This window comes from Tautonia sp. JC769 (genome assembly GCF_040717455.1).
Classification (GTDB): Bacteria; Planctomycetota; Planctomycetia; order Isosphaerales; family Isosphaeraceae; genus Tautonia.
The window spans coordinates 57672-287644 of the sequence record NZ_JBFEFH010000005.1 but is presented as its reverse complement, the minus strand read 5'-3'; the positions used below and the strand labels follow the sequence as shown (position 1 = coordinate 287644).

General features: G+C 68.9%; 185 protein-coding genes, 3 tRNA genes and 3 pseudogenes (2 of these 191 cut by a window edge). 80 read left to right on the top strand and 111 right to left on the bottom strand.

Translation table 11 applies throughout. The annotated features are described in order from the left end of the window. The 3 genes from AB1L88_RS07935 to AB1L88_RS07925 all read right to left on the bottom strand — a co-directional run. A protein-coding gene (locus AB1L88_RS07935) for a hypothetical protein (protein WP_367096105.1) crosses the window boundary here: on the bottom strand, positions 1-1121 show its 5' portion. 844 nt of this gene lie to the left of the window's left edge; the window shows 1121 of its 1965 coding nt (coding positions 1-1121); the start codon lies at positions 1119-1121; its stop codon lies beyond the left edge, outside the window. Positions 1122-1603: 482 nt separating this feature from the next. Continuing rightward, positions 1604-3067, bottom strand: coding sequence for an RtcB family protein (locus AB1L88_RS07930; RefSeq protein WP_367096104.1), 1464 nt, complete (start codon positions 3065-3067; stop codon positions 1604-1606). A 124-nt stretch (positions 3068-3191) separates the two neighbouring features. Then, positions 3192-5093: a polysaccharide deacetylase family protein gene (locus AB1L88_RS07925; protein ID WP_367096103.1), complete on the bottom strand. Its 1902-nt coding sequence runs from the start codon at positions 5091-5093 to the stop codon at positions 3192-3194. Positions 5094-5309: 216 nt separating this feature from the next. Here AB1L88_RS07925 and AB1L88_RS07920 point away from each other — a divergent pair, with 216 nt between their 5' ends. Continuing rightward, entirely contained in the window at positions 5310-5951 is a 642-nt protein-coding gene (locus AB1L88_RS07920; protein WP_367096102.1) for a HEAT repeat domain-containing protein, read from the top strand. Next, positions 5948-7117: an ABC transporter ATP-binding protein gene (locus AB1L88_RS07915; protein ID WP_367096101.1), complete on the top strand. Its 1170-nt coding sequence runs from the start codon at positions 5948-5950 to the stop codon at positions 7115-7117. Before AB1L88_RS07920 ends, AB1L88_RS07915 begins: the two co-directional genes overlap by 4 nt. Before the next feature lie 10 nt (positions 7118-7127). On the opposite strand, the gene AB1L88_RS07910 is transcribed toward AB1L88_RS07915, so the two are convergent. Beyond that, positions 7128-7670 (bottom strand): DUF3568 family protein, encoded by a 543-nt coding sequence (locus AB1L88_RS07910; RefSeq protein ID WP_367096100.1) that lies wholly within the window; start codon positions 7668-7670, stop codon positions 7128-7130. Positions 7671-8039: 369 nt separating this feature from the next. On the opposite strand from AB1L88_RS07910, the gene AB1L88_RS07905 reads away from it, so the two are divergent. From AB1L88_RS07905 to AB1L88_RS07895, 3 genes are all read left to right on the top strand, one after another. Beyond that, positions 8040-8360: a hypothetical protein gene (locus AB1L88_RS07905; RefSeq protein WP_367096099.1), complete on the top strand. Its 321-nt coding sequence runs from the start codon at positions 8040-8042 to the stop codon at positions 8358-8360. A 142-nt stretch (positions 8361-8502) separates the two neighbouring features. Further along, positions 8503-9846, top strand: coding sequence for an adenosylhomocysteinase (gene ahcY, locus AB1L88_RS07900; RefSeq protein ID WP_367096098.1), 1344 nt, complete (start codon positions 8503-8505; stop codon positions 9844-9846). 148 nt (positions 9847-9994) lie between these two features. Continuing rightward, positions 9995-11290 carry a DUF1015 domain-containing protein gene (locus AB1L88_RS07895; protein ID WP_367096097.1) on the top strand — a complete coding sequence of 432 codons (1296 nt, stop codon included), beginning with the start codon at positions 9995-9997 and terminating at the stop codon, positions 11288-11290. Here AB1L88_RS07895 and AB1L88_RS07890 read toward each other — a convergent pair. The 3 genes from AB1L88_RS07890 to AB1L88_RS07880 form a co-directional block, all read right to left on the bottom strand. Next, positions 11274-12077 (bottom strand): DUF502 domain-containing protein, encoded by an 804-nt coding sequence (locus tag AB1L88_RS07890; protein WP_367096096.1) that lies wholly within the window; start codon positions 12075-12077, stop codon positions 11274-11276. The two genes, AB1L88_RS07895 and AB1L88_RS07890, sit on opposite strands and share 17 nt — an antisense overlap. 99 nt (positions 12078-12176) lie before the next feature. Then, positions 12177-12998 carry an SDR family NAD(P)-dependent oxidoreductase gene (locus AB1L88_RS07885; protein ID WP_367096095.1) on the bottom strand — a complete coding sequence of 274 codons (822 nt, stop codon included), beginning with the start codon at positions 12996-12998 and terminating at the stop codon, positions 12177-12179. A gap of 12 nt (positions 12999-13010) precedes the next feature. Beyond that, complete coding sequence (locus AB1L88_RS07880; protein WP_367096094.1) at positions 13011-13643, bottom strand: Uma2 family endonuclease; 633 nt, start codon at positions 13641-13643, stop codon at positions 13011-13013. Between the two features lie 342 nt (positions 13644-13985). Between AB1L88_RS07880 and ilvB the strand changes: the two genes are divergently transcribed. Further along, positions 13986-15710, top strand: coding sequence for a biosynthetic-type acetolactate synthase large subunit (ilvB, locus tag AB1L88_RS07875; RefSeq protein WP_367096143.1), 1725 nt, complete (start codon positions 13986-13988; stop codon positions 15708-15710). Positions 15711-15986: 276 nt separating this feature from the next. On the opposite strand, the gene AB1L88_RS07870 is transcribed toward ilvB, so the two are convergent. Together AB1L88_RS07870 and AB1L88_RS07865 are read right to left on the bottom strand one after the other, a co-directional pair. Next, positions 15987-17495 carry a sigma-54 dependent transcriptional regulator gene (locus tag AB1L88_RS07870; RefSeq protein WP_367096093.1) on the bottom strand — a complete coding sequence of 503 codons (1509 nt, stop codon included), beginning with the start codon at positions 17493-17495 and terminating at the stop codon, positions 15987-15989. Between the two features lie 295 nt (positions 17496-17790). Next, positions 17791-18681 (bottom strand): tyrosine recombinase XerC, encoded by an 891-nt coding sequence (locus AB1L88_RS07865; RefSeq protein ID WP_367096092.1) that lies wholly within the window; start codon positions 18679-18681, stop codon positions 17791-17793. 503 nt (positions 18682-19184) lie between these two features. Between AB1L88_RS07865 and AB1L88_RS07860 the strand changes: the two genes are divergently transcribed. Further along, on the top strand, positions 19185-19667 hold the full coding sequence (locus AB1L88_RS07860) for a hotdog domain-containing protein (protein WP_367096091.1): 483 nt from the start codon (positions 19185-19187) through the stop codon (positions 19665-19667). A gap of 80 nt (positions 19668-19747) precedes the next feature. Here AB1L88_RS07860 and AB1L88_RS07855 read toward each other — a convergent pair whose 3' ends face one another. Beyond that, on the bottom strand, positions 19748-21457 hold the full coding sequence (locus AB1L88_RS07855) for an ATP-binding protein (RefSeq protein WP_367096090.1): 1710 nt from the start codon (positions 21455-21457) through the stop codon (positions 19748-19750). A gap of 299 nt (positions 21458-21756) precedes the next feature. Here AB1L88_RS07855 and AB1L88_RS07850 point away from each other — a divergent pair, with 299 nt between their 5' ends. Further along, positions 21757-23643 (top strand): glycoside hydrolase family 15 protein, encoded by a 1887-nt coding sequence (locus AB1L88_RS07850; RefSeq protein WP_367096142.1) that lies wholly within the window; start codon positions 21757-21759, stop codon positions 23641-23643. Positions 23644-23873: 230 nt separating this feature from the next. Continuing rightward, positions 23874-25181, top strand: a complete 1308-nt coding sequence (locus AB1L88_RS07845; RefSeq protein WP_367096089.1) for a lactate racemase domain-containing protein — start codon at positions 23874-23876, stop codon at positions 25179-25181. Positions 25182-25241: 60 nt separating this feature from the next. On the opposite strand, the gene AB1L88_RS07840 is transcribed toward AB1L88_RS07845, so the two are convergent. The 3 genes from AB1L88_RS07840 to AB1L88_RS07830 form a co-directional block, all read right to left on the bottom strand. Next, positions 25242-26345: a substrate-binding domain-containing protein gene (locus tag AB1L88_RS07840; protein ID WP_367096088.1), complete on the bottom strand. Its 1104-nt coding sequence runs from the start codon at positions 26343-26345 to the stop codon at positions 25242-25244. A 494-nt stretch (positions 26346-26839) separates the two neighbouring features. Next, on the bottom strand, positions 26840-27769 hold the full coding sequence (locus AB1L88_RS07835) for an NUDIX hydrolase (protein ID WP_367096087.1): 930 nt from the start codon (positions 27767-27769) through the stop codon (positions 26840-26842). A 63-nt stretch (positions 27770-27832) separates the two neighbouring features. Continuing rightward, on the bottom strand, positions 27833-28675 hold the full coding sequence (locus AB1L88_RS07830) for an HAD family hydrolase (protein ID WP_367096086.1): 843 nt from the start codon (positions 28673-28675) through the stop codon (positions 27833-27835). Between the two features lie 185 nt (positions 28676-28860). Between AB1L88_RS07830 and AB1L88_RS07825 the strand changes: the two genes are divergently transcribed. The 7 genes from AB1L88_RS07825 to AB1L88_RS07795 all read left to right on the top strand — a co-directional run bounded on the left by AB1L88_RS07825 (position 28861) and on the right by AB1L88_RS07795 (position 40619). Then, positions 28861-29724, top strand: a complete 864-nt coding sequence (locus tag AB1L88_RS07825) for a TIM barrel protein (protein WP_367096085.1) — start codon at positions 28861-28863, stop codon at positions 29722-29724. A gap of 148 nt (positions 29725-29872) precedes the next feature. Beyond that, positions 29873-31321: a 30S ribosomal protein S12 methylthiotransferase RimO gene (gene rimO / locus AB1L88_RS07820; protein WP_367096084.1), complete on the top strand. Its 1449-nt coding sequence runs from the start codon at positions 29873-29875 to the stop codon at positions 31319-31321. Between the two features lie 76 nt (positions 31322-31397). Next, complete coding sequence (pgsA, locus tag AB1L88_RS07815; protein ID WP_367096083.1) at positions 31398-31991, top strand: CDP-diacylglycerol--glycerol-3-phosphate 3-phosphatidyltransferase; 594 nt, start codon at positions 31398-31400, stop codon at positions 31989-31991. Positions 31992-32047: 56 nt separating this feature from the next. After that, complete coding sequence (locus AB1L88_RS07810; RefSeq protein WP_367096082.1) at positions 32048-33079, top strand: undecaprenyl-diphosphate phosphatase; 1032 nt, start codon at positions 32048-32050, stop codon at positions 33077-33079. Beyond that, on the top strand, positions 33054-36269 hold the full coding sequence (locus tag AB1L88_RS07805; RefSeq protein ID WP_367096141.1) for a PD-(D/E)XK nuclease family protein: 3216 nt from the start codon (positions 33054-33056) through the stop codon (positions 36267-36269). The genes AB1L88_RS07810 and AB1L88_RS07805 overlap by 26 nt, the downstream gene beginning before the upstream one ends. Next, the gene (locus AB1L88_RS07800; protein ID WP_367096081.1) at positions 36266-39787 is read left to right on the top strand and encodes a UvrD-helicase domain-containing protein; all 3522 of its coding nucleotides are present in this window, start codon (positions 36266-36268) and stop codon (positions 39785-39787) included. The genes AB1L88_RS07805 and AB1L88_RS07800 overlap by 4 nt, the downstream gene beginning before the upstream one ends. Further along, positions 39774-40619 carry an inositol monophosphatase family protein gene (locus AB1L88_RS07795; RefSeq protein WP_367096080.1) on the top strand — a complete coding sequence of 282 codons (846 nt, stop codon included), beginning with the start codon at positions 39774-39776 and terminating at the stop codon, positions 40617-40619. Before AB1L88_RS07800 ends, AB1L88_RS07795 begins: the two co-directional genes overlap by 14 nt. Before the next feature lie 15 nt (positions 40620-40634). Here the strand turns inward: AB1L88_RS07795 and AB1L88_RS07790 are convergent, their stop codons facing one another. Beyond that, the gene (locus AB1L88_RS07790; protein WP_367096079.1) at positions 40635-42506 is read right to left on the bottom strand and encodes a hypothetical protein; all 1872 of its coding nucleotides are present in this window, start codon (positions 42504-42506) and stop codon (positions 40635-40637) included. A gap of 515 nt (positions 42507-43021) precedes the next feature. On the opposite strand from AB1L88_RS07790, the gene rsmD reads away from it, so the two are divergent. Beyond that, positions 43022-43582, top strand: a complete 561-nt coding sequence (rsmD, locus tag AB1L88_RS07785) for a 16S rRNA (guanine(966)-N(2))-methyltransferase RsmD (RefSeq protein ID WP_367096078.1) — start codon at positions 43022-43024, stop codon at positions 43580-43582. Positions 43583-43610: 28 nt separating this feature from the next. Next, on the top strand, positions 43611-44954 hold the full coding sequence (locus AB1L88_RS07780) for a CCA tRNA nucleotidyltransferase (RefSeq protein WP_367096077.1): 1344 nt from the start codon (positions 43611-43613) through the stop codon (positions 44952-44954). A 19-nt stretch (positions 44955-44973) separates the two neighbouring features. Here AB1L88_RS07780 and AB1L88_RS07775 read toward each other — a convergent pair whose 3' ends face one another. From AB1L88_RS07775 to AB1L88_RS07765, 3 genes are all read right to left on the bottom strand, one after another. Then, positions 44974-45492, bottom strand: a complete 519-nt coding sequence (locus AB1L88_RS07775; RefSeq protein ID WP_367096076.1) for a 3-hydroxyacyl-ACP dehydratase FabZ family protein — start codon at positions 45490-45492, stop codon at positions 44974-44976. A gap of 257 nt (positions 45493-45749) precedes the next feature. Beyond that, on the bottom strand, positions 45750-47057 hold the full coding sequence (locus AB1L88_RS07770) for a homoserine dehydrogenase (protein WP_367096075.1): 1308 nt from the start codon (positions 47055-47057) through the stop codon (positions 45750-45752). A gap of 264 nt (positions 47058-47321) precedes the next feature. Next, positions 47322-48077, bottom strand: a complete 756-nt coding sequence (locus tag AB1L88_RS07765) for a DUF1080 domain-containing protein (protein WP_367096074.1) — start codon at positions 48075-48077, stop codon at positions 47322-47324. Between the two features lie 281 nt (positions 48078-48358). Here AB1L88_RS07765 and AB1L88_RS07760 point away from each other — a divergent pair, with 281 nt between their 5' ends. Continuing rightward, the gene (locus AB1L88_RS07760) at positions 48359-48787 is read left to right on the top strand and encodes a hypothetical protein (protein WP_367096073.1); all 429 of its coding nucleotides are present in this window, start codon (positions 48359-48361) and stop codon (positions 48785-48787) included. A gap of 66 nt (positions 48788-48853) precedes the next feature. On the opposite strand, the gene AB1L88_RS07755 is transcribed toward AB1L88_RS07760, so the two are convergent. Together AB1L88_RS07755 and AB1L88_RS07750 are read right to left on the bottom strand one after the other, a co-directional pair. Beyond that, the gene (locus tag AB1L88_RS07755) at positions 48854-49333 is read right to left on the bottom strand and encodes a hypothetical protein (RefSeq protein WP_367096072.1); all 480 of its coding nucleotides are present in this window, start codon (positions 49331-49333) and stop codon (positions 48854-48856) included. Between the two features lie 301 nt (positions 49334-49634). Next, the gene (locus AB1L88_RS07750) at positions 49635-50372 is read right to left on the bottom strand and encodes an SDR family oxidoreductase (protein WP_367096071.1); all 738 of its coding nucleotides are present in this window, start codon (positions 50370-50372) and stop codon (positions 49635-49637) included. A 218-nt stretch (positions 50373-50590) separates the two neighbouring features. Between AB1L88_RS07750 and trpA the strand changes: the two genes are divergently transcribed. Beyond that, on the top strand, positions 50591-51409 hold the full coding sequence (trpA, locus tag AB1L88_RS07745; RefSeq protein WP_367096070.1) for a tryptophan synthase subunit alpha: 819 nt from the start codon (positions 50591-50593) through the stop codon (positions 51407-51409). A gap of 67 nt (positions 51410-51476) precedes the next feature. On the opposite strand, the gene AB1L88_RS07740 is transcribed toward trpA, so the two are convergent. Beyond that, a complete protein-coding gene (locus AB1L88_RS07740; protein WP_367096069.1) occupies positions 51477-51761 on the bottom strand; it encodes a hypothetical protein in 285 nt (94 codons plus the stop codon). 143 nt (positions 51762-51904) lie between these two features. Continuing rightward, the gene (locus tag AB1L88_RS07735; RefSeq protein WP_367096068.1) at positions 51905-52177 is read right to left on the bottom strand and encodes a hypothetical protein; all 273 of its coding nucleotides are present in this window, start codon (positions 52175-52177) and stop codon (positions 51905-51907) included. A gap of 449 nt (positions 52178-52626) precedes the next feature. Here AB1L88_RS07735 and AB1L88_RS07730 point away from each other — a divergent pair, with 449 nt between their 5' ends. From AB1L88_RS07730 to AB1L88_RS07720, 3 genes are all read left to right on the top strand, one after another. Continuing rightward, positions 52627-53142 (top strand): hypothetical protein, encoded by a 516-nt coding sequence (locus AB1L88_RS07730; RefSeq protein ID WP_367096067.1) that lies wholly within the window; start codon positions 52627-52629, stop codon positions 53140-53142. Between the two features lie 279 nt (positions 53143-53421). Continuing rightward, the gene (locus tag AB1L88_RS07725) at positions 53422-54018 is read left to right on the top strand and encodes an RNA polymerase sigma factor (RefSeq protein WP_367096066.1); all 597 of its coding nucleotides are present in this window, start codon (positions 53422-53424) and stop codon (positions 54016-54018) included. After that, on the top strand, positions 54015-56237 hold the full coding sequence (locus AB1L88_RS07720) for a serine/threonine-protein kinase (RefSeq protein ID WP_367096065.1): 2223 nt from the start codon (positions 54015-54017) through the stop codon (positions 56235-56237). The genes AB1L88_RS07725 and AB1L88_RS07720 overlap by 4 nt, the downstream gene beginning before the upstream one ends. 617 nt (positions 56238-56854) lie before the next feature. Here AB1L88_RS07720 and AB1L88_RS07715 read toward each other — a convergent pair. After that, complete coding sequence (locus AB1L88_RS07715; protein WP_367096064.1) at positions 56855-57292, bottom strand: hypothetical protein; 438 nt, start codon at positions 57290-57292, stop codon at positions 56855-56857. A 319-nt stretch (positions 57293-57611) separates the two neighbouring features. Between AB1L88_RS07715 and AB1L88_RS07710 the strand changes: the two are divergent. Then, a pseudogene (locus tag AB1L88_RS07710) lies at positions 57612-58682 on the top strand (endonuclease/exonuclease/phosphatase family protein); the annotation flags it as partial. 121 nt (positions 58683-58803) lie between these two features. Here the strand turns inward: AB1L88_RS07710 and AB1L88_RS07705 are convergent. Beyond that, the gene (locus AB1L88_RS07705; protein WP_367096063.1) at positions 58804-59610 is read right to left on the bottom strand and encodes a hypothetical protein; all 807 of its coding nucleotides are present in this window, start codon (positions 59608-59610) and stop codon (positions 58804-58806) included. Positions 59611-59953: 343 nt separating this feature from the next. On the opposite strand from AB1L88_RS07705, the gene AB1L88_RS07700 reads away from it, so the two are divergent. Then, positions 59954-61171, top strand: a complete 1218-nt coding sequence (locus AB1L88_RS07700) for a HEAT repeat domain-containing protein (RefSeq protein ID WP_367096062.1) — start codon at positions 59954-59956, stop codon at positions 61169-61171. Between the two features lie 355 nt (positions 61172-61526). On the opposite strand, the gene AB1L88_RS07695 is transcribed toward AB1L88_RS07700, so the two are convergent. The 5 genes from AB1L88_RS07695 to AB1L88_RS07675 all read right to left on the bottom strand — a co-directional run bounded on the left by AB1L88_RS07695 (position 61527) and on the right by AB1L88_RS07675 (position 69468). Beyond that, positions 61527-63479 carry a porin gene (locus AB1L88_RS07695; RefSeq protein ID WP_367096061.1) on the bottom strand — a complete coding sequence of 651 codons (1953 nt, stop codon included), beginning with the start codon at positions 63477-63479 and terminating at the stop codon, positions 61527-61529. 265 nt (positions 63480-63744) lie between these two features. Then, positions 63745-64779, bottom strand: coding sequence for a tetratricopeptide repeat protein (locus tag AB1L88_RS07690; protein WP_367096060.1), 1035 nt, complete (start codon positions 64777-64779; stop codon positions 63745-63747). 46 nt (positions 64780-64825) lie between these two features. Further along, entirely contained in the window at positions 64826-67603 is a 2778-nt protein-coding gene (locus AB1L88_RS07685) for a tetratricopeptide repeat protein (RefSeq protein WP_367096059.1), read from the bottom strand. Positions 67604-67721: 118 nt separating this feature from the next. After that, positions 67722-68129, bottom strand: coding sequence for an iron-sulfur cluster assembly scaffold protein (locus tag AB1L88_RS07680; protein WP_367096058.1), 408 nt, complete (start codon positions 68127-68129; stop codon positions 67722-67724). Positions 68130-68199: 70 nt separating this feature from the next. Further along, a complete protein-coding gene (locus tag AB1L88_RS07675; RefSeq protein WP_367096057.1) occupies positions 68200-69468 on the bottom strand; it encodes a SufS family cysteine desulfurase in 1269 nt (422 codons plus the stop codon). A gap of 151 nt (positions 69469-69619) precedes the next feature. Between AB1L88_RS07675 and AB1L88_RS07670 the strand changes: the two genes are divergently transcribed. Next, complete coding sequence (locus tag AB1L88_RS07670) at positions 69620-71050, top strand: NADH:flavin oxidoreductase (RefSeq protein WP_367096056.1); 1431 nt, start codon at positions 69620-69622, stop codon at positions 71048-71050. 39 nt (positions 71051-71089) lie between these two features. Here AB1L88_RS07670 and AB1L88_RS07665 read toward each other — a convergent pair whose 3' ends face one another. Continuing rightward, the gene (locus AB1L88_RS07665; protein ID WP_367096055.1) at positions 71090-72673 is read right to left on the bottom strand and encodes a GTPase; all 1584 of its coding nucleotides are present in this window, start codon (positions 72671-72673) and stop codon (positions 71090-71092) included. A gap of 268 nt (positions 72674-72941) precedes the next feature. Between AB1L88_RS07665 and AB1L88_RS07660 the strand changes: the two genes are divergently transcribed. Continuing rightward, positions 72942-73238, top strand: a complete 297-nt coding sequence (locus tag AB1L88_RS07660) for a hypothetical protein (RefSeq protein ID WP_367096054.1) — start codon at positions 72942-72944, stop codon at positions 73236-73238. A gap of 67 nt (positions 73239-73305) precedes the next feature. Here the strand turns inward: AB1L88_RS07660 and pheT are convergent, their stop codons facing one another. From pheT to purN, 8 genes and pseudogenes are all read right to left on the bottom strand, one after another. Next, positions 73306-75330, bottom strand: a complete 2025-nt coding sequence (gene pheT, locus AB1L88_RS07655; RefSeq protein WP_367096053.1) for a phenylalanine--tRNA ligase subunit beta — start codon at positions 75328-75330, stop codon at positions 73306-73308. Positions 75331-75374: 44 nt separating this feature from the next. Beyond that, the gene (locus AB1L88_RS07650; protein WP_367096052.1) at positions 75375-76037 is read right to left on the bottom strand and encodes a Uma2 family endonuclease; all 663 of its coding nucleotides are present in this window, start codon (positions 76035-76037) and stop codon (positions 75375-75377) included. A 30-nt stretch (positions 76038-76067) separates the two neighbouring features. After that, the gene (locus tag AB1L88_RS07645; RefSeq protein WP_367096051.1) at positions 76068-76307 is read right to left on the bottom strand and encodes a hypothetical protein; all 240 of its coding nucleotides are present in this window, start codon (positions 76305-76307) and stop codon (positions 76068-76070) included. A 146-nt stretch (positions 76308-76453) separates the two neighbouring features. Beyond that, on the bottom strand, positions 76454-77455 hold the full coding sequence (gene pheS / locus AB1L88_RS07640; RefSeq protein WP_367096050.1) for a phenylalanine--tRNA ligase subunit alpha: 1002 nt from the start codon (positions 77453-77455) through the stop codon (positions 76454-76456). 146 nt (positions 77456-77601) lie between these two features. Next, positions 77602-77997 (bottom strand): 50S ribosomal protein L20, encoded by a 396-nt coding sequence (gene rplT / locus AB1L88_RS07635; RefSeq protein ID WP_367096049.1) that lies wholly within the window; start codon positions 77995-77997, stop codon positions 77602-77604. 176 nt (positions 77998-78173) lie between these two features. Beyond that, positions 78174-78395 (bottom strand): annotated as a pseudogene (rpmI, locus tag AB1L88_RS07630) (50S ribosomal protein L35); the annotation flags it as partial. 320 nt (positions 78396-78715) lie between these two features. Further along, the gene (gene infC, locus AB1L88_RS07625; RefSeq protein WP_367096140.1) at positions 78716-79243 is read right to left on the bottom strand and encodes a translation initiation factor IF-3; all 528 of its coding nucleotides are present in this window, start codon (positions 79241-79243) and stop codon (positions 78716-78718) included. Between the two features lie 224 nt (positions 79244-79467). Further along, on the bottom strand, positions 79468-80130 hold the full coding sequence (purN, locus tag AB1L88_RS07620; protein WP_367096048.1) for a phosphoribosylglycinamide formyltransferase: 663 nt from the start codon (positions 80128-80130) through the stop codon (positions 79468-79470). A 1178-nt stretch (positions 80131-81308) separates the two neighbouring features. Between purN and AB1L88_RS07615 the strand changes: the two genes are divergently transcribed. Continuing rightward, a complete protein-coding gene (locus AB1L88_RS07615) occupies positions 81309-82097 on the top strand; it encodes a transglutaminase family protein (protein ID WP_367096047.1) in 789 nt (262 codons plus the stop codon). A gap of 138 nt (positions 82098-82235) precedes the next feature. On the opposite strand, the gene AB1L88_RS07610 is transcribed toward AB1L88_RS07615, so the two are convergent. Continuing rightward, positions 82236-83159 carry a class I SAM-dependent methyltransferase gene (locus AB1L88_RS07610; RefSeq protein WP_367096046.1) on the bottom strand — a complete coding sequence of 308 codons (924 nt, stop codon included), beginning with the start codon at positions 83157-83159 and terminating at the stop codon, positions 82236-82238. 1258 nt (positions 83160-84417) lie between these two features. Here AB1L88_RS07610 and AB1L88_RS07605 point away from each other — a divergent pair. After that, positions 84418-85563, top strand: a complete 1146-nt coding sequence (locus AB1L88_RS07605) for a DUF1559 domain-containing protein (RefSeq protein WP_367096045.1) — start codon at positions 84418-84420, stop codon at positions 85561-85563. Positions 85564-85853: 290 nt separating this feature from the next. On the opposite strand, the gene AB1L88_RS07600 is transcribed toward AB1L88_RS07605, so the two are convergent. From AB1L88_RS07600 to AB1L88_RS07555, 10 genes are all read right to left on the bottom strand, one after another. Further along, positions 85854-85985 carry a hypothetical protein gene (locus AB1L88_RS07600; RefSeq protein WP_367096044.1) on the bottom strand — a complete coding sequence of 44 codons (132 nt, stop codon included), beginning with the start codon at positions 85983-85985 and terminating at the stop codon, positions 85854-85856. Positions 85986-86164: 179 nt separating this feature from the next. Then, positions 86165-86743 (bottom strand): hypothetical protein, encoded by a 579-nt coding sequence (locus AB1L88_RS07595; protein ID WP_367096043.1) that lies wholly within the window; start codon positions 86741-86743, stop codon positions 86165-86167. A 15-nt stretch (positions 86744-86758) separates the two neighbouring features. Beyond that, entirely contained in the window at positions 86759-89617 is a 2859-nt protein-coding gene (gene ileS, locus AB1L88_RS07590) for an isoleucine--tRNA ligase (RefSeq protein ID WP_367096042.1), read from the bottom strand. A gap of 43 nt (positions 89618-89660) precedes the next feature. Then, complete coding sequence (locus tag AB1L88_RS07585) at positions 89661-90026, bottom strand: DUF5615 family PIN-like protein (RefSeq protein WP_367096041.1); 366 nt, start codon at positions 90024-90026, stop codon at positions 89661-89663. A gap of 15 nt (positions 90027-90041) precedes the next feature. Beyond that, positions 90042-90410 carry a DUF433 domain-containing protein gene (locus AB1L88_RS07580; protein WP_367096040.1) on the bottom strand — a complete coding sequence of 123 codons (369 nt, stop codon included), beginning with the start codon at positions 90408-90410 and terminating at the stop codon, positions 90042-90044. 2 nt (positions 90411-90412) lie between these two features. Beyond that, complete coding sequence (locus tag AB1L88_RS07575; protein ID WP_367096039.1) at positions 90413-90802, bottom strand: hypothetical protein; 390 nt, start codon at positions 90800-90802, stop codon at positions 90413-90415. A gap of 23 nt (positions 90803-90825) precedes the next feature. Further along, positions 90826-91677, bottom strand: coding sequence for a purine-nucleoside phosphorylase (locus tag AB1L88_RS07570; protein ID WP_367096038.1), 852 nt, complete (start codon positions 91675-91677; stop codon positions 90826-90828). Positions 91678-91790: 113 nt separating this feature from the next. Then, positions 91791-92219 carry a hypothetical protein gene (locus AB1L88_RS07565; RefSeq protein ID WP_367096037.1) on the bottom strand — a complete coding sequence of 143 codons (429 nt, stop codon included), beginning with the start codon at positions 92217-92219 and terminating at the stop codon, positions 91791-91793. A 207-nt stretch (positions 92220-92426) separates the two neighbouring features. Beyond that, positions 92427-92789, bottom strand: coding sequence for a hypothetical protein (locus AB1L88_RS07560; protein ID WP_367096036.1), 363 nt, complete (start codon positions 92787-92789; stop codon positions 92427-92429). Between the two features lie 185 nt (positions 92790-92974). Further along, complete coding sequence (locus AB1L88_RS07555) at positions 92975-94000, bottom strand: Gfo/Idh/MocA family oxidoreductase (protein WP_367096035.1); 1026 nt, start codon at positions 93998-94000, stop codon at positions 92975-92977. 292 nt (positions 94001-94292) lie between these two features. On the opposite strand from AB1L88_RS07555, the gene AB1L88_RS07550 reads away from it, so the two are divergent. Beyond that, a tRNA-His gene (locus AB1L88_RS07550) sits at positions 94293-94365 on the top strand. 381 nt (positions 94366-94746) lie between these two features. Here AB1L88_RS07550 and AB1L88_RS07545 read toward each other — a convergent pair. From AB1L88_RS07545 to AB1L88_RS07530, 4 genes are all read right to left on the bottom strand, one after another. After that, a tRNA-Ser gene (locus AB1L88_RS07545) sits at positions 94747-94832 on the bottom strand. A gap of 29 nt (positions 94833-94861) precedes the next feature. Then, positions 94862-94932, bottom strand: a tRNA-Ala gene (locus AB1L88_RS07540). Positions 94933-95029: 97 nt separating this feature from the next. Beyond that, positions 95030-95305: a hypothetical protein gene (locus AB1L88_RS07535; RefSeq protein WP_367096034.1), complete on the bottom strand. Its 276-nt coding sequence runs from the start codon at positions 95303-95305 to the stop codon at positions 95030-95032. 421 nt (positions 95306-95726) lie between these two features. Further along, positions 95727-97049 (bottom strand): trypsin-like peptidase domain-containing protein, encoded by a 1323-nt coding sequence (locus AB1L88_RS07530; RefSeq protein ID WP_367096033.1) that lies wholly within the window; start codon positions 97047-97049, stop codon positions 95727-95729. Positions 97050-97947: 898 nt separating this feature from the next. Here AB1L88_RS07530 and AB1L88_RS07525 point away from each other — a divergent pair. After that, entirely contained in the window at positions 97948-99336 is a 1389-nt protein-coding gene (locus AB1L88_RS07525) for an MFS transporter (protein ID WP_367096032.1), read from the top strand. A gap of 178 nt (positions 99337-99514) precedes the next feature. Continuing rightward, positions 99515-100510, top strand: a complete 996-nt coding sequence (locus AB1L88_RS07520; protein ID WP_367096031.1) for a malate dehydrogenase — start codon at positions 99515-99517, stop codon at positions 100508-100510. Between the two features lie 86 nt (positions 100511-100596). On the opposite strand, the gene AB1L88_RS07515 is transcribed toward AB1L88_RS07520, so the two are convergent. The 3 genes from AB1L88_RS07515 to AB1L88_RS07505 are packed head-to-tail and all read right to left on the bottom strand — an operon-like array spanning position 100597 to position 103124. Further along, positions 100597-101448 (bottom strand): ABC transporter ATP-binding protein, encoded by an 852-nt coding sequence (locus AB1L88_RS07515; protein WP_367096030.1) that lies wholly within the window; start codon positions 101446-101448, stop codon positions 100597-100599. After that, on the bottom strand, positions 101417-102130 hold the full coding sequence (gene cbiQ / locus AB1L88_RS07510; RefSeq protein ID WP_367096029.1) for a cobalt ECF transporter T component CbiQ: 714 nt from the start codon (positions 102128-102130) through the stop codon (positions 101417-101419). Before cbiQ ends, AB1L88_RS07515 begins: the two co-directional genes overlap by 32 nt. Beyond that, a complete protein-coding gene (locus AB1L88_RS07505) occupies positions 102120-103124 on the bottom strand; it encodes an energy-coupling factor ABC transporter permease (protein ID WP_367096028.1) in 1005 nt (334 codons plus the stop codon). The genes cbiQ and AB1L88_RS07505 overlap by 11 nt, the downstream gene beginning before the upstream one ends. A gap of 289 nt (positions 103125-103413) precedes the next feature. Between AB1L88_RS07505 and AB1L88_RS07500 the strand changes: the two genes are divergently transcribed. Beyond that, the gene (locus tag AB1L88_RS07500) at positions 103414-104193 is read left to right on the top strand and encodes a hypothetical protein (RefSeq protein WP_367096027.1); all 780 of its coding nucleotides are present in this window, start codon (positions 103414-103416) and stop codon (positions 104191-104193) included. 428 nt (positions 104194-104621) lie between these two features. On the opposite strand, the gene AB1L88_RS07495 is transcribed toward AB1L88_RS07500, so the two are convergent. Beyond that, a complete protein-coding gene (locus AB1L88_RS07495) occupies positions 104622-105014 on the bottom strand; it encodes a DNA polymerase ligase N-terminal domain-containing protein (protein WP_367096026.1) in 393 nt (130 codons plus the stop codon). A 119-nt stretch (positions 105015-105133) separates the two neighbouring features. Here AB1L88_RS07495 and AB1L88_RS07490 point away from each other — a divergent pair, with 119 nt between their 5' ends. Then, positions 105134-105595 carry a ferritin-like domain-containing protein gene (locus tag AB1L88_RS07490; RefSeq protein ID WP_367096025.1) on the top strand — a complete coding sequence of 154 codons (462 nt, stop codon included), beginning with the start codon at positions 105134-105136 and terminating at the stop codon, positions 105593-105595. A gap of 171 nt (positions 105596-105766) precedes the next feature. On the opposite strand, the gene AB1L88_RS07485 is transcribed toward AB1L88_RS07490, so the two are convergent. After that, positions 105767-106084, bottom strand: a complete 318-nt coding sequence (locus tag AB1L88_RS07485) for a hypothetical protein (RefSeq protein WP_367096024.1) — start codon at positions 106082-106084, stop codon at positions 105767-105769. Positions 106085-106422: 338 nt separating this feature from the next. Between AB1L88_RS07485 and glnA the strand changes: the two genes are divergently transcribed. Next, positions 106423-107838: a type I glutamate--ammonia ligase gene (gene glnA / locus AB1L88_RS07480; protein WP_367096023.1), complete on the top strand. Its 1416-nt coding sequence runs from the start codon at positions 106423-106425 to the stop codon at positions 107836-107838. Between the two features lie 105 nt (positions 107839-107943). Here glnA and AB1L88_RS07475 read toward each other — a convergent pair whose 3' ends face one another. The 4 genes from AB1L88_RS07475 to AB1L88_RS07460 all read right to left on the bottom strand — a co-directional run bounded on the left by AB1L88_RS07475 (position 107944) and on the right by AB1L88_RS07460 (position 110227). After that, entirely contained in the window at positions 107944-108324 is a 381-nt protein-coding gene (locus tag AB1L88_RS07475) for an SPW repeat protein (RefSeq protein WP_367096022.1), read from the bottom strand. A 205-nt stretch (positions 108325-108529) separates the two neighbouring features. Beyond that, positions 108530-108973 (bottom strand): hypothetical protein, encoded by a 444-nt coding sequence (locus AB1L88_RS07470; protein WP_367096021.1) that lies wholly within the window; start codon positions 108971-108973, stop codon positions 108530-108532. 185 nt (positions 108974-109158) lie between these two features. Continuing rightward, the gene (gene lspA / locus AB1L88_RS07465; RefSeq protein ID WP_367096020.1) at positions 109159-109770 is read right to left on the bottom strand and encodes a signal peptidase II; all 612 of its coding nucleotides are present in this window, start codon (positions 109768-109770) and stop codon (positions 109159-109161) included. Between the two features lie 55 nt (positions 109771-109825). Then, on the bottom strand, positions 109826-110227 hold the full coding sequence (locus tag AB1L88_RS07460; RefSeq protein WP_367096019.1) for a TraR/DksA C4-type zinc finger protein: 402 nt from the start codon (positions 110225-110227) through the stop codon (positions 109826-109828). Positions 110228-110543: 316 nt separating this feature from the next. On the opposite strand from AB1L88_RS07460, the gene AB1L88_RS07455 reads away from it, so the two are divergent. Together AB1L88_RS07455 and AB1L88_RS07450 are read left to right on the top strand one after the other, a co-directional pair. Continuing rightward, positions 110544-111593 (top strand): NAD-dependent epimerase/dehydratase family protein, encoded by a 1050-nt coding sequence (locus AB1L88_RS07455; protein ID WP_367096018.1) that lies wholly within the window; start codon positions 110544-110546, stop codon positions 111591-111593. Between the two features lie 157 nt (positions 111594-111750). Beyond that, positions 111751-112287, top strand: coding sequence for a type 1 glutamine amidotransferase domain-containing protein (locus AB1L88_RS07450; RefSeq protein WP_367096017.1), 537 nt, complete (start codon positions 111751-111753; stop codon positions 112285-112287). 69 nt (positions 112288-112356) lie between these two features. Here the strand turns inward: AB1L88_RS07450 and AB1L88_RS07445 are convergent, their stop codons facing one another. The 3 genes from AB1L88_RS07445 to AB1L88_RS07435 all read right to left on the bottom strand — a co-directional run bounded on the left by AB1L88_RS07445 (position 112357) and on the right by AB1L88_RS07435 (position 115057). Beyond that, a complete protein-coding gene (locus AB1L88_RS07445; protein WP_367096016.1) occupies positions 112357-113796 on the bottom strand; it encodes a M56 family metallopeptidase in 1440 nt (479 codons plus the stop codon). A 46-nt stretch (positions 113797-113842) separates the two neighbouring features. Beyond that, on the bottom strand, positions 113843-114262 hold the full coding sequence (locus tag AB1L88_RS07440) for a BlaI/MecI/CopY family transcriptional regulator (protein ID WP_367096015.1): 420 nt from the start codon (positions 114260-114262) through the stop codon (positions 113843-113845). Positions 114263-114379: 117 nt separating this feature from the next. Then, a complete protein-coding gene (locus AB1L88_RS07435) occupies positions 114380-115057 on the bottom strand; it encodes a uracil-DNA glycosylase family protein (RefSeq protein WP_367096014.1) in 678 nt (225 codons plus the stop codon). A 223-nt stretch (positions 115058-115280) separates the two neighbouring features. Here AB1L88_RS07435 and cimA point away from each other — a divergent pair, with 223 nt between their 5' ends. Together cimA and AB1L88_RS07425 are read left to right on the top strand one after the other, a co-directional pair. Continuing rightward, positions 115281-116915: a citramalate synthase gene (cimA, locus tag AB1L88_RS07430; protein WP_367096013.1), complete on the top strand. Its 1635-nt coding sequence runs from the start codon at positions 115281-115283 to the stop codon at positions 116913-116915. Positions 116916-116931: 16 nt separating this feature from the next. Further along, the gene (locus AB1L88_RS07425; protein ID WP_367096012.1) at positions 116932-117405 is read left to right on the top strand and encodes an NUDIX domain-containing protein; all 474 of its coding nucleotides are present in this window, start codon (positions 116932-116934) and stop codon (positions 117403-117405) included. 114 nt (positions 117406-117519) lie between these two features. Here AB1L88_RS07425 and secD read toward each other — a convergent pair whose 3' ends face one another. From secD to AB1L88_RS07400, 5 genes are all read right to left on the bottom strand, one after another. Further along, entirely contained in the window at positions 117520-120762 is a 3243-nt protein-coding gene (gene secD, locus AB1L88_RS07420) for a protein translocase subunit SecD (protein WP_367096011.1), read from the bottom strand. A 164-nt stretch (positions 120763-120926) separates the two neighbouring features. Next, positions 120927-121301 (bottom strand): preprotein translocase subunit YajC, encoded by a 375-nt coding sequence (gene yajC / locus AB1L88_RS07415; protein WP_367096010.1) that lies wholly within the window; start codon positions 121299-121301, stop codon positions 120927-120929. 97 nt (positions 121302-121398) lie between these two features. Next, entirely contained in the window at positions 121399-122526 is a 1128-nt protein-coding gene (tgt, locus tag AB1L88_RS07410) for a tRNA guanosine(34) transglycosylase Tgt (RefSeq protein WP_367096009.1), read from the bottom strand. Positions 122527-122605: 79 nt separating this feature from the next. Next, complete coding sequence (locus AB1L88_RS07405; protein ID WP_367096008.1) at positions 122606-123970, bottom strand: DNA-directed RNA polymerase subunit alpha C-terminal domain-containing protein; 1365 nt, start codon at positions 123968-123970, stop codon at positions 122606-122608. 165 nt (positions 123971-124135) lie between these two features. Beyond that, on the bottom strand, positions 124136-125623 hold the full coding sequence (locus AB1L88_RS07400; RefSeq protein WP_367096007.1) for a DUF1570 domain-containing protein: 1488 nt from the start codon (positions 125621-125623) through the stop codon (positions 124136-124138). Between the two features lie 207 nt (positions 125624-125830). On the opposite strand from AB1L88_RS07400, the gene AB1L88_RS07395 reads away from it, so the two are divergent. Then, positions 125831-126859 (top strand): hypothetical protein, encoded by a 1029-nt coding sequence (locus tag AB1L88_RS07395; RefSeq protein WP_367096006.1) that lies wholly within the window; start codon positions 125831-125833, stop codon positions 126857-126859. A gap of 11 nt (positions 126860-126870) precedes the next feature. Here the strand turns inward: AB1L88_RS07395 and AB1L88_RS07390 are convergent, their stop codons facing one another. From AB1L88_RS07390 to AB1L88_RS07380, 3 genes are all read right to left on the bottom strand, one after another. Further along, positions 126871-128115: a glycosyltransferase family 4 protein gene (locus tag AB1L88_RS07390; protein WP_367096005.1), complete on the bottom strand. Its 1245-nt coding sequence runs from the start codon at positions 128113-128115 to the stop codon at positions 126871-126873. A gap of 201 nt (positions 128116-128316) precedes the next feature. After that, positions 128317-129078 (bottom strand): biotin--[acetyl-CoA-carboxylase] ligase, encoded by a 762-nt coding sequence (locus tag AB1L88_RS07385; protein WP_367096004.1) that lies wholly within the window; start codon positions 129076-129078, stop codon positions 128317-128319. Positions 129079-129113: 35 nt separating this feature from the next. Beyond that, entirely contained in the window at positions 129114-132563 is a 3450-nt protein-coding gene (locus tag AB1L88_RS07380) for a pyruvate carboxylase (RefSeq protein WP_367096003.1), read from the bottom strand. A gap of 351 nt (positions 132564-132914) precedes the next feature. Between AB1L88_RS07380 and AB1L88_RS07375 the strand changes: the two genes are divergently transcribed. From AB1L88_RS07375 to AB1L88_RS07350, 6 genes and pseudogenes are all read left to right on the top strand, one after another. Beyond that, positions 132915-133898, top strand: coding sequence for a DUF1559 domain-containing protein (locus tag AB1L88_RS07375; protein WP_367096002.1), 984 nt, complete (start codon positions 132915-132917; stop codon positions 133896-133898). Positions 133899-134712: 814 nt separating this feature from the next. After that, positions 134713-136908 carry a hypothetical protein gene (locus tag AB1L88_RS07370; protein WP_367096001.1) on the top strand — a complete coding sequence of 732 codons (2196 nt, stop codon included), beginning with the start codon at positions 134713-134715 and terminating at the stop codon, positions 136906-136908. A 15-nt stretch (positions 136909-136923) separates the two neighbouring features. After that, positions 136924-137448 (top strand): annotated as a pseudogene (locus AB1L88_RS07365) (DUF1501 domain-containing protein); the annotation flags it as partial. 39 nt (positions 137449-137487) lie between these two features. Next, positions 137488-139143: a cyanophycinase gene (locus AB1L88_RS07360; RefSeq protein WP_367096000.1), complete on the top strand. Its 1656-nt coding sequence runs from the start codon at positions 137488-137490 to the stop codon at positions 139141-139143. Next, positions 139140-139622, top strand: coding sequence for a hypothetical protein (locus tag AB1L88_RS07355; RefSeq protein WP_367095999.1), 483 nt, complete (start codon positions 139140-139142; stop codon positions 139620-139622). The genes AB1L88_RS07360 and AB1L88_RS07355 overlap by 4 nt, the downstream gene beginning before the upstream one ends. A 190-nt stretch (positions 139623-139812) precedes the next feature. Next, positions 139813-141123 carry a hypothetical protein gene (locus tag AB1L88_RS07350; RefSeq protein WP_367095998.1) on the top strand — a complete coding sequence of 437 codons (1311 nt, stop codon included), beginning with the start codon at positions 139813-139815 and terminating at the stop codon, positions 141121-141123. 61 nt (positions 141124-141184) lie between these two features. Here the strand turns inward: AB1L88_RS07350 and AB1L88_RS07345 are convergent, their stop codons facing one another. The 4 genes from AB1L88_RS07345 to AB1L88_RS07330 all read right to left on the bottom strand — a co-directional run bounded on the left by AB1L88_RS07345 (position 141185) and on the right by AB1L88_RS07330 (position 147569). After that, a complete protein-coding gene (locus AB1L88_RS07345) occupies positions 141185-142624 on the bottom strand; it encodes a sigma-54 dependent transcriptional regulator (protein ID WP_367095997.1) in 1440 nt (479 codons plus the stop codon). Between the two features lie 185 nt (positions 142625-142809). Further along, positions 142810-144351: a trypsin-like peptidase domain-containing protein gene (locus AB1L88_RS07340; protein ID WP_367095996.1), complete on the bottom strand. Its 1542-nt coding sequence runs from the start codon at positions 144349-144351 to the stop codon at positions 142810-142812. Positions 144352-144585: 234 nt separating this feature from the next. Next, positions 144586-145821 carry a hypothetical protein gene (locus AB1L88_RS07335; protein WP_367095995.1) on the bottom strand — a complete coding sequence of 412 codons (1236 nt, stop codon included), beginning with the start codon at positions 145819-145821 and terminating at the stop codon, positions 144586-144588. 125 nt (positions 145822-145946) lie between these two features. Beyond that, positions 145947-147569, bottom strand: a complete 1623-nt coding sequence (locus tag AB1L88_RS07330) for a hypothetical protein (RefSeq protein ID WP_367095994.1) — start codon at positions 147567-147569, stop codon at positions 145947-145949. A gap of 662 nt (positions 147570-148231) precedes the next feature. On the opposite strand from AB1L88_RS07330, the gene AB1L88_RS07325 reads away from it, so the two are divergent. Next, entirely contained in the window at positions 148232-148381 is a 150-nt protein-coding gene (locus tag AB1L88_RS07325) for a hypothetical protein (protein ID WP_367095993.1), read from the top strand. Between the two features lie 200 nt (positions 148382-148581). Here AB1L88_RS07325 and AB1L88_RS07320 read toward each other — a convergent pair whose 3' ends face one another. After that, positions 148582-149295: a hypothetical protein gene (locus AB1L88_RS07320; RefSeq protein ID WP_367095992.1), complete on the bottom strand. Its 714-nt coding sequence runs from the start codon at positions 149293-149295 to the stop codon at positions 148582-148584. Positions 149296-149585: 290 nt separating this feature from the next. Between AB1L88_RS07320 and AB1L88_RS07315 the strand changes: the two genes are divergently transcribed. The 5 genes from AB1L88_RS07315 to AB1L88_RS07295 all read left to right on the top strand — a co-directional run bounded on the left by AB1L88_RS07315 (position 149586) and on the right by AB1L88_RS07295 (position 155948). After that, positions 149586-150569: a GDP-mannose 4,6-dehydratase gene (locus AB1L88_RS07315; protein WP_367095991.1), complete on the top strand. Its 984-nt coding sequence runs from the start codon at positions 149586-149588 to the stop codon at positions 150567-150569. Positions 150570-150672: 103 nt separating this feature from the next. After that, positions 150673-151671 (top strand): bifunctional oligoribonuclease/PAP phosphatase NrnA, encoded by a 999-nt coding sequence (locus AB1L88_RS07310; protein ID WP_367095990.1) that lies wholly within the window; start codon positions 150673-150675, stop codon positions 151669-151671. Positions 151672-151960: 289 nt separating this feature from the next. After that, positions 151961-152494 carry a Rieske 2Fe-2S domain-containing protein gene (locus AB1L88_RS07305; protein ID WP_367095989.1) on the top strand — a complete coding sequence of 178 codons (534 nt, stop codon included), beginning with the start codon at positions 151961-151963 and terminating at the stop codon, positions 152492-152494. Then, positions 152487-154601 (top strand): cytochrome b N-terminal domain-containing protein, encoded by a 2115-nt coding sequence (locus AB1L88_RS07300; protein ID WP_367095988.1) that lies wholly within the window; start codon positions 152487-152489, stop codon positions 154599-154601. The genes AB1L88_RS07305 and AB1L88_RS07300 overlap by 8 nt, the downstream gene beginning before the upstream one ends. Before the next feature lie 576 nt (positions 154602-155177). Next, a complete protein-coding gene (locus tag AB1L88_RS07295) occupies positions 155178-155948 on the top strand; it encodes a gamma-glutamyl-gamma-aminobutyrate hydrolase family protein (protein ID WP_367095987.1) in 771 nt (256 codons plus the stop codon). 237 nt (positions 155949-156185) lie between these two features. Here AB1L88_RS07295 and AB1L88_RS07290 read toward each other — a convergent pair whose 3' ends face one another. After that, the gene (locus AB1L88_RS07290; protein ID WP_367095986.1) at positions 156186-156374 is read right to left on the bottom strand and encodes a hypothetical protein; all 189 of its coding nucleotides are present in this window, start codon (positions 156372-156374) and stop codon (positions 156186-156188) included. Between the two features lie 217 nt (positions 156375-156591). After that, entirely contained in the window at positions 156592-157938 is a 1347-nt protein-coding gene (thiC, locus tag AB1L88_RS07285) for a phosphomethylpyrimidine synthase ThiC (RefSeq protein ID WP_367095985.1), read from the bottom strand. 429 nt (positions 157939-158367) lie between these two features. Here thiC and AB1L88_RS07280 point away from each other — a divergent pair, with 429 nt between their 5' ends. Continuing rightward, entirely contained in the window at positions 158368-159249 is an 882-nt protein-coding gene (locus tag AB1L88_RS07280) for a DUF1571 domain-containing protein (RefSeq protein ID WP_367095984.1), read from the top strand. 55 nt (positions 159250-159304) lie between these two features. Here AB1L88_RS07280 and AB1L88_RS07275 read toward each other — a convergent pair whose 3' ends face one another. Further along, on the bottom strand, positions 159305-159718 hold the full coding sequence (locus AB1L88_RS07275) for a DUF1499 domain-containing protein (protein WP_367095983.1): 414 nt from the start codon (positions 159716-159718) through the stop codon (positions 159305-159307). Between the two features lie 159 nt (positions 159719-159877). Between AB1L88_RS07275 and AB1L88_RS07270 the strand changes: the two genes are divergently transcribed. The 3 genes from AB1L88_RS07270 to csrA all read left to right on the top strand — a co-directional run bounded on the left by AB1L88_RS07270 (position 159878) and on the right by csrA (position 162480). Then, the gene (locus tag AB1L88_RS07270) at positions 159878-161200 is read left to right on the top strand and encodes a PmoA family protein (protein WP_367095982.1); all 1323 of its coding nucleotides are present in this window, start codon (positions 159878-159880) and stop codon (positions 161198-161200) included. Between the two features lie 381 nt (positions 161201-161581). Then, a complete protein-coding gene (gene fliW / locus AB1L88_RS07265) occupies positions 161582-162052 on the top strand; it encodes a flagellar assembly protein FliW (RefSeq protein WP_367095981.1) in 471 nt (156 codons plus the stop codon). Positions 162053-162210: 158 nt separating this feature from the next. Continuing rightward, a complete protein-coding gene (gene csrA / locus AB1L88_RS07260; protein ID WP_152049847.1) occupies positions 162211-162480 on the top strand; it encodes a carbon storage regulator CsrA in 270 nt (89 codons plus the stop codon). 171 nt (positions 162481-162651) lie between these two features. Here the strand turns inward: csrA and AB1L88_RS07255 are convergent, their stop codons facing one another. Beyond that, positions 162652-163179: an FHA domain-containing protein gene (locus AB1L88_RS07255; RefSeq protein ID WP_367095980.1), complete on the bottom strand. Its 528-nt coding sequence runs from the start codon at positions 163177-163179 to the stop codon at positions 162652-162654. Positions 163180-163505: 326 nt separating this feature from the next. Between AB1L88_RS07255 and AB1L88_RS07250 the strand changes: the two genes are divergently transcribed. The 4 genes from AB1L88_RS07250 (at position 163506) to AB1L88_RS07235 (ending at position 168953) form a co-directional block, all read left to right on the top strand. Beyond that, positions 163506-165296 (top strand): hypothetical protein, encoded by a 1791-nt coding sequence (locus AB1L88_RS07250; RefSeq protein WP_367095979.1) that lies wholly within the window; start codon positions 163506-163508, stop codon positions 165294-165296. Between the two features lie 117 nt (positions 165297-165413). Further along, positions 165414-166760: a DUF1800 domain-containing protein gene (locus AB1L88_RS07245; RefSeq protein ID WP_367095978.1), complete on the top strand. Its 1347-nt coding sequence runs from the start codon at positions 165414-165416 to the stop codon at positions 166758-166760. 65 nt (positions 166761-166825) lie between these two features. Next, positions 166826-168079 (top strand): DUF1501 domain-containing protein, encoded by a 1254-nt coding sequence (locus tag AB1L88_RS07240; RefSeq protein WP_367095977.1) that lies wholly within the window; start codon positions 166826-166828, stop codon positions 168077-168079. Positions 168080-168143: 64 nt separating this feature from the next. Next, the gene (locus AB1L88_RS07235) at positions 168144-168953 is read left to right on the top strand and encodes a ZIP family metal transporter (protein WP_367095976.1); all 810 of its coding nucleotides are present in this window, start codon (positions 168144-168146) and stop codon (positions 168951-168953) included. A 56-nt stretch (positions 168954-169009) separates the two neighbouring features. On the opposite strand, the gene purH is transcribed toward AB1L88_RS07235, so the two are convergent. The 6 genes from purH to AB1L88_RS07205 form a co-directional block, all read right to left on the bottom strand. After that, a complete protein-coding gene (gene purH / locus AB1L88_RS07230) occupies positions 169010-170611 on the bottom strand; it encodes a bifunctional phosphoribosylaminoimidazolecarboxamide formyltransferase/IMP cyclohydrolase (protein WP_367095975.1) in 1602 nt (533 codons plus the stop codon). A gap of 183 nt (positions 170612-170794) precedes the next feature. Further along, positions 170795-172462, bottom strand: a complete 1668-nt coding sequence (locus AB1L88_RS07225) for a PQQ-binding-like beta-propeller repeat protein (protein ID WP_367095974.1) — start codon at positions 172460-172462, stop codon at positions 170795-170797. A gap of 247 nt (positions 172463-172709) precedes the next feature. Then, a complete protein-coding gene (locus AB1L88_RS07220; protein ID WP_367095973.1) occupies positions 172710-173873 on the bottom strand; it encodes a hypothetical protein in 1164 nt (387 codons plus the stop codon). Further along, entirely contained in the window at positions 173870-174862 is a 993-nt protein-coding gene (locus tag AB1L88_RS07215; RefSeq protein WP_367095972.1) for a hypothetical protein, read from the bottom strand. Before AB1L88_RS07215 ends, AB1L88_RS07220 begins: the two co-directional genes overlap by 4 nt. A 414-nt stretch (positions 174863-175276) precedes the next feature. Then, complete coding sequence (locus AB1L88_RS07210) at positions 175277-176464, bottom strand: sensor domain-containing diguanylate cyclase (protein ID WP_367095971.1); 1188 nt, start codon at positions 176462-176464, stop codon at positions 175277-175279. A 230-nt stretch (positions 176465-176694) separates the two neighbouring features. Then, positions 176695-176904, bottom strand: coding sequence for a hypothetical protein (locus AB1L88_RS07205; RefSeq protein ID WP_367095970.1), 210 nt, complete (start codon positions 176902-176904; stop codon positions 176695-176697). A 274-nt stretch (positions 176905-177178) separates the two neighbouring features. Here AB1L88_RS07205 and AB1L88_RS07200 point away from each other — a divergent pair, with 274 nt between their 5' ends. From AB1L88_RS07200 to AB1L88_RS07180, 5 genes are all read left to right on the top strand, one after another. Further along, positions 177179-179602, top strand: a complete 2424-nt coding sequence (locus tag AB1L88_RS07200; RefSeq protein WP_367095969.1) for a DUF1549 and DUF1553 domain-containing protein — start codon at positions 177179-177181, stop codon at positions 179600-179602. 30 nt (positions 179603-179632) lie between these two features. Continuing rightward, positions 179633-180283 (top strand): Uma2 family endonuclease, encoded by a 651-nt coding sequence (locus AB1L88_RS07195; RefSeq protein WP_367095968.1) that lies wholly within the window; start codon positions 179633-179635, stop codon positions 180281-180283. Between the two features lie 56 nt (positions 180284-180339). Beyond that, a complete protein-coding gene (locus tag AB1L88_RS07190; RefSeq protein ID WP_367095967.1) occupies positions 180340-181803 on the top strand; it encodes a DUF1501 domain-containing protein in 1464 nt (487 codons plus the stop codon). 207 nt (positions 181804-182010) lie between these two features. Next, positions 182011-182655 carry an RNA polymerase sigma factor gene (locus AB1L88_RS07185; protein WP_367095966.1) on the top strand — a complete coding sequence of 215 codons (645 nt, stop codon included), beginning with the start codon at positions 182011-182013 and terminating at the stop codon, positions 182653-182655. After that, the gene (locus AB1L88_RS07180) at positions 182652-183638 is read left to right on the top strand and encodes a hypothetical protein (protein ID WP_367095965.1); all 987 of its coding nucleotides are present in this window, start codon (positions 182652-182654) and stop codon (positions 183636-183638) included. Before AB1L88_RS07185 ends, AB1L88_RS07180 begins: the two co-directional genes overlap by 4 nt. Before the next feature lie 118 nt (positions 183639-183756). On the opposite strand, the gene AB1L88_RS07175 is transcribed toward AB1L88_RS07180, so the two are convergent. From AB1L88_RS07175 to lysS, 8 genes are all read right to left on the bottom strand, one after another. Next, the gene (locus AB1L88_RS07175; protein WP_367095964.1) at positions 183757-184302 is read right to left on the bottom strand and encodes an NUDIX hydrolase; all 546 of its coding nucleotides are present in this window, start codon (positions 184300-184302) and stop codon (positions 183757-183759) included. Beyond that, positions 184299-185477 carry a pyridoxal phosphate-dependent aminotransferase gene (locus AB1L88_RS07170; protein WP_367095963.1) on the bottom strand — a complete coding sequence of 393 codons (1179 nt, stop codon included), beginning with the start codon at positions 185475-185477 and terminating at the stop codon, positions 184299-184301. The genes AB1L88_RS07175 and AB1L88_RS07170 overlap by 4 nt, the downstream gene beginning before the upstream one ends. A gap of 59 nt (positions 185478-185536) precedes the next feature. Next, positions 185537-185995: a universal stress protein gene (locus tag AB1L88_RS07165; protein ID WP_367095962.1), complete on the bottom strand. Its 459-nt coding sequence runs from the start codon at positions 185993-185995 to the stop codon at positions 185537-185539. 347 nt (positions 185996-186342) lie between these two features. Beyond that, positions 186343-186795: a hypothetical protein gene (locus AB1L88_RS07160; RefSeq protein ID WP_367095961.1), complete on the bottom strand. Its 453-nt coding sequence runs from the start codon at positions 186793-186795 to the stop codon at positions 186343-186345. A 101-nt stretch (positions 186796-186896) separates the two neighbouring features. Further along, positions 186897-187766 carry a branched-chain-amino-acid transaminase gene (ilvE, locus tag AB1L88_RS07155; protein WP_367095960.1) on the bottom strand — a complete coding sequence of 290 codons (870 nt, stop codon included), beginning with the start codon at positions 187764-187766 and terminating at the stop codon, positions 186897-186899. A gap of 99 nt (positions 187767-187865) precedes the next feature. After that, complete coding sequence (locus AB1L88_RS07150) at positions 187866-188576, bottom strand: ABC transporter ATP-binding protein (RefSeq protein ID WP_367095959.1); 711 nt, start codon at positions 188574-188576, stop codon at positions 187866-187868. Between the two features lie 97 nt (positions 188577-188673). Then, positions 188674-190080 carry an FtsX-like permease family protein gene (locus tag AB1L88_RS07145; protein WP_367095958.1) on the bottom strand — a complete coding sequence of 469 codons (1407 nt, stop codon included), beginning with the start codon at positions 190078-190080 and terminating at the stop codon, positions 188674-188676. 82 nt (positions 190081-190162) lie between these two features. Next, the gene (lysS, locus tag AB1L88_RS07140) at positions 190163-191677 is read right to left on the bottom strand and encodes a lysine--tRNA ligase (protein ID WP_367095957.1); all 1515 of its coding nucleotides are present in this window, start codon (positions 191675-191677) and stop codon (positions 190163-190165) included. Positions 191678-191811: 134 nt separating this feature from the next. Between lysS and AB1L88_RS07135 the strand changes: the two genes are divergently transcribed. Beyond that, positions 191812-192162, top strand: a complete 351-nt coding sequence (locus tag AB1L88_RS07135; RefSeq protein WP_367095956.1) for a VOC family protein — start codon at positions 191812-191814, stop codon at positions 192160-192162. A 9-nt stretch (positions 192163-192171) separates the two neighbouring features. Here AB1L88_RS07135 and AB1L88_RS07130 read toward each other — a convergent pair whose 3' ends face one another. The 4 genes from AB1L88_RS07130 to AB1L88_RS07115 all read right to left on the bottom strand — a co-directional run bounded on the left by AB1L88_RS07130 (position 192172) and on the right by AB1L88_RS07115 (position 197065). After that, positions 192172-192681 (bottom strand): DUF1569 domain-containing protein, encoded by a 510-nt coding sequence (locus AB1L88_RS07130; RefSeq protein WP_367095955.1) that lies wholly within the window; start codon positions 192679-192681, stop codon positions 192172-192174. A gap of 130 nt (positions 192682-192811) precedes the next feature. Beyond that, a complete protein-coding gene (gene larA, locus AB1L88_RS07125; RefSeq protein ID WP_367095954.1) occupies positions 192812-194086 on the bottom strand; it encodes a nickel-dependent lactate racemase in 1275 nt (424 codons plus the stop codon). 189 nt (positions 194087-194275) lie between these two features. Continuing rightward, positions 194276-196174: an AI-2E family transporter gene (locus AB1L88_RS07120; protein WP_367095953.1), complete on the bottom strand. Its 1899-nt coding sequence runs from the start codon at positions 196172-196174 to the stop codon at positions 194276-194278. A gap of 192 nt (positions 196175-196366) precedes the next feature. Then, a complete protein-coding gene (locus AB1L88_RS07115; protein ID WP_367095952.1) occupies positions 196367-197065 on the bottom strand; it encodes a hypothetical protein in 699 nt (232 codons plus the stop codon). 302 nt (positions 197066-197367) lie between these two features. Here AB1L88_RS07115 and AB1L88_RS07110 point away from each other — a divergent pair, with 302 nt between their 5' ends. After that, positions 197368-198417 carry an aldo/keto reductase gene (locus AB1L88_RS07110; protein ID WP_367095951.1) on the top strand — a complete coding sequence of 350 codons (1050 nt, stop codon included), beginning with the start codon at positions 197368-197370 and terminating at the stop codon, positions 198415-198417. Positions 198418-198585: 168 nt separating this feature from the next. Here the strand turns inward: AB1L88_RS07110 and AB1L88_RS07105 are convergent, their stop codons facing one another. Beyond that, positions 198586-199380, bottom strand: a complete 795-nt coding sequence (locus AB1L88_RS07105; RefSeq protein ID WP_367095950.1) for an HAD-IIA family hydrolase — start codon at positions 199378-199380, stop codon at positions 198586-198588. A gap of 256 nt (positions 199381-199636) precedes the next feature. On the opposite strand from AB1L88_RS07105, the gene AB1L88_RS07100 reads away from it, so the two are divergent. The 5 genes from AB1L88_RS07100 (at position 199637) to AB1L88_RS07080 (ending at position 206505) form a co-directional block, all read left to right on the top strand. After that, on the top strand, positions 199637-201319 hold the full coding sequence (locus AB1L88_RS07100) for a M20/M25/M40 family metallo-hydrolase (protein ID WP_367095949.1): 1683 nt from the start codon (positions 199637-199639) through the stop codon (positions 201317-201319). An 813-nt stretch (positions 201320-202132) separates the two neighbouring features. Further along, on the top strand, positions 202133-203200 hold the full coding sequence (locus AB1L88_RS07095) for a DUF1559 domain-containing protein (protein ID WP_367095948.1): 1068 nt from the start codon (positions 202133-202135) through the stop codon (positions 203198-203200). Between the two features lie 45 nt (positions 203201-203245). After that, entirely contained in the window at positions 203246-203470 is a 225-nt protein-coding gene (locus tag AB1L88_RS07090) for a hypothetical protein (RefSeq protein ID WP_367095947.1), read from the top strand. Positions 203471-203517: 47 nt separating this feature from the next. Next, a complete protein-coding gene (locus AB1L88_RS07085) occupies positions 203518-203781 on the top strand; it encodes a hypothetical protein (RefSeq protein WP_367095946.1) in 264 nt (87 codons plus the stop codon). A gap of 18 nt (positions 203782-203799) precedes the next feature. After that, positions 203800-206505, top strand: a complete 2706-nt coding sequence (locus AB1L88_RS07080; RefSeq protein ID WP_367095945.1) for a kelch repeat-containing protein — start codon at positions 203800-203802, stop codon at positions 206503-206505. On the opposite strand, the gene AB1L88_RS07075 is transcribed toward AB1L88_RS07080, so the two are convergent. Beyond that, complete coding sequence (locus tag AB1L88_RS07075; protein ID WP_367095944.1) at positions 206484-207389, bottom strand: protein phosphatase 2C domain-containing protein; 906 nt, start codon at positions 207387-207389, stop codon at positions 206484-206486. The genes AB1L88_RS07080 and AB1L88_RS07075 overlap by 22 nt on opposite strands. A 239-nt stretch (positions 207390-207628) precedes the next feature. After that, entirely contained in the window at positions 207629-208363 is a 735-nt protein-coding gene (locus tag AB1L88_RS07070) for an SGNH/GDSL hydrolase family protein (RefSeq protein WP_367095943.1), read from the bottom strand. 442 nt (positions 208364-208805) lie between these two features. Here AB1L88_RS07070 and AB1L88_RS07065 point away from each other — a divergent pair, with 442 nt between their 5' ends. Together AB1L88_RS07065 and AB1L88_RS07060 are read left to right on the top strand one after the other, a co-directional pair. Next, entirely contained in the window at positions 208806-209819 is a 1014-nt protein-coding gene (locus AB1L88_RS07065; protein WP_367095942.1) for an SDR family oxidoreductase, read from the top strand. Between the two features lie 174 nt (positions 209820-209993). Beyond that, complete coding sequence (locus tag AB1L88_RS07060; RefSeq protein WP_367095941.1) at positions 209994-211235, top strand: glycosyltransferase; 1242 nt, start codon at positions 209994-209996, stop codon at positions 211233-211235. Between the two features lie 36 nt (positions 211236-211271). On the opposite strand, the gene AB1L88_RS07055 is transcribed toward AB1L88_RS07060, so the two are convergent. Continuing rightward, the gene (locus AB1L88_RS07055; RefSeq protein ID WP_367096139.1) at positions 211272-212195 is read right to left on the bottom strand and encodes a bifunctional riboflavin kinase/FAD synthetase; all 924 of its coding nucleotides are present in this window, start codon (positions 212193-212195) and stop codon (positions 211272-211274) included. Between the two features lie 699 nt (positions 212196-212894). Between AB1L88_RS07055 and AB1L88_RS07050 the strand changes: the two genes are divergently transcribed. From AB1L88_RS07050 to AB1L88_RS07025, 6 genes are all read left to right on the top strand, one after another. Further along, positions 212895-215555: a heavy metal translocating P-type ATPase gene (locus tag AB1L88_RS07050; RefSeq protein ID WP_367095940.1), complete on the top strand. Its 2661-nt coding sequence runs from the start codon at positions 212895-212897 to the stop codon at positions 215553-215555. Positions 215556-215678: 123 nt separating this feature from the next. After that, positions 215679-218666 carry a DUF1553 domain-containing protein gene (locus AB1L88_RS07045; protein WP_367095939.1) on the top strand — a complete coding sequence of 996 codons (2988 nt, stop codon included), beginning with the start codon at positions 215679-215681 and terminating at the stop codon, positions 218664-218666. Positions 218667-218702: 36 nt separating this feature from the next. Then, the gene (locus AB1L88_RS07040; protein ID WP_367095938.1) at positions 218703-219995 is read left to right on the top strand and encodes a DUF1501 domain-containing protein; all 1293 of its coding nucleotides are present in this window, start codon (positions 218703-218705) and stop codon (positions 219993-219995) included. Positions 219996-220552: 557 nt separating this feature from the next. Then, entirely contained in the window at positions 220553-221557 is a 1005-nt protein-coding gene (locus AB1L88_RS07035; RefSeq protein ID WP_367095937.1) for a DUF1559 domain-containing protein, read from the top strand. Then, entirely contained in the window at positions 221541-221960 is a 420-nt protein-coding gene (locus AB1L88_RS07030; protein ID WP_367095936.1) for a hypothetical protein, read from the top strand. Before AB1L88_RS07035 ends, AB1L88_RS07030 begins: the two co-directional genes overlap by 17 nt. A gap of 88 nt (positions 221961-222048) precedes the next feature. Next, a complete protein-coding gene (locus tag AB1L88_RS07025; protein WP_367095935.1) occupies positions 222049-222312 on the top strand; it encodes a hypothetical protein in 264 nt (87 codons plus the stop codon). 112 nt (positions 222313-222424) lie between these two features. On the opposite strand, the gene AB1L88_RS07020 is transcribed toward AB1L88_RS07025, so the two are convergent. From AB1L88_RS07020 to AB1L88_RS06985, 8 genes are all read right to left on the bottom strand, one after another. Then, positions 222425-223147 carry a DUF1990 family protein gene (locus tag AB1L88_RS07020; RefSeq protein WP_367095934.1) on the bottom strand — a complete coding sequence of 241 codons (723 nt, stop codon included), beginning with the start codon at positions 223145-223147 and terminating at the stop codon, positions 222425-222427. Between the two features lie 12 nt (positions 223148-223159). Then, complete coding sequence (locus tag AB1L88_RS07015; RefSeq protein WP_367095933.1) at positions 223160-223777, bottom strand: DUF1990 family protein; 618 nt, start codon at positions 223775-223777, stop codon at positions 223160-223162. An 85-nt stretch (positions 223778-223862) separates the two neighbouring features. Beyond that, positions 223863-224921 (bottom strand): extracellular solute-binding protein, encoded by a 1059-nt coding sequence (locus AB1L88_RS07010; protein ID WP_367095932.1) that lies wholly within the window; start codon positions 224919-224921, stop codon positions 223863-223865. 17 nt (positions 224922-224938) lie between these two features. Continuing rightward, positions 224939-225982, bottom strand: a complete 1044-nt coding sequence (locus tag AB1L88_RS07005) for a DUF1559 domain-containing protein (protein ID WP_367095931.1) — start codon at positions 225980-225982, stop codon at positions 224939-224941. A 159-nt stretch (positions 225983-226141) separates the two neighbouring features. Then, positions 226142-227224, bottom strand: coding sequence for a twin-arginine translocation signal domain-containing protein (locus AB1L88_RS07000; protein WP_367095930.1), 1083 nt, complete (start codon positions 227222-227224; stop codon positions 226142-226144). A 203-nt stretch (positions 227225-227427) separates the two neighbouring features. Further along, entirely contained in the window at positions 227428-227826 is a 399-nt protein-coding gene (locus AB1L88_RS06995) for a hypothetical protein (RefSeq protein WP_367095929.1), read from the bottom strand. Positions 227827-228064: 238 nt separating this feature from the next. After that, entirely contained in the window at positions 228065-229423 is a 1359-nt protein-coding gene (locus tag AB1L88_RS06990) for a DUF1501 domain-containing protein (RefSeq protein WP_367095928.1), read from the bottom strand. A gap of 243 nt (positions 229424-229666) precedes the next feature. Further along, a protein-coding gene (locus tag AB1L88_RS06985; protein ID WP_367095927.1) for a metallophosphoesterase crosses the window boundary here: on the bottom strand, positions 229667-229973 show its end. Its footprint extends 545 nt past the window's final position; only the last 307 of its 852 coding nucleotides appear in the window; the start codon falls outside the window, past its right edge; its stop codon occupies positions 229667-229669.

The following is a 229973-nucleotide window of genomic DNA, read 5'->3' as shown; positions in this document are numbered from 1 at the left end:
AATTCGGGGGAATCCAGCACCTTGGCGATCTCGGGGAAGTCTTCCTGGATCTGGTCGCCGGAGGGGATCATGCTCCACTCGATCGTCTCGGGGTCGAGCATGTTGAAGGCGTAATAGGCCGAGCCCCGCGGCAGCTTGCCCAGCTCGTCGGCCGGGTCGTCGCCCTGCTCGGCGATCTGGCGGATCGGCTCGTAATCCTCGTTCATGAGCAGCTTGCCGGAGACGCTCAGGCCCTTCTCGGCGAACGAGGCGTTCGCGGCCATGCTGCGGGCGTTCTCGGCGGCCTTGAAGACCTGCTGGTAGGCGGTCTGGATCTGCTGGGCGGTCTCGGGGTTCTCCTCGCCGAGCTGTTCGACCTGCTGGCGGAGGAACCCGCGGATCTGCTCGCCCTGGTCGGCGTACGTCTCGTTGATGGTCGCCAGGTCGACATACACGCCCAGGTCGCCATCAAGGAAGTGAGACTTCATGTCGTCCGACATGGCCTGGCCGAGGTTCTGCTCCGGGGCGGCGGCGACCTTCTTGATCAGGTCTTCATGCTGGGTGACCGCGGCGAAGCCCTGCTTCTGGACGGCGAAGATCTGCATGCCGTTGCCGGCCGTCACCACCTCGTAGCCGTCTCGCTGCTCGGGTTGGAGGTTCTGCTGGCCGGAGATCGACGCCAGGGCCGTGCGGTAATCCTGGGTCTGGAAGACCGCGATCGCCCGCGGCTTGACCCGCAACTGGGCCCCGTCCAGCTTGACCTGCTGGCCCAGCTCGTCCGGGCTGAGCACGTCGATCAGGACCAATGCCGCGGCCTCGCCCTGGCCCGCCCCGAGGCTCCGGGTGAACTCGGACACCGTGGCCTGGATCTGCGAGCCGAGCTGCTCGGCCAGGTCCGGGCTCATGGCCCGCATCATGGTGACCAGGTTGTTGGTCGCCTGCTGCATGCCGCCGACACGCACCACGACCGGCAGATCCGCCGGCAGCGTGTCCAGCCACTGGGCCTCGGCGGACTGGCCCCCGCGGGCGGCCTGGCCGGCCTGCTGCGGCTGGCCGGCTTGCTGGCCCATCGCGGCCGGGCTCGCCAGCGCCGTGGCGACGACCATCGACATCGTCAGTGGGAAGAAGGTGGTTCGGATCATGCGATGCAACTCCCTCAGAGCAAGAAGGTTCCGGGCGGGCATGCCGAGAACCGGCTTCCCCCCTGGCCGTTTCCGGTCAGCATTCAAGGGGAAGTGGCCCGCCGCTGCCCGGGTTCCCATCGCAGAACCGATGCCAGCCCCGGTGTCAAGCTGGCCAAAATGGGCCTTTCTCCCGGGCTCCCTCACCGCCGCCGTCGACGTAATTCGTGGCCAAGTACACAAAAACGAACACCGTGGGAGTTCGCGGGAAAATCCGGGATTCCTCGGGATACCTCCCCGACCGGGCCCTGGTATCCCGGAATCCGCCGGCCGAGATCGGGAGCCGATCCTCCAGGCTGGTCAACCGCGTGTCACGGATCGGCCGCTCGCCGTCCCGTTCGCGTCAAGTCGTGCGTGCGTGTGAGTTTGTTCCGGTGACGGATCGCCGATCCGACAGCCCCGCCGCCCCCTTCGGCCCGACCGGTGCCGACGTCCCGAACCGATCAACCCTTGATCACCCCGACCGGCCGGAGGCGGGCGACCTTCTTCGAGATCCCGGCCCGGTCCACCACCTCGACCACCTGATCGACGTCCTTGTAGGCGGCCGGTTGCTCCTCCGCGAGCCCCTTGTGGCCCCGGGCCCGGGCGATGATGCCCATCTGGTCCAGCTCCTTGTCGATCCGACGCCCGGCCGCGAGCTTGATGGCCGCCGTCCGGCTCATCATCCGGCCCGCCCCGTGGCAGCTCGAGCCGAACGATTGCTCCATGCTGCCCGCCTGCCCGGCCAGGACCCAGCTCGCCGTCCCCATGCTCCCGGGGATGATCACCGGCTGGCCGATCCCCTGATAGGCGTCCGGGATCTCCGGATGCCCCGGCGGGAAGGCCCGCGTCGCCCCCTTCCGGTGGACGCAGACGGTCTTGCGCAGCCGATCGCCCACCTCGTGCTCCTCGAACTTGGCGATGTTGTGCGCCACGTCGTAGACCAGGTCCAGGCCCAGCGACTCCCACGGCTTGCCGAAAATCCGGCCGAACACGAGACGCGCCTGATGCGTCAGGAGTTGCCGATTGCACCAGGCGTAATTGGCGGCGGCCCGCATGGCCCCCAGGTACGATTGCCCCTCGGGGCTCCAGACCGGGGCGCAGGCAAGCTGCCGGTCGGGCAGGGTGAAGCCGTACTCCTGCGGCGCGTTGCGGAACATCGCCAGGTGGTCATCACACACCTGGTAGCCCAGCCCCCGCGACCCGGAGTGGATCAGGACCGTGATCATCCCCTCGTGCAGGCCCATCACCCCGGCCGCCTCCGGGTCGAGGATCCGGTCGACGACCTGCACTTCGAGGAAGTGGTTCCCCGAGCCGAGGGTGCCGCACTGGTCGGCCCCCCGGGCGAAGGCACGCGGGCTGACGCGGTCGGGCTTCGCGTCTTCGAGCCGGCCGCGGGCCTCCGTGTATTCCAGGTCGCGCTCGGTCCCCCACCCCCGGCCGACGACGTAGGCCGACCCCGTTTCCATCAGCTCCGCCAGCTCATCGGGCCGGAATTTGTACGGCCCCGACTGGCCGACGCCGGTCGGGATGTCCCGATAAAGCTGGTCGACCAGCTTGCGGATGTGCGGCTTCGCGTCGTCCCAGGTCAGGTCCGACCGCAACAGCCGGACCCCGCAGTTGATGTCGTAGCCGACCCCCCCGGGGGAGATCACCCCGCCTTCCTCCGGGTCGGTCGCCGCCACCCCGCCGATGGCGAAGCCGTATCCCCAGTGGATATCGGGCATCGCCAGGCTGGCGCGCTGGATGCCGGGCAGGGTGGCCACGTTGGCCACCTGCTCCGGCCCCTGGTCCTTGCGGATTTGCTCGATCAGGCGGTCGTCGGCGAAGATCAGGCCGTCGACCCGCATGTCGTCGCGGTAGCTCTTGGGGATCTTCCACTGGCAAGGCCCGACCTTCTCGAGCGGGCCGGTGTAGGCGCCGGGCATCGGAGTCCGTCTCCCGAATTGGGTTCGCGTGGTGGAGATTGGGGCGATCCGCACGTCGCGGCGGTCGCCGCAAATCCCGATCCGACCTCCTCCGACACCCGCCCCCGACTCGACGTTCGCGTGCTCAGGGGGATGCGGCCGATCCCTCGCCGCCGTTCCCGCCCGGCGAAGACGGGCGGGCGAGCTCGGCGATCGGCAGGCGGTCGACCTGATGATCCATCTCCCCCGTCTCCTCATTCTGCCAGTAGAGCACCCGGTCCTTGAGGAAGAAGCCGTTGTTCTCGCCGAACTTCCGGACGATCGGCCGCAAGGCCCCCTCGTCGCCGGCCCGACCGGCGCGGAGGTTCCGCGACCAGCCCCGCTCCAGGTCGGTGAAGGCGTAGGCGCCGAACACGTCCTCGTCGGCAAAGAGGAGGTCGTTGACAATCCCGTCGCCGTCGAGGTCGGCGAACCGCAACCCCGAATCGAGCCGCTGCAGGCCCGAGGTCCATGCCCCCGACGGCAGGCCGAACGGCAGTTTCTCCCACATCCGGCCCTCCTCCGACCAGCGATAGACCCCGTTGACGTCCGAGATCCCCCGATCCCGGTTGGCCAGGATCGCCTCGCAACGGCCGTCGCCGTCGAGGTCCCGGAGCCGCAGGCCGTCGACGTCCACCGGCAGGCCCCGCAGGCGATTGTCGTCCATGACCCACCGGCCGCGGTCGTAGATCCAGCAGTGCTTCACCGGCCCGTCGCCGCCGATCATCACCGGCGGCCCCCCGGCGTCCAGGATCCCGAACCGGACCGCCGGGGGCCGTTCGGCCCCCTCGTGCAGGATCAGGCTCGTCGGCAAGGGGGCAAGCTCCCATCGGCGGCCGGCGGGCCGCCAGAGCTTCGTCAGCCGGGGGCCGCCGTCGCCGAGCAGCAGGTCGAGATAACCGTCCCCATCCAGGTCGACCAGCCTCACGCCGTTATCCCGGCCGAACCGGTCGCGGACCGGCTGTCCGCCGAGCAGGTGCGTGTCGATCCGTTCCTGCGCCTCCCGGAAATTGAGGAAGCGGACCCGATTCCCGTACGTCTTCGAGGCGTAATCGATGAACTCGACGACCTGATCCGGCTCGATCCAGCCGTGCGGGTGGAAGACCATCGTGAACACCCCTTGCTTGATCACGGCCGCGTCGAGCGCCCGGGACCAGTCCTCGATCGTCTTCGGGTTGTTCTCGCCGTGGAGGTTCTGCGCCTCCCAGTCGCTCGGGACCATGCACGGGAACTGCCAGCAGAGCCCGTCGACCAGGTACGGATACGGGTAATTCTCGATCCAGTTGACGAACCCTTCCGACGGCAGGTACTTCCGGAATTTCGGCGAGCCATCCGAATCGACGACCAGGCCCCGGGGCAATTCCGGGTCGTCGGCCGTCAACACCACGCAGACCGACGAGTCGATCGTCAGGAAGTGTTGCTGCTCGCTCCGCTCCCGGAAGATCTCGCGGTAGAACCGCGGGCTCGGCGAGTTCATCGAGTCGCAGCAGGGCATCCGGAAGGCGACCGGCGCATTCCCCGCGATGGTATTCAACAGATCGACGCACTCGTGATACGTGCGGGCCGCCGCGTCGAAGTCCCCCTTCTGGAGCAACGGGCAAGGGTGGTCGAGCGTGTGGGCCTCGATCGACACCCCCTCGGCGATCCAGTCGGCCACCTGGGGGCTTTCCGGGTCGACCCGGTTGGTCATGATGCTCACCGGGGCCCGCCCCTCGATCTGCTTGAGGCGGTCGAGGATGGGCCGCAAGTACCCCTCATATTTCGGGATCGTGTCCCGGAGGTCGTCGATCGCCAGGATCACCACCGCGTCGACGCCGTCCTCGCCCACCCATTGCGGCGTGGTCAGCTTCGGGAAGTCCAGGCCGACGTGGTACGGGTTGCTCTGGTCGAGGAAGGTCAGGCGGTTCGCCTCGGCCGCCCGTTCCGCGGCGCCTTCGGCTCGACGAGGGGGATCCTCGACCATCGGGACGAGCAGGACGGCGGTGGCCAGGGTCGCGGCAAGCATCATCGGGTCCTCTGCTGCGGGCGATCGTTGCGGGTCGGCCCGCCGGATCGGCTCGATCGGGCCATTATTGTCTTATCCTATCCCACTTCGCGCGCCCGACACAGAATTCTCTCGCCCGAGGCCGGCCGTTGCGCCCCGTCCTGGATTCGATCGGAGCCTTGCCCCATAATCGAACCGTCGCCGTGGCCAGGCCGCCTCGTCTGCTCCGGAGCCCGAACCATGCTCGAAGGTCTCGATGCGATCGACTGGCCGAGCTTGACCCATGCCTACGGCGAGGCCACCGACGTGCCCGACCTGCTCCGGGCCCTCCTGTCGCCCGATTCCGGCACCCGAGACGAGGCCATCCACACGCTCTTCGGCAACATCTGGCACCAGGGGACCGTCTACCCCGCCACCGCCGCCGCCGTCCCGTTCCTCTACGAAATGATGGCCGATGCCGATCTCCCCGATCCGGATGGGGTCGCGTTCCTGCTGTCCAGCATCGCCACCGGACGAGGCTACCTCGACGTCCATGCTCGCGACGATTATGGCGAACGGGCCTGGCGCGAGATCCTGTCGAAGCAAGGCCAGTCGCTTGAGGGTGAGATGGCCCGGGAAGCCTCCGAGATTCAGTCGGTCCGGTCTGCCGTCGCGCCCGGCGTGCCCCTTCTCATCCCCTTCCTCCGCTCGGAGCACGCTGAGGTCCGCGAGTCGGTGGCCGAGGCCCTCGCCGAGTATCCCGAGCACGCCCGCATCGCGCTCCCCGCCCTCGAAGACGCCGTAGTGGTCGAGGCCGAACCCGGGGTCCGGGGACTCCTCCTGGAGATGCTCCAACGGCTCCGGACGCGGCAATCCTGCTGGACGATCGGAGTCTCGCGTTGACCGACCCGCCTCCTGCCCCGGACACGTCCCCGGCCCTGGAACTCCTCGGCCTGACCCGACGCTACCCCCAGGGGGGCGGGGTCGAGGGGGTCGACCTGACCGTTTCCCCGGGTGAGCGCCTGGCGATCGTCGGGCCGTCAGGGTCCGGGAAGTCGACCCTGCTCCGCCTGATTGCCGGCCTGGAGCGGCCGGACGCCGGGGCCATCCGGATCGGGGCCGCACCCGCCACCGATTGGCCGCCGCACCGCCGAGGGCTGGCGATGGTCTTCCAGGACCAACCCCCTTATCCGCATCTCGACGTGGCCGGGAACCTCGCCTTCGGCCTCAAGGCCCGAGGGTGGACGAGGCAAGCGATCCGGCAGCGGGTCGCCGAGGTGGCCGATCTGCTCGCCCTGGGGCCGCTCCTCGCCCGGTCCCCCTCCGGACTCTCCGGAGGGGAACGCCGGCGGGTCGTCCTGGGGAGAGCCTTGGCGACCCGGCCCGACCTCCTCCTGCTCGACGAACCCTTCTCCGCCCTCGACCCCCCCCTGAGCCGCGCCATCCGATCCGACCTGATCGACCTGAACGCGCGTGGGCAAGCCGGTGCCATCTTCCTCGTCACTCACGATCAAGGGGAGGCGATGGCCTTCGGTCAGCGGCTCGCGGTCATCCGAGACGGCCGGATCATGCAGGTCGGCCCCCCTCGGGAGATCTACGCCCGACCGGCCCACCGCTTCGTGGCCGAGTTCCTGGGCGACCCGGGGGCCAACGTCCTCCGCTGCCGGATCCGGTGCGACGCGGACGTCTTACGGGTCGAGGGGCTTGTCCCGGGGGCCTCGTGGGCGGTGCCACGCGGGATCCCTTGGGTCGAGCTGCTGGCCGATCGGGCCGAGACCGAGGTCGATCTCGCGTTGCGCCCGGAACACATCGCCGTGATCGGGTCGGCAGACGCGACCGATCTGCCCGCCTCGCCGACCGTCATCGGTCGCGTCGACCGCGTGGAGCCGCAGGGGAGGGCCGTCATCGTCTCGGCCCGGGTCGGCGCGCACCGCATCCGCTTCCTGGCCTCGGGCTCGACCGTCGTGACGCCCGGGGATCGTGTCCCGCTCCGCCTGCCCCTGGGAGAGGCTTCCTGGTTCGATCCGGCGAGCGGCCGCGCCCTGGCCAATCAGGCCCCGCCGGGGTGAAACATCCGCCTCAGGGGAGCGTCCCGCCGAATTCGGTCCCCTCGTTGAACCCTCGGAGCATCACCGAGTCCGGCACCGCCTCCCGGGAGAAGTAGGGGTTCCCCTCCGGATCGGACGGCAAGGCCGACGGGATGGCCTCGGGCGGCAAGGTCCCGAGCCGGACCCCGACGCGATCGAGGACCGCCTTGGCCAGGGCTTCATCCCCGAACAGGCCGACCCGCACCCGGGCCTCGGTCGCCGGGCCCCGCTCGACGAGCGAAAGCTCCACCCGGCGGCCGTCGCTCGTGCGCCCCTTGACCGCCGTCTGCTCGGCATCGGCCTGGATCAGGCCCACGCGGCGGATGCCCAGGTCGTCCATCGCCTCGCGGAGCGCCCCCTCGACCTCGTCCCTCGGCCGGGCGAACCCCTGCGAGGCCGTCCCGGAGGCATAGGCGTAGGTCGGCACGACCAGCGAAGGACCCGATGGACCGATCGGGCCCATCGCCCGGCACCCGGCCAGGCCCGCAACCGCGACCGCCAGCCCGCCAAGTCGTCGGAATCGTCTCGCGGTCATCGATGCCACTCCCTGGCCATCGTGGTCCCTTCATCTCAATCCCATCGGGGTGTCCCCGTCCCCGGCCCGATCGGCGTCCGGATCGCTCGGCGACCAACCGGCCGCAGGCTAGCGAACCCGGCCGGAGCGGTCAATCCAAAGCTCCTCGCGGGGAGCCCTGCCATCGCCCGCCCGCGAGCCCCGACGGCCCGCCCCCCGGGCGACCCGCGCCGCGTCCCAATCGTCGGGCCCCCCGGGAACTGCCGTTGACACACGCGTACGTACGTACTATGTTCAGCCCTTCGCCGAGGGATCGGACCGACGCTCCCCCGAAGTCACGGGACGTTGTCGGAATCAGTGGCCTTGAGACGCGACTCGGGGGGACCACGGATGCAACGCGATCGCAGGGGACGCCTCCGCCGGCCCGAGCAGACTCGGGGGCTGCAGCCGATGCACCCGGCCCTGCCCGATCGCTGGGAGAGCCGGGCCCTGCGGGTGGCCATGTCCGAGGACGACTGGCATCGGCTCGAATCCTTGATCCGGCGCATCGCGTCCGACGAGCCCACGCAGGCCCGTGCCCTCGGTGCCACGCTGGCGTACCTGATGAACCACGAAGCGGCGGCCCCCGCCGAGCCCGGCCCGCTCGACTGGCTCGACTGGGAGCGCCGCAAGACCTTGCAAACGCTCCGCCTCCTCCGCCCCGGCGCCTGAACCGCGCCGGGGCGTTCCTCACGGTCGGATCAACCCCCGCGGCCCGGTCCTTCGGCTCGGAGCCGACGCCTTGCCGCATCCTCAATCAACCGGGGCCGATCCCTCTTCGTTTCGCCTTCGCACCCTTCCCAGGAGAACCAACGTGGCGACCACCGCGCCTTCGCACGATGTCAAGGATCTGGCCCTCTCTCAGGCCGGTCACAAGCGGATCTTGTGGGCCGACCGCGACATGCCGGTCCTGGCGACCATCCGGGAACGCTTCACCCAGGAGCAGCCGCTCAAGGGCCTGCGGATGTCGGCCTGCCTGCACGTGACCGCCGAGACGGCCAACCTCGCCCGGACGCTCAAGGCCGGCGGCGCCGACCTGGTCCTGATCGCCTCCAACCCCCTCTCGACCCAGGACGACGTCGCCGCCAGCCTGGTGCAGGACTTCGGCATCAGCGTCTACGCCATCAAGGGCGAGGACGAGACGAGCTACTACAAGCACATCGCCGCGGCGCTCGCCCACAAGCCGAACGTCACCATGGACGACGGGGCCGACCTCGTCAGCGCGATGATCTTCATCGCCCTGAACCGGCTCGACGACCTCCACCCCGAGGTCCGCTCGTGGGCCGCGACCCTCTCCCCCGACGAGCGGGCCAAGGTCGCCACCGAGGTCGTCGCCAGCATGGAGGAGACGACCACCGGCGTCATCCGCCTGCGGGCGATGGAGAAGGACGGCGTCCTGAAGCTGCCGGTCATCGCCGTCAACGACGCCCAGACGAAGCACTTCTTCGACAACCGCTACGGCACCGGCCAGAGCACCATCGACGGCGTCATCCGCGCCACCGACATGCTCATCGCCGGCAAGAAGGTCGTCGTCTGCGGCTACGGCTGGTGCGGCAAGGGCGTCGCCCTGCGGGCCCGGGGCATGGGCGGGCAGGTCATCATCACCGAGATCGACCCGATCCGCGCCCTCGAGGCCGCCATGGACGGGTTCGAGGTCATGCCGATCGCCGACGCCGCGAAGGTCGGCGACCTGTTCATCACCGTCACGGGCAACATCCACGTGATCCGCGATGAGCACTTCGCCGCCATGAAGGACGGCGCCATGATCTGCAACTCCGGCCACTTCAACGTCGAGCTGCAGCTCGACGGCCTGGCCAAGAAGGCCAAGGAAGTGACCAAGGGGATCCACCCGTTCGTCGACGAGTACGCGATGCCCAACGGCAACCGCCTGTACGTCCTCGGCGAAGGGCGCCTGATCAACCTCGCCGCCGCCCACGGCCACCCGGCGAGCGTCATGGACATGAGCTTCGCCGCCCAGGCGCTGGCCACCGAGTGGAGCCTGAAGAACCAGGGCAAGCTCGAACACCAGGTCTACAACGTCCCGGTCGCCGTCGACGAGTACGTCGCGAAGCTCAAGCTCCAGACGATGGGCATCGCCATCGACGACCTGACCGACGAGCAGACGAAGTACCTCAACAGCTGGGAACAGGGCACCTGATCCCGGCGTTTGATCGTCTGAATTTGCCTCGACGGTGATGAATGCCCGCGGGGCGGCCGCGCCCGGCCGCCCCGCGAGCGTCGTCCTCCTCCCCCACGCGTGTCGCCCCCGGCCGAAACCGCCACCAACCGCGCCCCCCTCGAGACCCATGCCCGAGATCCGCCCCTTCCGCGGCGTCCGCTACGACCTGGCCCGAGTCGGCGACCTGTCGCAGGCCGTCGCGCCCCCGTACGACGTCATCGGCCCCGACCTCCAGCAGGCGCTCCACGACGCCAGCCCCTACAACGTCATCCGCCTCGAACTCGGGCGCGACGAACCGGGCGACACCGACGCGAGCAACCGCTACACCCGCGCCGCGAAGCTCCTGAAGGACTGGCGCCGCGACGGCATCCTCGTCGACGAGTCCCACCCCTCCCTCTACGTCTACCACCAGACCTTCCAGGTCGAGGGGAAGTCGTACACCCGCAAGGGGTTCCTCGCCCGCGTCCGCCTCGAACCGTTCGGCGAAGGGCGCATCTACCCCCACGAAGAAACCATGTCCGGCCCGAAGGCCGACCGCCTGAAGCTCTACGAGGCGACCGGCTTCAACCTCAGCCCCATCTTCGGCCTCTACCCCGACCCTGAGAACGCCGCCTTCTCCGCCCTCGAGCACGGCATCCGCGACCGGACCCCCCTGACCGTCACCGACCACCTCGGCGTCGAGAACCAGCTCTGGCCGGTCAGCGACGTCGAGACCCTGGCCGCCGTCCAGGGCTTGATGGCCGACCGCTCCGTCTTCATCGCCGACGGCCACCACCGCTACGAGACGGCCCTGCGCTACCGGGCCGATCGCGCCGCCGCCGGCGAGCTGACCGGCCCCGACGACCCGGCCAACTTCTGCCTCATGATGCTCGTCTCGATGAGCGACCCCGGCCTGCAGATCCTGCCGACCCACCGGCTGATCCAGGGGCTGCCCTTCCTGACCTCGGGGAAGCTGGCCGAACTGCTCTCCCCCGAATTCGAGATCGAGGATTTCGGCGAGGGCCCCTCCGGCTGCCGCGCCGCCTGGCAGGAAATCGAGCTGCACGGCGACCAGAACTTGCTCGGCTTCGGCACCGCCATGGACAACCGCTGGTGCACCGCCCGGCTCCGCTCCGACGCGACGATGGATGCCCTCGTCCCCGACCACAGCCCCGATTGGCGATCCCTGGGCGTGAGCATCCTCCAGGAAATGGTGCTCAAGAAGACCTTCGGCGATCTCAAGCAAACATGCCGGTACGTCCACCTGATCGACGAGGTCCTTGAGGCGTTCCACTCCGGCGCCTGCGACCTCGCCTGCCTCGTCCCCCCGGCCGGCATGGAGCACGTCGAGGCGATCGCCTCGAACCTGGAGAAGATGCCGCCCAAGAGCACGTACTTCTACCCGAAGCTCCTGACGGGCCTGGTGCTCAATCCGATTCGGTAAGCCCGGCCGGCCTGGCATTCCCCATTGACGACGGTGGTCGATGCGTCGGTTCGGCCACCGTCGGCGTGCCCACCTGGCCGAAGTAGTCGATCGTCTCGGGCGCCGTCAGGCCGCCGGAAATGACGGTCTGCAGCGTCTCCTGGATGTTCCAGTCCAGCTCCACCACCCGATCCTCGGGCACCATCAGCAGATAGCCCGAGCTTGGGATCGGCGTCGTGGGGACATAGACGCACAGGATCGTCTGCCCGGTCCTCACGTCGCTCATCGACCGGGTCACGAATGCCGGCGCCTTCATGCCGGGATGCGGGAACTCGACCAGCACGACCCGCTGGAACGTGTTCGCCGACGCCTCCTGCATCTCCACCGCCTGGAAGGCCCCGCGCACCGCCTTGTAGATCGTGGTGACGACCGGCACGTGCAGGAGCATCCAGTCGATCGCCCGGTGCATTCGCCCCCGGGCCGCCAGGCCGAGGAAGTAGAGCAGGACCGGCAGGGTCGCCAGGTTGATGACCGGCAAGACCCACCGATACCACCAGCCCGGGAGCTGATCCGACGCCACCCCCGACGCCTCCAGCACCTGGCCGATCACCCAGCTCATCGGGGAGAAGACGACCGCGTCGAGCATCCCGTACAGCCAGAACAGGATGAAGAAGGTGATCGCGACCGGCAACGCCACCAGCAACCCGGCCATGACCCGACGACGGATCGCCCTCGACACCGCCCCGATCGGCCCTCGCTGCTCGGGCGCCTCGGGCTCGGTTCCTGCTCGACCGGGGGAGTTGCTCACGATCGCGTCTCCGGAGAAAAGTGCACACCGAACGGCCACATGACCCGGGGCGGGACCGCTCCTCGCGGGGCGTCCCCGGATCCGAGATCCACTCAGGGCTCACGACGACCCCGATCGTCCCCGCTCCATCTCGGCCCGGAAGTGACCGGGGGACCAGCGGTCCATGAACCAGTCGAACGGCCTCGGCAGGACCCGAGCGACCCCGACCACCCATCGCGCCGATCGCCCCGGGAACTGGAACGTCGATCGCCCGTCGATCCCCCGGACCATCGACCTTACCACCCGATCCACCGGCTCGGCATGCGGGGCCCGCCCGGCCTCCGCCCCCGAGGCTTCACCCATCGCCACCCGGTGGAACTCGCTCTCCGTCCGGTTCGGGCAGGTCGCCCAGACCCGCACGCCCGACCCCCTCAGCTCGTACCGCAGGCTCCGGACCAAACCGTTGATCGCGTGCTTGCTCGCCGAGTAGGCCGCCGAGTACGGCAATCCCACGAACCCGAGCACCGACGACACGATCATCACCTGCCCGCGCCCTCGGGCCTTCATGTGCCGAATCGCCTTCTGCGTCAGATCCATCGGCGCGATCAGGTTCACCTCCATGATCTCCCGGAGCATCGCCGGGTCTTCCTCCTCGAACGCCTCGTAATGCCCGATCCCGGCGTTGTTGACCAGCAGGTCCAGCCCACCCGGGAAGACCTCCATCGCCCGGTCCCAGAGCCGCTCGCGGAAGCCCCCGTCGGACAGATTCCCCGCCTCGATCACCACGCGCCCCTCGGGCAGCTCGGCGGCGAGCGATTCCAGGCGATCCCTGCGTCGGGCCGCCGCCAGCACGGTCATCCCCCGATCGATCACCAGTTGCCGCACCAGTTCCCGGCCGATCCCGGCCGATGCGCCCGTGACCAGGGCGGTCGAGATGCTCATGCGATCCGGTCCTCACGCCTCGGTGCGGGGGCCCGACTCGGCCACGTCCTCGCCCTCCCCCTCATCGTCATCGACCTGATCGACCTCGAACAGATCCGCCAGCGTCAGCCCGAAGCCGGGCAAGAGGTCGCCCCCCTCGATCCGGTCGCCGACCCGGAGCACCCGGATCGTCGTCAACGTCTCATAGTCATACACGCACCGGCTCCCCGGATACACCACCCAGACCCGGCGCACTCCCGCTTGAAAGTACTCCTCGATCTTCTCCAGCAGGTCGACCGCGGCATCCGTCGGGCTGACGACCTCGATGGCCAGTTCCGGCACCACCTCCCAGCCATGTGTCGCCGGCACCCGTCTCGTCCTCGGCCAGCGATCGAAGGACACGAACGCCACGTCCGGCCGCCGCTTCTGATTCCGCGAGGGATCGAGCTTGAACAGCATCTCCCCAACGACTCGCCCCTGTTCCGAGGTCCTCGCATGCAGGCCGAGCAGTGCAATTAGGATCGAAGCCAGGTACGTTTCTCGGGAACTCATCGGCGGCAACTCCACCACGCGACCTTCGATCACCTCGTAGTGCAGGTCCTCCGTCGGCGTCTCGGGGAGGTCAACCGCCCGAGTCGTAAGGTCGATCGTGCTGCTCTGGCTCATCGTCCTCGTCCCCTCGCTCGCCTGGGGCGTCCCTGTGACCTGAACAGAAGCATTCTACCACCGACCTGACACCCCGTCAGCCCGATCAAGCCGAACCCCCGCCCCCCGGCCGGTGTCGGTCGCCTCGGCGGGATCGCCGCTCCGGGCCGTTGTCTCCCGGAGGGCGAATCGTGTACAATACCGCATTCATCCGGACGACCTTCAACCAGACGTTCGGCTGATCGCCCGCCAATCCCACCGATTGTTCCGTTGATGACCGAACCGTCGCTCAACGCAGTGACCAAGACGAGGCACGCCGTGGCCACGATCACCGAAACCGCGCCGCAGACCCGACAGAACCCGATGACCGGGGCCGAGGCCCTGGTCGAGTCGCTCTACCGGCACGGGGTCAAGGTCGTATTCGCCTACCCGGGCGGCGCCAGCATGCCCATGCACCAGGCGTTGACGCGCTATCGCGACACCATCCGCACCATCCTGCCCCGGCACGAGCAAGGGGGGATCTTCGCCGCCGAGGGCTACGCCCGCGTGACCGGAGAGCCGGGCGTCGTCATGGCCACCTCCGGCCCCGGCGCCCTGAACCTCGTGACCGGCCTGGCCGACGCGAAGATGGACAGCCTGCCCATCGTCGCCATCACCGGCCAGGTCCCCACCGGCGTCATCGGCACCGACGCGTTCCAGGAAACGCCGATGGTCGAGGTCAGCCGATCGGTCACGAAGCACCACTACCTCGTCCAGTCGGCCCGAGACATCCCCCGGATCGTCAAGGAGGCCTTCCACATCGCCCGGACCGGCCGCCCCGGCCCGGTCCTGATCGACGTGCCGAAGGACATCCAGAATACCGTCCTCCGCGACCCCGACTTCGACCCGCCGATGAACCTGCCGGGCTACCACCTGCCCCCGGCCCCCAGCCCGGCCCGTTTGCAGGAGGTCGTCGAGGCCATCAAGGCCAGCTCCCGACCCATCATCTACTGCGGCGGCGGCGTCATCGCCTCCGCCGCCGCCGAGGAGATGCGCGAGTTCGCCAACAAGACCGGCATCCCCGTCGCCATGACGCTCCAGGGGCTCGGCTCGGTCCCGAACGACCATTACCTCTCGCTCGGCATGCTCGGCATGCACGGCACGGTCTACTCGAACTACGCCATCAACGAGGCCGACCTGCTGCTCGCCTGCGGCGTCCGCTTCGACGACCGCGTCACCGGCAAGCTCTCCGAGTTCGCCAAGCACGGCCAGATCGTCCACATCGACATCGACGCCTCGGAGATCAACAAGAACAAGGTCGCCCACATCCCCGTCCACTCCGACGTCAAGGAGGCCCTCGCCGCCCTGACGCCCCTGGTCGAGAAGGGGGACTGGCGCGACTGGCACCGCCAGATCGACACCTGGCGCGCCTCCGACCCGATGAGCTACCCCGACCGCGACGACGCCATCCTCCCCCAGTACGTCATCGACCAGTTCTCGAAGCTCACCCAGGGCGAGTTCCTCATGTCCACCGGCGTCGGCCAGCACCAGATGTGGGCCGCCCAGTGGACCTGCTTCAAGCACCCGAGGAGCTGGGTCACCTCCGGCGGCCTCGGCTCGATGGGCTTCGGGCTGCCCGCCGCCATGGGCATGCAGGCCGCCTTCCCCGACAAGCTCGTCGTCGACATCGACGGCGACGGCTCGTTCGTCATGAACATCCAGGAGCTGGCCACCGTCCACTGCGAGAAGCTGCCGGTCAAGATGGTCGTCTTGAACAACCAGCACCTCGGCATGGTCGTCCAGTGGGAAGACCGCTTCTTCGCCGGCAACCGCGCCCACACCTACCTCGGCCCGATCGACCACCCCGAGGCCACCGGTAAAGGGGCCGGCGAACTCCCCGAGGTCACCTACCCCGACCTCGTCACCGTCGCCCGGGGCTTCGGCGTGGCCGCCCGCCAGGTCCGCCACAAGGCCGACCTGATCGACGCCCTCAAGGAGATGATCGCCCATCCCGGCCCTTACGTCCTCGACGTGCTCGTCCCCTATCAGGAGCACGTCCTCCCGATGATCCCCGCCGGCATGACGGTCAAGGAAATCATCAAGAAGTGACCCTCCCGCCGGTCGGGCCGGTCGTCTCCCAGGGACTGGCACGGGACCGATCGATCAGTCGACCCGACCGGTGCACACGCCGATCGCCCCATCTTCGAAGGGCCTGAGTGATCCTCGATCCTCAGGCCCTTCTCCCTTTCAGATCGATCGATCCTCGTCGACCGTCGATCCCCCGGCCCGCGCAAGACCGCGGCCGGCGGGTCGGGACCGTTCGAGACGATTCCAACCCACCGGCCGTCCGGTCAACCTGGGCCAACTGAAACGGGGACCCGCCCCTCAGTTGGCCCAGGCGAGTTCGTCGACCAGCAACCCATACTTCTTCATCTTCTTGTACAGGGTCGTCCGATTGATGTCGAGCACCCTCGCCGTCTCCTGGCGATTCCAGCCGAGCGCCTTGAGCGCCTCGAGGATGATCTGCTTCTCCGGCTCCTCAAGCGCCTCCTTCAAGGGGCGGATGTGGCTCAGGTCCCCCCGGAACTCCGCGGATCCCCGGCCGGCCGACGCGGGAGGGTTGGAGAAGATCAGGTCGTTCGGCTCGATCAGGCGGCCTCGGCAGATCAGGACCGCCCGCTCGACCACCGCCTCCAGCTCCCGGACGTTGCAGGGCCAGTGATAGCGCTTCATCATCGCCATCGCCTCGGAGCTGAAGCCGGTCACCGTCCGGTCGTTCCGCTGGGCGGCCCGGAAGCGGAAGTGGTCGGCCAGGCGGTCCAGGTCGGTCCCCCGGTGCCGCAACGGCGGGAGCTTCAGGCTCGCCACGCTCATCCGGTACCAGAGATCCTGGCGGAATCCCCCCTTGGCCACCCGTTCCTCCAGGTTCTCCCTCGTCCCGAGGATCAGACGCACGTCGGCCCGCTCCGGCCGCGTCGCCCCGATCGGCTCATACACCCCGTCACGGAGCAGCCGAAGCAGCTTCGCCTGCAACTCCGGCCCGAGCGCCGCGACGTCGTCGATGTACAGCGTCCCCCCCTCGGCCCGTTCGATCTGGCCCGGGATCGCGGGCCGGAGCATCGGCCGCTCGCCGAAGAGCAGCCGGTCGATCTCCCCCGCCGACGACTCGTCCGCGCCGCGCACCTCGACGAACGGCCCCGCATTCCGGGGGCTCCGCTGGTGGATCATCCGGGCCACCAGGCTCTTGCCCGTCCCCGGCTCCCCCTGGATCAGGACCGTCGCTCGGGTCGAGGCGATCGTCTCGGCCAGTTCCAGGGTCTGTCTCAGGCTCTCATCCTCCCCGACCAGGGCCAACGGCTCCCGAGACCGACCCGGATCGCCCGCCGGCGGGTTCGAGCCGGCCGAGCCGTTGAGGAAGGTCCAGCCGTGGGCCGACTCCAGCACCGTCGCCCCCTTCGTCGCCGCGTTCGACCCGCGGCCCTCCCCCGGGGCGGTCATCGCCCCCACCGCCGTCCGGGCCGCGGGCTCGGCCTGCCCGAGGGCCTGCGACACGGCGGCCCGCAGTTGCGTCGCCGGCAACGGGAACCGCAAGACGGCGTCCGCCCCCCGCTGTCGTGCCTCTCGGGTCCGCTCGGCGTCGCCGACCGAGAAGAGCAGGATCACCGGGAGCGCCGGGAACTTCCGCTTCATGTAGTGCAGCAATTCCAGGCAGTCCGGGTCTTCCGGCTCCACTCCCGCGACGATCACGTCCACCCCCCCCCGTTCCAGTCGTCGGACGGCGGCCGGGTCGTTCGGCGCCTCCTCCAGCTCGACGGCCAGCGTCTGGAGCATCGAGGCAAGCAGCGTGCGAGCCGACGAATCGGGGTGAACAATAAGGATTCGGTTCTCGTTCATGGGTGCTTCTCGATGCCAGCCCGCCGCCTTCGATGACGGGGCTGCCAGCGTCCTTCACAAGGGGCCGAAGCCATTCGGCCGGCTCGAGCAGGGTCTGACGCAACGGTCCGATCAGAGATCACTCTGGGGGAGTGGGTGGAGAGCAAGGCGGAACAGGGCAGAACAGAGCAGAGCAGGGGAGCTCTCGCCGACTCGAGACATCCTGAACGTCTCGACGAGATCAGGTCGGATGGACGGGTGGCCCTCCCTTCTTTTTCCTCGCCTCCGGGGCGAAGGGCGGCCGGGAACCGAGGCGTCACGCCCGAGGGTGGCTGCGACGGTACGCCTCGATGAGTCGCTCGCGAGACACATGCGTATAGACCTGGGTCGTCGTCAGTCGGCGATGACCGAGCAATTCCTGCACGCTCCGCAGGTCGGCACCCTGGTCGAGCAGATGGGTCGCGAAACTGTGCCGCAAGGCATGCGGGCTGGCGTTCGGGTCGAGCCCCTGCGCCCGCAAATGGTTCTGGAAGAGCCGATCGACGCTCCGGGTCGAGAGCCTCCGGCCGTACCGATTCAGGAAGATCGCCGGCTCTCCCGCCCGATCCGGCTGCCGGACCTCCAGCCATCGGGCCAGCCAGTTCATCGCCTCCGGGCCGATCGGCGCCAGCCGTTCGCGACGCCCCTTGCCCCGGACCCTGACCGTCCCCCGCTCCGGGTCCAGGTCGTCCAGGTCCAGGCCCACCAGCTCGGCGACCCGGAGGCCGCCGCCATAGAGCGTCTCGAACATCGCCCGGTCTCGGATCCCCAGCGGGGTCTCGGTCGCCATGCCGTCGAGCAGCGTCACCACGTCCTCGACCCGCAAGGCCCTCGGCAGCCGCTTCGGCTGCTTCGGGTTGCGGAGCCCGGCCGTCGGGTCCACCGACACCGCCCCTTGCCTCCGGTGAAATCGGAAAAAGCTCCGAAGGCTCGCCAGCCGACGCGCCATCGTCCCGGCCGAGTAGCCCCGCCCGGCCAGCCAGGCCGAGAAGCTTCGCAGCCGCTTCGCATCGACCCGGAGCGGGTCCTGGTCGGCCCCTCCCCCGGTCTCGGCCAGGAATTCGGCATAAACCGCCAGGTCCCCGGCATAGCCCCTGATCGTGTGCGCCGACGCACCCCGCTCGCGGCGAAGATGGTCGAGGAACGCGGAGATGGACGGATGCGTCATGGCCCCCACTCGCCTCACGCTCGGAGCAATCGTGACCCCGGAGAGGCCCCCGACAACCGGGCCGGCCTCGCCCATGCTCTGATCGGCTCGATGCAGGTCCCGACGCGAGTTCACCTGACAGGCCCCCCGGGCGATCCGACCTCTCGCGCCATCGCCCGATCCGTTCCTCGGGAATTGACCCGTCTGAGGTGATGTCATTGCTCAAGTAAACCTGTTGCGAGTCAAGAAAACACAGAACAGGTTCGTGAATGGTGTCGAAGCTCGACGCGGATGATGTCGAAGGTAATCAGCTTACGATTCGGGGGTGGTGGTGTGACGTCGAGGCGACGCGTCCCGATCGAAAAAAACGCGATCTCATCCGACCTTCACCGGTCCTTCGCCGCTTGCTCCGGCCGGGCCCCGGAGTCAGACCCGGACCGATTGCGATGCCCGCGCCCGCGTGTTAATCTCGGGAGGATGGGCGAAGGACTTGGACCCAAGCGATTCCAGGAGCGGTCGACGCCATGTCATTCCAAGGCGAGGGAGAGACCCTGACCCATCGCCTCATCCTCCCGAGAGACGCCAACCACCACGGGACCCTCTACGCCGGCGTCCTGCTCTCGCTCGCGCTCGAGGCCGCCTATGCGACCGGCTATCGGACCCTCGGGGAATCCGCCAACCTCGTGCTCAAGCGCGTGCTCGACCTCCGCTGCTTCGAGCCGGTGCCGGTCGGCCGGGTCGTCGAGCTGCGCGGCAGGGAGGTCCACCGGACCCGCGCCCAGGTCGTCGTCGCCCTGCGCGGGATGCCGCTCGTCGGCCGCTCCCGGGACTGGATGGACGGCCTGATGCAGTTCGTCCAGGTCGATGCCGGCGGCCGCCCGGTCCCGATCGGCGGGCCGAACGACCCGGAAAGCCTCCCCGCCCCGGCCCCCTGGCGAGAGCTCCAGCGCCGGGCCTTGCAGCTCCTGGCCGTCCGGGTCCGGTCCGGTCGCGAGCCCTCCCCCTGATCGTCCTCGTTGTTCAGTGATGGGGGGATCGGAGCGATCCGCTCGCCCTTCGCCCCTCACCTGGCCCGCCCGCCGGCCGATCAATCCCCGAGCGTGCCCAGGGCGTCCTCTTCCGACGAGTCCTCGGGCGGCCTCATGGGCAACTGGAAGAGGAACTGCGACCCGACCCCCTGGGTCGAGGTCACGACGATCTGCCCGCCGTGTTCCCGGACGATCTTGTCCGACACCGGCAGGCCGAGCCCGGTGCCCCTCGCCCCCTTGGTGGACGAGAAGATCTCGAAGATGGTCGCCAGCTCCGACTCGGGGATCCCGACCCCGTTGTCCTCGACCGCCACCAGGGCCAGCTGCCGCTCCTCGTCCAGGCCGGTCGAGATCCGCACCAGGGCCCCGGGCCGCCCCTCCGCGGCGTCCAGGGCGTTGGTCACGACGTTCAGCACCGCCCGGTGGATGCCGTCCGGGTCGAGCTGCACGGTCGGCAGGCCCTCGGCCGGTTGCCAGTCGATCGTCACGCCCAGCTCGGCGGCCCGAGACTGCATCAGCTCCACCACGTCCCCCACCACCTCGTTCAGGTCCGTCGGCTCCAGGGCCGGCTCCCGGTCCTTCGAGAAGGAGAGCATGTCCATCACCAGGTTGTAGATCTTCGCCTGGTTCTTCTCGACGATCCCCCAGCCCTTGCGGGTGATCTCGTCGTCCTGCTGGCCCAGCCCCATCTCGACGAGGTAGCTCCCCCCCTTGATCCCCTGCATGATGTTCTTGATGTGGTGGCTCAGCGTGGCGATCGTCTGGCCGACGGCCGCCAGGCGTTCGGCCTCCACCTTGTCCCGGTAGAAGTTCGTGCTCTCGATCGCCAGGCCCGACTGGTGGCCGATGGCGACCATCAGCATCAAGTGCTCCTGCGTGAACTTCCCGCGCGGCCGGCCCCGCTCCGGCCCGTCGATCACCATCTCCCGGGAGCCCCTCACGTCGGCATACAGGACCCCGAGCGTCGTGTGCCTCCCCTGGACCGGCACGCAGATCGCCTCCCGGATGCCGTAGTCGACGATCGACTGCGACGGCCCGAACCGCCGGTCGACCGGGGCGTCGAAGGTGATGACACCCTGGCCCTCGGTCAGCACGTGGTCGACGATCGACCGCGAGATCCGCATCCGCTCGTCCGGGTCCTGCACCGGGCCCCGCCACCGGACGGCCTTCGGCGTCAGCTCCCCCGACCGTTCGAACAGGAGGATCGCCCCCCGGTCGGCCCCGATCGACTCGAACACCAGCTCCAGGATCTGCGGCAGCAGCGCCTCGGGGTCGAGCACGTCGCTGATGGCCCGGGTCGCCTGATACATCACCGACAGGTTCGCCAGCCGGACCTTCAGCCACTCGCCGGCCGACTCCGGGGCGCCGAGCACCTGAGAGCCGTGCCCGACCGGCAGGCTCCGGACGATCTCCGAGCGGTCTTCCGCCCTGGCCAGCGCCAGCACGTCGACCCGGTCGGTCAGGTCGTCCTTGGCCGACGGGCCGGCGTCGTACAGCAGCACGGTCGAGCCGATCTGGACCCGGTCGCCCGACTTCAGCAGGGCGTCGTCGATCAACTGGCCGTTGAGGAACGTCCCGTTGGCGGAGCGGAGGTCCACGAGCCGCACCGCCCCCCCCGCCTCGGGCCGGATCTCGGCGTGGCGGCGCGAGACCTCGCTGTCGTACAGCCGGATCGGGCTGGAACGCTCCCGGCCCAGCGTGGTCGGCCGCTCCGACAGCTCGAAACGCTTGCCCCGATCGGCCCCCTGGACCACCAGCAACGAGGCCACGGCGATGCTCCCCCGATCGTGTCGAGGAGGCCCCTCCGGGCCGTTCCCGGAGGATCCTCCCCTCCTCGCCCAAGGCTAGCCATACGGTTCCGGCCCCGTCAACCCGCGCCCCTCGCCGCCCCCTCGGTTTCGAGGGGACGGCACGAATTTTGCTCGTCACAATTTTTCGATCATCGACGCCGATCGATTGACGCATGACGAGACGCCGCAACCCGTTCGAGACGCGACCCGGCACCGACGCCCGCCCCGTCCCGCCCCGCCCGCGCCGCTCCGACACACATATCATGCTGGGAAACACGATGGACTGGACCGAGCACCTGCGTTACGGACCGTTGCAGCCGCTGGAACAGGTCGACGGGGCCTTGCCGATCGAGGATCACGGCCTGATCGGCGACGGCATGACCGGCGCACTCGTCGGCCGCGATGGGGCGATCGACTGGCTCTGCGTCCCCCGATTCGACCACCCCCCCGTCTTCTGCCGGATCCTCGACCGGGACCGAGGCGGGGCGTTCACCGTCGCCCCCGAGGATCTGCTCGAATCGCGCCAGGCGTACCTCGACGAGACCGGCATCCTGGCCACCGAGATGCGATGCCCGACCGGCCGGGTCCGGGTCATCGACGCCATGACCTTCCACCGGGGCTCGGTCCTCTCCGACGACGCCCAGGCCGCCCGGGGCGAGCTGGTCCGCTGCGTCGAGGTGCTCGACGGGTCGGCCTCCCTCCGGGTCGCCTTCGACACCTGGCAGCCGTCCCAGTTCCGTCGCCGGGGAGACGCCTGGCAGATCCGGTTCCCCGACCGGCCCGAGCTGGTGCTCAGTCTCATCGCCGATCGGCCGCTCGACGGCCCCCGGACCGTGCTCCGGCTCCGATCGGGCGACCGGCTCCACCTGACCCTACGTTGGAACGGCGTCGAGAAGGACGACCGCTCGACCCCCCCCTTGCAGGCGATCGACGACACGATCGACGCCTGGAGACGCTGGCTCGGCTGCCTGTCGTACCAGGGGCCCCAGGCCCCGCTCGTCCGACGATCGGCGATCACCCTGAAGCTGATGGACAACGTCGAGAACGGCGCCATCATCGCCGCCCCGACCTCCTCGCTCCCCGAGGCCATCGGCGGCGTCCGCAACTGGGATTACCGCTACGCCTGGATCCGAGACGCCGCCTTCTCCGTCTACGCCCTGCGGCGGATCGGCGTCGACCGGGAGGCCCGCAGCTTCCTCGCCTGGGTCCTCGACATCATCGACCGGGACGGCGGGCGCCCGAAGGTCCTCTACACCATCGACGGCCGGCAGCCCGACCCGGAGCGCGAAGACCCGACCCTGGCCGGCTACCGCGGCTCGCAGCCGGTCCGGTGGGGCAACGGGGCCGCGACCCAGCGCCAGCACGACGTCTTCGGCGAGATCATCGACTGCGCCTACCAGTGGGTCCGCCACGAAGGCCGGATCGGCGAGGGTCTATGGGACCGCCTCCGCCCCCTGATCGAGGCGGCCCGCGTCGAGTGGGACGAGCCGGATCAGGGCATCTGGGAGGTCCGCTCCTCGGGCCGGCCGTTCACCTACTCGGCCGCCCTCTGCCAGGTCGCGCTCGACCGAGGCGCCTGGATCGCCGACCGCCTCAATCTGCCCGGCGACGTCGACGGCTGGCGGGCCGACGCCGCCCGCCTCCGCGAGACGATCCTCGACCAGGCCTGGGACGCCGAGCAGAACGCCCTGACCGAGCACGTCGGCGGCAAGGAGCGCAGCGGACTCGACGCCAGCATCCTGGCCCTCCCCCTCCGCCGGGTCGTCCGGGCCGATCATCCCCGGATGATCGCCACCACCGAGGCCGTCCGGCAGCAGCTCGACGCCGGGGACGGCCTCCTGTTCCGCTACCATCCCGACCGCTCCCCCGACGGCCTCCCCGGCCACGAGGGGGCCTTCCTCCTGTGCAGCTTCTGGCTCGTCGACAACCTGACCCTCCAGGGCCGGGTCGACGAGGCGCTCGACCTCTACAATTCGCTCTGCGCCCGGGCCAATGCCGTCGGCCTGCTCGCCGAGCAAATCGACCCTTCCAGCGGCCGGTTCCTCGGCAATTTCCCGCAGGCGTTCAGCCACGTCGGGGTGATCGCCTCCGGCGTCACCCTGGCTCGGGCGCTCGAAGGCGACCGTCGCGACCTCGGCGAAGGGGCCGAGGACGCCCCCGGCTGATCGTCCGCCCCGCGATCGTCTCGGCATCGGGGCAAATGACGAAGGGGGGGGCGTCCGTCCTCGGGCCGCTCGCCTTGTCGCGGCGCAATCGGCCGATTCTAATGGATGGGAACTGAGTCGCTCCGCGCGGATCGCCGGCCGGGCCGCCATCCGACCCGATCGCCGAGTCCGCCCCCGACCAGCACGTCTCCCGCCAGTCGCCCCCCCGCTTGCCCGATGAGGTCCGCCCGATGGAGTTCCCGCCGATCGCCCGAGTCCGCCAGTCGGTCCCCCAGCCCCGGGTCGACGACGTCCCCGGCACCGTCCGCCGCCTGATCCGGGAGAGCCGGATCGCCGACCGCGTGCCCGCCGGCGGCCGCGTCGCCGTCGGCGTCGGCAGCCGGGGGATCAACACCATCTTCGTCATCGCCAGGGCCGCGATCGACGAACTCAAGGCGATGGGCTTCAACCCCTTCATCGTCGCCGCGATGGGCAGCCACGGCGGCAACACCTCCGAGGGCCAGCGCGAGCTGCTGGCCGAGTACGGCATCACCCCCGACCGCCTCGGCGTGGAGGTGAAGACCGACATGGAGACGACCGTCATCGGCACCAGCCCGATCGGCCTGCCCATCCACTTCGACAACAACGCCCTGGCCGCCGACGGCATCGTCCTGCTCAACCGGGTCAAGCCGCACACCGACTTCACCAGCGAGTTCGAGTCCGGCATCCTCAAGATGATGGTCATCGGCCTCGGCAAGCGCGAGGGGGCCAGCCAGATCCACAAGCTCGGCCTCACCGGGATGCGAGAGGTCCTGCCCGCCGTCGGGAAGTTCCTCATCAAGAACACCCCGTTCGCCCTCGGCCTGGCCATCCTCGAGAACGCGAAGGACGAGCCGGCCGAGATCGTCCCCGTCGACCCCGACACGATCCTCGACGTCGAGCCCGGCCTCCTCCGCCGCGCCCGGGAGCTGATGGGCCGCCTGCCCTTCGACCAGATCGACGTCCTGGTCGTCGGCGAGATCGGCAAGAACTACTCCGGGGCCGGCATGGACCCCAACGTCATCGGCCGCCTGATGGTCGAGACCATGCCCGACTTCGACCGCCCGAAGGTCACCCGCCTGGCCGTCCTCGACGTCTCCGAGGAGAGCCACGGCAACATCGTCGGCGTCGGCTTCGCCGACCTGGCGGCCGAGCGGATCGTCGAGAAGATGGACCCCGAACCCTTCCGGATCAACGTCCTCACCTCCTGCTTCCTCGAACGGGCCCGGATCCCGATCACCCTGCCGACCGACCGCGAGGTCCTCCGCGTCTGCCTCGAGACCTGCTGGCGGATCACCCCCGACGAGGCCCGCGTCGTCTTCATCCCGAACACGCTCGAGGTCGATCACCTCTGGGTCTCTCCCGCCCTGAAAGGCGACGTCGAGGCCCACCCGCACCTCGGCTTCGAGACCGACTTCCGGCCGATCCCGCTCGACGCCACCGGTACCCTCGACCAGGAATCCCTCTTCCCCCACAGCGTCCGAGGCCGTCGCTCGTCCGGCGCGTACGTCACCGCCTGACCGAGGTCGGGATCGCGAAGCGAGAGGCACAGGGCGCCGACCGGTGCCTCTCCGCTTCGATTAGCCCTCGTCCTGCCCGCGGTCGGTCGGGGCGAACCCCTCCAGCGGGGCGTCTTGCGGGTTCAGGTCGAACCGGAGCCGGCCGTACGCCGGCGGCCCGGGCGCCCTCCGGACCGGCATCGGGACGACGGTCCGATCGGGCACCGCCTCTCCCCTCGCCAGGCTCATCGCGTTCCGGAAGGCGAGGATCCCGAGCCCCCGGTCGTCGGCGAAGGCCGCGGCCGAGGCGAACGACTGGTCCACGATGTCGAAGCTCTCCGGATCGACCAGGTACCCCGCCACGGTCAACCCGGTCCCTTCCGGCAGCTCGCTCCGCTCGATCGTCGCGCCGAGGAAGCTCGTGTCGTCGCCGGTCAGAACCATGGCCAGCTCCGGTCGGCTTTTGAGCGTCTCCAGCACCGCCTCGCCGATGTCGTACTGGCCCCCCGAGACCGTCCGGGGCCCTTCGCCGATCGTCTCGATCCCGGCCCTCGTCAGGGCCTCGAACAGGGCCTCGGCGCGTCGATCCGCCTCCGGGAACTCCTCGGTCGCGATGACCAGCGCCGGCCCCTCGGCCGACTTGCCGAGGGTCGTCGCGTCGGCCGCGGCGGCCTCGACCAACTCCTCCGCCGCCCTCGCATAATCCCCCCGGACGACGACCGGCACCGGCTCGCCGTCGGCCGTCACCTGCTCCAGGATCGTCACGACGTGAATCCCCCGGTTCCTGGCCTCGGCGATCGCCGGTCCGAGGGCCTCGGCGTCGTCGACCACCACGATCAAGGCCGTCGTCCCTTCCCGGCCCACCCGGCGGACCAGCTCGGCCATCGACTCCCCTTCGCCGGCCGTCCGGACCGTGAAGATGACGTTCTTCTTCGCGGCATCGAGCTGCGCCGCCTCCTTCCAGATCAAGGGTTGCACCCGGGGAGGATTCGGGAGCAGGAAGGTGATCCGAGGGGCGCCGCCCCCCGATCTCGGGATCGCCGGCAGCCCCGCCAGCCCCGATTGGCTCCCCGGGTCCGTCGCGACCGGGGCGACCCGGTCCCCTTGCGGGTCGCCACACCCCGAAACCACCGCCACCGGCACCAGGGCCATCAGGACCCAGATCGTTGCAGCCGTCCGGCTCATCGTCGAATCGAACCTCCGGAACCGGGAGAACACCATCCCTCGACCCTCATCCACCTGCCGCCGAGGGGCGGAACGGTCCCGCGATCGATCCGACTCCTTTCCCCTCGTCGCCCATGCTCCGAGGCATTCTACGCGATTCCGTTCCTTGCCGACACGGGCCTCGCTCTTCCGCCTCGCTAGCGATCGCTCGGCATTTTGTGTGACTGGCCCGCCCGATTTCCCCGATACTGTTCTCGTGGCCCTGTGTCTTCACCTTGATCCCCGAACCCGACGCCCCGAACCCCCGATGCACCCCCTTGGGCCGTCTTCCCAACCTCCCCGGCGACCTCGCAACCCTCGACCGTCGATCGGCCCGGCCCCCTCGACGAACGAAGCCATCGCCGGAGCGCTCCGCAACGGAACGAAGCCAATCCGGAGTCTGCAACCTGTTGCTTTCAAAGGGGTTTCGGCCAATTGGGTCGGGCGCTCCCGGGCGTTCCCGGACCCGTTCCGCGTCAGATCAAGAGCGCCATCCGGGCCATGACCATCACGCTGAGCCAGAGCAATTGCGCCAGGGCGAGCGTGGCCAACGCCCGGAGCAGCGAGCGTCGTCCCCACCGCCCCATCGACCGGGTCAGGACCGTCCTGGGCATCGGATCCACCACGCGATCGACCAGCAGATACGCCGGCACGAGCAGCAAGACCGGAATGATCAGGAGCGTCCCCGTCTCGCCGATCGTCCGCATCAAGCCGAACGCGAGTGCGATCACGGCGATCGCCACCATCAGGCGGCCGAGGCCGATCTGCCGGTCCTCCGCCCGGAAGACCTCCGGCAGTTCCAGCGGGGTGCCCGGCAGCTCCGAGACGAGCCACCAGAGCAATCCCTGGATCGCCAGCGCATGGCCGATCGTCCCGTTCCGGATCAAGGACGGGACCTCCCGCGCCGGGACGAGCTTCAGGCGCAACTCCTCCCCCTCGTCCCAGTTCGGTTCCCGGATCGCCTTCGCGTTGCGGATCAGGATGGTCGTGATCCGCGAGGTCAACAGCGACGGGCAGGCCCAGACCGTCCCCAGGATGATCGGCTCGTCTCCGGCGTACCCGGTCTCCTCCAGCAGCTCCCGCGCCCCGGCCTCCAGCGGGTCCTCCCCGGGGTCGAGCAGCCCGCCGGGGGGTTCCAGGCTGTCCGTCGCCGACCCGGCCCGGAACTGCTCGACCAGGATCAACCGATTCTCCGGCGTCAGGGCCAGCACGTTGACCGCATCGGCCAGGTGGACCACATAGAAGTCATGAGCCTTTCCCGAGTTGCGCGATCGGTACCGCTCCCGACGCAGCGTGATCAGCCAGTTCGATTCGAGGGTCGTGTCCCCCTCCGGCTCGCGGTCCCAGGACGCCCGATCCTGTGCTCGATTGCGTTGCGGCGGTTGCGGTCCGGTCGATGCGCTCATGGTCGGGCCTCGTCCTCCTGGGTTTCGCCCTACGATCGCCGATCGCGGCCCGATCCGAAACCCTCAGGCCAGCAAGACCTCCTCGATCAGGCTCGCGACCCCGTCCTGCTCGAACGTCGGCGCGACCAGGTCGGCGGCCCTCCGCACCGCCTCCGGGGCCTGGCCCATCGCCACCCCGAGCCCGGCCCCCTCGATCATCGGCAGGTCGTTCACGTCGTCCCCGACCGCGACGATCTCCGATGGGTCGATCCCCCAGCGCTCGGCCAGGTGCAGCACGGCCGACCACTTGCTCGCCTCGGTGTTCAACACCTCGCACATCGTCCCCGAATAGGCCGACGTATGCAGCACGAACGTCCTCAGGATCCCCGGCGCCGCCTCGATCAATGCCGCCTCCACCTCCAGCATGGCCGCGCGCTCCCCCACGGCGAACAGGTGGAAGTGGTCCCCCTGGTCCGGCCGGGTCATCCAGTGGGGATCGACCAGCGCATACGGCCCGTTCCGCTCGACGTAGTCGTCGAACAAGGCCCTGCCTGTCGGCCGGGCGGGGATGAGGAAGTCCGGGGGCGTCTCCTCGTGGTCGACGATCGAGACGGCCGGCTCCCCCAGGCGTCGCAGGACCTCCAGCACGGCCGTCGTCAGCTCCCGCCCCAGGTCGGCCCGCCAGAGGGTCGCGTGGCTCCCCGTGTCCTTGACCAACGCCCCCGAGTTGCACACCACCGGCGCGGCGATCCCCAGTTGCCGGGCCACCGGCAAGGCCCTCCGATACCGCCTCCCGGTGCAGACGACCGGCTGGATCCCGGCCGCCGCCGCCCGGGCCACCGCCGCCGCCGTCCGGGCCCGCACGACACCATCCCTCCCCATCAGGGTGCCGTCTACATCCAGCGCCAGCAGCTTGTACGCGGGCATCGTCCGACTCGTTCGGGGCCTTGGGGGAGGGCGATTCCGGCCGTCCTTTGCGATGGAACCATCGTAGGCAGACCGCCCCGGAGCGGCAATCGGGCCTCCCTGCCGCTCCCCTGCCGTCCCCCGCCGATCGTATGATGGATGGCCGAGTCGCTGCCCCGCATCTGGACCCCACGGAAGCCCCGACCATGACCCCGTCGATCCTCCTCGCCGCCGCGCTCCTGCTCGGGAACGACCCCGCCCCCGAATCCCCGGCCGACCTGTTCGACCGTGCCAACCTCGTCGCCTGGTGCATCGTCCCCTTCGACGCCGCGCAGCGGGGCCCCGAGGAGCGGGCCGCCATGCTCGACCGGCTCGGCCTCCGCCGCCTCGCCTACGACTGGCGCGCCGAGCACCTGCCGACCTTCGAGGAGGAGTTGCAGGCCCTCGACCGCCACGGCATCGAGCTGACCGCCCTCTGGTTCCCGACCACGCTCGACGACACCGCCCGATTCTTCCTGAAGACCCTCGCCGAGCACAACCTGGCCCCGCAGCTCTGGGTCACCGGCGGGGGCGAGCCGACCACCTCCCCCGAGGACCAAAGCGCCCGGGTCGCCGCCGAGGCCGATCGCATCCGCCCGATCGCCGAGGCCGCCGCCGAGGTCGGTTGCACCGTCGCCCTCTACAATCACGGCGGCTGGTTCGGCGACCCTGAGAACCAGATCGCCGTCATCGAGGCCCTCGGCCTGCCGAACGTCGGGATCGTCTACAACCTCCACCACGGCCACGACCACCTCGACCGCTTCCCCACCCTGCTCGAAACCATGAAGCCCCATCTGCTTGCCTTGAACCTCAACGGCATGGACCGCGACGGCGAGGCGAAGGGGCGGAAGATCATCGTGATCGGCCAGGGGGAAGAGGATGCCCGGCTCCTCCAGGTCATCCGGTCGAGCGGCTGGCACGGCCCGATCGGCGTCCTCGACCACGTCCCCGAGGCCGACGCCGAGCAGCAGCTCCGCGCCAACCTCGACGGCCTGGATCGCCTGCTCGGCGCGAGCAATCCCGCCCCGTAAGTGTCGGATCGCGTCGCCCGATCCCAGATGAGGGATCAGCCGCCCGCCCCGGATCGCCCGTCGATGGCGTCCCCTTTCTTGGTGTCGGACTTGGCGAGACTCCCCAAAACCCCGTATCATGTGTCGTAACTTCAGGAGCGGAGCGAGGATGATTCCCGATCAGAAAACGACCGACCGGACTTTCCACTTCGTCAGCCTCGGCTGCCCGAAGAACACCGTCGATTCCGAGCGGATGCTCGGCCTGCTGGCCCAGGACGGCTACATGCCGGTCGCGGCCCCCGAGGGGGCCGACCTGGTGATCGTCAACACCTGCGGCTTCATCGACGCCGCCCGCGCCGAGAGCCTGGCCGTCATCCGAGAGATGCTCGACCGCAAGGCCGCCGGGCAGGTCCGCGGGGTGGTCGTCGCCGGCTGCCTGGCCGAGCGTCAAAAGGACCTCCTGCTCGAGGAGGTGCCCGAGGTCGATCAGGTCATCGGCGTCTTCGGCCGGGAGGAGATCGTCAGGGCGGCCGACCGCATCCTCGGCGGCCTCGACGAGCAGCGCTCGATCTTCAACCCCGCCCCCGTCCGGGCGATGGACGACACCGCCCGGTTGCGGATCACCCCCCGGCACCTCTCCTATCTGAAAGTCTCCGAGGGGTGCAGCCGCTTCTGCACCTTCTGCGCGATCCCGTACATGAGGGGCAAGCACCTCACCAAGCCGATCGAGTCCGTCGTGGCCGAGGCGAAGGAGCTGGCCGCCGACGGCGTCGTCGAGCTGAACCTCGTCGCCCAGGACATGACCTACTACGGCGTCGATCTCTACGGGCGTCCCCGGCTGGCCGAGTTGCTCCGGGAGCTGGACCGGGTCGACGGCCTCCGCTGGATCCGCATCCTCTACAACTATCCGAATTACTTCACGGATGAGTTGTATGAGGCCCTCGGCTCGTCAGAGAAGATCATCCCGTACCTCGACATGCCACTCCAGCATATCAACGACCGCATGCTCAAGATGATGAACCGCCGGCACACCCGGGCCGAGACGGTCGAGATCATCCGACGGCTCCGCGAGGTCATGCCCGGCCTCGTCCTGCGGACGACCTTCATCGTCGGCTTCCCCGGCGAGACGGAGGAGGAGTTCGAGGAGTTGCTGGAGTTCGTCAAGGAGACGAAGTTCGAGCGGCTCGGCGTCTTCCCGTACTCGCTCGAGCCCGACACCCCGGCCGCGAAGCTGCCCGGCCACCTGCCCGACGAGGTGAGGGCGTCCCGTCGCGATCGGGTGATGGCGGCCCAGCAACCGATCGCCTTCGCCTTCAACGCCTCGCTCGTGGGCAAGACGCTCGACGTCCTGATCGACGGCCCGGCCCCGGCCGAGCACGGCCCGGGGGTCTGGGCGGGCCGCTCCTACGCCGACGCCCCCGACGTCGACGGCCTGGTCTTCGTCCGCGATCGCAACCTCCGCGCCGGGGATCTCGTCCCCTGCGAGATCCTGATGACGGAGGGGTACGACCTGGTCGCCCGGCCGGTCGAGGGGGCCGGCCCGAGGCGCAAGAGCCGACCGAGGCCGAAGGCCAGGAAACTCCCCCCGGCCTCGCCGTTCACCATCCTGCCCGGTTGAGCAAAGGAACCTCGGTCCCTCCGCGATCAGGCGCCCGTGCGGTGACGTTCCCTCCCGATTGCACAAAGGATTCGCGATGCGAGTTGAGGCCAGTCCCAGCACGAGCAGCAAGCCGATCGGGGTCCTGAACATCCCGAACGCGCTGAGCGTGGCTCGCCTGTTCTTCGGGGTGGCGACGCTCTGGCTGATCGAGGTCAGGTGGTACATCCCGGCCCTGGTCCTGTTCCTGATCGCGGCCATCACCGACGCCCTGGACGGCTACGTGGCCCGGCTCTTGAAGCAGGAGACGGCCTTCGGGCGCCAGCTCGACCCGCTGATCGACAAGCTCCTGATCGCCGCGGTCCTGATCTTCCTGGTCGCCATCCCCGGCAGCGGCGTGGCGGCCTGGATGGCCTCGGTGATCGTCGTCCGGGAGCTGGTCATCCAGTGGCTCCGGAGCATGATGGAGGGCAAGGGGGTGGCCTTCGGCGCCAAGATGGCCGGCAAGCTCAAGACGGTGTTTCAGTGCGCGGCGATCGTGGCCGCACTGGTGGCCCTCGCCCTCGGCGCCGACCCGGCGACCTGGGTCCTGGTCAGCCGCGATCTCCTGATCTGGGTCGCCGTCCTCTTGACGATCTATAGTGGTGTGGAGTATCTGGCCGTCGCGGCGCCGAGGCTGCGCGACATGTAAAGGCGCCCCGAGTCGAATCCCGACCCCCTCCTGGCCAATCCCCGAGTGACCGACCCATGACCTGGTTCGAGGCGCTGACCCTGGCCGTGATCCAGGGCCTGACGGAATTCCTGCCGGTTTCCAGCAGCGGGCACCTGGCCGTGGCCGCGTCCCTGTTCCAATCGCTGGGGACGGTCGAGGACCGTCCCGACGGCCTCTTCTTCGTCGTGATGCTGCACCTGGGCACCTTGCTGGCCATCCTCGTCTTCTACCGTCGCGTGATGCGGTCCGGCGCGCACTCGCTGGCGACCGGGGGCGGCGATCCCGGGATGCCGCCCCGGGCGGTCGTCCTCCGCAGCGGGTTGCTGGCGGCCATCGCGACCTTGCCGGCGGTCGTCGTCGGCCTGACCCTGAAGCGGGCCGTGGACGAGGCGTTCGACAACCCGATCGTCCCCGGGTTCGCCTTCCTCGTCACGGCGGCCCTGCTGCTCTCGACGACCCGCATGGCCGCCGGGCAGAAGGGGCCGGCCGAGACGACCTGGCTCGATGCCCTGCTCGTGGGCCTGGCGCAGGCGATCGCCATCACGCCGGGGATCAGCCGGAGCGGATCGACCATCGCCGCCGCCCTCGCCCTGGGGTTCTCGCGCACCTGGGCGGTCGGGTTCAGCCTCCTGATCAACGTCCCGGCGATCCTGGGGGCGACAGTCCTGGTCGGCAAGGATCTCCGCCTCGAATCCCTCTCGACCGAGGTCCTGGAGATGACCATCCTGGCGACGATCCTCTCGGGGGTGGTCGGCTACGGGGCGATTGTCTGGCTGGTTCGGATTGTCCGATCGGGGCGGCTCTGGTATTTTTCTGTATACCTGGTGCTGCTGTCGGGCGTGGTGCTGGGGTCCGCGGCGCTGTCGGGCCGGGGCGAGGTCTCGGGGGGGATGACGGATGAGCAAGGCGGTCGACCGGAGGCTCTGGACCGGCCCGGTGGGGGCGGCCTGGCTCGATCGGGCCCGAGGGCCGAAGGGGCGGGCGACCACCTGGATCGCGCCGACGCCGCTGGCCCGAGACCGCCTGGCCCGTCGGCTCGCGATGGCGCCGGGCCGGCCCGCCTCTGACCGGGTCTATTGCTGGGACGACCTCTGGCACGACCTCCGCGCCGACGACCCGGGAGGGCCCTTCTGCCCGGGGCCTGCCGGGGTCCGGGCCGCCCTGCGGGCGGCGATCGAGCAGGCGAGGCAGGAGGGGGCCCTCTCCGTCTCCGCATCGGTCGCCGACTCGTCCGGGTTCCGCCGCCGGGTCTCCCGCCGGATCGCCCGGTGGATGGCCGCCGGCCGGGCCCCCTCGGACCTTCCCCCGCCCATCGGCGCGGTCGAGGCCGAGCTGCGGGCGGTCTACCGCTGCTACCAGGAGATCCTCGGCCGGCTCGGGGCCGTGGACGAGGCCGGATTGCGGTCGTATTACGCCAGCTGGCTGCACCTGACCCAGTCCCTCCCCCGGTCGTGGGGGGCGGTCGATCGGGTGGTCGTCGTCGAGCCGCCGACCGAGGATCGTCCCGTCCGCCTGGCCATCGACGCGATGCGGCACTCGATCAACCAGCTCGGGCTGGTCCTGACGGTCGACAGGGCCCCCGATCGCGCCGAGGTCGACGCCCCGGCCGCCCGGTTCCGCGAGCGGATGCTCGCGTGGGGGTTCCTGGAGACGTCGGTCGGGCCGTCCGACCATCGCCCGGCCGGCCTGGCCGGCCTCGACCGGCACCTGTTCCGCGAGGGGCACCACGGCCGGGGTCGGGTCGAGCACGCCGAGGGGCTGGCGCTCCGGGGGGCCTCGACCGGCGAGGGGCTGGCCCGCGTGGCGGCCGCCTGGGCCCGCGATCGCCTGGGCGAGGGGGAGCCGCCCGAGGAGCTGTTGATCCTCGTCCGATCGTGGGATGAGCAGGCGTCGATCGCCGTCGAGACGCTCCGGTCGTGGGGGCTCTCCGTCTCGACCGGGCGCGATCGGCCGATCGGCTCCGACGCGGCCGTCCAGGCCCTGAAGCTGGCGATGAGCGTGCCGGTCGAGGACTGGGACACCGACTTGCTCGGCCGGCTTCTCCGCAACGGCCGGATCCGGCCGCGATGGGACGAGGCCGATGCGCACCCGATGGCCCTGGCCGCCTCGGCCGCGGCGATCCGAGAGGCCCGCGTCTACCGGGGGCGCGATGCCATCGCCGAGGCCCTCGGCCGGATGGTCGATCACGCCCCGGGGGGCGAGGAATCGGCCTCGAAGCCCGACTATCTCCGCCGCCATCGGCAGCGGCTCGCCTGGCTCGGGGGCATCGCCGTGCCGGTCTTCCGGCGGCTGGCCGAGTGCCTGAACGCGGTCGCCGTGCCCGGTCCCTGGGCGGGACAGGTCGATCGGCTGGCCGGCCTGGCGATCGAACTGGGCCTGGATCCCGAATCGGACGAGGCGCTCGGCCACCTGTTCGGCGCGCTCGATGATCATGCGATGGTGCTCGACGGCCTGGGCCGAGGGGACGACTCGTGGACCTGGGCGGACTTCGTCGCCGAGGTGCAGGCGATCCTCCGGGACCTGCCCCCGCCCGCCTCGTCGACGGTCGGGGCCATCCGATTCGCGACCGTCGACGAGGCGGCCGGGGTGCTCGCCCGGCACATCCTGCTGACGAACCTGGCCGAGGGGACCTTCCCGAACCGATCGTCGGTGGGGCCGACCGCCGACCCGGACGACGCGTCGCACGAGGCCCCGGAACCGAGCCGGGACGGGGACGACCTCTCCCCGGTGGGTGAGCCTGAGCCGCCGACGCTCCGTCGCAGGACTGCCGGCCAGATGCGATTGCGCTTTGATGACGCGCCGATCGCCGCCTCGGAGCCGACCCCGTTCGGCCGGGAGATGGCGCGGTTCCTCCGGGTGCTGGGTGCGGCCGAGGTCAGCCTCACGCTCGCATACCCGACCAGCGACGAGAAGGGGGTCGATCAGCTCGCGGCCGGGTTCCTCGTCGAGGTGGAGACGCTCCTGTCGGACGAGGTCAGGCACGTCGTGGTCCGGGATAATCGGAAGCTCGACCCGGCGCTCCGGGAGACGGCGCCGCAATCGCCGCCCGAGCGGCGGGTCCGGGCGATGGCCCGGGCGGCGATCAACGACCCGAGCGAGCTGGCCATGCTCGCGACGATCCCCGAACACCGGGAACGCCTGCGGGCCTCGGCCTCGGCGCTGCTGGTCAATGAGCGACGATCGCGGATCCCCGCCTGGAAGCCCCGACGGCACGCCATCAGCCGGTTCGAGGGGATGCTCCGCGACCCTCGGATCATCGATCGCCTGGCCTCCGAGTTCGGCCCGTCGTACACGTTCAGCGCCAGCCAGCTCGAATCGCTGGCCTTCTGCCCGTTCCAGTTCTACCTCCGCTATGTGCTCCGCCTCGATCCGATCGAGGAGCGCGACGAGCTGGAGGAGGACCGGACCGCGGGCGGCAGCCTGATGCACGCGGTCCTCGAGTCGTTGCACCTGGGCCTGCGCGACGAGCCGCCCCCGGGCGGTATCTCGCTCGATGAGGCCATCACCGATCGGATCGAGCGGGCGGTCCGGGACGAGCTGGAGCGCGAGGCGAGGCCCAGCTCCGACGTCGGGCGGGGGCTGCGGGCGATCGAGGCCGAGCGGATGGCCAGGATCGGGAAGACCTATGCCGATCAGTTCCGGAATTACGCCGAGTCGCTCGGCCGGGATCTGGCCCCCGAGTACTTCGAGTTCTCGTTCGGCGACGAGGAGCACCGCGACGGCCCGGCCCTGGTCCTGGGCGAGGGGGATGAACAGGTGCGGCTGCAAGGCATGATTGATCGGATCGACCTGACCCGCCATCCCTCGGGCCTGCTCTTCCGCGTGATCGACTACAAGACCGGGTCGGTCCCCTCGCGGACGAAGCTGGAGGAGGGGCTGGCCTTGCAACTGCCGCTCTACGCCATGGCGGTCGAGCGGGCCCTGCCGGCCGAGGAGAACCCCCGGGCGATCGACGCCGGCTACTGGGCCCTGCGGGGCAAGGGGTACGCCCCGCTCGTGACCCTGGCCGAGTACCGGGACGGCGACCTGTTCTCCCGGGACGGCTGGAAGCCCGGCCCCGATCGGATCGTCCGCTTCGTGCTCGACCTGGTCGATCGCCTCCGGCGCGGGATGATGCCCGCGCAGTACGCGAAGCTCGACTGCGAGCGGAATTGCGACTACCGGACCGTCTGCCGCTTCCATCAGGTCCGGCAGGCCCGCAAGCCCTGGGCCGAGGCCCCGTCGATGAGCGAGCCGGGCGAGGAGGACCTGCGATGAACGGCCCCGACCCGTCCGCCGAGCCGAGCGTGATGGTCGAGGCGGCCACGGCCCATCCGCCGACCCCCGAGCAGCAGCGGGCGCTCGACGCGAGGGTCAGCGTCGCGCTGGCGTCCGGGGCCGGCTGCGGCAAGACCCGGGTGCTGACCGATCGGTTCGTCCTGGCCCTGAACGACCGGATGCCGCTCGACCGCCTCGTGGCCGTGACCTTCACCGAGAAGGCCGCGGCCGAGATGCGCGGGCGGATCCGGGCCGAGTGCCGCCGCCGGATCGACGCCGGGGGGCCGGAGGCGCACCACTGGCGCCGGGTGCTCCGGGGCCTGGAGGCGGGGCGGATCGGCACCTTTCACGGATTCTGCCTCGAGCTGCTGAAGCGATTCCCGGAGCAGGCGGGATTGCCCCCGGAATTCGGCGTGCTGGAGGAGTCGATCGCCCCGACCTTGCGGGATGAGGCGTTGCGGATCTGCATGCGTCGATGGCTGGCCGACGGCCATCCGGACCTCGTGGCATTGGCGGTCGAGCTGGGGCTCGACGCCGTCCGGAACGGCCTGCGGTCGCTCCTGCTCGGCCGGGCCCTGGCCAACCCGGCGCAATGGGCCGAGCTGAGCCCGGCGGAGCTGATCGATCGCTGGCAGGCCGCCTGGCTGGGCGAGGGGCAGCCGTCGCTCCTGCGGCGATTCGTCGAGGAGGCCCGGCCGCTGCTCGACCTGCTGCGCGACCACGAGTGCGAGCACCCGGTCGGGGCCGAGCGGCGAGCGGTCCTGCTCGGCGAGATCCCGCTCCTCCCCGAGGCCCCGCACCCCGAACTCTCGTTCGAGGTCATCCGGGAGCACGCGACCGTCGCGGGGGGGGGCACGGGGAAACACTGGACTTCGATCGATGTGTACATGAGCGTCCGCGATGGCTACAAGGCGTTGCGCGAGTCCGTCGATCGCACGCGGAAATCCTTGCAATGGGATGAGGACCTGACCCGCCGGTCGGCCGAGCTGGGGGTCCGGTTCGCGGCGCTGGCCCGGGAAGCCCTCGACGAGGTCGATCGTCTGAAGCGGCATCGCGAGCTGGCCGATTTCGATGATCTCTTGCTCAAGGCTCGGTCGTTGTTGCTGGAGGGCGGGGACGAGGTGCTCGCCTCGATTCAGGAGGAAATCGAATTACTGCTCGTGGATGAGTTTCAGGATACCGACCCGATCCAGGGCGCGATCGTCCAGGCGCTGGCCGGCGACGACCCGTCGATGGGCCGCCTGTTCCTGGTCGGCGACTCGAAGCAGTCGATCTACCGCTTCCGGGGGGCCGAGCCGACCATCTTCACCCGGTTCCGGGACGGCCTGGAGGAGGAGGGGCGGCTCTCCCTGACCGGGAATTTCCGGAGCGTGCCGGGGGTGATCGAGTTCGTCAATGCCCTGTTCGCCGACCTGTACGCCGACCCCTCCGAGGCGCTCCGGGCCGAGCGGGCCGTGCCTTCGTCGCCGGACGACCCGCCGGCGGTCGAGTTCCTCTGGGCGTACGAGCCGGAGTCGTCGGGGCGGTCGATCACGGCGAGGCGGCGGGTCGAGGCGGGCTGGATCGCCCGATTGGTCGCCGATCGCCTCGAACAGGGGTGGACCATCCAGGACCCGAAGGACGGCTCGTGGCGGCTGGCCCGGCCGAACGACGTCGCCATCCTGTTCCGGGCCCTGACGAACGTCGGGGTATATGAAGAAGCCCTCGCGGCCGAGGGCCTGGATTACCACACGGTCGACGGCTCGGCCTTCTTCGCCCAGCAGGAGGTGCTGGACGTGGTCAACCTGCTGGCGGCGATCGAGGATCCGTTCGACCCGCTGGCGCTGGCGGCGACGCTGCGGAGCCCCTTCTTCGGGTTGAGCGACGAGGCGCTCTACTGGCTCGCCAACGCCCGTCCGGAGGACCGGCCGGCGGAGTTGCAGCAGAACCTCCGACGCTGCGACCAGGTCGCCGAGCTGGGCCCGGCGGATCGTCGGCGGGCGATTCGGGCACGCATGCTCCTGAATCGCTGGCGATCGCTCAAGGATCGGGCCCCCATCGCGACGCTCTGCGATCATGTGCTCGACGAGTCGGGCTTCGAGGCGGCGATCGTGGCCGACCCGCTCGGCGACCGCAAGCGGGCGAACGTGCGGAAGCTGGTCCGCCTGGCCGGTTCGTACGACCGGGGGGGCTATCCCCTGGCCGATTTCGTGGCCCGGCTGCGGAACGACCTGCGGACCCTCGCCCGGGAAGACCAGGCGGCCACCAACACCGAGCAAGGGGACGCCGTCCGCCTGATGACGATCCACCGGGCCAAGGGGCTCGAATTCCCGATCGTGATCGTGCCCGACCTCGACCGGGCCGCGCCGCCGCGATCGCAGGCGGTGATGGTGCACGATCGCTACGGGCCGATCGTCCGGACGGGCCCCGAACCGGGCGAGGACGGGCCGAGCTACGGGCAGGAGAACGCCGCTCGGGGGCTCGGGGAGCTTTTGTATCGGGCCTCGGAAGCCCGCGAGGAGCGAGACGAGGCCGATCGGCTCTTCTACGTGGCCGCGACCCGGGCCGTCAGTCACCTGATCCTCTCGAACGGGTTGAACAATCCGCTGCTGCGGGGGGATCGCGGCCAGGAGTCGTCGCGACAGAAGTTCTACCGGCCCTATGCGCCGGCCATGGTGCGGATTCACCGGCGCTTCGATCTGACGAATGGTGGCTTGCTGGCGGAGCTCCCGGCAGGATGGCCCGCCCCTCGGGTCGGGGTGTTGGACCGATCGCCGGAGCGGCAATCGTTCCGGCATGCGGTCACGCGCAAGCGCGTCGATCGGTTGACGATCGCCCGGGCGATCGTGCGGGCGACCCCGGAATCGGGCCCGGATCGCCCGATGAATGCGATGCGTTCCACCTGGATCGAGCATCACCCCGAGACCGGCCTGCCGCCGTTCGCGGGCCGGGTGCTGCGCCTGATCCGGCGGGTGGTGTGCAATCCGGACCCGTCCTGGGTGGACGACCCGGGCGCGGCGATCGAGCGGGCGGGGCGGGGGACGATGCCGGCCTCGCCTCCTCGCGTGGTCGAGGCGGCCAAGCATCTGTTGATCCCCTGGTGTGCCGGGTCGCTCGCGCGGCGGATCGCGGCGGCCGAGGCCCGGGTGGGCCGCGTTGCCTGGACCGTGCTCGAAGACGGGGCCGGGCCTGAGGCGGTCGAGGGCGTGCACCGGGGAGAGCTTGACCTGGCGTTTCGCGAGCGAGGGGCCTGGAACCTGGTGGCCTGGGAACACCCGCAGTCGCCGGCAGGGTGGGGAGAGCGCCGGCTCGTGCTCTCGGGCCGGGCGGCCCCGGGGCTGGGGCTGGGCCAGGTCGAGGAGGGCTGGCTGGTCCGCCTCTCGGGCGATTCCGGAGGGGCGATGGAGCAGAGGCTCGACCGCCGGCGGTTCTCCCGTACAATCGCCGGCGAGACTCCTCCCGCACGCCCCCGAGCCCGGTCCGCCCGCCGTCGATCGGCCGGGGCGTCTCGATCCGAGGCCGAACATGACCGCTCCTGACTCGATCAACGACCCCACGAGCCACCCCGACCTGGCCCTCGCCTTGACCCTCGCCGAGGCCGCGACGGAGGCGATCTTGCCGTACTATCGCCGCTGCACGGTCGAGTGGAAGCCGGACGGCACGGAAGTGACCGCGGCCGACCGCGCCGCGGAGGAGCGGATCCGCGACCTCCTGGGCAAGGAACGGCCGGACGACGGCGTCCTCGGCGAGGAATTCGGTGAACAGAGCGGGCGGAACGGGTCGCGACGGCGGTGGATCATTGACCCGATCGACGGCACGGCCTCGTTCGCCCTGGGCTTGCCGATGTTCGGCACCCTGATTGCCCTGGTGGAAGACGAGAATCCGGTGGTCGGTGTCATCCACCAGCCGGCCACCGGCGAGACGACCTTCGCCGCGCGGGGGTTCGGTTGCTGGTGGCGGCCCTCATCCGTCGAGCCGCCGGAGCGCGTCCGGGTCGCTCCTCCCGTTCCGTTAAGTGAAGCGTATGCCTCCGCGACCGGTCCGCATTCGAGCGACCTCCAGGCCACCGAGGGCCAGATCCCGTATCGCTTGACGGCCTTGATCCGGTCGGCCCGTCGGTTCCGGTTCGTCGGGGACTGCATCCAGCATGCCCTGGTCTGTCGGGGGCGGCTGCACATTGCCTGGGATTCGTTGATGAATCCGTGGGACATCGCCGCCCTCGTGCCTTGCGTCGAGGAGGCCGGCGGCGCGGTCGCGGCGTTCGATGGCTCTCGGGAGCGAATCCTCTCGGGAGGCAATCTCCTGAGCACTTCTGACCGATCGTTGCTTGAGGAAGTGTTACGGGTGCTGACGCCTCAACCGAGGTCCTGATCGCCGGGCCGGGGATCAGCGATTCAGGCGGATGGGACGCTCGTCTCCGGGTCGCAATTGGGGGAGCGTCCGCGACCGGGAACGAGGGGAGTCGTTCGGTCGGACGGCGATCTGCTCATCGGGGGAGGTCGCCGATTCCCGCCTCGCGTGCGAGAGCCATCGAGCATGAAGGTCCTCGGCATCTTCGAATCCGTAAACGGTCTTCAAGGCCGGTTCGAGGCCGAGGCGTTGCGAGGCTCGGACGAAGGCGAGGAATCGGGCCGGCGAGTCGAGTTGCACCAGGTAGCGGGTCAAGGACGCGCTCTGGGCCATGAACAGGTCCCAGTCCCGGTCGTTGGGCCCCGATGCGCCCATCAAGGGGCCGGTGCGGAAGACCCGGCCGGCCGAGAGGGAGGCGTCGAGGTCGGCCAGTCGGGCCGACTGGGCGTCGGTCGGCTCGGCGAGGATGGCCATTCCCTCGTCGGCCCAGCGGGGGATCTGCTGGTTCGGGAAGAGGTCGGCAAGCACGACGTGGGAGACTTCGTGCGGGACGACGGCATCGAGCAGCCGATCGGCATCGGCGCGGAGGTTGATTCGTCGCGAGACGACGCGGCCTCGGCTCAGGTCGAGGGTCGAGAACCCGGGGGACTCGGCGCTCTGGCCGGTCATTCGGGCAAACGTCGACCCGTCCGGGTAGAGGTACAGGTCACAGCGGGGGGACCATGCGGGGGCCTCGGACTCGGCTCGGTCCCAGAAGCGAAAGAGATCCCTTCGGATGGTTTCGACCCGTTGCGCAAGCTGACGAGCCAGGGCGGGATCGACGTGGAGAATCCGGAAGTTCTCGGTTTCGAGGATCTGCCAGGTGCCGGAAGTCTTGGGAACGCCACCCGGTTCGGACTGCCCCCGGACGACGAAGGCGCTCGGCCTGGCCCCGACGGTGGCCGAGCGTTCGGTGGCCAGGCGGCGGAGGTATTCGCTGAACCAGATCTCGGGGGCCAGGGCGCGGACCTCCCGGATCTCGGCGTGGATGGCGGACCACTCGGCCGGGGTGCTGGGCTGGGCGTTGATCCGCCTCGCCACGGCGACGAACCGGCAGTAGGCCCAGACCCCCTTGTGCGATTCGGGCAACTGCCCGCGCCGGGCGAGCAGGGCGTAGACCCGGCCCGCCTCGTCGTACTTCTGCGAGCGGAAGGCGGCATCGGCCGATCGGAGCACCTCGGCGAGGGTCTGGCCCTGGTCGGGGGCCGGATCGAGGGCGACCGGCTGCGGATTGGGCGTTGCTTGCGGTTGCGGCCCGGGGGCGCCGGTCGTCGCCTCGGCGTCGTCTGCCGGGTCAGCGGTCGGGTCCGGGGCCGGGGCCGGGGGCTTCGAAATGGCCTCGGCCGTCGGATCGGAGCCCGGCGAGTCCTGCTCGACGGTGCCCGCGGGAGCCTCCTGGACGGGAGACAGCCCGGGTGATTCCGGGGGGGGGAGCGGCGGATTTCCCTCGGGTTGCGGGGCAGGGGGGGGCGACTGCTCCGGGGGAGTGGCCGGCTCGGGGGCCTCGGCTTCGTCCGAGGATCGGGAGACGGCCGGGTCGGTCGGGCGTCGCGACCGATTCAGGATGAGGAGATTCTCGCGATAGAGGCGGGCGCGGCGGGAATCTCCCGCGGCCTCGGCCTGGGAGGCGGCCCGATCGTAGGCCCGCCTGAGGTCATCGAGCACGGCCGGGCGATCGGCCGAGGCAACCGTCAGCAAAGCCGATTCCAGCAATGTCACGGCCGCCGGACCGTCGCCCCGGCTGAGCGCCTCGCGACCGGCCAGGAGGTCGGCGGGGGGATCGTCCGCTCGGGCCTGGTTCGGCGCGGCGGGCAGCAACAGCAGGGCCGCGGCCATCAGGGCGGCGGTCGGGGCGTTGAGCCGGTGCATGACGGTCCGTGTCCTCGGTTGTGGCCAACCCGGTCCGGGCGGACAGGCCGTCTTGATCCGGGGCGGATCAAGGCGGTCTCCGGCATGCTTCAACACGTCACGTCGTCGGTGGGGCAGCGTCAATCGGGTGTGGTGGACGGGCCGAGAGGCCGGGGTCCGTCGCGGCGGGTCAACCCCTGCATCCTTGGGGTTCGTCTCGCCGAGTCAGGGAGCATCGCTCGCGTCGTCAATCTCGATGAGGGTCGGACACGTTGCGGTGCGAATCCTGTGGGCATTCCGGGGCGGAGTATGGCCGGCTTCGGGCGATCGGTCAAGGCGATCTGACACATTCTCTGGAACCGGGGCCGGCGCGAGTGTGTCTGGCAACCCGGGCGAGACGGATGAGTCCTCCAGCCCGTCGGATGATCGGGCTGAGCGATCGGGGGCGGCCTTGGTATACTCAACGGGCTGGCCGGTTCGTCCGACCTTTTCGGGAACGGAGCGTCGTCCATCCTCCCTGGCGAAGCGAGCGAACGATGCGAATCATCGCCGGAATCCGGCGCGGGCATACGATTCAGGGGCCGGGCGATTCGAGGGGGACGCGGCCGACCAGCGACCTCGTCCGGGAGTCGATCTTCAACATCCTCGGCCCCGAGGTCGAGGATCGTCCCGTGATCGACCTGTTCGCCGGGACCGGGGCGCTGGGGCTGGAGGCGCTGAGCCGGGGGGCCGTCTCGGCCGTCTTCGTCGAGAAACGGCCGCAGAACGCCGCCGTCATCCGGAAGAATCTCGCGGCCTTGCGGTTCGAAGGGCTGGCAGACGTCGTCGTCGGCAATGCCTATGCGTGGGTCAACCAGTTCGAGCCGACGGGCGACGACGGGCCGGCCGTCGTCTTCCTCGACCCGCCGTACCGGGAGTACGAGCAGGGCGAGAAGAAGCTCCGGGCCATGATCCAGGCCCTCGTCGACCGCCTGCCGGGCGGCTCGACCATCGTGGCCGAGGCCGGCCGGGCGCTCGGCCCCGAGTTCCTCCCCGACCCGGACGCCTGGGACCTGCGCCGCTACGGCGACACGCACGTGGCGATCCGGACGCTTTGACCAAGGGACCGCAGGAGCGTTTGAGGCGATGGGAGAGCAGACGCAGGCTCGGCGAGTGCCGGCGGATCAGGGACGTCGGCGCGAGTTCGCGGTTCAGGTCGTCCGGGGGCTCCGGGACGCCGGGCATCAGGCGCTCTGGGCGGGCGGCTGCGTCCGCGATCTGCTCATCGGCCTGACGCCGAGCGACTACGACGTGGCGACCGACGCCCCTCCCGAGCGGGTGATGCAGATTTTCCGCCGGACGGTCCCGGTGGGCGTGAGCTTCGGCGTGGTCAAGGTGATCGGCCCGAGGGGGGCAGGGGAGGTCGAGGTGGCGACCTTCCGGAGCGACGGGGCGTACATCGACGGCCGACGCCCCGAATCGGTCGTCTTCAGCAGCCCCGAGGAGGACGCCTCGCGCCGGGACTTCACGATCAACGGCATGTTCTTCGACCCGATCTCGGAAGCGATCATCGACTACGTCGGCGGGAAGGAAGACCTGGATCGCGGGCTCCTCCGCGCGATCGGCGACCCGGCCGCTCGATTCAAGGAGGACAAGCTTCGCCTGGTCCGGGCGGTCCGGTTCGCCGCGCGGTTCGGCCTGCGGATCGAACCGGAGACCGAGGCGGCTTTGAGGGCGATGGCCCCGGAAATCACCGTGGTCGCGGCCGAGCGCATCGCCCAGGAACTGCGGCGGATGCTCGTCCATCCGAGCCGGTCGGCCGCCATGCGCGTCTTGATGGACTTCGGGCTCGCGGCCGTCATCGTGCCGGAGCTGCTGTGCCTGGTCGGGGTGCCGGCCGGGGTCGCGGCGAGGCCCGATCGCGACCGCTGGGAGCAGACGCTCGCCGTGATCGATGCCCTGCCGCACGACCCTTCGTTCGGGCTGGCGCTGGCCGGCTTGTTCTGCGAGGTCGGCCGAGGGGCGACGGGCTCGGATCCGGTCGAGGCGTTGGATCGCGCGGCCGATCGCCTGAAGTTCGCGAATGTGGAGCGCGATGCGGCCCGCTGGCTCGTCTCCCATCACGCGGCCCTGGTCGAGCCGAAATCGCTGCCCGTGGCTCGCCTGAAGCGGCTGCTGGCCGAGCCGGGCATCGCCGAGTTGCTGGCGCTGCATCGGGCCGCGGCCGAGGCGGCCGATCTGCCGATCGGCCACGTCTCGTTCTGCGAGCAATATCTCAGGGACGAGCCGGACGGGCCCATCCGTCCGGTCCCGTTGATCGACGGCAATGACCTGAAGGCGATGGGGTTGCGTCCCGGTCCCGCGTTCAAGCAGTGGCTCGACCGGTCGTACGATGCGCAGCTCGAAGGCAAGGTGGCCAATCAGGGAGAAGCGATCGCCTGGTTGCGTCGGCAGATCGAGGCCGACGGGTCGGGGTCGGCCTCGATCTGACTGATCACATCGAGCGAGGTCAGGAGCCGTTCTGATCGGCGGTCTGCGCGCCGGTCGGGGCGACGATCGGGACGCCGATGATCCGGCCGTGGTAGACCATGGCGCCGTCGACAAAACCCTGGGTCTCGAAAATGGTCTGACGGCGGTGGAGCCGCTGGGCCTTGCCGGCGATCACCAGGCGATCGCCGGGGCGGACCTGCCCCCGGAACCGGACGTCCTCCATGCCGCCGAAGCCGAGGAAGCCGTTGGGCACGAGCTGGACGGCCTGGCAGAAGTAGCTGCAGAGCTGCGCGGCGACCTCGCAGATGAGGACCCCCGGCATGAGCGGGAAGCCGGGGATGTGCCCCCGGCACCAGAACTCGTCTCCGGTGATGTCCTTGTAGCCGACGATCAGATTCTGCTCGGTATCGATCCGGACGATCGCCGAGAGCTGCTCCATCTCGAACCGCTGCGGGTTGAAGCGACGGATGTCTTCCTGATCGGCGATGACGTGGGTCAGGTCGATTTCGCTGGGAGTGATGAACGCGACAGGTGGCATGAGTTGATCGGTCCCCTCCGGGAGCCGTCTCGCGACCTCGGCAAACGCGGGACACCGTCGAAACACGGGCCTCCGGCCCGGTCGGCTCGGCTAGCGTGGTCAAAACCCCCTCCGGGGCGGAAAGACCTAGGTATGATGACGACCTCGTCCCCCTGAGACAAGTCATTTCTTCTCCGTGCTTCCCCGTGCCCCTCGAACCGTTATGTGCCGGATCGGCGTCAGTTGCGGAGCGGGCGCAGGGGAGGCACGCCGAGGTTTCAATCCTCCACGCCGAGCCGGACGCTCGGCGGGACGACGATCGGCAGCAGGTCGATGGCCTGAAGCGCGGCGACCAGGTCGGCCTCGGCCGCCGGGTGCGTCATGATGACCAGCGGCACGGGGGCGTCGGGGTGGTCGTCCTCCCCCGGATCGTGCTGGATGACGCTGGCGATGCTGACGCCGTGCTGGCCGAGGATCTGGGCGATCGTGCCGAGCACTCCGGGGCGGTCGGCGATCATGAATCGGAGATACGAGCGACCCCGGACGTCTCGGGGAGAGCAGAGCCGGGGGGCGGGGGCGTCGGCCGGCCAGAGGTCCAGCGATCGGGCGGTCAGGGCGGCCCGGCCGGTGATCACGTCGATCAGATCCGCCAGCACGGCCGAGGCCGTGGGACCGGCCCCCGCGCCGGGGCCGGACATCAGGCTCGACCCGACGGGGTCGCCGAGGGTCCGGATCGCGTTGTCGGGGCCGGAGACCTCGGCCAGGGGAGAGCCCCGGCGGACGAGCCGGGGGGCGACGCGCAACTCCAAACCGGCGGCCCCGTGGTCGCGGGCCACGGCCAGGAGCTTGACGGTGTAGCCCAGTTCGGCCGCGTACTGGATGTCGGAGGCCTGCAACGTGTCGATCCCCTGCCGGGGGATCATGTCGGTCGTGACCGAGGCGCCGAAGGCGAGCTGGGCGAGGATCGCCAGCTTGTGGCTCGTGTCGGTGCCGTCGACGTCGAGCGTCGGGTCGGCCTCGGCGTAGCCGAGCCCCTGGGCCTGCCGGAGCGCCTCGTCGTACGAGAGGCCCGACCGGGCCATGCTCGACAGGATGAAGTTGCAGGTGCCGTTCAGGATCGCCGCGAGGCTCGAGAACCGGTTGGCCGCCAGCCCGACCCCGATGGCATTGATGATCGGGATGCCGCCGCCGACCGCCCCCTCGAAGGCCACGGCGCGACCGGCCCGGCGGGCCGCGGCGAAGATCTCGGCGCCGTGCTCGGCCAGCAACGCCTTGTTGGCCGTGACCACGTCCTTGCCGGCGTCGAGCGCGGCGAGGACGGCCGTCCGGGCCGGCTCGATGCCCCCCATCAGCTCGACGACGACCGAGGTCTCCGGGTCGGTGGCGACCCGGATCGGATCCGATGCGAAGCGATCCCGAGCGATCGGCACGTCTCGGGGCTTCCGAGGGTCACGGACCGCGACCCTGCGGACGACGACGGCCCGACCGACCCTCCGGGCGAAGGCCCCTTGCCGATCTTCGATCCTCCGGGCCACCTCCGCCCCGACGGTTCCCAGGCCCAGCAGGCCGATGGCGACCGGTTGCATCGATCCTCCAGATTCCTTCAAGCGAGCGCGATTCGAGTTGCGAGCGTTTTGATCGGGGAGGGCCGAGGCGACACACGCCTCGGCCGTCGACTCGACGGCGATCGGGACGCTCCGAACGCGGCGATGGCCGATCCGCGGATCGGCACCCCGAGGCGACCGAAGCACGCGAGGCTCGTCGGTCGATTCGGGTCGGTCCGCGGGATCGGCCATCTTACGATGATCGTCCTCGAACGATCGAGCCGGACCTGGGCGTCGGAGCGGGAATTAGTCCAGCGGCTTGATCCGGATGTTCCGGAACTGGACGAGGCTGGGCGACCCGGTGTACTTGCCGTCTCGGTAGCCGCCGTGGTGCTGGAGCGAGAGCGGGCCTTCTTCCGGGGCGCCGGGCAGTTGGGCCTCGTCGAGCACGGTGACGTCGTTGAGGACGACGGTCAAGCGGTCCCCCTTCATGGTGATCTGGAAGGCGTTCCATTCGCCGACCGGCTTGTCGGCCTGGGTCTTCGGCGTGACGCCGGCGCGGACCTCGGGGGGCAGCGAGCGGTCCATCCGGTAGCCGTAGACCTCCCCGGAGCCGATCGGCCAGCACCAGATGTTCACCTGGCACTTGCTCGAACCGCGGAGGAAGACGCCGGAGTCGGAATCGGGGAGCGCCAGGGCGATTTCCTCGCCTTTGATGTCGCGGGCGTGGGTGCCGTCGGGCAGGACGTACCGGACGTTCGGGTTGATGTTCGGCGTGTCGGTGATCTTCCACTCCAGCTCCAGGACGAAGTCGCCGTACGACTCCTTGGAGACAAGGTCCTTGACCCCCTCGGCCTCGCTCCGGGCGTCGTAGTCGATGACCGGGCCGCCATCGGCCTCGATCACCTTCCAGTGCCCGCCGTCCCCCTCGGGGACGATCCAGTGGTCGAGGTCGCCGTCCTTGAACAACCAGGTCCAGCCTTCGTCGTCGGCGGACAGGGCAGGAGCGGCGGCGATCGCCACGGCAGCCAGCGCGGCGCAGAGCGAGGAGTGGAATCTCATCAGTCGGAACCTCCCGGGTGGGGTCGTCAATCGAACGAGCGGGCCTCGCGATCTGCAAGGACGCCCAGGCCTGTCACGCTATCGGGCCCGACGCGGCTCGTCAATCGTCCGGCGGATCGAGAATTCTTGACGATTCTCGGGATTGAAGCGATTGAGCCGGGGGAGCGTTGTACGGAAGTCCATCGACACGGCCTGGCAAGCATCGTAAACTACGATCAATCGCCGAGATGACGCAAAGCGGGGAAACTGCGCATCACACGACCAGCCCGAGGGAGGCGTCGATGGGACCTGCCGAAATCGTCATGAGTCTGAAGGAACTCTGCGCGGAGGAAGGCCCCAAGATCCGCACCGAGACGATCGTCGAGTGGATCGATCGCCAGGGCGGCTTCGAGTCCGAGGCCGAGCTGATCGCCTACGCCAAGAAGATGAAGGCCCGGCAATTCGCCCGGCAGTTGACCTACGAGGACGAGGAAACCGGGCTCAAGATCAAGCGGCTCTGGAGCTTCCGAGACCCGGTCACCCGGGAACGCTACTACAACGACATCCTGCAACTGCCCGAGGAACAGCGCCGCCGCCTGATCATCCAGTACTCGCATTTCCTCGACCAGCTCCGGTCCGTCCGCCGGGCCATGGCCGACTATTTCGCCGGCCAGGAGTTCTTCCCCTTCTACGTGGGGGCGGAGGCGGACGGCGACTTCGAGGACGAGTGACCGGCCCCGGGGTCGGGACCGGCCGATCGTCTGCCGCCCCGGGGAGGCCGGGCGCGCCGCGGCGATTCAGTTCGGCCGGGGACGCGGCGTGTCTCGGATGGCCACGCTGCTGCTGCGCAGGTAGAAGGTCTTCGAGAGCTCGGGGACGACCTCGGCATCGGGTTGGGGGAGCAGGCGGATGCTCCGCTTGAAGGTCTGCGATTCGCCCTCCGGATCGGTCAGGACGATGGCCAGGGCGCAGTCGCGATCGGCGCTGAGGCTCCGGGCGTCGATCGCGATCTGATCGAGCCGGACCGGGTCGCCCTGGGTCTGCTTCACCTGTCGGACGACCGGCCGGAACCGGCTGCCGGGGTTCGCCGGCCTGACCTCGACCTTCCAGCCCTGCTCGACCCCGGAGATCTGGAGGTCGAGCTTCACGGTGTTGTTCACCGTCTCGATCCTGGGCGTCGGGGTCGGCCTGGGGGCGGGTTCGTCGGCCTGGGCGGCGCCTGCGACGGCCAGGGCGAGCAGCGTGACGAGCGTTCGGGGGCGAGCGACGATCGGCATGGGGAGCGGCTCCGTTTGCCTTCCTTGGTCGGGAGTCGGCGACCGAAACACCGAAGGTCCGGGCGGGACCAGGGGGGTCGCCGAGCGGGACAGGACTCCTTCCTTGGAGCGCCGCGCGGGGCCGATCATCGGGGGAGAGCAGAATCAGGCCCGGAGGTCGCTTGAAACCGCCGGGCCGGCGCGGATCGTCGGCAGGTGAGCCGGTACTCTATCCCGAACGTCCGAGGGGGGCAAGGCCGACTCGAAGGCCGGGAGCGACCGGCGGGTGATCGGCTGCCCGGCCGCGTCGGGGCGGGGGGGATCACATGGTCCGGCCCCCGTCGATCACCAGGATCTGGCCGGTGGTCAGCGTCGCGCGGTCGGCCAGGTAGAGGATGGCCTCGGCGATGTCGTCGGGCGAGGCGGGGCGTTGCAAGGGGGTCAGGGTCATGGCCTGCTCGATCATGTCCTGGTGATCGGCGAGCCATCGGGTCTGCACCGGGCCGGGGGCGACGGCGTTGACCCGGACCTCGGGCGCGAAGGCCCGGGCGAGGCTTTTCGTCATGGTGATGACGGCCCCCTTGCTCGCCGCGTAGGGGATCGAGCTGCCCGAGCCGGCGATCCCGGCCACCGAGGCCACGTTGACGATCGCGCCTCGCGATTCCTGCAAGAGCGGCATGGCCGCCCGGCACGCATAGAAGAGCCCCTTGACGTTGAGCTGGAGGATCGAATCCCAGACCTCCTCGGTCAAGGCGTCGAGGTCGCGATGGGCGATGAACCGGGTGGTCGCGGCGTTGTTGACCAGGGCGTCGAGCCGGCCGAAGGCGTCCCGGGTCGAGGCGACGAGCCCCCGAACCTCCTCGTCGGCCCCCGCGTCGGCCCGGACGACCCGGACATCGGTCCCGCGAGACCGGACGCCGTCGGCGGTCTCCTCGGCCTCGGCCTGCGATCGCGAGTAGTTGACCATCACGTCGTATCCGGCCTCGGCGAACTGCCAGGCCGCGGCGCGTCCGATTCCCGCCGCCGACCCCGTGACCAGCGCCACCCGTCGTCCTGCCATGGTTCACGAACTCCCCGGGTCCGAGGTGTTGCAAAGGGGGCGCGGCCCCGGGACCATCCTCCGGCCGCCGACCGGTCGGCCCCTCGGGGCCGGATTGTGGTACTCTAGTGCGATCGCGGTCGGCGGGCCATGACTCGGCGATCGCTCGCAGGCGAAAAATCTCAAATGAGCCGACCCACCCTCGCACCGAACCGCGGGCCGAAACGGCCCGACGAACCATGAACCGAATCGACGCCCTGTTCGCCCGCCTCCGATCCGAAGGACATCGGGCCCTGATGCCCTTCCTGACCGCGGGCGACCCCGACCTCGCCACGACCTCGGCCTTGATCCGGGAGGCGGTCCGACGCGGTGCCCACATGATCGAGGTCGGCATCCCTTACTCCGACCCGATCGCCGACGGGCCGGTCATCGCCGCCAGCTACCAGCGGGCGCTCGACTCGGGGATCAAGCTCGGGCCGATCTTCGAGATGATCGCCGCCTTGCGCCGGGGCGAGGGGGGCGATGCGGTCGAGGTGCCGATGGTCACCATGTCGTCGTACGCGATCATCCACCGTCGCGGCGTCCAACGGTACCTCGACGAGGCCAAGGCCGCGGGCATCGACGGCCTGATCGTGCCCGACCTGCCCGTCGAGGAGGCCGGCCCGCTGGCCGAGCTGGCGAATGGGCTGGATCTCCGGCTCATCCAGCTCATCACCCCCCGGACCCCCCGCGACCGCGCCGCCGCGATCGCCCGGACGACGACCGGCTTCATCTATTACGTCTCGGTGGCCGGGATCACCGGCGAGCGGACCGAATTGCCGCCGGACCTGTCCGAGACCGTCACCTGGCTGCGATCGCAGACCGAGCTGCCGATCTGCATCGGCTTCGGGATCAGCCGTCCCGAGCACATCCGGGCCCTGGCCCCGGTGGCCGATGGCCTGATCGTCGGCAGCGCCCTCGTGCGGCGCCTCGCCGATGCCTCGGAGATTCCTCGCGAGCAGCTCGTCGATCGGGTCGGCGCGTTCATCGAGGAGCTGGCCGAGGCGTTACCGTCCTGACCTCCGGGCGCATTGGGGGGCCTCGCCGCGGCGAGGCCCCCGAGGCCCCGGCGGCCTCCCCGCCCTCTCAGGCGGTGGCCTTTGAGGCGAGGCGGTCCTGGATGACCGCCCGGTACGCGTTCGGGTCGGTCCCCTTGGGGGAAGCGATGCCGATGCCCACGCACGCGCTGATCGGGACGATCCGGACGATATTCCGCTCCTGATCGCCCAGCAGGGCGACCCGGGTCTCGCCGAGCTGCGCCGTGTTGTCCCAGTGGCATCGCGACGCGGAGCCGTCGGCCAGGAAAAGCATGACCTCGGGCATGCCGGCGTCGCGCAATTGCTGCCAGAGTTCCGCGATCTTGTCTCCCATGCGCGTGCTCCCCCTCGGAATCGGGCCCGGCCGGGGTCTGGACTGCAAACCCTCGCGGCCGTCCCTTTCCAGGACTCTAGGACACGCATCGCGATCGTCGGCGCGTGGCGACCGGTCAGCCGAACCCCGGGGCGACCGGCGGGTCAGCCGGAGGTGCAATATTTCGGCCCTTTGCCCGTCAAGAGCCAGTGGGGCTCGACCCGGGTCAGCGCGAGGAATCGCAGCAGGACCTCCCCGGGGATCGGCTCGCCCTGCTCATACTCCGACCAGCGATGGAAGGGCAGGTGGAGCGACGAGGCGAGCAGGGGACCGCCGTGCTCCCCGTACAACTCGATCCGGACGTCGCGGACCCGGGTCGCCAGCTCCATCCGGATCGACGGCCAGTCCCAGTTCTCGGGGAGTACGAAGCGATTCATGGCGGCTGGGAGGCCTTCGGGATCGCCGAAGGGCGGGCGAGGGGATCGAGCGTGATCGGGACGGGTTATTTCTCTAATTTAGCTTGTCGCCCCCGCCGCGTCCAGTCTTCCAAAACGCCCTGCCGGGTCCGCGTCGCGCGCGAGCCGGCCCGGCCCGCGGAGTCCGGGCCGAGGGGGGCGATCGCTTCGGTGAGGGGGGAAATTCCGACGGCCGGGGCGGATTGACAAAAAAAGTCTGTCGCGGGGCGCGGGGGTTTACGGTTCTCGGTCTGGCGAGTTGAGCAGCAGGGATTCTTGTCGCTGCGATGAGGCAGCAAGGGTCTCACGACTCTCGACGATCGCGCTTTACTGCAGGCGAGGGAATCGTGCTGGCGACACTGATCTCAACCCGATGCCTGGCAGATCGAATCCGCCGGGCCTATCTTCGTCGGCGTCCATGGTGGACGGGCGTGGATCCCGATGCAGCGGTCTGGTCGGCCTCGGCGGCGGCATTGATCGACGCCCACTGGTCGAATCCGAACCTCCCGCTGGATCCCGAGCTGTTCGTGATCGCGCAACCGCAATGCCCCTCGATCGCCGACCCGTGGGGCGACCTGGTCGGGCCGTTGGCGGTCAGGCGCTATCGGCGCCGCGTGGCTCGGATCGTGCGGCGGCTTCGCGCGGAGCTGCGCGCGGAGCTGCGCCTGGTCCGCGCGCGGGGAGCCCGTGGGATCGCGGTCGAATCGCAACTGGCGAAGGGCGGACGCGGCCTCTCGCCCCTCGGCCGCTACGTCGCGGCCATCCGGCTGGGCCGCCCTGACCTGGCCGCCTCGCTCCGAGACGATGCCCTGCGTCAACACGACGGCTGCCCGCTCTATCAGCTGGCGTGTCGAGGCCTCGTGCCCGATGACCATTATCCGGCCACGATCGACACGCCTTCCCCCCTGGCTCCGCTGCCGGTAGGTGCTTTCGTGGGCTGGAATTAGGTCGAATTGTTCCGGCCCGAGCCCCGGGGAGGGGATCGCCGGCCCCGGACGGGGCTGCACGAGGGGTGTCTGGATGTCGCGTCGCGTGCAATCCTTCTGTAGCGAGAATGGCCCCGCCGTCGGGAGGATTTCCCTTTTCTTTCCAGACGTCTCTGTGGCACGATAAAACCATATAATTTCACCGGGCGTTCGCCATCGGACGGCCGACTGCGTCTCTGCTAAACATAGCCGCAGCATGGGCCTCCGCCCTCGAGACCAGAACTGGAGAGGATTCCCATCATGCATGGCTCGTCGGGACACTCGTTTGATGGTCTGTTCGCTCGTGCGCAGTCCGGAGACAAGGACGCCTGGGAAGAGTTGTTCCGCCAATGTTATCCGAAGGTCATCCGGGTCGTCCGCAGGCGCCTGAACCAGCCGATGCGGTCGCTCTACGATTCGGCCGACTTCGCCAGCGACGTGTGGCGGAGCCTGCTCGCCAAGTCGGATCGGTTCGATTTCCCGAACATCCATTCCTTGCTGGCCTTCCTGGAAAAAGCCGCGACCCAGAAGGTGATCGACGAGCACCGGAAGCTGCATAGCCAGAAACGCGATCAGACGAGGACCATGAGCCTCGACGCCGCCCCCGAAGGCTTCTCCGTCGGCATGCAGGTCCCCTCGACCGACCCGACCCCCAGCCAGTACGCCGTGGCCAACGAGGGCTGGCAACGGGTGAACGAACGACTCGACGAGTCGCATCGCCGCGTGCTCGAGATGGCTCGCCAGGGGTACTCCACCCGGGAAATCTCCGAGACCGTCGGCTGGAGCATGCGCAAGGTCCAGCGGGCCCTGAAAGAGCTGGGCGACGCCTGGGACTCCGACGAGGGGTCCGGATCATGAACGCCGACGCTCCGGGGCGTCAGCCAGTCGATCCCCCTCCGGATCCCGCCACGACCCGATTCCAGGACCTGCGAGGACTCTGGCAGCGCGAAGGGGAATCCCCGTCGGTGCTCGTCGGCCTGGTCAAGGCCGACCTCCAGCGCCGCTTCGACGAGGGGGAGCGCCCGGCCGTGGCCGCGTACCTCGACGCCCTCCCCGTCCTGCGCGAGGACTCGAACTGGGTCCTCAGCCTGCTGTACGAGGAGTTCTGCCTGCTCGAAGAGGTGGGCGAGGCGCCCGACCCCGACTCCTTCTGCAACCGCTACGAGCCGTGGCGCGACTCGCTGATCTCGCAGCTGAACTACCACCGGGTCATCAGCCAGGCCGCCGGCGGGATGCCCCGGCTCCCCCGGTTCCCGGAGCCCGGCGAGTATTTCAAGAAGTTCCACCTGCGGTCGATCCTCGGCCAGGGCGGGGCCGCCCGCGTGTTCCTGGCGGAGAACGACGCGCTGGGAGGTCGGCCCAGCGCCCTGAAAATCTCGGCCAATCGGGGCGAAGAGCCGTCGATCATGGCCCGGCTGAAGCACCGGAACATCATGCAGGTGCATGCGGTCGACTTCGACGAGGAGTCGGGGCTGCGAGGGCTCTGCATGCCCTACCTCCCCGGCCTCCCGCTCGACCAGATCCTGCAACGGATGCGGTCGACTCGTCCGGAAGATCGGACCGCGCAGACCTTGCTGCAGGCGACCGCCCCCGAAGGGCAGAGCATCAGCCTCGACCAACCGGGCTGGGCGGATTATCCGAACGGCTCGTACGTGGATGCCTGTATCTGGCTGGCCGCCCTTCTGGCCGATGCCCTGGCCCACGCTCACGAGCACGCGGTGCTGCACCGCGACGTGAAGCCGGCCAACATCCTCGTGTCGTGCGCCGAAGGCCCCCAGCTGCTCGACTTCAACCTCGCCCACGACCCGAACACCCCCGAACGGGCCGAGAGCGCCTTGCGGGGCGGGACGCTGCCGTACATGGCCCCCGAGCAGCTCCGGGCCTTCCTCGACCCGAACCACTGGGAGGATGTCGGCCCGAGCGCCGACGTCTACGCGCTGGGGCTTGTCCTTCGAGAGCTGCTGATCGGCACCCGCCCTGAGGCCCCTCCGGCCGATGTGCCGCTGCCCCGGACCATCAACGATCTGCTCGACGTCCGCTTCAAGGGATGGCCCGCGACCCGCCGTGACAACCCGAAGGTGCCGCACGCGCTGGACGCGATCATCACGCGCTGTCTTGCCTTCGAACCGGGCGATCGTTACCCGTCGGCCGCCGCGCTTGCCGAGGATTTGCGGGCCCTCTTGCGTCGTCGACCCCTGGTCCATGAGGTCAATCCCAGTCTTCGAGAACGGCTCGGCTACTGGGTCGTCCGTCATCGTCGCACGCTTGCCTTGGCTGCCGGAGCCGCCTTGATCCTGGTCTGTGGGATTGCCGCCGCCAACACGTACTTCAAGGTCGATCAGGTCGAGCAGGTCGATCACCTGGAGATGGGGCTTATCTACCTCGCTCGGTCGCAGAGCGCCGCCAATTCCGAACAGATGACCATCGAGTATCGAGACCTGGCGAGATGGCACTTTCAGAAAGTGATTCAGCCGGATCCGAAGTCGCTGGAGGCCCGAAGCAGGAATCTGCGTGCCTACCATGGTCTTGCCCTGCTTGCCCGGGCCGAGGGAGATGATCGGACCCTCGGCAGGATGCTCTCGCGAGCGATCGCAACCTACGAGGCGGTCCCCCGGGAGACGGTTTCGAATCTCGAGCAAGAAGACTGGTTGAGGGAACATCGTCCGTACGTTGCGAACCTGTATTTGCAGAAAATCGAGGCCGCGAACACGAAATTCAAGCCCTTGCTTGAGAATGGCCTGATCCGCTCCGAGGAAGCCCAGAAGCTTGCGATCGAGCTTCGCCGGGTCGAGCCCGATATCGAGGCCGCCTTGCTCTACTCCGAAGGCACCTCGCTCGAATTGCGAACCAAAATTCATCTGGCTGCGGCATTCACGTATAATTTGATCCTCACTCAGGCGGAAGTTCCGCGGGAACGGGAGCATTACACCCGGCAGTTCGAGGCCATTGTCGACCGCGCCCTCGATCAGATCGATCGCGAGGACATGAGCGGCACTATGAGCGATGAAGAAGGGCGTTTCGCCCGGCTTCGCAGCGGGGTCGCCTCCTGGAATGAACGTATGAGTCAGCAGGAATGAGGTCTCGAGGTCTATTGGCGGCTGTTCCAGGTTCAAATGTCAGCCCAGGTTGATTGGCATTCGGCTTGAACCTGGCGGAGCATCTCGGCCATTTCGAGGGAGTACGACTCGTCCGTTTGCGTGGGGGTCGTCTCGGTCTGCGGGGTCGGAGACGTGTCGATCAGCGGCGGGAAGTCCAGGGGAGCCACGCTGACGGGGACGATTCGGGATGTCAGACCATCGACACCCGGGACGAACCGAGAGGATCGCAGCGAACGATTTCGACGGCGAGAAGCGAACATGGCAGGGCCCTATGAACGGACGGGGTCCGCAAGAATCGATACGTCGAATTCCCGATTGTGTGCCGGGATAAACCCCGGGCGCACCCGATCGGCGCTCGGCACATCGAGCGCCGACGTCATCCAGCCGGATCAAACTCGATCTGATTTCTTCATCGGATCGATGGGTCGGGAGTTGGAGGAAAACTCGCGACCCGGTCGGCATGAAGGTGAGACTGATCTGGCGAGGGCAGGTGCTGGGCGGTGGTTGTTTCCGCCACAATGAGGACCGGATTCCCGGGCCGGTCGCGACACGCTTTTCGGCAATCGCGCGACACGCCGATCCGGGGAGAGAAATCCCTAGCTCATGGCGAGCCAGGCCATGGCGAGTACAATCGCCGCATGAACCGACCAGAGGACGGTACGGACCCAGTTGCCCCTCACGAGCGACCGGCATCGCCCGGCGTCGAACCCAAGCGCCAGTCGACGGTGCAAGGGGACCTGGACCGCCGCCGTCACGACCCACGTCAGGCCGGCGACGATCAGCCCCGCGACCGCGAGCCATCCGGGGGTGCCCGGCGGGAGCAGCACGACCAGCCCCGCGGCACTGACCAGCTCGGCGAGCATCGCGGGCCCCACGACCGGCCCGATGCGCCGCACATGCTCGGCATGGTAGCGGCCGAAGGCGCCGGGACTCACCTCGACCAGCAGGGGATAATGGACCACCTGGACCAGCCAGATCAGCCCCGTCATGAACAGGGTCGAGCCGAGACACGTCAGGAGCAGCAGCACAGCCATCAGCGCCCCTCGGAGAATCCGGTTACCCCATGCCGCTGCCCGCGATGACCCGCCCGGAGCACCCGGCATGATTGACGATCAGGCGATGGCGTCGCATGCGTCGCCAAAGGACATTAGTACGCGATGATGCTCGGTATGGCGTGTTTCCGAAAAAAATATCTTACGACCCCGCCAGGGCCGCGACAAGCAAAGTCGACATCGTCCGGCGGGGCGGCCGGGGCCTCGCAAGCCATCGTCCTCGGAAGGCCCGTGGTGACGAACCCGGGCCGTCGATTCACGTCCCGATCCACGCCGTTCAGTCCAGGAGAGGAGTGCCGCGATGCCCCGTCGTTCGGATGCTCGTGACCTGCAATCGCTGCTCGTCAGACTCGTGCGACGCGACCCCCGATGGTTGGTCGCCCTTCTGATCATCGCCGGCCTCCTCCTCCTGCTCGAGCAGGGGCGGCGCAACCCGACGGCGCAACGGCCCGTCCCTCCCGCATCGACGGAGGGATATTTGTTCTGTTTCTGGAATGTCGAGAATCTGTTCGATGACGAGGACGACCCCCGCAATCAGGACCCGCTGGATGCCTGGTTCGCGGACGACCCGGGCGCGCTCCGCCGCAAGCACGAACTGCTGGCCGACGCGCTGCTCTCGCTGAACGAGGGCCGAGGCCCGGACATCCTCGCGCTGGTCGAGGTCGAGAACCTGAGGGCGGTGGAGCTGCTCCGCGACGCCCTCAACCGCCGCCTGCCGACCGACTGGCACTACACCGGCCTGGTCCACCGGGACAACATCTCGGGGCGGCGGATCGAGCCGGCGTTCCTCTCCCGACTGCCCTTCGACCCGGCCGGCATCCAGACCTTCGCCCCCGGACGCCGGCTGCTCCGCGCCAGGATCACCCTCGACGGCCAGCCGCTCGATCTCCTGGTGGGACACTGGACCAGCCGCCTCACCGACCAGGACGGGGCCAAGCGCCTCTCCTACGCCCGGGAGATGTACGCGACCTATCAAGCGATCGAACAGGCACGACCGAATCCGGTCGATATGCTGATTTGCGGCGATTTCAATGACGAACCCGACGACGAATCGCTCCGGCTCGGCTTGCGGGCGACGGGAGACGAGTCGGCCGTCATCGCCTCGGCCGGCGCCGACCAGCCGCGGTTGCTCAACCTCCTGGCAGGGCTCGACCCCGAGCGGTTCGGGACGTACCGCTATCGCAATCGCTGGCAGATCCTCGATCACCTCGTCGTGTCGCCCGGCCTGCTCGACGACCGGGGGTGGTCGGTCGTGCTCGGCACGACCCGGACGGTCAGCGACCCCTCGATCCGGGATGGCCGGGGCGGACCCTTACGCTTCGGCAACGAGGACAACCCCAATCCCCGGGGCCCCTCCGACCACTTCGCCGTCTGCGTCCGGTTGCGCCCTCCCCGCCAGGAGCCGGCGGGCGGGGACCAGGGCCTGGCGATGTCCCCCCCCGAGGGCCTCGACCCTGGGCGGGAGTTGCTTCCCGCCCGCTCGGGGCAGCAGGTCACTCCGACTGGCTCATCAGGACCGGGCGCCCCCTCGACGCGTCCGGGCGTCGGGCCTGCGCGATCACTTCACGGAAATGCCCCTGGGTATCCTGGGGCACTTGCGGGTGGGACGAGATGACCCCCTCGGCCCAGTCCGGATAGGTCTCCACCAGCCGACCCATCAACGAGACGAACCATCCCGCCTCCTGGATTTGGTCGACGAGCAGGCGTTCGATCAAGGGGCGGAACGTCTTGGCGACGGCGCGCCAGCCCTTCGAGTCGACCTTCACGAACGCCTCGACCTCGTGCTGGATCCAGGGGCTGCCGCCCGCTTCCTTGTAGTAATTGGTGTGCACGATCAGGACGATCCGGCCCTCGAGCTGGGCCGAGCCCCGCGGGCTGCGGTATTCCAGCTTGCAGAGCAGCGCGTGCATCTGGGGCGATCGCAGCACGAAGCTCCAGGTCGCCGTCGTCCCGTTCCCATCCGTCCCCTGATACAGCCCCGGCGCGATCTGCATGAGCCGGGCCGGGCTGGTGCTCAGGTCCTGCCAGAGCGCCAGCGTCAGGGCCGGTTCGTTCAGCAGGCTCAGATATAATTGCGGGTTGCAGGGGAAGGTCTCCGGCTCCCCCTTGTGGTGGAAGCTGTGCTCGGTGATCACCTCGGCCACTTCCGCGCGGGCCTCCGGGGCCACCAGATGCAGCGGAAGGACCTCCGACGGGTCAATCCGACGATTCCCCAGCAGCCCCGATGACCCCGGGCCGGCGCCCGCGGTCGCCACCACCGCCGCGGCCACGATCACGGCCGTCAGCGTCCTGCTCGGCACTCGCCTTCTCATGGATCTCACCCCTCGATCGAGCCTCCCGGCGACGTCAACCACGCCGCCGGTCCCGATCTCTCGCATCCCTGCTCAATCCCCGTCGGCCAGCCGCGATCCGGCCTCCCTGTTAGCTTCTTGATCGGCCCCCCGTCCCCGGGAAAATAACAAGAAAAGACCCGTCCCGAGAATTTCGGCCCATTTTGGTAAGCCTGGAAATTTGGGCTGTTGTGCCCCGGCCAACCTGATCTTGCCGGACTGACCCGGATCGTTAGGATGGGCGTCGCCCTCTGCGGGAGGGCATTGAGGGATCGAGGTCGAACATCGAGCCGGCTGACGCAGGGAGGCGACCATGCCGCTGGGACGAGGGGCACGGATGGGGCTGGGGTTCGTGGGCGTCGCGGGGTTGCTCGCGGCGGCCGGGCTGGCGCTGACGATGGCACCTTCGGAGGATCCGGCGGCCGACCCGGGCCGATCGGCGGCCGCCGAGGCCGCTCCGGCCGCCGAGAGCCGGCCCGCAGGGGGTCTGTCGGGGCGGGCCGGACAGCTCGCGCAAGGGGATGCCGAGGCCTTGATTCAGGTGCACGACGCCCTGAAGGCGGCCCCGGGGCCGGTCCAGGACGCATCGCCCGCGGCCGAGCCGCTGACCGAGGATCAGTTGAACGCCTGGCTCGACGACCTGGCGGGCCTGGCCTCCGGATTCCGCCGGTTCGGCCCGGTCGATCGCAGCCGGGTGATGGAGCTGGTGGGCCTCGGGCTCGGCCGGATGACCGTCAATCCGGTCCCGGACCGCTGGATCGAGGCCCTAACCCCCTCGGCCGAGCTGCTGACGGTCGGGCTGGCCGACGCCTCCCCGGCCGTCCGGGCCGAGGCGGCCGAGGTGCTCGGGCAGGTCTGGTCGTGGCAGCCCGGGGCCCCCATCTGGCCCGACGCCGAGCGGACCGTGGCCACCTGGAAGAACCGCCTGCACACGCCCTTGCTCTCCTTGCTCGACGACCCGGAGCCGGGCGTCCGGCTCGCCGCGGTCATCACGCTCGGCAAGCTGCCGATCGACGCCATGGCCGAGCCGGCGGTGGCCCGGCTCGCCGACGACGTCCCGGCCGTCCGCATGCAGGTGCTCACCAGCTTCGCCCACCGCCGCGACATCCTGACCGACGACGAGGTCCTGCCGCTGCTCTTCGATCCGGAGTCCCCTGTCGCCCTGGCGGCGCAATTCGTGCTCAAGGCCCGAGGCCTGGATGACGACCTGATCGGCCTGGCCAAGCTCCTCCACCATCCCCGGGCCGACCTGCGGGTCTCGGCCATCGCCCAGATCGAGCGGCGAGAGGACATCGACCCGATCGTCTGGCTCGACCGCCTCTCTCGCGACGAGGACGAGCGGGTCCGCACGCAGGCGATGGAGGCCCTCAGCCGGCTCTCCTCTCCCGACGCCCGCCGACGCCTCGCCGAGATGGCGGCGTCCGACCCCTCGCAGACGATCCGGGACGCCGCCCGTCGCGTGCTCGACGACCTGACGGCCGACCTCCCCCCGCTCCCCGGCTCGCCCGATCTCTATCCCAGGGCCAACTGACCGATCCGGGCACGATCCTCGCGATCACCGCTCCGTCACCCAGCGAACGCCCCGCCGATCGACGCGGGGCGTTCGCATGCGCGCCGGGCGGGGCATGGCGGGGGCTGCTCCCGGCCTGTCCGGATCGAAGGATCTGCCGCCGGAGCGCCGGCCAGGCTCGGGGCCTTCGCTCGCGAGGCTCCCTTGCCAGACCGAAGTGCCCGGAGGAGCTGTCTTTGGTGGATCCGATGTTGCGGACCGATCCCTTTACGTCATCAAGGGATCGGTCCGCACCGCGGACCCTGAGAACGAACTCTGATCCTGGCGACTCGGTATCGGGCAGCGATCCCGAGGGAGCCATACCCTGGCGGTCCGATCAGAAGAACATCGCCACCCGGAACCAGACGACGTTGAAGTTCTGGATCGGGTTGGTCCGGGCACCGTTCCCCTGGTCTGGCTGGGAGACGGGCCAGGGGATCGGGCGGTTGAACTCGTCGTGGACCCAGTTGACGCTCAGGCGGACGTACTTGTTGGGCCACCAGTTGTAGGCGAGCATGACCTCGTTCAACCGGGTCGCCCACTCGGGGTCGGCGAAGCCCCGGCGGATGTCGTTCTGGTCGACGTTGAGCAGGGAGTACTGGAATCCCAGCTCGTGGGCCCCGATGCCGTACTCGTTGTTGGACGGATTGAACGGGCGGTTGGGCATGATGGTCGGGAAGCCGCCGGTGCCGTCGCCGGTGTAGCGTTCGCCCGTCAGGAAGTACGACCCCGTGACGTAGAATCCGTGCTGAATCGAGGTGCCGCGGGCCGCCGGAGAGGCGAGCTCACGCGACTGGTAGACGTACTCCCCCAGGAAGCTGAAGCGGCCGTAATAGAAGAGGTGGGGGGCGACCCGGATCCGCTCGCCGAGCGCCCGGACGTCATCCCGATAGGAGAAGAACGGCACGTTCGACGCGGTCACGTACTGCCGGTTCAGATTCGGGACGTTGGTGCCGGCGATCACCGTCGGCACGTCGAAGGCGTCGAGCATGTAGTTCTGCCAGCCGACCTGGGTGCTGACGCCGAAGCCGAGATTCTGGAGATCCTCCATCTCTGTCGCCATGAAGGGCGTGACGGTCAGCGAGCTGATGAAGTCGACATTGTCATCCAGGTCGACGAACCCGGCGGGGATGCCCGTGAAGACGCCGCTCTGATACTGGAGCCGATTCTGGAGCAGCTTGCCCCAGGCCATCACGCCCGGCTGCCGCTGGGCGGAGAACTGGCTCAACGGCGAGTAGCTGATCGCCGGGACGAGCATCGGGAAGGTCGCGTAATCCTGGTAATAGAACGGGGCCAGGAAACGCCCGAACTTGACCATCAGCCGGTCGTCGTAGTGGACGTTGACGATCAGGTCGAGCAGGCTGATGTCGCCGAGGCTGGTCTGCTCGGAGACCTGGTACTCCCAGTTCTTCGTGATGTTGCCGTAGAGGTAGAGCCTCTGGTACGGGATGTTGAAGCCCTTCCACTCGGTCGGGGCGTTCTGGCGGTCGTAGAAGGTGCCGTCGGCCGTGATGATGTTCTGGACGTTGAGGACGAATTCGCCGTCCTCGTCGGAGAACTGGAAGAAGCCGCCCGCGAAGTTGTAGCGGTACGAGCCCTTCAGATCGACCTTGAGCGGCTCCCGCTGGCCGACGCGCTGACCTCGGCCGACGCTGCCTTGCCCTCCTCCCGAGCCGGAACTCCCTCCCGAACTGGAACCGCCGCCGCCGCCGCCCCCCGCCGAGAACGTCCCCTCGCCGCTCGAATTGGAGTAGCCCGCGGTCGGGTTGCTGCCGTCCGAGCTGCCGCCGGACCCGTCGCCCCCCTGGCCCCCGCCGCTGGACTGCTGACGCCCCGAGCCCGACGACGCCCCCGACCCCGCCTGATGACCCCCGTACAGCTCGCCGAAGGATCGGTGCTCGATCGGGATCGACCCGTGAGGCATCACGAATGTCCCCGACGAGGGCGGGGCGGCCTGCTCGGGGCCCCGGCCCCCCTTGAACGACTCCAGCTCCGACTCGAGTTCGGCGACGCGCTGCCGGAGCGCCTTGACGTCCTCGACTTCGCGTTCGAGGCGTTGCATCCGCTGCAACAGGAGGTCGGTGCTGTCGGGCCCGGCGTCCGCGACCGGGGCCGGCTCGGAACGGCCCAGCGGCGACGTCCCGGGAGGAAGGGGGGAAACCTCGGGCACGGGGGGGAGCGAAGGGGCGGGAAGGGCGGGGGGGAGATCGACCTGGGCGTGCGCGGGGGGCCCCTGGATCATCGCCGCGGGCATCATCAGCACCAGCATCACACAGGGTGAGTGCCGCATCCAATTACTCCAATCGCAGGCGCCGGCAGCTCTCTCGGAGTCACCACACGCTTCGCCCCACCCACTCACTCGGACGGGGCCGGGAACGCGAAACGCACGAGACGCTTGCGGGTACGATCGGCAGCACCGGGCCCGAAGCTTGATCCAATTGGCCGAATCGCTGGGACCGTCATGATCAACGGGACATGCCTCACGGCCCCCGGTCTCAGACCGGGGGCCGTGAGGCATGCTGGCGATGGGGGCGGGATTCCGGGCGATCGCGGGCTCACGGGGCCGATGCGGTCGCGGCCGGCAGGTGGCGGCTGTTGGGGTACTCTTGCCGGAGGCGTTCCACGACGCTCGCGGCCCGGTCGTCGCGATCGAGGATGCGCCAGAGCTGGGCGATGGCCGCGAGCGACCGGGCGTGCTCGTCGGCCAGGCTCGGGTAGAGGATGTCGGTGTTCAGGTAGGCGAACAGGGCATCGCGGGGCTTCCCGGCCGCCCGGAGGCAATCGCCGAGGGTGTTGTAGGCCGGGGCCAGGGTCGAGGCGTCCTCGGGCTCGGCCTCGTCGATGACCGCTCGGACCACCTGCTCGGCCTCGTCGAAGCGGCTGAGCCCGGCCAATGCCTCGGCCCGGGCCAGGTCGGCCCGGATCCGGGCGGGGCTGCCTTCGGGGACCCGGCCGACCAGGGTGTCGAGCTCCCGGATCGCCTGCTCCGACTGCCCTCGCTTGACCATCACCTGCGCCCGGAGGACGGCGGCGCGGTCGCTCGCCCACGAGAGCTTGGCCAGGTCCTGCAGCGCCCGGTCGGCGGCGTCATACTCCTGGGCATCGAGCCGCAGGGTCGAGAGCAGTTCCAGGGCCGGCCCGTAATGCCGGCTGTTCGACAGCTCCGAGGTGATCCCCTCCAGGGCCTCGATCGCGGCCTCCCGCTTCGACGGGTCGACCTGGGCGCGACGGGCCAGGGCCGCGGCGCCCCGGAACCGGGCATCCTGGGCGAGCAGAGGGTTGTTCACCTCGCCGGCGGCCTGCCGGTACAGCTCGGCGGCCTGGTCCAGGTCACCGCTGTTCTCCCGGGCCTTCGCCTGGGTGAAGGTCGCCCCGGGGGCGTCGTACGTGATGTCGTCGATCTGGTCGAGCGGGACGTCCCGCCCCGCGATCCGGACCTGTTCCGGGGTCTCTCGTTCCACTTTCCCGCGGATCCGGCCGCCGGGGGCGGTGATGGTCGAACCCGGCACCAGCACCACGTCGTCGGCCGCCGAGACGCCCGCCAGGGCCAGGACCGCCAGGATCGCCCAGGGAGATCGATGAGAATTCATGCGTCGAGATGTCCTCGGGTCGGGAGTTCGATGCCGCCGGGCGCGATCACCCGCCGGCCCGGCGGAGCAACTGCTCGTAATCCTGCTTGATCTCCGGGGAGCCGAGCGTGGTCGACAGGGCCATCACGCTCTTGAGCGTCCTCCGGGCGGCGTCCTTGCTCCCCTTGTTGAACTGGCAGAGGGCGACGTGATACCAGCACTCGTAATACTCGGGCCGGCGGGGGCGGGCCCCTTCGAGCCGCTTGGCCAGGTCTTGCCAGTGCCGGATGGCGACATTCCAGTAGCCCGGCTCGACCTCGGCCCAGTCTTCGAGGACCTGGCACTGCTCCATCAGGAAGTCGAGCGCCTTCGGGTTCTCGGCCACGAGCCTCGCGGTCACGGCCCAGGCCTCGTTGAATTGCCCGGCCCGGCGATGGGCCCCCGAGAGCTTCAACCGGGTGCGGAGCAGGCGGTCACTCTCCGGGAATTCCTCGATCACCCGCCGGAAGATCTCGATCGCCCGATCGGGGCGCTCGAGCGTGAGCATCTGCTCGCCCGCCCACTGGAGCGACTCGAACGACTGGTTCGATTGCCGCTCGATCAGGGCGTCGAGGAATTGTTCGAACGCCTTCCGACTCGCTTCCAAACGGGCGCGGTCCCCCGCCTGACGCTGCGTTTCCATCTCGGCTTCGAGCAGCCGGCCGATCGAGAAGAACAGTTGGGTCAGGCTGTCCCCGGACGCGACGGCTTCCAGGACGCTCATGTCCGAGATGGCCGCGTCGGTCTGGCCTGCGGCGATGTGGGCCTGCAGTTGCAGCTTCATCAGCCGGACGTACAGCTCCTCCGTCCGATCGCTCATGGACGAGGCCGCGCCGATCGCCTCGGTGTGCGGGGCGAGGATCGCCAGGGACTCCGAGGGCCGATCCTCGATCAGGTGAATCTCGGCCAGATCCGCCGCGTTGCTCAGGCGGTCCGGGTCGGTCGGCGCGACCCTCGCCTCGACCCGGGCGTCGTACGTCTCCTGGAGCAGGGCGAGCGCCTTCTCCGCCTCGGCGGCCGCCTCGGGAGAGGCGGCCCCCTCGGGCCCTTGCTTCCTCAGTTCGAGGCTGCGCCGCCAGTGGGCGGAGGCGGCCTTGCTCCTGGCGTCGAGGACGCGGCCCGAGGTCGTCACGGACAGGTAAGCGTCGATCGCCTCGGGATAGCGCCCCTGTCCCAGGGCGATGTCCCCCTGGAGGATCCGGGCCACATCCGCCTGAGACGAATCGGGCCAGGTGGCGATCGTGTAGTCGGCCAGGTCTCGCAGGCGGCGGAGGTCCTGCTCCCGCCCTCGCCCCCGGCTCGACTCGTACGCCTGGGCCATTGCCCCCATGCCCAGCTCGGTGGCGGCCAGCGACGAGTCCCACGACGGGTAGCGGCGGGCCAGGAAATCGGCCAGCACCGCCGACTCGTGATAGCGGCCGGCCGAGTAGAAGTTGAAGGCCAGGAGGTAGCGTGCCTCGTTCGCCCGGCCCGGATCGCGGGCCGGATTCACCTTCGTCAGGGCCGCGCGGAGCAGGGCGATGGCATTGTCCCACGACCGGAGCCCCATCTCCTCCCGGGCCCGGGTCATGGCCTGGTCGAAGCCCAGGCCGGCCAGGGTCCGCGCGTCGATCGGTCCGCTCGGCCGGTACTTCTTCAGCAGCTCGACGGCGTCGGCCTTGTACGGCGACGCGTAGGCGACCACCTGTCTGAGCTGTCCGGTCAGGTCCCGGACCAGGTCATCCTTGCGGGCCACGGCCGGCGCGTAGCCGGATTCGAGCTGCGCGTCGATGTTCCGGGCCAGCTCCAGTTGCACGCCGAGCCGTTCGTAAGACCCCGCGTCGCCCCGGCTCGCGTTGAGCCACTCCCGGGCCAGGCGTTCGGCCAGCGGGGCCTCTCCCCGCTTGCGGGTGGTGATGACCTTGAAGAAGGCGACCTGCCGCTGCAACTGCCGGAGCCGGGGATCTTCATGGGTGAGCAGTTCGTTATAAATACCCATCGCCGCCCCGAGGTCCCCCTTCTCCTCGAGGCTCTTGCCCTGCCACATCCGGGCGGCGAACCCGGCCATCCAGGTCCGGTAGGAGTCGTAGATGGACTTGAACGCGGTGATCGCCTCGTCGAGCAATCGGTTGCGGTCGTCCGAGCCTTCGGGGTAGGTCTGCGCCTCGTCGTAGTCGATCAGGGCTCGTTTCAAGGTGGCGTCGATCAACTGGCGCTGGGCCTCGTCCCGGGCCGCTCGCCTCGGGTCGGACTCCTCGAGGAAGGCGACCGGGAACGCCCGATAGGCCTGCTCCAGGTCGGCCCGGGCGGCGTCGAACGACCGCCTCGCCTCGGCGAAGGCGGCCCGGGCGGCGGCGAGCCCGGCCTCGCGATCGGCGGGGTCCTCTCTCTCGTCCGCCTTCAGGGCCGCCGTCTGGCCGCGCTGATAGAGCACCTGGGCCAGCTGGACCTTCGCCTCCACCGCCAGTTCGTGGCTCGGGTGGGCCTTGAGGAAGGCGTCGAACGCCGCCCGGCCCTGGTCGAGCAGCAGGTCCCGCCGCTCCAGATCCGGGGCGGCCTCGGCCTCCCGGAGCTTGTTGCGCCCCTCCTCGAAGGCGAGGATCGGCTTCAAGGTGTCCGGCGTCTCGGGGTCGTCTCGGAGCGACGCGATGTACTCGTCGGCCAGGTCGAAATAGCCGCGCTCGCGGAGCCCTTCGAGGAACCGCAAAGGTCGCGGTGAAGGAGCCTCCTCGCCGTCAACCTGACGAGCCTCGGCGACCGGGCAGGAGCAGGAGGCGAGCACCAGCACCGCCGCGATCGGGGCCGCGGCGCGTCGGAATCGAAGCATCGAGGGGGTCTCCCGGGCCGGGGCCGTCGGCAAGGGCGAAGGGCAAACGGAGGGGCCGCCGCGTGGTCATCGAGGGAGCTTGCCTGCATCAAACTTTACGACGCCGTTCGACCGGTCGTCAACCCGCCGGGCCGGCCTCCGACAGGTTCGCCCGGGCGTCGATCGCCCGGTGCAGGGCCCGCAGCGCGAGCAACCCGCACTTCCGCCGAGCGGGGGTCAGCGGGATGCCGATCCACTCGATCATCTGGTCGGGGGCCAGCGCCCGGGCATGCTCAAGCGTCTGGCCTTCGATCTGTTCGGCCAGGATCGAGGCCGCCGCCTGGCTGATCACGCAGCCCCTCCCCTGGAACCGGGCCAGGGCGATCCGCCCCGGGTCGTCCGAGTCGAGCGCCACCTCGAAATGGATCTGGTCGCCGCAGAGCGGGTTCTCCAGGTCGGCGTCGAGGTCCACCACGTCGAGCCGCCCCCGATGGGGAGAGCTGTCGTAATGGTCGAGCAATTCTTCCCGGTAAAACGTGTCTTCCATTAACGGATCGTCCTCTCTCTGCCTGTTGGGATCGGGGGAAGGAGGGGGGGGGAGGGATCTCGAATCGCGGTCAACGGCCCCGCCGCGATTGACGGTCCCGGACCAGGCGGATGGCCTTGCCGATCGCGTCGGCCAGGCGGTCGAAATCCTCGGTCGAGTTGTACAGGTAGGCACTGGCCCGGGCGCTGGCCATCAGGCCGAACCGCTGGTGCAGGGGCATCGCGCAGTGCTGGCCGGCCCGGATGGCCACCCCTTCCCGGTCGAGCAGCGTGGCCAGGTCGTGCGGGTGCACCCCCTCGATGTCCATGCTGAGGATCCCCCCCTTGTGCTCCGGGCCCGGGCCGAGGATCCGGACCCCGGGGGTGCCTTCGAGCAATCGGTGGGCATGCTCCATCAAGTGACGTTCATGGGCCATCACGGCGGCCGGGTCGAAGTGTGAGAGGTACTCGATCGCCGCCCCCAGGCCGATCGCCTGCGCGATCGGCGGGGTCCCCGGCTCGAACTTGTAGGGCAGGTCGTTCCACTCGGCCCCTTCGCGGGTGACCCGGGTCACCATGCTGCCGCCCCCCCAGGCCGGCGGCATCGCCTCCAGGTGCTCGCGACGGCCGTAGAGCACGCCGACGCCCGTCGGCCCGCACATCTTGTGGCCGGAGAAGGCGAGGAAGTCGATCCCGAGCTTGCCCACGTCGATCGCCCGGTGCGCGACCCCCTGCGCCCCGTCCACCACGACGACCGCCCCCCGGTCGTGCGCCTGTCCAATGATCGCCTCCAGCGGCGTCACCGTCCCCAGCACGTTCGACATGGCCGTGATGGCCACGATCTTCGTCCGGTCCGACAGGAGCCTCCCCACGGCCTCGGACTCCAGGCGGCCGTCGTCGGTGACCTCGGCGAAGCGGAGGGTCAACCCTTTTTCCTTCGCCAGCATCTGCCAGGGGATGAGGTTCGAATGGTGCTCCAGGTCGGTCAGGACGATCTCATCCCCTTCCTTCAAGAACGTCCGCCCCCACGACTGGGCGACGAGGTTGATGGCATCCGTCGTCCCTCGGGTCCAGATGACCTCCTCGGCCTCGGCGGCCCCGATGAAGCGGGCCACGGCCTCCCGGGCCGCCTCGTACGCCTCGGTCGCCCGCTCGCTCAGCGCGTGGATCCCGCGATGGACGTTGGCCGGATAGTCCGAGTCGTACGCCTGGACCGCCCGGATCACGCTCCAGGGCTTCAACGTCGTGGCCGCGTTGTCGAGGTACGTCAGGCGGACGCCCGGCCGGATTTCCTGGTGCAGGCCCGGGAAATCGGCCTTCAGGTCGTCGTGCCGAGGCAAAGGAGAGTCAACGGTCGCCATCATGCTCCGGTGGGCTGGCTTCAAGAGAGGGCCGGGCGATATGCTTTCCATCATACGAGATTCGAGGCGATCTTGCTCGGTCTTCCCTCGATCGTTCTCAACCGAAACAATGGGGTTTGACCCGTCGTCTCGATCCCCGGGAGTTTGCCTCGTGTCCCGATATTTCAAGTACAAGACCGCCGACGCCCTGCTGGCGGATGCCACGGCGATGGGCCTCGACATTCGGCTCTCCGACGATCTCTCCCCGCTGGCCCAATCGCTCTCGATCGGTGGTCGGACCGTCGGCAATCGCCTGGCCATTCACCCGATGGAAGGCTGCGACGGCGAGCTTGACGGCAGTCCCGGCGACTTGACCCTCCGGCGCTACCGGCGCTTCGGCGACGGCGGGGCCAAGCTCATCTGGGGAGAGGCCGCCGCCGTCGTCCCCGAAGGACGGGCCAATACCCGGCAACTCGTCTGCGACGCGGCCCGAGCCGACGGCCTCGCCCGGTTGCTCGACCAGTGCCGCCGGTCGCACCGCGACGCCTGGGGAGACGACTCCGACCTGCTCGTCGGCCTGCAACTGACCCACTCGGGCCGCTACAGCGTCCCCCGGCCGCTGCTGGCCCAGCACGACCCCTGGCTCGACCCCCGCACCATCCTCGACCGTCAGACCGGTCGCTCCGCCGACGCCGACACCCCGCTCCTCTCCGACGACGACCTCGACCGTTTACAACATCGTTACGTCGAGGCCGCCGAGGTCGCCGCCCGGGTCGGCTTCGACTTCATCGACCTGAAGCAGTGCCACCGCTACCTGCTCTGCGAGCTGCTCTCCAGCCACACCCGCCCCGGCAAGTACGGCGGGTCGTTCGAGAACCGGACCCGGTTCATCCGCGAGGTCGTGGCCCGCATCCGCGACCGCCTGCCGGCCTTGATGATCGCCACCCGGATGAACGTCTACGACGGCATCCCCTGGCGGACCGGGGCCGACCAGCTCGGCGAGCCGGAAGACGTCTCCTACCCGCTGCCGTCCTCCTGGGGGACCGATCCCGAGGACCACACCCGGCCCGACCTCGACGAGCCGATCCGCCTGATCGGCCTGCTCCGCGACCTCGGCGTGGCCATGGTCAACGTCACGATGGGCAACCCGTACGGCAGCCCCCACATCATCCGGCCCTTCGAGTATCCCCCCCCCGACGGCTACGAGACGCCCGAGCACCCCTTGATCGGCGTCGACCGCCACTTCCGCCTGACCGAGCAGATCCAATCGGCCTATCCCGACCTGCCGATCCTCGGCTCCGGCTATTCCTGGCTCCAGGCGTTCATCTTCCAGGCCGGGGCCGCCAACATCCGAGACGGCCGAGTCTCGGTCGTCGGCGTCGGGCGGGCCTCCCTCTCGCACCCCGACTTCGCCCGATTCGTCCTCGAAGGCCGACCGCTCGACCGCAAGCGCATCTGCCGGACCTTCAGCTATTGCACGGCCCTGATGCGGTCGAAGCACAACGACCTGGGCCAGTTCGCCACCGGCTGTCCGCCCTTCGACAAGGAGGTCTACGACCCGATCTGGAAGGAGGCCCAGCAGACCTCCCCGTCGTCGCGGTGACGACGGGGACACCTGGCGAAACCCCCGATCGAGGCGAGGTCACTCGTCCTCCTCCTCGCGTCGCGAACTCGAACGCTGTCGGACCGACTGCCAGAGGTACTTCCCCTGGCTCCCGACCGACGAGATAAAGCGCCGCGCCTTCGATCGGTTCGATTGCCGGTGCAGGTGCCGGAGCAAGGCGATGCGCTCGGCCTCCGGCAGCCGCCGGGCGATCGCCGGCAAGACGGTCTCGGCCACCGCCCCCGGGGCCTGATCGCCCAGCTCGACGGCGATCACGCGGTTGATCCCCTCCGGCAGCTCGGCTTTGAGCGCGGCGATGGCCTCGTCCCGGGCGATCGGCTTCAGGGTCGTCCCCACGCCCGACCCGTTCGGGGCGCCGGACCCCCGGAAGTCGGACACGTCCCGGAATCGGTTGAACCCGGTCACGACGACCAATGCGGGGGGGCGATCGAGGTGCGGCCGCTCCTGATACGACTCGATCCACTCGCGGCAGAAGTTCAGGTCGTCGCTCAGGTCCCCTCGCGAGGCATCGGCCACGAGGATCAGGAAATCGCCCCCCTCGGCCGCGGCCACGGCGTCCTTCCGGCTGGTCCGCTCCCGGGCCGTGTCCGGCCCCGGCATGGCTCGAAACCCAGGGATCTCCAGGAACGACACCGAAGCCAGCCGATCGGCCAGCCCCGGCTCGCGGCCCGCCTCGATCAGCTTCGCCTTGACCCCGGCGAGGTCCTCGTCGCCGATCGTCTTCTCCAGGGCGGCGATCAGGAGCGACTTGCCCGCCCCCCGACCCCCCGCGACGGCGATCACCGGGGTCGGCCCCTCGTCGTGCTTGGCATTCGCCCGGTCATGCACCCGCCGGGTCAGGCGCCGGTAGTGCTCCGAGCCGATCGCCAGGCGGCCGCTGTAGAGTTCGACCAGGTGCAGGCCGAGCCGGTTGATGTAGGCCCGGAAGAACCACCGCATCAACGAACGCTGCATGTTCCGCCAGGCCGGCTGCGCGATCAGCTTCTGCGTGCCGAGCCGGGCCACCCCCGCCACCGGGGCGAACAGCGGGAGCAGGTAGGTGTAAATCTCGTTGGCCTTGTTCACCAGGTTCGCCGCGTCGATCGCCTGCTTCCAGTGCCCGGGGGTGACGATGTCGCCGCCGGGGATCTGCCGGCAGAGCCGGTTCAGGTCCTCGGCGGCCAGTTCGAGCGCCGTCAGCAGCTCGACGACCGAGACGTTGTCCATCGGGTCTCGGGCGCCCGGGTGATAGTGCCTCGCCAGGGCGACGGCCAGTTCCCGGCCGGTGTTGATGTAGATGTCACCCACCGTCAGGGCCTCGATCGCCGCCTCGTCGGCCCGCTTCGACATCCCCTGCACGATCTCCCAGGCGGCCCGGTCGCGCGGGCTGAAGGTATGCGGCGCGTCCCAGTCGAGCGGCGGCAGGAGCGTGTTCGACGACGACCGGGTCCAGCGGTCCGCCAGGTAGGCGAAGAGCGCATACGAACCGATCCAGCCCAGGGCGACCGCCGTCACCCAGAGCCAGCCGTGTTCCAGCAGCCAGAGGGAACCGATGACGACGTAAAGGCCGAACGGCACCACGATCAGGGCGATGAGCACCCAGGCCCGCCAGTTTCGGAGCACGTCGAAATCCCCCTCGTGAGAGCGCGATCACTCGCGAACGCCCGACCGACCGGGCAAGCGTTGCCGGATCGTCCCGCGTTCACCACGATCATCGGACGCGGAATCGAACCCCTATCGTCCGCCCGCTCCCCTCGATTTTCAAGTCGATCGCAACGGCCCGGTAGTCTTGGCCCGGCCCGATCGCTATAACGGCGACGAGCCGGGCCGTTCCCAACGGGGGGAATCGGCCCGCGATCGCTGCGGCTTCCCAATCAGGAGACTCGCCCCGATGACGAACCCCTCGTTCCGAACCTTGCTCTCGATCGGCTGGACCTTCACCCTCGCCGTCGGCCTGGCCGGCTGCGGCGGCGGGGGAGATGGCGGGATCGACGAGGGCATCGACTTCGGCGACGCCGCGCCCGAGGTCGTCAGCCCTTCCGAGCTTGACGCCGTGGCCGACCCCGGCCCCGTGGCCGAAGACGCCCCGGTCGTCGAGGACTCGGGCGACGCCGATGCCGATCCCGACGCCCCGGTCGCCATCGCCCCTCCCCTCGACGCCCCCGCCCCGGAGCCAGAAACCCCCTGACCGATGGGGCCTCGACGCGATCCCTCGGATCATCACCGGCCGAAGCGGCCCCCGGGCGCGCTCCTCGTCAGGAGGCCCGGAGGGTCGCGTTGAATCGCGCCCGGCAGGCGTCGATGATCTTCCGGATCGACGCCTCGACTTCCTCGCCGGTCAGGGTGCGATCGGCGCTCCGGAAGGTCAGGCCGAAGTGGAGGCTGTGACAGCCTTCCGGGATCCCGGCCCCCTCGAAGGTGTCGAGGAACTCGACCGACTCCAGGAGCGACCCGCCGGCGTCGCGGGCGGCCTCGGCGAGCGACGACCACGGCAGGGACTTCTCGACCACCAGCGACAGGTCGCGCATGACCCCCGGATAGATCGGCACCGCCTGATAACTGGGCGCGAGATCGGCCCGGTCGATCAGGGCGTCCAGCCCCAGCTCGGCCGCGGCGCAGGGGCCTTTCAGGCCGAACCGCCGCGCCGCCTCGGCGTCGATCTCGCCCGCGTAGCCGAGGTGCAGGTCCCCGAGCAGCAGCTCGGCCGATCGACCCGCCGCCATCGGAGAGGGGGAAGCCGGCCGGCAGACGAGCCGATCCGCCAGGTGGAGCCGATCGAGCAGGGCCTCCACGATCCCCTTGACCTCGAAGAAGTCGGCCCCGGCCACCAGGGCGACGCGGGGGGATTCATCCGGCAACGGACGCTCGGCCCGGGGCAGGTAGACGTGGGCCACCTCGAACAGCCGGGCGTCGGCATTGCCGTGCGACTGGTTGTACGACCGCGCGGCCAGGAGGCTCGGGACGAGGCTCTGCCGCAGGGCGCTGTTCTTGCGGAAGTCGGCGTGCTCGGCCCGGATCGGCGGCTCGACGGGTAGGGGGTCGAGCGGCGCGACCAGCTCATCGGGCACGAGGCTGAAGCAGACCGCCTCGTCGAACCCGAGGCCGGTCAGGGCGTCGCGCACGGCCCGCTCGATCCGCTCGCGGCGGCCGAGGCTCGACGCGGCCAGCGGGACCGGCTGATCTTCGGGAATATGCTCATATCCGTAGACGCGGGCCGCTTCCTCGATCAGGTCGATCTCCCGCTCCAGGTCGCTCCGCCAGGTGGGCGGGCGGAAGGTGGCCGCGTGCTCGTCGTGCCAGATCCGCTCCAGGCCGAGCGACTCGAAAATCGCCTCGACCCGCACCCGGGGGATCTCGATTCCCAGCACCCGGTTGATCTGGGAGAACCGGAGCATGACCGCCGGCCGCTCGGGGGGAGGCTCGGACGACTGGTCGATCACCCCGTCGTGCAAGGTGCCGCCGGCAAGCTCCACGATCAGCTGGGCGCATCGCCTGCTGGCCCAGTCGGTCCGCTCGGGGTCCATCGGCCGCTCGAAGCGGTAGCTCGACGGGCTCATCAGGCCGAGCCCCCGCGAGGTTCGCCGCACGGTCAGGGCGTCGAACTGGGCGGCCTCGATCAGGATGTCGGTCGTCTGGTCGCCGATCTCGGTCTCCAGGCCGCCCATCACCCCGGCCAGGCCGACCGGGCGCCGGGCGTCGGCGATGACCAGCATCTCGGGAGTCAGTTCATACGTCTTCCCGTTGATGGCCACGAGCTGCTCGTTGGGGCGGGCCTTCCGGACGACGAGCCGCCGTTCGGCAAGGGTCCTCAGGTCGTAGGCGTGCAGGGGTTGGCCGCATTCGAACATCACATAGTTGGTGATGTCGACAATATTGTTGATGCAGCGCACGCCCAGGGTTTCCAGGCGTTTCCGCATCCACCAGGGGCTCGGGCCGACCTTCGCCCCGGTGACGACCCGAGCCGTGAATCGGGGGCAGAGGCCCGGTTCCTCGATCGCCACGGCGGTGGCGGCCGTCACGGCGGGGCCGGAGGCCGTCGGGGCCGGCTGGGGTTCCCGGAAGTCCCTGCCGCCGAAGACCGCGGCGATCTCGCGGGCCACCCCGAGATGCCCGAGGCAATCGGGGCGGTTGCTCGTGACCTCGAGGTCGATGGCCAGGTCGCCACCGACCTCGGCCGTGCCTTCGTGGTTCAGGCCCGTCAGGGCCAGGCGATCGGCCAGCTCATCGGCCGACATGTCGAGCCGGACGTACTCGGTCAACCAGTTCCAACTGACGATCATGATGGTAGGGTTCGGCGGCGTTCAAAAAAAGATTGAGGTCACGATCAGGCGCGGGGAGGCGGCAGCGGACCCGGCCCGGCAGCGGTAGCGCCAGGTCCCAAAATGGCGTCCACGTCCAGCTCGACATCGGGAAAGCGAGTCGGGGCGACCGTCTGCCCCCGGCTTCGGATCAACCGTTCGGTGTATGTCCCTTCGTTCGGCGAGCGATGGAGTTCGATCCGTTGCTCGGTCAGGTCGATCAGCCAGACCTCGGTCACGGCGAACCGAGCATACAATCCGAGCTTGGTGCCCCGGTCGTAGTCGGCCGAGGAATCCATCACCTCGATCAGGAGCAGGACATCGTCTGGCCGAGGATGGGCAGACGCATATCGACCTTCACGGCAGTTGACCAGCATCAGGTCGGGTTCGGGCTCCGAGTGCTCGTCCAGCCGGAGCGGATTCTGAACGCGAACGATCGCCCGACGCAACAGCAGAGGAACAAGAAGCTCGACGAGCCGGTCAACGACGTCGGCATGTCTCGGTCCGATCGGACTCATCGCGATGAGATCCCCTTCAACCAGCTCGACCCGCGCATCTTCGTGGAGGAAGCCAAGCTCGGCCAGCCGGTGGTAGTCATCGACGGTGAACCGGACGCGGGCGGGTCGCCGGCCGGGCGATCCCGGGGCAGGGGGGGGCGCCGGGTACGGGGATCGGGTCGCGGTCGCCATCGGGGAAGGTCCTCCGAAGGGGCCGGGGGCCTAGGCGTTCGTCGGCCCGGCGTAGGTCTTCACGTCTTCGATGGCCTGTTCGATGGCCTCGCGGCGCCAGTCGGTCAGGGCCGAGTCGAGCGCCCGGGTCAGGTGATTGACCAGTTGCGAGGCGGCGGCGGCGGGGGTGTCCCCCTCGGCCCGGATCTCGGGGAAGTCGCGGTGGTGAGCTGCAGCCAGCCCGGCGGTCGCGCCGGCGGTGACGATCACGCGGTCTTCGCCTTGGGACATCGTCGAAACCTCGGGTGAGACAGGGGCGATGCTCGGAGCGGCGAGGGTCGGGCCGGGCGCTCGATCTGGAACCGCCTGTCGGGAGGGTGGTCGATCGCGGGTGGGGGCGGCATCGGACGGCCGGCGCCGCTCGATCCGATCCCGGGTCAGAACTGGGACAGGAACCGGACGTCATTCGAGGTGAACTGCCGGATGTCGTCGATCCCGTGGCGCCTCATGCAGAGGCGCTCGACCCCGAGACCGAAGGCAAACCCGGTCACCTCGTCTGGATCATAGCCTACCGCGCGGAGGACGTTCGGGTCGACCATCCCGGCTCCTCCCATTTCAACCCAGCGGTCGCCGCCATGCCAGAGCATGTCGACCTCGACGCTCGGCTCGGTGAACGGGAAGAAGGAGGGGCGGAAGCGGATCCGGACGTCCTCGCCGAGATAGCCCTCGGCGAACAGGCGGAGGGTGCTCTTGAGATGCGCCATCGTGATCCCGCGGTCGATCATCAACCCCTCGATCTGATGAAACATGAACGAGTGGGTCGGGTCGACCTCGTCCGGGCGGTAGACCCGGCCGATGGAGACGATCCGGACGGGGGGGGCCTGCCGCTCCATGACGCGGATCTGGATCGTGCTGGTCTGGCTGCGGAGCAGGGCCCCGTCGCTCAGGTAGAAGTTGTCGGCCGGGTCGCGGGCCGGATGAGACGGGGGGATGTTGAGCGCCTCGAAATTGTGGAAGACGTCCTCGACCTCGGGCCCCCTGGCCACGCCGAAGCCGAGCCGGCCGAACAGGTCGATCAGCTCGTCGGCCGTCTGGGTCAAGGGGTGCCGGTGGCCGAGCCGGGGCCGGGGGCTCCCGGGCCGGGTCACGTCGAGTCCGGCGACGGCGGCCGACTCGGGCCGCTCGACCCGTGCCCTGGCCGCTTCCCAGGCGGCCTCGAGCGCCTTCTTGACGGCGTTGAACTGCTGGCCGTACTGCTTGCGGGCCGAGGGCTCGATCAGCTTCAGCCGCTCCTGGGCGGCCTTGATCTTCCCCTGCTTCAGGCCGAGGTACTCGATCCGGGCGGCCTCGACCTCCTCCGGCCGGCCTGAGGAGCGGAACGATTCGAGGCCGGAGGCTTCGAGCGATTCAAGCTCGTGGATCGCCGTGGAAAGGTCCATCGATCAAAGGGCGGATGGGGACCGCCCACCCGCGCTCGGGGGGAGTGGGCGGGGCCCACCTCGGGGAGGGTCTGTCGTCACACGAAGAAGAGGCGGAGCCGAGACGGGCCGGGCAGGCGATGCTCAGGCCCCGGCCCCGGCCGGCGTCAGGCCGACGCGGCGGCGGCGGCCGCCGGGATCGCGCCGATCTCCTGGAGCTTGGCGCGGACCCGATCGGCGATGACGTCGAACGTCTCGGGGTCGTGGATGGCCAGCTCGGAGAGGCTCTTGCGGTCGAGGGAGATGCCAAGCAGCTTCAGGCCCTGGATGAACCGGCTATAGCGGAGCCCGCGCATCTCGGCCGCGGCGCTGATCCGGGTGATCCAGAGGCGGCGGAACTCCCGCTTCTTGGCACGGCGGTCGCGGAAGGCGAACATCCCGGCGCGGAGCAAGGTTTCCTTGGCCGTGCGGTAGAGCCGCCGACGGCCGCCGACGAAGCCCTTGGCTTCCTTCAGTAAACGCTTCTTGGCCCGTCGGCGGGCCGATCCTTTCCTCGCGCGCATCGCTCAGGTTCTCGACGATCAGGAAGGTGGCTTGGGACTCGGAAATTCGATATCGATTCGAGGGGCGCCGATCGATCAGCGGGTCACCCGGCCGGGGGGGTGGCGGGGGAGTCCGCGGCCCCTTCGGTTTCGAGCTGCTCGTGGGCCTCGGCCGCGGCGGCGAGGGCCGAGGCGAAGCGGCCGTGGCCGGCTTCTCGACGCTGCAAGGCCCGGCGGATCTTGTGGGCCATGGCCTTGTTGTCCAGGACGGCCGGCTTGCGCAATCGGCGGATACGCTTGCCGCTCATGTGGCTGTTCAAGTGGGAGGAGCCGCAACGCTTGTGCACGACCTTGCCGGTCGCGGTCACCTTGAAGCGCTTCTTGGTCCCCTTGTGGGTCTTCATCTTCACCGAAGGCATCGTCGTCTGGCCTCGTCTGTGCCCGGTCGGAGCCGGCCGCGGCCGGGCTACCTGCGCTCGGGGTGATCGCTCGGGGATGTCGGTGGGACGCAGGTCGCGTCGGGTCGCGACGCAAGCCCGGAAGAGGAGAATCGTACCATGGGATCGCCCCGGATCCAATCCCGATTGGCGTCCGGGTGGCAAAAATTGCCCCCCGAGCCGGAGAGGAGTGCGGTCCGGCTCGGGGGGCAACAGGTCGGTCGTCGCGTCGAGTTCGTCCGGCGGTCCGGGTCGCCGCCCGGTGCCGATCGCCGATCCGGGCCGGGAGTGTCGACGCCGGGTCAGCGCGGGGCGACGATGGCGGTCATCCGGCGCCCTTCCATCGAAGGAGGCTTCTCGACCTTGGCCACGTCGTCGAGGGCGGCGATGACCTCCTCGAGCACGCGGCGCCCTTCCTCGATGTGGGCCATCTCGCGGCCTCGGAACAGCACGTTGACCAGCACCTTGTCCTTGTGCTCGAGGAAGTCGCGGGCCTTCTTGACCTTCACCCGGATGTCTTCGTCTCCGGTTTTCGGTCGGACGCGGATTTCCTTGACCTGGACCTGGTGTTGTTTCTGCTTGGCGACTCGCTTTTTCTGTTCGTATTTGAACTTGCCGAAGTCCATGATCTTGCAGACCGGCGGCCGTTCGTTCGGCGCGACCTCGACCAGGTCCATGTCGGCCTCTCGGGCCAGTTCCAGGGCCTTGGATGTCGGGATCACGCCGAGCTGGGCACCGTCGGCACCTACGACCCGGATCGGCGAAATGCGAATCTGATCATTCACGCGCTGAGTTTTCTCGCGCTCGGTTCGGTCAAACGGCGGTCTGATGGCGTCCTCCCCCGGGACGATACGGATCAACCTCTGATGAGGAATGGTGACGATTCCGGCCCGATTCGACCCCGAGGCCGGCACCTGTTCCGCATCCGCGACGCCCACCCCGCGGCAGGTCGTGTTTCGTCGCAGAGGCAATCTTGATCTATAACGGGTCCGGCCCGCGCAGTCAAGCAATTCGCAACGATTCTGAGGCCTGATTCCCGGAAATCGGCCGGCCGCTACTCGCGGAGCGGGTCGAGCCGGCGGACGCGGCGGCCCTCGACCAGCAGGCGGCCCTCGGCGTACAGGGCGATGGCCTCGGGCAGGGCCAGGCGCTCGGCGGCCTGGACGCGGGCAGCGAGGGTCGCGGGGGTGTCGTCGTCGAGCACGGCCACGGTGCGCTGGAGGATGATCGGGCCGTTGTCGTAGTGCTCGTCGACGAAGTGGACGGTGCAGCCGGAGACCTTCACGCCGAGGTCGATCGCGGCGCGGTGGACGGCCTCGCCGTGGAACCCCTTGCCGCCGAAGCTGGGCAGGAGGGCCGGGTGAACGTTGACGATCTTCCCCTCGAAGTCGGCCGGGATCGGCAGGAGGCTGAGGAACCCGGCGAGGACGACCAGGTCGGCCCCCGAGGCCCGGATCGGGCCGAACAGGGCGGCCTCGTAGGCGTCGGGGGTCAGGTCGCGCCTGCGGACGACCGCCACGGGCACGCCGGCCCGCTCGGCCCGGTCGATCGCCCCGACCCCCGGCTTGCTGACGATGACCTGGACGACCGAGGCGATCAGGCGGCCGTCGGCGATGCGGTCGAGGAGGTTCTGCAAGGTCGACCCGCTCCCCGAGGCCAGGACGGCCAGGCGGATCGGCGGCTCGGTGATGGGCGGGGTTCGAGGGGCGTCGGGCATCGGTTTCGGAGGGGCCTTGGGGGAGCTTTGGGATCGAGGGTGCCGCAGCCAAATCATACGCGATGGGAGGGGCGAAGGGGGGGGCGGCCACCCCGGTCGGGATCGGCTCGGGTCGAGGCCGGTTCGGGTGGGCGAGGGCCCGGGCAAGTGCCCCGGGGATGCCGGCGGGAGCGCCCCAGGGGCGCCCGAGCGTTGGGAGGTTGTGCGTGTCCTGGGAAGAGCTTGCGTCGATTTGGTTGGCTTCGTTCCGTGCGGCAATCGCGTCGGGGAATGGCTTCGATGCGTCGCGACGGAGGAGGCGGGGGCGGGGGCGGGTGGGACGGATCGGCATCGTTTCGTCGGGCGGGGTCCCGGGGCTCGGGACGAGGATGACGCCTCGCGAGGAGCGTCGGCGGATGGAGTTCGCGGGGACGGGCCGGAGGGGCACGATCAGGCGACGCGAGAGGGGATCGGGACGGCATCGAGGGGGCGACAGGGGGCGCCAAGGGTGCGCCGAAGGTGCGCCGAAGGTGCGCCGGTTGGTTATAGGGTGGTTTGGTCGTTTGTATTGATCGGAGAACGCGTTGCGTCGAGGGGTTTGGCTTCGTTCCGGGAAATGAGGTCGCGGCGATTGGGGGTGTTCGGGCGGGGAGATCGGGGCGGAATGGGTTCGATTCGTCGCCGGGAGGGGGGCGAGTCCGCGCGAGCGAGGCGGCCCGGTGCCTCGTCGGCGAGGAGGGCGGGAGCGGGGTCGAGCGCGGCGGGTGAAGGGGATGTGGTGGGGGAATCACGGGAGCGGTCTCGGCGACGGTCGGGGGGCCGTACGGGGTGCATCGGCTGTGCGGGGTGCGGCTCGGCGTTCTCTTGTTTCTGGGGGCGCCTGCGATCGTCGGCGAGGGCGATCGAACGCAATTCGAACCGTCACCGACCCCCGGACAAGGGGGAGTCGAGGGGAGGACGGGACGATTCGTAGGGGAGTGGCGAGGGCGAAGGGGGAGAATTCTTCCTGACCATTACTATCGTGACCGGGGCGAGCCGCAGTCACAGAATCCTCGGAAAAAATCGGGCCGGGGATCGAGAGGAGGCGGGAGGAGCCGGCAGGACCCGGGGGACGCCTTCGGAAGGTTGTCCGGCAAAGGCTTGCCCGGTCGCTATACTGAGAGGGTCCAGATTTTTTTGGCGGAGGGGAGTCTCAACGCATGCGCCTGGCAGTGCGGGTCGCCGCGACCTACGAGTTGCAAGACGAGTCGTTCGGTTGCCTGATGGTCGAGCCGGCCCTGGGCGGTGAGCGGCATCGGGTGGTCGAGGAACGGTTGACGACCAGCCCGATCCGATTGTGCGAGCTGGGCCGAGACTTCTACGGCAACCCCAGGAGGCAGTTCGTCGCGCCGAAGGGGCGGTTCGCCTTCGAATTCTCGGCCACGGTCGAGGTCGAGCCGAATGCCGAGATCCCGGCGGATGCCGTCGAGCACCCGCCGCAGGAGCTGCCGCCCGAGGTGTTGATCTACACCTTGCCGTCGCGCTATTGCGAGTCGGACGTGCTGTCCCGGATGGCCCAGAGCGAGTTCGGCGGGCTGGCCCCCGGCGCCGGCCAGGTGCGGGCAATTGCCGACTGGGTGAGGGAGCACGTCGAGTACCGCTACGGCACGACCGGCCCGACGACCTCGGCCCGGGCGACGGCGATCGACCGGGTGGGGGTCTGCCGCGATTTCGCCCACCTGGTCATCGCGTTCTGCCGGTCGCTCGAAATCCCGGCACGCTACGTCTCGGGCTACGCCCTGGAGCTGGAGCCGCCCGATTTCCACGGCTATGTGCAGGTCTTCATGGGGGGGGCCTGGCACGCGGTCGATGCCACCTTCGCGGGCCTCCGGCCGGCGCTCGTCCCGATCGCCGTCGGCCGAGACGCCGCCGACGTGGCGATGATGACGCTCTGGACGCCGCACGAGGTGGTCGAGCAGTCGGTCGAGGTCCGGCGGGTCGACGCCTGACGCGGCCTCGACCGCGCGATCGTCGGGCCGGGGGGCGTGGGCGTGTGTTCGAATCACCCCGCGATCATGGGAGACGCGGGGCGTTCGGCGGAAGGCGGTGCGCCGGGTACGGCGGAGCCTCGGGCGGGGAAGCCGGGGTCATCGGCCCTCGGCCTCGATCCGGCGCATCCAGAAGCTGCTGGGGGTGCCGCCGGCAGGGGAGTAGCGGGGGAAGGTCTCCCGGAGCGCGTCCGGGTGGAGGTGGTGGAGGTAGCTGCTGGACCAGAGCACCTCGAAGGCCGCGTTGAAGGCGAGGAAGGCCTGGAGGAGGTACATCTCGTTCCAGAAGCTCTGGAATTCGAACGCGAGCTTCCGCGGGTATTCGTACGGGAAGAAGATGTCGTGGACATGGACGACCACGCCCGGCCGGAGCCGGGGCAGGATCTCCAGGAAGGCGTACTGGACGTCGCTGCCGACCTTCAGGACGTGGGAGGAGTCGAGGAAGAGGATGTCGTTGGCCTCGAGCGCCTCGAACTCCGAGAGGGGGATCTCCTGGAGGGTCGAGCGCCTCAATTCCGAGAGGCCCGGCATGCCGTCGGTCAGGAACGGGAGCGGGTAGGGCTCGATGGCGGTGAAGCGGGCCTCGATGCCGGTCTCTTTCTGGTTGCGCAGGAGGGTCATCGCCGAGACGGTGGTGCTGACACCCGAGCCGACCTCGATGACTCGCCGGGGCTTGAAGTGGCGGATCATGCAGTAGAGGACCCCCCAGTCGGGCGCGCCGCCCCGACCGGGCTCGAGCTGCTCGAACTCGGATTGGTAGTCGGTCCGGAAGCGGTCGAGGAACGCGAGCTGCCCGGCCTCGTTCATGTCGACCCCGACCAGGTCCGATCGCCGGGTCCAGAGGTCGTCGCCGAGCAGCCTGGTGTCGGGGACCGGCTTGTAGAAATGGACCGGGAGGGCGTGGAGCCCCCGGGCTTGCCAGAATTCGAAGAAATTCGGGTCGAGGAGGAGTCCTCGGACCAATCGGGGGGGAATTGCTCGAGCGAATGCGGCCTTGATGAAATGCTTCAACGATTCCGGCATGTGAGGAAGGGTCCCGGGGGGGCGGTGGTCCGTGGGGGGGCGTTCGTCTCTGGAGTCTCCCTGGGATTGGCACGAGGCATGCTAGGGGCTGCCGAGACGTGCTGTCAAGCGTCGCCCGGGCTCGTGTCCGGGGCCGATGCGTTTTCGCCCCGGACACTGGGCCCGGGAGACCCCGGGATTGACGCAACGATGGGCCGTCGGGGGCGGTGGTTGTGCGACCGAGGCGGGCGGGCGCGATGCCCGTTTCCCGGCCCGACAGAGGGTGGAACTGGCGTGTTGCGGAATCGATGGAACACGCGATCGCGAGTAGGAATGTAGACAGGGGCATGCCAGGACGGTAACATTTTCCCTACCGTGGCGGTTTCCATTCGCAAGAATGCGGGTCCCGGCATCAAAGATGCTGTTCCGGCATCAAAAATGCTGTTCTTGTACGTCCGTGCGATTGTGCTCGCCTTCCTGACCCGCGTGGACCGCCCCGATCCCGATCATCCCCCCTCCGCTGGTTCGCGACCGGGGAAATCGGGGCGACGTGCCGTGTCGTCCGGGCCATCGGGCCGCTCCGTCCGACCGCAACGCGGCTCCGGCGAGGCCCGGAGTCGAGCGTCGCAGGCGCGTCTCGTGCGGAGCGGGGCATGCGGGTCAACCCCTGGAACATTTCAGAATTTGTTCGGAATCTCCGGAGCTTATTTCCGGCGATTTCTTCCTCAGGCCGAGGTGGTTCATCCATGACGTTACCGTCCTTGCTTCAAGGTGCCTCGGGGCGAGCGATCTTCGTCGCAAGCCTTTTCGTGGTCGCGGGTTGCTCGGGAGGGGGTGAGCCTCCTGCTCCCCCGCCGAACATCACGGTCAACCCGCTCGCGGCCCCGCCGGTTGGCAGCTCGGAGACCAACGCCGGTCCCGGCTCGAATGCCGCGACGGACTCGACGCTGAACTAAAATAGGTCCGCGGTCTTCCCGCCTGTCGCTTCTCTTGAGTTGCAGGTTGTTGAGCCGGTCGCTGTCACATCGGCGGCCGCGTGATGGCTCATCGCGGAGACACGACGCCCCGACTGCCCGGGGTCTGCGTTCGGCGTCCGGGCCCGTTCGGCCCGGCCCTCGGCCGGACACGCCGCGGCAGTTGACCCCACCCGCACCCCGATTCGTCTCGCGTTGCATCGCATCGCAGACCCTCGGCCTGACCGAGGACGGATCGGGGTCGCCGTCGATGGGGTAGAAAACATGTCTCTCGACTTCGTTTCTTCTCTCCAGGAATCATGAGCATGAGTTGTTCCGTTCGCAATAATCGGAGGGGTTTCACCCTCATCGAATTGCTGGTGGTGATCGCCATCATCGGTGTCTTAATCGCGCTGCTGCTGCCGGCGGTCCAGAGCGCCCGGGAGGCGGCTCGCCGTGCCCAGTGCACGAATAACATGAAGCAGCTCGGCCTGGCGCTGCATAACTACGAGTCGACCAACCAGACGTTCCCGCTCGGCGGCAACAACGGCCCCGGCGGTCCGACGACCTTCGACAACCGGTACTGGGGCGCGTGGAGCCCGCACGCGATGCTGCTGCCCTATCTGGAGCAGACCCAGATCTACAACGCCATCAACTTCAACTACCTCGGCCGCAGCGACGGGGCCGGCGAGCGGGGCAACTGGACCGGGTTCTCTGCCCGGATCAACGCCTTCCTGTGCCCGTCGTCGTCGCCGCCGAGGAGCAACTGGAACCTCGACAGCAACCTGGGGATGAACCGGCCCTTCGCCGGGAATAACTACTTCGCCAGCACGGGCTCGTCGATCATGTGGATCGGCTGGCCGACGGACAAGCCGAACGGCCTGTTCGCCAACGGCGGGTCGCCGTTCGGCCTGACCGACGTCACGGACGGCACGTCCAACACGGTCGCCTTCGGCGAGTTCCGGACCGGCGACTTCGACGACTCGAAGAACTCGATCCAGGACATCGTCGGGATCCAGTGGAACGCGAGCGCCTTCCCGAACATGCCGAACCGCAACATGGACCGCCCGCCGGGCAACATGCCGGGACCCGGCAACGTGGGGGCCGCCGCCCTGCTGCAGGACCTGGAGACGGCCGGGAACACCTGGAGCACCCGCCAGGAGACCGGCTACGGCCCGGGCGGCCAGCGGAGCTGGAACGGCCGGATGTGGCACGTCGGCATGTACGGCCACGCGCTGGGCAACCTGCTGGTCCCGCCCAACTCGCAGTACCCTTATGTTCAATATTGGGACTCGAACAGCGACTTCGACTCGGCCGGGATCTGCGGCCTGACGAGCCAGCACCCGGGCGGGGCGAACGTCTGCTTCGCCGACGGCTCGGTGAAGTTCCTCAAGTCGAGCGTCGCCTATCCGGTGCTCTGGGCCCTCGGCTCGCGAGACGGCGGCGAGGTGATCTCGGCGGATAGCTATTGATCCTGATTGTCTGATTCCGGACCGAAGCCCGGCCTTCGCGCCGGGCTTCGGCATCGATTGGGAGAGGCCCGGGCGACTCGCTGCCGGCGGCTGGCCGGGGCGAGACCAGGCTCGACACTCGATCATTCTTGAACGCATCAGAAGGACGACGATCGCCGTGTGGCGGGGGGAAGACCCAGCGTGCCCCGGGGTTGGAATCCCCTGAGAATGGGGTAGGCTGCGCGTTGCTTTGCCCCGGCCAGACCGATGGGGACGACTCCTGCCCGTTGGTCGTCTGACCGCGGGACAGGTCAGCGGAAGACACCCTCGTCGATGTCGACGATCGGAATAGGTTCGGCGGTCCCGTCACGGCGATGGGCATAGACGGTCACGCCGTAGCCCTTCTTGTGGACGACCTCCAGGCGGGCGGGTGGCCGGGGCAAGATCAGACCCAAAACTCCATCATCGTAGAGAGACTCCGAACGACGACAAACGCCGTGTGGCCGGGGCAAAGCGCAGCGTGCCCCGGTGTCGGGAGCGCCTGATCCCGGGGCACGCTGCGCTTTGCCCCGGCCACACCGGACATCTGCCACCCGAGGGCTCAACGTGCCCGAATTGAGTCCTACGAGGCGGTTCCGTCGGTTTGGTCGGCGGCGTTGGCGACGAGCCAGAGGGCTTCTTCGTAGGAGCCGCCGAAGTCGATGCGGGTGACCTCGTCGAGGGGGTAGGAGTCGGGCAGGTCGTCCCAGGAGGCGTCGGGGGTGATGTGGCGGAGGACGACGCGGTCGGGGTGGGTCTCGACGACCTGGCCGATCCAGCAGACCTCGGGGTCCTCGTCCTCGGTGTGGATGGTTAAGAGGGAGAAGGCGTCGGTGGCGGTCCGGAGCAGGTCGGGGAGGCTGTCGAGGTTGACCGAGGGGGGCGAGGGATGCGCGAGGCCTCGGAGTTTCAGGGCAGACTCGACGAAGGCCGCGTGGGGGGCGGGGTCTTCGAGCCGGGTGATGTCGTCGAGGCGGTAGACCTGATAACCGTCGAGGCGGATGCCGTGGCCGACGACGGCGAGGAGGACGAGGTCGGGGCCGATGCCCAGGACGTAGCCGTCTTCCCAGCCGTCGGTGAAGGATCGGGCGATCCGGACGAGCGAGCCGGCGGATCGGGCGTGTTCGAGGCGGCTGCGGAGGTCGGGGTCGGGTGAGGACATGATCCGGTGTTCCTGTCAGGTTTGGGGGGGCGGGGCGTTTGCTTCTCGGATGACCTGGGAACAGCGGAAGCAGAGGGTCGGATGTTCCTGGTCCTGACCGACGGTCGGACGGAGGTTCCAGCAGCGCTCGCATTTCGGGTGCGGCGACTTCCGGACGTGGAACCAGATCTTGCGGTCGGGGAGGTCGATGGCGTCGTCCGGGCGGGCGTCGGCGAGGACGACGTCGGAGACGATGAACATGCGTTCGAAATGAGAGCGGAGGTGTTCGAGCGAGGCGAGGACCCCGGGGTCGGCGCTGCCGACGGTGACGAGGGCCTCCTGGTTGCTGCCGATGACCTTGGCGGCGCGGAGCTTCTCGAGGTCGCGGAAGACGACCTCGCGCGATTCGCGGAAGAGATCCCAGTCGAGGCCGCCGGGGCGGGGGTCGTCGAACGAGGGATCCGGCTCGGGCCAGGGGGCGAGGTGGACGCTCGGGGTCTTGGAGGGGGAGGAGGGGATCAGGTCCCAGACTTCCTCGCTCGTGTGGGGCATGATCGGCGCGAAGAGGCGGGCCAGGCTCGAATGGATGCGGGCCATGACGAACTGGGCGGCGCGGCGATCGGGCCCAGTCGGGTGCTCGGCGTAGAGGCGATCCTTGAGGACGTCGAGGTAGAAGCTGGAGAGGTCGACCGAGCAGAACTGATAGAGGCGCTGGAAGGCCCGGTAGAAGTCGAAGGAGTCGAAGGCGGCGGTGGCCTCTCGGATCACGGTGTTGAGCCGGTAGAGGGCCCAGCGGTCGATCGGGTGCAGGGTGGCGGGGTCGACGGTCTCGGGGTCGAAGCGGGCGTAGTCTTCGAGGTTGCCGAGGAGGTAGCGGAAGGTGTTGCGGATCTTGCGGTAGGCGTCGGACATCTCCTTGATGCCGCGCTCGCTCATTCGGACGTCCTCGGCGTAGTCCATGCTGGAGACGTAGAGGCGGAGGACGTCGGCGCCGTACTGCTCGGTGGCCTTGACGGCGTGGATGACGTTGCCGAGCGACTTGGACATCTTGCGTCCCTGGTCGTCGACGACGAATCCATGCGTGAGCACCGTTTCGAACGGCGCCTGGCCGGTGGAGCCGACGGCGGTGAGGATGGAGGACTGGAACCAGCCGCGGTGCTGGTCGGAGCCTTCGAGATACATGAAGGCGGGGTAGGGGCCGGAGTCGTAGCTCGGCTCTCGGAGGACGGAGCGGTGGCTGGAGCCGGACTCGAACCAGACGTCGAGGATGTCGGTGCCCTTCAGGAGGTGCTCGACGGGGTGGGCGTCGGTGTCGAGGTCGGGGGGGATCAACTCTACGACGGGGCGGGTGAACCAGGCGTCGGCCCCTTCCTTCGCGAAGAGGTCGCGGTAGAAGCGGACGGAATCGGCGGTGAGGTGGTGGTAGTCGTTCCGCTCGTCGAAGAGGACGGGGATGGGGACGCCCCAGGCTCGCTGGCGGCTGATGCACCAGTCGGGGCGCTGGCCGACCATGGCCTCGATGCGGGCCTGGCCCCAGGAGGGGAGCCAGCGGACCTGGTTGCGGATGGCGTTCAGGGTGTTCTCGCGGAGGTTATTGCGATCGACGCCGATGAACCACTGGGCGGTGGCGCGGAAGATGACCGGCTTCTTCGATCGCCAGCCGTGCGGGTAGCTGTGGCGGAAGTTGAAGTGATGAAAGAGTGCGCCGACGCTCTTGAGGGTCTCGATGACCTTCGGGTTGGCGGCGAAGACCTGGAGGCCGACGAGGTCGGCGGGGACGCCGTCGGTGTCGAGGAAGCGGCCGGAGGCGTCGACGGGGCTGATGACGGGGAGCTTGTACTTCAGGCCGGTCTTGTAGTCGTCGGCCCCGTGGCCGGGGGCGGTGTGGACGAGGCCCGTGCCGTCCTCGACGGTGACGTAGTCGGCCAGGACGAAGGTTCCGGCGCGGTCGATGAAGACGTGCCGGTAGGAGCCGCCCTCGAGCGCCTTACCGGGGCAGCGGGCGACGATTTCGTAATCGGTGACCTGGCGGAGGCCCATGACCTTCTCGACGAGCTGCGAAGCGAGGAGGGTCTGGACGGACTGGCCGGATTCGGGGTCGGTGTAGCGGACGCCGGCGTATTCGAGGTCGGGGTGGGCGGCGATGGCGACGTTGGCGGGGAGGGTCCAGGGGGTGGTCGTCCAGATCATCGCGTGCCAGGGGCCGGGGCCGAAGTCGGCCGGCAGGGCGGAGGTGATCGGGAAGTTGACGTAGATGGAGGGGGAGGTGTGCTCGGCGTATTCGAGCTCGGCCTCGGCCAGGGCGGTGCGGTCGTGGATGTCCCAGTGGATCGGCTTGAGCTGGCGGAAGACGAAGCCCTTCTCGACGAGGTCGGCCAAGACATCCATGATGCCGGCCTCGTAGCGGGGGTCGAGCGTGAGGTAGGGATTGGCCCAGTCGCCGGAGACGCCGAGGCGCTGAAACTGAGTGCGCTGGATGTCGACCCACTTGAGGGCCTCGGTCCGGCAGAGCTCGCGGATCTCGGGGAAGCTCATGGAGGCGGCCTTCGGGCCGAGGTCCTTGGCGACCTTGTGTTCGATCGGCAGGCCGTGGCAGTCCCAGCCGGGGACATATGGGGCGTCGAAGCCGCGCATGGTGTGGTAGCGGACGACGACGTCCTTGAGCACCTTGTTGAGCAGGTGGCCCATGTGGATGTCGCCGTTGGCGTAGGGGGGGCCGTCGTGCAGGACCCGGCGGGGGCTCCCCTTGCGGGCGGCCCGGATCTGCGCGTAGAGGCCCGTTTCCTGCCAGCGGGCCTGGAGCTGGGGCTCGCGCTGGGCGAGGTTGGCCTTCATGGCGAAGGCGGTCTTGGGGAGGTTCAGGGTGTCTTTGTATTTCTTGGCGTCGGTGGACATCGTTGTTCGTCTTTTGTCTCGTTCGATCGGCCCGGTTCCGGGCTCAGAGACCTTTGATGAGGCTTCGGTTCAGGAAGATGATGGATCCGGTCATTTCCTCGGACGAGCACGTTTCCCAGATCAGCACGAGGCCGCGGATGACGTCGCCGACCGCGAGTTCACCCTGGCGACACCGGACAATCCCCGCGTGCTGGACCTGGTGTCGCCAGAAGCCGATGAAGTGGGCGTCGTGGGTGACGATGACCCTGCCGGCTCGGAGGGCTTGTTCCCGCTGTTCGTCGTCTGAGGCACCGGCCAGGCCGAGCTGGCGGCTCAGCGTCACGTCGATCCCTTTCGCTCGGAGTGCGTTCGCGATGGCGTTACAGCGGTTGAGATCGTGGTCGAGATGATACCGGATCGATCGGGACATGGCTCACCGGAAATCTCAGGGCTCGTCGAAGGAGTCGGCCCTGAGTCGCTCGACGGCTTGCCTGTAGCGTTCCGGGTCCTTCTGCTTGATTGTTTCGAGGAGTGAGGGGTGAGTGGCCTCGATTTCCTTGCACAACTCCTCCTCGCGCCGGATGTCCGTCTGGATCTCGTCACGATGGTCGTAGAAATAGACGAGGGCCGCGTGGACATCGGCGAGTGTGATGGTCTCGTAATCCTCGACGATTTGCTCGGGAGTCATTCCCATCTGCTCGTGGCAGATGACGATGTTTTGCACCGTGATCCGATGCCCGGCGATGCGGGGCCTGCCGCCGCAGGTGCCCGGGGTGATGACGATGTGCTCGGCGATGGAGGAGACGGTGGCCATGTTCATCCTCCTGAGGGGGGAACAGGGTGCTCGGCGGGGCGGTGAGTCTCGCCGAACGCGGCGATCACTTCGATGGGGCCGACGAGGTGGCGGTTGAATTCTTCGAGGTCTTCGGCGGGAATCCAGAGTTCCTCGTGGAGTCTGCCGCCGACGACCCGGGCCGGGTAGCGGGCGAGGAAGCCGGCATCGACCTCGAAGCGGAGCACGAAGCCGGCGCCGTTGTCTCGAACATTCCAACGTTCGGCGATCTGGCGGGCGTAATCCTCGTTGAGCACGGGGTAGAAGATCGGCTGCTCCGGGAGTCGAGGAGGGAAGGCCCGCCATCCGGCGGCCTCGATCAGGGCGAGTTCGGCCGGGCCGACGGGCCGGTAGAGCGTCGTGGTGTCCGCCATCGGCGATCGGCCCTCCTTCCTTCTCAGCTTCCCGAAGATTCGAGCCGTTCGATCACCCGGGTGACGATGCGGCGGAGCTTGCCCTCGGCCTCGTTGGCGACGGCGATGATCTCCTCGATCTTCACGGGTTCGAGGGCGTCGGGCAGGCAGAGGTCGGTCACGATCGAGAAGCCGAGGACCTTCATGCCGGCGTGGACGGCGACGAGGACCTCGGCGACGGTGGACATGCCGACGACGTCGGCCCCGATGCCCCGGAGGTAGCGATACTCGGCGCGGGTCTCCAGGTTCGGGCCGACGATGCCGACGTAGACGCCGCGGTGGGCGGGGATGCCCTCGGCCAGGGCGATCGAGAGGGCGAGGTCCTGGAGCTCGCGGTCGTACGGCTCGATCAGGTCGGGGAATCGGGGGCCGAGGCGGTCGTCGTTCGGCCCGACCAAAGGATTGATGCCGGCCAGGCCGGGGAGGTTCAGGTGGTCGTCGATGACGACGAGATCCCCCTTGTGGTGCAGCGGGTTCAGGCCGCCGGCGGCGTTGGAGACGATGAGCGTCTCGCAGCCGAGTTCCTTCAAGACCCGGATCGGGAACGTCACCTGGGCCGGCGAGTACCCCTCATAGAGGTGGAAGCGGCCTTCCATCGCCACGACGGGGACCCCGGCCAGCGTCCCGCAGACGAGGCGGCCGGCGTGGCTCTCGACCCCGGTCGGGTGGGGGAAGTGGGGGATCGATTCGTAGGGGATGACGGCCTCGGCGTCGATCTGGGCGGCGAGTTGCCCGAGTCCGGTCCCCAGCACGATGCCGATGCGACCGGTGCCGGGCCATTGCGATCGAACGGCGAGCGTCGCGTCCTGGACGTCGTCCCAGCGGTGGTACTGCATCGGAGAGGGGTTCCGGGGCGATTCAGGACGAGGCCGAATCCAAAACAGAACGAACGAGGGGGAGACCCCTCGGGGGAAACGAGGAGGGGGAACGAGGCCGGACGAGGCCCGGCCTAGTCACGCCGCAAGATCCGGTCGAAGCGCGGATCCTGGCGGAGCGCCTTCAGGTCGGGGTCGCGGAGCATGTGGCGGAAATGGTGATAGCCGAGGTCGACGGCGCGGCTGAGGGCGTCGAAGGCCGGGTCGATCATCCCGAGGACCGCGTAGCTGCACGCCAGGTTGTACCAGGGGATCGGGCGATCGGGCTGCAGGCGGGTCAGGCGGCGGTCGAGCTGCAGGGCCCGGGTCGATTCGCCGCGGCGGGCGAGGTTGTTGGCCTGAACGCGGAGCGCGTCGACGTAGTACGGGTCGCGATCGAGGATGCGGCCGATGAACTCGACCTCGAAATCGCGCTGAGATTGCTCGCGCAGGCATCGGGTCGAGGTCTCGGACGACGGGCGATCGCGGTCGGAGTTGCCTGGCAAGTGATCAGAGGCGGCCATAGCGCAACGCTCCCTTCCCGTCCGGTCGCCGCTCGGACTCGAACTCGACGCGGCGTCCGGTTCGGACGTTCAAGCCTACTACACTACGACGCCGAGACGCGTTGTGCCAAGCCCTCGTCTCGCCGGGACGACAAAACGAACGGTCGGGCGGCCCGAGGGGGGCCGTCCGGGACCGAACTGGGTGAGATCGACGCGAGTCAGAACGGCTCAGAGGTCTTCCTCGTCATCCTCAATCTCGTCGAGATCGTCATCATCGTCGTCGTCGAAGTCGTCATCATCGTCGAGGTCGATGTCGCCGAGGTTGTCGAGGTCGTCGTCGTCGTCGAAGTCGTCGTCGTCTTCATCGTCGTCGAAGTCGTCGTCGTCGTCCTCGAGGTCATCGTCGTCGTCGTCGAAATCGTCGTCGAAGTCGTCGTCCTCGTCGTCGCTCAGGTCGTCGTCGCCGGTCTCTTCCTCGTCATCCTCTTCGGGGTGACGGGCGAGGGGATCCGCGACGGCCCATTCCGCGAGGAGCAGGGCGGAGTTCGTGTCGTCCTCGAGGCAGGCGAGCGGGGTCGGCAGGTCCCACATGGGGTCGTTCCTCTTGCCAGGACGGCTCGGGCCGGCCGATGGGATCGGCCCGATGGGTCGGGGCGGGAATATCGAGTCCGGAAAGGCTCCGCCGGACCGGATCGGGCCGGAGGAGTCATACTGGTAGTCTCACGCTGAGGGATTGTCAAGCATGGCCCAGCGATCGGCCGGGCCGAGGCTCGGGATCAGAGCGATTCGTCGGCGGAGGCAAGGCGAATGATCTGTCCGGAAGCGGCCGATCGGGCGATGGCCTCCTGGAGCCGGACCGTCTCGATGGCCTGCTCGGCCGAGCAGCAGGGGGGCCTCCCCGATCGGATCGCGTCGATGAAGTCGCCATCAATACTCGTCTCGTCGCTCCGTAGCGGGAGGTCCTGCACGGGGGCCCCGGGATCGGCCCCGGCGAGGCGGAGGCTCGAGGCATTCGCCCGCAAGGTGCCGCCCTCGCCGAAGTAGGTGATCTCGAAGAGGCTCCCGGGAGAGGCCCCGGTGATGGCCAGGGTCGCGGGAGTGCCGTCGACCATGCGGAGGCTGACGGCATTGACGATGTCGAGCCCCGGCTGCTCGCGATCCTGGAAGGCGGTCACCTCGGCCACGGCGCGATCGGTGGTCCAGATCAGGGCGTCGAGCAGGTGGTCCCCGTCATCGGCGATGATGCCCCCGCCGGAGACCTTCGGGTCGACCTGCCAGCGGTTGCCTTCCGGCCCTCGCTGGATGGCGAGCCAGGAGTTGGCCATGACGGCCATGACCAGCCTGAGCCGCCCGATGGCACCCTCGGCCAGCAATCGGCGTGCCTCGATCAGGCTCGGTGCCAGTCGGAACTGATGCCCGACCCCGACCACGCGATCGCGACCCCGGGCGAGGGTGACGATGTCCATCGCCTCCTGGGTGTTGGTCGAGAGCGGTTTCTCGATGAACAGGTGGCAGCCGGCCTGCAACCCGTCCATGGCCGGGCGGTAGTGGGCCCGGGGGGGCGTGAAGATGGCCAGGATGTCGGGCCGGGCCTCGGCCAGCAATTGCTGGTGGTCGGAGAAGGCGCGGAGGGACTGGGGGTCGCCGCCCTGGCCGACCAGCCCCGAGGCGAGGGCACGGGCGGCCTCGACGTCGGGGTCGACGCAGCCGGTGATGCGCACCGCTTCGATTTGTCGCAGGCGCCCGGAGTGGATCCGGGCGGCTCGGCCGCAGCCGACGATGCCAATCGTAAGCGCTGTCATGGTTCCCACCCGAAGCTTCCCGACGAACCCCCTGCCCGGCGCCTCGTCCGCTCGGACGCTGGGGGATCGCAACATCCCAGCAAGCCTACGGTGCCCCGTCAAGACCATCGCCGCAAACGGCGTAAATCGCGACCCGCTTTCCGGATTCTCAGGGCCGTCGGCCTCCTGCCGTCAGGCTCGTCGTCGTCGTCGCAGCCTGCCCCGCACGCCCTCCGCGGTGGTCCCGGAAACCGGAGTGCCGCCTTGACGCGGGGCCCCCTGGATCCGTATCCTAGTGCGAAGCATTTCGACGGTGGCTGTTGCCTAGCGGTTAAGGCGCCAGATTGTGGATCTGGAGATCGCGGGTTCGAATCCCGTCAGCCACCCTCAGGTCTGATTTCGCTCGACAGATTAGCACGAGAATCGCCCCTCGAATGCGGTTGGCATTGAGGGGCGATTGGCGTTTTGCGGTTAGATCAGGTTGACGACGTGGGCGGTGAGTCCCTCGTCGCCGAGGACGACGTTGAGGTGGCCGCTCGACGCGAGGCGTTCGAGGACCTCCGGCTCGCGGAGCCGCATGAGGGGCGGGGTGGTCGGCGAGTGGCCTGGCGGTGTTGGCCTGGAGGCGGAGGGCGGCCGTTTCCTCGCGACGGGTGATGAGGTTGGCCTCGGCGGCCTCGCGGGCCTCGGTGACCTTGCCCATCGGGTCCGTCATCTCGCCGGGGAGGACCAGGTCAGCGATGCGACCGGGATCGACCCGGGGTGAGCGGAAGGGGAGGGATTCGAACCCCCACGCCCCGAGGGGCGCACTCTGTTCCAGAGAGGCCCGGCCAACCGTATCCGGCTCCCTTCCGTAGCATTGCTCGATTCACGAGTTGCGAGTGGACCGCCGGGGAATCGAACCCCGATTTCCTGCGTGCAAGACAGGTGTCTTCCCGTTGGACCAGCAGCCCGCCTGGTGGGTCTTTCACGCGGACGAGGACGGCCCGTCCGCCTGGGGACGACCGGGCCGTGGGGAAGATTTCGCGGGACGACGATCGGTCGCGCGGCCTAGTCGCGATAGGTCAAGTTGTAGACATTCTTGTGCAGGATGCCGAGGCTCTTCAGCGTCTTCCCGTTGGCGTAGACGATCACGGAATCGCCGATATTCGCCTTCGTGTATGTCCCGGTCTTGCCCGGGTCGACCGTGATTTTCTGCCTGCCCACGCTCGCGGTGAGGGTCATCTCGCCATCGGTCGCGTTGTGGACCCGGATTCGCACCTGGCCCTTGACCGCCCGCCTTCCATTGTCCACCGCTCGTTGGGCTTCTCGCTGGACCGTTCGCACGACGGAAGGCTTCTTGACTCGCGGCTTCCATCCCGCGGAGACAATGCTCGGCGAGAGGAGGGAGGCAACAAGCGCCGCGACGATCATGTGACGCATCCGAATCTCCTTTCTACGAGTGGACCCGCTCGGGAAGTCTGGCCAACGGTCATTATTTCGCGTGAAGACGTGTCGGCAAGACCTGGGAGCTCACACATTTTCGATGAGGATACTCCGTTCCTTTTGTTGACTTGATGCCTGTATTCTTCAAGATGCTCGAATGATCAGGACTTGGGGAGGAGCTGATCGGGACAACTCGGCCGGATTGTCGGGCCTTGTCGTCGATTCACACCCTCGCAGACGGGGAAAGGCCGCGAGATGTTCGCGCGGACGCGGGGATTTCCCGGCGAGGGGGGGGATGCAGGAGCGAGATGGGACGCGAATCTCATCGGATGATCGTGCGGCCGAGGCGGACCTGGACATCCTCGGCCACGCCGTCGCGCAGGACGGTCACGGTGATCGTCTCGCCCGGCTGATACGACTCGACCTCGGTGAGCAGCTCCCCCACACTGGGGACGGCGACGCCGTTGACGGCGAGGATCACGTCGGCCGAGGCGGGGTCGATCTGTGCCCGGACGAAGGGGCCGTCGCGGAGGTACTGGATGCGAAGCGAGCGGATCCCGGCCTGGTCGGCCGGCCCCCCCGCCTCGACGCCGAGGACGAGCAAGCCCTCGTCGAGCGCGTAGACGCGGGCGATTCCCAGCGTCGCGCGTTCGACGTAGCCCTGCTCGATCAAGGGCTTCAAGACCCGCTTGATCGTCGAGATGGGGACGGCGAAGCCGATGCCCGAGGACTGGCCGACCCGGCTGTAGATGGCCGTGTTCATGCCGATGACCTCGCCCCGGTTGTTCAGCAACGGGCCGCCGGAGTTGCCGGGATTGATCGAGGCGTCGGTCTGGATGATCCCCCGGATCGATCGGCCGTTCTTGGATTCGAGCGAGCGGTCGAGGCTGCTGATGATCCCGGTCGTCAATGTGCGCTCCAGGCCGAACGGGTTGCCGACGGCGAGGACCTTCTGGCCGACCTTCAGGTTCCGGCTCTCGCCGAGCGCGATCGGGATGAGCGAGACGGGCGGGGCGATCGCCCGGAGCACGGCCACGTCGTTACTCGGGTCGACCCCGACGACCCGGGCGTCGAGCACCGATCCGTCGAACAGGCCGACCTGGACGACCTCGGCCCCCTCGACCACATGATGATTCGTGAGAATGTGCCCCTGATTATTGATCACGAACCCGGAGCCGGAGCCGGAGACCTCGGTGTCCTGGAACAGGCCGCGGACGGTGGCCGAGGTGGAGATGTTGACCACGGACCGGTTCACGGCCTCGTAGATGCGGATCGTGTTCCGCTCGTCGGCATCGAGGCCGGCGCCGGCGAGCGGGGCGGGGGCGGGGTCCGTGGGGGTGCGTCGGTCGGCGTCGGGATCGGGTTCGGCGGTCTCGGAGGTGTGGGGGATGCCCGGGGCGGGGTCGAGGCGGTCGCCGGGGGGGCCGGGGAAGGCCTGGGGATCGACCCCTTCCTCGGCCCGAAGGTCCTCGGGGGGGGCATCATAGAAGAGCACGGAGCCCGACTCGGGCGTCTGGCGATCGAGGAGCGTGCGCGACCTGAACCCGAGGTCGAAGAGGGCGACGATGGCCAGGGTGATGATGATCGTGAGCAGGTAGGGCAGGACCCTGGCGATCGGATTTCGAGGGGGTTGTTGCAGCGGCATGTTGATGGGCACCCGATCTGGGGAAGCATTGCGAGTCGAGGTCGAGAAGGCCGCCGCCGGGACCGAGTCCGCATCGGAGTCGTCCAACGGTTCCTCGGCCTCGGGGGCGTCTTCGGGGTGATTGGGGTCGGCGGGAGGGAGCGCCCGGGAACCGAGGGGCGGGGAGCCCTCCGATCCTGGAAGCCCCGGTCCCGAAGGGGACCCGGGCCCGGTCGGGGATGGCCCGGGATGGCGGGGCGTCTCGGGTCGATCGTGTGGCAACAATAGGCGCTCCTGAACCTCGGTCACCCGAGGGGGGGCGACGACGAGGTCGCCGGTCCGCTGGTCGATCCGGAGGCATCGCGAGGGGGTCGTGGGCATCGTACCGGGAGGGGGGGCCGACAACTCCCTGCGAATCCGCCCCTGGGCCAAGTTTACGAGGCTCGATTTCGGGCGCCCATCCCGAGGGGGGGGCCGAGCGATCGACGGTCGAGGTTCGCCCGGGCTTCGCACAGTCGGTCGGGCCTTGAGATTTCCTTGGAACGGCACGGAATCGATCGGGGCGCGATGAACCTCGCACATGCAATCCGGGGGCCAACAAGTGAAAAAGCAGTCGACGTCCCGGGATCTGGCACGGCGGACCTGGCGAATTCCAGCGGTCGGGAGCGGAGCGGGCCCGAGGACTCGGGGGCAGGGCGAGGCTTCCCCTGGATCGAGGCGCGGCGATCTCGTAGCATTTTCGATTCCAGGGGAGACCGGCCGACTCAACCGATCCCTCGGCACGATTTCCCACCGAAACAGGGGCCATTTCGTGGCAGAACACGACGCGACGACCGGGACGGGGTCCCCTGGGGGGCCCGGGGCGACGGGGAATTCCGCGCCGGCGGGGATGATGGATTCGAGGGCGAGCCGGTGGGCGTTGACCACCTTTTCGGTCCTGTTCGTGATCCACCTGCTCGACTATCTCGACCGCTGGGCCCTGGCCGGGGTCCTGAAGAAGGTCCAGGTCGACCTGCAGATGAGCGACGGCCAGGCCGGATCGCTGAACTTCTACTTCCTGCTGACGTTCAGCCTGATTAGTCCCTTGATGGGCTGGTTCGGCGACCGGGGGCGGCGGACCTGGCTCCTGGCCTTCGGGGTCGGCCTCTGGAGCCTGGCGACGGTCGGCACGGGCCTGGTGCGGAACTACGGGGAGTTGACGCTCGCCCGGAGCCTGCTGGGGATCGGCGAGGCGACCTACGGCGTGCTCGCGCCGACGATCCTGGTGGATCTGTTCCGTCGGGAGCGGCGGTCGCGGGTGATGGCCTACTTCTACATGGCGATGCCGCTCGGGTATGCGCTCGGTGTCTTCGGCGCGGCCTGGATCGCGACGAACAGCCCGGCCTGGGTGGCCGGGACGGCGTTGGAGGCGTACGGCGGTTGGCGGCTGGCCTTCTTCATCGTCGGGGGGCCGGGCCTGCTGGCGGCCTTCACCGTCCTGCTCCTGCCCGAGCCGATCCGGGGGGCTAGCGAGAACGTCGAGCTTGATCGGGTGCAGGCCCACGAGCGGGTCATGCCGACGGCGGCCGATTACAAGGACCTGGCGGTGAACTCGTCGTACACGTACGTCGTGTTCGGGCTGGCGACGTTCACGTTCGCCTTCGGGGGGTTGGCGTACTGGCTGCCGTCGTATCTCGATCGGGTGAAGGGGTTCGGCACGGAGAAGGCGGCCCTGGTGGTGGGCCTGAGCGGCGGCCTGGCGGCGATCGTGGGGATGAGCCTCGGCGGCTGGCTGGCGGACACGCTCTCGAAGACGAATCCGAGGGCGTTGTTCCTGGTGCCGGGGACGGCCATGCTGCTGGCGGTCCCGTTCGTGCTGGGGGCGATCTTCAGCACGAGCGAGGCGATGATCATCGCGTCGATGTTCGTGGCGATGACGTTGATGCTGATGAACACCGGGCCCTGCAACGCGGTGATCGCCAACGTGGTGACGCCGAACATGAGGGGGGTGGCGTATGCCGTCTCGATCTTCTTCATCCACGTGCTCGGGGATCTCTGGTCGCCGATGCTGATGGGCCTGGCCTCGGATTACCTGGGCGACCCGGAGGTGATGGCCTCGTGGATCGGCGAGTGGCTCTTCCGGATCGGCGCCCGGCCGGTGGAGCAGCCGGACGGCTCGTACCGCAACCTGACGGCGGGGATGCTGGTGGTCGTGCCGGCGATCGTGCTCGGGGGCTGCGTCCTGCTGGCCGGTGCGCGGCACCTGCCGAGGGAGATGGCCCTGATGCTCGCCAAGCTGAGAGCGAACCCGGCGGCGCGTCAGGGGTGATCGCGGGAGGCCCGACCGACCTGATTCCGAGCGGCTCGGGGCGGGAAGAAGGACGGGTCTTCGTGTATGATCTCGGGCTGTGGCGCGAGGGAACGGGCCTCCCTGCCTGGTCGGCGGGTCGAGCCCTCCCGCGATGACGCCCGGTTGGAACCGCAGAACAAAGGGAGCGCGAAATCTCATGAGTCAACCCGTCAAGGTCGCGATCACCGGCGCCGCCGGCCAGATCGGCTACGCGATGCTCTTCCGGATCGCCAGCGGCGGCCTGTTCGGACCCGATCAGCCGGTGAAGCTCGGCCTGCTGGAAATCACGCCGGCTCTCGGTGCCTTGAATGGCACCTTGATGGAGCTGGACGACTGCGCCTTCCCGCTGCTCAAGGGGGTGACGGCGACCGACAACGCCGAGGAGGCGTTCGCCGATGCCGACTGGGTGATCCTCGTCGGCGGGATGCCCCGCAAGGAAGGCATGGACCGCGCCGACCTGATCCGCGCCAACGGCCCGATCTTCACCGGACAGGGCAAGGCGATCAACGCCGCCGCGCCGAAGGCGAAGGTGCTCGTCGTGGCCAACCCGTGCAACACGAACTGCCTGATCGCCATGTCGCACGCGCCGAACGTGCCGCGGGAGAACTGGTTCGCCATGACCCGGCTCGACGAGAACCGGGCCAAGGCCCAGCTCGCCCAGAAGGCCGGCGTCGGCGTCTCGGACGTGACCCGGATGACGATCTGGGGCAATCACTCCGACACCCAGTATCCCGATTACAAGAACGCCCGGATTGGCGGCAAGGCGGCGACCGAGGTGATCTCCGATCACGCCTGGCTCGGCGAGACGTTCATCCCGACCGTCGCCAAGCGGGGCGGCGCGGTCATCAAGGCCCGGGGGGCCAGCTCGGCGGCCTCGGCGGCGAACGCGGCGCTCGATTGCGTCCGGTCCTGCTCGCAGCCGACCCCCGCCGACGACTGGCACAGCGTGGCGATCTTCTCCGACGGCAACCCCTACGGCGTACCCGGCGGCCTGATGTACTCGTTCCCGATCCGGACGGGGGGCGACCTGTCCTGCTCGATCGTGCCCGAGCTGGCGATCGACGACGACGCCCGCCGTCGGATCGACGCCTCGGCCGACGAGTTGCAGAAGGAACGCGAGGTGGTGAAGGAACTGCTCGGCCCGGCGGTCTGATCACGTCGAGCATCCGGTGATTGACCCGACTCGGGGCCGTTCTTGTGAGGGAACAGGCCCCGGGATCGGGCATGCTCGCCTCCTCATCAACCGATCGGGCGGCCCAATCGGATCGAGAGGGGGAGCTCCAGGCCGTGGGCTTCCATGAGCGCCTCGTCGCCGAGGATGGTCTCGGGGAGGCCGTCGGCGACGATCCGGCCGGCGTCGAGCAGGGCGACGCGGTCGCAGAGCTCGAGGACCATTTCGAGGTCGTGCGTGGCGATGAGCTTCGTCGCCGAGAGGGATCGGATCAACGCGAGGAAGTTGCGCCGGGAGCGGGGGTCGAGGTTGGCGGTCGGCTCGTCGAGGACGAGGACTGTCGGCTCGCAGGCGAGGACGCCGGCCAGGCAGGCCCGCTTGCGCTCGCCGAAGCTGAGGTGGTGGGGAGGGCGGTCGGCGGCCCCGGCCATGTCGACGAGGTCGAGGCAGTGCAGGGCGATCCGGCGGGCGTCGGCCTTGCGGTGGCCGAGGTTCAGGGGGCCGAAGGCGACGTCTTCCAGGACGGTGGCGGAGAACATCTGGTCGTCGGGGTCCTGGAAGAGCAGGCCGACCCGGCGGCGGATCTCGGGGCCATTGCGCTCATCGACGGGGAGTCCGTCGATCCAGACCGAAGGCGCCGGTTCGGCACGCTTGAAGGACGGGAGCCCGTGGCCGTGCCCGAGCCCCGGGTCGGCACCGGCGCCGAGGCGGCCGGGGAGCAGGCCGTTGAGGTGGAGCAGGAGCGTGCTCTTGCCCGCCCCGTTGGGGCCGACCAGGGCGACGGTCTCGCCGGCCCGGAGCTCCAGGTCGACGCCGCGGAGCGCCTCCTTGCCGTCGGGGTAGCGGTAGCGGAGCCCCTGGACGAGCAGGGAGGCGGGAGGGGCATCATCAACGGCGGTCGGCGTCATGGTGTCGCGCACGGATCAAGGCTTCACGGTCGGGCGAATCGGGTCCGTCGAGGCTGCGGAAGGTACCGTCCCATCCCCGGGCGAGCATCGCGGCGTGGACACGCTCGCCGCGCTCGAACGACCGGAGGAGCAGGCCGGCGATGAGGGAGGCCCCGAGCGGCCAATCGGCCCATCGGGAGCGTCGGAAGGACCGGGACCGCCGGGCGCGGGCCATCCGGCCGAGTTGTTCGGCCAGGACGAACAGGTAACGGTACATCAAGAGCAGGGTGGCGACCAGCACCTTCGGCGTCTTCAGGCGATCGAGGGCGGTCATCAGGTCGCGGAAGGGGGTGACGTGGGCCAGCAGCAAGACGGAGAGGATCGTGATGCAGTTCTTGGCGAGGATCGTCCCGCCGACGGCCCACGGGCCGAGCGACGGGGCCATCGGGTGCGAGGGGGCGATCATCACGGCCAGCAGGACCACGACCGGCAGGACGGCCAGCCCGCGTCGCAGCAAGAGGCCGGGGGCGACCCCCGAGAATCCCACCAGGAGCGCCAGCAGGATGGCCGCGGCCCCGAGGGGCCGCCAGGTGCCGATCGGCAGGAGGACGACCGCGACGACCAGGGCGAGGGTCGCCAGGAGCTTGACCCTCGCGTCGAGCCGGTGCAGCGGCCCCCGGGCCGATCGATCGGGTTCGAGCCAGTCAAGCCGCATGGGGTTTCGGCCCCGCGTCGGGGGGAGAGGGGAGGTCGAGGTCGTCGATCCCCCGAGGCTTTCGGGTAAACGCCCTGGCCAGGATCAGGCCGGTGATGAAGACCGCGAGCGTGCCGATCAGGCCGACGGCCGCCGTGACCGCGGCGATGTCGGGCAGCCCTTCGATCGAGTAGTCCGGCATCGGGCCGGAGAGGATCGAGCCGGCCTCCTCGTCGAGGAACCCGAGCCGACCGCCGACGAATTCGAGGCCGTCGTCCTTGGGGGAGGCCAGGGGGGCCAGGAAGGCCGCGACCGCCAGCGAGGCCGCCAGGCCTCCGACGGCGACTCGGGTCCACCGGCCCGATCGCGTGGTGGCACGCTCGTCGTCGAAGATCAGGTCGGGGCGGACCGAGAGGACGGTGCGCAGGACGAGGCCGGTGATCATCGCCTCGCCCAGGCCGATGACGGCGTGGATCATGGTCATCCAGCCGAGCACCCGGGGGAGGTCGGACCAGTAGCCCGAGGCCCCCAGCTCGATCGTGAACGCCAGGGAGGCGAGCAGGACCGAGAACCAGGCCGCGACCATCGCCCCGATCAAGACACCGGACTGGCCGCCGATCGCCTTGCGGATCGGGTCGTAAATGGCGTATCCGCCGACGCTTGCGATGAGGCCGAGGTTGAGGAAATTGGCCCCAAGCGCCAGGACACCGCCGTCGGCGAAGAGCAGGCTCTGGACGATCAGGACGGTCCCGAGGACCAGGGCACCGGCCCAGGGGCCGAGCAGGACCGCGGCCAGGACCCCGCCGATCAGGTGCCCCGAGGCGGGGACCACGAACAGCGGGAAGTTGACCATCTGCGCCGCGAAGACGAAGGCAGACATGACCCCCATCAGGACCATCGTCCGGTCCCTGAGCTTCGCGTTCAGCTTCCGCAGGCCGAAGGCGAAGCCGCCGATCGCGAGGGCCCCGGTCGTGAGGACGACGGGCTGGGACAGGAGGTTGTCGGGAATGTGCATGGGCTCGGCTCCGCCGGGGACGGATCGGGTCTCTGGGGGCGAGCACGGACGGTGGCTCCGTCGGGCTCGGGCCGCCCCCGTGATCGTATGCGCGTTTTCACCATTCGCGCATAAAAGGCCCGGGTTCGTCAACGGGCTGGAGGCCGGGACCGGTCCGAATTGACGGGATGGGGGAGCTGCCGTATGGTCTTGGATGTCCGCGTCCCTGTCGGTCCGCTCCTGGTTTGCCCGTCTCGCGATCGCCCTTGCAATGCCTTCCGCCTGCGGCCGAGGTCACGGAGGACCGCCCATGCGAGCGTCACGGAAGCGCAGGATCGTCACGGTCATGATCGTCCTGGCCATCCTGGGGACCGCCATCCCGCTGGCGATCTGGCGGTCGTTGACCTACGAGCCGCCCTTCTACCGGAAGCTGGAGGCCAAGGACCGTCAGATCCGGAGGGTCGAGGCCGACCGCTTCGTCTCGCAGACCTTCCAGCTCCGCAACGACATCGCCAACGAGAACCGCTGGGAGGCGAGCTTCACCGACGAGGAGGTGAACGCCTGGATCGCCGAAGATCTGGTGACGCACTTCGCCGAGTACCTTCCCGAGGGGGTCCGCGATCCCTTGCTCGTCTTCGAGCTGGACCGGGCGACATTGGCCTTCAGGCTGGATCGGGGGCCGTTCACCTCGTTGGTCTGGGTCGTGGCCCGGGTCGAGGTGGAGGAGGACAACACCCTGGCCCTTCGTCTGGAAAAAATCCGGGCCGGGGCCATGCCGATCTCCCCCGATGAGGTGGTCGGGCCGATCGTCAACCGGGCCAGGGCACACGGCCTGGACGTGAACTGGACGAACGACCGCGGGGAGGCGGTCGTGCGCATCCGCTATTCGCCGAAGCCGGAACGGCTCGATGTGATCCTAGAGCGGGTCGTCGTGCTGGATGGCCGGCTCTACCTGAGCGGGCGGTCGGACCGGGAGGCCGGGCGGGTGTCGGGGCTGACCCTGCCGTCGCGTCGGGTGCTTCAGATCAAGTTCCCCATCCGATCATATTCACCCAATCGCCGCACCCATCAAATTCATCCCCAGACTTAGCAGCAATTCCTATGAAGAAACCTGATGCAACGAAAGCGACCCGCCAAGTTGTTTCCTGGCGGGCCGCTACGGCTCAATCAATCTCTGCCGGAGGGTCGGTCTGCTGCTGGACTACGTGTTGCGCATAGTAGTTCGTTAGAACCATGCCAGCAGGAGGGCCTTCAGTGTCTCGACGATCAAGTCAACCAAGAACCGTAGAAACAAGGCCCGAGAATATTTCCTGAACGAATGACTTTTCATGTCTCGCCCCGGTAAGGCAACAGGGCGATGCAATGCATCAAGTGATGCAAGCAATTGACCGCCCCCGTCCCTTGATCCGGGTCAGAGATCAGACTGGGCAGGGAGTTGTTCGGAGCCAGGGCTTAATTATTTACCATCACCAGAGAATTGGGGTGATCAAAGCTTCTCCCTGCTTGATTTGATCAGGATCAAATCCCCATCCGGAACCGCCAGCAGCGCTCGCCGAGCCGGAGCAACTCGACCTCGCCGATGACCTGACCGCCGGTCGCCCGGACAAGGACGCGGTCGTCGGCCCAGAGGAGCGGCTCGAAGGTCCCCCGGTCGACGCGGCGGACGGACCCTCGGTCGTTCGAGACGGGCCCCTCGTAGTCAAGGTAGGCGAGGCGGTGGTCTGGCAGCGAAGTTGCGGGGATGTCGGTCGCCGGCTCGGGGAATCGCGAGAGGGCCCAGGTGCGCAGGGCAGGGCCGGCTTCGAGCATGAAGTCCCAGTGGACTCCGTCCCAGCGGTGCTCCAGCACGACGAAGCGTGCAGGGCTGCCGGGGGGGGCCGGTCTCTCAGGCTCGGGGAGGTCGAGGCTCATCGAACTGGAGCAAATTGGACTGATCACCTACAATGGGACTGTTTCCACAACACGAGCAGTCGGGCACCCCTGGGTCCCAGGATGATCGTCCCGAACTTACTGGCGGAAAGGAGCGCTCGATGGATCGCGCCGCGATGGTCGAAAAGCTGAACGAGATCCTCAAGTGGGAGTATGCCGGGCTGATCCAGTACACCCAGTATAGCTTCCTCGTCCGGGGCACCTGGCGAGAGGTCTATTACAAGCTCTTCCGCGACAGCGGGGAAGAGGCGCTCGAGCATGCCCACAAGGTCGGCGACAAGATCGCGGCCCTGGGCGGCGTGACGACGGTCGAGCGGGGCGAGGTGAAGGTGACGACCGACCTGAACGAGATGCTCCGCAACTCGCTGGAGATGGAGCGTCGGCACGTCGAGCTGTACACCCAGGCCGTCGCCATGTGCGAGGACCGGGACGTGGGACTGCGGAACCTGCTCGAAGATATCTGCCAGATGGAGCAGGACGGCGCGGACCACCTCTCCAAGATCCTGGACGAGGGGGATCTGAGCGTCGGCTCGTCGGCCCGCCCGCAGCAGCGCACCGGCTGAGTCCAACTCGGATTGCGACATGGATCGGGCCGAATCATCGATCCGGGCCGAATCGGGGCCGGGGGTGCATGAATGTCATGCGCCCTCGGCCTTCGTGTTTGGATGGCGCTTGACCGGTGGGATCCGCCGGCGGCGGGAAGGGGAACGAAGAGGTTCCGCGTTCCCGAAGGGTCAGGCCGAGCCGTCTCCGACCGCGTGGCGGAACCGTCGAGGGCCGTCCGGGCCGGGGAAGGGGAGGGTGGCCGGGGCGTCCTCGTCGTCGGCATCGAGGGCCTCTCGGGCCTCGCTCATGCCGAGGACGCCCTGGAGCTGTGCCCACTGGCGCGGTTCGAGCTGCATCGAACGTTGCGTGAACCAGCCGATCCCTTCGGCGTGGTGTTGCTCGCACAGGCAGATCATCAGGCCGCCCTGGTCGGCTTGCTCCAGGGCAACCTGGAGCCGCTGGTAAGGGGCTGAACCCGGCAGTGTCGCTAGGACCGTCCGCGCCACGGTCGTCTCTCCATGGAACCGTCGGGGATGGATGAATTCGGGGGAGGGCGAGAATTCAGTTCGCGATTGAGATTCAGTCTCAGCTCTGATGGTTGGATCTTAACGGAAGGGTGCGTTCGATGGCAAGCACGAAGTGGGCGGGTCTCCGGAAATTCTCCGATCGGTGGGGGGACGGGCCGGAATGTCGGGGGAGGCGTCTTCATCTGGCCTGGGTCGACCGGCTCGGTTAAGCTCGTGGGGCGTCGACCGCCGATGGCGGGCGGCCAGGGAGGCGGGCAAGAACGCCATCGGAGCGGTTCGAATCGACAGCGGCGGGATCGTCGCGAGGGGGCAAAGGCGTGAGCCCGAAAGAGGTCTTGGCGTACATTCGCCAGCGAGAGGTGTTCACGGTCGATCTCAGGTTCATGGATTTCCCGGGCGTCTGGCAGCATTTCGCCATCCCGGCCGATGCGCTGACCGAGGCGACCTTCCAGGACGGCATCCCGTTCGACGGGTCGAGCGTGCTCGGGTGGCGGGCGATCAACGAGGCCGACTTGCTGGTCGTCCCCCAGCCGGAGACGGCGTTGATCGACCCGTTCGCGTCGCGTCCGACGCTGACGATGATCTGCAACATCCAGGATCCGATCACCCAGCAGGATTACACCCGGGATCCGCGCAACATCGCGCTGAAGGCGATGCAGCACCTCCGGGAATCGGGCGTGGCCGACGACTGCCGGATCGCCCCGGAGCTGGAGTTCTTCGTCTTCGACCGGGTCCGGTTCGACCAGACGGGGAACCAGGCGTTCTACCACGTCGATTCGGAGGAAGGGGCCTGGAACCAGGGGAGAGACACCCCCGAGAATCTGGGGTACAAGCCGCGATCGACGCTCGGCTACTTCCCGTGCCCGCCGATGGACAGCCAGTCCGATCTGCGGACCGAGATGGCGCAGATCATGAGCGATTGCGGGATCGCCACGGCCGCCTACTTCCACGAGGCGGCCACGGCCGGCCAGGGGGAGATCGACCTGCTCCCCCGGTCGCTGGTCGAGGCGGCCGATCACGTCATGCTGGCGCGCTACATCATCCGGAACGTGGCCAGGCGGCACGGCAAGTCGGCCACGTTCATGCCCAAGCCGCTCTTCGGCGAGAACGGATCGGGGCTGCACCTGCACCTGGGCTTCCGGTCCGAGGGGCAGTCGCTGATGGGGGGCAACGACTATGCCGGCCTGAGCGAGCTGGCGATGCACGCCGTCGGCGGCCTCATCCGCCACGCCCCGGCGCTCTGCGCGTTCGCCAATCCGACGACGAACAGCTACAAGCGCCTGGTCGAGGGGTTCGAGGCGCCGACGAAACTGGCCTATAGCCGCCGGAACCGGCAGGCGATCGTCCGGATCCCGGTCCACGACCCCGTGACCGATGGCCGCCGGATCGAGTACCGGTGCCCCGATGCGTCGTCGAACCCGTACCTCCTGTTCGCGGCCGTGATGCTGGCGGCGCTCGACGGCATCCAGACGCACGCCGACCCCGGCGAGCCGTTCGACCGCGACCTCTACGAGGTCCGGCCCGAGGAGCTGGACGAGGTCCGGGACACGCCCCGGTCGCTCGACGCGGCGCTCGACGCGCTGTCCCAGGATCACGATTTCCTGCTGCGGGGCGACGTCTTCACGCCCGACGTGATCGACACCTGGATCTGGTACAAGCGCCAGTACGAGGTGGAGGCCGTCCGCGTGCGGCCCCACCCGTACGAGTTCTCGCTCTATTACGACGTGGGGTGATTTCCCCGGTGCGCAAAGGTCCGAAGTCGGGGCGATCGCGGCGAGGGGGCCTCGGTTCTCGAGGCCCGGCGTTCGACCGACCCGTTCCGAGGGGGGCCGGCGGGCTCAGATCGGGGCGCCGGCCCGGCCTCCGGGGGTCCGGGTCGGGACCGTCTGGGTCATGGCCGCGGCGCCGATCTCAAGGACCCCCACCACGACATGCGGCACCCAAACGAATTCGGCGAAGCCGAACAGCCAGGGGGACAGCGCGAGGAAGATGCCCGCGACCGCATCTAGGGCCAGGTGCATGGGCATGGGCACGACGCCGAGGACGCCGAGCTCGTAGTTGGTCATCAGGGAGTAGACGATCGTCCCGGCGCCGAGGATGACCGGCACCCAGGTCTCCGCCCCGTCGGCCGCGAAGCCGAAGACCCAGGGGGCCGCGATGAGCAGGATGCCCACCAGATAGTCGACGACGCCGTGAATTTGAGTCGGGATGATCCGCATGGTCGAGTCGCTCCGGAGCAGTCCGATCGGGCAGGGGACTCCGCCACGGTGTCGGGAATCCCCGTCGTCGATGGGTTGCAAACCGGGCGCCGATCGAATTCGAGGGCGGGGGCGACTCCCGAACGAAAAAAACGCCCGCCAGGGCCGGAGGCCGAGGCGGGCGTGTGCAGCGTGATTCGGTCGGGATCGGGTCGGGGAAGGGGGATTATTCCTTCTCCTTGACCTTGAAGCCCTTCTCGAAGGCGGCGGGGGAGAAGAGGAGGGTCAGCTTCTCGGCGTCCTCGGCCCCTTCGACCTTGGCCAGGCAGTTGCCGCAGCAGACGGCGACGGTGGCGCCGGCGACCTCGGCGGTCTTGGTCTCATCGGCCGGGCGGCCGGAGAGCGGGCAGGCGGTCTGTTCGGCCTGGCCGGTGGCGACGAGCTGGGCGTTGGCCTTCTCGGCGAACTTCGCGGTGTCGGCCTTGAAGGCGCCCGGGCACTTGCCGCAGCAGAAGTAGACCGAGGCACCCTTGTACTCGGCCTTCTGCTCGGCCTTGACCGGGGCGCCGGAGACCGGGCACTTGACGTCGTCGAGCTTCGGCTCGTCGGCGATGAAGGCCATCGCGGGGGCGGCGAAGGCGATTGCAACCAGCAGGGAGAGCGTACGCATGGATTGTTCCTCGTGATCGGAGGCCAGCAAAGAGACTCGGGATGCCACGCGGTCGGTCCGATTCGGTCGCGATCGGGCCGCGTCGTGCAGCGCGGCGAGATCGGGCCGGATCGGGCCGGATCGCAGGAATTACTCTAGAGCCTCGTCAAGGCGTCGTACAGGGGGAAGCACCTCGTCCGGCGCTTTCACGATTGGGGGCCGGTGGCCTGATCGTGACGGGGAACCTCGGTCGGTCCCGGGGCGGGGGACTCGTCTCGGAAGGCGAGGAGCATGAGGGTCGCGGCCCCGACGACGAGCATGTTGTCGGCGAAGTTGAAGATCGGGAAATCGAAGCCGATGGAGTCGACGTGGACGTGCACGAAGTCTCGGACGTGGCCGAACCGGAGGCGGTCGTAGCAGTTGCCGATGGCCCCGGCCATGATCAGCCCCAGCGCGGCGGTCTGCCAGCGGTCGGTCGCATTGCCGAGGATGAACAGCCAGTAGATGATGAACACGCCGGCGACGATCGACAGGACGGCGAACATCAGGCTGCCGAAGGCGAGGTCGCCCCCGATCCCCCAGAGGGCCCCGGTGTTGTAGCTGGTGCGCAGCTCGACGATGTCGCCGATGACCGAGACGGCGGGCGAGCCGGGCGGCCCGACCTTCTCGAAGACGAGGGCCTTGGTGATCAGGTCGAAGGCCGATCCGCCGAGGGCGAGCCCCCAGAACAAGAGCCATCGGCTGGCGGGGAACGAGCGAGGGCCGATGGAAGCCCCCGCGGTTCCGGTGTGAGCGCCGGTCAAGGGCTGCGTCTCCATCGCCGAGCCTTTCGCGTCCTGCCGGGCCGGTCCGGCCCGTCGAGAATCGGATCGATCACCCGAGGGCCACTCGATTTTCGTGCGCCCGGGCACACTCGATACAATAGCGGGTGTAGGGGAGGGCCTGAAGGCGAGCCTTGGCGATCGGCTTCTCGCAGTCGCCGCAGCGGCCGAAGTTGCCGTGGTCGAGGCGGGTCAGGGCGGCGGCGATCTCGTCGAGCGTCTCCTGCTCGTTCTCGATCAGGCCGAGGGTGAATTCCTGGTCGAAATTATCGGTTCCCAGATCGGCCATGTGGATCGGCATGCTCGAAAGGTTCCCGCTCCCGGCGTCTCCGCCGCGGTTGAGGGCCTCATCGGTCATCTGATCGACATCCCCCTGGAGCCGGGCGCGTAGGCTGAGCAGGACCTTGCGAAACCGTTCCTGCTCGTCTTTCTTCAACCGGCTATCGCTGGCCATCTGCTCGAGCCTCCGCAGGCGGTCTGGGCCTGATCGGGGGATCGCGATGGGGAAGGATGCTAGTCTCCCCTCGCCCCCCTTGTCAACGCGAGCCGGGCGATCGACCCGGTTGGCGTGGATGTGCACGAATGTTTCGACCCTACAGATTACACCGAACGGGATCGGCGACGCCAGTACCGCCCTTCGATTTGCATTGCAGCCGCGCACTTGACCTGGCCGGGGCTCGGGGTAGCCTTTCACCCAGTAGGGGAGTCCTCCAGGGGCCGGCGACCGGGGCACGGTCGGGCCGGTTCGGGGACCAGTCGGGAGTGCCTCCATGAGTGACAGCGCGTCGAAATTGATCTTCATCACCGGGGGCAGCGGGCTGGTCGGCAGCCACGCGGTCGAGGAGGCGAAGCGGCGGGGCCACCGGGTCCGGGTCCTCGTGCGGTCGACCAGCGATACCTCGTGGCTCGATCGGCAAGGGGTCGAGAAGGTCGTGGGGGACCTGGAAGACGCCGGATCGCTCCGAAGCGGGTGCGAAGGGGCCGACTGGGTCTTCAACTGCGCCGCGAAGGTCGGCGACTGGGGGACGCTGGACGAATTCCGCCGCCTGAACGTCGAGGCGCTCCGGCTCTTGCTCGACGCGGCGGTCGATGCCCGCGTCGGTCGGTTCGTGCACGTCAGCTCGCTCGGCGTCTACGAGGGGCGGGATCATTACGGGACCGATGAGACCACGCCCCCGGCGGCCAACTCGCTCGACGCCTATACGCGGTCGAAGACCGAGGCCGAGCAGCTCGTCCTGAAGACCCATGCCGAGCGGGGATTGCCGGCCTCGGTCGTGCGGCCGGGGTTCATCTACGGCGAGCGGGACCGCACGGTCCTGCCGAAGCTGATCAACGCCCTGCGCAAGGGGACGTTCGCCTATTTCGGGTCGGGCGAGCAGGTGCTCAACTGCATCTACGTCAAGAACCTTGTGACGGGCATCTTCCTCGCCGCCGAGGCCCCGGAAGCCATCGGCGAGGTCTTCAACCTGACCGACGGGCAGCGGATCACGAAGCGTCAGTTCGTCTCCCGGGTGGCGCAGCTCGCCGGCCTGAAGGAGCCGACGCGGAAGATCCCGCTCGGAGCGGCCCGGGTGCTGGCCAACGTGGTCGAGACGGTCGCCAAGGCCCGGGGGGCCAGGCGGCCCCCCCTCATCAACAAGGCGCGCTACAAGTTCCTCGGCTTGAACCTCGATTATTCGATCGAGAAGGCACGCAGGGTGCTGGGATATCAGCCGCCGTACACCTTCGAGCAGGGGATCGAGGCCGCCATGGCCGACCTGACCGGGCCCCCGACCGCGATCGCACCGGCCCCGGCGGCCCGATCGTCGCCGACGGCCTGAGCGCCCCGGCGCCCGATCGTGGCCTGGCGCGGGCCGTTCGGTCCTGCGTCGCTTTTTGGTGGGGGGGGAATCTCCCGCCCTCGGCTTTGGTATCCTGCTCGACGGTCGGCCTCGTTCTCGTATTGTCCGGAATCCGCACCTTCAGGAAACAGCTCCGATGGAACAGGTCAAAGGCAAGCGCGTCGCGGTCCTGGTGGAGAAGCTTTACGAAGATCTGGAACTCTGGTACCCGGTCCTCCGGCTCAGGGAGGCCGGTTGCAAGGTGACGATCGTCGGGCCGAAGGCCGGCGAGTCGTACGCCTCGAAGCACGGGTACCCGGCCAAGTCGGACGCCGCGGCGGCCGAGGTGAAGGCCGACGACTTCGACGCCATCATCATCCCCGGGGGCTACTCGCCCGACCACATGAGGCGCTGCCGGCCGATGGTGGATCTGGTGACGAAGGCCGCCCACCAGGGGAAGGTGCTGGCGGCCATCTGCCACGGGCCGTGGATGCTCTGCTCGACCAAGGCGATCGAGGGTCGGCGGCTGACCGGGTTCTTCGCCATCCGAGACGACGTCGAGAATGCCGGGGCCGTCTGGGAGGACGCCGCCTGCGTCCGGGACGGGAACCTCGTGACCAGCCGGACCCCCGACGATCTCCCCGCGTTCATGACGGGGATTTTCGAGGCCATGACCGAGTCGGCCGCTCGCTGAGCGATCGATCTCGGTGGCCGCTCCGATCGTGGGGCAGCGACCGACCCCATGCCACCCGGTCCGATCCGGTCAGGCGGTCCCGTCTGCCGATCGGGTCGGATCGGACGGGGCGAGGATCAGATCCCGGAGCTGGAGGGAACCTCCGGGCGGGGGGCGGATGGTGAGCCATCGATCGGACCCGTCGGGGTCGGGGATCGCGGCGACCGGCTGATCGTCGATCCAGAGTTGGGCCGTCGACCCCTCGACCCGGAGCCGGACGCGGTGCCAGTCGTCCGGCGTCTTCGGCGACGGGATCGGGGAGTCTGTCGGCATGCCGAGCCGATAGCCGGCGATGCCGATCTGCCCGAGGTCGGCCGGATTGGCCCGGAGCAGGGCGGAGAGCTCGAAGGACTCGGGCAAGTGGGCCGGGAGCCGGAGCGGATCCGCCTCGGCGGCCGGTGAGACCTCGAGTTCGAGCAGGTGGAACGGCTCGGGCGGTGCCTCGGCCATCGCCGGTGGCAACGCCTCGGCAGGATGATCGAACAGCGAAACCCGAGAGACCGCGAGCAGGACCACGACCATCGCGCCCGACATCATAAGGCGCCACCAGGCCGGAGCCGACTGCTGGATCGGGAAAGGGCAGTGCAGGAGCATGGCGACCCGGAGGACGAGCGGGGAGCCGTGGGGGGATCGGGCCCCCGGGGTCGACGCGGTCGGACGGGTGACCGGGGCCGGATCGTTCCGGCCTCCCACGGCCAGGCTCACCAGAGACGCCGCGTAGGCTCGGCCGGGGGTTCCGAGTTTCTGCGCGGCCAGGTCATCGGCCAGGATTTCCTGATCGAGGAGTAGCCGCCTGCGGATCCACCAGGCCGGGGGGACCACGAACCAGAGGGCCTGGACGAGGGTCGCGAGCCAGACGAAGCGCGGGTCGCGGTGCTCGGCATGCGCCAGTTCGTGGCGCAGGACCATCCGGAGGCGATCGGCCGATCCGGGGCCGACCTCGTCCCAGCCTCCCGGGAGCACGATCGAGGGTCGGATCCCGCCGATGAGGACCGGGCGACCGAGCTTCCGCGAGACGAGCAGCGCCGGGCGCCCGGCCTGGCGTTCCGCAGACAACAGCCCGGCGTACTCATCGAGGGCCCAGGCCGAGGCCGGCCGGGAGGCCCGGATCAGGCGTCGTGATGCCAGCGAGCCGATGGCGATCCAGCCGAGGCCGGCCGCGACGCTGGCGAGATAGCCGATCGTCAGGACGCGGCTCAGGAGACCGAGCGGGGGGGCCTGCCCGCCGAACAGGGAGACCGCCGTGGCGAGCAGGTCGGGCCGAGGGCCGGGGCCCTCGACGGATCCGATCGGCACGAGGATCAAAGGGCCGAGGCTCAAGGCCCCGACCACCCCCGCCCGGGCCACGGCCCGCCGCCGGACAGGCTGTCGGCAGGCCATCATCGCGATCATGACGAGGGAGAGCCAGGCGGCCGTCACGATCCCGAGGTCGAGCAGCCAGAGCCCCAGGCGATCGACCCATGCGAGCATCGGCGAGGTTCCAGGGACGTGATGGGGGACGATTCGGCGGGGCGGTTCAATCCGACCGGTTTCGCGAGCCGACCACGGTCGAGCCCTGGCGCTGGGCCTCGTCGAGCATCGCCCGGAGGCGGTCGAATTCCTCGGGGGTCGGCGGCTTCGAGTCGAGCAGGGCCACCAGGGTCCGGTCGAGCGCGCCGTCGAAGACGCGGTCGACGAAGCGTCGGGTCAGGTCACGGATGGTCCGCTCCGGCGATTTGAGCGGCATGTAGATGAACGTACGCCCCTCGACGACATGACTGACGAGTTCCTTCTTCTCCTCCATGATGTTCAGCAGGGTCTGGACCGTGCTATAGGCGACCGGCCCGCTCTCCTTGACCAGTTCGTCCTGGACCTCTCGGACGCTGGCGCGCCCCTTGGCCCAGAGAACCTTGAGGATCTCGAGCTCGCGATCGGTGACCATCTGGACTTTTCTCATGGTGGACGCTCCCCGGCTGGCTGGAACGGCGTCGTTCGATCTCCTCAACGTAGCGGGCGGCCCGCGCGCAAACAACCCTGAAGTCGTTCGGGTTTCCCGGATTAGGGAACGGCCGGCTCATGCGGTCGCGATCGCATGCAGGCGTTGTCGGAGCAGTTCGGGGAACTTCGCGTACCACCGCTGATTGAGGGGGGAAGGGTGGGGGAGCGGGCCGAGGACGATCGACTTGCGGAGGGTGCCCGCCTCGGTCTCGACGACCAGTTCGCAGGGCAGTTCGGCCTCGTAGCGGTCGTCCCGGCCCCAGAACTCGTCGATCCGTTCGGCACCGACATAGGGGGTGAACCACTTGAAGGCCTCGGTCCCGAGGCAGAGCAGGCGATCGCCGGACCAGTGGGCGGCGAGGAATTCGGCCACGAAGGGGCGGAAGCGTTCCTTGACCGCCGACGAATACGCCTTGTTGCCGGGCGGCTTGTAGGGCACCGTGTTCGAGAGCAAAATGTGCTCGAGGGCGGCTTCGAGCCTCGGGTCGTCGTCTGCGGCTTCCCCCGCGAAGACGCGGACGACTTCGCGACGCACGAGGCGACCGCCGGCGCCGACCTGCGGTTGCCCCCATTTCACCTCGTCACGCCCCAGGTCGCGGCCGAACGAGCACACGCGAGCCGATCGCGAGCCGGCGAAGAGGACGGGCCAGGTCGGGTCTTTCTTCGAGGCCGCATAGACCGGTTCGTCGATCGGGAACTCCGCCCGACGGGCTTCCCGGGCGATGGCTTCGAGCAGGTCGTCGACGCTGCGCATGGCGAGTCTCGATGGGGAGGTGAGAGTCGGGGCCCCGGTGCCCCGATCGATCATGGCCTGGTTGCTCGGTCAGGTCCAGGCAATTGAAACAGGGTGGCGAACCCCGGCACGAGTCCGGCGTGTCCGGGAGTCGTCGGCCACGGCGGATCGTGGTACAATGACCGACCCTTACTTTGATGTTTCCCGCGAAGTCGATCGAATCGAGCCAGGTGGACCGCCTCTCATGACGCGCATCGCCATCTACGACACCACTCTGCGCGACGGCAGCCAGGGCGAGGGAGTGAACTTCTCGCTCCAGGACAAGCTGCTGATTACCCGACGGCTCGATGAACTGGGGATCGACTACATTGAAGGGGGATACCCCCTCTCGAACCCGAAGGACGAGGCCTACTTCCGGGCCGTGCGCGACCTGGACCTGGAGCATGCCCGCGTCGCCGCCTTCGGGATGACCCGCCGCCGCGACATCGCCGCGGAGGACGACCCGGGGATGAAGGCCCTGGCGGGCGCCGGCTCCCCCGTGATCACGGTCGTGGGCAAGAGCTGGGATCTGCACGCGAGGGAGGTGCTGGGGGTCAGCCTGGAGGAGAACCTCCGGATGATCGCCGACTCGGTCGCCTTCCTCGGGGCCGCGGCCCACGGGCCCGAGGTCGTGTACGACGCCGAGCATTTCTTCGACGGCTACCGCAAGAACCCGGATTACGCCCTCGACACGATTCGAGCCGCCGCCGAGGCGGGGGCCGCCTGGATCGTGCTCTGCGACACCAACGGCGGCACCTTGCCCGAGCAGATCGCCGAGGCGATCGACGCGGTCCGGTCGGTGACCTCCGTCCCGCTGGGGATCCACACGCACAATGACGGCGAGCTGGCGGTGGCCAATACCCTGGCCGCCATCCGTCGGGGGGCGACCCAGGTGCAGGGGACGATCAACGGCATCGGCGAGCGCTGCGGGAACGTCGATCTGTGCAGCGTGATCGCCAACCTGTCTCTCAAATATGAGGGGTACGAGCTGCTCCGGCCGGGCAGCCTGACCCGCCTGACCGAGGTGTCGCGCTACGTCTACGAGCTGGCGAACCTGAACTTCCGGAACGGCCAGCCGTTCGTCGGGGCCAGCGCCTTCGCGCACAAAGGGGGGATGCACGTCCATGGCATCCGGAAGGTGGTGCACAGTTACGAACACATCGACCCGAGCCTCGTGGGCAACGAGCGCCGGGTGCTGGTCAGCGAGCTCTCGGGCCGTTCGAACATCGCGGAGAAGCTGGCCGAGCACGGCCTGGAGCAGGACTCGGCCCTGATGGCCCGGGTGCTCTCCCGGGTGCAGGACCTCGAGAACGAGGGGTACCAGTTCGAGGCCGCCGAGGCCACGTTCGTCCTGCTCGTCGAGAAGGAGGCCGGGCGCTATCGGAACTGGTTCGAGCGGCTGCATTATCACGTGAGCGTCGAGGCCCGGGACGGCGGCGAGCCGATCACCGAGGCGACGGTCAAGCTCCGCGTCGGCGAGACGACCGAGCACACCGTGAGCGAGGGGGACGGCCCGGTCAACGCCCTGGACGGGGCCTTGCGCAAGGCGCTCGAATCGCACTTCCCGACGCTCCGGGAGATGAGCCTGATGGATTACAAGGTCCGCGTCATCAATGCCCGGGCCGGCACCGCGGCCCGCGTCCGGGTGGTGATCGAGAGTCGCGACAAGGACTCGGTCTGGGGGACCGTCGGCGTCTCCGAGAACGTGATCGAGGCCAGTTGGCTGGCCCTGGTCGATGCCTTCGACCACAAGCTCGCCAAGGACGCCCGGCAGTCGGCCTCGGCCCAGGCGCAGGCCCAGGCGAGGGATCGCCTGGCGTCGGCGTCATCGGGCGGGTAAGGCAGAAACCGGCTTGATGCGTCCCGACACGACCGGGGACGGGAGAATTGACCGCGTGATGCGAGAGATCCGAGCCTGCGGGATCTTGTTGATGACCCGCTCCGAGCCCCGATCGTTTCTCTTGATGAAACACAAGGACCGCTGGGATCTGCCCAAGGGCAGGCTCGACCCCGGCGAGTCGGATCTGGAGTGCGCGGTCCGCGAGTTCGAGGAGGAGACGGGGATTCCTCGCTCCTCGATCGACCTGGATGCGACCTTCCGATTCGAACTGGTCTATTACCCGGTCCGGAAGAAGACCGGGACGCCCGATCGCAAGACGCTCGTCGTCTTCCTGGCCACGGTGGTCGATCGCGTGCCGATCGTCGTCTCGGAGCACCTTGGGCACGAATGGTTCGCCTGGCAGCCGCCCCACGCCATCCAGGAGCAGACCATCAACCCGTTACTGGCTGCGGTGGCCGAGCACCTGGATCGGCCGGTCGGGCCGGCCTGAGCGGCCTCGATTCGTCATCGGGACACAACGCGAGACGGCCCGCAAGGATTGCTCCTGGCGGGCCGTCTCGCATGGTTCTGGCCGGGGTGTCCGGGCGCGGGCGGCGCCGCGGGCTTACCGGCTGGTTGCGAGGGCCTCGGTGTCCTTCTTCGATCGCTTCCCGAGCCATTCGACGAGGATCGGGGCGGCGATGAAGATGGTACTGTAGGTCCCGCTGATGAAGCCGATCACCAGGCAGAACGAGAACCCGGCGAGCCCCTCGCCGCCGAAGCCGTAGAAGATCACCACGACGAGCCAGGTGGTCAGCGAGGTGAGGATGGTCCGGCTCAGGGTCATGTTGATCGCGTCATTGACCAGGCGGGCCGTGAGGTTCGGGGACTTGCCCTTGATCTCCCGGATGCGGTCGAAGATCACGATCGTATCGTTGACCGAGAAGCCGATGAGGGTCAGGAACGCGGCGATCATCGGCAGGTCGATCTTGTAGCCGGCCAGGGCGACGGCACCGAGCGCGATGAGCACGTCGTGAATCAGGGCGATCACCGCCGCGAAGCCGTAGGCGACCGCCTGGAAGCGGAACCAGAGGTAGGCGATGATGATCAACCAGCTCGCGACGATGGCCACGATGGCCTTCTGACGGGTCTCGCCCGCCACGATGCCGCCGAAGTTCTCCAGCCGTTCGAACAGGAAGTCGCGGTCATTCCGCAGCTCCTCCCCGAGCGACGCCAGGGCGGGGTCGAACTGATCGGCCGGGAGGGTCGTGGTCAGTTCGAGCGTCTCGCCCGCCTGGTCCGGGTCGTTGGGCGGGGCATCGGGATTCGAGATGCTGAACTGGTTCCGGGGGCTGGGCACCGGGGGATTGGCCGAGGCCAGGACGCGGGCCAGCGCCTCGGAAATCCGGGACGGCGCGAGCGGGAGATTCAACGAGAGGCGATAGCGGCTCGCGTTCGACTCCTCGAGGACGGGGTCGGCATCCTCGGTGATCGGCTCGGTCTGCAGCTCGATCCGCACGAGGCTGTCGCTGAAGGCCTCGAGGATCGCGTCCTGGACGGCCTCGGGCGACTCCTCGGTCGTGCGGATGTTGTACCGAGGGGCAGAGGCGGCGCCGCCTTCCTCGTCGACGATCGTCAGGCTCTCGACCGTCACGTTCGGGAGGTATTCGCCCGCCCGATCCCGCACGGTGGACACCCGGGCCGAGGGGCTCTGCCCCTCCAGGGTGTCGTCGTCGAGCCGGAGCGTGACCAGGGTGCCGCCGGTGAAGTCGATGTTGTACATCGCCCCGCGCTGGTCGGCGCCGCCGCGGTTGAAGAACATGGTCAGGCCGAGGGCGATGACCACGACCGAAGCGGCCATGCAGTAGCGCCGGGGGGCGACGAAGTCGATGTTCGTCTTGCTCAGGAGCCGGAGCATGCTGAGCCGCTTGATCCAGCCCTTCTGGTAGGCCAGCTCGAAGAGCGTCCGCGAGACGAAGACGGCCGTGAACAGGTTCCAGAGCAGGCCGATGATCGTCACCAGGGCGAACCCCTTGACCTCCTCCGTCCCGACCGACCAGAGGACGATGCCGGTGAGGATGGTCGTGACATTCGAGTCGAGAATCGTCGACCAGGCCTTGCCGAAGCCGTTGCGGATCTGCTGACCGAGCGGCGCGCCGCGGTCGCGTTCCTCCCTCATCCGTTCGAAGATGAGGACGTTCGCATCGACGGCCATGCCGATCGTCAACGCGAGGCCGGCGAGGCCGGGCAGGGTGATCGAACTGCCGGTCAGGGCCATCGAGGCCAGCAGCAGGATCATGTTCAGGAGCAAGGCGATGACCGAGATCAGGCCCGCGACCCGGTAGTAGACGAGCATGAACAGGGGGACGAGGCCCAGGGCGATCGTGATGGCGTAGACCCCCTTGCGGATCGTGTCCTCGCCGAGGGTGGGGCCGATCGTCTCCTCCTGGAGCGGCGGACTCTGCAACGCGATCGGCAGGCTGCCCGCGCGGAGGATGTCGATCAGGTAGTTGACCTGTTCGGTGGCCTGGCTGCCGCGCCCCCCCATGGTGATGATGCCGCGGTCGGTGATGCGGTCATTGATCTGGGGGGCCGACATGATCTCGCCGTCGAGCAGGATGGCGAGGTTGAATCGGAAGGCCCCCTCCTGTCGCGGGCGATATTTCCCGGTCAGGTTGCCGAAGCGGCGCGAGCCGTCCGAGTCGAGGTTGAACCCGACGGCGGCCCGCATCTGCTCGTCGGTGGTCGGGTAGACCCGGTCGAGCATGTCGCCGGTCACGTCCTGAGAGTCCCGGGGGACCTCGTAGAGCACGAAGAACTCGGTCAGGCCCGGCTGGGTGGGGACCGGCACGCCCCGGACGATCCAGTCGCCGGCGGCCTCGGGGCTGATCGAAACCCCGTCTGCCCCCAGGGCGATGCCGCTCGGGTTGTAGGCCAGGCGGTAGGAGGTGACGACGTCGAGGCCGTGCGCGTCGGCGAAGGTCAACGTGTTCGAGGAGTTGCCGGACACCTCGGCCGAGACGGAGGCCGCTTCGCCATTGCGGCGGCCTTCGAGGACGACGGGCAGCCCGGCGTAGCGGTTGGTGGGCCACTCCCGGATGGGGTCGATCACCTCGTTCGAGCCGTTGCCGAAGTCGACCGAGTAGCGGGTGATGGCGCCCGAGTCGAACTGGTGCGGTCGGCGAAGGACCAGCGTGTCCTCGGTGTTGCGTTCGATCTCCAATCGGGCCGAAGGCGCATCCCCCGAGCGTTCGAGGACGACCTGGAGCCCGCGGAAGCGGTTCGGCTCCCAGTCGGCGTCGGTGTCGGTGATGGTCCGCTCGCCGACCGAGGTCGGGGTGCCGGTCGCGGCGGGCACGACCAGTTCTTCACCGACCTTCGCCCAGCGGAAGCTCTCGGAGTTGGAGCCGGGGGAGGTGACGACCGGCAGGCGATCGACGATCGGGTCGGTGTCTCGGTTGAGGCGATTGAGGTAGGACGGGAAGTCGGCGGCCCGGTTGGTGGAGGCGAGGATGCGGAAGGCGAGCGAGCCTTCCTCGGTCAGCTTGCGCTTGACCTCCTCGGCCTGGTTGGCCATCTCCTCGGGCATGATGATCTCGACGCGATCCTGGCCGACGGGCCGGATCGTGATGTCGAACACGCCTTCGGGGTTGATCCGCCGCTTCAGGGCCGCCACGAGTTCGTCGAGGTCGACCTGCTCGCCGGCCTGTTCCTCGACCTGGTAGACCAGGATCGTGCCGCCGGAGAGGTCGATGCCCAGCTTCAGGGGGCGCTCGTCGCTCAGGCCGAGTTGCTGAGAGAAGAGGATCGCCAGGCCGGAGACGGCTGCAAGGGCGATCAGGATGAGGCGAGAGGTCACATTCTTCATGGCAGGTCCTTGGGGGCCGCACGGCGAGGGGGGAGATGCGTCCCCGTCCGGCCCGGGGCGGAGCGGCCCGGCCCCGTCCCGATCCGATCGTCATTCAAGATCATTCCATTGACGATTGCCGCCCTGCGACCCCGACGCGCGAACCGTCAGGGGCAGGGCCCAGCTCAAGAGGCTTTCTTTTCCGCCCCTCCCGCGTCGACGAGGCCGACAACGCTCGTCTTGCGGCAAGTGAGCCTGACCCCCTTCTCGTCGTCGATCCGGAGCACGATCTTGTCGGCCTTCTCGTCGACCGACACGACCGTCCCGTAGATGCCCGACTCCGTGAGCACGCGGTCGTTCTTCTTCAGGGCATGGATCATCGCCATGCGACGCTTCTGGTTGCGCATGGGCAGCCAGAAGAACAGGAAGAAGGCCAGCAGCAGCACTGGCCCGAATTGCACGAGCAGCACCATCATGGGAGACAGGGAATCTTCGCCGCCGGCCCCCTGAGCCGCCTGGGCGAAGCACACCGGAATGAGCGAGCAGATCGTGCCGGGCATGGTCGGGGGTCGTCGTTTCTTCGAGTCGGACGGACGTTGCGGAGTCACTGGGTCGGCGATCGGTCTCGGAAAGACCGCCCGCCGCCAGACAATCGGATCACTTTACCGACGACGGGCCAAGGGCTTCAAGCGTCTCCGCCCGGAATTGGACGTAACGGCCCGCCCGGATCGCTTCCCTGGCCCGGGAAACCAGGCGGTGCAGGAACGCGAGGTTGTGGACCGAGGCCAGGATCGGGCCGAGCATCTCGTCGGCGAGGAACAGGTGGCGGATGTATCCCCGGCTGAACCGGGAGCAGGCGAGGCAGTCGCACCCCTCCTCGATCGGGCGCGGGTCGGTCTTGTGCGCGGCGTTGCGCATGCGGACCGTCCCCTGCATCGTCAGGCAGGTGGCGTTACGGCCGTTGCGGGTCGGCAAGACGCAGTCGAACATGTCGACCCCGGCCGCGATCGCATCGAGCACGTCCTGGGGGCGGCCGACCCCCATCAGGTAGCGGGCCTGGTCCGAGGGGAGGTGGGGGGTGCTGACGTCGAGCGCCTTGCGGATCTCCTCGGGGGACTCGCCGACGCTGACGCCGCCGATCGCGTAGCCGTCGAACCCGATCTCGACGAGCCGCTCAGCGCACTCGCCGCGGAGATCCGCGTGGGCCCCGCCCTGGACGATCCCGAACACCGCCTGGTCGGGGCGTGACCGGGCCTCCTTACAACGTCTCGCCCAGCGGACGGTGCGGTCGGTCGCCTCGGCGATGGCCGCCTTCTCGGCCGGCAATGCGGGGCAATGGTCGAGGACCATCGCCACGTCGGATCCGAGGGCCTCCTGAATGGCGATCGCCCGTTCGGGGGTCAGGTCGAGCAGGCTGCCGTCGAGATGCGACCGGAACGCCACCCCGCGCTCGGAGAGGGTCACCCGGTCGCTCATGCTGAAGACCTGGAAGCCCCCCGAATCGGTCAGGATCGGGCCGTCCCAGGCCATGAACCGGTGCAGGCCGCCGAGTTGCTCGACCGCCGCCTCGCCGGGCCGCAGGGCCAGGTGATAGGTGTTGGCCAGGAGCATCCGGCTGCCCGCGGCCCGGAGCAGGTCCGGCACGACCCCCTTGACGGTCGCCTGGGTGCCGACCGGCATGAAGATCGGCGTCTCGACCGTCCCGTGGGGCGTGTGCAGGAGGCCACTGCGCGCGGCCGAACCGGAGTCGACCGCGAGCAATTCGAATCGGACAGGGGCGACCATGCGTCTTCGGGCTCGCGGGCCGTTGGGGGGAGAGGGCGGGGCGGCCGTGGAACGGGGCGCAGACCGCCCCGCGATCCGGTCAGTCGTTCCGCAGCTTGAGCCCCATCTCGGAGAGCTTCTCCCGGACCTCATTGAGCGAGGTGACGCCGAAGTTCTTGCATTCGAGCAGCTCGTCCCCGGTCCGGCTGACGAGGTCGCCGATCGTCTGGAGGTTCAGCTTCGACATGCACTTGCGCGATCGGACGGACAGGTTCAGCTCGCTGATCGGCTTGCCGAGGATCGCCCGCTCCTCGGGAGAGACCTCGACGGCCGACGGGCCGCTCGGGGCCGGAGTGTGGTGGGCCGGCCGGGCCAGGTTCGCCCCTCGCTCGGCCGATTCCAGGGCCATGCCGAGGCGAAGGCCCTTGGTGTCCATGATCTGCTTGATCTCGGACAGGGAGGTCTCGCCGAAGTTCTTGGAGGCGAGCAGGGCGACCTCGGTGGTCCGGGTCAGGTCGCCGAGCGTGCGGATGTTCATCTTCCGCAAGCAGTTGCGGCTGCGGACCGACAGCTCGAAGTCGGTCACGGGGATCTCGAGCAGGGTGCGGAGCCGGTCGTACTGCTTCTCCAGGCTCTCGTCGTAGTACATGTCGCGGCTGGCGCGGCAGTCCTTGGCGTAGAGCCGGGCCCGGGGCTCGTTCCCCAGGTGGTCGAGGACCTGGTTGTAGAAGGTCTCCGCCTCTCGGTAACGCTGGTCGTCTTCGAGCAGGATGCCGAGATTGATGAGGGCGGCCAGGGGGACCGGCGGATGGCGGAGGCACTGGCGGTAGTAGTTGACCGCGTCCTCATCGTTGCCATACAGGTCGTTGATGTAGGCCAGTTGGAACAGGGCGCCGGTGTGGTCGCGGTCCAGCTCCAGGGCCCGCTCGAAGGCCGCGGCCGCCTCGATCTGCTCGCGGTCGTCGGCCAGCAGGCAGCCGACCTGATAATGGTACTCGGCCTTGCCGTCGGCCTGGCCTTCGAGCTCCTTGAGCAAGGATCGGGCCACGTCCGGCTTGCCCGCCCGTCGCATGGCCCCGGCGCGGTGAAGGGTGGCGAGCTTCGCGTCGTAGTCCGAGGCACCGGCGGCGGCGAAGGCGTCGGCCGCCTCGTCCCAGCGCTGGAGGTTCTCAAGGGCGAGGCCGCGATGGAAGTGGGCCATGCCGCTGTCGCCGGCCTTCTCCAGGTGTTCGAGGGCCTGGAGGTAGTGGCCGTGGAGGACTTCGGCGACGCCGAGTCGGATCTGGAGGTCCGGTTCCAGTTGACCCCCCTGGGCGCGGTCCTTGATGTTCTGAACGGCCTCTCGGAGGGTCCGATAGCGGGAGGGGTCGCGGCCGAGCAGCTCGCGCAGATCGGCCACGGTGGAGAGGTCGAACGGGTCGCGGTCCATCAAGGCCCGGACGTCGGAGGTCATCTGGTCGGTCATCGGCTTGCCTCAATGCGACGCTCCGGCCCCCGGTCGCGTTCTCCGGCCTGTCGGAGACCGGCGCAGACGGGGAGCCGTGCGAGACAAAGAGTCTAATTTACCAAAATCATCGCCGGGAGCAAGACACCGGCCTCGATCGGGCTGCCTGGTAAGCGGCCGTCGGTGTCAAGCCCCCGGGGGGCGTTTCCGAGATCGAGGCGGCAGTTCCCGCTCGATCGGCGTGCGAAGGGTTTGCAGGTGCGCGACCCAATCGCGCCGGAGCGCCTCCGAATCGTGGCCGAAGACGGCATGGAAGGCGGCGGCGCCGTGGTCGGCCGGGCCGGGTCGGGGGTTTCGGAGCTGATCCAAAAAGGCGACGAACGCTTCGGGCTGCCGGGTCCGGAGGTGGAAGACCAGGGCCCAGGCCGCGGCATAGGGGGCGGGTGCATAGCCCTGGCCGAACCCCTCGTCGCGGACGATCGCGTCGATCGACGGCTCGGATCGGAGCCAACGCCACTGGTCGAGCCGGTGGCCGGGAACCTCGGCGAGGCCGGCCCACTGGCCGCCCCGGAAGGCCTCGAACTGCATGGCGATCCCTTCGTGGAGCCAGATCGGGAACCGGTCGTAGCGGGGGCTGAGCCCCGAAGCGATGACCAGTTGATGCACCAGTTCGTGCACCGCCGCCGCCTGATCGGATCGGAGCCGTTCCAACTCCGCGAGCAGGAGCTTCCGCTGCGCCTCGCCCCTCAATGCCCGGATCCGTTGCTCGGCCTCCTGGCGAGTCACGGCTCGCGGGCGTTCGCCGGTGAACGACAGGCGGACGCGGGCCGAAGGGGCCACCCCGGCGAGCGATCGGTCGGCCCGGTCCAGCTCATCGAGGCGGAGGCGGAGACCCGAGATTAGCCGTCGGTCCTCGGGCCGATTGCTCCCGTCCGTCACGAAGACGACGCGGCGGGTGGGATGGTAATAGCCTCGGGTCGTCAGGAAGGCGTCCCCGGCCTCCTTGCGCACGAAGGCGAGGTAATCGGATTCCTCGGCGAACCAGACGGCCACGAGTTTCTCCGGAGGGACGTTCAGGTCGAACCCGATCGCGGTGTACGAGAGGAAGAAGGTGGTCATGACCCGGTCGAGCAGCGCCAACCGGTCGCTCGCGACGGCCTCGTCGTGCTGATGCAGGAGCAGGAGCCGGGGCGTCTCGGCGACCTTGAATTCCGATCGCAAGGCCTTCCGCAGCGGTGCCAGGTCGGGGGCCTTCGCCGGTCGCTCCAGCCGATCGAGCACGGCGACGAGGCGGGCCGGCGGCTCCAGGGCGGGGTCGGCCCGGTGGGCCGCCCGGAGCATGTCGACGGCCTCGTCGGTCAATCCGTGTTCGAGGGCCCACCAGGCGGCCCGGAATCGGTCGGCGGCATCCCCCTCCTCGGCCCGCGAGCGACGCTCGGGCCATTCGTGCTCGGGCCAGTGGCCGGGGACGATGGCCCGGAAGTCGTCGGCCCGGAAGGTGTACGTCCCGCCGGGAGCGGTCACGCGGACCAGGTCGCCGTCGACCTCGACGGGCAACTGGACCTCGCCGCCGTCGCTGAAGGAGAGCAGGTCGGCGGGGGCCGGTTCGGGCGCCGCGAGCAGGGCGACGGCCAGGGTGACGGCTCCGGTGCTCGCGGCTCGTCGATGACGCATGGTCACTGGCTCCTTCGTCCCTGCGTTGGGGTTGGAGGCGGCCCGGGGTCGCCTCGGAAATCGGCCGCCGGCCCTTTGACAACCGGTGGTCGCCGTGCGACCGTTGGCGGCGAGCGGTTCGCAGCCGGTCGAGGCCCGTCTGCCGTCAACCGCCCGCATCGCGTGCTGCAACTCCATCGAAACCCGAGACGACCGAGGATCGCGACCATGCGACCGCTACGACTCACGGCCGGCGCCCTGGCGACGGCCGCCGGGCTGATTGCCGCCGGACCGGTTCCGGCCGACGCGCAGGAGGACGTCACCGTGGAGATCGTCGAGTTTCGCGGCTGGGGACGCAACGTCAAGCTCAGCAATGGCGACGCCGAGCTGATCGTGACGCTCGATGTCGGCCCTCGCGTCATCAGTTATCGGCTGGCCGATGGCGAGAACGTCTTCAAGCTTTACGAAGACCAGCTCGGCGGCTCGGGAGAATCGGGCTGGCAGATCCGAGGGGGGCACCGCCTCTGGGTCAGCCCCGAGGACCCGGCGCGGACCTACGTCCCCGACAACGGCCCTGTTGATTACGAGCAGATCGGGCCGGGGCAGATCCGGGTGACCCTGCCCCCCGACCCGACCTTCCAGTTCCAGAAGGAGATGGAGATCACGCTGGCCCCCTCGGGGACCGAGACGACCGTGATCCACCGGATTCGCAATGCCGGCCGCCAGCCGGCCGAGCTGGCCGTCTGGGCCCTGTCGGTGATGGCGCCAGGGGGGATCGAGGTCATCCCGCTGCCGCCGAAGGCCCCGCATCCCGGGGGGGCCGAGAACGCGACTGCGGAGATGTTCGCGCCGCAACTCGGGCTGACGCTCTGGTCCTATTTCGATTTCCAGGACCCGCGCTGGACGTTCGGGACGAAGGCGTTGACCCTCCGGCAGGATTCGGAAACCGATCGGGGGCCGACGAAGCTGGGCATCTCGACCCCGCTCGGAGTGGTCGGCTACCTGAACGGCGGCACATTGTTCATCAAGCGGTTCCCGTACCTGGCGGGACGCGACTACCCCGACCAGGGGGTCAATTACGAGACGTTCACCAACGAGGACATGCTCGAACTGGAATCTCTCGGGCCGCTCGTCCGGCTCGGGCCGGGAGAGGTGGTCGAGCACGTCGAGCGCTGGGAGCTGGTCGGCAAGGTCGAGGCGGGAGACGGCCCCGAGGGGGCGATCGAGTCGGTCCTGCCCTTGCTCGATCGGGAATGAGTGCGGGATCGTCAGGCCGAGGCGTGGGCCGGTTCCTTCGGGGGCCGGCTCGGCTCGATCCCGGGGAAGAGTTCGGCCAGGCGGGCGGCTTCGCGGCGGACGTCGTGGTTGGCCGCCACCCGGGCCGCGCCGGCGGCTCCCATCTGTCGGAGCTCGCTGGGGGTGGCATCGAGCGCCGCCTCCATGGCGTCGGCCAGGTCGCCGACGGACCCTGCCGGGACGAGCCATCCCGATTCCCCGGTGCGGACCAGCTCGGGGATGCCCGCGATCGTGGTCGAGATGACCGGGCGATGCAGCGCCAGGGCTTCCATGATGACCACCGGCAGCCCCTCGGCGAAGCTCGATTGAACCAACGCCCGGCTGGCTTCGAGGGCCTCGCGGACCTGGGAGCTGCTCTGCCAGCCGGCCAGGTGGACGTGATCGCGCAAGCCGCGTCGTCCGATCAGATCTTCGAGGATGGGCCGGAACGAGCCGTCGCCGATCAGGGTCAGGTCGAAGGTCCGCCCTCGGCGGAGCAACTCGGCCGCGGCCTCGACCAGGACGAGCTGCCCTTTCTCGGGGGCGAGTCGGCCGATATTGAGGAACCGAGGGGCCTCGGGAGGGTCGCTCGGCGGTCGATCGAGGAAATCGACCGCCAGGCCGCAGCGGACGACGTGGATCTTCTCCCAGTCCTTCGGGTCGGCCCATCGCCAGAGCTGACTGCGGCCGAACGCGCTGATGGCGACGGTGAAGGCGGAATAATGGACCTTCTCGGCCAGTGACAGGGCTCGGGGGGCGTCGAACTCCTCCGGGCCGTGGACCGTCACGCTGTAGGTCGGGCCGCCGAGCAGTCGGCAGAGCAGGGCGACGGTGGCCGAATTGGTGCCGAAGTGGGCGTGCAGGTGGCTGACCCCGTCCCGATCGGCCCAACGCCGGAGCAGGCAGGCTTCGGCCAGGTAGACGAGGTGATAGGCCAGGCCTCGTTCGGAGCGGCGGCCCAGCCGCCAGGTGGCCGCAAGCGCCTGGAGGAACCGCCAGGGGCGGCCCAGGACGGTGGCGAGCAGGGCTCCCAGCAGGCCGAAGGCCCCGGAGTCGAGCAGGCGGCGGGTCTTCTCGTACTCGGCCTGGTCATCCGGGTCGACCCGGGGGAGGCCCGAATCCCGGATCGCGTAGCGGATGACCGGGATGCCCTGGGCTTCGAGCGAGCCGATCTCGCGCCGGATGAACGTCTGGCTCGGCATGGGGTACGAATTCACGAAGTAGGCCAGGCGAGGCACGAGCGACTCCCTGATGGTTTCCGGAGGATCGAGAACTCGCCCTCGCGCACCGTTTGCGCGAGGGCTTCGAACGACGCTACGGCGAGTCCGGCCCATTCTGACGGACTTTTTCCGGGAGTTCCCCGAATCGGCCCGTGCACGCCGGGGCTGACCGGCGGCATCCCCGGGGACGTCCCTGTCGAGTCGGCAGCGGGAGTCGAGTCATGCGCGGAGGACCCGGCCGCCGTAGACGACGCGATCCTCGGACGCATTCCGAATCCGCAAGCCCCCGTCCAACCCGATCCCCCCGCCCACACCCTCGACGATTTCGCCGCCCAGGTCGATGCGCACGGGGGTTTCTAGAAGCTGATCGCGCAAGGCCCACTGTTGGGCGAGGTCGCGATCGTCCTTCGCGAGCAGGCGAAGGTTCGCGTCGAGCCGTTCGAGAAGCTGGTCGAACAGCGATTCCTGGGCCTCGGGCGGGATCGGTCGATCGGAGAATTCGGCCAGGGCGGCGGCCATGCGCCGGACCTCGTCGGGAGCGTCGCCGAGGTTGCTCCGGACGTTCAGGCCGATGCCGATGATCAAGCTCGGTCCGCCCGGCCCGTTGATGCGTTCCGGCAGAATCCCGGCGATTTTCCGAAAGTCGATCTCGACGTCGTTCGGCCATCGGAGGGCCACCGACCCGCGATCGACCCACGGCTCGACGGTCTCGATGACCGCCACCGCCGTGGCGAGCGAGGAGAGCGGCGTGTGACGATCCTCCAACCCGAAGGCCAACGGGTCGAGCAGGACGCTGAAGGTCAGGCTCCCCGAGTCGGACCACCAACTGTTCGCCCCTCTCCCGCGCCCCCGGGTCTGGCGGTCGGCGCGGAAGACCAGGGGGGAGGTGGGCGGATCGACCGGGTTCAGGGCGTGCTGCCTGGCGAGGTCGTTGGTGGAACCGACCTCGCCGAGCCGGATGACGGACCAGCCGGGGGGCATCGCGGGGGGAACTCCTTCGGGGGACGGGCGATCGATCAGGAGTCGGTCATCCGGATGAGCAGGTCGCCCGCCTGGACCTGGAGGCCGACCGAGGCGAGCACCTCGGACACCCGCCCGGGCCGCTCGGCATAGAGGGTCGTCTCCATCTTCATCGCCTCGATCGAGAGGAGCTTCTGGCCCTTGCGGACCGGGTCGCCCGCCGAGACGGCCACGCCGACGACCAGGCCGGGCAGGGGGGAGGCGATCTGGTTCGGGTCGCCCGGGTCGGCCTTCGGGGCCGTCTTGACGGCCGAGGCGAGCGAGCGGTCGGCGACGATGATCTCGCGAGGCTGGCCGTTCAGCTCGAAGAAGGCCGTGCGAGTGCCGTCGACGTGCGGCTCGCCGATCGCCACGAGCTTGACGATCAGGGTCTTGCCCGCTTCGATCTCGACCGGATGCTCCGCCCCGATCTCCGGGCCGAAGAAGAAGACGGTCGTGGGCAAGACCGACGTGTCGGAGAAGTTCCTCAGGTGGGTGGCCAGGTCGGGGAAGACGCGTGGGTAGAGCAGGAGGCTCAGGGCGTCTCGAACCGTCGCCTCGTGGCCGAGCAATTCCGACGCCTTCTGCCGGGCGGCGTCGAGATCGGCCGGGGGCAGATCCTTGCCGGGCCGGTCGGTCATCGCCGGTCGGCCCTTGAGGATGCGCTGCTGGACCTCGGGGGGGAACCCGCCCGGGGGCTGGCCCAGTCTCCCCTCGACGAATTCGACGACGCTCTCGGGGAAGGCCAGCTCGCGGTTCGGATCGACCACGTCCTCCGCGCTCAGATTGTTGGCGACCATGAACAGGGCCATGTCGCCGACGACCTTTGACGAGGGGGTGACCTTGACGATGTCGCCGAAGAGCAGGTTGACCTCGGCGTACATCGCACAGACCTCGGGCCAGCGTTCGTCGAGGCCGAGGGCCTTGGCCTGCTGGAAGAGGTTCGTGTACTGGCCGCCGGGCATCTCGTAGGCGTAGACCTCGGCCGAGGGGGCCTTCTGGCCGGTCTCGAAGGGAGCATACAGGGCCCGGGCGGCTTCCCAGTACTGGCTCATCTCGATCAGTCGGGCCGGATTCACCCCGGTATCCCTCGGGGTGAACCGGAGCGACTCGACGATGGCGTTGAGGCTCGGCTGCGAGGTCAGGCCGGACATGGACGCGACGGCGCCGTCGGCGATGTCGAGCCCGACCTCGGCCCCCTTCACGACGCTCGCCGCCTGGGCGCCGCCGATGTCGTGCGTGTGGAAGTGGATCGGCAGGCCGACCTCCTCGCGGAGGGCCTTGACCAACTGCTCGGCCGCATAGGGCTTGCAGAGGCCGGCCATGTCCTTGATGGCGATGAGGTTCGCCCCCCGCTTTTCCAGCTCCTTGGCCATCGAGACGTAGTACTTCAGGTCGTACTTCGTCCGCTCCGGGTCGAGGATGTCGCCGGTGTAGCAGATGGCGGCCTCGCAGAGGGCGCCCGACTCGCGGATGGCCTCGATCGACACCTCCATGTTCGGCACCCAGTTCAAGGAGTCGAACACGCGGAACAGGTCGATCCCGGCGTCGGCCGCCTCCTTCACGAAGGCGCGGACGACGTTATCCGGGTAGCTCGTGTACCCGACGGCGTTCGAGCCGCGCAGGAGCATCTGGAAGAGGATGTTCGGGATCGCCTCGCGGAGCTGGACGAGCCGTTCCCAGGGATCTTCCTTGAGGAAGCGCATCGACGTGTCGAATGTCGCCCCGCCCCACATCTCGATCGAGAACAGCTCGGGGCAATTCCGGGCGTACGCCGCCGCGACCCGGAGCATTTCTCGGGTCCGCATCCGGGTGGCGAGCAGGGACTGGTGGGCGTCCCGGAAGGTGGTGTCGGTGAGCAGGAGATGCGGCTGTTCGCGGACCCAGGCGGCGAACTTCTCGGCCCCGAGGGCCTGGAACCGCTGGCGAGAGCCGTCCGGGGGCGAGGCCGAGTGATCATAAGCCGGCGACTCCGGCTCGGGATCGGGCACGTAGCCGCTCGGTCGGACGACGCCGGGGAAGCCGTTGACGGCGACGTCGGCCTCGAAGCTGAGCAATCGGGTCGCGCGGTCCTGCCGCTTCGGGAAGATGAACAGGTCGGGCGTCTGGTCGATGAACCGCGTCGTGCAGCGGCCGGCGGCGAAGTCGGGGTGGTCGATGACGTTCAGCAGGAAGGGGATGTTCGTCTTCACCCCCCGGATGCGGAACTCGTCGAGCGCCCGCCTCATCCGATTCACGGCATCGATGAAGCGACGGCCCTGGGCGCTGACCTTCACGAGCATCGAGTCGTAGAAGGGGGTGACGATCGCCCCGGTGATCGCCGTGCCGCTGTCGAGCCGCAGGCCCATGCCGCCGGGAGATCGGTAGGAGGTGATCCGCCCATAGTCGGGCGTGAAGTTGTTCTCGGGGTCCTCGGTGGTGATCCGGCACTGGAAGGCGTGCCCGTGGACCTCGACCGATTCCTGGGTGGGCAGGCCGATTTCCGGGTCGGAGAGCGGCGTCTTCGCGGCGATGAGGATCTGGCTCTTGATCAGGTCGACGCCGGTGATCATCTCCGTCACCGTGTGCTCGACCTGGATCCGGGGGTTGACCTCGATGAACGAGAAGGCGTTGGCGTCGGTGTCGACGAGGAACTCGACGGTCCCGGCATTGTCGTAGCCGCAGTGCCGGCCGAGTTTAATGGCGGCGTCGCAGATCGCCTCGCGCAGCTTCGTGTCGAGGCTGGCGGCCGGGGCGATCTCGATGATCTTCTGGTGCCGCCGCTGGACCGAGCAATCGCGCTCGTACAGGTGCACGAGGTTGCCGTGCTGGTCGCCGAGGAGCTGCACCTCGATGTGCTTGGCGTGCCGGATGAATTTTTCGAGGAAGACGTCGGGGCAATCGAAGGCGGTTTGTGCCTCGCGACGGGCCTGGTCGAGGGCGTTGTCGAGCTCGTCGGCCGTCTCGACGACGCGCATCCCCCGGCCACCGCCCCCCATCGCCGCCTTGACGATGACGGGATACCCCATCGCCTCGGCCTTTGCGTGGGCCTCGGGGCCGGGCACGACCGGCTCTTTCGTGCCGCCGAGGATGGGCACGCCGGCCTCCTCGGCCAGCTTCCGCGCGGCCACCTTGTCGCCGAGCATGTCGAGCAGCTCGGGCCTCGGGCCGACCCAGACGATCCCGGCCTTCTGGCAGGCCCGGGCGAAGGTGGCGTTCTCGCTCAGGAAGCCGTAGCCGGGGTGAATCGCGTCGACGTCCTTCTCGACCGCCAGCTCGATGATGTTGTCGATCCCGAGATAGCTGCGGATCGGCTCGCCCTGCTTCCCGACGAGGTACGCCTCGTCGGCCTTGAGCCGATGCATGGCGAAGCGGTCCTCGTGCGAGTAAATCGCCACGGTCCGGATCCCCAGCTCGTGGGCGGACCGGCAGATCCGAATGGCAATCTCACCCCGGTTGGCGACCAGCAACTTGCGAAAGGCAGGCATCGAACGATCTCGGGCGGGTCCAAAATTTCGTTACCAGCTTAGCGAAAACGAGATCATCTTATCGCATTGTCCAGCCGGGAGCGAGATGGCGCTGCTTGGCCGATCGAGAGACCACGAACCATTCATCTTTCGGGGGTGGAGCCTCTCCTCGCAAATGAGGACTGCCGGAGCGAGTGGGTACGAAGATCCTCGATCAAAAAAATACGAGAATGGATGTTTTTTCCTTGACGGGGGGGGGAGGATCGCCATGTTTGGATATCAGATTCTCAATCCGACGACATGCAGCGGGTGTTCCGTCACCGCTCACCTGCACGAGACACGATCCGCAATGTCGTGTCCAAGGAGGTGGACATGAGAATTCTTCCGGGATACGTGCTCTGTCCATCGCGTCGCGGTTTTACCCTGATCGAGACACTCGTCGCGATCGGGATCATCGGCATTCTGTTCGCGCTGATCCTGCCCGCCGTCCAGTCGGCGCGGGAGGCCGGCCGCCGCGTTCAATGTGCCTCGAATCTCCGCCAACTCGGCCTCGCCCAGCACGCTTACCACGACGTCCATCGACGGTTCGCCTCGGCGGCGATCGCCGCATATTCGGCCGCGAACTCGCCGTTGTCGGTGAACCACTTCGCTGAGCATGTCTTCCTCTTGCCCTATCTTGACCAGGCGGCGCTATACCAGCACGTCAACATGGACCTCGCCCACACCGAGGACGTCAGCTTTCCGTCGCTTCACAACCGGACGGCTCGGCGTACGCTGGTCGCCGCGTTCCTCTGCCCGAGCGACGGGCAGGGAGATCGACGTAACAATTACCGCTTCAACGGCGGTCGTTTCGACACGCGACCGCAAAAGACGCCGTTCGACGGGCCGTTCAGCGTCGGCGTCGAGCCGACTCCCTCGGCATTCCGTGACGGCCTCTCGCAAACGGCGTTCGCGAGCGAGGTCGTCTCGGGGGACTTCCGGCCGGGCTCCGCGGATCGCGTACGCAACGTCAGACATCCATCGACTCCAAAGGGCGAGGTCTATCGGGCCGACGCCGAGTACATTCCCTTCTGCCTGGGACACGAGGCCCCTCTCTGGGGATCGACCTCAGGACGTTACTGGTTCTACACCACGTTCGCCCACACGAAGTACAACCACAACGGCACCCCGAACGATCGGCGTCCTTCGTGCCGCATGGGGGCGATCCGGAACTGGCCGGGCGGCCTCACCCCACCCCGATCGTTCCACGGCGGCGTGGCCCACGTCCTCTTCGGCGACGGCCGCGTCCAGGCCGTCGCCGACGCGATTGATCCGGCAACCTGGGCCGCCCTCGGCACCCACTCGTCCGGGGACTGATCGACGTTCTCACTCAAGTCTTTTGATCCGGAAATGGAGGGCTATCATGAGTGCTTCTTCGACGACACCTGTCCGACGGTTGTCGATCTCGCTCCTGCTCAGCTTCGGGATCACCGTGTTCGCCATGTGCTTCGTCGGCGAGAAACTCGACGCCCAGGGGCAGTTTGACTGCTTCAAAGGTTCGACGGATTTCGGCGAGAGCTACTGCGGGAAATACGTGACCGGATCGGACCACCCGTGCAATTTGGTGGGTGACTGTATTGCCGCGGTAAATGGTTGTAATCCTTCAGGTCATCAGGGTTGGACCAGAATTGAGAATCCCATCAACCCCTGGCCGATTTGTGATGGGCCATACAATATGGGTTACCCGGCAAAGGATTGCAAGGAACAACCGTTTGCCTGCGGGACTACAATTAACTACGATGATCAAAATTGTGTGTTTGTATGTAGTTCTGTATTTCAATGGGGGGCGTGTGCGGCGGATTCAACATCCGACCCTTGTTCGGGTGGGTAGAGGGCTGTGTCATCCTCGATGCCCTGGTATTTCTCGGCGGAAGGGATGAGGGGTTCAGAAGCCGAGTGCTCGGCTGCCTCTGCCCCTGGGCCTCTTCATGACTTCGGGCGTCGTCCACCCACACCAATCAGGGGGCGGGTGGCCTCGATGGCGGGAGGGTCCGTCTCTTCCGCACATGCTGCGGCGCTGGCTTCCGCCGCCTGGGCGAAGATGCGATCTCTTCGGAGCTTCGTCGAATGGCATCGTCACAGCTTGCAGCCGGACTATCGGACGTCTTCTGGAAAAAATTGAGGTGGGTTCATGCTTATTACGACGTGCGTTATCGCCGGAGCGGCCCTCGGTTGGCAGGAGCCGGGCCCCCTCGATGCATTCCGCGCGAACTACGCCGCGATGCGGGTTGAGATGGACTATGAATACCGGAAGAGCCTTGTGCTCGAACCGGAGTCGATCGATCCCGAGGTCGTCTGGTCGGGTCAGCCCCTTGCATTCCCCGAGGACGAAGCTGAGCGGATCGTCGGCCATTGGGCCTGCGATGGGAGGACCGAGTACTTCGAGGCGGGCTCGCCCAGTGAGCAGATCGAACTTGGAGCGGACGAACCACGAGAGCTTGGGCAGGTGATGCCCTACATGCCTCGGATCGAGGCGCTCTGGGACCCCGAGGGACCAACTCTTGCGAGCCACACGATCGAGGGCCTCGCGGCGCTCACTCAGAAGCTCATGGTGCAGGTCTGGGAGCCTGCGGAACCCGGGTCGCTCCGAAAGGCGCGAAGTCCCTTCCTCTGGTGGCTCAACTATCCTTTCCCGCTGCTCGCGGAGAAGCATTTCGAGGGAATCCGGCCCCAGCGCGTCCCCGCGATCGTCGGGGGGCATCCAGTCGAGTTCGAGATTTATTCCAGGGATGAGGAGGGCAGTCAATATCGGTTCGAGGTCGCTTACGATCCGGCGATCGGCTACCTCCCACGATTCGCGAGGTTCCTCTTTCTCCGAGGTTACGAGGCGTTCGTCGACGAGGTGTATGTCACCCGGGCCGAGCCGTGCAAGGCCGGCGGCTTCGTCATCTCCGAATGGTACGAGGTCCGATCTTGGGATCCGAGGTTTTCGAGACGCTATCCTGACTACGACCACACTACCAAGGTGAGGCCGGCCGAGCGATTCACGATCGGCCATTTCCGGGCGGAGAATCTCCGCGATCTGGAAGGTGAAGTCGCGTTGAGGAAGCTCGAGGACGTCCGCCATCTCACCGCCAACGGGTTGGTGATCGATCTCCCTAAGGGGCTGAATTCGCTTTCGATGTCCCAGATTCGCCGACGGCTCGGTGATCGGCTGACCAACCCTCCGCCGGCCCCTCTGTCTATGATTGACCGAGAGGAACTCGCGGAGTATGCGGGACCGATGCCGGAAGAAAAACCGTTTTGGCTCCTAATCGCCGTTGGGACCGTGGTTGTCACGACCTTCGCGGTCGTCGCAATTCGACAGGGACGACGAGCCTGGCTCGGCCTGGCGATCATCGTCCCGTTCTGCCTGGGTTGCCAACGAACGATCCCGCCGGAACCCGAGGTCAACCTCACTGCGGCGTTCGAGCCCGCTCGATTTTTATGCGACTGGGAGGCACCATTGATCCGGACCTCGCTCCTCATTGAGAACGAGGGCCGGAATCCCGTGCGGCTGTTGAATGTCGACGGCGGCTGCTCCTGTCGGAAGGTCGATCTGGCCGGATTCCCAGTCGTCCTCCCAGCGGGTTCCTCAGTGTCTCTTGATATCGATTTGAGCAACCCTCGAACGATTGCCGACAAGAACCACCCCTTTTCCGTGCAAACCGACGCCGGTACATTCCAACTTGGCGCCCGACTTCAGGCGATTCCGAGGCATCGACTGCACCCCGAGTCCATCAACCATTCGGCGCTCGTCGAGTCCCAGGATTGGACATTCGATTTGACCCATCGATCGATCTTCCCGACCAACGAACCCGCTTCGGAGACCGAATTAACCCTGCCTGCGGGCTTCGAGGCGGAGCGAATTGGCACGACGAGCGGCAAGGTCCATGATGCTTCGGGATATAGCTACCAGGAATCGAGTTACCGGATTACATTGCGGTCCACCTCTCTCGGGCTACATCGGGAGGAGATCACCCTGCAATCGCCCTCGAACCAAACGCTCGCTCGCTCAACGATCGTCTGGAGACGCTCTCCGCATCTCTCGACCGTGCCGGGGCGCGCCATTCTCGGGCCGAGACCGGTTCGCCTCTTCCTCCGTTGCCCCGACGAAACCGTCGAACTGACCAATATTCATTCGGTTCCGGAGGGGATCGAAGCGGTCGTCAGTTCTATCCGAGAAGTGACCGTCTGGCTCGCCGATGACGCTCCTTCGGTCATCGACGGCGAGATCGAGGTCGGTACGACGGCCGAAGGAAAGCCTCCCTTGCGTGTACCCGTGATCCGGTACACGACCTCGACAGTGGTTGCCGACTCTCAAGAGAAAGGTCCGGTCCTGGATTAACCTTCACTTCTCGTAACGAAGCCCGGCCGTGCGAGCTTCGCCAACCATTGCTCGCTCGCCCGATGGCTGGTCGAGCGCGGCGTCCGGTTCGTGCAACTGTTCAACGCCGACTGGGATCATCACGGCAACATCTTCAACGGCCTGCCCAACAAGGCGAGGGAGATCGACCGGCCCTGCGCGGCCTTGATCCAGGATCTGAAGCAGCGCGGGCTGCTCGACGACACGCTCGTCATCTTCACCGGGGAATTCGGCCGCACGCCGATGCTCCAGGGGGACCGAGGGACGGCCGGCTGCGACCACCACAAGGAGGCCTTCTGCGCCTGGATGGCCGGCGGCGGCGTCCGGGGCGGAACCACCTATGGCCGGACCGACGACCTCGGCTACCATGCCGTCGAGGACCCGATGCATGTGAATGATTTCCACGCCACGATCCTCCACCTGCTCGGCCTCGACCATACCCGAGTGACCTACACCTCGCAGGGGCGTGATTTCCGCCTGACCGACGTGGGGGGGACCGTGGCCGCCAAGCTGCTGGCCTGACGACCATCCCCCGCCGCCCGAATCGAGACGAGACCCAACGTGACCCGATCATCAGTTGCCTCCGCGATTGTGCTCCTCCTGGTCCCTCCGGCCGCCTCGACGGGCCTGGTCGAGGCGAACGACCTGGCAACGGTGGCCAGGATCAACCCCGAAGGGCTCGGCGGTGCGCTGCTGATCGTCGGCGGCGGTCGCATCCCCGGGGAAATCACCGATACCTTCCGCGAGCTGGCCGGGGACGACGCCCGGCTCGTGGTCATCCCCACGGCCAGCGCGACCGCCGATGACCGCCCGGAAGAGGACGCCATCGAACGCTGGAAGCAACGCGGGTTCGATCATGTCACGCTCCTCCACACCCGTGATCGCGACCGGGCGGATGACCCCGACTTCGTCGCTCCGCTGAAGGAGGCCTCGGCCGTCTGGTTCGGCGGAGGCGATCAATCGCGACTGGCGAACGCCTATCGGGGGACGGCCGTCGAGCGGGAGGTCATGGCCGTTCGGGAGCGAGGGGGGGTGATCGGCGGCACCTCGGCCGGCGCGGCCATCATGTCCCGCGTGATGATCACGGGGGGCAACCCCGAGGCGACGGTGGGCGAAGGGTTCGACCTGCTCCCCGATGCGGTCGTCGATCAGCACTTCCTCGCCCGCAATCGCCGCGCGAGGCTCCGAGGGGTCCTCAAGGCTCACCCGGAACGGTTCGGGGTCGGGATCGACGAGGGGACGGCCCTCGTCGTGGTCGGACGCCGGATGGGGGTGGTCGGGTCGTCTCGCGTGACGATCATGATGCCCGCCTCGTCGTCGCGCCCTGAGCGGGAATTCTCCGTGGAATCGGGCGACGTGGCCGACCTGACCGCCCTGCGTCGGGCGGTCCGCGATCGCTTGCTCGCCGACTTCCCGCCCGAGGTGATGGAGCCGCCCCGGGTCGATTCCGGGGCGCTGGTGATCGTCGGGGGCGGTGCGATGCCGGGGGAGGTCCTCGATCGGTTCGTGGCCCTGGCGGGGGGGCCGGAGGCCCGGATCGTGGTGGTCCCGACCGCCGGGGAAGGCAGGATTCCCCCGATCCCCCGCTTCGTGCCCGGGGTGAAGATGTTCGAGGATCGCGGCGTGCGATCGGTCGGTGTCCTGTACGGCCGCCACCCCGAGGAGATCGAAACCCCCGAGCAACTCGCCATGCTCCGAGAGGCCACGGGGATCTGGTTCGGCGGCGGTCGGCAATGGCGGTTCGTCGACTGCTACGAGGGGACCGCGATCGTCCCCTTGTTCCGGGAGGTGCTCCGCCGAGGAGGGGTGATCGGCGGCAGCTCGGCCGGGGCCACGATTCAGGGCGATTATCTCGTGCGGGGCAACCCGCTGGGCAACTGGGACATGATGGCCGAAGGCTACGAGCGGGGGTTCGCGTTCCTTCCGGGCGTGGCGATCGACCAACACTTCACCCAGCGCGACCGCTTCGGGGATCTCGCGGCGGTCGTGGAACGCTTCCCCCAGGTCCTCGGGATCGGGGTCGACGAAGGCACCGCGTTCGTGGTCGAGGGGAGCGTCGGCGAGGTGGTCGGTCGAGGGGCGGTGCATGTCCTGTTGCGGTCCCGGGCCGTCGGTGCCGACGGGCCGCTGCCGGCCGAAACACTCGAGGCGGGCAGCCGGTTCGATCTGATCGAGCGGAGCCGGGTCGAGTCGGCCGCCTCGGTCGACGGGCGATGAGCAGGCGCACGACAGGACGCACGCCCACCCCGCCGCCGGATCTCCTGGGCCGATTGCTCCGCGATCGCCCCGAAACGCTCGCCCGAGGGGCCTTGCTCTCCTGGGTCCTCACCGGGGTCGTGGTCGCGGATCACGTCCGAACCGCCGGCTGGGGATCGTACTGGCCGCTCGGCATTCTCCCGATCGGGCTGACGATGCTCGCCTCGATGGCGCTCCTGCAACGCGATCCGGAACGCAGCGGCCTGGACGCCTTCCGCTCGGGGATGCTCGCGCTGATCCCCTCGTCCGTCCTGGTCGGCTGGGCTGTCGTCGAGCGTTTCGACGACCCGAGCACGGGTCACGTCGCCACGGCGAGCATGGCCGGCGCCGCGGTCGGCTCGGTGGTGGGCGCACTCTGCGGGCCGGTGGCAGGGTGGTTCGTCCGGCGACTGATGCGGAGCGACCGGCGAGTGCCCGCCCGCGGCGGACGATTCGATTGACCGGAGGCACGCGGTCGAGGGCTCAGCGTGCTCGGGTTGCCCCGTCTCCTCGTCCCGATTGCCAGCCCTGGCGACCGCCCGCGGAAACCGATATGATTCGGACTGATCAGGGTTCGGCCGCCCCGCGAGCGATCTCTCGGGGGAGGCGTGCATCCGATTGCCACACGTTGGACGCGATCAGGAGGCGACGATGACGACCCGAATCGGCCCAGTGGCGTTCTCCTTGGTCATGCTGGGCGCCCTTGCCACGCAGGGAGCGGCCCAGGAGGTCAGCGCGGCGCTCCGCGACCGGGTCGCGCAGCTCGTCGAGCGGCTGGGGGGAGACGGTCCCGAGACGCGGGACGAGGCCGAGCAGGCGTTGACGAAGCTCGGCGCCCGGATCCTGCCCCTGCTCCCCGACCCGAGCGAGATCGAGGAGGGCGATCTCCGCGACCGGGTCACGCGCATCCGGGCCACCCTGAGCGAGGCGGGCGCCGAGAATCCCGCCGAGGCCACCCGGATCACGATCCAGGGGGACGGCATCCGGCTGTCCGAGGCGCTTCGGGAGCTGCAGCGTCAGTCGGGCAACCGGATCTCCGACCTCCGGGAACTGTACGGTCAGGATGCAACAAACCCGGGGCTGGATCTCCAGATCGAGGACCGGCCGTTCCTGGAGGCGTTCGACCTGATCGCCGAGCAGGCCGGGCTCGAACCGATCTTCTACACCGGGGACGGGACCATTGGCCTGCTCACCCGAGGGGCGATGGTGGAGGGCCAGGGCGAAGGGGCCGGCTCGGCGCCGGCGATCTACACCGGGCCGTTCCGCGTCTCGTTGAATCAAGTCGCCGCCCAGCACGACCTGACCACCGGATCGCGATCGACGAATGCTCAGTTGATGGTCGTGTGGGAGCCCCGATTGCGGCCGATGCTGATGAATCTCGACGTGTCGAACGTCGAGATCGCGGACGATCGCGGGCAGGCCGTCCAGCCGAGCGTTTCCGGCGAGTCGGGGACCGTGGTGCTCCGCCCCGAGAATCCCACGGCGGAATTGAACCTGAACATGGTCTCGCCCGATCGCGAGGCCCGGCAGCTCGACCGCCTGAAGGTCCGCGCGACCCTGACCGTCCCCTCCGGGAACGAGGTCTTCCGGCTCGACCTGGGGACCCCGAATCCGTCGCAGGAACGAGGGGATGTCACGGTCTCCGTGGGCCGCGTCGAGGTCGACGGGTTCGTCTGGAAGGTCGACGTCCGCGTGACCTACGAGGGGCAATCCGAGGCGTTCGAGACCTATCGTCAGGGCCTGTTCAATAATCGCATCTGGCTCCAGCGGCCCGACGGTTCGCGATTCGACCAGAACGGAGGATTCAACCAGATCGGCGCGGCCACCAATTCGATGGCGTTCCAGTATCTCTTCGTGGACGCCCCGGGGAAGCCTTCAGACTACCAGCTCGTCTACGAGACCCCGGGGGCCGTGCTGGAGGTCCCGCTCGAATTCGAGTTCACCGACATCCCCTTGCCCTGAGGGCGTGCCCGGGAGGCCGGCGATCCTCGGCCCGACGGCTCCGGCCCCGCCGCGGGGCGGGTCAATCATCGAGGATCGCCGTCGACGCATTGTCCTTGAATTGCGTCCGATCGAGCCCGTACTTGGCGAGCTTCTGGGTGACGCAGCGGCGGGAGAGCCCGCTGTGACGCGCGCACCGGGCGACGTTCCCCTTGTACAGGGCGAGGAGCTCGGCGAAGTAGTCCCGCTCCACCCGAGAGATGATCGTCTCGGTCAATTCGGGCAAGGGGCGGTCGAGGTCCAGCAGCGTCTCGGCCGAGGATTGCAGGGTCGATGCCGGGCGGTCGGCCCGGGGGACGATGGAGGGGGGCAGGTTGGATCGGTGGATCATCGTCCCGTCGGCCAGGGCCACGGCGGCCTTGATGGCGTTCTCCAGCTCCCGGATATTGCCGGGCCAGTTGTAGCTGTACAGCGCGTGCATCGCCTCGGGGTCGATCTCGGTGACCGGGGGGGTGCTCCGGGCGGCCAGCTTGTTGAGGAAGTGCATGGCCAGGAGCGGGATGTCCTCGCGACGATCGCGAAGCGGGGGCAGGTCGATCGGGACGACGCGGAGCCGGTAATAGAGGTCGGAGCGGAAGACCCCCTGGCGCACCAACTCATCGAGCCGCTTGTTGCTCGCGGCGACGATCCGGACGTCGACCTTCAGCGTCTCGGTCCCGCCGACCCGCTCGAAGTTCCCGGTCTGGAGCACCCGCAGGAGCTTTGCCTGCATGGCGGGGCTGACATCCCCGATCTCGTCCAGGAAGAGGGTGCCGCCGTCCGCCGCCTCGAAACGCCCGACCCGACGCCGATCGGCCCCGGTGAAGGCGCCTCGCTCGTGCCCGAACAGCTCGCTCTCGAGGAGCGAGTCGCTCAGGGCCGCGCAGTTGACCGGGACCCACTTCCGGTCGCGACGACCGCTGGCGGCGTGGATCGCCTGCGCGACCAGTTCCTTCCCGGTGCCGGTCTCGCCATGGATCAGGACCGTCGAACCGAGGGGGCCGACCTGCTCGATGAGGTCGAAGACCTGGCGCATCCGGTCGTTCTTCGAGACCATGTTGAGGAAGCTGTAGTCCTCGCGCATCTGCTGGCGGAGGTGCTCCAGCTCGTCGCACAGCTGGCGGCGTTCCAGGGTCCGGTTGACCAGAAGCCGCAATCGGTCCGGCTCGAACGGCTTGGTGACGAAGTCGTCGGCCCCGGCCTTCATGGCCGCCAGGGCAATCTGGGGGTCGCCGTACGCTGTCACCACGATGACCCCGAACGGCAAATGCTCGGACCGGACCCGAGAGAGCAGGTCCATCCCCCCCGTCTCGGGCATGTAGAGGTCGGTGATGAGCAGGTGGATCGGCCGCGATCGGGCGATTTCGAGCGCCTCGGCGGCCCCCGGGACGGCCTCGACCTCGTGACCGTCCATCGTCAGCAGGAGGCTCAGGTACTCTCGGGTCGATTCCTCGTCATCCACGACCAGGATACGGCTTTTCATGCGGGGGCACTCCTTGCCGGGTGGACCGATGCAGATCCGGCCTTTCCCGAGTCCGATCGCCTGGAAGAGCAGCGAGCAACTGGTGTCGAGCGTGGCGAGGCAAGTTCGCGTCTTGCCGGGAATCTCCGAGATTCTCGAAAAAAAAGGCCGGATAATCGCGTGAGCAGGGGTTGCCGACGCTCCGATCAGTCGGGCGAGGGAGCGAACGCCCCCTCGTCGTTCGGTCCCGAATTGAGATCGCGGAGAATGACCCGGAACTCCGATCGGCCCCGGTGCTGAATCCGGAGGATCAGGTCGCGGCCCGGGGGGACGACGGCGACCGATTGCCGGAAATCGGCCAGCGATCGGACGCGCCGGTCGAGCACGTCGGTGATGACCATCCCCGGCTCCAGGCCACCCAGGTCGGCCGGGCCACCGGGGGTGACCCCCACGATGATCACCCCCGGGACGGTCGGCTCCAACTCGAACCGCTCGATCAAGGCCGAGGAAGGCTCGCCCAGTCGGAGGCCGAGGCCGGGGAATCGGGTCGGATCGCGAGCGGTCGCCGGTTCCGGGAGCCGGACGACGGGCCCCGGGTCTTCATCGGGCGTCGGATTCCGGTCATCGGGCGGGGGCCCCGTCCCGACGAGCGGACCGGGTCGCGGACCGAGGGGATCGGGGAGCGGTTCCGGTCGGACGTTCATCGAAATGGCCTGGCCGTCTCGGAGGACCTCCAGGCTCATCGGTCGATCGGCCGCGGCGAACTCGACCGCAGAGATGAGATCCGAAGGGGCTGCGACGCGACGCCCATCGACCCCGAGGATCAGGTCGCCCGGCACCAGGCCGGCCCGATCCGCCGGCCCGTCACCGATCACCCGATCAACGCGCACCGCGCCTCCGGCTTCGAGCAGGGCCGCCCGATCCGGGTCGAGCCCGGAGACCTGCACCCCGAGCACCATCCGACGCACCTCTCCCCGGTCGGCCAGCTCCTGGGCGATCCGACGGGCGCGGTGGCCCGGCACGGCGAAGCCGAGGCGATCGGGCCGATCCGAAAGGCCGGGGACCACCAGCAGGATCCCCACCAACCGCCCCTCCGGGTCGACCAGGGCGCCGCCGGCGCTCCCGGGGGCGATCAGCGCGTCGGTCTGGATCAGGTCGCGGAGGCCGGTCGACGCGGGCGATCGTTGCACCCCGCTGACGACCCCCAGGCTGACCGATCCTGAGAATCCCCAGGGGTGACTGACGCTCAGGACCAGGTCACCCGGTGCCATCGCGTCGGAATCTCCCCAATCCAGGGCTCGGAGGTCGAGGCCTGTCGGGTCGATCGCGAGCAGCGCGAGGTCACTCGCCGGGTCCTGCCGGAAGTCGAGCACCGGCCGCGATCGGCCGTCCGGCAGGGTCACCCGCAGGGGGCCTCCCGCAAGGTCGATCGCCTGCTGGACGACGGAATTGGCCGTCAGGATCAGGCCGCGATCGCCGTCGATCACGACCCCGGAACCGCCCGGGACCGCCGGCAACACCCCCTCGGGGACGACGAGACCAGCCGGATTGCGGGCACTCACGGCCACGACGCCGGCCAAGGCCCTGGCCGCCGCGACGCGCAGTCCGGTCGCCGGGGCGACCCGATCGGGGGCATCCTGCGCCCGCAGGCCCGGGCAAACGAGCAGGACCGACAACCCGACCAGCACGGCGGGGATGGCCACTCGGCCAGCCATCCGGGTCGGTCGAATGTCGTCGGCGCGTCGCATCGTTGGGAATCCTTCCGACTCGAGGGTCGATCATCCTGGTCGATCGCGACAGGGCCCGATCCTCGGGCGACGTCGAATGAGCACTCGTGAAAACCGGCACGTTCCCGAGGCTCGTTGCAGCGTCTCAACTATAGCGAGGCCTTCCACCCGATCCAAGGGCCTTGCTTGGGTGATCGAGCGGACGCCGTCGAACGCCCGCCTCGTCTGGGCCGTCCTCTGGAGAGGTCCGGGGCCTCAGTTGGGCTCGGAAGGTTCCGGATTGGGATTTTCCGGGGTGCTGTCCGAGGGCAAGAGCGGGTCTTCCGGGTCTTCGATGACCATCATCTTGGGCACGACGTAGGGCAGGACCTCGGTCCGTCGCCCTCCTTCGAGCGTCACCTCCACGGGCTTCGGAGCCCGAGGGTCGATGGCGAAGGTCTGGACCCGCTCCTCGGCCCCGCCTTCATGGGTGATGACCTCGAGCGTGGCCGCGGTGATCGGCTCGTCCGGGTCGCTGACGATCTCCTCGATCCGGAAGCGGTAGGTGCCGTCGAATCCCCTGGGGCAGACGTAAACCTCCTCGGCGTCAGACCCTCGGCCGTTCTTGATCAGGGCGCCGCCGAAGACGGTGCGGGGCGTCGAGAGGCGGGCCGTCGCCCCCAGCGGTTCCTCGACGAGCAGGTCGAGGTCGCCGAAGCCGTTCCAGGTCAGTCGGGCATAGAGGTCGCGCGGCTCGGCGGCTTCGAGCCGAGCGATGAGGGAGTCGGCCTCCGAAGCTCGGCCGGCCTCCCGGAGCCGCTTGGCCAGGGCCAGGGTCCGCAGCCGGCACTCGTTGCGCCAGGCGTCATCGACACCGGGCCAGCCCAGTGCCATCAGGCCTTCGACGGCCCGGGCCATGCGGTCGGCGTCGAGCTGCCGCTCGGCCAGGTCGAGCGATTTGACCCAGGGGTCGGCCCGGCCGGGCAGGCGATCGGCCGCGTGATCGAGCAGGTCGGCGACCCGGATCGTCCGGCTCCGGCCCTCGCCGAGCGGCACCTCGATCTCGAAGACCTCCCGGGCGGCCATCAGGTCGACGATCGTCAGGAGGCTCTCGGGCGTCCCTTCCTCCCCGGGCCGGTCCGCGACCATCGCGGCGTAGCCGAGGGCCTGCTGCACGAATGCGGGCTCGGCCTGATTGTAGTCGAAGATCACGGCGAGCATCTGGTACATCCAGGCTTCCTTCGGCACATCCGGCCGATCGAGGTAGCCCCTCAGGGCCGCCTCGACTTCCGCCATCTGCCCCTTGCCCTTCAGTCGCACGACCGTCTCGAGCAGATCCCGCGCGGAGGTCTCTCGACCCTTGAAGTGGGCCGACCAGGTCGCAAGCTCCTGGTCCGTCGGGCGGCGGCGGACCAGCGGGGCCTCCTTCTCGGCCGCCTTCTCCGACCGAGACGAGATTTTCGGCCCTTCGGCCCCCGGCCGTCGTCCCGGAGAGATGGGCTCCTGGACCATCGCCACATGAACAAGGCCGAGACCGCCCCGGTCGTGACGACCAGGGGCGGCTCGGCCTGCGGAAAAGGTCTCAAGCTGGGCAGTCTGAGAGGGGCCAGGAAAGCCCGTCTCAGACGTCAGCGGGTTCAGTTGCTTTTTTTTTCCTGGGCAGCATCAACAGCGGGTTCCGTCGGCTCGGGGGCGACGGGGATGGACATCATGCCACCGCCCATCATGCCGCCCATGCCGCCACCCATACCGCCCATGCCGCCGCCCATACCGCCCATACCCATACCGCCCATGCCGCCGCCCATGCCGCCCATACCCATACCACCCATGCCGCCGCCCATACCCATGCCACCACCGCCGCCGCCCATCATGAGCGAGAGGGGGATGATCGCCAGGTCGGCCACCGGGTAGACGCGGATCAGGGTGCCGCGACGCTCGGAGCCCTTCGCGGTGATCTCCAGGAGGTCGTCGTAGACGGTGTAGGACAGGTCGAGCTGGTCGAGCATCAGCCGGAGGGTCGTCTTGAGCGGGATGCCGTCCAGGTTCATCTTGATGGGAGACTGGAGGCTCTGCTCGGCTTCCTGGAGGCCGATCTCGTCGACGTAGATCGGGATGCCGTTGATCAGCTTCTCGTCGGCGGTCGCCTGGCGGATGTACTCCAGGGCGTCGGACAGCGGGGTGTCCGTGTCGAACGGCATCGAGATCGGCTGTTCCAGCCGGTTCTGGATTTCGAGGGTCAGCTCCGAGCGCTCGGCCAGGTCGGCGACCTCATAGCGGGCGATCCGCTTCTCCGAGATCTCGCGGAAGACGTCGGCCGGCGGGTACTCGATGGTGATCAGGTCGGGGAAGGGGACCGAGGCCCGGTCGACGTCGAGCATCGTCGCCATGTAGCGGAATTCCTTCAGCTCCTCGTAGGCGCGAGTCTGCGAGAGGAACCCGAGCGACGTCGAGACGAACATGCCGGCCCGGGGCGCCGTCTCCCGGGGGAGCAGGGCGTTGGCCGACTGCGCGAGCAGGCGGGCGTCGAAGAACGGCTGCGAGTTCTCGACGATGTTGCCGGTCCCCCGGTTGTCGAGGACGGCGAAGACCCCCTCGTTCATCAGGGTGTTGAACTGGATCATCAGCTCCCGGACGGTCGCCTCGGTGCGCAGGAGGGCCGAGATGGCGTCCATCTCGCGCTGGGCGGCCGATTCCAGGCGGATCAGCTCGGCCTGCCGCTGGGCGAGTTCTTCGGAACGTCGGATCGTCTGGAGCAGCTCGATCCGCAGTTCGCGGCGCAACTGGTCGATGACCGCATCGGGGACCTGATCGGCCGTCTCCAGGGCGGTCAGGGCCAGGCGGAGGGTCGACTCCGCGGCCTCGGGTTGGTTCTGGCGGAGCAGGGCCCGGGCCCGATTGATGCGACCCCGGATGTCGGCGTTGAGCTGATCGACGAGGACCTGCTGGAGCTCCCGGGCGCGCTCGATGCTGGCCCCCGAGTCGGGGCCGAGTTGCGGCAGGCCTTCGTCCTGGAGACGAAGCGCCACCTGGCGGACGCCCTCGTTGGCCTGGGTGCTGGACGGGTCCAGCTCCAGGGCCTTGCGGAAGAAGCGGTCGGCCTGGTCGAGCTGGCCCTGGGCCTCCGCCTGGTGACCCAGGTCGATCAATTGCCGGGAGAGGCCCTCGGGCGAGGTTCCGCCCAGGGCCATCGAGCCGGTCAGCAGGCAGCCGAGCAGGGTCGCGGGCCCGGCCCCTTTCCACGATCGCGCGGTTCGGGACATGAGTCTTAAATTCTCCGGTGCTTGAGATGCCGGTATGGTCGGGACCGGTTGGGGCGCGATGGGAACATCCTGAGCGTTCGGGATCACCGAGGTCCGAATGACGCCGGGGATGTGAGGACCCGGGCGGCCGTCTCGGCAGGATCGAGCGAAAGGGCGACCCCGGCCCGACTCGCACCGCCGTCGCGCCACGCTCCGTCGGGGGTCGCCGCTCGTCTGTTGACCATTATGCCACACGGCTCGGGACCTCGCGTGTTGCTTCAGCTCATCAATCCGGATTCGGGGTCAGTCGTGTCGGTTTGACAGGAGAACCCGGTCGACCTAGATCTCCCTCAGAGGACAAAACACCAAGGAATCACCTCCGAAGGGGAATGAGGCAAGCCGTGAGGGCCGCGATGGGGCGATTTTCCCCGCCGACGCGCCCGCGGCTCGACCGGATTCGGCGGTGTCCGTCCGAACGAAGGGGAGGGTCGCGGCCGATGGCCGACAATCGATCGACGCCGGGAGGAGGCTCGGAATTCGATTTCGAGAATTATCCGCCCGACAGCTGCTTTCACGAACGTCGCGAGGTCCCGGAACCAACCCGGCCCGCTCGGAAGGAGCGGAGGAGGCGAATTGATCCGACAACCTTCGAGAAACAGTATACTCCCGAAGAGTTGGAATTCATGAACGCGATGCAGCAGTTCAAGGTGCGAAGCGGCAAGACGTTCCCCTCGTTCGGCGATGTCCTCGGCGTGGCGCGTTCGCTCGGTTACGAGAAATCCGGATCAGGCCCGGCCGAGCCCGGCATCGCGGCTCCTCCGGAGCGTCCCTGATCTCCAGCACACGAGGAGGGCCATGCTCGTCGTGTCATTACGCTCCAATCGTCACACCTGAAGCACAGCATGCAGAAACGGCCAGGGCGACGCGAGGTCGCCCTGGCCGTTTCTTCGGTCGATGGGGAGCAATCCGACTCCGGCGGGCTCAACAGCGTGCCGGATCCGTCGCGATCGCGGATGAGGCCTCCTGAACTCGGTCAGGAGGCCGGCACCGCCGCGGGGCTGGCGGTCTGGATCAACGCGAGCCAGGCGTGGAGCGCCTGGCCGGTCAACTGGACCGCCTTGACCAGTCGCGGCTCGCCGTTCGGCTCGGATTCGACCGTCCCCGGGTCCTGACCGCCTCGATCGGCCGAAGCCGTCTCGACGATCGGGTCGGAACCGATCGGCCCCTCGTCGCTCGACGACGCGAACGCCGATCCGGCGTTGCCGGAAATCGACGCGGTCATCGGATCGTCCCCAAAAGCGAAGGCAGACTCACTCGCCTCGACGACGAGTGTCGCCGGATCCTCCGGCTCGGACAGCCCATCGGCCCAGCGGTTCAGGGCATCGGCGAACTCGGGCCCGTAGGCGGCATCGTCAACACCCGCGACGAGTCGCGACGACGCCTCCGACTCTGTTCGTCCTTCCGATTGCCCATCGGCCGCGAAGGCCGACACAACATCCTCGATCACCGTGGCGAAGGCCGCATCGGCATCCGGGACAACGACTTCGGGCTCGTCGTCGGCGGTCGGGCTGGTCGAGGAGGAATCCTCAAGCCCGGCCAACGCGATCCCGTGCCGTGCCTCGAACTCCGCGGCTCTCGCGTGCCACCAAGCTCGTCCCGACTGGGCCAAGGCCTCTACGTCGATGCCTTGCGGCAAATCGAACCCAAGAGCAGCCACAGCACCCACCAGGAGGAAGCGGAAGGCCATGCAGGAATCTCCCTGTCACGGTTTAGGCCGTCAATCGTGACGATGCCCTCGATTGTGCCGCTCCGCCCGAGAGCAGAGCGTCTCGGCATCGCATCGGGAGTATCGGCAGGCCCCGGGCCGGGGCTCCAGCGAATTTTTGCCGATTGGGTCGAGAATCGGATTCGCGTTGGCCGATTCGGCGATCCGCCGTAGGATGATCCCGCTGATCAAGGCCAATACCAGGATCAAAGACGACCAACGACCCCGCGAGGATGCGCCCCGGCCGGCTCGGGGGAGGGGAGTGCCTAGGGATGGGAAGGACGGTCCTCGTCACCGGTGCCGGCGGATTCATCGGCAGCCACCTCGTCGAACGGCTCGTGCAGGGCGGGCATACCGTTCGGGCCTTCGTCCGCTACAACGGCCGGGACGATCGCGGCCATCTCGACGCATTGCCCGATGAGGTCAAGGCTTCCGTCGAGGTGCGTCGCGGCGACCTGAAAGATCCGGAGGCGATCCGCCGCGCCGTCAAGGGGCAGTCGTGGGTCTTCCACCTCGGCGCCTCGATTGCGATCCCCTACTCCTATGAGAATCCGCTCGACGTGGTGCAGTCGAACGTGACGGGGACGGCCCACGTGCTCGACGCCTGCCGGGACAGCGAGGCGCTCGACCGCGTGGTGTTGACCTCCACCTCCGAGGTCTACGGCACGGCCCAGCGGGTGCCGATCGACGAATCCCACCCCTTGCAGCCGCAATCCCCGTACGCGGCCAGCAAGGTCGGCTCCGATTCGCTGGGCCTGAGCTACCACCGGTCGTTCGAGCTGCCGGTGGCGATCCTCCGGCCGTTCAACACCTTCGGCCCCCGGCAATCGGCCCGGGCGATCATCCCGACGATCATCAGCCAGGCGTTGACCCGGCCGTCGATCCGGCTCGGCAGCCTCGACCCGAGACGCGACCTGACGTATGTGAAGGACACCGCCGCCGGCTTCGTCTCCATCGCCTCGTGCGACCGGGCGATCGGCCAGGTGGTCAACATCGGCCGCGGCGACGACGTCTCGATCGGGGAGCTGGTCGATCGCATCGGGCAGCGGCTCGGCAGAACGCTCCAGGTCGAAACGGACCCTCAGCGCGTCCGGCCTCCAGGCAGCGAGGTGCTCCGCCTCCTGGCCGGGACGGCCCTGGCTCAGGAACTCTGGGGATGGGAGCCCGAGTACTCGCTCGACGCCGGGCTGGACGAGACGATCGCCTGGGTCCGCGACAATCTGCACCGGTTCCGGGTCGACGAATACACGACATGACCCCGGGCTCGGTCGGGCTGTCTCGGATCGTCGCTCATTGCGGGAACGAGCCGGGTCGTCCTACAATGCCGATTTGACCGCGGCCTGCTCGGAGCTTCTTGAGATGGAACTGGACTGGTCTCCCCTGGCAACCCTGATCGACTCGCACCAGCGGTTCCTGCTCACCACCCACGTCCGGCCCGACGGCGACGCGCTCGGCTCCGAGGTCGGCCTGGCCGGGCTCCTGGAGCAGCGGGGGAAGGACGTCCGGGTGGTCAACGCCAGCCCGCTCCCCCCCCGCTACGAGTTCCTCTCGCCCCGCCCCCGGTTCTTCGAACGCTTCGCCGAGGTCCGGCCGGAATCGCTGGCCGACCGCGAGGTCCTCATCATCCTCGACCTCTCCAGCTGGTCGCAGCTCGGCGAGATGGCCGAGTTCGTCCGTGAGTTTGTCGGGCCGAAGGTGGTGATCGACCACCACCTCAGCGAGGACGACCTCGGCGCCTTGATCCTCAAGGACGTGACCGCCGAATCGACCGGGACGCTGGTGCTCCGGGCCATCCGGGCGTTCGGGGGCACTCCCTCGCCGACGATGGCCAACGGCCTGCTCACCGCCATCGCGATGGACACCGGCTGGTTCCGCCACTCGAATGTCAGGCCCGAGACCATGCGGGACGCCGCCGAATTGGCCGAGGCCGGCGCCCCCATCCACGAGCTGTACCGCTCCCTGTTCGAACGCAACACGGCCGCCCGGATGCGGCTGGTCGGCCGGGTCCTCTCGGGGCTGACCCTGGCGCTCGACGGAAGGGTCGCGTATGCGAGCGTGACCAAGGATGACCTGGCCAAGACCGGCGCCATCCCGTCGGACACCGAGGACGTGATCGACCAGCTCGCGGCCATCAACGGCGTCCAGGTGGCCATGCTCCTGATTGAACAACTCCGGGGCGGGGTGAAGGTGAGCCTGCGATCCCGGAGCGACATCGACGTGGCCGAGCTGGCCGGCCGGTTCGGGGGCGGGGGACACCGCGCCGCCGCCGGTGTCCTGATGCCCGACCCCCTGTCCGACTCCCGGGAGCGGGTGCTCCGCGCCTTGCGGCCCTTGATGGGGCTTGAGGTCCGATCCTGACCCGCCTCGACAGACCGGCGGCCGGGACAACGGTTGAACTAACCCCTGGCGTCGGCCCGTGAGGGGCCGTTACCATAAGAATCAGATCGAAGTTTCGCGTGGGGAGGCGTCACGACAACCCGCCGCGCCTCGAACCCCACCCGGCCGCAGCGCTCGCCCTCCCAATCGAGCCAGACCGCGGCCACCCGCCCCATTCCGGCGTCGATGCCGGCCCGACTTGGTCCCGACCGCCCCATGCGATCCCCCCCGCCTTTGTCCCTCCCCGCTCGACCGGAGAGACCGCGAACCGATGAATCGTCGTCAATGGTTCCAGTTTGGGGCCGCCGCCATGGGCGCCCTGATCGGCCTGGTCCTGGCCGTCCCGGGCGTGGCCTACTTGCTCTCGCCCCTCCTGAAACGCCGAACGGATGACTCCGACTTCCGCACCCTGGCGAGGCTGGGTGACCTGGTCGAGGGGCAACCCCGTTCCTTCTCGATCATCGAGGAACAGCGCGACGCCTGGGTCAGCTATCCGGCCACCCCGGTCGGGACCGTCTGGCTGGTCCGCCAGCCTCCGGACGCCCCCGAGCCGGTAATCGCGCTGTCGGCCGAGTGTCCGCACCTGGCCTGCAAGATCAAGGTCTCGGGCGACGGCAAGGGGTTCCTCTGCCCGTGCCACGCCAGCTTCTTCGAACTCAACGGTTCGAGGGTCAACCGCATCTCCCCCCGGGGGATGGACACCCTGGAGGTCGAGCCGATCGACCCGACCAATCCCGATGCCGAGATCCGGGTCAAGTTCCACCGCTTCCGAACCGGGACCGAGGAGAAGATCCCCCTTGCGTAACCGAACCCAGTTCTCAGAGTGGGTCGACGCCCGGACGAGCCTCGTCTCCCGAGTGACCGGCCTTTCCGCGGAGCCGGTCCGGGGCGGTGCCGGGCTGCGACACGTCTTCGGCTCGGCCCTGGCCGGAGCCTTCCTCATCCAGCTCGTCACCGGCTTGCTCCTGATGACCTCGTACGTGCCGTCCTCCTCCCACGCCTGGGGGAGCGTCTGGTTCATCGAGCGCGAGATGATGCTCGGCTGGGTCATCCGGGGCCTGCACCACTTCGGCTCCTCGGCGGTGGTCATCCTGCTGGCCCTGCACCTGGTGCAGACGATCGTGATGGCCTCCTACCGGGCCCCCCGGGAGTTCAACTGGTGGCTCGGCCTGGTGATGATGTTCGCCGTCCTCGGCCTGGCCCTGACCGGCTACCTCCTGCCCTGGGACCAGAAAGGCTACTGGGCGACCCGGGTGGCCACGAACATCGCCGGGACGACCCCGGTCATCGGGCCGATCGCGCAGCAGGTCCTCGTCGGCGGGATCGAGTACGGCAACCAGACCCTCACCCGACTCTACGGCCTGCACGTCGGTGTCCTACCACTGGTCATCATCCTCTGCCTGCTCGGCCACTGGGCGTTGGCCCGCCGTCACGGCCTGAACGGCAAGGATCGGCCCGAGCGGACCGAGACCTACTGGCCCGCCCAGGCATTCTACAACCTGGCGGCGATCGGCCTCGTGCTCGCCATCCTGCTCGGGGTCGTGATCTTCGAGGGGGGGGCCGGGCTGGAAGCCCCGGCCGACCCGACCGGGACCGACTACCCGGCCCGTCCCGAGTGGTACTTCCTCGCGCTCTATCAACTGCTCAACGAGTTCGAGAGCGACACCGAGATCATCGGCACGATGGTCATCCCCGGGACCATCGTGACGATCCTCTTCCTGCTACCGATCCTCGACCGCCTGTTCCCGAGGCGGCTGGTCCACTTCGGGGCCTGTGCCCTGATCTTCGGCGTGCTCGGCGGCGCAGGATACCTGATGACCAAGGCGTTGCTCGCCGACTGGAACGACGCGGCCTTCATCCTCGCCCGCCAGGAGGCCGACGAGCAGCGCGACCGGGCCGACCAGCTCGCGAAGGCCCAAGGCCTGCCCCCGGAAGGGGCCGGCTACCTGATGGCCCGCGACCCCTTGTCCCGGGGCATGGACCTGCTGGAGGCCAACTGCCTGAGCTGCCACGCCTACGCGGGCAAGGTCCGCGTCCAGTTGCAGGTCGCCCAGCCGACGGCCGAAGATCTGGCCTCGGCCGACCCGGATCGCCTCGCCGGGCTGGAGCTGGGCGAACCGCTCTCCGAGACCGTCCTCCGGTCCCTCGCCTTCGCCCTCCCCGAGGACTTCGAGGCCGAGGAGATCTCGAGGGACGCCCGCGATGCCACCCAGGCCACCGTCATCCTCAGAGGGCGGAACGCCGTCGGGGAGCGGGTCGAGGCCGAGCTGGTCGAAGGCCGCGCCCACGTCGTCGTCCAGACCGAGGCCATCCAGTCGGCCTCCGACCTCGAAGGCTTCGGCACGAGGGACTGGATCCGGGGCCTGCTGGAAGACCCGTCGTCGCCGGAATACTTCGGCCTGGTCCCGCAATGCTCGGGCATGGCCGAATGGAAGGCCGGCTCGGAACTGACGCCCGAGCAGCTCGACGAGGTCGCCGACTTCTTCGTCGAGTACGTCATCCCGTACCGCGAGGGGATCTCGGCCGCCGCCTGGGAGCTCCAGTTCGAGGACCCTGAGAACCAGCACCCCGGCTACGAGCACTACATGAACGAGTGCGCGAACTGCCACTTCTGGGGGCTCGGCGGCGCCGACGGGACCGGGGTCGATGCCCCGAACCTCTACGGGTGGGGGTCGACCACCTGGACCCGCCGCATGATCGAGGAGCCGGGCGCCCGCGATCTCTACGGCTATCTCGCCGATCACGAGCAGATGCCCGGGTTCGCCGGCCAGCTCACCCGGGAAGACCTCGACGTGATCATCCGGTTGCTGAAGGGGGATTTCCTGCCCCTCCAGGCGTCGGACGAGGCCCCGCCCACCTCTCCCGCCGCCGCGATCGTGGCCGAGGAGGCCTCGGCGGCCCCGACCGACTGAGGGACCGGGCCTCCTTCGTGCTCGATCGTCCGCCCCGGCGACGCCGGGAGACACTCACAGGACCCGGCGGCCTCGATCGCGAGCGATCGAGGCCGCCGGGTCCTTCTCGTTTCGACCGCCCGGCGCGGGGAAGGCCCCGGGGCGCCCCGGCCCCGATGCCATCCGGAATGCCCACGACGGCCCGATGCGGCCGGGGGGCGAACGTCGCCACGGTCGAGGAGACGCCCAGACCGCGCACCGTGCTTCCCGAATCGCGGTCAGGTGCGCAATCTCCCTCGTCTGCAGGAAAAAGCGTTGGTATCCCCCCATTCGAGCCGATAGACTCCCCCTCGCTCGATCGGGCCGGTCGAGACCGATGGAACCAGACCTGGCCGGCTCGTTTCCCCCGTTGCGGCTTTCTCGCGTATCTCGAACGTCGGCACGGCTCGCACGAGAACTTGCCCCCGAACCAGAAGCCAGGGGACGCAGGTTCTGATCGATCGCCAGCCAGTCGGGACGACCCTCGGGCCTCCGGGCTTGAGAGCGGCCCGGCCCCAGAGTGCCGGCAACACCACTCCGTCATCAAGGAAGGATGCCATGACGAAGGAGAAGGATCGGCCGCTGATTGGGATCAACATGGACCTCCAGGGCACTGGCCGTGGCCAGTTGCCGCACTCCATCGTCCAGACCGGTTACTACGACGCCATCCTGACCGCGGGCGGGATCCCGGTCTTGATCCCCCCGATGTTCCGAGAACCGGAGGTCGCCCCGCTCCTCGACCGGCTCGATGGCCTGGTCCTCACCGGCGGCGACGACATGGACCCCCGCAAGCAGAACGTCGCCCCGCATCAGTCGGTCAAGGTCATGTCCGAGCGCCGAGAGGCCGCCGACCGCCTGCTCTGCCGCCTCGCCGCCAAGCGACACCTGCCGACCCTGGCCATCGGCCTCGGCATGCAGGAAATGAACGTCGAGCACGGCGGGGGGCTTTATGTCCACGTCCCCGAAGACCTCCCTCGCGCCATCCCCCACCGCGACCCCCACGGCGGCGCCCACCGGCATATCGTCGTCATGGAGCCGGGGACCCTGCTCGAAGAGATCTACGGCGAGGGGGAAATCCGGGTCAACAGCTACCACCACCAGGGCATCCGCAAGCTCGCCTCCATGTTCCGGCCCGCGGCACACGCGCCCGATGGCCTGATCGAGGCCTACGAATTCCACGACATGGACGAGTGGTGGTGCGTCGGCGTCCAGTGGCACCCCGAGAACGAGGGCCACATCTCGCTCGACACCCAACTCCTCGAAGCCTTCATCCAGGCCTCCGACCGGGGCTTCCGTCGGATCCTGCCGACGAAGGTCAAGGCGGCCTGAGCACGCGATCGATGCCCGCTCGCCCCGACCTGCCCCCCTTTCCTTCGTTTCATGGATCGGGCGTGGCCGGGGCCGGGCACACCGTACCGAGGGGTTCGGCTCGGGTCGGTTGCGCAAGGAGGCGCATCCGGACCCGGGGCCGGCCCGCACCCCCGGCGGTCGCTTCCCCCGATCACATCCAATTGCCCGATCCGACCCGGTCCTCTCGCCGATCCCGGCGCTCCGAGGGGCTGTCGATCAACCTCGATTGACGACCATCAAGCCGAAGCCGGCCAGGACCAGGCCCGCTCCGCTCGTCATCCCATACGCGGGGATGGGGAGCTGGACGTTCATCCACGAACTGACCATCCCGAGACTGAACGCCACCAGGCCCAGCCCGATCATCGCCAGGCCGGTTGCCGAGAGGACCTTGCGATGGTCCGACACGAGTCAACTCCGTCACGGTGTGCTGTGCGGTGAAACGCCTTCCGCGGCCTTGATCCGCGACCCCGGATCGCGGTGCGTGGTCGGTTGAGCGAGTTGCGATCCCCCGCTCGGTCGTCCCGGGAGCGGACGGGCAAGCGGACCGCCTCTCCTCCGGCGATCGACCAATCGATCGATGGAGGAGGAGAGGGCCAGGTCACCCGCTCAAGCGATCCGCCGGTCAGTGCGCGGCCCCGGCCGGCTCGGGCGACGCGATCTCGATCAGGCCGGCGGCCTGCTGGGCGTGCCGGCGGATGTCCTCGCTGATCCGCATGGAGCAGAACTTCGGCCCGCACATCGAGCAGAAGGCCGCAGACTTGAACGCCTCCTGGGGGAGTGTCTCGTCGTGCATCCGGCGGGCGGTCTCGGGGTCGAGCGACAGTTCGAACTGCCGGTTCCAGTCGAAGGAATAACGCGCCCGGCTCAGGGCGTCGTCCCGGTCGCGGGCCCCCTTGCGATGGCGGGCCACGTCGGCGGCGTGCGCGGCGATCTTGTAGGCGATCACCCCCTGACGCACGTCCTCCACCTCGGGCAGGCCGAGGTGCTCCTTCGGCGTGACGTAGCAGAGCATGCTCGCCCCGTACCAGCCGGCCATCGCCGCGCCGATGGCCGAGGTGATGTGGTCGTATCCGGGGGCGATGTCGGTCACGAGCGGGCCGAGCACGTAGAACGGTGCCTCGTCGCACTCGTAGGCCTGCTTCTCCATGTTCATGGCAATCTGGTCCATCGGCACGTGGCCGGGCCCTTCGACCATGACCTGACAGCCCCGCTCCTTGGCCCTCCGGGTCAGCTCGCCCAGGGTCTTCAGCTCGGCGAACTGGGCCGGGTCGCTGGCGTCGGCCAGGCAGCCGGGGCGGAGGCTGTCGCCGAGGCTCCAGGTGACGTCGTATTCCCGCATGATGTCGCAGAGGTCGTCGAACCGGGAGTAGAACGGGTTTTCCTTGTTGTGGGCCATCATCCACTGGGCCATCAAGGAACCACCCCGCGAGACGATGCCCGTGATCCGGTGCGCCGTCATCGGCACGAAGTCGCGGAGGATCCCGGCGTGGATCGTCATGTAGTCCACGCCCTGCTTGGCCTGATGCTCGACCACGTCGAGCAGGCCCTGCTCGGTGATGTCCTCGGGCTTCTTGACCTGCTGGATCGCCTGGTAGATCGGCACGGTGCCGATCGGCACCGGGCTGGCGGCGATGATCGCCCGGCGGATCTCGTCGATCTTGCCGCCGGTCGAGAGGTCCATGACCGTGTCGGCCCCCAGCGCGACCGACGTCCGCAGCTTCTCCAGCTCGTTCTCGACGTCGGAGGTCACGGCCGAGTTGCCGATGTTCGCGTTGATCTTGCAGGCGGCCTTGATGCCGATGCCCATCGGCTGCAGGCCGAGTTTCAGGTGCTCCCGATTCGCCGGGATCACCATCCGGCCGCGGGCGACCTCCGCGCGGACCAGCTCGGGTTCGAGCCCCTCGCGACGGGCCACGAACTCCATCTCGGGGCTGATGATTCCTCGACGCGCCTGTTCGATCTGAGTCATGATGCAACCATCCGGCGGCGGAACGGGTCTCGGGTCTGGACGAAGGCCGAGCGGGGCGAAGGGGGGAGCCGTCTCGTCTGGGGCGATGATGGCCCCGCTCATGGTAGCCGTCCCGGGGGCGGCGGGTCAATTCGCCCGCCCCCGCAAGGGGCGATTGCCCCGGCCGACCCCGCACGATCGGCGCGATCCCGAGAATTCTCCGCAATGGTCCAGAGACTTGCGGCTCGCCTTCACCGTATGATGAAGCCGTTGACGACCAAGAGATGAACAGGACGTCATGACCCCCCGGATCTGACCCCCTCTCAGGATGCCGAAGGTCTCGGCACCGGCTTCGAGGAGCTTCGCATGGTCGCGAATCGTGCCTCTGCCTCTCTTCCATCGCGCCGATGGTGGGTCGCGGTTCCAGGATTCATTGTCCCGATCGGTCTCGTGGCGGGGGTCTGCTGGTGGCTCACCCCGCCGCTCGAATCGCTCCCGCCCGACAGCGCCCGATGGCCGTCGACCCCGTCGGGCACAGACCCGACCCTCGTCGGCGCCGAGATCCCCGCGGAGGACGAGCCCGAGCAGGCCGTTGACCTGCCCGAGTGGCCCGAAGAACGCCTCGAAGGCCAGGACGCCAAGCAGTATCTGCTCGAATTCATGGAACAGGCCGTGCGCAGGCTCGATCGCGTCGAGGGCTACTCGGCCAATCTCACGCGCCAGGAACGCATCCAGGGGGAGCTCGGCCCCGAGCAGTCGCTCCGGATCAAGGTGCAGCACGACCCGTTCGCCGTCTACCTGCGCTTCGAGGCCCCCAGGGCCGGCAAGGAGGCGCTCTACCACGAGGGGAGGTTCGAGAACCACCTGCTCGCCCACAACGGCGACTGGACCCGCCGATTCTTCCCCCGGCTCAAGGTCGATCCGTACGGGCCGATCGCCCTGGCGGACAACCGGCACCCGATCACCGAGGCCGGCCTGGCCCACCTGTCCCGCAAGCTCTTGCACTATCGCAAACTCGACCTGAACGACCCGATGGCCGAGACCATCCTCGACCGGGAGGTCGACGAGGACGGCAAGCTCTGGTACTCGTCCACGCACTCGCATGCGTCGTACGCCGACGACCGCCCGTTCGCCTACGTCGAGATCCGCTACTGCCCCGAACTGCTCATCCCCCTCCACATCGTCAGCTACGACTGGCCGCAACCGGGATGCGACGACGGCGAGCTGCAGCTCGCCGAACGCTACCACTACGAGGACGTCAATCTCGACGCCAGCTTCTCGGCGATCGACTTCGACCCGACGAATCCCGATTACGGCTTCCAGCGCTACTGAGTCGAATTGAATTGACCCGGGCTGCCGGGCAGGGGGGGAACGGGCGTCCTCCCCGTCACGACGGGGTGTTAATCTCCGCCCCCTCGGCCAGCCGGGCGCGTCGCCGCTGGTCCTCCTTCTGCAGCCCCCGGACCAGGGCCCGCAGGTTCCGGGCGTTCTGCCCCAGGTCCCCCTTGCCGATCCTCGACTGGCTCCTGGCCACGAGCAGCGAGCCCCGGGAGTCGGGCTCGAAGACCAGATGGACGTCGTCGACGAACCGCAAGATGCGGGTCGTGTGCGTCGCGTGGATCATCGCGCGGTCCTCGTAGGCCGCCTCGACCTTCCAGCGCGGCCATCCGGCGATGATCCGCTGGGCCCAGGTCACCGCGTGGACCGGGGCCAGCGACAGGGCGAGCGGCCTCAGGTCCTCGTCGGAGGCATCGGGCCGGAGTTCGGCCTGGTTCTTCGTCAAACCTTGGAGGAGGGCCATCGTTATCCTTTCGTGATTCGGTGCTGTCCCGCGAGCACTGCGAGGAGCAAGGCACTCCCGTCGTCGCTTCCGCCTTCGTATCCTCATCAAGAGCGGCCTGCTCGGCAACAGGCCGGGGGCCGACGCCTCTCCGGATCGACCGCGGCAACGGGGACAGCCATGCAAGACTTCGGACGACTGCGATCTCATTTCGGCGGCCTTCTGACCGCCTCGCTGCTCGCGATGGGCCCGTCGGGCGCGGTCCGGGCAGACGCTGCCGAGACTCGCCTCGAACTGACCGTCGACGCGGGCCGATTCGATCGCGACCAGACTCCCGTGCAAATCTCGATCCCAACGGCCGAGCCGGGCCGGGATTGGCCCGATTGGCTCGCGACGATCGCGGCGCGAGGGGGGCCTGTCGGCCTCCGAGACCTCGACAACCCGGGGCAGGTCGTGGTCGCGCAGGTCGACCCGCACCCCGATCGCGTCCGGATCCTCTGGATCCTGCCCGGCCCACTGCCGGCCGGCACGCGACGGACCTTCCGGCTGGAACCGCTGAGCCGGACGATCGAGGCCGATCCCTGGAGCTTCGGGACCAGCCCGGAAGGGCATTTGGAGCTTTCCCGGGGCGACGAGCCGGTCTTCCGCTACAACACGGCACCGGTGACCCACCCCGATCATCCCAGCCCGAACCAGCCTCGATCCGCGTACATCCACCCCGCCTTCGCCCCCTCGGGAGCGATCGTCACGGGGGACTACTCGGCCGGGTCGCACCCCCATCACCGAGGCTTCTTCCTGGCCTACACGAAGACCAGGGTCGGCGACCTCGAACCGGATTTCTGGAACATCCAGAACGGCTCGGGCAAGATCCACTTCGACCGGCTCGGCCCGGCGTCGACCGGCCCCGTCTCCGCCCGGTTCTCGGCCTTCCATCGCTGGGAAGCCAACCGGCCCGACGCCGACCCGGTCGTCGTGCTCCGCGAGCGCTGGGATGTCGAGGTCTTCGACATCCCGGGCACCCCCTACCGGCTGTTCGACCTGACGAGCACCCAGCAGGCAACCGAGACGCCCCTGGTCCTGCCCCCCTACCGCTACGGCGGCATGGCCTACCGCGGCCCCGATTCGTTCCTGCCTCAAGGGGCGCTCGACGTCCTGACCAGCGAGGGGCTCGACCGGGTCGCCGGGGATCAGCAGCCGGCCCGATGGGTCGACCTGACCGGCCCCGTCTCCGACGGCTCCGACCGGTACGCCGGGGCCGCCATGTTCGACCACCCGACGAACCTGCACCATCCGACCCCCGCCCGGATCCACCCGACCCGGATCCCGTTCTTCTGCTTCGTGCCCAGCCACGACGAGCCGGTCGAGATCGGCTCCGAGTCCCCCGCCGTCTTCCGCTACCGGGTGCTGATTCACGACGGCCATCCCGACGCGGCTCTCAATGATCGGGTTTGGCGCGATTTTGCCGAGCCTCCCCGGGTCTCGATCGCGATCGAACCGCCCTGACCGGCTCGACCGGACCGCCCCGGGCGCCTCCTTGGGTGCAAGATGCCGACCCGACGCGGGGTGGCTCGACCGACCGTTACGACCGGGCCGATCGTCGCGGCCTTCTCAGGTGGTCGACGACCCGGAAAAACCCCGGCCCGGCGGTGGGCCGCCCGAGCCTCCGGGGTCGATAACACCCGCGGTCAGTCCCGTCATCCGACTTCGGCAGGAGCCGATCGAGGTGCGGGCCCGTCTCCGCGGCAAGGCGTCGTGGCCGTCCGCGATCACCGGCCGAACCGGCCCGCCTCGGCGGATCGGACCTCGGGAGGGAACGATCGGGGGCGAGCCGGGATCGGATCGGTCCGGGTCGCCGGGCCGGCCGACCAGGGAGGGAAACAGGAAGTGAACATCGTCACGACACGCTTCGGCCCCATTCAGGCACGGGAACTGGATATCGTTCAGATCCCCGAGGGCCTGGTCGGGTTCCGAGGCACCACGCAGTTCGTGCTCTGGCCCGATTCGGAGGTGGATGGGCTGGTCTGGCTCCAGTCCACCGCCGACCCGGACCTGGCCTTCGCGATGGTGATGCCGCAGGTGGCCGTCGCCGATTACCGGGTCGAGCTTCGCCCCGGCGATCGCACGGCCCTGGAGCTGGACGAGGCGGGCGAACCGCTCGTCTACGTCATCCTCAACCACGGGGAACAGGGGCTGACCGTCAACCTCCAGGGCCCCCTGGTCTTCAACCTGGCCCGCCGGCTCGGCCGGCAACTGGTGTTGACCTCGAGCCGCTACGCCGTCCGGTTCCCGCTGGGGGAGCCGGAAGATTCGCCGACCCTGCTGCCCGGACCCACGGCACTCCGCGCCACTGCGTGACGCGGAGGTACCCGCCGGGCAACTGGCAAAGGGGGCATGCCTTCCGGGCGTGCCCGCGGCGGGTCCGCCCGGCGGCCCCGTTGACGTCTGCCGACACTACGGACGACGTGGCCAGGGATGGGCACGTCCGTCGCTGGCAGGAGGAAGGAGCCTAGTCCATGCTGGTCCTGTCCCGACACCGCGACGAAAGCATCATCATCGGCGATGACATCGTCATCACCGTGGTGGATATACGGGGCGATAAGGTCCGGTTGGGGATCGCGGCCCCGATCGAGATCTCCGTACACCGTCAGGAGGTGTACGAGGCCATCCAGCGCGAGAATCGGCAAGCCAGCCGCCTGGATCCCCAGGAGGCCCGCCGGATCGACCGCCTCAACGGCCCACCGCTGCGGCGCGAGTCGCGGCGGCCACGGCCCGAGGGGCCTTGATCCCGCCGAGACTCACGCCCATCGGCCGCTCTCCTCGTGGTTAACCCCCCAGAGAGACATCACGTTCGGGCGGGCCCCCGGTCTCGGCCGCGGGCCCGCCCGACCCGATCCCACCCCGCCCAATCCCTCCCCCATCGCCCGGCGATCCCGCCCCATCCGGGCCCGTCCGGCTCATTCGAGTTCGATGAAGAACGCGTTGCCCCCCGAGGGCGTCGGGAGCTTCTCCCACTGGCCGTCGTCTTCCCCCGGACCCTTCGCGTGATCGCCCCGGGCCTGATCCCCCCGTGCGGCGTCCCGGGCCTCGGACGCCGGTAGATCCGAGACCGGCTGCGCAATCGGCGGGGTGGGCGGGGCGAATCCGGTCATCATCGGTCCCGGCGCCCGGCCTCGGAGCTCCGACGGGCTGGGGGCGTCATCCGGGCCGAGGTAAATGCGGAACTTGTAACTCCCCAGGCTGACCTTGTCTCCCGGGAGCAGGGCCGCCCATCGCACGCGCTGGCCCTTGACCTTCGTGCCGTTGGTCGAGGCCAGGTCTCGCAGGATCAGCAGCCCCGAGGTCCTCACCAGCACGCAATGCTGCTTCGAGATCGACGGGTGGTCGATCCAGATGTCGCAGCCACCTCGACGGCCGACCACCGTGATGTCCCGCGTGACCGGGATCGGGGGCTCGCCGTTTTCCGGGATCAATTCGGCTTTCATCGCATCCTGGGGTTCGCGGAACGGACGACCTGGGACTCGAACGAAGACGACCCGCCTTGCCTCCCCATTGGAAGACGACCGACACCCCATCGAAGTGACGTGATGCTCCACGCGAACGACCGCATTCTAACCCGGAGTCAACAATCGATCAAGGTTTATGGGTGCGTCCCCGGGACGCCCGATCCCAGGACGCCCCGAGCCCATTCCCGCCGGGCTTCTTGAAACTTCGGCCATCCCGGCCCGGTATCGATCGCCGAACATCTCGCGCTGCCCGATCCCGGCCCGGGGCCTCGTGGTTCGGCACGCACCAAGGGGACGATCGCACCATGACTGACACCATCAAGCAGCTCGTCGCCGGGGTCGTCGCGTCGGCCGCGTTCGCGTTGGCGCCCGTATCGGACGGCTTCGCTCGGGAGGGTCGCGAGCCGTCCGGCGCCGAGTTCCTCTCGACCGACCCGCTGGCCTACCTGGAGATCCCCGAGCCGAATCGATTGCTCGACCGGCTGACCTCCGATCGGGTCCAGGACTTCCTCCTCACGATCCCCGACTACGCCAGGGCGCTCGACGATCCTCGGCTGGCCGAGGCCCGACAGGTCGCCACCTTCGTCGCCGGGCAGCTCGGGACCACCTGGGAAGACGGCATACGCACCCTGATCGGCGGCGGCATCGTGCTGGGGATCGAGGAGGCCGACCCCCCTCGATTGGTCCTGGTCGTCACCCCTTCCGACGCCGAATTCCTCGAGAAGGCGCATGCCACGCTCGTCTCCCTCGCCCGGGAAGACGCCCGGGGCAAGGGAGAGCCCGACCCGATCGCCGAGTTCGACCACCGCGGCATCGCCGGCTTCAGCCTCTCCGACGAGGAGGCCCACGCGATCGTCGATGGCCGCCTGATCCTCTCGAACGGCCGGGCCGGGCTCACCGAAATCCTCGACCGCCACCTCGACCGGGGGGATCGGCTGACGGATGCTCCCGCCTTCGCCGAGTCGAGGCCCGAGGGCGATCCCCTGGCCTGGGCCTTCGCCCGGGTCGATCGCCTCCGGGAACTCGACCCCGACCGCTTCGCCGGCGACGAGCCCGACGCCGGCGCCATGCTCCTCTTCGGCGCCTGGCTCGACCTGATCCGCCAGACCCCCTTCGCCACCGCGGCCCTCGACTGGGCCGACGATCGCCTGGCCCTCGACCTGTCCCTCGACGCCCCCGAAAGCGGCCGATCCGAGGCGATGGCCCGCTTCCTCCCCCCCGAAGGGGCCGGCGCCCCGCTCCCGATCAAGGTCGACGGCCTGATCGCCACCATCAATCTCTGGCGAGACCAGGAGGCGCTCTGGCAGGTCCGCGAGGAACTGCTGCCCCCGGAGGCCCTGCAGAACCTCGCCCAGCTCGACTCGTTCGCCGGCACCTTCTTCGGCGGCCGAGACTTCGGCGATTCGGTCCTCGATCCGCTCGGCGATCACTGGCAACTGGTCGTCGCCGACCAGGACCACGAGGCGATGGACCCCGTGCCCGGGGTGAAGCTGCCCGCCTTCGCCCTGGTCGTCGAGCTCGACCCCGATCGCCCCGAGTTCGCCCAGCGCCTGCGGGTCGCGTTCCAGTCGTTCCTGGGGCTCGTCAACCTCGGGGCCGCCGAGACCGGGGCCCCGCCCTTGATGCTCGGCTCCGAATCGTACAAGGGCCAGACCATCTCCCTCGCCACCTTCATGCCGCCCGGCCCGGCCGACGGCGACGACGACCAGGACGAGCCGCTCGAGGTCCACTACCGGCACAACTTCACCCCCTCGATCGCCGAGCTGGAAGGCCGCTTCATCCTCAGTTCGAGCGTCGGCCTCACCCGATCCCTGATCGACGCGATCGAGGCCGACCCGGAGGCCGAGACGATCGACGCCACCCTCTTCATGACCGCCGATGGCCCCGCCCTGGCCGCCCTGGTCCGCGACAATCGGGAACGCCTGATCCTCCAGAATATGCTGGAACAGGGGAACGATCGCGCCGCCGCCGAGCGAGACGTGACCGTCCTGGCCACGCTCCTCCAGTACCTCGGCCAGGGGACGATGCGACTGGTCGATACCCCCGAGCACTCGACCCTCTCCCTCGAATTCCGGCTCGGGACCCTCGACGACTGATCCCTCGGCGCCCTGGGAGGGGGAGGGGCCGCGATCGTCGCCGACCCCGCCCGACGCTCGCGGCCCTCGCGAAGGTTCGATTCATCGGTTCGCATCTGCCCGTTTCCTGGAGTCATCATGCGTCTGCGATCACTGCGGGATGACCCCCGCCAGGCCTGGGCTCCGTTCCAGGCATCCGAATCGGACCCGTGGGACCTCGATCGGGTGGCCCACCTGCACCGTCGGGCGGGGTTCTCCCCCTCCTGGCAGGTCCTCCAGCGCGACCTCGCCGACGGCCCCGGGCCGAGCATCGACCGCCTGCTCCGCGGCGAGACCGAGGCCCTCGACGGCACCCCCGCCGCCTCCTTCGAGGGGTTGATGGACGCGATGGCCAGGGGGCCGGGGGCCTCGGCCGGGGCCGCCGGGCTGCAGGCCGCCTGGCTCTACCGGATGATCCACACCCCCTTCCCCCTCCGGGAGCGGCTCACCCTCTTCTGGCACGATCATTTCGCCACCTCGATCGAGAAGGTGAATGACCCCGCCTTGATGCGTCAGCAGAACGACCTGCTCCGCCGCCACGCCCTCGGCTCGTTTTCCGAGATGCTCCGCGCGATGGCCCGCGACCCGGCCATGCTCATCTGGCTCGACGCCACCGCCAGCAAGCGGGAACACCCGAACGAGAACTACGCCCGAGAGGTCATGGAACTGTTCACCCTCGGCCGGGGGAACTACGGCGAGGGGGACGTGCAGGAGGCCGCCCGGGCCTTCACCGGGACCTTCGTCGTCCAGGGGCGCTACCGGCACAATCCCCGAGAGTTCGACTCGGCCGAGAAGACGATCCTCGGCCAGACCGGCTCCTTCGACGGTGACGCGGTGGCCTCGATCCTCCTCGATCAGCCGGCCTGCGCCCGCTTCCTCTGCCGGAAGCTGTTCGCCCTGCTCGTCAGCGAGGTCGACGAGCCCCCCGACCCCCTGATCGAGCCCCTCGCCGAGGCGTATCGACGCTCCGGCTACGACACCAGGGTCCCCGTCGCCATGATCCTCCGGTCCCGCCTCTTCTTCGACCGCTCGTCGCGTCGCAGGCGGGTAAAGAGCCCGGTCGAGTTCGCCGTCGGCACGATCCGGGCGCTGGAGGTCATCGCCCCGACCGTCTCCACCAACGAGCTCGCCGACGCCTGCTCCCGGATGGGGCAACGCCTCTTCGCCCCCCCGAGCGTCGCCGGCTGGGACGGCGGGCCGACCTGGATCAACACCACGACCTCGCTCGCCCGGACCAACGCCGCCCTCTCCCTCCTGAACGACCGGCGCCGGTTCGACCCCGAGGCGCTCGCCTCGCGGCATGGCCGGGGCGAAGGCCCCGCGGCCTTCTATATCGACCTCCTGGTCCAGGACGCCTTCTCGCCCGAGGTGCGCGAACGCATCGAGGGCCCCGCCCGGGAGGTGGCGACCCTCGTCCTGACCGCCCCCGAGTCTCAGCTCGCCTGACCGCGACGGTTTCGCCGCTGCCCCCAGCCACTCGACGCTTGACACGCCCTCCAAGGATCGAACCTATGACACTCCATCGCCGCCGGTTCCTCCGGTCCTCGCTGGCTGCCTCCTCCCTGGTGTCGATGGGCGGGGCGACGATCCCGGGGTTCCTCGCGCAATCGGCCCGGGCCGCCCGGGTCGAATCGCCGAACGACCGGATCCTGGTCGTCGTGCAGCTCGTCGGCGGGAACGACGGATTGAACACGGTCGTCCCGCATGGAATCGACGGCTACCCCCGCAACCGCCGCCGACTCCGCCTGCCGACCGGCCAGCTCCACCGGATCACCGACGCCATCGGCCTGCACCCGAGCATGGGCCAGATGGCCAAACTCCTCGAAGACGGTTGCCTCTCCATCGTGCAAGGGGTGGGGTACCCCAACCCCGACCGCTCCCACTTCCGATCGATGGAGATCTGGGAAACCGCCCGCACCGACTCCCGGCCCGAGGCGCTCGAGACCGGGTGGCTCGGCCGGGTCCTCGACGCCCACCCTCCCGACCCGGGGGCCGATTCGCCCGCGTTGCACGTCGGCGCCGGCCGCCTGCCCCTCGCCATGCGATCGCGGCGGGTCGAGGTCCCGTCCCTCGAGCAGATCGACCAGTTCCGGTTGCAGGCCCCCGGCTCGTCGGCCGAACGGGCCTCGACCCGATCCTCCCTGGCCGACGTCGCCGGCGTCGATCGCGGCGACGACCCCTTGCTCGGCTTCCTCCGCCGCAGCACCCTGGCCGCGTACGAGTCGAGCGCCCGGCTCGAAGAGGTCGCCTCGGGGCAGGGGGGCAACTCCGACTACCCGAACTTCCCCCTCGCCCGGCGCCTCGAACAGATCGCCCGCATCATCAAGGCCGAGTTCGGCACCCGCATCTACTACACCCGCCAGGACGGCTACGACACCCACGCCAACCAGCTCGCCTCCCACGCCGCCCTGCTCAACGAGCTGGCCGACTCCCTCGCCGCCTTCCGAGACGACCTGGCCCGGGACGGCCAGGCCGACCGGGTCGCCGTCCTCGTCTTCAGCGAGTTCGGCCGTCGGGTCGCCGAGAACGCCTCGAACGGGACCGATCACGGCGCCGCCGCCCCCGTCTTCGTCGTCGGCCCGGTCGCCCAGGCGGGATTGATCGGCGAGCACCCGAGCCTCGACGACCTCGACGAAGGGGACTTGAAGCACCAGACCGATTTCCGGAGCCTCTACGCCTCGATGCTCGACGACTGGCTCGGCGTCCCCTCGGCCCCCGTCATCGGCAGCGGCTTCGAGCCCTTGCCCTTGCTGAAGACCTCGTGACGCGGGCGGGGCCCCGCCGGGCCGGGGTGTTGCCGATCCCGACCCGGGCGGGTACAACCCTGCCATGAACGCACTCGCCGACGTCAATCCCATCGTCCTGGCCCTGATCGCCGGGCTCTTCACCTGGGGGGTGACCGCGCTCGGGGCGTCGCTCGTCCTCGTCGCCCGGTCGATGAACCGGGGTTTCTTCGACGCGATGCTCGGCTTCGCCGCGGGCGTGATGATCGCCGCGAGCGTCTGGTCGCTGCTCTTGCCGGCCATCGACCTGTCCCGAGACCTCGGGGGGACCGGCTGGGCACCGGCCGCCGTCGGCTTCCTGCTCGGGGGCGTCGTGCTTCGCCTGGCCGACCACTGGCTGCCGCATCTCCATCCCGGCCTGAAACGCGACCGGGCCGAGGGGATCAAGACGCGATGGCGGCGCTCCACCCTGCTCGTCCTGGCGATCACCCTGCACAACATCCCCGAAGGGCTGGCGCTCGGCGTCGCCTTCGGAGCCACCCAGCACGGGTCGATCGACGGCTCGCTCGGGAGGGCGATCGCCCTGGCCATCGGCATCGGCCTCCAGAATTTCCCGGAAGGGATCGCCGTCGCGCTCCCGCTCCGGGCCGAGGGGGTCGGTCGCCTCAAGGCATTCTGGTACGGCCAGCTTTCCGCGATCGTCGAGCCGATGGCCGCCCTCCTGGGAGCGGCGGCCGTCCTGTTCATCGAGCCGATCCTGCCCTACACCCTCGCCTTCGCCGCCGGGGCCATGATCTACGTCGTGGTCGAGGAGCTGGTCCCCGAGAGCCAGCAGCACGGCAATACCGACCTCGCCACGCTGGGGACGATGGCCGGTTTCGCCGTCATGATGGTGCTCGACGTCTCGCTCGGCTGACGCACCCGCTCCTGATCAGGCCGGCCGGCCGTTCGAGGGCGTGCGAGGCGCGAGGATCAATGCCGGAAGTGGCGGCGCCCGGTGAAGATCAGGGCAATCCCGTGCTCGTCGCAGGCGGCGATCACCTCCTCGTCCCTCCGGGAGCCTCCCGGCTGGATGATCGCGGTGATGCCGGCGGCGGCGGCGGCATCGGGGCCGTCTCGGAACGGGAAGAAGGCGTCCGAGGCGAGCACGGCCCCCGCGGCCCGGGGGCCGGCCTTCTTCACGGCGATCTCGACCGAGTCGAGGCGGCTCATCTGCCCGGCGCCGACGCCGACGATCTGCCCCTCGCCGGCCAGCACGATGGCGTTCGACTTCACCGACTGGCAGACCTTCCAGCCGAAGGCCAGGTCGATCGCCTCCCGCTCGTTCGGCGGGCGCTTGCTGACGACCCGCCCCTCGGCCATCGGATCGGCCTGCATCCGGTCCCAGTCCTGGACGAGCAGGCCCCCTTCGATCCGCCGCAGGTCGAGGCCGGACCCCGGGCCCGATCCCGGGCCGATCGGCTCGCCCAGCTCGACCAGGCGGACGCTGTTCTTCCAGGTCGGCCGGGTGGTGAGCGCCTCGAAGGCATCCGGCTCGAACCCGGGGGCGATGACGCACTCGATGAACCGGCCGGGGCTGACCATCCGCTCGGCCGTCGCCAGGTCGACCGGCCGGTTCAGCCCGACGATCCCCCCGAAGGCGCTGACCGGGTCGCCGTCGTAGGCCCGCTCGAACGCCTCGGCCAGGGTCGAGCCGATCGCCGCCCCGCAGGGGTTGTTGTGCTTCAAAACGCAGGCGGCCGGCTCCGCGAAGCATCGGATCAGACGCAGGGCACTGTCGAGGTCGAGGATATTGTTATACGAGAGTTCTTTCCCGTGCCGGATCGTGGCCGAGGCCAGGTTCGCCCCGCTCGGCTGCGGTTCGACGTAGAAGGCGGCCCGTTGATGCGGATTCTCGCCGTATCGCAGCGCCGATCGCAGCACGAACTGGGGAGCCAGCGTCTCCGGGAACCCTTCGGGGGCGGCCTCAGGCGCCGACCCGGCCAGGTAGGAGGAGATCGCCTGATCGTAGTGCGCCGTCTTGCGGAAGGCGTCCAACGCCCGGTCGCGGCGGAACGCGAGGGTGGTGCCGCCGTCGTTCCGGCCCAGGTGCTCCAGGAATGCGTCGTACTGGTCCGGGTCGGTCAGGACGACCACGTGCGCGTGGTTCTTGGCGGCCCCTCGGATCAGGCTCGGCCCGCCGATGTCGATCTTCTCGATCGCCTCGGCCTCGGTCACGTCGGGCCGGGCGACGGTGGCCTCGAACGGATAGAGATTGACCACCACCAGGTCGATCGGGTCGATCCCCTGGGCCGTCAGGGCCATCAGGTCCTCGGGCAGGTCCCGGCGCGCGAGGATGCCGCCGTGGATCTTCGGGTGCAGGGTCTTGACCCGTCCCCCGAGGATCTCGGGGCTGCCGGTGTAGCCGGAGACTTCCTCGGCCTGGAGGCCGGCATCGACCAGGGCGGTTCGGGTGCCGCCGCTGGCGAGCAACGCGACCCCGCGATCGGCGAGGGCCCTGGCCAGCTCAAGGAGGCCCCGCTTGTCTGAGACGCTCAGGAGGGCGCGGCGGATCGGGGTGGTGGTGTCAGACATCGCGGTTCGGGGCCTCATTGCTCAGGAAGTCGATCCGGTGCCGATCTCGATGGACCGCTCGGCCATCGAGGGTCGGAAACGCAAGAGATTCGGGGTGCCCGGTCAGGGCGCCCCGAATCCCAGGGTTCGCGGGAAGGAAACGTGCTGGAAACAATCGACCACGAGGCGAGGGCGGGCGGACGCTCACCGACGCTGCGTGGTGATGTTCCGGGGCAAGGGACGGGCGCCGAATCCGAAGTCGAACGGATTGTCGGCCCCGTCCAACCCCTCGTCGTCGACCGGTTCCGGGAGGGGATCGTCGCCGAACGGCGCCGCGGGGACGGGGGGAGGGGTGGTGGTGGTGCCTCCCGACTCATCCCGGAGGAATCCGAACGGCTGGGTCTCGGCCGCCCGCAGGGGGATCGGGGAGATCGAGCCGTACTCGCGGAGGCAGACGATCGACCCGTGGGGGCTGGCCAGGTAGATGCGGTCGTGCGAGTCGTTGGTGGTCGTGACCGAGTAACGCCGGAGGTCGACGCCGGCCCTCTGGAACGTGGCGGCCGGGCCCGCGACCAGCTCGCCCGATTCGCGATCGACGATCGCCAGGTCGCCGTACTGGGTGCGGAGGTAGACCCGAGACGGTGACAGCGCGAGGATCTGTTCGGCCCCCGTCTGCACCCCCCGAGGCTGCCTGACCGGCTCTCCCGTGGAGGGGTCGGTGACCGGTCGGGCCGTGCCGGGGACCGAGACGCTCCGGCCGGTCCGGGGATCGACCTGCTGCCGCTCGGTCCCGGGGAGCGGGACGATTGAGGTCCAGCGCGAGTCTCCCGAGTCGGGGGCGACCGCGTACAGGTCCCCGCCGTCGCTCAGGACGTAGATGGTCGGCGGCAGGGGCAGGACTTCCTCCTGCTCGACGACCTCCGTGTATTCCTGCTCGTACGACCTGAGGTCGGTTCCGAGGATCGTCCGGGTCCGCCGCTCGGGGACCCGTCGGGTGATCGTCACGTCCCCCCCGCCGACGAGCGGCTGGGCGGAGATCGGCGATCGGGTCGGGAAGACCCACTTCTGCTCGCCCGTGAACAGGTTGATCCCGAAGAGATTCCGGTTCATCGACGGCACGACCAGCAGGCTCTCCGGCCCGCTGCCGTAGGTCCCCATCGAGGCGCTCAGGGGGCCGATGTCCTGCGAGCGGTGCAGGACCGAAGGCGGGTCGTAGCGGGCCACGTACAGCCGGCCGCCGTTGGAGGCGAAGGCGACCACGAACTGCGTCGGGACCGGCTCGGCCGTGATCGGGCCGTTGGTCGAGAAGTTCCAGGCGAACCCGCCGGGGGCCCCCGTTTGCTTCTGGAACCTGGGATCTTCCGACGGGCGGAGCGAGAAGGCCAGCAGCTTGCCGTTGGCCTCGCCGATGAAGACCAGGTCTTCCGTCGCCACGATCGGGGACGTGGCGTTGGCCTCCATCCGCTCCACCCAGACCTGTCGGCCGGTGGCCCGGTCGAGCGCGAAGATGAAGTTACCGTTGGTGGCGAAGGCGAGGGTCGAGTTCGTGCCCACGTCCTGGGCCAGGCCGCTGGACGGGCCGAGGTTGGCCTTCCAGAGCATCCGGCCGGTCTCTGAGTCGTAGCAGTAGAGGTTCGCTTCCGTCGTCTGGGCGAAGATCTGGGTCCCGTCGGTCGTGAGGCTCAGATGGTTGACCTGCTCCAGCCCGGATTGCAGCGGGACGGTGGCGAACCAGGAGCGTTCCAGGCCGAGCCGCCCCAGGGCGGTGCGGTCGGGGAGGATGCGATGGGTGTCGATGGGCTGGCCATCGGCGGTGACGGCCAGGGCCAGGGTGCCGAGGGCCGCCCAGGCCAGCGCGAGTCGGCGAATCATGGGGACGAGTCCTCTGCGGCAATCGGGTCGGGTCGGGTGAGGTGGCAACAGGTCCAACGGAATCGGGTCGGATCGGGTCGGGCCGAGGCAGCAGCGAGGAGGCGAGCCGAGGGGAGTCCCGAGCGTTGCAACCTCGAAACGTGACTAGGGATTCGTAGCCGACGACTCGGGGCCGGTCAAGTTTTCAGGGCGGTCGAAGTGGCCGATTCCGACCGGTCGTCCCCGCCGTTCCGGTCCCGACGGCCGATCAGGGCTCCTGTCCGAGTCCGGGTGAGCGGAACGGATCGGACGAATCGATTGGAGTATCTGGATCGTCGCGACGAGCGGAGACGACCTTCCAGCCCGTGTCGATGGCATCGAGCCGGAATCGGACCAGGCTCATCCGAAGCAGGCGGGGCGGGTCGCCCGGCGAGGCGAGCCGGTCCCGGATCGTCGCCACCACCTCGGCCCGATCGAGCACGAACGGGCCGTCGGCCTCGATCGTGAAGAAGGGGCGGCCGAGCAGGTCCTGCCACGTCTCCGTCTCGTCGCCGAACGCGAGCGCAAGCTCCTCGGCCTCGGGGGGGAGGGGCGGGTCGGAGTCCTCGACGATCTGGGCGTAGGTCGGCACCAGTTCCTGACGAGGCAGCGTGACGCGGGTCAGCTTCGCGAACTGCTCGGCGAACTCGACGGCCGCGTCGAGCTGCTCGTCGGCCGTGCCCCCGGCGATCCGGCCGTAGATGTCGTTCGCCTCGTTCTCCTGCTTCAGCGTCTCGGCCTCGTCCATGAAGTCGGCCGCGACGCCGAGCGGGTTGGCGTTCTGGAAGCGCCCGATCGCCGGGTCGTAGGTGTACTTCGAGGCGACCCGCCGGTTCAGGTCGGCCAGGGGGGCGAACGACCCTCGGATTGTCTCGTCCTCGACCGGGTCGCGCTGCACGTCCTCGAACGAAGCGATCGCCGGAGGGTCCTTCAGCACCGAGAGGCGATCGATCGTCTCGGCGTCCTGCTCGACGAGGGCGTCGAGGAAGGCCCGGGCCGTCCGCTCGGCCGGGTCGATCGGCCGGGGGGCGTCGGGCCGATCGGCGACCTCGGCCGGCCCCGGCTCGGTCCTGCGGAGGATCGGCCAGAAGACCAGGGCGGCGACCAGCAGCCCGCCGACCGCCCCCAGCAGGAACGGGATCAGGCGACGGCGGCGACGGCCCTTCGGGTGCTCGGCCTCGTCCTGCCCCGCCGCTTCCGACGGGAAGAGGACCGAAGGGGGAGAGGAGGGGGCCTCGGAGAGCCGGACATCCGGCCCCCGGGCGACCTCGCCGAGCGTCGCGGGCATGCTCGTCGACTGGCCGCACTTGGGGCAGGTGACCGGCTGGCCGAGGCGCTCCTCGCTGGCGAGGAAGGTGGCCTGGCAGTGGGAGCAGGTGACTCGAATCGTCATGACGACTTCTCCGGGGCCGGTGACCCGATCGGGGGAGGACCCGCGGCTCGTCTCGGAACCGCCCGGAGGCATTCGGGGCACGCATCTTCGGTGCCGGTGTAGGGTCGGGAACATCTCGGGCAGAGGCCCGCGCTGCGGCGGAGGGTCGGGAGCGACGCCCGGAGGCTGGCCCCTTCGGGGGTGTCGCCGAAGCTCTCGGCGGTCCGGGAGGCCAGCTCGACGACCTCGGCCCGCACCCCTCCCCCGGCCCTGAGCCGCCTCTGGATCAGCATGATGAGCCAGCCGACGACGCGGCGGTCGAGCTCCTTCAGATCGTCCCCCTGCAGGTGGAGCGTCAGCTCGTCCCGGTACGTCAGGACCTGGTCGGGGTCGTTGACGGCCTGGGCGGCATCGAGCCGGCCCTTCAGGTCGTCGATCGCCCGGCCGCGGGCCCGGGCGAGGTCCTCGGCCAGCTCGTCGGCCTCGGGGGCCTCCGGGAAGTCGCGTCGGAGGCTGGCGATGAGGCGATCGGCCCGATCCCAACGCCCCTCGTCGATGGCCTGCCGGACCCCGGCGACCGCGATCGCCCGGCGCTGCTCCGCCGCCTGGTCCGGGCCGGAGGCGGGCAGGGCCGAGAGCCGCTCGACGGCCAGGGCGATCCGGGCGAGGCTCGGCGCGACCTCCCGTTCGAGCAGTCGGGCGGTCGTCGAGGCCGACTCGGCCTGGTCGACGAGCAGGCCGATCAGCTCGGCCAGGGCCTTGAGCAGGCGGTCGGCCACCCAGCCGGCCAGGGCGAATCCGCCGCCATAGGCGACCAGGGCGATCCCCAAGACCACCCGCTCCCCCCAGGTCAGTTGCAGGTCGGAGAGCAAGGCCCGGGTCCGGTCGAGCACCAACCCCAGCCCGACGGCCATCAGGCCCAGTCGGACGACGGTCGAGAGCATGAGCAGGGCCCGTCTGGTGGCCATCAGCGAGGCCGATCGGGCTTCGGATCGAGCGTAGTGGGCCATGATTGGCGATCGAGGGGTCCGGGAGCCAGCACCGAAAGGGGAGGAACAGTCAGACCTTCCCTATCTTACGGGGCCTCCGTGGGCTTGGCCACCGGCGGCCCCCGCAGTTCCCGGCCGATCCCCACCGACCTCCCGCCCCCCAATCCCCCCGCGAACCGCACGCGGAGCGCCCGGGAGCGCCCGGCTCGGCGGATCGTTCTGTTGAGCCTGGTAACGACTTGCGTCGATCGCAATGGCTTCGTTCCGTGCGGCCGGGAGGGTCGTTCGACCCCTTGAGGAGCACCGCCCTCGCCGGCCTGGAAGGGAGGCCAGGAATCAAGACGGCCCGGTCGGGGCGGGCCATCGGGGCGGGGGCCGGATAGGATTGAGCATGGGTGGCTGGTTGCTTGCTTGGACTGCAGGGATTGTTGAGGATCACGGGCAGGCCGGTGAGGGCTCGATCGCCAGGGTGAGGACCGTTTGCGGATCGAACCGGGCGCAGTTGCGGCCCGAGCGTTTGGCGTGGTAGAGGGCCGAGTCGGCGGCCCGGATGAGCGCGGGGATGTCGATCGGGCGGTCGAAGGTGGCGATGCCCAGGCTGGCGGTGACCGGCTCGATCGGCCAGGGGCGGGAGGCGATCGCCTCTCGGAGCCGCTCGGCGACGGCGAGCGCCTCGGGGGCGTCGGAACCGGGGAGGCCGATGATGAACTCCTCGCCGCCGTAGCGCCCGGCGAGGTCGTGGCTGCGGATCTCCTCGCGGATGGTGTCGGAGACGGCCATCAGCACCTCGTCGCCGGCCGGGTGGCCGTGGGTGTCGTTGTACAGTTTGAAGCGATCGAGGTCGAGCATGATCAGGCTCATCGGGAGCCCCTGGCGCAGGCAGAACGAGGCCCGGTCTTCCAGCGCCGTCCGCATGGCCCGGATGTTCCAGAGGCCGGTCAGGCCGTCGGTCCGGGCCAGGGCTTCGAGCAGCGAATTGGCCGCCGCCAGCTCGGCAGACTGGGCCTGGAGGGCCTGGTTCAGCTCCTCGGCCCGTTGCAGTTGCAGGGCGAGCAGGCGTTCGACCTCCTGGCGGCGCTCGACGTCGAGCCGCAACTCCACCTCGGTCATCGTGGAGGTGGCCATTTCCCGGACGACCTCGAGGTCATCCGAACCCCAGTGTCTTGGCTTGCCGTCGATCACGCAGAAGGCGCCGAGGACCTGGCCGGCGGAGGTCGCCAGGGGGGCGCCGAGGTAGGCGATGACGCCGAGGTCACGGATCGCCAGGTTTTGATGGACGAGGGGGTGGATGCGGGCGTCCTGGATGACCAGCGGCCCGGCCGATCGGACGACGTGCTGGCAGAACGAGTGCGAGAGCGGGGTCTCCCTCCGGGAGGCCCAGGGCTCGGGGAGCCCCTGGGCGCTCTTGAAGAACTGTCGGCGATCGTCCACCAGCGAGATCAAGGCGACCGGGGCGTGCAGGATTCGCTGGGCGAGATGCGTCAGGCGGTCGAAGGCGATTTCGGGGGGCCCGTCGAGCAGGTGCGTCTTGCGCAGCGCGTCGAGGCGAGCCGGGTCAACGACGGGATCGACGCCGGGGACGCCCCGGTGCTCGACGGACTTCGCTTCGCTGGGACTGTCCATTCCTCACGCTCGCACTCTCAAAAAAAACGAAAGGACGGTCACGGAACCAGGTACGGAAACGGAACGGATCAAGCCCCGGGGGCGCACCGCCCGGTTGCCCGAGTATTGGAATTCTCAGGGCAAACCTCGGGCCGATCTCCAGATGAGGTTAAGGGATGGGTCGATGGGGCGAGCCCGGCGATGGCACGCTGGGACGGGCAATTGGGCCTCTCGGACTGGTTTCTTTAGTTCTAGGTCGCAATCGAGCGATATGAGGCCAGGTTCATGATCAATTGGTCCGGCGGGGCGACACCGCCCCTCGACAGGCCGAGGGTCGGGTCGGATGGGCCGGAGCCGGTCGATTGCAGTTCGAAGATCGACGCGACGTGGACCCGTCCGGGAGGGTCGCCCGCGAGGCGGGAGGGGACTCGGCGCTTGGCGGCGTCGGGATTGGTGGGCACAATAGGATCGTTCCCGCCCGCACTTGATGCCTCCTTCGTGGACCTGATTGCTCGCCGCCCCGGTCGGCGAGGAGAGCAGCCGGGGCCCCCCGGGACGCGACGCATCGCCTCGGTTGTGGGTGGACGCGGTAAGAGAACGACGTGACGGTGCCACCGCCCCACGCCCTGTCATTCTAGGCAGCACGCCGACCACCAAGGGCCCTGTCTCTCCCCTCGGCCCGCCCGATTTTTCCCCATTGCCCGCTCATCCCGCCTTTGCCTTCGGAGATGGCCCATGCTCCTGAATCGCCGCCCCCGGCGGAGGGATCAGATCGTTCCTGGATGGATGGCCGCCGCCTTGCTCGGCCTGGTGTCGCCGATCGTCGGGGGAGAGGCCGAGGCGATCGCGACCGATTCGGGCGGGCCGACCGCTCCCGCCGAGTCGTTCGACGCCGAGGCGAAGGGTCACTGGGCCTATCTGCCGGTCGAACGGCCCGAGCCGCCGGGGGTGGGCGACCCGTCCTGGATTCGCAACCCGATCGACCGTTTCATCCTGGCCGAGATCGAGGCATTGGAATTCGAGCCGGCGCCGGAAGCCGACCGGGTCAGCCTGATTCGCCGCCTGACGTTCGACCTGACCGGCCTGCCGCCGACCCCGGAGGAGGTGGAGGCGTTCCTCCGGGATGACCGGCCCGATGCCTACGAGCGGCTGGTCGAGGACTTGCTCGAACGCCCGAGCTACGGCGAGCGCTGGGCGCAGCACTGGCTCGACCTGGCGCACTATGCCGACTCGAACGGCTTCGAGCTGGATGCCGACCGCCCGGACGCCTGGCGCTACCGCGACTGGGTGGTGAGGGCCCTGAACGACGACATGCCGTACGATCAATTCCTGGCCTTGCAACTGGCCGGGGATGAGCTGGCGCCGGGGGACGAGTCGGCGTTGATCGCCACCGGGTTCGGCCGGTGCGGCCCCCGGGAGGTCGTCGGCGGCAACATCGACCCGAAAGTCCGGAGGCAGTCGGAATTATCGGGGGTGACGGGGACCGTGGGATCGGTCTTCATGGGCCTGACGATCGGCTGCGCCAAGTGCCACGACCACAAGTTCGACGCGATCCCGACGACCGACTACTACCGGCTCCAGGCCTTCTTCGAGGCCGCCGAGATGGTCGAGCTGCCGATCGCGACCGATGAGGAACGGGCCGCCTACCAGGCCGCCGAGGAAGCGGTGGCCGAGCAAACGAAGCCCTTGAAGGAGGCCAAGGCGGCGCTCGAGGCCCCGTATCGGGCCGCCCTGCGGGCCGCCAAGGAGGCGGCGTTGACGGACGAGGAGCGGGCCGTCCTGGCGATCCCGGACGAGGACCGCACCCCTTTGCAGAAGAAGATGGCCGCCGGGGCGAACCGGGCGCTCAACATCCCCTGGGAAGAACTGGCCGAGGCGGTCGCTGAGGACCCCGAGGATCACGCCGAGCGGGAACGCCTGAAGCGGGCGATCTTCGAGATCGAGCGGACGCTGCCGCCTCCCCCCGCCCGGGTGATGGCGTTGGCCGAGCCGAAGGGGGAGGAGGCGGTCGAGGCCCCCGAGACGTTCGTCTACCGGCGGGGAGATCCGTACAACCTCGGCCCGAAGGTCGGGCCGAGGCCGCTGGGGGTCGTGCTGGCGAACATGGGAGCTGATGCGTTCGAGCCGGACGGGATTGCGCCGGTCGAGGGCCGGACCGGGCGTCGAGCGGCATTGGCCGCCTGGATGACCCGGCCGGAGAACCCGTTGACCGCCCGGGTGATCGTCAACCGGCTCTGGCAGCACCATCTCGGCCGGGGGATCGTGGCCTCGCCGAGCGATTTCGGGGTGAGGGGGGAATTCCCGTCGCACCCGGAATTGCTCGACTGGCTCGCCTCGGAACTGGTCGCCAACGGCTGGCGGCTGAAGCCGATCCACCGCCTGATCGTCACCTCGACGACGTACCGGCAGGCGTCCGACCCGAGGCGGTCGGTGGTGGAGGATCCGGAGGAGATTGCCCGGTTGGCGGGCGTCACGCGGGATCAGGCCGCCGACGACCCGGACAACCTGCTGTTCGCCCGCGTCGACCGGCGGCGACTTGAGGCGGAGTCGCTGCGCGACCACCTGCTCGCGGTGACCGGAGAATTGAACCCGCAGATGGGAGGCCCCGGCATTCGGGCCCCGATCCCGCCGGAGGTCGAGGAGTTGATCTTCACCGAGGCGGAGGAGGTGGACCTCTGGCCGGAGCACCCCGACCCCTCGCAGCACGTCCGACGCTCGCTCTACCTGCATCGGAAGCGGAACGTCCGGCTGCCGATGTTCGACGCGTTCGACTCGCCCGACACGCAGACCTCGTGCGCCGTCCGGGACGTGAGCACGCACCCGCTCCAGTCGTTGATTTTGCTGAACAGCCGGTTCGCGATCGACCGGGCCAAGGCCCTGGCCGGTCGGGTCTGGCGGGAGGAGCCGGGCGACGCGACCGCGAGGATCGAGCGGGCCTATCGCCTGGTTTTGGCGCGATCGCCGAGTGAGGCCGAGGTGTCGCAGGCGATGGCGTTCCTCGATGCTCAGGCGGAATCGCTGGCGGGGCGTCTGGAAGGGGAGGGACTGCTGGCGGCGCCGGTGCCGGAACCTCCGGGCGTCGATCCGGCCGAGGCGGCGGCCTGGGTCGATTTCGCCCTGGCGATGCTGAACCGGAATGAATTCGTGTACGTCCCTTGATCGAAGCCCGTCAGTCCTTGGAGCAAGGCCATGGTCATCGCCGCCGAGTCGATCGAGACGATGGACGACCTGCTGGAGCGGATCGGCAATGTGCCCCTGTCGCGGATCCGGGCGAAGCCCGCGCCGGGGACCGCGACCGAGGCGGACGTGATCGCCGCGAAGCAGTCGCTGAATCGGCGCTGCGAGCTGGTCGAAGGGGTCCTGGTGGAGAAGGCGATGGGTTTCAAGGAATCGGTCCTCGGCCTGGAACTGGGGATGCTCCTGAAACTGTTCGTGAAGGCGAGGAGGCTGGGGCTGGTCGCCGGGGCCGATGGGTTCGTGAGGCTGATGCCGGGGCTTGTTCGGATTCCCGACCTGGCGTTCGTCTCCTGGGACCGACTCCCTGGGCGGAAGATCCCAGACGCACCGATTCCTGATCTTGCTCCGGACCTCGTCGTTGAAATCCTGAGCCCTTCGAACACGAAGGCCGAGATGACGCTGAAACGCCGGAACTACCTCGATGCGGGTGTGCGGCTCATCTGGTTTGTCGACCCCGGTTCGAGGACCGTCCTGGTGATCCATCACGACCGGGAGGATCGACTCCTCGGTCAGGCCGATCGCCTCGATGGAGACGAGATCCTTCCCGGGTTCTCGGTGCAGCTTGAAGAATTGTTTGCCGAGTTGGATCAGACCGGAAACTGAGCGTCGGAGCGACTCTCACACGCCGTGCTCGACACGATTCCCCGGAGTGCCTTCCCATGCCCCGACCGACCCGCCGATGCCCCGGACCGCAACCGATGCCGCCGATCGACCGCAGGGCGTTCCTGAAATCGACGGGGGCGGGCTTCGGCATGCTCGCCCTGGCCGACCTGTTGCGGCGCGACGCGAAGGGGTCGGACGGGGGCGCAGGGAGCCTGAATCCCCTGGCGGAGAAGGTGCCGCACTTCGCGCCGAAGGCGAAGCGGTGCATCTTTTTGTTCATGGTCGGCGGGCCGAGCCACATCGACATGTTCGACCCGAAGCCGGAGCTGGACCGCCTGCACGGCCAGCCCCTGCCGCCGAGCTTCGGGAAGCTGGAGAGCCAGTTCCTCGAAGCCGACCCGATCTGCCTGGCGAGCACCCGAAGTTGGGGGAAGTACGGCGAGTCGGGGATGGACATGTCGGACCTCGTGCCGCACATGAGGGAACATGCCGATACGATCGCCCTGGTCCGGTCGTGCCAGGTGGACAGCGTGATCCACGCCCCGGCGCATTATCAGATGAACTGCGGCCGGGTCTTCATGGGGTACCCGAGCCTCGGGAGCTGGGTCGGCTACGGCCTGGGGACCGAGAACGAGAACCTGCCGGCGTACGTGGTGATGGCGCAGCCGGAGGGGACTCCTGAAGGCGGGGCCCCGTGCTGGGGGGCCGGGTTCCTGCCCGCCGCCTATCAGGGGACCCTGTTCCGCCCGGGGCCGAAGCCGATCCTCGACCTGCAACCGGCCACCGGGGAGTTTTCGAGGGGGCAGCAGCGGAGGACGCTCGACCTGCTCCGGGAGATGAACGAGGCGGATCTGGATCCGGACGACTCGGAGCTGTCGGCCCGGATCGCCTCGTATGAGCTGGCCTTCCGGATGCAGGCCGAGGCCCCCGAGGCGGTCGACCTGTCGACCGAGACGGAGGAGACGCGGCGGCTCTACGGGCTGGATCACCCCAGGACCAACGATTTCGGCACCCGATGCCTGCTGGCGCGTCGGCTGGTCGAGCGGGGCGTGCGGTTCGTGCAGGTCTATTCCGGGGGAGGCCCGGTGGCGATGCAGTGGGACGCGCACAGCGACGTCAATGCGAATCACGAGAAGATGTGCGGCCTGACCGATCAGCCGGTCTCGGCCCTGCTGACCGACCTGAAGCGGAGGGGGATGCTGGACGAGACGCTCGTGATCTGGGGGGGCGAGTTCGGCCGGACCCCGGTGAGCGAAGGGGGGAGCCGCGGGCGCGACCACAACGCGAGGGGGTTCACCATGTGGATGGCCGGGGGCGGCATCAAGGGGGGGACGACCTTCGGCAGCACCGACGAGATCGGCATGAACGCGGTCGAGGACCAGGCCCACATGAACGACCTGCACGCGACGATCTTGCACGCGATGGGCCTGGACCACACGCGGCTGACGTACCTGCACAGCGGGCGAGACGAGCGCCTGACCGACGTAGGGGGCCGGGTGCTCTCGGGGCTCTTCGCGTGATCGGCCGCGCGGGTCGCGGGGATTGGCCGGGCCGCCCCGGGGCGGGGTCCGATCGACGGGTGGGTCTGACTTGACGCTGCCGCGGGTCTGCCGGAACAATAAGGACGCTCGAGCGGTCGCGTCGGCCGGGCCGATCGCGGCCGTTTTCCTTATTTCTCACGCTTTCGGGCGGCGGGAGCGAACTCCCCCCCGGGATTGACCGTAATCATGGTGAAGGCCACTGGACCTGCAATCGCCGACGCCCTCGCCGAGCAATCGGACGAGGTGCTCATGAGTCGGTATCGCGAGCAGGCTCAGACCGAGGACTTCAACGAGTTGGTCCGGCGCTACGAGCGCGAATTGTACCGGTATCTCGCCCGGTACATGGGCGACCGGGCGCTGGCCGACGACGTGTTTCAGAACACGTTCCTCCAGTTGCACCTGAAACGGGGGCTTTACGAGGACGGGCGACCCTTGCGCCCCTGGCTCTACGCCATCGCGACCCATCAGGCCGTCGACGCGTTGCGCAAGGTGGGCCGTCACCCGACGGTGAGCCTTGACCAGCGCATCGAGGGGTCGGACCGGGATCCGGGGGCGCTGATCGACCTCTTGACGGGCGACGAGCCCGGCCCGCTGGTCGAGATGCAGAGCGAGGAGCGCCGGGAGTGGGTCCGTCAGAGCATCGCCAAGCTCCCCGAAGGCCTTCGCCAGACGTTGATCCTGGCGTACTACCAGGATCTGAAGTACCGAGAGATCGCCGAAATCCTCAAGATTCCGGTGGGCACGGTCAAATCTCGCCTGCATGCCGCGGTGGCCAAACTCGCAGAAATGGCCCAGGCGGCTGGTCCCACTGAGAACGGTTCGGTCCCATGAACGACGCCGCCCTCTTCGACGAGGCGTTTGGCCAGCTCGATGACGACGGTCGAGAGCAGCTCGACCTGGCCGCCGCCTCCGACCCCTCCCTCGCCGACCGGCGTGCTCGATTTCGAGGCGCCCTCGCCCTGCTGCTCGACTCGGACGATCCCGAGCCGCCCTCGGATCTTGCGGCCCGCACGACGGCCCGGCTCCGTCGCCATGCCGAAGAGCCCCGGATCCTGGAGTTCGCCCCGTCGCGCCCCCGGGCCCGATGGGTGGACGTGGGGGTGGCCGCGGCGGTGATGCTGATCGGCCTGATGTCGCTGGTCCCCGCGGTCCGCCACCAGCAGCAGAGCGTCAGCAAGCTGATGTGCACGGACAACCTGCGCCAGATCGGCCTGGCGATGAGCCAGTACGCCGCCACGCATCACACGTTCCCGTATGTCGACCCGTCGTGCCCGGCCTCGTACGTCGGGGCGGCCTTCGTGCAACTGAACGAGGACGGCCTGCTGCACGACCACCGGACGCTCGACTGCCCGTGCGACGGCACGTCGAGGACGACCGAGCAGCTCCCGCAGTTCGCCGAATTGCTCGGCCGGGAGCGGCATCGGCCCGGGACCTGCCGGGAGGACATCCGGGTGGATTATGCCTACCACCTCGGCAACGTCCACCCGACGACGAACCGGCCGATCCCGCTGCCGTTCAACGTCGACAATCGGGTCCCGCTGGTGGCCGACCAGCCCCCCTTCCGCCTCGACCGGGCCAGCAGCAACGGCCAGGGGTCGGGCGTGGGGGGGGTGATCCTGGTGGGCAACAGCCCGAACCACGCCGGGGCCGGTCAGAACGTCCTGTTCACCGACGGGCGGGTCGAGTGGCGGCGGACGCGATGGATCGGTTCCTTCGATGTTGATGTGTACCTGAACCAGTCGAACCTGACCCGCCCGGGTGTCCACTTCCGCGATGCGGTGCTCACCCCTTGCGTGATGCGGTTCCGCGACTGAGGAGGCGAGTCGACATCGCTTCGACCGACACCACGATCGAGAAGGCCAGGGGTTCCCGCCGATTTGAAGGGTTGGGAACCCCTGGCCTTTGGTGGAATCGGGGGCCTGGGCGATCGGGTCAGCGAGCGGCGGACGATCGCAGGCGATCCCAGTAGAGGATGGCGAGCATCGATTTCGCGTCCTCGATCCGGCCGTCGAGGGCCATGCCGACGGCCTGATCCCAGGGGACGACGACCGGCTCGATCTGCTCGTCGGCCTCGTGGGCGAGGGGTCCCGGCCGGAGGTCGTCGCAGCGGAAGAGGTACATGCGTTCGGTGAACAGTCCGGGGGAGACCCACCACTCGGTGAGCAGGGTGAGGCGGCCGGCGACGTAGCCGGTTTCTTCCCGGAGTTCGCGGAGGGCGCAGGCGTCGGGCGGTTCGCCGGGGTCGATCGTGCCGGCGGGGATTTCGAGCAAGGACTTGTTGATCGCGTAGCGTCGGTTGCGGATCAGGCAGACGCGGTCGCCGTCGAGCAGGGGGAGCAGGGCGACGGCCCCGCGATGGAGGACCACCTCGCGCTCCGCGGTCGAGCCGTCGGCGAGCGCGACGGGGCGCAGGGCCAGGTCGATCTTGCGGCCTCGGTAGAGGATGCGGTCGTCCTGGCCGATCGGGTGGTCGCTCATCGGGACAGTCCTCCGGCTCGGAAGGCTCGCCAACCGGCCTCGAAGCGATCGAGCCCCTCGAGCAGGGTCGATTCGTCGACGGCGAAGCAGATGCGGACGTGACCTTCACCGCCCGCGCCGAAGGCCGAGCCGGGGGCGACGCCGACCCGGCGCTCGCGGACGAGCGACTCGCAGAGGGCGACGGAATCGCGCAGCCCTTCGAGTTTCGGGAAGACGTAGAAGGCGCCGTCGGGCACGGGGACGTGGACCCCGTCGATCCGGCGGAGGCGATCGACGGCGAGGTCGCGATGCCGGGCGTATCGGGCGATCGCCTCGGCGAGGAAGGGTTCGCCGTCCCGGATCGCGACGCGGGCGGCCTCCTGGGCGACGCCGAAGGCGTGGCTGACGGCGTATTCCTGGAGGAAGGCGAGCGTGGGGGCGACCTCGGGGGGGGCGATGGCATAGCCGACGCGCCAGCCGGTCATCCGGTACGCCTTCGAACAGCTCTGGGCGACGATGGTGCGGGGGCGGGCGGCGTCGATTCCGAGCGGGCTGGGAGCGACGGGCGAATCGGGGTCGAAGGCGATCCGCTCGTAGACGCCGTCGGCGAGGAGCCAGAGGTCGTGGCGTTCGCAGAAGGCGACGAGGGTGCGCCAGTCGTCGAGGGAGGCGGTCCAGCCGGTCGGATTGCCGGGGCTGGCCAGGGCGAGCATGCGGGTGTTCGGGCGGACGGCGTCCTCAAGATGGTCGAGGTCGAGGCGGAAGCCGCCGGGATCGAGGGCGAGCGGGACCTCGATCGCCTCGGCGCCGGCGACCCGGATGGCACCGACGAAGTTCGGCCAGAGGGGCGTGAGGACGATCGCGGAGTCGCCGGGGCCGACCGTGGCCTCGACGGCGAGGTGGATGGCCATCATCCCGCTGGCGGTGACGACGACCAGCTCGCGGCGGACGGGGACGCCGTGCAGGCGCTGATACTGGGAGGCGATGGTGTCTCGGAGTTCGGGATAGCCGGGGTTCGGGGTGTAGAAGGTGCGGTCGGCGTCGATGGCGGCGTGGGCGGCCGCTTTGATGAAGTCGGGCGTGGGCAGGGTGTCCTCGCCGTAGAAGAGGCGGAGCGTGCCGGGGTGCTCGTCGGCCAGGGCGGCGATCGCCCGGATGCGGGAGGGCGCGATGGAGGCGGCGGGGGCGAGTCGCACGGGCAAGGCCCTCGGGGCAATCTCGGGCGGGGAGGGTCGGGGGAGGGCGGTCCGGGGGATCAGGGGGTCTTCTTGTCTCGGATCGTCAGGACGGGGCAGGGGGCCTCGCGGACGATCCGCTCGGCGACCGAGCCGAGCAGGACGTGGGCCAGGCCGGTGCGGCCGTGGGTGGCGACGACGATCAGGTCGACGGCCGATTCGGTGGCGTAGGCATTGATCTCGTCGACGGGATCGCCCCAGCGGACCTCGGTGACGACCCGGGCGGGGCGGGGCCAGTCGGCGGCGCAGAGCGATTCGAGCGTCTGGCGCGACTGGTCCTCGACCTCGCGGTAGTATTCCGGGGGCATGCTGGAGATGAGCATCGGATCCGGCCCGGCGGGCACGACGACGTCGGAGAGGACGTGGATCAGGTGCAGCTCGGCCCCCAGGCGCTCGGCCAGTCCGCAGGCGAAACGGACCGAGCCCTCCGAATGGGAGCTGAAGTCGGTCGGGGCGAGGATGCGGTCGATCTGGAGCATGGAGACCACCGGGGCAGGGGGGCAGCGTCCCTTGAGTCCGCCCCCCACTGAAGGCAAGACGCCGGGGCCGGGCCTGGCATCTAAGATGCGTTGCCATCCCCGAAGAATCAAGGGCCGCCCGATCGCTTCCGAGTGGTCCGATCGGGGGTCCGACCGCGGGAGAGCCCGGGGAGGGACGCGATGATCTGGGAATGGTTGATGATCGGCCTGGGGGCGGTGCTGATCGCCCTCGGCCCGGTGGTGTTGTTCGGGATCGCCTACTGGATGCGGAAGTCGGGGCGTCCGAATTGAATCCGGCCACGCGGCGGAGTGTCCGGGGGACGACCCGGGCGGGACCGGTCGGGGGATCAGCCGGGGGCGGGGGGCTCGTCCCGGCCGGTCGGCTCGTCCCGGGGAGGGGACGCTCCCGGGGCCTTCGGCGAGCGGTCGAACAGGGTGATGAGGCCGACGAACAGGACCGTCGCGGCGATGGCGAAGAAAGGGCCGAGCACGAGGCCCCCGAGCAGCCCCGCGACGGCCCCGGGCCGGCCGAAGTGCCGGTAGCCGAGGATGATGCCCTGCGTCCCGAGCGAGAACTGGGCCAGGGGCAGGAAAATGTTGATGGAATCGATGCCCATCGAACCGCCGACCAGCAGCGCAAGGGCACCTGCGAGTCCGATCTGGAGGGCTTTCCAGGGCCAGCCGATCGGGGCGTTGAGGGCCCAGACGATCCAGGCACTCATGGCGACGATCGAGGCCAGCGCGATCAGTCCGGGCCAGGGGGACGGGCTTCGGCCCGGGCCTCCCGAGGGCGTGGCCATGACGCGGCCCCCGCGATCGATGGACGACCCCCTCGGCGCCGAAGGGGGGTGATGGGGCACGGACGGGTCGGACGACCGGGAATCGATCACGAGGCCGGGGATCAGGAGCGGGTCTCGCCCCGGACGAGGGCGTGGAAGCGGTGGTGCAGGTCCTTCGTGATCGGGCCGGGGTGGCCGTCGCCGATCGGTCGGGCGTCGCAGTCGATGACGGGGATGACCTCGGCGGCGGTGCCGGTCAGGAAGCACTCGTCGGCGGTGTAGATGTCGTGCCGGTCCATCGTCCGCTCGATGACGGTCAGGCCGATCTCGCGGGCCAGGTCGATGACGGCCTGGCGGGTGATCCCCTCCAGGATCCCGGAGTCGACCGAGGGGGTGTGGATGACCCCCTTGAGGACGATGAAGATGTTGTCGCCGGTGCACTCGGCGACGTGCCCCTGGTGGTTGAGCATCAGGGCTTCGAGGCATCCGGCGTTGGTGCCCTCGATCTTGGCGAGGATGTTGTTCAGGTAGTTGAGCGACTTGATCCGCGGGTTCAGGGCCGCCGGGTGGTTGCGGATCGTCCCGGAGGTGATGATCTTCAGGCCGTGCTCGTACAGCTCGTCGGGATACAACGAGATCGTGTCGGTGATGATGATCACCTGCGGGTCGGACGTCCGGCGGGGGTCGAGCCCGAGGCTGCCGGCCCCCCGGGTGACGACGAGGCGGATGTAGGCGTCGGTCAGGTCGTTGACCTTCAGGGTCTCGACGACCGCCTCGGCCAGTTCGGAGCGGGCCATCGGGATTTCGAGGTGGATGGCGCGGGCCGAGGCGTAGAGCCGGTCGATGTGGTCTTCGAGGCGGAAGACCTTGCCGTTGTAGGAGCGGAGCCCCTCGAAGACGCCGTCGCCGTAGAGCAGGCCGTGGTCGTAGACGCTGATCTTGGCGTCGGCCTTGTCGAAGAGCTTGCCGTTGATGGAAACCTTCAGGCTCATGGCGGTGCTCCTCGACGAGCGGGCAAAGGGGGGGCCGATCCCGGCCGGATCGAGGCCCCCGCGGTGGACATCAATCGGGTGACGGATGGGGGAGGGAATTCAGGCGAGGACCGGGGACCATTCTTCCAGTCGGCCCTCGGCCAGCCGCACGACCCGGTCGGCCTTCGAGGCGATGCCGAGGTCGTGGGTGACGAGTATCATAGTGAGCGCCCGTTCGCGGTTCAAGTCGCGGAGCAAGTCGAGGACCTCTCGGCCGGTGTTGGCGTCGAGGTTGCCGGTCGGCTCGTCGGCGAGCAGGACGGACGGGCCGCCGACGAGCGCCCGGGCGATGGCGACCCGCTGCATCTCGCCGCCGGAGAGTTCGTTCGGCTTGTGGGTGATCCGGTGGCTCAGGCCGACGCGGTCGAGCATGGCCTCGGCCTCGGCCCGGAAACGGCGGCGCTTCGCCAGATATTCGAGCGGCCCGTAGCGGATCGTGAGCGGGATCAGGACGTTTTCAAGGGCGGTCAGCTCGGGCAACAGGTGGTAGAACTGGAAGATGAAGCCGAAGGTGCGGTTGCGCAGGGCGTCGCGGCGGCGGTTGGGCAGGTTGTCGATCCGCTCGCCGTTGAGTTCGATCTGCCCGCCGTCGGCGCCGTCGATCAGGCCGATGAGGTGGAGCAGGGTGCTCTTGCCCGACCCGCTCGCCCCGACGATGGCGAGCAGATCTCCCTGGTCGATGTCCAGATCGACCCCGTCGAGCACCGGGACCGCTTCGCGCCCCTTGCGGTACGACTTGGACAGGCCGATCGTCGAGAGATGGGGGACCATCGGGGCCTCCGGAGGAAGGGGATGGGAGGAGATGCGCTGCGCTCGCCGCATCGCGGGCACGGAAACGTCGATCCGGGACGTTTCCCCTGGGGATCGGTCACTCGTACCGGAGCGCCTTGACCGGGTGCATCCGCGAGGCCCGCTGGGCCGGCCAGACGCTGGCGGCGACGGCGATGACCAGGGCGCCGATGACGATCCAGGCGACGGTCAGGGGCTCGACCAGGGTCGGGATCTCGGGGAAGTAGTAGATCGAGTCGTCGAAGACCTTCCGGCCGGTGATCGCGCTCAGGCCCTTCTCGATCTCGTTGATGTACTTGACGAACAGGAGGCCGCCGGTCATGCCGACGAGACTGCCGACCATCCCGAGCGTCAGGCCGTAGCCGAGGAAGATGCCGCGGACGCCCGAATCGGACGCGCCGAGCGCCTTGAGGATGCCGATGTCGCGCGTCTTCTCCACCACGATCATCGAGAAGATGCCGAGGATGCCGAACCCGGCCACGGCGATGATGAAGAAGAGCAGGATGTTGAGGATGTTCTGCTCGACCTGCACGGCGGCGAGCAGGGGGCCTTGCTTCTGCTCCCAGGTGGAGACGAGGAAGCGGGTCGGCCACTTGCCCTCCATCGCCAGGCGGATGTCGCGGGCGAGGGTGTCGAGGTCGGTCCCGGGCTTCGCCTTCACCTGGATCTGGTTGACGAAGCCGTCCTGGCCGCGGAGGAACTGGATGCGGTCGATGGGGACGTAGACCTGCATCGAGTCGTATTCGCTCATGCCGCTCTTGAAGTAGCTGACGACCGTGAATTCGCCCGTCTTCGCCTCGGGGGTGCGGCCGGCGGAGGGGAAGTGCAAGATGACCTTCGAGCCCTGGGGGGCGATGAACATGTCCTCGCCGGTTTCGGGGCGGTGGACGGTGCCGATGGCGTAGCCGAGGATCATGCCGTCGGCCGGGACGAGCGATTCCATGTCCTGGCGGAGGATGTCGGCGAAGGGGTCGTCGGGGTCGGTCTGCTGATAGACCTGCCCCGCGTAGGTGTTCAGGCGGTACTCGTCGGGGACGTGGAAGGTCGGCTCAGCCTTCGGGGGCTCATCCTGACCCGGGCGGGGCTGGTGGATGAGGTACTGCGCGAAGTCGCCGACCTTCGCGCGGTCCTCGGGGCGGACGCCGATGATCTGGACCTCCCGGGTGAGGTGCTCGCCGCCGCCGACGGGGATCATGGCGTAGCCGAAGAGTTGCAGGGAGGGGGCCATGGCGTCGACGCGGTCGCCGACGGCCTCCTGGATGGCGGCCATCACCTCGTCGGGGTTGTCGAAGCCGTTGAGGCTGAAGGACTCGATGATGATGTCGGAGAGCGTGCCGTGCAGGCGCTCCTGCATCATCGTCGAGAAGCCGGCCATGACCGAGTTGACCACGATCATCGTCGCCACGCCGAGCATGACGCTGATGATGCTCGCCAGCGCGATATACCGGGTGCGCAAGTAGCGCCAGCAGAGCAGGTACTTGTACATGGTCGGGCGTCTCCTTACGCCAGCCTATCGATCAAAGGCGTCCACGATCGGTCATCCGCCCGATCATTGTCGAACGGGACACTCAGCCGCCGCCGCTTCCCGAGCTTTGGGGGCGGAGCAAGGGGAAGAGGATCACGTCCCGGATGCTCTGCTTGTCGAGCAGGAGCATGCAGAGGCGGTCGATGCCGATGCCCAGGCCGCCGGCGGGGGGCATGGCGTGCTTGAGGGCCTTGATGAAGTCGTCGTCCATCTTGGCCATCGACTCGTCCTCGGCCAGGCCGGCGAGCTGCGAGCGGAAGAGTTCTTCCTGCAAGTTCGGGTCGTTCAGCTCGGTGTAGGCGTTGGCCAGCTCCATGCCGAGGACGAACAGCTCGAACCGCTCGGCGATCTCGGGGTGACCGCTCTTGCGCTTGGTCAGGGGGCAGAGGGGGGCGGGGTAGTCGATGACGAAGACGGGGCCGGTGAGCCGGTCTTCCACCGCCTCCTCGAACAGCTCGCCGAGGATGACGACGGGGTCTTTCCCGGCGGTTTCGAGGCCGAGGGATTCGGCCTTCGCCTTCACGGCGTCGGCGTCCGTGGGGTCGACCCCGGCGTGTTCGAGGATCAGGTCGTTGTAGGCCTTGCGGGGCCAGGGGGGGGTGAAGTCGACGGTGGTGGGGGCGATCTCCCCCTCGGAGCCGACGTGGATGGTGCGCTGATAGTTGCCGTCGATGGCGTCGATCGCGCCGCAGATGAGGGCCTCGGTCAGGTCCATCATGCTGTGGTAATCGCCGTAGGCCTGGTAGGCCTCCAGCATGGTGAACTCGGGGTTGTGCTTGCGGCTGATCCCCTCGTTCCGGTAGACACGGCCGAGCTCGAAGACGCGCTCCATGCCGCCGACGAGCAGGCGCTTGAGCGGCAGTTCGAGGGCGATGCGGAGGAACAGGTCGATGTCGAGCGCATTGTGATGCGAGACGAACGGCCGGGCGGCGGCGCCCCCGGCGATCGACTGCATGGTCGGCCCCTCGACCTCGACGAACCCGCGCTCCTGGAGCACGCGGCGGATGGTGGAGACGACCTTCGAGCGGCCGAGGAAGGTCTGCAGGCTCTCGGGGTTGCTGAACAGGTCGAGGTAGCGCATCCGGCTGCGCGCCTCGACGTCGGTCAGGCCGTGCCACTTTTCGGGGGGGGGAAGCAGGCTCTTGCCGAGGAAGGTGACCGACTCGGCGAAGACGGTCAGCTCGCCCGTCTTGGTGAAGCCGAGGGTGCCGTCGACGCCGATCAGGTCGGAGAGATCCAGTTCCTTGGCGAGCTGCCAGGCGTCGGGTCCGACCTGCTTCTTGCCGAGGAAGACCTGGATGCGGCCGGTCCAGTCGCGGAGGTCGAGGAAGTGGACGTTCCCTTGCACCCGGCGCAGCATGATCCGGCCGGCGATCCGGACGCGGGGGCCGGGGGTCTCGTCGCCCGGCTGGGCGGCCTCGGGCTCTCGGGAGCGGACCTGGGAAATGGCCATGTGGTCGTCGAACCGCTGGCCCCAGGGGTCGATCCCCAGGCCTTCGATCCGCCGGAGCTTCTCCAGGCGGACGGCTTCCAGGTCGTCTTGCTTCTCCTCGGACATCCTCGGACCTTCTTGGGTGCGGCCGATCGGGCAGTGTGTGCGTAAGATGAGGCAGATTTTAGCCATCCTGCCCGGTCGGTCAACGGCAACCGATCGGGGAGGGTGGCGGAGACGACACACGAGACGCGAATCCGATGACGCTGTTCATGACCGAGCTGCACGTCGTTGATCCCGAGCGGCTGGCCGGATGGTACGCCGAGGTGCTCGGACTGCGGGTCGTCTTGCAGGATGCTCCGAAGGGATTCGTGCTTCTGGAGGCTCTCGGGGGTGGTCGGTTGGCGTTGAAGCGGTCGGACGAGCGCGGTCGCGGGTGTCGCCTGGTCTTCCAGGTGGAGGACCCGGACGCCGAGCGGGTCCGCCTGGAAGCGTTGGGCGAGGCGGTCAGCGAGGCGAGCGACAACACGGAGGAGCAGTATCGGGAGGTCCGACTCAGCGATCCGGAAGGGACGCCGATCACCCTGTTCGCCTGGTCGAGACAGGGTTGATCGAGGTCATCAAGGGGGCCCTGATGAGGCGGTCTCGACGCCGGCGGGGGCCTCGGCGACGGGCTGGGCCTTGGGGATGAGGAAGCTGAGGTGGTGGGCGCAGTGGACCCAGTTGACCTGCTTCCACTGGTCGACGGTGAGGTCGGCCACCGGGTGTTTGGGGAGCGGGCCGGTCGCGTCTCGGGCCTCCTGCAAGGTGGCGATGCAGGCCTCGATGGCGGCGGGGTCGTCGGGGCCGTCGGGGCTGGTGGGGACGAGTTCCTTCGGGACGGGGAGGCCGGTTTTCATCCGGCGCGTCTTGATGACGTGGCGGAAGATCGGGCCGGTGATGGCGGTGCGGACGATCCAGGGCAGGCGGCGATCCGAGCCGTCGAGGCCGACGCGGAGGGTGGCCCGCAGGTGATCGCACATCTGGGCCAGGTTCCACTTGCCGAGCTTCGTGTAGCCCCCCTGATGGAGCTGACGGATGTCGGCGATCACGGCGTCGGCGTCGCGGAAATCGAGCGATCGGCGCTGCATGGGAGGAGGCTCCGGGATCCCGTCGGGTTCTTGATCCGACTGGAGCGATCGTACCGAGGCCCGAGGCTCGTGGGGAAGTCGGATCGCTGCGGGTGGGCCTCGCCAAACGGGCCCACCCGCGGGCGGGAGGTCACGCCCCGACCGTCGCGAGGACGTAAGGGCCTTTCGGGATGACGGCGACGCGGGCGTCGGGGCCATAGTCGGCGAGGGAGGCGGTGACGGCCGCTTCGACCGACTCGGCCGGCTCGACGAACAGCTCGGAGAGGGTGGCGGCGGGGATGCCGTCGGAGACAATCTTCACGCGGGCCTTGCGGCGGACCTTGGCCAGCTCTTCGAGCTGCCACTGGTCGAGCACGAAGTATTCCTTGCCGAGGACCTTCTCCATGAAGACTTCGAGCGACGGGTTCTCGCGGAAGAGGCTCTGGAACTCGGGGCTGCCGATCCCCTCGGTCAGGCTGGCGGCGATGATGATGGTACCCCCTTGCTTGACGATCGGCAGGGCGCCGGTCATCCCCTTGACGGCCTGGTAGAAGGTGGTGTCGAGCGGGTAGCCGGCCGAGCTGGTGACGACCACGTCGACCGGCTCCTGGACCCTGGCCGTGACGACGTGCTCGATGAACCGGACCCCTTCGAGGAAGGCTTCCTCCATGTCCCCGGCGACGACGGAGGTGACCCGGCGCTGCTTGTCGAGGGTGACGTTGACGATGAAGTCGCAGCCGGCCATGCGGGCGATCCGGGTGTTCTCCTCGTGCACGGGGTTGCCTTCGAGGAAGCCGCAATCGGCCTTCGGGTGTTCGAGGAAGTCGGGGCCGTGCCAGATCTTGACCGTTTCGAGGGCGGCGATGCCGGGGCAGATCAGCTTGCGGCCCCCCGAGTAGCCGGCCATCAGGTGCGGCTCGATCAGGCCGGTGGCGATCTTCAGGTCGGCATTCACGTAGCGGGAGTCGATCCAGGCGGGGACCCCCTTGGGGGTCGTGCCGAGGAAGGTGTGTTCTTCGAGGACGGTGCCGTGGTGGTCCTCGACGCGGTAGTCACGCGCGATCTCGGCGCCGAGCATCTCGATGCGTTCGGCCTCGGTGCTGGGCCGGTGCAGGCCGGTGGCGACGAGGATGAGGACGTCCTCGCGGGCGATGCCGGCCTCGTGCAGGATCCGGAGGGTCGGCCGGAGGATCAGCTCGTTGGGGACCGGCCGGGTGATGTCGCAGATGAGGATGCAGGCGGTTGTCTTCCCCCGGGCAACCTCGCGGAGCGGGGGGGAGCCGATGGGGGCCTCCAGGCCCGCGACGACGGCGGCCTCGGGGTCGTCGAGGGGGGGGACGTCCTGGATTTCGAGGGGGCCGATGACCCGGTCGTCGGGCAGCTCGACCTCCAGGCCGGTGCGTCCGTAGTCGAGGGTCACGCGCATCGAATTCGCCTCCGGTCGGTCGGGGGGTGGCTCGCCGTGATCGCCCCGGGGCCGTCGGGGTGACGGACTCGCCCGGGGCGAAGGCACGCTTCCATGATAACCGATTCCGGGGGGCCGGTGCGTGGGATTGATGCTCGCCCCCCGATCGGGGAAGGGAGGCGGGCCGGGCCGGGGGGCGGCGGCCGCGAATCACGGCAAGGCCGAGGCCTCGGCGCTGGGCTTCGGCTCGCTGGCCTGACGGTTCTGGAGCCCTTCGAGGGCCTCGGGCAGGTGCTCCTTGACCTCGGCCACGCTGAAGACGACGCGGTCGGCGCCCATCTTGGTCAGGCGATTGCGGGCCTTCTCCCCCCCGGCCTCTCCCCAGCGGCCGGCCCAGAGGGGCAGCTTGGCGTCGAGCGCCTTGATCCGCCGGACAAGATAGCGGGCCGAGGTCAGGCCGACCGGAGGCAGGTAGGAGAGCAGGACGATCTGATTCTTCGAGCCGGAGAGGTGCTCGGACGCTTCCAGGGGAGATCTGGTCGCGTTGATGATCTCGACCGGGATGCCGAGGGGTTTCAACGACATCTGGATCATGCGGAGGACCATCGTGTCGGCGGCGTCGTTGGTGGCGAGGCCCAGCACCTTGCCGTTTTTCCGGGTCTTCGGCCGGATCAAGGTGTCCTTGGTCGTCGACTCCTCCCGCGCCTCGAGGTCGTCGAGGATGGTGCGGGTGGTGGTCCAGATGAAGATCTCGTCGGATTCCTCGATGACGCTCCGGGCCAGGTCCGACTCGGCCCGGGACAGGGCGGGGATCAGGATCTGGTCGAAGATCTGCTCGAGCGAGAAGCCCTCTTCGAGCGCCGCCTCGATCACCTCGAAGGCGGCGTCGGAGTCGTGGCCGAGCAGGCGTTGATAGAACTGGGCGTCGCGCTCCAGGACGACATCCTCGCCGAGCATCGTGGCGAACACGTTGAGCGCGGGGACGTATTTGCCGAGGACGGCCAGGCAGACCGTGAGCGGGGTCGACAGCAGGAGCCCGATCGGCCCCCAGAGCCACGTCCAGAACATGGCCATGACGAGCAACCCGACGGCGGTGATGCCCGCCGTCCGGCCGTAGATGATCGGCTCGAGGACCGAGTTGGAGATGATCTCCAGCGTGGCGAAGAGGGCGATGACCATGAGCGGCTCGTACCAGCCTTCGCCGAGCGTGACCGAGTAGGCCAGGGGCAACACGAAGGCCGACCACGGGCCGACGTAGGGGATGAAGCGGAGGACCGCGGCGAGGAAGCCCCAGAGCACCGCGTACGGGACGCCGATCAGGTACAGGCCCAGCCCGAGGATGGCGCCGCAGGTCGCGTTGTAGAGCGAGAAGATCATCAGGTAGCGGCTGATCCGCTGGCCGGCCTCTTCCAGGGTCCGGGTGGTCAGGCTCACGTGGCTGGTGCCGATGACCTGGATCAAGCGGGCGTTCAGGTTGTCCCGGGTCAGGAGGATGAAGAGCGTGAGGATCAGGACCAGGAAGAAGATGGCCGCCGGCCCCAGCAGCGGGCCGACGGCGTTCTGGAAGCGGTCCTGGATGGAGGGGCGATCGACCACCTCGACCGGGATGATCGGGTCCCCTTCGATGGTCGACCGGCTGGTTTTCGGGAGGTTAAACCCGGGGGCGCCGGGCGACTCGGACAGGGCGATCTCGCCCGGGTCGTCGCCTCCCGCTCCCTCGGCCCCGGGGTCCGGCTCCTCCATGACCTCCCGGGTGACCTCCTCGACGACCTGGCCGACCTGGCCGACGGCCGAGGGGGATTGCCCCTGGAACAGGCCCTTGACCTTGAGCTTGATCTCCTCGCTCTGCGAGACGACCTCCTCGGCGAGCTGCCCGAACTGCATGAAGACCATCGTGCTGATCCCGCCCAGGGCGCCGAGCACGACCAGGACGCACGCGGCGGTCGCCACCGCCCGGGGGATCCCTCGGCGTTCGAGCCACGAGGCCATCGGGGCCAGCACCATGCTGAACAGGACCGCCAGCGCCAGCGGGCGCAGCACCTCGGCCGCGAGATACATGAAGGCGATGACCGCCAGGATCAAGACGGTCACGATGACCGGGTGATTCATCTTGAGGCGAACGGTTCGATCAGCCAAGGGAGGGAACCTCACGCGGGTGGTCTTCGGAGAGGGGGAGCGTCGAATCGACCGAGAGTCGTCAAGAACTGACCAGTATGCGCATTTCGAGGCCACGCCCCGAGGGAAAAAACGCGGGGCGTGGCGATCGATCTCGATTGGGGTCGGATGATCACCCGAGCGACGTCATCGCCGGGTGACCATGGTGGTGCGCTTGACGCCGATCACCGGGACGGGCAGCGGCAGCTCTCCGGAGCCGACCAGCGACCCGACGATCACCGCGGCGAGCGAGACGAAGACCCCGAGGAGGGACCACCAGGCCGCCTCGCGGGACACTCGACTGACCTGCTCGCGGTTGATCTCGCTGGCGGGGTCGTCGGCGAAGGTGCGGAACTGGTCGACCTGCTCCTGGGAGAAGCCGGCGTCGGCCATCCAGCCGGCCATCCGGTCGACGTTCGCCCCGGGGGCGGCCGTCGCGCCGTCCGTGTACGCGCCGGTCGCGCCGCCGACCATCCCGCTGAAACCCGCCCGGACCCCGGAGGCCAGCAGGGCCAGCATGCCGATGAAGAGCAGCCCCCAGAGGATGAGCCCGTAGAGGACCGCCTCGAGCTTGCTCTCCCCCACCGCCAGGCGACTGGTCGCCCAGCCGCCGAAGAAGAACGAGATCAGGAGCGTGAGGGCGGTGAAGATGGCCGTCCCCAGCCCGATCTGGGTCCCCTGGGCATTGCGGGCCACCGCCTCACCCAGCAGCGCGAGCCCGAGCAACATCAGGACGACGTAGAAGGTGACGGCGACCATCGCTCCCGCGAAGATGGCCTGCCAGCTCACCCGACTGCGGACCGCGAGGATATCAGTCGGATCGGGACGTCGCATTTCGTCTGCCATGATTCAAGACCTCGAAGCTGAGGGGGTGTCGAGGAGCACGCCGGGGACGATCGCCGCCGATCGCAAGCGGATGCAACCTCGGAGTCGCGTCACCGGAACACAACTCACGCGAGGGTCGGAACGATGCAAGAGCTGTGCCGTCGCCCTCGGCACGGACCTTGCGGCACTCACGTTCCGATGCCAAGATGACCGCCGAGAACGGACCCCTCGGACCCGCGGAGGCCGGTTCCGAGCCGAACCGCCCCCAATGCCTCCGGCCGATCGCTCGCCGTTCGTTTGTTTTTTCTTGCTGAGGAATCGCCATGCAATCGCAGTCGAACCAGAATCGCCGAGAGTTTCTCCAGGCGGGCGTCGTCGGCCTGACCGCCGCCGGGATCGTCGGAGCCGCGCAGGATCAGGGGACTCCGAAGAATGACGGCGGGGTTCCCCTGCGACCCTTCGGCCGCCATGCCGACGAGCTCGTCACCGCCATCTGCCTCGGCGGCCACCACGTCGGGCGGGCCCAGGACGAGGCGGACGACATCCGGCTCATCCAGCAGGCGATCGACGAGGGGATCACCTTCCTCGACAACGCCTGGGACTACCACGACGGCGGCTCCGAGGAGCGCATGGGCAAGGCCATCGCCGAGGGCGGCCGCCGCGACAAGGCCTTCCTCATGACGAAGGTCTGCGCCCGGGACGCCAAGACGGCCCGGGAACAGCTCGAGCAGAGCCTCCGACGCCTGAAGACCGATCGCCTCGACCTCTGGCAATTCCACGAGATCAATTATGACAACGACCCCGCCCTCATCACCCAGCAGGGCGGCGCCCTCGAAGTCGCCCTGAAGGCCCGCGAGGAGGGGAAGATCCGCTACATCGGCTACACCGGGCACAAGGACCCCCGGATCCACCTGGCGATGCTCGACATGCCGAGGGACGCCGGCTACTCGGACTTCGAGTGGGACTCGGTCCAGATGCCGATCAACGTGCTCGACGCCCGTTACCGCAGCTTCCAGAATCACGTGCTGCCGAAGCTGGTCGAGCGCGGCATCGCCGCGATCGGCATGAAGAGCCTCGGCGGGGCCGGTGAGCTGGTCAAGGACGCCGGCATTGCGGTGGAAGACGCCCTGCGGTTCGTCTTCTCGCTGCCGATCACGACCCTCGTCTCGGGGATCGACTCGCCGGAGATCCTCCGGCAGAACCTGGAGATCGTCCGCAACTTCTCGCCGATGAGCGAGGAGGAGCGCGAGGCCCTGGCCAACCGCCATCTCCTGGTGGCCGGCGACGGCCGCTTCGAGAAGTTCAAGTCGACCCAGAACTACGACGGGCCGTACCACCGCGAGCAACACGGCTTCGCCGTCAGCACGGGCTGACCTGACCCGTCGATCGTCCCGATCGATGCCCGGGACACTTCCAGCAGGCCGGGACCCGATTCCTCGCATCGCCGGGGAGTCGGCGGCCGAACTGCCGATTCCAAACTCGCCCCGAGGCGGCCCGCGATCGCCGATGCAGGTCTCGGGAACCGGACGCGGAGGGCCGAATCAATCCGCCGCGTCCTTTTGCTGCGCGACGAGTTGATCGACCGGGATCTGCCCCACGTCGTCGAAGACGAAGGTCGGTCGATACGGGAACGATTCGATCTCGTTCCGATCGGTCACGCCGGACAGCACCAGGATGGTCTGCATGCCGGTCTCGGTCCCGCCGATGATGTCGGTGTCCATGCGGTCGCCGATCATGAACGACTCGGACGAATGGGCGCCGAGCTTCCGCAGGGCCGTCCGCATCATCAGGGGGTTTGGCTTGCCCACGAAGTAGGGCTTGCGGCCGGTCGCCAGCTCGATGGGGGCCACCAGGGCGCCGCAGGCCGGTTGCAGCCCGGCCTCGGAGGGGCCGGTCAGGTCGGGGTTCGTGGCGATGAACCGGGCACCGCCGAGGATCAGGCGGATGGCGTGCTCGATCGTCTCGTAGTCGTAGCGCCTCGTGTCTCCCACGACGACGTAATCCGGGTCGCGCTCGGTGAGGTGATACCCGGCCTCGTACAGGGCGTTGGTCAGGCCCGCCCCCCCGATGACGAAGGCGGAGCCTCCCGGCCGTTGCGTCCTGAGGAACTCGGCGGTGGCCAGGGCCGAGGTGTGGAAGGCGGAGTCCTCGACCACGATCCCCAGGTGTTCCAGGCGGTGTTTCAGGTCGCGGGGGGTCCACTGGCTGTTGTTCGTCAGGAAGAGGAACGGATGCCCGCCGCCCCGGAGGCGATCGACGAACTCTCGGGCGCCGGGGATCAGGCGGTGGCCGTGATAGATCACCCCATCCATGTCGATGACGAAGCTGACGGGCATGGGCCGGGAATCTCCTGACGGATCGGCCGACCGCCGGCACGACGTCGCTCGGGGGGGGCCCGCGCGACGGCCGGCGAGCCGCTGCGATCGCGCACCATCGTAGCCGAACCCCGGCCGGACCACCACGGCCGAGCCTCGATTCGATCCGATCCTTCGAGGCCGGGGGCGGGGACTGTCGGAACGGCGCACGAGCTCGATATCCTGGAGCCTTCGGATGCTCGACGCCGTCATCTCCTCCGGAGTAAGAGGTTTCTTGATGCACGCTCCATTGCTGCCTCGAATCGCGGTCGCCCTGGGGGCCTGTTGCGCCCTGGACGCCGCCCGGGCCGAGACGCCGAGCGTCTCGGAGCCGGCCGCGCTGGTCGAATCGGCCCCGGCGACCGCCACCATCACCGAGCCGGAACTGGCCGGGCACCTGCAATTTCTCTCCTCCGACCTGATGAAGGGCCGAGACACGGCCAGCCCGGAAATCCGGATCGCGTCGGAATACCTCGCCACCCGACTCTCGACCCTGGGCGCCGAGCCGGTCGGCGATCTCGACGGCGACGCCCCGACCTACTTCGCCCACTTCCCGCTCGAATTCTCGACCCCGGAGATCGAGGGGACCGAGCTGACCATCACGATCGAGCAGGACGACGTGACCTGGGAAATCGCGGGGAAGGTGAAGGAGGATTTCATCCTCGTCCCCCGGAACCTGGCGCCGGGGGCCGTCGAGGCGCCGGTCGTCTTCGCCGGCTACGGGCGGACCGGGACCGGTGACGAGCCGAACGACTTCGACGCGGTCGAGGTGAAGGACCGGATCGTGCTGGTGCTCGACGGCCTGCCGCCGGGCGACGAGCCGGAAGCCGAGGGCCGCCGCAATGCCCAGGCCTCCGGGGCGAGTTCCTTCACCAAGCTGCAGGCGGCCCGGGATCGAGGGGCGCTCGCGCTGCTCGTCGTGCACCCGTTCGACTCCGGGGACACCCGCCCCTATGCCGAGTCGAACCCCTTCGCCCTGCGCATGTTCGGCCGGCGATCGATGACGCTCGGCGCCTCGTCGAACGACGGGACTCCCTTGCTCTTCCTCGAAGACCGCCTGCGCGACGGGATCGACGAGGCTCTCACCCTGTCGGACGATCCCGCGACCCCCCGGGAGCTGGAGAGCACCCGGGCCCGGTTCGCCTTCGCTAGCACGGTGGAGCTGATCGAAGACCGCAACGTGATCGGGATGTTCCCCGGCCGCGACGAGGAGCTTCGGCGCGAGGTCGTCGTCTACAGCGCCCATTACGACCACGTCGGCGTGATCAACGGCGAGATCCACAACGGCGCCGACGACAACGGATCGGGCACCAGCGCCCTGCTCGAAGTCGCCCAGGCCATCGCCGAGGGGGAGCGGCCCCGGCGTTCGGTGGCGTTCCTGTGGGTCTCGGGCGAGGAGAAGGGGTTGCTCGGGTCGCGGTGGTGGAGTGAGCACATGACCCTCCCCAACGGTTACGAGGTCGTGGCCAATATCAACATGGATATGGTCTCGCGCAACGACCCGAATCGGGTGAGCATCACCCCCTCTCCCGAGCATCCCGACTACTCCACGATCATCCCCGCCGCCGTCGCCGCGCTCGAACTCGAGGCGATGGAGGCGGATTTCGACGCGGACCAGTTCTACGCCCGCACCGACAGCTTCAACTTCGCCCGCCTGGGCATCCCGATCATCTTCTTCTTCGCGGGAGTCCACGACGACTACCACCGGCCCGGCGACGACTTCGAGAAGGCCGACGTGGGCAAGGCCGTCCGCATCTCCCGGGCCGCCTACCGGCTCGGCTGGGCCATCGCCGAGGCCGATGACCGCCCCCAGAAGATTCGCCCCGAGACCGAATCGGACGCGGACGCGGACGAGGACGCCGAATCGAAGGCCGATGCCGAGGCCCAGGCCGAGCCTGCGGGCGCCACGCACGACCACTGACCGGAGCCGGCCGAGTCGCCCCATCTGATCCGTCGATCCCGAGCACCGCACGCCAGGGGCCGACCCCCAACCTCTCGGGTCGGCCCCTGGCGATTTGCTTGTGTGGCCTGTTTCCCGGCCGAGCACGGGCCCCCTGCCGCCATTCGCGTGCCCGCCCCCCTGGCGAAGGGTGCGCACCGCCCCCGATCTTTTTCGCCCCGGGCCGGGACTCGGTCATTGACAGGGCAGGGGCGAGAATCGTATCGTACGACCCTGTTGAGACTGAGTCTCAGTATTTCGGCTCGCGGTCGTCCCGCAAACGGGCCCTCGGTGGAGGGTCATCCCGCAGCAGGGCCGAGGAGCCTGTCGTCGATTCTCGCGATGGCCCCCTCTTGATTGAGGGAGGCCAGACTTCGGGAGTCGTTCTGAGACGAGGTCTCAATGTCATTCCCGAGGTGGGTGAGCTGGTGATGGTCCCGCCGGATCACGATCATCTCGGGGGGTTGGGTTCGCGGAGGGGTCGGTCGGAGCGATCGACCCCAGGGCGGCACGCACGCGGAGACGAGCGTCGAGCGTGCCGGACCCCGAGCCACCGCCATGCGGCCGGAGTCGTCCGGTTTCGTGGCGGCCGGCACGTCCGCCGGGGAGGCATCCTGCCCGGTTGTTCCGGGAGGATGCGGGACCACTCCCCGGCGGCGTGCCCCCCGGGCCGATGGGGCCGGGGGCGGCGAGACGGGGGGGAGAGTCAATTGGTCCCGAGGGCGGCCGTCGCCAGAAATCCACGGCCCCAGATGCTTGAAATCGATCCGGATCGGATCCCTCGGAATCAACACGATGAACACACGACCGATGCGTCCTCGGGACGGCTTCACGCTGATTGAGTTGCTGGTGGTCATCGCGATCATCGGCGTGCTGATCGCCCTGCTCCTGCCGGCCGTCCAGTCGGCCCGCGAGGCGGCCCGCCGGGCGCAATGCGTGAACAATCTCAAGCAGCTTGGCCTGGCCCTGCACAATTACGAGAGCAGCAATCAGGTCTTCCCGGCGGCCATGCACGGCGGGTTCGGCAGCGTCTACTCGAACTTCACCGGTTTCCACTCGATCTTGCCGCACCTCGAGCAGACGGCCCTGGCGTCGGCCTTCAACTTCGAGCAGGGATTGTTCGCCGCCGGGATGGGGACCTACTTCGGCTGGTCGATGCCTGACCAGACGACGGGCATTTCCACGCAGATCGGGACCTTCCTGTGCCCGTCGAATCGGGACCAGGGAGAAATCGGGTCGAGCTTCCGATTCGGGTCGGTCTCCTGGGAACTGGACCGGGTCGCGGTGACCGATTACGTGTTCAGCGCCGGCGCGGACAACTACGTTTCGCAGCCGTTCCTGAACCGGAATCTTCGCGGCATGTCGGGCATCGACGTGTTCACAAGGCTCTCGGAGGTCCGGGACGGGACGAGTCAGACGATGCTGATGGGAGAGGCGGCCGGCGGGAACGACGCCAATCCGTTCGCTGCGGTCGGTTTCGCCGAGAATCGGGTCTGCGTTCCCCTGGGACAGTTCGACCAGGGCAGGTACTACGACAACATCCTCTTCATGGCCTACGGTCGCCGGCGGAACTGGGGGGCGGAGTACATCGTCGGGGGATTGATGGGGACGACCACCGACCGGCTGGGGTCCTTCTACGGCCTGAACGATTGCGGATATCCGTCGGCGACGGACCATTTCGCCCCTGCCAACCCGCTCTCGGGCCAGACCTTGCCGAACTTCCGCAGCGTCCATCCCGGGGGGGCGAATTTCCTGTTCGGCGACGGGAGCGTCAAATTCATCAAGGACACGATCAATCCGGCGGCATACACCGCGCTGTCGACCGTCTCGGCTGGCGAAATTGTCTCGTCGGACCAGTATTGATCCGTGAATCCCCCCGGCGGTTCGTCTCCTCAAGGATTTGTCCTCATGAATGACCGAACTCGGAAATCCGTACTGCTCGGCGTGGCGCTCCTCGGCCTCGGTGCCGTGGGGTGTGGTGATTCCTCGGGGGGCGGGAACCGCTCGCCGCGTTCCGATGAGGATCCGGCCGCATATCAGGAGGCGATCGACCAGTCCGCGCGGGCGGAACAGGAAGCCCGAGCGGCGGAGGCGGCGGCCCTCGGCGACGCCGCCGGATCGTTGCCGGAGTGATGATGTTCGGGAGTCACGGCCCCGCCCCCGAGAGGATGCATTACGGAATGAATATGCCACGTTGCATTCCCGCCCTGGCGATCGTCCTGAGCCTCGGCCCCGGCTGCGAATCGCGGGTCGGGTCGCGGTCGCCGACGCCGGATCAGGACCCGGCCCGCTATGCCCGCGCCTTGCAGGACGAAGCCGAGGCGCAACGAGAGAACCGAGAGAACGAGGCGCGATTCCACCGGGGTCCGCTCCTCGAACTCGCCGAAGCCGATTTCGCCCAGCACCAGTCATCGTCCGACGATTCGACCACTGATAATCCCTGACAGACCAGAGGCCTTCCCATGAAGCGATCAGCAAACCGAGGGCCCGCGATCGCCGCGGCCACCGCCCTCCTCGCGTTATTCACCACGGGGCCTTCGGCCTCGGCGCATTTCCTTTGGCTCACGGCCGAACGCGAGCCGAACGACTCGGTGGCCGTCCATGCGTTCTTCGCGGAACAGCCACTGCCCGAACTGCCGATGTTCCTGAAGTACCTGGACAAGGCCCGTTTTTCGATCGAAGGCGAGTCGATCACGCTCGACCGCGGCGAGGAGACCGACTTCGCCCGGTTGCAGGGCGACCTGCCCCGTGCGGTCGACGGCGACCTCGCGTTCGGCCTCATGACCCGAGACGAGGTGACGTTCCGGCTCATGTACACGTCTCGTCTCCAGTTCGGCCCGGCGCCCGCCGAATCGGCCGAAACCGGCGACGGCTTGCGGTTGCGATGGGTTCGCGGAGGCGACGAAGGCGGGGTCATCGAGGCCCGGTTCGACGGCGAGCCCGCCCCCCGCGCCGAGATCAAGGTGTTCCACGAGGACGGCGAGATCAAGACCGTGATCGCCGATGACCAGGGGCGCATCCTGTGCCCGGAAGCGGTCGAGGGGCGGGCCGGTCTGCTCGCGAAGTGGGTCGACGGGGTCGCCGGCGAGCTGGACGGCTCCCCCTTTGCGGAATCGCGCCACTATGCGACGCTGGTGGCGACCCCGATCCTCGACCCGCAGGAAACCCAGGCTGTGACCGACACCCGCCGACCGTCCCGGCCCTTTGCCCTGATCCCCGAGCCGACCAACAGTTTCGGCGGGGCGGTCGTGGGGGATTTCCTCTATGTGTACAGCGGCCACACGGGGACGACCCACCGCTACCACACGGGGACGACGAACCCGCACTTCTACCGCCTCGACCTGCGCGACCGGACGACCTGGGAGGAACTCCCCTGCGGCACCGCCCTGCAAGGGGCGGCCCTGGTCCCTCACGAGGGGACGGTGATTCGGGTCGGCGGCATGCTCGCTCGCAACGAGGAAGGGGAGCCGCACGACCTGATCTCCGTCGCCGAGGTGGCCCGATTCGACCCGGAGACGCGGGAGTGGACCGATCTTCCTCCTTTGCCCGAACCCCGATCCACGCACGATGCCGCGGTCCTGGGCGACTCCCTCTACGTGGTCGGCGGCTGGTCGATGACGGGGGGAGATTCGGGTGACGCCTATTTTCTTGATGATGCGTTGCGCCTCGACCTGAGCGACCCCGAGGCCGGCTGGGTCGCCTTGCCCCCGCCCCCGACCCCGCGGCGGGCGTTGGCGGTCGCCGCGCACGACGGGAAGATTTTCGTCGTGGGAGGCCTGCTCGAGACCAGCGACACGACGCGAGAGGTCTTGATCTACGACCCCGAGGCCCAGTCGTGGTCTGAAGGGCCGGAATTCCCGGGCGAACCGATCCAGGGGTTCGCCCCTTCGGCCTTCAGCGTGGGGGGCCGGCTGGTGGCCAGCGGAGGCGACGGCACGGTCTACCGCCTCTCCGAGTCGGGCGAAGCCTGGGAACCGGTGGCCGAGCAGGCCGTGCCTCGGATCACCCATCGGCTCCTGCCCGGAATCGATGATGATGCCCTGATCGTGGGGGGGAATTACGCGGGGGTCCCCGTGCGATTCATCGAGTCGATCCCGCTGGGGCCCGCGCCGAGGGACTCGAAGGTCGTCTCCTGGTCCGTCGCATTGCCCGGAGCGGCGGCCCAGGCGCACGCGGTCGGCATGATCGGCTCGCAGGTCATGCTCGCCGGGGGGAATCGCAGCCGGAAGCCGCACGCGTTCAGTTCGGAACTCCTGACGGACGAGGTGTTCGCGATCCGACTCGATGGGACGCCGGCCGAGCCGGTCGCGGCTCTCCCCTCGGCCCGGCAGTCGAGCGTGATCGTCACGGTCCCCGACGGCAGGCGGGCCGACACCTATCTGCTCGGCGGGATCGGGGACGACGGCGAGGTGGTCCGGACCCTGGGCTCCGTGGCGCGGCGGAAGGCCTCGGAGACGGCCTGGGAATCCCTCGATGCGACGATCCCCGACGATCGCGGGATGTTCGGCGCGGCTGAGCACGACGGGGCCATCTGGGTCTTCGGGGGGAGCATCTTCGACCCCCGACCCGAGTCCGAGGGCCCTCGATTCCCGACGAGCATCCTCCGCTGGGAGGTCGGACGCGAGGGAAGCACGTTCGAAGCCACCCCGCACGAACTGCCGAGGGCGCGTCGATCGTTCGCCGGGGCGGTGCTCGATGGGGCCTATGTCCTCGTCGGCGGGCTCGGCGACGACCAGAAATTGGTCGAGGTCGTCGATGTCTTCGATTTCGAGTCGGGCGAATGGCGCACGCTCCCCGCTCCGCGTCACCCCCGGGTCTTCGCCGACCTGGTGGCGCTCGACGGCAAGCTGTACCTGGGGGGCGGCTTCGCGGCCGACTCGACCGGGCATTTCGAGCCGGCACGGTCGATCGAGGTGTTCGACCCCAGGGCCGGGGCCTGGAGCACGGTGATGGAGGACCTCCCGATCGACGTGCACGCGGCGCGGCTCATGGCCACCCGGGATCGCCTGCTCCTGTTCGGAGTCGACGCGGACGACCCGAATCGGGCTCGGCTCGCCCTGGTGGCGCCTCTACCCCCGCGGCCGGAGACCCTGGACGCCAACGCGAGCAGGACCCCTGCCGCAGGCCGCCCCGGGGACGACGCGACTCAGGGCGACGCGACCCGATAATCGGCAACGATCACGGTGATGTTGTCACGCCCCCCCGAGGCCAGGGCCGCGTCGATCAGGCGATCGCACGCGGCCTTCGGCTCGGGCTCGCTGCTGAGGATGCGGGCGATCTCGGCGTCCTCGACCTGGTCGCTCAGGCCGTCGCTGCACAGCAAGAGCCGGTCGCCCGAGTGCAATTCGAGCCGATGGATCTCGGCCTCGATCCCCTTGTCGGGAGATCCGATGTAGTTGGTCAGGACGTTCCGCAGGCGGTGCGACTTGACCTCCGATTGGGTGATCCGCCCGGTCGTCGCCAGGTCTTGCGCCACCGTGTGGTCACGGGTGATCTGCTGCAAGGCGCCCCCGTGGGAGAGGTAGACCCGGGAGTCGCCCACGTGGATGACGAACAGCCGGAGGCCGACGCTGTAGGCGACCGAGAGGGTCGTCCCCATGCCCTCCTTCGACGCATCCAGGGACGCCTGGGTATAGACCCGCTGATTGATCTGCTGGATGTAGCTCCGGCAGGTGGCGACCAGCTCCTCGATCTCGCTGGGGCCGGAGACGTCCAGGTGCCACTTGGCCGCGTCGCGGAGCAGCTCCAGGCCGGCGCTGATCGCCAGGAAGCTGGCATCCTCCCCCGAGGCCATGCCCCCCATGCCGTCGGCGACGGCGAGCAGGTGGCCGATCTCCTCCGGGAGGATCGGGATCCGCAGCGAATCAAGGTTCGTCGACTCGATCTCGATCCCGCGTCGGAGCCGGGCGACGAGGTAGTGATCCTCGTTGTTCTGGCGGATCTTCCCGACATCGGTCCGGGCGGACGAGTTCACCTCGACCGTCGGCGACAGGGCTCGGGGGACGGCGGGGAAGTCGCCGGTGTCCAGGATCTTCGGGTCTGTCGTATCCATGGCCTGTGTGTCCCGTCCCGTTCCCCGACGTGGCGAGCAACGTCGCCCGATCCCACCCCTCCGGAACGGTGCTGACCGATTGTGTCAGGAATCGCCGAGAACGCAAGGACTCGATCGGGGCCGAGGCGGAGTGGTCGTCAGGGATTCCGGCGCGACGTGCGATGACTCCCGCCGCCCGCCGTCCCCGATCGACCCGAGGGGGAGGGCGGGCGCGCCCGAAGCCGGATCATTCCCGCGGTTCAGGGGCCCGAGGGCCCATCTCCCGGCTGCGTGAGCATGGGAGCGAGCGTCTCGGCCCAGATGGCATACCCCTCCCGGCTCAGATGCAGGCCGTCGGCGACGTACAGTTCCGGCCTCAGCCCTCCCTGCGGGGTGAGCATCGGGGTGGCGACGTCGAGGAACGCCAGGTGGTCGCCCCGCTCGCAAGCCTCCCGGACGAGTGTATTCGCGCGACGCATCGACGGCCAGTCATCCTTGCGGGCGATGCTCGGCTTGATCGCGAGGAAGACGACCTTCGCCTCGGGAGACGCGGCGCGAACCCGATCGACGAGCGCGAGGAAATCCCCCAGCACGCGATCGGGGGACTTGCCCGCGGCGATGTCGTTGTCGCCGGCGTACACGAAAACCAGGCGGGGACGCACCGGCGCGACGAGCCGATCCGCGTAGTGGATCACGTCCGAGAGCTGCGAACCGCCGAACCCGCGGTTCACGAGACCCCGATCGGGGAACCAGGCGTCCAGATCCCAGAGCTTGATGCTGGAACTGCCGAGGAAGAGGACCGAGCCCGGCTCGGGAGGGTCGTCCTGGTTCGCCCGCTCGAATTTCTCGATCTCCCCGGCGAATCGCGAGGGGGCGGGATCGGGCGGGCCGTCGCCGGCCCGGAGCGGGGCGAGGCCCGGCAAGAGCCAGACGATCGAGGCGAGGAGCCCTCTCGCCACGCGGACGGATCGGACTCGTTGGGAGAGACGTGCCATGACCAAAACATCCTCGAAGAGGTCCTGGGACTTCGATCGAATACGCCGACACCGGCCCCGGCGTGACCTCGGCCCGACTGGACAGGGCAGAGCGTCGCGGGGTCACGCCGATCGCCCTTGCCGGTGTCGATCGATCGATGAGCGGAGCGGCCCGGGCTGCGTGAGACGTGACGTGCCGCCTGCATCGTCCGGGCCGTGGAGAACGACGGGAAGATTCGGGGCCGCGCTCCCGCGGGCGAATCCAGGGCATGCGACTTGCTCGCATCATCTCCGACTGATTCGGGTTTCTGCAATCCCAAACCGAGGGGTGCCCCCGGGCGAGGCGCCGCGATTCGAGCCCCGCCCATCTCCGATCCGCCCGCGTGGAGGACGCCCCGACGAGTCCCGATGCATCGGGGGCATGGCATCCCGAGCAATCCGAGAAATGACCCAGGGAACATTGATGAGACGCAACGGAACGAACCCGCCGGTCGTCGTGATCACCGGGGCCTCGGCCGGGGTCGGGCGGGCCACGGCCCGGGCCTTCGCGTCCCGAGGGGCCCGCATCGGCCTGATCGCCCGCGGGATCGATCGGCTCGAGGCCACCCGGCGGGACGTCGAGCGGTCGGGCGGGACCGCCCTCTGCCTGCCCTGCGACGTGGCCGATGCCCGGGCAGTCGACGCCGCCGCCGCCGCCGTCGAGCGCGAGCTGGGGCCGATCGACGTCTGGGTCAACAACGCCATGGTCTCGGTCTTCTCCCCCGTCGTGGAGATGACCCCCGACGAGTACCGTCGCGTGACCGAGGTGACGTATCTCGGCTACGTCCACGGGACGCTCGCCGCCCTGAAGCGATTGAAGCCGAGGGACCGGGGCACGATCATCCAGGTCGGCTCGGCGCTCGCCTATCGGGGGATCCCGCTCCAGTCGGCGTACTGCGCCGCCAAGCACGCGATCCAGGGGTTCAACGACTCGCTCCGGGCCGAACTCCTGCACGATCGGAGCAAGGTCCGCGTCACCTCCGTCCACCTGCCGGCCATGAACACGCCCCAGTTCCGCTGGGTCAAGAGCCGGCTCCCGCGCAAGGGGCAGCCGGTGCCCCCCATCTATCAGCCCGAAATCGCCGCCGAGGCGATCGTCTGGGCCTCCGAACACGACCGCCGCGAACTGCTCGTCGGCTGGCCCACCATCCAGGCGGTCCTCGGCAACAAGGTGCTGCCGGGGGTCGGCGACTGGTACCTCGCCCGGAACGGCATCGAGTCCCAGATGGGGGACGAACCGCAGGACCCGAACCAGCCGCACAACCTCTGGGAGCCGGTGCCCGGCGACCGGGGGGCCCATGGCGCGTTCGATGATCGGGCCGTCGATCGGCGCTGGGAGCTGCAGCTCTCGATCCATCGCAACGCGATCCTCGGCGGCCTGGCCCTGGCCGGGGTCCTGGCGGCGGGCCTGGCCTGGTCCCGATCCTCGTCGTCCTGACGAGCCGGGCGGGTCGAGGGGCGTTGCCCGATCGAAATGCCCGATTCGGTGCCCGAGCGGGCGCGATCGCGGTTGACCGATCGGCCCACTTGGGCAAATCTAAGGGCCATTGAGGGCGTAGGAACGTCCCGCAACGGGTTCTGCTCGGACTCTCGAATCGGACGGGAACGCATCATGGACGAGACCCCGAATCGCTCGGAGGCCGAGGCTGCTGCCGATCCCGGGTTGACGCTCTACATCGATGCCAACCCCCTGGCCGACCGGCACCTGACCGGCATCGGCCGCTACACGGCCCGGGTCGTGCTGTCGCTGGCCCGCCTCGTGCCGCTCCGGTTCTTCTCCAACGGGAAGGAGCTGATCCTCAAGGGGCCGCTCGACCCGGACCTCGACCAGGACCTCGGCGCCCTCGGCCGATCCATCTGGTCGAGCCGCCGGGTCCCGCTCGGGCCCCCTCCGGCCCGGAGCGCCGGGCTCTTCGGTTGCCTGAGGCCGGTCGAGAAGCTCTTCCCGGTCGAGATGAGCATCCTGCACGACTTCACCCCCCTGGTCGTGCCCTGGACCCACTCGGAGAAGACCCGGGGGATGTTCCGGGGCTTCTTCGCCAAGAGCCTGCTGTCGTCCGACTGCGCCCTGGCCGTCTCGCACGCGACCAAGGCCGACGCGGGCTGGCTGACGCCGTTCCCGCAAGACCGGATCGTCGTGGCCCACTCCGGGCCGAGCCTCTGCGTCGAATCGCATTGCGGGGACGGGCCTCCGGAGCCGGAGCGCCGCCCGGATGTCGGCCTGGTGGTCTCGACGCTCGAACCGCGCAAGAACCCCTTCTTCCTGCTCGACTGGTTCCGCGACTCCGACGCCCTGCCCGACGGGGCGGAACTCTGGTGGGTCGGGCCGCTCGGCTGGCTCACCTCGCGCAAGTCGCTGGAGAAGTACCGGAAGCTCCCCCGGGGCCGCCGCGTCCGGTTCCTCGGCGTCGTCCCCGACCGGGAACTCTGCCGCCTCTACCGCACGGTCGGCTGGTCGATCTACCCGTCGCTCTACGAGGGGTTCGGCTTCCCGGTGCTCGACTCGCTCCGGCACGGGACGCCCGTCCTGGCGAGCTACAACAGCGCCCTCCGCGAATTCGACACGCCCGGCATCCGCTTCTTCGACCCCTCCGATCCGGGCACCGTCGACCGGGCCTGGCACGACCTCCGCCGATCGTGGCCGGTCGCCATCCCCCAAGGGCCGCTCGACGCCCACTACCGGTGGGATCGCGTGGCGAGCACGATCGTGCAGACCCTCTCGGGCCTCCTCGACCATGCCGAGCCGGCCGGCCTCGGGGTCGCGAAACAGCTCCGGGTCGACTCGGGGCCGCCATCGGCCGGCCAATCGGTCGCCAGGGAAGCCCCGGCCCGCGTCGGCTCGGCCGGTCATTGAATCGATTCGATCCTCAATGACGGCGCGCCGCGCCGATCAACGGGGCCGAGACGCGGCGAGCACCGTCCGGGTATCGGCCACGTCGCGGCTCATTTGCACGAGCAGCGGCTCGAGGCCGTCGAAGGCCATCGAGGGGCGGAGCCGGGCGATCAGGTCGAGTTCGATCCGGCGGCCGTAGAGGTCGGCGTCGAAGTCGAGCAGGTGGGCCTCGACCGTGCGCAGGGACGCACCGAACGTCACATTCGGGCCGATGTGGGTGGCCGAGGGAATCGGCGCCGGCTCCCCGTCGAGGTACGCGAGCGTCGCATAGACGCCGTCGGCGGGGATCAGGGTGTCGATCCCGCCCAGGTTGGCCGTGGGGAAGCCGATCGTGCGGCCCCGGCCCTCGCCTCGCACGACCGTCCCCCGCAGGCGGTGCGGCCGGCCGAGCAGGCCGGCGGCCTCGTCGACCTTGCCGTCGATCAGGGCGTGTCGGATGCGGGTCGAGGAGACGATCCGGCCGTTGCGCTCCGAAGGGGCGACGATCTCGAACCGCAGGTCCGACTCGGCGCACCAGTCGTCCAGCGTCTCGACCGTCCCGACCCGGTCGCGGCCGAAGCCGAACGTCGGGCCCTCGACCAGCCCCACGGCGTCGAATTGCCCGACGATCACCTCGTCGAAGAACTCCCGGGCCGTCAGGCCGAGCAGCCAGGGGCCGGTCTTGAACAGGGCAACGGCATCGACGCCGGCCTGTCGGAGCAGCTCGGCCTTGCGATCGGTCCAGGTCAAGGGGGCAGGGGCCTGGTCCGGCCGCAGGACGGCGATCGGGTGCGGGTCGAAGCTCAGCGCGACCGCGGGGGCGCCGGCCGCGTCGGCCATCGCCCGGAGCCGGTCGATCAGCTCGGCGTGGCCACGATGCACGCCGTCGAAATTCCCGATCGACACGACGCAACGGCGCAGGGAATCCGGGATAGGCCGCAAGCTCTCGAGGGTGATGACCAATCGTTGGTCCTTTTTCGTTTCGGAATCGGCAAGACACTGTCGAGTCGATGGCGAGGCGGAGGCGAACAAAGTGGGTCGGAGGCCGGCGGGAGACGACCTCTCGGGCGGAGTGTTTGCCGGGGCGCGGGCGGGTCGGGCGGTCGAAAGAGCGTCATTATCGCGGCCCGGGTTCCGGCCGGTCAATGCCGCGGGACGCGCCCAGGGCGGTCGTCCGGGCCTTTTTCCCGGTCCATGCTGGTCGGCCGTCGTCGGCATCCGCAATAATAGGAGGTCAGCCGGCCACGTGGCCCGTCAGCCCCTGACCCCATCCGCCGCGCCGCCGGCGATCGAACGGTTCGAAGTCCGGATCCGATCCGACGGCACTCGATCGCCTTCAGGTCCCGCCCCCCCGCGTCGCTCCGATTGTTTTACCCAGGGGGGAGGGAGTGCTTGGTCCGGATCTTGCCATCGCCTCGAACACGAGACGGGACCGGACGCGCCCCGTGGTCCCCCGTTCGCCCGGCTTCCCGGGGGGCGGGGACGAGTTCGAGGGACACCCTCGGCCCGATCGAGGCGCGCCAAGACGGGCCGGGGACGCCTCCCGAGGTTTGAAAACGTGCGGACGCGTTCATCGATCAAGGCCGGCCGGCGTGGTCGGGGACGAGGGATTGCTGTCGGGCCTACGCCCCTGGAGGAGTCATGACCGAAACCGATGGGACGCTCATTCGCCTGACCATTTCAGGGATGACCTGCGACCACTGCGTCCGGACGGTGCGAAAGGCCATCGAGGCCGTCCCGGGCGTGCGATCGGCCCAGGTTGACCTGAGCCCCGGGTCGGCCCAGGTCCGGGTCATGCCGGGGTGGGTCGACAACGAGGGCCTGCAATCGGCCGTGGCCAAGGCGGGGTACGAGGCCCAGATCGAATCCTCCTCGGGCGGCGACCATCCGGCCGACGCCGCCGAGGGGGGCGACCAGGAAGCCGGTGCCGAGGACGCCGACCCCGACCCTGCAGCACGGTCGGCCTCGACTTCGGCCCCGGCCCCGACTTCGGCCCCGCCCTCGCCCTCGACGCAACCGCTCGTCTCGATCGGCGTGGTGCCCGAGACTCCCGGGCCCGGGGCGACGGGGCCGTCCGACGACGACGGATCGGCCCAGGAGCTGGCGATCTCGGGGATGCACTGCGCCAGTTGCGTCGTCCGGGTGGAGAACGCGCTGGCCGGCGTCCCCGGGGTGCGCGACGCCCGGGTCAACCTCGCGACCGAGCGGGCCTCGATCCGGATCGACCCGACGCGCTTCGACCCCCAATCGCTCGAACGGGCCGTCTCCGAGGCCGGCTACCGGGCCCGCCCGATCGACAGCAGCGCCGACCCGACCCGAACGGCCGCGGCCATGCGCCAGGATCGCGAGGACCGGATCGCGTCGTGGCGTCGCCGCCTGATCGTCGGCGTCGTCTTCGTGACGCCGTTGCTCGTCCTCGGGCTCGGGCCGATGCTCGTCGGTGGGCCCTGGCAACACGCGGCCTGGGTGGGATGGGCGATGCTCGTGCCGGCCGCCATCCTCCAGGTCTATCTCGGCGGCCCGTACATCCGAGGCGCCATCGACCGGCTCCGGCACGGCTCGACCAACATGGATACCCTGATCGCCCTGGGGACCTCGACGGCCTTCGTCTACAGCCTGTATCACCTGCTGATCGGCGATCACATGCAGGCGCATTTCTTCATGGACGCCGGGATCATCCTGACCCTCATCACCCTGGGGTCGTTCCTGGAGGCCCGCTCGAAGGGGGCCGCGGGGCAGGCGATCGAGCGCCTGCTCGACCTCGCCCCCAAGACGGCCCGGGTCGTCCGCGAGGGGGGGCGCGAGGAGGACGTGCCGCTCGCGCGGGTCACGCTGGGAGACGTCGTCCGCGTCCGTCCCGGAGAGGCCATCCCGGTCGACGGCGAGGTGATCGAGGGGGCCTCGGATGTCGACGAGTCGATGCTCACCGGCGAGTCGATGCCCGTCGCCAAGGGGCCCGGCGACCGCGTGGCGGGGGCCTCCCGCAACGCCGAGGGGACGATCCTCGTCCGGGCCACCCGCCTGGGCAAGGACAGCGTGCTGGAGCAGATCGTGACGATGGTCCGCGAGGCCCAGGGGTCGAAGGCCGGCGTCCAGCGCCTGGCCGACCGCATCTCCTCGGTCTTCGTGCCGGTCGTCCTGACGATCGCCACCCTGACCTTGCTCGGCTGGGGGACGATCGTCGGAGACTGGCGGTTCGGCGTCCTGAGCGCGGCGGCCGTCCTGATCATCGCCTGCCCGTGTGCCCTGGGCTTGGCCACCCCGGTGGCGGTGGCGGTGGCGACGGGCAGGGGGGCCCGCGAGGGCTTGCTCATCCGAGACGCCTCGGCCTTCGAGCGGATGGACCGGATCCGGGCCGTCGTGCTCGACAAGACGGGGACCGTGACCGAGGGGAAGCCGACCCTGGCCGACGTCTTCCCCCAGCCCGGTTGGGACCGCGACCGCCTGCTCCGGATCGCCGGGGCCGCCGAACGCGGGAGCGAACACCCGATCGCCCATGCCCTCGCCGAATTCGCCGGAGACGCCCGGGTCGAGAAGTTCCGGGCCGTCCGGGGGGGCGGCGTCGAGGCGACCGTCGACGGCTCCCGGGTGCTCGTCGGCGCCCCGGCCTTCCTCGATCAGGAGGGCATCACCGTGCCCGATCGCGACGATCTCGGCCGCGGCCGCATTGTCATCCATGTCGCCGTCGATGGCTCCCATGCCGGCTCGCTCACCCTGACCGACCCCCCCAAGGATCACGCCCGAGAGGCCATCGCCGAGCTCCGAAACCAGGGGGCCGAGGTCTACCTCCTGACCGGCGACCACTCCTCGACGGCCCTTGCCGTGGCGGAAGAGGTCGGGATCCCGGGCGATCATGTGTTCGCCCGCGTGCTCCCCGATCAGAAGGCCGATCGCGTGGCGAGCCTCCGGCGCGAGCAGGCCGAGGCGGACGCCCCTCCGGACCGCCGCGAGCGCCGGGTGGCGATGGTCGGCGACGGCATCAATGATGCCCCCGCCCTGGCCGCCGCCGATGTGGGCATCGCGCTCGGCACCGGGACCGACGTCGCCAAGGCCGCGGCCGACGTCGTCATCGCCACCGGAGACCTTCGCGGAGTCCCCCGGGCGCTGGCCCTGGGGCGGGCCACCCTGCGGGCGATCCGGCAGAACCTGTTCTGGGCCTTCTTCTACAACGCGGTCGGCATCCCGATCGCGGCCCTCGGCCTCTTCGGGACGTATGGGCCCATGTTCGCGGCCCTGGCCATGTCGCTCAGCTCGGTCACGGTCGTCACCCGTGCTCGCCTGATCAACTGGGCACGACTCTAAATCACCATCATGGCTCGCCCCTGTTAAACAATTGGGTGACACTGGTCGGTCCATCGGCTATCATGGGGGCCATTGCCAGTCTCTCCTCGTGCGGACCCGAACAGCCCCTGGGGGACCGATCGGATGACAGACCCCTTGCGAGTCGGGCGATGGCGCCTGCTCCCGCTCATCGCGGGCGGCGTCGTCCTGGGAACGCTCGGCCTGAGTGGATCCCGGGCAGGCAGCACCCCGACGCCCCCTCCGGTCGATGTCGAGCCGATTCCCCCGGATCGCGTGACGGTCGAGCTGTGCGAGGAAGGGATTCCGGCCGACCGCGAATGGCCATCCGGCCATCCCGAGCCTTCGGAACGGTACGAGATTCCCGCCTTCGGCATCTTCCGCTTGCCGCATCGCTACATCGAGACCGGGGTGCGGGCCGACCGGGCCAATCCCCTGCTGCTCCGGGCCGTGGCGACCGTCACGTTCCCCGAAGGACGCCACCGGATCCTGCTCCGCGCCCGGGGGTCGTCTCGCCTTTTCGTCGATGACGCGCCTCTCCTGACGACCCCGTTCCCGCCCCCCATCACCGACGGCCATTCGCCCATCCCGGAGGACTTCCTCGACCTCGGGCCCGACTTCCGCTTCGCCCCGCCCGGGAACCGCGAGGACTGGACGACCTTCGAAACCCCCGGGGGGGCGCATCGGGTCGTCCTCGAAACCCTGATCGGGGGGCGTCGAGGGTCCAATCCGCTCCGGCCCGAGCCGGGGGAGACCGTCATCGCCTGGGCTCCCGAAGGCTCCGAGACGTTCCGGCTCCTCTCGCCCGACCCCGCGCTGATCGTCCCCTACACCGACGCGGGCTGGGCCGCGTTCGCCGGGCAGGAAGAGGCCCGGCTCCGCCGATCGGAGGCGGACCGACGCGCGATCGCCTTCCGGGATCACGCCCACGAATGGGCCGCCCGTCGCGCCTATGCCCTCCGATGGCTCGACGAAACCCCCGAGGTCCCGATCCCGGCGTGTCCCCCCGAATATCCCGCCTCCAACGCGATCGATCACTTCCTGGCTGCCGCCCATCAGGCCGCGTCTTCCGCGGAACCGCACGGCGGCACGATCGACTTCCCGTCCGAGATCCGCCCCATCCTCGCCTCCCGATGTTATTCGTGCCACCAGGGCGAGACCGTCCGCGGGGGCCTCCGGCTCGACACGGAGGCCGGGGCCCGCGCCGGGGGCGACTCCACCTTCCCGGCGGTCGTGCCCGGCGATCCCGAGGAGAGCGAGCTGATCCTCCGCGTCACCAGCGCCGACGACCTCGACCGCATGCCGCCGACCGGCCCTTCGCTGAGCCAGCTTGAGATTGACCTGCTCCGCCGCTGGATCGCCGAGGGAGCCTCCCGGGCGTCGCAGACGGCCCCGAGACCGTTCACGCCCCCCGTCGGGGATCTGGCCTTCCTCCGCCGCCTCACGCTCGACACCGTCGGCCTGATCCCGACCGAGGAGGAGATCTCCCGGTTCCTCGCCGACCCCCCCGACACCCGGCGCACCCTGGCCATCGACCGCCTGCTCGATGACCCGCGGTGGGCCGATCACTGGGTCGGCTACTGGCAGGATGTCCTCGCCGAGAACCCGAACATCCTCAACCCGACCCTGAACAACACCGGCCCCTTCCGCTGGTGGATTCACGAGGCGATGCTCGACAACCGCCCGGTCGATCGGTTCGTCACCGAGCTGATCCGGATGGGCGGGAGCCTCCGAGACGGCGGCCCGGCCGGCTTCGGCATGGCCTCGGAGAACGACGTGCCGATGGCGGAGAAGGCCATCATCGTCGGATCGGCGTTCCTCGGCATGAACATGACCTGCGCCCGGTGCCACGACGCCCCCGCCCACGAATGGACGCAGGAGCAACTGTTTTCGATGGCCGCCCTGCTGGCCGAGGAGCCGATCACCGTCCCTCGCACCAGCAGCGTCCCCAAAGATGCCCTGCATGGCCTCGGCCGCAGGCCCTTGATCGAGGTCACGCTGGAACCGGGGACCGAGGTCTCCCCCTCCTGGCGCTTCCCGGAGGTCATCGGGCCCGGGGCATCGCCCCCCTGGCTGCCGAGCGACGCGCGCCCCCGCGATCGGCTGGCCGCGCTCATCACCGCCCCCGAGAATAAGCGATTCGCCCGGGTCATCGTCAACCGCCTCTGGGCCCGCCTGATGGGCAGAGGCCTGATCGATCCGGTCGACGACTGGGAGAAGGCGGAGATCTCCCACCCCGAGTTGCTCGACTTCCTCGCCCGGGAACTCGTCCGGGGCGGCTACGACCTCAAGCATCCCATCCGCCTGATCCTCCAATCCGACGCCTATCAGCGTGCCCCCGACCCCGGCCTGACCGACCCCGACGCGAGCTTCGCCGCCCCCCCCCGGCGTCGACTCTCGGCCGAGCAGATCGTCGACTCCCTCTTCCTCGCGACCGGGAAGCCCCTGAAGACCGAGGAGATCAACCTCGATGTCGATGGCGGCCGGCCGATCGTCAGCTCCATCAGCCTGGGCGTCCCGCGGCGGGCCTGGCACTTCGCCTCGACCTCGAACGAGCGGGACCGACCCAGCCTTTCCCTGCCGCGCGTGCAGGCGGTCGTCGACCTGCTCCAGGCCTTCGGCTGGCGAGCGACCCGGCAGAACCCGATCACCGACCGGGAGTCCGCCCCCAACGTCCTGCAGCCGGCGATCCTGGCCAATGGCACGGCCGGCGTCTGGCTCACGAAGCTCTCCGACGACCACGGCATCACCGCCCTCGCGCTCGAGGATCAACCGGTCGAGGCGCTCGTCGATCGCCTCTTCCTCCGGGTCTTCACCCGCCTCCCTTCCCCGGAAGAGCGTGCGGAATTCGCCTCGTACCTCGGCCCCGGCTACGACTCGCGGGCGGTCGAGCCCGAGCCGACCGCCGGACCCGCCCCGGACCGGACCCCGCCGCGTTACGTCTCCTGGTCGAATCACCTGACCGAGGAGGCCGACGCCATCCAGCGGCGACGCGAGGACGAGGCCCGGCGCGGCGACCCGCCCACCGATCGACTCGATCCCGACTGGCGGCTCCGACTGGAAGACGCCCTCTGGTCCCTGATCAATGCCCCCGAATTCCTGTTCATGCCCTGATCGGCTGGTCTGATTCGACCGAGGAGATTGCGCGCCATGTCATCGACCCTCCCGGCCCCCGACCGCCGATCGTTCCTGGCCTCGTCCGCGGGGGCCCTGTCGGCCGCCTTGCTCCCGGGGGCGATCGCCCGAGGGGCCCCCGACGCCACCCCCCGGGGATCGGCCGAGCATTGCATCTTCCTCTGGCTCGCCGGGGGCATGGCCCAGATCGACACGTTCGACCCCAAGGCGGTCGGCGACCCGGTGGGGCGGAAACCCGGATCCGCGTACGAGTCGATCCCGACCGTCGTCCCCGAGGTCCGCGTCTGCCGGTTCCTCGAACGGACGGCCCGCGTGATGGACCGCGTCACCGCCGTCCGCACGGTCCACCACGCGATGATCGACGAGCACGCCGCCGCGACGAACCTCGTGCACACCGGCCGACCGACGATCGGGACCTTGATGTATCCGTCGATCGGCTCCGTCGTCGCCCATCAGCGCGGGGCTGCCCGTGATGGGGTGCCGCCCTACGTGCTGATCGGATTCCCGAATGTCAGCCGGGGGCCTGGGTTCCTCGGCCCGGAGGCCGGCTATGTCTACCTGACCGAGACCCGATCGGGCCCGGCCGGATTTCAACGCCCCGAGTTCGTGACCGACGACCGCCGGCAGCATCGGGAACGCCTCCTCGGCCTCCTCCGCCGGAACGCCCGGCACGACGCCCCACTCGCCCAGTACGACCGGGCCGTGGCCGAGAGCCTGAAATACACCGGGCCCCGCTTCACCCGGGTCTTCCAGCTCGACCAGGAGCCGGACGACCTGCGCCAGTCGTACGGCGGCGAGTTCGGCCAGCGCTGCCTGCTCGCCCGCCGCCTCGTCGAGTCGGGCGTCCGGTTCGTCGAGGTCTCCCACAACCTCGGGTTCCTCAACGGGACCGGCTGGGACACGCACAACGAGGGGCAATTGAAGCAGCATCTGCTGATCGAAGAGCTGGACTCCGCCCTCTCGACCCTGATCCTCGACCTCGAACACAGACAGATGCTCGACTCGACCCTGATCGTCGTCGCGAGCGAATTCGGCCGCCCCGCCGGGTTCGATGCCGGCGGCGGTCGCGGACACCAGGGCGCGGCCTTCACGATCGTCCTCGCCGGCGGCGGATTGCGGCACCGAGGCGCCTTCGGCACCACCGACGACTTCTCGAAGACCATCCTCGACCACCCGGTCTCGATCCCCGACATCCACGCCACGATCCACGCCACCCTCGGCATCGACCCCGCCACCATCCTGACCGGCGGCCCCCGCCCCGTCCCGATCACCGACGGCGGAACGCCGATTCACCCCCTCCTGTCCTGATCGATTCCGCCCCCCCTCGCTCCCCCTCACCTCACGCCGACCGCCCGTCTCGTCGGGCATTCGTCGTGCGTCCCTTCGGGGGCACCTCGCCACGTCCCCCCGTTCACGTCGCTCCGACTCGCCCCGGCTCCGTCGGACTCGCCCAGGCGAGAACGCCCGCGCGAATCCTCGTGGTCCGATCGAGACAAGCGCCCCGGCTTCACCCCTCGCCCGACTCGCCGGTCGCCACCGCAGACGGATTTGAGACGATGTCGTGGAGTCGCAAAATCGATTTTGGTCTACCGAAATATTCTCTTCCTCTGCCAGAGAATCCGTGTATCATAAACCCGAAACAAATGGTTTGCGACGGCCTTCGGCCCGGGCCGGCGAGCGTCTTGACCCGCTCCGGCGGGTGAGCCTTCGGGGCGACCGGGAGCGTCGAACTCTCGGTGATCCCGACCAGGCCATGAGAATCCCCAGGCCCCTCGGAGATGGCTCGCGCGACGGGCGGGGCCGGGCCGCGATCGGCCCGGGGCATCCGTCGGCCCGGGAACACCTCTTCATGATGGAAGCATCTCGTGAATACCAAACGTCATGATTGCCCGAGCGTTTCGGGGCGGCCGTCGGCCGCGTCGGGATTCACGCTCATCGAGCTGCTGGTGGTCATCGCGATCATCGGCATCCTGATCGCCTTGCTGCTGCCGGCCGTCCAGACCGCCCGCGAGGCGGCGAGGCGAGCGCAATGCACCAATAACCTGAAGCAGATCGGGCTGGGCATGCACTCGTACGAGTCGGCCTTCGGGTGTTTCCCCGCGGCCTATCTCACGCGTCCCGGCGGCGGCGGGGTCCACGGCGACCCCGATCCGGCCACCCTCGACGCCGGGCCGGGCTGGGGGTACGGGGCGGCCATCCTGGCCTTTCTGGAGCAGCAGCCCCTCGCCCAGGCCCTCAACGTCGACCTCCCGTGCCAGTTCCCGGAGAATCGCACCGCGACCAGGACCGCCCTCAGCACCTTCCTCTGCCCTTCGGTCAGCGAGGACAGCCGGCAGTTCGACGTGATGGACCAGCCCGGCGCGGTGCTCGGGCGCTTCGCCCGATCGCATTATGTGCTCAATTCCGGACGAGACGAGGCCTGGGCCTACACGATCGAGGACCAGGGGAGGATCGCCGACGGCCCCTTCTTCCGCAACTCGCACACGACCGTCGCCCAGATTCGCGACGGCCTGGCGTTCACCACCTTCATGGGTGAGCATTCCCCGGTCCTCAGCGATAAGACCTGGGTCGGGGTCGTCCCCGGCGCGGTCGTCTGCCCCTCGCCCCGGTTCGCCTTCTCGCTCTGCGACTACGCCGCCACCCTCGTGCTCTCGCACAGCGGCCCCGCCTCGGAGGAGGACTTCGTCATCCATCCGCCCAACGCGCGGTCGGCCCACGTCTGCCAGATGTACGCCGAGCATCCCGGCGGCTGCAACGTCCTCTTCGGCGACGGGAGCGTGCGATTCGTCAAGGAGACCTGCAATCAACTCGCCTGGGCCGCCATGGCCACCATCCGCGGGGGGGAGGTCATCAGTGCCGACGCGTTCTGAGCCCCAGCACGGTCGGGTCGGGCCACGGGGAGCCGCGACCACCCGATGGGCCGTGCTCCTCGGCCTGCTCTGCCTCGTCGGCGTGATCGGCTGCTCCCCGCCCCAGGTCGATCCGGAGCATCGCGACGTGGTCCTCCGGCTGGCCACCGCGACCTCGGCCCGGGACGCCCACCTGCTCGAAGCGGTGGCCGACGACATCGCGCGGCTTCGAGACGCCGGCACCCTCCGCGGCGCCCCCGCCGACGCGATCGAGGCGATCGTCTCGGCCGGCAGGGCCGGATCGTGGGAGCAGGCCCAACGCCTCGCCTATGCCCTCCGAGACGCCCAGGAGCCGACCCGGGCCGAGGTCGACCGCCTCCGCACGCGTCCCTTGCCCCCTCCGAAAATTCCCGGTCACGAGTGACGGCGACCAGGGGCGATGGCACACCGGTTGCATCCTGGACGGTCTCGCAATCCGCTCACGTGCTCACGACTCAGGAGATCACGAGATCATGACCGCGCCACGAGCCGAGTTCGAGATGAGCGTCCATCCTCATCAGCACGAGGAAGGATACCTCACGAAGGTCATCGAGCATTACACCAGCATGGTCCCGTCCGGGGTGTACCTGGCCACGGCATTTGGTGCCGTCGGGCTGTCGCTGGGCCTGCGGGTCTCCGGCCACCGCGACGCCGCGCTTTACGTCGGCCTCTGGCCTCCCACGATCTTGCTCATGGGCGTCTACAACAAGATGGTGAAAGTGCACGGCTCTCAGTAATCGACCGGGTGATCGCCGGACGGAGGGGGCGAGGCGCCGGATCGCCGAACAGGATCGAGCAGCACAGCGCATGGCCGATCCGCTCGCCCCCGCCTCCTCCCGGCTCGCGCGATCACGACGAGGTCGGATCCGAGGTGCGGACCGGGGCGTCATTCCCCCGATGGGCAAGCGTCCCGGGGGCGGCCACCGGCTGCTCGGCCGGGTCCCTGGCGAGTCTCCGGAGCCGGTCCGGCGCCCTCACTCGCCAGCGGTGGCGATAGCGTTCGCCGAGGATCCGGAAGCCGAGCCGGCTCCACCAGTTCGGGAAATCGCCCAGCCGCCAGTGGGCCTCGATCCGGAAGTGGATCTCGCCCGTCTGGTGGTCCTTCGTCAGCAGGAACCACTCGAAGCCCCGTTCAATGTGCCCGGCCAGGGTGTCGTAGCGAAACCCGAAGGCGGTCGATCCGTCCTCGGTCTCCTCCCGGAGATGCGTGACGCGACACCCCCCGAGGAATCGGAAGCCGAGGACCTTCAGTTCCAGGAGCATATCCCGGCCCTCGGGTTCCACCTCCGGGTCGTAATGTCCTTCCACGATCGACGGGTCGGAGAAGTCGTAGTGGAGCAAGCCTTCCCGGGCATGAGCATACAGCCCGTCCGAGAGGGGAGGTCCCTCCGGCTCGAAGCCGAGGCTGTCGTGCGAGCCATCGACCGTCCAGCCGTGCTCGACCGTCATCCGCTCCGGTGGGTCCTCGAAATTGACCGGCCGGCGGGCCAGCTCGTCGAGCATCGTCCGCAACTCGGGCTCCGACCAGCCCCGGCCGAATCGCCAGGGCCAGGGCGCGTAGGTGCGCGCCATTGTCATCCTCCCTCAAGCGGTCATGGTGGGGCAGGTCGGCTCGTCAGGGCCGCCGGGGCGATCGGCGGGCGTCTCCTCGACGGCCACCGTGCGGACCTTCACGGCGTCGAGCACCCGCCCGCCGCACGCCTCGGCCAGGTTGCCGATGAAATTGATCCAGCACCGAGACTGCATCTGCTTCCCCATGAGCAGGAAGCCGGTGAAGTTCGCCAGGCCGTTGGCCCGGGTCCGGCTCACGATGCCGAAGCGCACGCGCCCCCGGTCGTCGCGATCGGAGACGAAGGTGATCCTGCCCAGTTCCGGATGCCCATCCATCGTCCGGAGCGTGATGCTGCGATCGTCGAGATGGACCACCTTCACGCGGCAGCTCCCGACCAGCGACAGCCGGATGTCGAGCACGTCGCCCAGCTCCAGCGGCTCGCCCTTGCCCCGCGACTTGCACTCGAACCGCGCCGTCTCGCGCGGCGCGAATGTCGTGAACTCGTTCCTGATCCGATCGGCGACCGCCTCCGGCGTGCAGTCGCTCCCGTCGATCACGGCGACATATTCGCGCTTCAGCAACGGGCCGTAGCCCTGGGATGCGAAGACGATCCCCTCGTCGTTGGGCCGGGCCCGGGTCAGGCGGAACACCGTTGGTCTCTCCGGTAGGGGTGATGATGCGCGGACATCACACATCACGCACCCCCTTCAGAGCAATTCGCGGGCCAATCGCCCCTCACGGGTCGACCGCGAACTCCTCCCGGATGAACCGGGCGACCTCGTCCCAGCGGGCGGCGGCGGCCTCGAAGTCGACGCCCATGGCCCTGATCGTCCTCGGCGTCTCGACCCGGGCCGGGGCGTCCGTCGAGTCGAGCAGGGGGATCTGGGCGCTCGGGCCGGCGGCGAGCGCGGCCTCGACCTCGGGTCGGAGGATCGCGTCGGCCAGCGCATCCGCGGCCGAAGGGTGGGGCGATCCCTTCATCTTCGCCAGGGTGTTGGGGATGAAGAGCGTGCCCAGCCCTCCCTCGCCCTGGTCGGGGTAGACGATGGCGACCGGCGCCCCTTGCTGCTCGATCATCACCATCGCGTCGTCCGTGTCGGTCAGGCCGATGGCGAACCGGCCCGACGCGACATCCTGCGCCACCTGCTTGTTCCCGGCCAGGATCGCCACGTCATTCCCCTTCAACTCGCGGAAATAGGCCTTCCCACGCTCCTCTCCCCAAACCTCGAACAGGCAGGCCGCGTGCGACGCGGTGGTGCCGAACAGCGGCTTGGCGATGGCCGCCTTGCCCTTCCATTTCGGATCGGCGAAATCAAGTATGCTGGTCGGTCGATCCGACTCGGCGACGAGGTCCGTGTTGACGATCACGACCCGGGCCCGGGCGGCGAAGCCGTACCAGGTGCCGTCGTCGGCCTTGAATTGATCGGGGATCGCCCCGGCCTGCTCGGGCGTGAACGGCTCCAGCAGGCCGAGGCGTTGGAGCCTCAGCGTGTTCAGGATCTCGTTGTTCCAGAACAGGTCGGCGCGGGGACGGTCGGCCTCGGCGATGATGCTGTTGGTCAGGCCGACCGTCTTGGTGCTCTCGACGTCGTATTTCGCATCGACCCGGACCCCCGTCTCCGACTCGTAATCGCGGAGGATCGGCTCCGAGAATTCCCGGTCGAGCGCGGTGTAGATCACGACCCGGCCGGCATCCCCCCCCCGTTCCGGGCCGCTGCAGCCGGAGACCCCGACCAGGCCGCCCAGGACCAGCGTCGCCCCGAGGGATCGGACGATTGATACGATCGATCGCATGAGCTTCCCTTATTGAATCAGTAGGAATCACCCGAGACGACCTCGCCGCCGGCGACCGATCCCAACGCCCGCCAGGTGAAGCCGTCGATCGTCTGCTTGATGAAGCGCACGCTCCCGTCGGCGAACAGCGAGTTCACCCCGCCCGGGTGGTAGCTGCGCGACGTGATCGCCGCGTACGAGGGGCCACCCACCTTCTCCCGGAAGCTGTTAATGTCAAGATCGTCGTATTCGTTGTTGGGCCCGCCCTGGATCTTCGTGTTCGGCGGCCAGGCGGTCGTGAACCCGGCGTGATGGACCCCCGATTCCGGCCACTCGCTGTGCCCTTCGAAGCGGATGGCACATCCGCCCGCGCCGCGGTATTCCGGCACGAGCACGTACGGGTCGGCGTCCGGGGGCGGGATGTCGTCGGGCCCGGAGATGTTCTGCAGCATGCGTGACGAGCAGTCGCGATAATACGCCTGATACGCCTTGCCTTCCGACATCAGGAGCGTCTGGCTCAGGCCGTCGCGGAACTCGGCCCAGCGGCGCGACTGGTTCGGGCCGAACGCCGAGCGATTCTTCCGGGTGCTGCCCGGCCCGGCCCAGTTGAACCAGTCTCCCTGGCAGAAGCCGTAATTGCAGACGCTCATCTCCCCGCCGCGGTCGTGGACGAAGGTCGGGTCCACCTCGCTCGGGCACACGAACAAGGCGATCCGGGTCGAGGTCGCCGTGAGATTCGGCGGAGAATACATCTCCACGTCGTAGTTGATCGCCTCGAAGATCGCCCCTTGCTCGGCAAACGGCAGGATCCGCGAATGGGCGCCGATGCTGTTGGTCCAGGTGATGCTGGTCGGGCTGGTCCCCGTCATCACCAGCGTCGGCGGCAAGGCCCCCGTGGTCCCCTCGTAGTTGTGCAGGGCCAGGCCGAGCTGCTTCAGGTTGTTCGTGCATTGCATCCGCCGGGCCGCCTCCCGCGCGGCTTGCACCGCGGGCAAGAGCAGCGCGATCAGGACCCCGATGATCGCGATCACGACCAGGAGCTCGATCAGCGTGAATCCGCGACGGCTGGGTGGTGCGCTCATTGAACACTCGATCCAGGCAGGAGTCGTTTCAATCGTGGGACCTTGAATCTCAGTCTCAATGAAGGCGCGTCCCGTGTCAATGAATTCCTTCGGTGACGCGTGCCGGTTTCCCGCGCAGGGTCACCGGCACGCGTCGCAACAGTCTCGGGGGTCTCGACTTCAGGAAAGGCGTCTCAGCTTCGAAATCCGGCCGGTGCTCACCCACTCGGCGACGAAGATGTTCCCCTCGGCGTCGAAGCAGGCGTCGTGCGGGTGGACGAAGCGGCCGGGCCGCCAGCGATCGGGGGCGGTGCGGACCCGGAAGCCGTCGAGGACCTCGGCGGTCCAGTCGGGGTCGTAGCCCAGGTGGTCGATGACCCGGTTCTCGCGGTCGAACAGGCTGATGCGGGCGTGCAGGTCGGGCACCAGCAGCAGATCCCCCCGGATGTCGAAGTGGGCCGGGAAGCTGACCTCATCGAGGATCGAGTCGAATTCCCCCTCCGGGGTGAAGTACTGGAGCCGGGCATTCGCGCGGTCGGCCACGACCAGCTCGGGGGTCCGGCCGGGGCGGCTGTCGAACCAGAGCCCATGCGGGGTCCGCATCTTCCCCGGCTCCTCCCCCGTGCCGCCCCAGGTCCGTACCCAACCACCGTCCTTGTCGTACTGATGGATGTAGTTCGATCCGTATCCGTCGCCGACATAGAAGCCGCCGTCCGGGGCGAAGGCCACGTTCGTCGGGCTGAAGCGGGCCTCGGGATCGGCATAGACCCCCGGTTCCTCCGGCTTCTCCTTGACCCAGACCACCTCCCCCTTCAGGTCGGTCTTCACCACGAGGTTCACCGGGAACATGAACGCCAGATAGAGATATTCCTGGCCGTCTTCCTCGCGGATGTCGATGCCGTGGCCGCCGCCGTGATACTCCTTGCCGAACGACCGGACGAACTTCCCGTCCGGGTCGAAGACGACGACCGTGTCCTGCGCCATGTCGGGCGACGACGGCCGTTCCGCCCCCGCGCGATGGGTGACGTAGATCAAGCCGTCCCGATCCACCGCGACTCCGTGCGTCTCAAACCAGTCGATGTGACCGGGCACCTCGCCCCAGCCGTGAATGCATTCGTACTGATATGCCCCCGAGCCGACCACCGGCCGATCCGAGTCGGCCTGCCTCGCGCGGCCGAAGGCGGTCGATCCGGCCGCGGCGGAGAGGCCGGCGGCCCCCGCAACCTTGAGGAACGATCGGCGGGACGGTCTTGGGCTGATCATCGTCGGGCACTCCCTGGAGATGGCGTGATCGTCGTCGTCCTTGCGGACTGAAACCGCCTGGGACGGCCCGATCGTACCCGACGCGCCCCGTCCGGGGGAGGGCCTGCCCTCCGCCCCCTTCCATCCTCCCGCACCGGCCTCGCATCCGACCCTCGACCGGGCCTCGGGCCACCGCCTCGGGCCGGCACCCCGACGGACCTTCATCAGGCGGTGAACAGTTTCACGACGAAGAGGGCGACCGGCGTGAACCCGACCAGCGACGCGATCAGGCCGATGATCGTCCAGCGATCGACGAGCCGATGGACGATCAGCCTCGTCCCGCAGATCAGGCCACCGATCGCCGAGAGCGTCAGGCTGGCCGCCCCCCCCCCGATGACCACCAGCACCGAGGCGAGGCTGCTGGTGATCCCCTGCATGAGCAAGACATCGGTCGATTCGTCATAACCCGACCAGATCAGGCGCAGGGTGAGGCCGATCATCAGCCATCCCACGAGCCCCAGGGCCGACAGCATCGGCCCCAGGCGCTCCCTCGACACGACGCGAGGCGTCCCCCCCGCGGGCGTCAGATCGTCCGGGTCGCAAGCCGCTCGGGGAATTCCCATGACTCCCAGGCTCCTCTGTCAGGATTCTCGCACGATCACGATCGCTCCGACCGCCGATCGCGCCGTCGGCACCACTCCTCACTCAATCCTGACAGAACGCCGCAATCGGGTGCCAGTCGCCCGCTCCCCCTCGAAAAAAAAACGAGCCGGCGAGCCTCAAGGCCCGCCGACTCGCGTTGATTCCGTGCTCACCGACCCGCCCCTCGGACGATCCGAGCGTCCGGGGACCGGTCGCCGATCAGATCAATTCTCGGATCGCCGGCATGTCGACCGGATACTGCGGCCGGCCGGCCGGGTCGATGACCGTATCCCGCCCCACGTCGATGCCGAGGCAGTGGTAGAGCGTGGCCAGCACTTCCTTGAAGTGGACCGGACGCTCGACGGCCTGCTCGCCCAGCCGGTTGGTCGCGCCGATCACCTGGCCGGTCTTCAGGCCGCCGCCGGCGACCCAGGCGGCCCCGACCTGCGGCCAGTGGTCGCGGCCGGCCTGCGGGTTGATCTTCGGCGTGCGGCCGAATTCGCCCCAGGCGATCACGACCGTGTCGTCGAGCATCCCGCGGACTTCCAGGTCCTCAACCAGGGCCGAGAGGCACTGGTCGAGCTTCGCACCATGGTCGCGGACGAGGTCGAAATTCGCGCCGTGGCTGTCCCAGCGGCCGTAGCTCAGCGTGACGCAGCGGACCCCCGCCTCGACGAGCCGACGGGCCATCAGGAGCTGGTCGTTGCAGGTCGGCGCCCCGTCGTACTGGTACTGATACGGCTTGCCGTCGCCGTACTTGTCGCGGACACGCGGGTCTTCCTTCGACAGGTCGAGCGCGTCGACCAGCTTGCTGGAGCTGAGCACGTCGAAGGCGAGCGACGTGGCCGAGTCGACCCCCTCGAGCGCCCCGCTGGCGTCGACTTCGCGGCGCAACTGGTCGAAGCTCCGCAGCAGGCTCCGGCGGTCGGCCAAACGTTCCGACGTGATCCCGTTGAGCGTCATGTTCTGCAAGGCCGAGCCGTCGGGCTTGAACGGGGCATACGCCGGCCCCAGGAACCCGGCCTCGCCGGCGTCGCTCCAGGGGACGTGCCGGGTCGTCTCGGCCAGGCCGACGAACGGCGGGACCGCCGGGTCGACCGGCCCGTGCATCTTGCTGACGAACGAGCCGATGCTCGGCCAGCCGCCGATGGCCGCCTGGTCGTCGAACTTGTAGCCGGCGTTGCACTGATACAGGTCGTGCCGGCCCGTCGCACCGACGACCGACCGGATCAAGGCCGCCCGGTCCATCAGGCCCGCCAGCTTCGGGAACGTCTCGCCGACGAAGATGCCGGGCACATTCGTCTCGATCGGCTTGAACTCGCCTCGGATCTCCTCCGGGGCCTCGGGCTTCAGATCCCACATGTCCTGGTGCGGCGGCCCGCCGGCCAGGAAGATGTTGATGACCGCCTTGTGGCGCCTCGTCGGCGTGCCCGCCGATCGGCCCGCCTCCTCCGCCCTGAGGATCTCGGGCAGGGTGATGAGGCTCGACCCGAAGGCCAGTCCACCAATCTTGAGGAATCCCCGACGGCTCACGCCGTCGCAGTAGCCGCCCGATTTCCGCCCGAAGATCGTCAGCATCGGCAGTCGGTCCTTTCTTCTGGCGGGCCGTGCCCGTGGGAACCGTTCGGCCCTTCGTCCCCGGCGCCGCTCCCCCGATCGAAGGGCGTGCCGAGTGGCTCACTCTCAATGTTTAACCTTTATTGTCCGCGCCTGTCAACCATCGACATCGGATTTGTGTTGAATCGACTCCACTGAACCTGATGCGTCGGGGTGTCGATCGGCCACCCACGCTCGATGACGCACGCCCACGAGCCGCCCCGCTCAATCGGGCCGAATTGCGGCGTCCGCCCCGTCGCGGAAGAGGGCATCCAGGTCGCCCGGCAGGTGGAAGACCCGCCGCACTTCCGGCCGCCGATACTCGGCCGCCCCGGTGATCACCACCAGATTGGGCAGGATCCGGGCGATGCCGGCGGAGTGGACATGTCCGCACAGCACCAGGAGCCGCCGGTCGGGGTGGCGTCTCATGATCGGCTCGATCGCCTTGCCCACCGCCGCGCAACTGAAATGCGGCATCCATTCGTCGTTGGCCATCCTCCCCTTGAACACACAGGCCTCCCGGAACGGGGGG

What these genes read in the sequence shown, in the direction of transcription:
- AB1L88_RS07500 (WP_367096027.1), top strand. Translation starts at nt 103,414, where the DNA reads ATGCGAGCGTCACGGAAGCGCAGGATCGTCACGGTCATGATCGTCCTG.
- ilvB (WP_367096143.1), top strand. Translation starts at nt 13,986, where the DNA reads ATGACCGGGGCCGAGGCCCTGGTCGAGTCGCTCTACCGGCACGGGGTC.
- cimA (WP_367096013.1), top strand. Translation starts at nt 115,281, where the DNA reads ATGACGCGCATCGCCATCTACGACACCACTCTGCGCGACGGCAGCCAG.
- AB1L88_RS07400 (WP_367096007.1), bottom strand. Translation starts at nt 125,623, where the DNA reads ATGCGTCATCGACGAGCCGCGAGCACCGGAGCCGTCACCCTGGCCGTC.
- AB1L88_RS07220 (WP_367095973.1), bottom strand. Translation starts at nt 173,873, where the DNA reads ATGACGATTCGAGTCACCTGCTCCCACTGCCAGGCCACCTTCCTCGCC.
- AB1L88_RS07575 (WP_367096039.1), bottom strand. Translation starts at nt 90,802, where the DNA reads ATGGCGGACACCACGACGCTCTACCGGCCCGTCGGCCCGGCCGAACTC.
- AB1L88_RS07350 (WP_367095998.1), top strand. Translation starts at nt 139,813, where the DNA reads ATGACGACCCGAATCGGCCCAGTGGCGTTCTCCTTGGTCATGCTGGGC.
- AB1L88_RS07750 (WP_367096071.1), bottom strand. Translation starts at nt 50,372, where the DNA reads ATGGCAGGACGACGGGTGGCGCTGGTCACGGGGTCGGCGGCGGGAATC.
- purN (WP_367096048.1), bottom strand. Translation starts at nt 80,130, where the DNA reads ATGCCCGACGCCCCTCGAACCCCGCCCATCACCGAGCCGCCGATCCGC.
- AB1L88_RS07490 (WP_367096025.1), top strand. Translation starts at nt 105,134, where the DNA reads ATGGATCGCGCCGCGATGGTCGAAAAGCTGAACGAGATCCTCAAGTGG.
- AB1L88_RS07020 (WP_367095934.1), bottom strand. Translation starts at nt 223,147, where the DNA reads ATGGCGCGCACCTACGCGCCCTGGCCCTGGCGATTCGGCCGGGGCTGG.
- AB1L88_RS07425 (WP_367096012.1), top strand. Translation starts at nt 116,932, where the DNA reads ATGCGTCCCGACACGACCGGGGACGGGAGAATTGACCGCGTGATGCGA.
- AB1L88_RS07165 (WP_367095962.1), bottom strand. Translation starts at nt 185,995, where the DNA reads ATGCTCCAGATCGACCGCATCCTCGCCCCGACCGACTTCAGCTCCCAT.
- AB1L88_RS07245 (WP_367095978.1), top strand. Translation starts at nt 165,414, where the DNA reads ATGCGTCTGCGATCACTGCGGGATGACCCCCGCCAGGCCTGGGCTCCG.
- AB1L88_RS07370 (WP_367096001.1), top strand. Translation starts at nt 134,713, where the DNA reads ATGCTTATTACGACGTGCGTTATCGCCGGAGCGGCCCTCGGTTGGCAG.
- AB1L88_RS07395 (WP_367096006.1), top strand. Translation starts at nt 125,831, where the DNA reads ATGCGACCGCTACGACTCACGGCCGGCGCCCTGGCGACGGCCGCCGGG.
- AB1L88_RS07210 (WP_367095971.1), bottom strand. Translation starts at nt 176,464, where the DNA reads ATGGACAGTCCCAGCGAAGCGAAGTCCGTCGAGCACCGGGGCGTCCCC.
- AB1L88_RS07830 (WP_367096086.1), bottom strand. Translation starts at nt 28,675, where the DNA reads ATGCCCGCGTACAAGCTGCTGGCGCTGGATGTAGACGGCACCCTGATG.
- AB1L88_RS07440 (WP_367096015.1), bottom strand. Translation starts at nt 114,262, where the DNA reads ATGAGAAAAGTCCAGATGGTCACCGATCGCGAGCTCGAGATCCTCAAG.
- trpA (WP_367096070.1), top strand. Translation starts at nt 50,591, where the DNA reads ATGAACCGAATCGACGCCCTGTTCGCCCGCCTCCGATCCGAAGGACAT.
- AB1L88_RS07180 (WP_367095965.1), top strand. Translation starts at nt 182,652, where the DNA reads ATGAACGACGCCGCCCTCTTCGACGAGGCGTTTGGCCAGCTCGATGAC.
- AB1L88_RS07455 (WP_367096018.1), top strand. Translation starts at nt 110,544, where the DNA reads ATGAGTGACAGCGCGTCGAAATTGATCTTCATCACCGGGGGCAGCGGG.
- AB1L88_RS07910 (WP_367096100.1), bottom strand. Translation starts at nt 7,670, where the DNA reads ATGACCGCGAGACGATTCCGACGACTTGGCGGGCTGGCGGTCGCGGTT.
- AB1L88_RS07040 (WP_367095938.1), top strand. Translation starts at nt 218,703, where the DNA reads ATGTCATCGACCCTCCCGGCCCCCGACCGCCGATCGTTCCTGGCCTCG.
- AB1L88_RS07880 (WP_367096094.1), bottom strand. Translation starts at nt 13,643, where the DNA reads ATGAGCCAGAGCAGCACGATCGACCTTACGACTCGGGCGGTTGACCTC.
- AB1L88_RS07870 (WP_367096093.1), bottom strand. Translation starts at nt 17,495, where the DNA reads ATGAACGAGAACCGAATCCTTATTGTTCACCCCGATTCGTCGGCTCGC.
- rplT (WP_367096049.1), bottom strand. Translation starts at nt 77,997, where the DNA reads ATGCGCGCGAGGAAAGGATCGGCCCGCCGACGGGCCAAGAAGCGTTTA.
- AB1L88_RS07505 (WP_367096028.1), bottom strand. Translation starts at nt 103,124, where the DNA reads ATGCACATTCCCGACAACCTCCTGTCCCAGCCCGTCGTCCTCACGACC.
- AB1L88_RS07835 (WP_367096087.1), bottom strand. Translation starts at nt 27,769, where the DNA reads ATGAGCGCATCGACCGGACCGCAACCGCCGCAACGCAATCGAGCACAG.
- AB1L88_RS07845 (WP_367096089.1), top strand. Translation starts at nt 23,874, where the DNA reads ATGGAGTTCCCGCCGATCGCCCGAGTCCGCCAGTCGGTCCCCCAGCCC.
- AB1L88_RS07225 (WP_367095974.1), bottom strand. Translation starts at nt 172,462, where the DNA reads ATGATTCGCCGACTCGCGCTGGCCTGGGCGGCCCTCGGCACCCTGGCC.
- AB1L88_RS07090 (WP_367095947.1), top strand. Translation starts at nt 203,246, where the DNA reads ATGAATGACCGAACTCGGAAATCCGTACTGCTCGGCGTGGCGCTCCTC.
- AB1L88_RS07000 (WP_367095930.1), bottom strand. Translation starts at nt 227,224, where the DNA reads ATGATCAGCCCAAGACCGTCCCGCCGATCGTTCCTCAAGGTTGCGGGG.
- AB1L88_RS07325 (WP_367095993.1), top strand. Translation starts at nt 148,232, where the DNA reads ATGAACGCGATGCAGCAGTTCAAGGTGCGAAGCGGCAAGACGTTCCCC.
- secD (WP_367096011.1), bottom strand. Translation starts at nt 120,762, where the DNA reads ATGAAGAATGTGACCTCTCGCCTCATCCTGATCGCCCTTGCAGCCGTC.
- AB1L88_RS07010 (WP_367095932.1), bottom strand. Translation starts at nt 224,921, where the DNA reads ATGCGATCGATCGTATCAATCGTCCGATCCCTCGGGGCGACGCTGGTC.
- AB1L88_RS07725 (WP_367096066.1), top strand. Translation starts at nt 53,422, where the DNA reads ATGCATGGCTCGTCGGGACACTCGTTTGATGGTCTGTTCGCTCGTGCG.
- lspA (WP_367096020.1), bottom strand. Translation starts at nt 109,770, where the DNA reads ATGGAGACGCAGCCCTTGACCGGCGCTCACACCGGAACCGCGGGGGCT.
- AB1L88_RS07305 (WP_367095989.1), top strand. Translation starts at nt 151,961, where the DNA reads ATGAATCGTCGTCAATGGTTCCAGTTTGGGGCCGCCGCCATGGGCGCC.
- AB1L88_RS07475 (WP_367096022.1), bottom strand. Translation starts at nt 108,324, where the DNA reads ATGCGGATCATCCCGACTCAAATTCACGGCGTCGTCGACTATCTGGTG.
- AB1L88_RS07215 (WP_367095972.1), bottom strand. Translation starts at nt 174,862, where the DNA reads ATGGCCCACTACGCTCGATCCGAAGCCCGATCGGCCTCGCTGATGGCC.
- AB1L88_RS07470 (WP_367096021.1), bottom strand. Translation starts at nt 108,973, where the DNA reads ATGCGTACGCTCTCCCTGCTGGTTGCAATCGCCTTCGCCGCCCCCGCG.
- AB1L88_RS07530 (WP_367096033.1), bottom strand. Translation starts at nt 97,049, where the DNA reads ATGCCGCTGCAACAACCCCCTCGAAATCCGATCGCCAGGGTCCTGCCC.
- AB1L88_RS07315 (WP_367095991.1), top strand. Translation starts at nt 149,586, where the DNA reads ATGGGAAGGACGGTCCTCGTCACCGGTGCCGGCGGATTCATCGGCAGC.
- AB1L88_RS07065 (WP_367095942.1), top strand. Translation starts at nt 208,806, where the DNA reads ATGAGACGCAACGGAACGAACCCGCCGGTCGTCGTGATCACCGGGGCC.
- AB1L88_RS07840 (WP_367096088.1), bottom strand. Translation starts at nt 26,345, where the DNA reads ATGAGCCGGACGGCTGCAACGATCTGGGTCCTGATGGCCCTGGTGCCG.
- AB1L88_RS07740 (WP_367096069.1), bottom strand. Translation starts at nt 51,761, where the DNA reads ATGGGAGACAAGATCGCGGAACTCTGGCAGCAATTGCGCGACGCCGGC.
- AB1L88_RS07275 (WP_367095983.1), bottom strand. Translation starts at nt 159,718, where the DNA reads ATGGCCCTCCTCCAAGGTTTGACGAAGAACCAGGCCGAACTCCGGCCC.
- AB1L88_RS07660 (WP_367096054.1), top strand. Translation starts at nt 72,942, where the DNA reads ATGACGAACCCCTCGTTCCGAACCTTGCTCTCGATCGGCTGGACCTTC.
- AB1L88_RS07070 (WP_367095943.1), bottom strand. Translation starts at nt 208,363, where the DNA reads ATGGCACGTCTCTCCCAACGAGTCCGATCCGTCCGCGTGGCGAGAGGG.
- AB1L88_RS07255 (WP_367095980.1), bottom strand. Translation starts at nt 163,179, where the DNA reads ATGAAAGCCGAATTGATCCCGGAAAACGGCGAGCCCCCGATCCCGGTC.
- AB1L88_RS07045 (WP_367095939.1), top strand. Translation starts at nt 215,679, where the DNA reads ATGACAGACCCCTTGCGAGTCGGGCGATGGCGCCTGCTCCCGCTCATC.
- AB1L88_RS07405 (WP_367096008.1), bottom strand. Translation starts at nt 123,970, where the DNA reads ATGACCGACCAGATGACCTCCGACGTCCGGGCCTTGATGGACCGCGAC.
- AB1L88_RS07355 (WP_367095999.1), top strand. Translation starts at nt 139,140, where the DNA reads ATGAGCAGGCGCACGACAGGACGCACGCCCACCCCGCCGCCGGATCTC.
- purH (WP_367095975.1), bottom strand. Translation starts at nt 170,611, where the DNA reads ATGTCTGACACCACCACCCCGATCCGCCGCGCCCTCCTGAGCGTCTCA.
- AB1L88_RS07920 (WP_367096102.1), top strand. Translation starts at nt 5,310, where the DNA reads ATGCTCGAAGGTCTCGATGCGATCGACTGGCCGAGCTTGACCCATGCC.
- AB1L88_RS07330 (WP_367095994.1), bottom strand. Translation starts at nt 147,569, where the DNA reads ATGTCCCGAACCGCGCGATCGTGGAAAGGGGCCGGGCCCGCGACCCTG.
- tgt (WP_367096009.1), bottom strand. Translation starts at nt 122,526, where the DNA reads ATGGTCGCCCCTGTCCGATTCGAATTGCTCGCGGTCGACTCCGGTTCG.
- AB1L88_RS07295 (WP_367095987.1), top strand. Translation starts at nt 155,178, where the DNA reads ATGACGAAGGAGAAGGATCGGCCGCTGATTGGGATCAACATGGACCTC.
- AB1L88_RS07520 (WP_367096031.1), top strand. Translation starts at nt 99,515, where the DNA reads ATGAGTCAACCCGTCAAGGTCGCGATCACCGGCGCCGCCGGCCAGATC.
- ilvE (WP_367095960.1), bottom strand. Translation starts at nt 187,766, where the DNA reads ATGAGCCTGAAGGTTTCCATCAACGGCAAGCTCTTCGACAAGGCCGAC.
- AB1L88_RS07435 (WP_367096014.1), bottom strand. Translation starts at nt 115,057, where the DNA reads ATGCGCAGCGTCGACGACCTGCTCGAAGCCATCGCCCGGGAAGCCCGT.
- rsmD (WP_367096078.1), top strand. Translation starts at nt 43,022, where the DNA reads ATGCGAATCATCGCCGGAATCCGGCGCGGGCATACGATTCAGGGGCCG.
- AB1L88_RS07735 (WP_367096068.1), bottom strand. Translation starts at nt 52,177, where the DNA reads ATGAATCGCTTCGTACTCCCCGAGAACTGGGACTGGCCGTCGATCCGG.
- AB1L88_RS07780 (WP_367096077.1), top strand. Translation starts at nt 43,611, where the DNA reads ATGGGAGAGCAGACGCAGGCTCGGCGAGTGCCGGCGGATCAGGGACGT.
- AB1L88_RS07380 (WP_367096003.1), bottom strand. Translation starts at nt 132,563, where the DNA reads ATGCCTGCCTTTCGCAAGTTGCTGGTCGCCAACCGGGGTGAGATTGCC.
- AB1L88_RS07150 (WP_367095959.1), bottom strand. Translation starts at nt 188,576, where the DNA reads ATGGTCCCCCATCTCTCGACGATCGGCCTGTCCAAGTCGTACCGCAAG.
- AB1L88_RS07715 (WP_367096064.1), bottom strand. Translation starts at nt 57,292, where the DNA reads ATGGCTGTGCTGCTGCTCCTGACGTGTCTCGGCTCGACCCTGTTCATG.
- pgsA (WP_367096083.1), top strand. Translation starts at nt 31,398, where the DNA reads ATGCGAGTTGAGGCCAGTCCCAGCACGAGCAGCAAGCCGATCGGGGTC.
- AB1L88_RS07200 (WP_367095969.1), top strand. Translation starts at nt 177,179, where the DNA reads ATGCTCCTGAATCGCCGCCCCCGGCGGAGGGATCAGATCGTTCCTGGA.
- AB1L88_RS07805 (WP_367096141.1), top strand. Translation starts at nt 33,054, where the DNA reads ATGGCGCCGGGCCGGCCCGCCTCTGACCGGGTCTATTGCTGGGACGAC.
- AB1L88_RS07345 (WP_367095997.1), bottom strand. Translation starts at nt 142,624, where the DNA reads ATGAAAAGCCGTATCCTGGTCGTGGATGACGAGGAATCGACCCGAGAG.
- AB1L88_RS07560 (WP_367096036.1), bottom strand. Translation starts at nt 92,789, where the DNA reads ATGTGGGACCTGCCGACCCCGCTCGCCTGCCTCGAGGACGACACGAAC.
- AB1L88_RS07775 (WP_367096076.1), bottom strand. Translation starts at nt 45,492, where the DNA reads ATGCCACCTGTCGCGTTCATCACTCCCAGCGAAATCGACCTGACCCAC.
- AB1L88_RS07795 (WP_367096080.1), top strand. Translation starts at nt 39,774, where the DNA reads ATGACCGCTCCTGACTCGATCAACGACCCCACGAGCCACCCCGACCTG.
- AB1L88_RS07605 (WP_367096045.1), top strand. Translation starts at nt 84,418, where the DNA reads ATGAGTTGTTCCGTTCGCAATAATCGGAGGGGTTTCACCCTCATCGAA.
- AB1L88_RS07385 (WP_367096004.1), bottom strand. Translation starts at nt 129,078, where the DNA reads ATGCCCCCCGGCTGGTCCGTCATCCGGCTCGGCGAGGTCGGTTCCACC.
- AB1L88_RS07195 (WP_367095968.1), top strand. Translation starts at nt 179,633, where the DNA reads ATGGTCATCGCCGCCGAGTCGATCGAGACGATGGACGACCTGCTGGAG.
- AB1L88_RS07110 (WP_367095951.1), top strand. Translation starts at nt 197,368, where the DNA reads ATGCAATCGCAGTCGAACCAGAATCGCCGAGAGTTTCTCCAGGCGGGC.
- AB1L88_RS07175 (WP_367095964.1), bottom strand. Translation starts at nt 184,302, where the DNA reads ATGAGCGACCACCCGATCGGCCAGGACGACCGCATCCTCTACCGAGGC.
- AB1L88_RS07760 (WP_367096073.1), top strand. Translation starts at nt 48,359, where the DNA reads ATGGGACCTGCCGAAATCGTCATGAGTCTGAAGGAACTCTGCGCGGAG.
- AB1L88_RS07105 (WP_367095950.1), bottom strand. Translation starts at nt 199,380, where the DNA reads ATGCCCGTCAGCTTCGTCATCGACATGGATGGGGTGATCTATCACGGC.
- AB1L88_RS07135 (WP_367095956.1), top strand. Translation starts at nt 191,812, where the DNA reads ATGACGCTGTTCATGACCGAGCTGCACGTCGTTGATCCCGAGCGGCTG.
- AB1L88_RS07905 (WP_367096099.1), top strand. Translation starts at nt 8,040, where the DNA reads ATGCAACGCGATCGCAGGGGACGCCTCCGCCGGCCCGAGCAGACTCGG.
- AB1L88_RS07450 (WP_367096017.1), top strand. Translation starts at nt 111,751, where the DNA reads ATGGAACAGGTCAAAGGCAAGCGCGTCGCGGTCCTGGTGGAGAAGCTT.
- AB1L88_RS07690 (WP_367096060.1), bottom strand. Translation starts at nt 64,779, where the DNA reads ATGAATTCTCATCGATCTCCCTGGGCGATCCTGGCGGTCCTGGCCCTG.
- AB1L88_RS07115 (WP_367095952.1), bottom strand. Translation starts at nt 197,065, where the DNA reads ATGGCAGACGAAATGCGACGTCCCGATCCGACTGATATCCTCGCGGTC.
- AB1L88_RS07310 (WP_367095990.1), top strand. Translation starts at nt 150,673, where the DNA reads ATGGAACTGGACTGGTCTCCCCTGGCAACCCTGATCGACTCGCACCAG.
- AB1L88_RS07610 (WP_367096046.1), bottom strand. Translation starts at nt 83,159, where the DNA reads ATGCCGGAATCGTTGAAGCATTTCATCAAGGCCGCATTCGCTCGAGCA.
- AB1L88_RS07335 (WP_367095995.1), bottom strand. Translation starts at nt 145,821, where the DNA reads ATGGTCCAGGAGCCCATCTCTCCGGGACGACGGCCGGGGGCCGAAGGG.
- AB1L88_RS07685 (WP_367096059.1), bottom strand. Translation starts at nt 67,603, where the DNA reads ATGCTTCGATTCCGACGCGCCGCGGCCCCGATCGCGGCGGTGCTGGTG.
- AB1L88_RS07025 (WP_367095935.1), top strand. Translation starts at nt 222,049, where the DNA reads ATGACCGCGCCACGAGCCGAGTTCGAGATGAGCGTCCATCCTCATCAG.
- AB1L88_RS07675 (WP_367096057.1), bottom strand. Translation starts at nt 69,468, where the DNA reads ATGGCGACCGTTGACTCTCCTTTGCCTCGGCACGACGACCTGAAGGCC.
- AB1L88_RS07160 (WP_367095961.1), bottom strand. Translation starts at nt 186,795, where the DNA reads ATGGCCACGCCCTCGGGAGGCCCGGGCCGAAGCCCGTCCCCCTGGCCC.
- AB1L88_RS07580 (WP_367096040.1), bottom strand. Translation starts at nt 90,410, where the DNA reads ATGGCCACCGTCTCCTCCATCGCCGAGCACATCGTCATCACCCCGGGC.
- AB1L88_RS07565 (WP_367096037.1), bottom strand. Translation starts at nt 92,219, where the DNA reads ATGGCCGCCTCTGATCACTTGCCAGGCAACTCCGACCGCGATCGCCCG.
- AB1L88_RS07085 (WP_367095946.1), top strand. Translation starts at nt 203,518, where the DNA reads ATGAATATGCCACGTTGCATTCCCGCCCTGGCGATCGTCCTGAGCCTC.
- AB1L88_RS06995 (WP_367095929.1), bottom strand. Translation starts at nt 227,826, where the DNA reads ATGGGAATTCCCCGAGCGGCTTGCGACCCGGACGATCTGACGCCCGCG.
- AB1L88_RS07680 (WP_367096058.1), bottom strand. Translation starts at nt 68,129, where the DNA reads ATGGAAGACACGTTTTACCGGGAAGAATTGCTCGACCATTACGACAGC.
- AB1L88_RS07145 (WP_367095958.1), bottom strand. Translation starts at nt 190,080, where the DNA reads ATGTACAAGTACCTGCTCTGCTGGCGCTACTTGCGCACCCGGTATATC.
- AB1L88_RS07865 (WP_367096092.1), bottom strand. Translation starts at nt 18,681, where the DNA reads ATGACGCATCCGTCCATCTCCGCGTTCCTCGACCATCTTCGCCGCGAG.
- pheS (WP_367096050.1), bottom strand. Translation starts at nt 77,455, where the DNA reads ATGGACCTTTCCACGGCGATCCACGAGCTTGAATCGCTCGAAGCCTCC.
- AB1L88_RS07005 (WP_367095931.1), bottom strand. Translation starts at nt 225,982, where the DNA reads ATGAGCGCACCACCCAGCCGTCGCGGATTCACGCTGATCGAGCTCCTG.
- AB1L88_RS07765 (WP_367096074.1), bottom strand. Translation starts at nt 48,077, where the DNA reads ATGAGATTCCACTCCTCGCTCTGCGCCGCGCTGGCTGCCGTGGCGATC.
- lysS (WP_367095957.1), bottom strand. Translation starts at nt 191,677, where the DNA reads ATGTCCGAGGAGAAGCAAGACGACCTGGAAGCCGTCCGCCTGGAGAAG.
- AB1L88_RS07860 (WP_367096091.1), top strand. Translation starts at nt 19,185, where the DNA reads ATGTCATTCCAAGGCGAGGGAGAGACCCTGACCCATCGCCTCATCCTC.
- AB1L88_RS07095 (WP_367095948.1), top strand. Translation starts at nt 202,133, where the DNA reads ATGAACACACGACCGATGCGTCCTCGGGACGGCTTCACGCTGATTGAG.
- pheT (WP_367096053.1), bottom strand. Translation starts at nt 75,330, where the DNA reads ATGATCGTCAGTTGGAACTGGTTGACCGAGTACGTCCGGCTCGACATG.
- AB1L88_RS07700 (WP_367096062.1), top strand. Translation starts at nt 59,954, where the DNA reads ATGCCGCTGGGACGAGGGGCACGGATGGGGCTGGGGTTCGTGGGCGTC.
- AB1L88_RS07615 (WP_367096047.1), top strand. Translation starts at nt 81,309, where the DNA reads ATGCGCCTGGCAGTGCGGGTCGCCGCGACCTACGAGTTGCAAGACGAG.
- AB1L88_RS07320 (WP_367095992.1), bottom strand. Translation starts at nt 149,295, where the DNA reads ATGGCCTTCCGCTTCCTCCTGGTGGGTGCTGTGGCTGCTCTTGGGTTC.
- AB1L88_RS07375 (WP_367096002.1), top strand. Translation starts at nt 132,915, where the DNA reads ATGAGAATTCTTCCGGGATACGTGCTCTGTCCATCGCGTCGCGGTTTT.
- AB1L88_RS07460 (WP_367096019.1), bottom strand. Translation starts at nt 110,227, where the DNA reads ATGGCCAGCGATAGCCGGTTGAAGAAAGACGAGCAGGAACGGTTTCGC.
- AB1L88_RS07075 (WP_367095944.1), bottom strand. Translation starts at nt 207,389, where the DNA reads ATGGATACGACAGACCCGAAGATCCTGGACACCGGCGACTTCCCCGCC.
- AB1L88_RS07650 (WP_367096052.1), bottom strand. Translation starts at nt 76,037, where the DNA reads ATGGCGACCGCGACCCGATCCCCGTACCCGGCGCCCCCCCCTGCCCCG.
- AB1L88_RS07270 (WP_367095982.1), top strand. Translation starts at nt 159,878, where the DNA reads ATGCAAGACTTCGGACGACTGCGATCTCATTTCGGCGGCCTTCTGACC.
- yajC (WP_367096010.1), bottom strand. Translation starts at nt 121,301, where the DNA reads ATGCCCGGCACGATCTGCTCGCTCATTCCGGTGTGCTTCGCCCAGGCG.
- AB1L88_RS07885 (WP_367096095.1), bottom strand. Translation starts at nt 12,998, where the DNA reads ATGAGCATCTCGACCGCCCTGGTCACGGGCGCATCGGCCGGGATCGGC.
- AB1L88_RS07770 (WP_367096075.1), bottom strand. Translation starts at nt 47,057, where the DNA reads ATGCAACCGGTCGCCATCGGCCTGCTGGGCCTGGGAACCGTCGGGGCG.
- AB1L88_RS07060 (WP_367095941.1), top strand. Translation starts at nt 209,994, where the DNA reads ATGGACGAGACCCCGAATCGCTCGGAGGCCGAGGCTGCTGCCGATCCC.
- AB1L88_RS07235 (WP_367095976.1), top strand. Translation starts at nt 168,144, where the DNA reads ATGAACGCACTCGCCGACGTCAATCCCATCGTCCTGGCCCTGATCGCC.
- AB1L88_RS07050 (WP_367095940.1), top strand. Translation starts at nt 212,895, where the DNA reads ATGACCGAAACCGATGGGACGCTCATTCGCCTGACCATTTCAGGGATG.
- thiC (WP_367095985.1), bottom strand. Translation starts at nt 157,938, where the DNA reads ATGACTCAGATCGAACAGGCGCGTCGAGGAATCATCAGCCCCGAGATG.
- AB1L88_RS07720 (WP_367096065.1), top strand. Translation starts at nt 54,015, where the DNA reads ATGAACGCCGACGCTCCGGGGCGTCAGCCAGTCGATCCCCCTCCGGAT.
- AB1L88_RS07790 (WP_367096079.1), bottom strand. Translation starts at nt 42,506, where the DNA reads ATGCACCGGCTCAACGCCCCGACCGCCGCCCTGATGGCCGCGGCCCTG.
- AB1L88_RS07585 (WP_367096041.1), bottom strand. Translation starts at nt 90,026, where the DNA reads ATGTCCCGATCGATCCGGTATCATCTCGACCACGATCTCAACCGCTGT.
- AB1L88_RS07190 (WP_367095967.1), top strand. Translation starts at nt 180,340, where the DNA reads ATGCCCCGACCGACCCGCCGATGCCCCGGACCGCAACCGATGCCGCCG.
- AB1L88_RS07810 (WP_367096082.1), top strand. Translation starts at nt 32,048, where the DNA reads ATGACCTGGTTCGAGGCGCTGACCCTGGCCGTGATCCAGGGCCTGACG.
- AB1L88_RS07800 (WP_367096081.1), top strand. Translation starts at nt 36,266, where the DNA reads ATGAACGGCCCCGACCCGTCCGCCGAGCCGAGCGTGATGGTCGAGGCG.
- AB1L88_RS07695 (WP_367096061.1), bottom strand. Translation starts at nt 63,479, where the DNA reads ATGCGGCACTCACCCTGTGTGATGCTGGTGCTGATGATGCCCGCGGCG.
- rimO (WP_367096084.1), top strand. Translation starts at nt 29,873, where the DNA reads ATGATTCCCGATCAGAAAACGACCGACCGGACTTTCCACTTCGTCAGC.
- AB1L88_RS07925 (WP_367096103.1), bottom strand. Translation starts at nt 5,093, where the DNA reads ATGATGCTTGCCGCGACCCTGGCCACCGCCGTCCTGCTCGTCCCGATG.
- larA (WP_367095954.1), bottom strand. Translation starts at nt 194,086, where the DNA reads ATGCGCGTGACCCTCGACTACGGACGCACCGGCCTGGAGGTCGAGCTG.
- AB1L88_RS07185 (WP_367095966.1), top strand. Translation starts at nt 182,011, where the DNA reads ATGGTGAAGGCCACTGGACCTGCAATCGCCGACGCCCTCGCCGAGCAA.
- csrA (WP_152049847.1), top strand. Translation starts at nt 162,211, where the DNA reads ATGCTGGTCCTGTCCCGACACCGCGACGAAAGCATCATCATCGGCGAT.
- AB1L88_RS07445 (WP_367096016.1), bottom strand. Translation starts at nt 113,796, where the DNA reads ATGCTCGCATGGGTCGATCGCCTGGGGCTCTGGCTGCTCGACCTCGGG.
- AB1L88_RS07240 (WP_367095977.1), top strand. Translation starts at nt 166,826, where the DNA reads ATGACACTCCATCGCCGCCGGTTCCTCCGGTCCTCGCTGGCTGCCTCC.
- AB1L88_RS07080 (WP_367095945.1), top strand. Translation starts at nt 203,800, where the DNA reads ATGAAGCGATCAGCAAACCGAGGGCCCGCGATCGCCGCGGCCACCGCC.
- AB1L88_RS07825 (WP_367096085.1), top strand. Translation starts at nt 28,861, where the DNA reads ATGACCCCGTCGATCCTCCTCGCCGCCGCGCTCCTGCTCGGGAACGAC.
- AB1L88_RS07570 (WP_367096038.1), bottom strand. Translation starts at nt 91,677, where the DNA reads ATGCAGTACCACCGCTGGGACGACGTCCAGGACGCGACGCTCGCCGTT.
- AB1L88_RS06990 (WP_367095928.1), bottom strand. Translation starts at nt 229,423, where the DNA reads ATGCTGACGATCTTCGGGCGGAAATCGGGCGGCTACTGCGACGGCGTG.
- AB1L88_RS07595 (WP_367096043.1), bottom strand. Translation starts at nt 86,743, where the DNA reads ATGTCCTCACCCGACCCCGACCTCCGCAGCCGCCTCGAACACGCCCGA.
- ileS (WP_367096042.1), bottom strand. Translation starts at nt 89,617, where the DNA reads ATGTCCACCGACGCCAAGAAATACAAAGACACCCTGAACCTCCCCAAG.
- AB1L88_RS07850 (WP_367096142.1), top strand. Translation starts at nt 21,757, where the DNA reads ATGGACTGGACCGAGCACCTGCGTTACGGACCGTTGCAGCCGCTGGAA.
- AB1L88_RS07755 (WP_367096072.1), bottom strand. Translation starts at nt 49,333, where the DNA reads ATGCCGATCGTCGCTCGCCCCCGAACGCTCGTCACGCTGCTCGCCCTG.
- AB1L88_RS07895 (WP_367096097.1), top strand. Translation starts at nt 9,995, where the DNA reads ATGCCCGAGATCCGCCCCTTCCGCGGCGTCCGCTACGACCTGGCCCGA.
- AB1L88_RS07340 (WP_367095996.1), bottom strand. Translation starts at nt 144,351, where the DNA reads ATGCGACGCGCCGACGACATTCGACCGACCCGGATGGCTGGCCGAGTG.
- AB1L88_RS07100 (WP_367095949.1), top strand. Translation starts at nt 199,637, where the DNA reads ATGCACGCTCCATTGCTGCCTCGAATCGCGGTCGCCCTGGGGGCCTGT.
- AB1L88_RS07120 (WP_367095953.1), bottom strand. Translation starts at nt 196,174, where the DNA reads ATGAATCACCCGGTCATCGTGACCGTCTTGATCCTGGCGGTCATCGCC.
- AB1L88_RS07930 (WP_367096104.1), bottom strand. Translation starts at nt 3,067, where the DNA reads ATGCCCGGCGCCTACACCGGCCCGCTCGAGAAGGTCGGGCCTTGCCAG.
- AB1L88_RS07130 (WP_367095955.1), bottom strand. Translation starts at nt 192,681, where the DNA reads ATGCAGCGCCGATCGCTCGATTTCCGCGACGCCGACGCCGTGATCGCC.
- AB1L88_RS07555 (WP_367096035.1), bottom strand. Translation starts at nt 94,000, where the DNA reads ATGACAGCGCTTACGATTGGCATCGTCGGCTGCGGCCGAGCCGCCCGG.
- AB1L88_RS07495 (WP_367096026.1), bottom strand. Translation starts at nt 105,014, where the DNA reads ATGAGCCTCGACCTCCCCGAGCCTGAGAGACCGGCCCCCCCCGGCAGC.
- AB1L88_RS07645 (WP_367096051.1), bottom strand. Translation starts at nt 76,307, where the DNA reads ATGTCCCAAGGCGAAGACCGCGTGATCGTCACCGCCGGCGCGACCGCC.
- cbiQ (WP_367096029.1), bottom strand. Translation starts at nt 102,130, where the DNA reads ATGCGGCTTGACTGGCTCGAACCCGATCGATCGGCCCGGGGGCCGCTG.
- AB1L88_RS07250 (WP_367095979.1), top strand. Translation starts at nt 163,506, where the DNA reads ATGACTGACACCATCAAGCAGCTCGTCGCCGGGGTCGTCGCGTCGGCC.